191 protein-coding genes and 2 pseudogenes (1 of these 193 running past the window's edge) are annotated in these 209566 nt (G+C 70.7%); 110 read left to right on the forward strand and 83 right to left on the reverse strand.

Features of this window, described 5'->3' with window-relative positions; translation table 11 throughout:
• The 9 genes from KF837_18725 to KF837_18765 all read left to right on the forward strand — a co-directional run.
• Positions 1–2078, forward strand: partial view of a hypothetical protein gene (locus KF837_18725; protein ID MBX3229361.1) — the 3' portion only. 265 nt of this gene lie to the left of the window's left edge; 2078 of the gene's 2343 nt are visible here — the last part of the coding sequence; the start codon falls outside the window, past its left edge; it ends in the stop codon at positions 2076–2078.
• 10 nt (positions 2079–2088) lie between these two features.
• Positions 2089–4122: a hypothetical protein gene (locus KF837_18730; protein MBX3229362.1), complete on the forward strand. Its 2034-nt coding sequence runs from the start codon at positions 2089–2091 to the stop codon at positions 4120–4122.
• 61 nt (positions 4123–4183) lie between these two features.
• Complete coding sequence (locus KF837_18735) at positions 4184–4504, forward strand: integration host factor subunit beta (GenBank protein ID MBX3229363.1); 321 nt, start codon at positions 4184–4186, stop codon at positions 4502–4504.
• Between the two features lie 3 nt (positions 4505–4507).
• Complete coding sequence (locus KF837_18740) at positions 4508–5752, forward strand: tyrosine--tRNA ligase (protein ID MBX3229364.1); 1245 nt, start codon at positions 4508–4510, stop codon at positions 5750–5752.
• 20 nt (positions 5753–5772) lie between these two features.
• Entirely contained in the window at positions 5773–6336 is a 564-nt protein-coding gene (locus tag KF837_18745) for a hypothetical protein (protein MBX3229365.1), read from the forward strand.
• The gene (locus tag KF837_18750) at positions 6306–7319 is read left to right on the forward strand and encodes a hypothetical protein (GenBank protein MBX3229366.1); all 1014 of its coding nucleotides are present in this window, start codon (positions 6306–6308) and stop codon (positions 7317–7319) included. The genes KF837_18745 and KF837_18750 overlap by 31 nt, the downstream gene beginning before the upstream one ends.
• A 144-nt stretch (positions 7320–7463) precedes the next feature.
• Entirely contained in the window at positions 7464–8081 is a 618-nt protein-coding gene (locus tag KF837_18755; protein ID MBX3229367.1) for a hypothetical protein, read from the forward strand.
• A gap of 75 nt (positions 8082–8156) precedes the next feature.
• On the forward strand, positions 8157–8969 hold the full coding sequence (locus tag KF837_18760) for a hypothetical protein (protein MBX3229368.1): 813 nt from the start codon (positions 8157–8159) through the stop codon (positions 8967–8969).
• 38 nt (positions 8970–9007) lie between these two features.
• Positions 9008–9673, forward strand: a complete 666-nt coding sequence (locus KF837_18765; GenBank protein ID MBX3229369.1) for a hypothetical protein — start codon at positions 9008–9010, stop codon at positions 9671–9673.
• Between the two features lie 9 nt (positions 9674–9682).
• On the opposite strand, the gene KF837_18770 is transcribed toward KF837_18765, so the two are convergent.
• A complete protein-coding gene (locus KF837_18770; GenBank protein MBX3229370.1) occupies positions 9683–10462 on the reverse strand; it encodes an MBL fold metallo-hydrolase in 780 nt (259 codons plus the stop codon).
• Positions 10463–10486: 24 nt separating this feature from the next.
• On the opposite strand from KF837_18770, the gene KF837_18775 reads away from it, so the two are divergent.
• Positions 10487–11875 carry a hypothetical protein gene (locus tag KF837_18775; GenBank protein MBX3229371.1) on the forward strand — a complete coding sequence of 463 codons (1389 nt, stop codon included), beginning with the start codon at positions 10487–10489 and terminating at the stop codon, positions 11873–11875.
• Between the two features lie 9 nt (positions 11876–11884).
• Here the strand turns inward: KF837_18775 and KF837_18780 are convergent, their stop codons facing one another.
• The 3 genes from KF837_18780 to KF837_18790 all read right to left on the reverse strand — a co-directional run bounded on the left by KF837_18780 (position 11885) and on the right by KF837_18790 (position 16150).
• Positions 11885–13273 carry a serine/threonine protein kinase gene (locus KF837_18780; GenBank protein ID MBX3229372.1) on the reverse strand — a complete coding sequence of 463 codons (1389 nt, stop codon included), beginning with the start codon at positions 13271–13273 and terminating at the stop codon, positions 11885–11887.
• Positions 13273–14652: a sigma 54-interacting transcriptional regulator gene (locus KF837_18785; GenBank protein ID MBX3229373.1), complete on the reverse strand. Its 1380-nt coding sequence runs from the start codon at positions 14650–14652 to the stop codon at positions 13273–13275. Before KF837_18785 ends, KF837_18780 begins: the two co-directional genes overlap by 1 nt.
• A gap of 106 nt (positions 14653–14758) precedes the next feature.
• A complete protein-coding gene (locus tag KF837_18790) occupies positions 14759–16150 on the reverse strand; it encodes a hypothetical protein (protein ID MBX3229374.1) in 1392 nt (463 codons plus the stop codon).
• A gap of 228 nt (positions 16151–16378) precedes the next feature.
• Here KF837_18790 and KF837_18795 point away from each other — a divergent pair.
• A pseudogene (locus KF837_18795) lies at positions 16379–16951 on the forward strand (CHAP domain-containing protein).
• Between the two features lie 162 nt (positions 16952–17113).
• Positions 17114–17932 (forward strand): annotated as a pseudogene (locus KF837_18800) (TerC family protein).
• On the opposite strand, the gene KF837_18805 reads toward KF837_18800, so the two are convergent.
• The 5 genes from KF837_18805 to KF837_18825 form a co-directional block, all read right to left on the reverse strand.
• Positions 17929–18549, reverse strand: coding sequence for a hypothetical protein (locus KF837_18805; protein ID MBX3229375.1), 621 nt, complete (start codon positions 18547–18549; stop codon positions 17929–17931). The pseudogene KF837_18800 and the gene KF837_18805 overlap by 4 nt on opposite strands.
• Positions 18546–19772, reverse strand: coding sequence for a hypothetical protein (locus KF837_18810; GenBank protein ID MBX3229376.1), 1227 nt, complete (start codon positions 19770–19772; stop codon positions 18546–18548). Before KF837_18810 ends, KF837_18805 begins: the two co-directional genes overlap by 4 nt.
• Positions 19769–20140 (reverse strand): hypothetical protein, encoded by a 372-nt coding sequence (locus KF837_18815; protein ID MBX3229377.1) that lies wholly within the window; start codon positions 20138–20140, stop codon positions 19769–19771. The genes KF837_18810 and KF837_18815 overlap by 4 nt, the downstream gene beginning before the upstream one ends.
• Positions 20141–20142: 2 nt before the next feature.
• Positions 20143–20748, reverse strand: coding sequence for a hypothetical protein (locus KF837_18820; GenBank protein ID MBX3229378.1), 606 nt, complete (start codon positions 20746–20748; stop codon positions 20143–20145).
• A gap of 77 nt (positions 20749–20825) precedes the next feature.
• Entirely contained in the window at positions 20826–21029 is a 204-nt protein-coding gene (locus tag KF837_18825; GenBank protein ID MBX3229379.1) for a hypothetical protein, read from the reverse strand.
• 139 nt (positions 21030–21168) lie between these two features.
• Between KF837_18825 and KF837_18830 the strand changes: the two genes are divergently transcribed.
• Positions 21169–21720, forward strand: coding sequence for a cob(I)yrinic acid a,c-diamide adenosyltransferase (locus tag KF837_18830; protein ID MBX3229380.1), 552 nt, complete (start codon positions 21169–21171; stop codon positions 21718–21720).
• Here the strand turns inward: KF837_18830 and KF837_18835 are convergent, their stop codons facing one another.
• The 10 genes from KF837_18835 to KF837_18880 all read right to left on the reverse strand — a co-directional run bounded on the left by KF837_18835 (position 21721) and on the right by KF837_18880 (position 33197).
• Positions 21721–22305, reverse strand: coding sequence for an RNA polymerase sigma factor (locus KF837_18835; protein MBX3229381.1), 585 nt, complete (start codon positions 22303–22305; stop codon positions 21721–21723).
• Positions 22306–22546: 241 nt separating this feature from the next.
• Positions 22547–24172: an NAD(P)H-hydrate dehydratase gene (locus KF837_18840; GenBank protein MBX3229382.1), complete on the reverse strand. Its 1626-nt coding sequence runs from the start codon at positions 24170–24172 to the stop codon at positions 22547–22549.
• Positions 24169–24561: a holo-ACP synthase gene (locus KF837_18845; protein MBX3229383.1), complete on the reverse strand. Its 393-nt coding sequence runs from the start codon at positions 24559–24561 to the stop codon at positions 24169–24171. The genes KF837_18840 and KF837_18845 overlap by 4 nt, the downstream gene beginning before the upstream one ends.
• A complete protein-coding gene (locus KF837_18850) occupies positions 24558–25274 on the reverse strand; it encodes a pyridoxine 5'-phosphate synthase (GenBank protein ID MBX3229384.1) in 717 nt (238 codons plus the stop codon). The genes KF837_18845 and KF837_18850 overlap by 4 nt, the downstream gene beginning before the upstream one ends.
• 37 nt (positions 25275–25311) lie before the next feature.
• Positions 25312–25749 carry a hypothetical protein gene (locus tag KF837_18855; GenBank protein ID MBX3229385.1) on the reverse strand — a complete coding sequence of 146 codons (438 nt, stop codon included), beginning with the start codon at positions 25747–25749 and terminating at the stop codon, positions 25312–25314.
• 5 nt (positions 25750–25754) lie between these two features.
• Positions 25755–28919: a PDZ domain-containing protein gene (locus KF837_18860; GenBank protein ID MBX3229386.1), complete on the reverse strand. Its 3165-nt coding sequence runs from the start codon at positions 28917–28919 to the stop codon at positions 25755–25757.
• 38 nt (positions 28920–28957) lie between these two features.
• The gene (locus tag KF837_18865; protein ID MBX3229387.1) at positions 28958–29683 is read right to left on the reverse strand and encodes a methyltransferase domain-containing protein; all 726 of its coding nucleotides are present in this window, start codon (positions 29681–29683) and stop codon (positions 28958–28960) included.
• On the reverse strand, positions 29680–30945 hold the full coding sequence (locus KF837_18870; GenBank protein ID MBX3229388.1) for a protein kinase: 1266 nt from the start codon (positions 30943–30945) through the stop codon (positions 29680–29682). Before KF837_18870 ends, KF837_18865 begins: the two co-directional genes overlap by 4 nt.
• A 23-nt stretch (positions 30946–30968) precedes the next feature.
• On the reverse strand, positions 30969–32279 hold the full coding sequence (locus KF837_18875; GenBank protein ID MBX3229389.1) for a hypothetical protein: 1311 nt from the start codon (positions 32277–32279) through the stop codon (positions 30969–30971).
• A gap of 45 nt (positions 32280–32324) precedes the next feature.
• Entirely contained in the window at positions 32325–33197 is an 873-nt protein-coding gene (locus tag KF837_18880; protein ID MBX3229390.1) for a hypothetical protein, read from the reverse strand.
• A gap of 270 nt (positions 33198–33467) precedes the next feature.
• Between KF837_18880 and KF837_18885 the strand changes: the two genes are divergently transcribed.
• A complete protein-coding gene (locus tag KF837_18885) occupies positions 33468–34088 on the forward strand; it encodes a hypothetical protein (GenBank protein MBX3229391.1) in 621 nt (206 codons plus the stop codon).
• Positions 34089–34137: 49 nt separating this feature from the next.
• On the opposite strand, the gene KF837_18890 is transcribed toward KF837_18885, so the two are convergent.
• Together KF837_18890 and KF837_18895 are read right to left on the reverse strand one after the other, a co-directional pair.
• Complete coding sequence (locus KF837_18890; protein ID MBX3229392.1) at positions 34138–34917, reverse strand: Uma2 family endonuclease; 780 nt, start codon at positions 34915–34917, stop codon at positions 34138–34140.
• A 576-nt stretch (positions 34918–35493) separates the two neighbouring features.
• Positions 35494–36141 carry a hypothetical protein gene (locus KF837_18895; protein ID MBX3229393.1) on the reverse strand — a complete coding sequence of 216 codons (648 nt, stop codon included), beginning with the start codon at positions 36139–36141 and terminating at the stop codon, positions 35494–35496.
• Positions 36142–36380: 239 nt separating this feature from the next.
• Between KF837_18895 and KF837_18900 the strand changes: the two genes are divergently transcribed.
• The gene (locus tag KF837_18900) at positions 36381–37367 is read left to right on the forward strand and encodes a formamidopyrimidine-DNA glycosylase (protein MBX3229394.1); all 987 of its coding nucleotides are present in this window, start codon (positions 36381–36383) and stop codon (positions 37365–37367) included.
• On the opposite strand, the gene KF837_18905 is transcribed toward KF837_18900, so the two are convergent.
• The gene (locus KF837_18905; protein ID MBX3229395.1) at positions 37345–38631 is read right to left on the reverse strand and encodes a hypothetical protein; all 1287 of its coding nucleotides are present in this window, start codon (positions 38629–38631) and stop codon (positions 37345–37347) included. The genes KF837_18900 and KF837_18905 overlap by 23 nt on opposite strands.
• 57 nt (positions 38632–38688) lie before the next feature.
• On the opposite strand from KF837_18905, the gene KF837_18910 reads away from it, so the two are divergent.
• Together KF837_18910 and arfB are read left to right on the forward strand one after the other, a co-directional pair.
• A complete protein-coding gene (locus KF837_18910; protein MBX3229396.1) occupies positions 38689–39423 on the forward strand; it encodes an EI24 domain-containing protein in 735 nt (244 codons plus the stop codon).
• A 24-nt stretch (positions 39424–39447) separates the two neighbouring features.
• Positions 39448–39879, forward strand: a complete 432-nt coding sequence (gene arfB / locus KF837_18915) for an aminoacyl-tRNA hydrolase (protein ID MBX3229397.1) — start codon at positions 39448–39450, stop codon at positions 39877–39879.
• 349 nt (positions 39880–40228) lie between these two features.
• Here arfB and KF837_18920 read toward each other — a convergent pair whose 3' ends face one another.
• Complete coding sequence (locus KF837_18920) at positions 40229–40726, reverse strand: hypothetical protein (GenBank protein MBX3229398.1); 498 nt, start codon at positions 40724–40726, stop codon at positions 40229–40231.
• Between the two features lie 129 nt (positions 40727–40855).
• Positions 40856–41569 (reverse strand): LexA family transcriptional regulator, encoded by a 714-nt coding sequence (locus KF837_18925; protein ID MBX3229399.1) that lies wholly within the window; start codon positions 41567–41569, stop codon positions 40856–40858.
• Positions 41570–41925: 356 nt separating this feature from the next.
• Between KF837_18925 and KF837_18930 the strand changes: the two genes are divergently transcribed.
• Positions 41926–44103, forward strand: a complete 2178-nt coding sequence (locus tag KF837_18930; protein ID MBX3229400.1) for a porin family protein — start codon at positions 41926–41928, stop codon at positions 44101–44103.
• 22 nt (positions 44104–44125) lie between these two features.
• Here the strand turns inward: KF837_18930 and KF837_18935 are convergent, their stop codons facing one another.
• Positions 44126–45388, reverse strand: coding sequence for a glycosyltransferase family 1 protein (locus tag KF837_18935; protein MBX3229401.1), 1263 nt, complete (start codon positions 45386–45388; stop codon positions 44126–44128).
• Between the two features lie 17 nt (positions 45389–45405).
• Here KF837_18935 and KF837_18940 point away from each other — a divergent pair, with 17 nt between their 5' ends.
• Positions 45406–46686: a sigma 54-interacting transcriptional regulator gene (locus KF837_18940; GenBank protein ID MBX3229402.1), complete on the forward strand. Its 1281-nt coding sequence runs from the start codon at positions 45406–45408 to the stop codon at positions 46684–46686.
• Here the strand turns inward: KF837_18940 and KF837_18945 are convergent.
• Positions 46677–50381, reverse strand: coding sequence for a protein kinase (locus KF837_18945; GenBank protein MBX3229403.1), 3705 nt, complete (start codon positions 50379–50381; stop codon positions 46677–46679). The genes KF837_18940 and KF837_18945 overlap by 10 nt on opposite strands.
• Positions 50382–50535: 154 nt before the next feature.
• Here KF837_18945 and KF837_18950 point away from each other — a divergent pair, with 154 nt between their 5' ends.
• Both KF837_18950 and KF837_18955 read left to right on the forward strand, forming a co-directional pair.
• Entirely contained in the window at positions 50536–51513 is a 978-nt protein-coding gene (locus KF837_18950) for an NAD-dependent epimerase/dehydratase family protein (protein MBX3229404.1), read from the forward strand.
• A gap of 72 nt (positions 51514–51585) precedes the next feature.
• Entirely contained in the window at positions 51586–51924 is a 339-nt protein-coding gene (locus KF837_18955) for a hypothetical protein (GenBank protein ID MBX3229405.1), read from the forward strand.
• A gap of 8 nt (positions 51925–51932) precedes the next feature.
• Here the strand turns inward: KF837_18955 and KF837_18960 are convergent, their stop codons facing one another.
• Genes KF837_18960 through KF837_18975 form a run of 4 tightly spaced genes read right to left on the reverse strand, consistent with a single transcriptional unit; the run spans position 51933 to position 54049 of the window.
• A complete protein-coding gene (locus KF837_18960) occupies positions 51933–52334 on the reverse strand; it encodes a DUF423 domain-containing protein (GenBank protein MBX3229406.1) in 402 nt (133 codons plus the stop codon).
• Positions 52335–52349: 15 nt separating this feature from the next.
• Positions 52350–52559: a hypothetical protein gene (locus tag KF837_18965; GenBank protein ID MBX3229407.1), complete on the reverse strand. Its 210-nt coding sequence runs from the start codon at positions 52557–52559 to the stop codon at positions 52350–52352.
• An 11-nt stretch (positions 52560–52570) separates the two neighbouring features.
• Positions 52571–53542, reverse strand: a complete 972-nt coding sequence (locus KF837_18970; protein MBX3229408.1) for a suppressor of fused domain protein — start codon at positions 53540–53542, stop codon at positions 52571–52573.
• A gap of 27 nt (positions 53543–53569) precedes the next feature.
• The gene (locus tag KF837_18975; protein MBX3229409.1) at positions 53570–54049 is read right to left on the reverse strand and encodes a hypothetical protein; all 480 of its coding nucleotides are present in this window, start codon (positions 54047–54049) and stop codon (positions 53570–53572) included.
• A gap of 284 nt (positions 54050–54333) precedes the next feature.
• On the opposite strand from KF837_18975, the gene KF837_18980 reads away from it, so the two are divergent.
• Together KF837_18980 and KF837_18985 are read left to right on the forward strand one after the other, a co-directional pair.
• Positions 54334–54642, forward strand: a complete 309-nt coding sequence (locus tag KF837_18980; protein ID MBX3229410.1) for a hypothetical protein — start codon at positions 54334–54336, stop codon at positions 54640–54642.
• Between the two features lie 4 nt (positions 54643–54646).
• A complete protein-coding gene (locus tag KF837_18985) occupies positions 54647–56050 on the forward strand; it encodes an ankyrin repeat domain-containing protein (protein ID MBX3229411.1) in 1404 nt (467 codons plus the stop codon).
• Here KF837_18985 and KF837_18990 read toward each other — a convergent pair.
• Positions 56014–57330 (reverse strand): SUMF1/EgtB/PvdO family nonheme iron enzyme, encoded by a 1317-nt coding sequence (locus KF837_18990; GenBank protein MBX3229412.1) that lies wholly within the window; start codon positions 57328–57330, stop codon positions 56014–56016. The two genes, KF837_18985 and KF837_18990, sit on opposite strands and share 37 nt — an antisense overlap.
• Positions 57331–57412: 82 nt before the next feature.
• Between KF837_18990 and KF837_18995 the strand changes: the two genes are divergently transcribed.
• The 5 genes from KF837_18995 to KF837_19015 are packed head-to-tail and all read left to right on the forward strand — an operon-like array spanning position 57413 to position 65315.
• The gene (locus KF837_18995) at positions 57413–58918 is read left to right on the forward strand and encodes a hypothetical protein (protein ID MBX3229413.1); all 1506 of its coding nucleotides are present in this window, start codon (positions 57413–57415) and stop codon (positions 58916–58918) included.
• 8 nt (positions 58919–58926) lie between these two features.
• Entirely contained in the window at positions 58927–60666 is a 1740-nt protein-coding gene (locus KF837_19000; protein MBX3229414.1) for a HEAT repeat domain-containing protein, read from the forward strand.
• Positions 60667–60677: 11 nt separating this feature from the next.
• Positions 60678–61832: an AAA family ATPase gene (locus KF837_19005; protein MBX3229415.1), complete on the forward strand. Its 1155-nt coding sequence runs from the start codon at positions 60678–60680 to the stop codon at positions 61830–61832.
• Positions 61833–64127, forward strand: a complete 2295-nt coding sequence (locus KF837_19010; GenBank protein ID MBX3229416.1) for a hypothetical protein — start codon at positions 61833–61835, stop codon at positions 64125–64127.
• A gap of 12 nt (positions 64128–64139) precedes the next feature.
• Positions 64140–65315 (forward strand): VWA domain-containing protein, encoded by a 1176-nt coding sequence (locus KF837_19015; GenBank protein ID MBX3229417.1) that lies wholly within the window; start codon positions 64140–64142, stop codon positions 65313–65315.
• A gap of 8 nt (positions 65316–65323) precedes the next feature.
• On the opposite strand, the gene KF837_19020 is transcribed toward KF837_19015, so the two are convergent.
• Positions 65324–66145: an AraC family transcriptional regulator gene (locus KF837_19020; GenBank protein ID MBX3229418.1), complete on the reverse strand. Its 822-nt coding sequence runs from the start codon at positions 66143–66145 to the stop codon at positions 65324–65326.
• On the opposite strand from KF837_19020, the gene KF837_19025 reads away from it, so the two are divergent.
• On the forward strand, positions 66144–67103 hold the full coding sequence (locus tag KF837_19025) for an alpha/beta fold hydrolase (GenBank protein MBX3229419.1): 960 nt from the start codon (positions 66144–66146) through the stop codon (positions 67101–67103). The two genes, KF837_19020 and KF837_19025, sit on opposite strands and share 2 nt — an antisense overlap.
• 27 nt (positions 67104–67130) lie before the next feature.
• Here the strand turns inward: KF837_19025 and KF837_19030 are convergent, their stop codons facing one another.
• The 5 genes from KF837_19030 to KF837_19050 all read right to left on the reverse strand — a co-directional run bounded on the left by KF837_19030 (position 67131) and on the right by KF837_19050 (position 70323).
• Positions 67131–67718, reverse strand: a complete 588-nt coding sequence (locus tag KF837_19030; GenBank protein ID MBX3229420.1) for a Uma2 family endonuclease — start codon at positions 67716–67718, stop codon at positions 67131–67133.
• Entirely contained in the window at positions 67715–67978 is a 264-nt protein-coding gene (locus KF837_19035) for a hypothetical protein (protein MBX3229421.1), read from the reverse strand. Before KF837_19035 ends, KF837_19030 begins: the two co-directional genes overlap by 4 nt.
• A 110-nt stretch (positions 67979–68088) precedes the next feature.
• On the reverse strand, positions 68089–69450 hold the full coding sequence (locus KF837_19040; GenBank protein ID MBX3229422.1) for a HAMP domain-containing histidine kinase: 1362 nt from the start codon (positions 69448–69450) through the stop codon (positions 68089–68091).
• Positions 69447–70106 carry a response regulator transcription factor gene (locus tag KF837_19045; protein MBX3229423.1) on the reverse strand — a complete coding sequence of 220 codons (660 nt, stop codon included), beginning with the start codon at positions 70104–70106 and terminating at the stop codon, positions 69447–69449. The genes KF837_19040 and KF837_19045 overlap by 4 nt, the downstream gene beginning before the upstream one ends.
• Before the next feature lie 70 nt (positions 70107–70176).
• Complete coding sequence (locus tag KF837_19050; GenBank protein ID MBX3229424.1) at positions 70177–70323, reverse strand: hypothetical protein; 147 nt, start codon at positions 70321–70323, stop codon at positions 70177–70179.
• 74 nt (positions 70324–70397) lie between these two features.
• Between KF837_19050 and KF837_19055 the strand changes: the two genes are divergently transcribed.
• The 9 genes from KF837_19055 (at position 70398) to KF837_19095 (ending at position 83912) form a co-directional block, all read left to right on the forward strand.
• Complete coding sequence (locus KF837_19055; protein ID MBX3229425.1) at positions 70398–70550, forward strand: hypothetical protein; 153 nt, start codon at positions 70398–70400, stop codon at positions 70548–70550.
• 108 nt (positions 70551–70658) lie between these two features.
• Positions 70659–72398, forward strand: a complete 1740-nt coding sequence (locus tag KF837_19060; GenBank protein ID MBX3229426.1) for a carboxypeptidase regulatory-like domain-containing protein — start codon at positions 70659–70661, stop codon at positions 72396–72398.
• Positions 72399–72530: 132 nt separating this feature from the next.
• Complete coding sequence (locus tag KF837_19065; protein ID MBX3229427.1) at positions 72531–73844, forward strand: hypothetical protein; 1314 nt, start codon at positions 72531–72533, stop codon at positions 73842–73844.
• A gap of 34 nt (positions 73845–73878) precedes the next feature.
• Positions 73879–76935: an ATP-binding protein gene (locus tag KF837_19070; GenBank protein MBX3229428.1), complete on the forward strand. Its 3057-nt coding sequence runs from the start codon at positions 73879–73881 to the stop codon at positions 76933–76935.
• Entirely contained in the window at positions 76932–77846 is a 915-nt protein-coding gene (locus tag KF837_19075) for a mechanosensitive ion channel (protein ID MBX3229429.1), read from the forward strand. Before KF837_19070 ends, KF837_19075 begins: the two co-directional genes overlap by 4 nt.
• A 78-nt stretch (positions 77847–77924) precedes the next feature.
• Entirely contained in the window at positions 77925–79037 is a 1113-nt protein-coding gene (locus tag KF837_19080) for an efflux RND transporter periplasmic adaptor subunit (GenBank protein ID MBX3229430.1), read from the forward strand.
• Position 79038: 1 nt separating this feature from the next.
• Positions 79039–82191: an efflux RND transporter permease subunit gene (locus KF837_19085; GenBank protein ID MBX3229431.1), complete on the forward strand. Its 3153-nt coding sequence runs from the start codon at positions 79039–79041 to the stop codon at positions 82189–82191.
• Positions 82188–83477, forward strand: coding sequence for a TolC family protein (locus KF837_19090; GenBank protein MBX3229432.1), 1290 nt, complete (start codon positions 82188–82190; stop codon positions 83475–83477). The genes KF837_19085 and KF837_19090 overlap by 4 nt, the downstream gene beginning before the upstream one ends.
• Positions 83478–83495: 18 nt before the next feature.
• Positions 83496–83912, forward strand: a complete 417-nt coding sequence (locus tag KF837_19095) for a response regulator (GenBank protein ID MBX3229433.1) — start codon at positions 83496–83498, stop codon at positions 83910–83912.
• A gap of 5 nt (positions 83913–83917) precedes the next feature.
• Here KF837_19095 and KF837_19100 read toward each other — a convergent pair whose 3' ends face one another.
• From KF837_19100 to KF837_19115, 4 genes are all read right to left on the reverse strand, one after another.
• Positions 83918–84973, reverse strand: coding sequence for a PAS domain-containing protein (locus tag KF837_19100; protein MBX3229434.1), 1056 nt, complete (start codon positions 84971–84973; stop codon positions 83918–83920).
• A gap of 34 nt (positions 84974–85007) precedes the next feature.
• Entirely contained in the window at positions 85008–85889 is an 882-nt protein-coding gene (locus tag KF837_19105; protein MBX3229435.1) for a HAMP domain-containing histidine kinase, read from the reverse strand.
• Positions 85886–87004 (reverse strand): tetratricopeptide repeat protein, encoded by a 1119-nt coding sequence (locus KF837_19110; GenBank protein ID MBX3229436.1) that lies wholly within the window; start codon positions 87002–87004, stop codon positions 85886–85888. The genes KF837_19105 and KF837_19110 overlap by 4 nt, the downstream gene beginning before the upstream one ends.
• Positions 87005–87179: 175 nt before the next feature.
• A complete protein-coding gene (locus tag KF837_19115; GenBank protein MBX3229437.1) occupies positions 87180–87881 on the reverse strand; it encodes a hypothetical protein in 702 nt (233 codons plus the stop codon).
• 147 nt (positions 87882–88028) lie between these two features.
• Here KF837_19115 and KF837_19120 point away from each other — a divergent pair, with 147 nt between their 5' ends.
• From KF837_19120 to KF837_19130, 3 genes are read left to right on the forward strand one after another with little or no spacing between them, the layout of a single operon-like run.
• Positions 88029–88901, forward strand: coding sequence for a hypothetical protein (locus tag KF837_19120; protein MBX3229438.1), 873 nt, complete (start codon positions 88029–88031; stop codon positions 88899–88901).
• An 11-nt stretch (positions 88902–88912) separates the two neighbouring features.
• Positions 88913–90292, forward strand: coding sequence for a serine/threonine protein kinase (locus KF837_19125; protein MBX3229439.1), 1380 nt, complete (start codon positions 88913–88915; stop codon positions 90290–90292).
• Complete coding sequence (locus KF837_19130; GenBank protein ID MBX3229440.1) at positions 90289–91599, forward strand: sigma 54-dependent Fis family transcriptional regulator; 1311 nt, start codon at positions 90289–90291, stop codon at positions 91597–91599. Before KF837_19125 ends, KF837_19130 begins: the two co-directional genes overlap by 4 nt.
• A 3-nt stretch (positions 91600–91602) precedes the next feature.
• On the opposite strand, the gene KF837_19135 is transcribed toward KF837_19130, so the two are convergent.
• A complete protein-coding gene (locus KF837_19135) occupies positions 91603–92910 on the reverse strand; it encodes a sigma-54-dependent Fis family transcriptional regulator (GenBank protein ID MBX3229441.1) in 1308 nt (435 codons plus the stop codon).
• Positions 92911–93125: 215 nt separating this feature from the next.
• Here KF837_19135 and KF837_19140 point away from each other — a divergent pair, with 215 nt between their 5' ends.
• From KF837_19140 to KF837_19150, 3 genes are all read left to right on the forward strand, one after another.
• On the forward strand, positions 93126–94151 hold the full coding sequence (locus KF837_19140) for a hypothetical protein (protein ID MBX3229442.1): 1026 nt from the start codon (positions 93126–93128) through the stop codon (positions 94149–94151).
• Between the two features lie 505 nt (positions 94152–94656).
• Entirely contained in the window at positions 94657–95670 is a 1014-nt protein-coding gene (locus KF837_19145; protein MBX3229443.1) for a YndJ family transporter, read from the forward strand.
• A gap of 71 nt (positions 95671–95741) precedes the next feature.
• Positions 95742–95894: a hypothetical protein gene (locus tag KF837_19150; protein MBX3229444.1), complete on the forward strand. Its 153-nt coding sequence runs from the start codon at positions 95742–95744 to the stop codon at positions 95892–95894.
• Positions 95895–96208: 314 nt separating this feature from the next.
• Here the strand turns inward: KF837_19150 and KF837_19155 are convergent, their stop codons facing one another.
• From KF837_19155 to KF837_19165, 3 genes are all read right to left on the reverse strand, one after another.
• The gene (locus tag KF837_19155) at positions 96209–97114 is read right to left on the reverse strand and encodes an acyl-CoA desaturase (protein MBX3229445.1); all 906 of its coding nucleotides are present in this window, start codon (positions 97112–97114) and stop codon (positions 96209–96211) included.
• Between the two features lie 70 nt (positions 97115–97184).
• A complete protein-coding gene (locus KF837_19160; protein MBX3229446.1) occupies positions 97185–98330 on the reverse strand; it encodes an MFS transporter in 1146 nt (381 codons plus the stop codon).
• A gap of 108 nt (positions 98331–98438) precedes the next feature.
• Complete coding sequence (locus KF837_19165) at positions 98439–99470, reverse strand: hypothetical protein (protein ID MBX3229447.1); 1032 nt, start codon at positions 99468–99470, stop codon at positions 98439–98441.
• Between the two features lie 78 nt (positions 99471–99548).
• On the opposite strand from KF837_19165, the gene KF837_19170 reads away from it, so the two are divergent.
• Positions 99549–100853 carry a trypsin-like peptidase domain-containing protein gene (locus KF837_19170; protein ID MBX3229448.1) on the forward strand — a complete coding sequence of 435 codons (1305 nt, stop codon included), beginning with the start codon at positions 99549–99551 and terminating at the stop codon, positions 100851–100853.
• On the forward strand, positions 100850–101386 hold the full coding sequence (locus tag KF837_19175) for a hypothetical protein (protein MBX3229449.1): 537 nt from the start codon (positions 100850–100852) through the stop codon (positions 101384–101386). The genes KF837_19170 and KF837_19175 overlap by 4 nt, the downstream gene beginning before the upstream one ends.
• A gap of 1 nt (position 101387) precedes the next feature.
• Here the strand turns inward: KF837_19175 and KF837_19180 are convergent, their stop codons facing one another.
• From KF837_19180 to KF837_19190, 3 genes are all read right to left on the reverse strand, one after another.
• Positions 101388–102644 (reverse strand): hypothetical protein, encoded by a 1257-nt coding sequence (locus KF837_19180; protein ID MBX3229450.1) that lies wholly within the window; start codon positions 102642–102644, stop codon positions 101388–101390.
• A 54-nt stretch (positions 102645–102698) separates the two neighbouring features.
• On the reverse strand, positions 102699–103415 hold the full coding sequence (locus tag KF837_19185) for a hypothetical protein (GenBank protein MBX3229451.1): 717 nt from the start codon (positions 103413–103415) through the stop codon (positions 102699–102701).
• 86 nt (positions 103416–103501) lie between these two features.
• Complete coding sequence (locus KF837_19190; protein ID MBX3229452.1) at positions 103502–104005, reverse strand: hypothetical protein; 504 nt, start codon at positions 104003–104005, stop codon at positions 103502–103504.
• A 121-nt stretch (positions 104006–104126) separates the two neighbouring features.
• Between KF837_19190 and KF837_19195 the strand changes: the two genes are divergently transcribed.
• The 3 genes from KF837_19195 to serA all read left to right on the forward strand — a co-directional run bounded on the left by KF837_19195 (position 104127) and on the right by serA (position 106728).
• A complete protein-coding gene (locus KF837_19195) occupies positions 104127–104987 on the forward strand; it encodes a phosphate/phosphite/phosphonate ABC transporter substrate-binding protein (GenBank protein MBX3229453.1) in 861 nt (286 codons plus the stop codon).
• 68 nt (positions 104988–105055) lie between these two features.
• Positions 105056–105469 (forward strand): hypothetical protein, encoded by a 414-nt coding sequence (locus tag KF837_19200; protein ID MBX3229454.1) that lies wholly within the window; start codon positions 105056–105058, stop codon positions 105467–105469.
• Positions 105470–105495: 26 nt separating this feature from the next.
• Entirely contained in the window at positions 105496–106728 is a 1233-nt protein-coding gene (gene serA, locus KF837_19205; GenBank protein MBX3229455.1) for a phosphoglycerate dehydrogenase, read from the forward strand.
• Here serA and KF837_19210 read toward each other — a convergent pair.
• Entirely contained in the window at positions 106725–107312 is a 588-nt protein-coding gene (locus KF837_19210; protein ID MBX3229456.1) for a hypothetical protein, read from the reverse strand. The two genes, serA and KF837_19210, sit on opposite strands and share 4 nt — an antisense overlap.
• Positions 107313–107322: 10 nt before the next feature.
• Complete coding sequence (locus KF837_19215) at positions 107323–108354, reverse strand: hypothetical protein (GenBank protein MBX3229457.1); 1032 nt, start codon at positions 108352–108354, stop codon at positions 107323–107325.
• Between the two features lie 100 nt (positions 108355–108454).
• On the opposite strand from KF837_19215, the gene KF837_19220 reads away from it, so the two are divergent.
• The 4 genes from KF837_19220 (at position 108455) to KF837_19235 (ending at position 111039) form a co-directional block, all read left to right on the forward strand.
• The gene (locus tag KF837_19220) at positions 108455–108745 is read left to right on the forward strand and encodes a helix-turn-helix transcriptional regulator (GenBank protein MBX3229458.1); all 291 of its coding nucleotides are present in this window, start codon (positions 108455–108457) and stop codon (positions 108743–108745) included.
• Positions 108742–109734: a hypothetical protein gene (locus tag KF837_19225; GenBank protein ID MBX3229459.1), complete on the forward strand. Its 993-nt coding sequence runs from the start codon at positions 108742–108744 to the stop codon at positions 109732–109734. Before KF837_19220 ends, KF837_19225 begins: the two co-directional genes overlap by 4 nt.
• Positions 109735–109741: 7 nt before the next feature.
• Entirely contained in the window at positions 109742–110110 is a 369-nt protein-coding gene (locus KF837_19230; GenBank protein MBX3229460.1) for a hypothetical protein, read from the forward strand.
• Between the two features lie 62 nt (positions 110111–110172).
• Positions 110173–111039, forward strand: coding sequence for a class II glutamine amidotransferase (locus KF837_19235; GenBank protein ID MBX3229461.1), 867 nt, complete (start codon positions 110173–110175; stop codon positions 111037–111039).
• Between the two features lie 74 nt (positions 111040–111113).
• On the opposite strand, the gene KF837_19240 is transcribed toward KF837_19235, so the two are convergent.
• The 6 genes from KF837_19240 to KF837_19265 all read right to left on the reverse strand — a co-directional run bounded on the left by KF837_19240 (position 111114) and on the right by KF837_19265 (position 120083).
• Positions 111114–112343 (reverse strand): hypothetical protein, encoded by a 1230-nt coding sequence (locus KF837_19240; GenBank protein ID MBX3229462.1) that lies wholly within the window; start codon positions 112341–112343, stop codon positions 111114–111116.
• A gap of 87 nt (positions 112344–112430) precedes the next feature.
• A complete protein-coding gene (locus tag KF837_19245; GenBank protein ID MBX3229463.1) occupies positions 112431–113216 on the reverse strand; it encodes a hypothetical protein in 786 nt (261 codons plus the stop codon).
• A complete protein-coding gene (locus tag KF837_19250; GenBank protein MBX3229464.1) occupies positions 113216–115210 on the reverse strand; it encodes a TonB-dependent receptor plug domain-containing protein in 1995 nt (664 codons plus the stop codon). The genes KF837_19245 and KF837_19250 overlap by 1 nt, the downstream gene beginning before the upstream one ends.
• A 737-nt stretch (positions 115211–115947) precedes the next feature.
• A complete protein-coding gene (locus KF837_19255) occupies positions 115948–117294 on the reverse strand; it encodes a TIGR02996 domain-containing protein (GenBank protein ID MBX3229465.1) in 1347 nt (448 codons plus the stop codon).
• Between the two features lie 35 nt (positions 117295–117329).
• Positions 117330–118199, reverse strand: a complete 870-nt coding sequence (locus KF837_19260; protein MBX3229466.1) for a radical SAM protein — start codon at positions 118197–118199, stop codon at positions 117330–117332.
• 45 nt (positions 118200–118244) lie between these two features.
• Entirely contained in the window at positions 118245–120083 is a 1839-nt protein-coding gene (locus KF837_19265; GenBank protein MBX3229467.1) for a permease, read from the reverse strand.
• A 69-nt stretch (positions 120084–120152) separates the two neighbouring features.
• Here KF837_19265 and KF837_19270 point away from each other — a divergent pair, with 69 nt between their 5' ends.
• The 3 genes from KF837_19270 (at position 120153) to KF837_19280 (ending at position 121839) form a co-directional block, all read left to right on the forward strand.
• Positions 120153–120683 carry a hypothetical protein gene (locus KF837_19270; GenBank protein ID MBX3229468.1) on the forward strand — a complete coding sequence of 177 codons (531 nt, stop codon included), beginning with the start codon at positions 120153–120155 and terminating at the stop codon, positions 120681–120683.
• Positions 120684–120834: 151 nt separating this feature from the next.
• Positions 120835–121497: a helix-turn-helix domain-containing protein gene (locus KF837_19275; protein ID MBX3229469.1), complete on the forward strand. Its 663-nt coding sequence runs from the start codon at positions 120835–120837 to the stop codon at positions 121495–121497.
• 36 nt (positions 121498–121533) lie between these two features.
• Positions 121534–121839, forward strand: a complete 306-nt coding sequence (locus tag KF837_19280) for a hypothetical protein (GenBank protein ID MBX3229470.1) — start codon at positions 121534–121536, stop codon at positions 121837–121839.
• A gap of 115 nt (positions 121840–121954) precedes the next feature.
• Here the strand turns inward: KF837_19280 and KF837_19285 are convergent, their stop codons facing one another.
• On the reverse strand, positions 121955–123988 hold the full coding sequence (locus KF837_19285; protein ID MBX3229471.1) for a M3 family metallopeptidase: 2034 nt from the start codon (positions 123986–123988) through the stop codon (positions 121955–121957).
• A gap of 110 nt (positions 123989–124098) precedes the next feature.
• Between KF837_19285 and KF837_19290 the strand changes: the two genes are divergently transcribed.
• From KF837_19290 to KF837_19315, 6 genes are all read left to right on the forward strand, one after another.
• Positions 124099–124479, forward strand: coding sequence for a hypothetical protein (locus KF837_19290; protein MBX3229472.1), 381 nt, complete (start codon positions 124099–124101; stop codon positions 124477–124479).
• A gap of 155 nt (positions 124480–124634) precedes the next feature.
• On the forward strand, positions 124635–126044 hold the full coding sequence (locus tag KF837_19295; protein MBX3229473.1) for an AAA family ATPase: 1410 nt from the start codon (positions 124635–124637) through the stop codon (positions 126042–126044).
• Between the two features lie 9 nt (positions 126045–126053).
• Positions 126054–127592, forward strand: a complete 1539-nt coding sequence (locus KF837_19300) for a DUF58 domain-containing protein (protein ID MBX3229474.1) — start codon at positions 126054–126056, stop codon at positions 127590–127592.
• A complete protein-coding gene (locus KF837_19305) occupies positions 127589–129388 on the forward strand; it encodes a hypothetical protein (GenBank protein MBX3229475.1) in 1800 nt (599 codons plus the stop codon). The genes KF837_19300 and KF837_19305 overlap by 4 nt, the downstream gene beginning before the upstream one ends.
• 17 nt (positions 129389–129405) lie before the next feature.
• Positions 129406–131253, forward strand: coding sequence for a molecular chaperone HtpG (htpG, locus tag KF837_19310; GenBank protein ID MBX3229476.1), 1848 nt, complete (start codon positions 129406–129408; stop codon positions 131251–131253).
• A gap of 136 nt (positions 131254–131389) precedes the next feature.
• On the forward strand, positions 131390–132085 hold the full coding sequence (locus KF837_19315) for a tyrosine-protein phosphatase (protein ID MBX3229477.1): 696 nt from the start codon (positions 131390–131392) through the stop codon (positions 132083–132085).
• Between the two features lie 3 nt (positions 132086–132088).
• Here the strand turns inward: KF837_19315 and KF837_19320 are convergent, their stop codons facing one another.
• A complete protein-coding gene (locus KF837_19320) occupies positions 132089–133141 on the reverse strand; it encodes an agmatinase family protein (GenBank protein ID MBX3229478.1) in 1053 nt (350 codons plus the stop codon).
• 204 nt (positions 133142–133345) lie between these two features.
• Between KF837_19320 and KF837_19325 the strand changes: the two genes are divergently transcribed.
• The 4 genes from KF837_19325 to KF837_19340 all read left to right on the forward strand — a co-directional run bounded on the left by KF837_19325 (position 133346) and on the right by KF837_19340 (position 136954).
• Positions 133346–134494, forward strand: coding sequence for an endo-1,4-beta-glucanase (locus tag KF837_19325; protein MBX3229479.1), 1149 nt, complete (start codon positions 133346–133348; stop codon positions 134492–134494).
• The gene (locus KF837_19330; protein MBX3229480.1) at positions 134488–135936 is read left to right on the forward strand and encodes a hypothetical protein; all 1449 of its coding nucleotides are present in this window, start codon (positions 134488–134490) and stop codon (positions 135934–135936) included. Before KF837_19325 ends, KF837_19330 begins: the two co-directional genes overlap by 7 nt.
• A gap of 16 nt (positions 135937–135952) precedes the next feature.
• Positions 135953–136363 carry an HIT family protein gene (locus KF837_19335; GenBank protein MBX3229481.1) on the forward strand — a complete coding sequence of 137 codons (411 nt, stop codon included), beginning with the start codon at positions 135953–135955 and terminating at the stop codon, positions 136361–136363.
• Between the two features lie 99 nt (positions 136364–136462).
• Positions 136463–136954: a hypothetical protein gene (locus tag KF837_19340; GenBank protein MBX3229482.1), complete on the forward strand. Its 492-nt coding sequence runs from the start codon at positions 136463–136465 to the stop codon at positions 136952–136954.
• Between the two features lie 29 nt (positions 136955–136983).
• Here the strand turns inward: KF837_19340 and KF837_19345 are convergent, their stop codons facing one another.
• Positions 136984–138696, reverse strand: coding sequence for a hypothetical protein (locus tag KF837_19345; GenBank protein ID MBX3229483.1), 1713 nt, complete (start codon positions 138694–138696; stop codon positions 136984–136986).
• A 360-nt stretch (positions 138697–139056) separates the two neighbouring features.
• Between KF837_19345 and KF837_19350 the strand changes: the two genes are divergently transcribed.
• From KF837_19350 to KF837_19365, 4 genes are all read left to right on the forward strand, one after another.
• The gene (locus tag KF837_19350) at positions 139057–140286 is read left to right on the forward strand and encodes an MFS transporter (GenBank protein ID MBX3229484.1); all 1230 of its coding nucleotides are present in this window, start codon (positions 139057–139059) and stop codon (positions 140284–140286) included.
• A gap of 9 nt (positions 140287–140295) precedes the next feature.
• Positions 140296–141738: a tetratricopeptide repeat protein gene (locus tag KF837_19355; protein ID MBX3229485.1), complete on the forward strand. Its 1443-nt coding sequence runs from the start codon at positions 140296–140298 to the stop codon at positions 141736–141738.
• A 236-nt stretch (positions 141739–141974) separates the two neighbouring features.
• Positions 141975–143312 (forward strand): PQQ-dependent sugar dehydrogenase, encoded by a 1338-nt coding sequence (locus KF837_19360; protein MBX3229486.1) that lies wholly within the window; start codon positions 141975–141977, stop codon positions 143310–143312.
• A gap of 503 nt (positions 143313–143815) precedes the next feature.
• Positions 143816–144775 (forward strand): hypothetical protein, encoded by a 960-nt coding sequence (locus tag KF837_19365; protein MBX3229487.1) that lies wholly within the window; start codon positions 143816–143818, stop codon positions 144773–144775.
• Between the two features lie 516 nt (positions 144776–145291).
• Here KF837_19365 and KF837_19370 read toward each other — a convergent pair.
• Entirely contained in the window at positions 145292–146734 is a 1443-nt protein-coding gene (locus KF837_19370; GenBank protein ID MBX3229488.1) for an amidase, read from the reverse strand.
• A 79-nt stretch (positions 146735–146813) separates the two neighbouring features.
• Here KF837_19370 and KF837_19375 point away from each other — a divergent pair, with 79 nt between their 5' ends.
• Positions 146814–149228, forward strand: coding sequence for a protein kinase (locus KF837_19375; GenBank protein ID MBX3229489.1), 2415 nt, complete (start codon positions 146814–146816; stop codon positions 149226–149228).
• Positions 149229–149279: 51 nt separating this feature from the next.
• On the opposite strand, the gene KF837_19380 is transcribed toward KF837_19375, so the two are convergent.
• On the reverse strand, positions 149280–150023 hold the full coding sequence (locus KF837_19380; GenBank protein ID MBX3229490.1) for a glutathione S-transferase: 744 nt from the start codon (positions 150021–150023) through the stop codon (positions 149280–149282).
• A gap of 186 nt (positions 150024–150209) precedes the next feature.
• Here KF837_19380 and KF837_19385 point away from each other — a divergent pair, with 186 nt between their 5' ends.
• Together KF837_19385 and KF837_19390 are read left to right on the forward strand one after the other, a co-directional pair.
• On the forward strand, positions 150210–150761 hold the full coding sequence (locus KF837_19385; protein ID MBX3229491.1) for a hypothetical protein: 552 nt from the start codon (positions 150210–150212) through the stop codon (positions 150759–150761).
• A 1-nt stretch (position 150762) separates the two neighbouring features.
• Positions 150763–151320 carry a hypothetical protein gene (locus KF837_19390; protein MBX3229492.1) on the forward strand — a complete coding sequence of 186 codons (558 nt, stop codon included), beginning with the start codon at positions 150763–150765 and terminating at the stop codon, positions 151318–151320.
• On the opposite strand, the gene KF837_19395 is transcribed toward KF837_19390, so the two are convergent.
• Positions 151308–152531: an ammonium transporter gene (locus tag KF837_19395; GenBank protein MBX3229493.1), complete on the reverse strand. Its 1224-nt coding sequence runs from the start codon at positions 152529–152531 to the stop codon at positions 151308–151310. The genes KF837_19390 and KF837_19395 overlap by 13 nt on opposite strands.
• A gap of 633 nt (positions 152532–153164) precedes the next feature.
• Here KF837_19395 and KF837_19400 point away from each other — a divergent pair.
• From KF837_19400 to KF837_19430, 7 genes are all read left to right on the forward strand, one after another.
• Positions 153165–153404 (forward strand): energy transducer TonB, encoded by a 240-nt coding sequence (locus tag KF837_19400; GenBank protein MBX3229494.1) that lies wholly within the window; start codon positions 153165–153167, stop codon positions 153402–153404.
• Between the two features lie 13 nt (positions 153405–153417).
• A complete protein-coding gene (locus tag KF837_19405; GenBank protein MBX3229495.1) occupies positions 153418–154107 on the forward strand; it encodes a MotA/TolQ/ExbB proton channel family protein in 690 nt (229 codons plus the stop codon).
• Positions 154067–154501, forward strand: a complete 435-nt coding sequence (locus KF837_19410) for a biopolymer transporter ExbD (GenBank protein MBX3229496.1) — start codon at positions 154067–154069, stop codon at positions 154499–154501. The genes KF837_19405 and KF837_19410 overlap by 41 nt, the downstream gene beginning before the upstream one ends.
• Positions 154501–154902 carry a biopolymer transporter ExbD gene (locus KF837_19415; GenBank protein ID MBX3229497.1) on the forward strand — a complete coding sequence of 134 codons (402 nt, stop codon included), beginning with the start codon at positions 154501–154503 and terminating at the stop codon, positions 154900–154902. The genes KF837_19410 and KF837_19415 overlap by 1 nt, the downstream gene beginning before the upstream one ends.
• 4 nt (positions 154903–154906) lie before the next feature.
• On the forward strand, positions 154907–157780 hold the full coding sequence (locus KF837_19420) for a TonB-dependent receptor (GenBank protein MBX3229498.1): 2874 nt from the start codon (positions 154907–154909) through the stop codon (positions 157778–157780).
• Between the two features lie 12 nt (positions 157781–157792).
• On the forward strand, positions 157793–158209 hold the full coding sequence (locus KF837_19425) for a PQQ-binding-like beta-propeller repeat protein (protein MBX3229499.1): 417 nt from the start codon (positions 157793–157795) through the stop codon (positions 158207–158209).
• Between the two features lie 63 nt (positions 158210–158272).
• On the forward strand, positions 158273–159715 hold the full coding sequence (locus tag KF837_19430) for a hypothetical protein (GenBank protein ID MBX3229500.1): 1443 nt from the start codon (positions 158273–158275) through the stop codon (positions 159713–159715).
• Positions 159716–159732: 17 nt separating this feature from the next.
• On the opposite strand, the gene KF837_19435 is transcribed toward KF837_19430, so the two are convergent.
• Entirely contained in the window at positions 159733–161124 is a 1392-nt protein-coding gene (locus tag KF837_19435; protein ID MBX3229501.1) for an FAD-dependent monooxygenase, read from the reverse strand.
• Between the two features lie 366 nt (positions 161125–161490).
• Here KF837_19435 and KF837_19440 point away from each other — a divergent pair, with 366 nt between their 5' ends.
• The gene (locus tag KF837_19440) at positions 161491–163773 is read left to right on the forward strand and encodes a DEAD/DEAH box helicase (GenBank protein MBX3229502.1); all 2283 of its coding nucleotides are present in this window, start codon (positions 161491–161493) and stop codon (positions 163771–163773) included.
• Between the two features lie 131 nt (positions 163774–163904).
• The gene (locus KF837_19445) at positions 163905–164306 is read left to right on the forward strand and encodes an FHA domain-containing protein (GenBank protein ID MBX3229503.1); all 402 of its coding nucleotides are present in this window, start codon (positions 163905–163907) and stop codon (positions 164304–164306) included.
• Between the two features lie 29 nt (positions 164307–164335).
• On the opposite strand, the gene KF837_19450 is transcribed toward KF837_19445, so the two are convergent.
• Both KF837_19450 and KF837_19455 read right to left on the reverse strand, forming a co-directional pair.
• Positions 164336–165499, reverse strand: coding sequence for a thiolase family protein (locus tag KF837_19450; protein ID MBX3229504.1), 1164 nt, complete (start codon positions 165497–165499; stop codon positions 164336–164338).
• Positions 165500–165554: 55 nt separating this feature from the next.
• The gene (locus KF837_19455; protein ID MBX3229505.1) at positions 165555–166319 is read right to left on the reverse strand and encodes a hypothetical protein; all 765 of its coding nucleotides are present in this window, start codon (positions 166317–166319) and stop codon (positions 165555–165557) included.
• A gap of 51 nt (positions 166320–166370) precedes the next feature.
• On the opposite strand from KF837_19455, the gene KF837_19460 reads away from it, so the two are divergent.
• From KF837_19460 to KF837_19485, 6 genes are all read left to right on the forward strand, one after another.
• Positions 166371–167009, forward strand: coding sequence for a hypothetical protein (locus tag KF837_19460; protein ID MBX3229506.1), 639 nt, complete (start codon positions 166371–166373; stop codon positions 167007–167009).
• A gap of 5 nt (positions 167010–167014) precedes the next feature.
• Positions 167015–167509 carry an FKBP-type peptidyl-prolyl cis-trans isomerase gene (locus KF837_19465; protein MBX3229507.1) on the forward strand — a complete coding sequence of 165 codons (495 nt, stop codon included), beginning with the start codon at positions 167015–167017 and terminating at the stop codon, positions 167507–167509.
• A 43-nt stretch (positions 167510–167552) separates the two neighbouring features.
• A complete protein-coding gene (locus KF837_19470; GenBank protein ID MBX3229508.1) occupies positions 167553–168026 on the forward strand; it encodes a hypothetical protein in 474 nt (157 codons plus the stop codon).
• Between the two features lie 147 nt (positions 168027–168173).
• Positions 168174–168959: a hypothetical protein gene (locus tag KF837_19475; GenBank protein MBX3229509.1), complete on the forward strand. Its 786-nt coding sequence runs from the start codon at positions 168174–168176 to the stop codon at positions 168957–168959.
• Between the two features lie 110 nt (positions 168960–169069).
• Positions 169070–170140 (forward strand): efflux RND transporter periplasmic adaptor subunit, encoded by a 1071-nt coding sequence (locus KF837_19480; protein MBX3229510.1) that lies wholly within the window; start codon positions 169070–169072, stop codon positions 170138–170140.
• 9 nt (positions 170141–170149) lie between these two features.
• Positions 170150–173311 (forward strand): efflux RND transporter permease subunit, encoded by a 3162-nt coding sequence (locus KF837_19485; protein MBX3229511.1) that lies wholly within the window; start codon positions 170150–170152, stop codon positions 173309–173311.
• A gap of 4 nt (positions 173312–173315) precedes the next feature.
• On the opposite strand, the gene KF837_19490 is transcribed toward KF837_19485, so the two are convergent.
• Positions 173316–173516: a hypothetical protein gene (locus KF837_19490; GenBank protein ID MBX3229512.1), complete on the reverse strand. Its 201-nt coding sequence runs from the start codon at positions 173514–173516 to the stop codon at positions 173316–173318.
• A 17-nt stretch (positions 173517–173533) separates the two neighbouring features.
• The gene (locus KF837_19495) at positions 173534–174217 is read right to left on the reverse strand and encodes a hypothetical protein (GenBank protein MBX3229513.1); all 684 of its coding nucleotides are present in this window, start codon (positions 174215–174217) and stop codon (positions 173534–173536) included.
• Positions 174218–174302: 85 nt separating this feature from the next.
• Here KF837_19495 and KF837_19500 point away from each other — a divergent pair, with 85 nt between their 5' ends.
• The gene (locus tag KF837_19500) at positions 174303–174950 is read left to right on the forward strand and encodes a hypothetical protein (GenBank protein ID MBX3229514.1); all 648 of its coding nucleotides are present in this window, start codon (positions 174303–174305) and stop codon (positions 174948–174950) included.
• Positions 174947–176365, forward strand: a complete 1419-nt coding sequence (locus tag KF837_19505; protein ID MBX3229515.1) for a hypothetical protein — start codon at positions 174947–174949, stop codon at positions 176363–176365. The genes KF837_19500 and KF837_19505 overlap by 4 nt, the downstream gene beginning before the upstream one ends.
• Positions 176366–176423: 58 nt before the next feature.
• Here the strand turns inward: KF837_19505 and KF837_19510 are convergent, their stop codons facing one another.
• The 3 genes from KF837_19510 to KF837_19520 form a co-directional block, all read right to left on the reverse strand.
• Positions 176424–176702: a helix-turn-helix transcriptional regulator gene (locus tag KF837_19510; protein ID MBX3229516.1), complete on the reverse strand. Its 279-nt coding sequence runs from the start codon at positions 176700–176702 to the stop codon at positions 176424–176426.
• A 502-nt stretch (positions 176703–177204) separates the two neighbouring features.
• Positions 177205–179577, reverse strand: coding sequence for a 3-hydroxyacyl-CoA dehydrogenase/enoyl-CoA hydratase family protein (locus KF837_19515; GenBank protein MBX3229517.1), 2373 nt, complete (start codon positions 179575–179577; stop codon positions 177205–177207).
• Between the two features lie 66 nt (positions 179578–179643).
• The gene (locus KF837_19520) at positions 179644–180408 is read right to left on the reverse strand and encodes a hypothetical protein (protein MBX3229518.1); all 765 of its coding nucleotides are present in this window, start codon (positions 180406–180408) and stop codon (positions 179644–179646) included.
• 30 nt (positions 180409–180438) lie between these two features.
• Between KF837_19520 and KF837_19525 the strand changes: the two genes are divergently transcribed.
• Complete coding sequence (locus KF837_19525) at positions 180439–181035, forward strand: hypothetical protein (protein ID MBX3229519.1); 597 nt, start codon at positions 180439–180441, stop codon at positions 181033–181035.
• Here KF837_19525 and KF837_19530 read toward each other — a convergent pair.
• Positions 181025–182344: a cation:dicarboxylase symporter family transporter gene (locus tag KF837_19530; GenBank protein MBX3229520.1), complete on the reverse strand. Its 1320-nt coding sequence runs from the start codon at positions 182342–182344 to the stop codon at positions 181025–181027. The two genes, KF837_19525 and KF837_19530, sit on opposite strands and share 11 nt — an antisense overlap.
• Complete coding sequence (locus KF837_19535) at positions 182337–183248, reverse strand: 1-acyl-sn-glycerol-3-phosphate acyltransferase (GenBank protein MBX3229521.1); 912 nt, start codon at positions 183246–183248, stop codon at positions 182337–182339. Before KF837_19535 ends, KF837_19530 begins: the two co-directional genes overlap by 8 nt.
• Positions 183249–183433: 185 nt before the next feature.
• On the opposite strand from KF837_19535, the gene KF837_19540 reads away from it, so the two are divergent.
• Together KF837_19540 and KF837_19545 are read left to right on the forward strand one after the other, a co-directional pair.
• The gene (locus KF837_19540; protein MBX3229522.1) at positions 183434–186142 is read left to right on the forward strand and encodes a beta-propeller domain-containing protein; all 2709 of its coding nucleotides are present in this window, start codon (positions 183434–183436) and stop codon (positions 186140–186142) included.
• Positions 186143–186232: 90 nt separating this feature from the next.
• Entirely contained in the window at positions 186233–186706 is a 474-nt protein-coding gene (locus KF837_19545) for a hypothetical protein (protein MBX3229523.1), read from the forward strand.
• Between the two features lie 4 nt (positions 186707–186710).
• Here the strand turns inward: KF837_19545 and KF837_19550 are convergent, their stop codons facing one another.
• Complete coding sequence (locus KF837_19550; GenBank protein ID MBX3229524.1) at positions 186711–188387, reverse strand: FAD-binding oxidoreductase; 1677 nt, start codon at positions 188385–188387, stop codon at positions 186711–186713.
• Positions 188388–188428: 41 nt separating this feature from the next.
• A complete protein-coding gene (locus KF837_19555; protein MBX3229525.1) occupies positions 188429–189025 on the reverse strand; it encodes a LemA family protein in 597 nt (198 codons plus the stop codon).
• A gap of 37 nt (positions 189026–189062) precedes the next feature.
• On the opposite strand from KF837_19555, the gene KF837_19560 reads away from it, so the two are divergent.
• The 5 genes from KF837_19560 (at position 189063) to KF837_19580 (ending at position 192329) form a co-directional block, all read left to right on the forward strand.
• Positions 189063–189707, forward strand: a complete 645-nt coding sequence (locus KF837_19560) for a LamB/YcsF family protein (protein ID MBX3229526.1) — start codon at positions 189063–189065, stop codon at positions 189705–189707.
• A 9-nt stretch (positions 189708–189716) separates the two neighbouring features.
• Positions 189717–191117 carry a carboxyltransferase domain-containing protein gene (locus KF837_19565; GenBank protein MBX3229527.1) on the forward strand — a complete coding sequence of 467 codons (1401 nt, stop codon included), beginning with the start codon at positions 189717–189719 and terminating at the stop codon, positions 191115–191117.
• A 249-nt stretch (positions 191118–191366) separates the two neighbouring features.
• Positions 191367–191759, forward strand: a complete 393-nt coding sequence (locus tag KF837_19570; protein MBX3229528.1) for a DUF3592 domain-containing protein — start codon at positions 191367–191369, stop codon at positions 191757–191759.
• Positions 191756–192049 carry a hypothetical protein gene (locus KF837_19575; protein ID MBX3229529.1) on the forward strand — a complete coding sequence of 98 codons (294 nt, stop codon included), beginning with the start codon at positions 191756–191758 and terminating at the stop codon, positions 192047–192049. Before KF837_19570 ends, KF837_19575 begins: the two co-directional genes overlap by 4 nt.
• A gap of 43 nt (positions 192050–192092) precedes the next feature.
• A complete protein-coding gene (locus KF837_19580) occupies positions 192093–192329 on the forward strand; it encodes a hypothetical protein (protein ID MBX3229530.1) in 237 nt (78 codons plus the stop codon).
• Positions 192330–192636: 307 nt separating this feature from the next.
• Here KF837_19580 and KF837_19585 read toward each other — a convergent pair whose 3' ends face one another.
• Positions 192637–192936 carry a hypothetical protein gene (locus KF837_19585; protein MBX3229531.1) on the reverse strand — a complete coding sequence of 100 codons (300 nt, stop codon included), beginning with the start codon at positions 192934–192936 and terminating at the stop codon, positions 192637–192639.
• Between the two features lie 107 nt (positions 192937–193043).
• On the opposite strand from KF837_19585, the gene KF837_19590 reads away from it, so the two are divergent.
• From KF837_19590 to KF837_19615, 6 genes are all read left to right on the forward strand, one after another.
• Positions 193044–193442, forward strand: a complete 399-nt coding sequence (locus KF837_19590) for a VOC family protein (GenBank protein MBX3229532.1) — start codon at positions 193044–193046, stop codon at positions 193440–193442.
• Between the two features lie 28 nt (positions 193443–193470).
• Positions 193471–194247: an N-formylglutamate amidohydrolase gene (locus KF837_19595; GenBank protein ID MBX3229533.1), complete on the forward strand. Its 777-nt coding sequence runs from the start codon at positions 193471–193473 to the stop codon at positions 194245–194247.
• A 326-nt stretch (positions 194248–194573) separates the two neighbouring features.
• Entirely contained in the window at positions 194574–194780 is a 207-nt protein-coding gene (locus KF837_19600; protein ID MBX3229534.1) for a hypothetical protein, read from the forward strand.
• Positions 194781–194875: 95 nt separating this feature from the next.
• Positions 194876–195805, forward strand: a complete 930-nt coding sequence (locus KF837_19605; protein MBX3229535.1) for a type II toxin-antitoxin system Phd/YefM family antitoxin — start codon at positions 194876–194878, stop codon at positions 195803–195805.
• Positions 195802–196101, forward strand: coding sequence for a type II toxin-antitoxin system RelE/ParE family toxin (locus tag KF837_19610; GenBank protein MBX3229536.1), 300 nt, complete (start codon positions 195802–195804; stop codon positions 196099–196101). The genes KF837_19605 and KF837_19610 overlap by 4 nt, the downstream gene beginning before the upstream one ends.
• A complete protein-coding gene (locus tag KF837_19615) occupies positions 196092–196265 on the forward strand; it encodes a hypothetical protein (GenBank protein MBX3229537.1) in 174 nt (57 codons plus the stop codon). Before KF837_19610 ends, KF837_19615 begins: the two co-directional genes overlap by 10 nt.
• A 22-nt stretch (positions 196266–196287) precedes the next feature.
• Here KF837_19615 and lpxA read toward each other — a convergent pair whose 3' ends face one another.
• Genes lpxA through KF837_19635 form a run of 4 tightly spaced genes read right to left on the reverse strand, consistent with a single transcriptional unit; the run spans position 196288 to position 198937 of the window.
• Complete coding sequence (gene lpxA, locus KF837_19620; GenBank protein ID MBX3229538.1) at positions 196288–197079, reverse strand: acyl-ACP--UDP-N-acetylglucosamine O-acyltransferase; 792 nt, start codon at positions 197077–197079, stop codon at positions 196288–196290.
• A 57-nt stretch (positions 197080–197136) separates the two neighbouring features.
• Positions 197137–197526: a 3-hydroxyacyl-ACP dehydratase FabZ gene (gene fabZ, locus KF837_19625; protein ID MBX3229539.1), complete on the reverse strand. Its 390-nt coding sequence runs from the start codon at positions 197524–197526 to the stop codon at positions 197137–197139.
• Positions 197523–198383, reverse strand: coding sequence for a hypothetical protein (locus KF837_19630; GenBank protein ID MBX3229540.1), 861 nt, complete (start codon positions 198381–198383; stop codon positions 197523–197525). Before KF837_19630 ends, fabZ begins: the two co-directional genes overlap by 4 nt.
• Positions 198380–198937 carry an OmpH family outer membrane protein gene (locus KF837_19635; protein MBX3229541.1) on the reverse strand — a complete coding sequence of 186 codons (558 nt, stop codon included), beginning with the start codon at positions 198935–198937 and terminating at the stop codon, positions 198380–198382. Before KF837_19635 ends, KF837_19630 begins: the two co-directional genes overlap by 4 nt.
• 325 nt (positions 198938–199262) lie before the next feature.
• Between KF837_19635 and KF837_19640 the strand changes: the two genes are divergently transcribed.
• Entirely contained in the window at positions 199263–200177 is a 915-nt protein-coding gene (locus KF837_19640) for a hypothetical protein (GenBank protein MBX3229542.1), read from the forward strand.
• Positions 200178–200183: 6 nt separating this feature from the next.
• Here the strand turns inward: KF837_19640 and KF837_19645 are convergent, their stop codons facing one another.
• From KF837_19645 to hrcA, 3 genes are all read right to left on the reverse strand, one after another.
• Entirely contained in the window at positions 200184–201236 is a 1053-nt protein-coding gene (locus tag KF837_19645) for a cation transporter (protein ID MBX3229543.1), read from the reverse strand.
• A complete protein-coding gene (locus KF837_19650; GenBank protein MBX3229544.1) occupies positions 201236–202600 on the reverse strand; it encodes a cyclic nucleotide-binding domain-containing protein in 1365 nt (454 codons plus the stop codon). Before KF837_19650 ends, KF837_19645 begins: the two co-directional genes overlap by 1 nt.
• A gap of 252 nt (positions 202601–202852) precedes the next feature.
• A complete protein-coding gene (gene hrcA, locus KF837_19655) occupies positions 202853–203905 on the reverse strand; it encodes a heat-inducible transcription repressor HrcA (GenBank protein ID MBX3229545.1) in 1053 nt (350 codons plus the stop codon).
• Between the two features lie 38 nt (positions 203906–203943).
• On the opposite strand from hrcA, the gene KF837_19660 reads away from it, so the two are divergent.
• From KF837_19660 to KF837_19675, 4 genes are all read left to right on the forward strand, one after another.
• Positions 203944–204774: an extensin family protein gene (locus KF837_19660; protein ID MBX3229546.1), complete on the forward strand. Its 831-nt coding sequence runs from the start codon at positions 203944–203946 to the stop codon at positions 204772–204774.
• A gap of 40 nt (positions 204775–204814) precedes the next feature.
• On the forward strand, positions 204815–206308 hold the full coding sequence (locus KF837_19665) for a peptide MFS transporter (GenBank protein ID MBX3229547.1): 1494 nt from the start codon (positions 204815–204817) through the stop codon (positions 206306–206308).
• A gap of 67 nt (positions 206309–206375) precedes the next feature.
• On the forward strand, positions 206376–207269 hold the full coding sequence (locus KF837_19670; GenBank protein MBX3229548.1) for a hypothetical protein: 894 nt from the start codon (positions 206376–206378) through the stop codon (positions 207267–207269).
• A 6-nt stretch (positions 207270–207275) separates the two neighbouring features.
• On the forward strand, positions 207276–208103 hold the full coding sequence (locus KF837_19675; protein MBX3229549.1) for a hypothetical protein: 828 nt from the start codon (positions 207276–207278) through the stop codon (positions 208101–208103).
• Here KF837_19675 and KF837_19680 read toward each other — a convergent pair.
• Positions 208078–209127: an RluA family pseudouridine synthase gene (locus KF837_19680; GenBank protein MBX3229550.1), complete on the reverse strand. Its 1050-nt coding sequence runs from the start codon at positions 209125–209127 to the stop codon at positions 208078–208080. The genes KF837_19675 and KF837_19680 overlap by 26 nt on opposite strands.
• Positions 209128–209200: 73 nt before the next feature.
• On the opposite strand from KF837_19680, the gene KF837_19685 reads away from it, so the two are divergent.
• The coding region (locus tag KF837_19685) for a response regulator (GenBank protein ID MBX3229551.1) at positions 209201–209566 on the forward strand (366 nt) is incomplete at its 3' end.

Genomic DNA, 209566 nt, shown 5'->3' on the forward strand with positions numbered 1-209566 from the left:
CGGGGCGGGACCTGATGCGCTGGGCCGCGATCGTCGCGATGGTGAGCGTGTTCGGCACGCTCCTCGCGGCGCGACGCCTCTTCATCGAGGACGATCGCGACGACTGGGGGCGCCTCTCGTCGTTCCTCCTCCCGCCCGCGTTCCTCGGCGTCGGCGCGCTCACGTGGTCCTTGTGGAGCGGGATGGAGGTCGCGTTCTTCCTCGCGACCTGGGCCATCGCGCTCGCCCTCTGGCTCCGCCTCGAAGACGCGGTGCGCCGCCGCCAGAAGGTCGCGCGCGCGGCGTGGCTCCTCGGCCTCGCCGGCGGCCTCCTCGTCACCACGCGGCCCGAGGCCGCGCTGACGATCGCGGCGTTCGGCCTCGCGACCGCGCTCCGCCGTGGCGTCACCGGCCGCGTCGGGCTCCTCGCGCGCATCGGCGTCCCGGGCGTCGTCCTCCTCGCCGCGCAGTCGATCGCGAACCGGCTCCTCACCGGCGAGGCGAGCGCGAACGGCGCGATCGTGAAGCTCGCGCTGAACAACCCGTTCATGACGGCGGAGGAGAAGCTCGAAGACTGGGTCTTCAACGTCCGCTACGCCGCGCTCCGCAACCTCGACTACCACTTCGCCCACATCGAGGGCGACGCGATGAGCGCGCTCGTCGACCGCTGGCCGGCCCTGCCCGCGCCTTACGTGTATCTTGCACGCACCGCGTGGTGGGCCGGCGTCGTCCCGCTCGTCCTCGCGCTCCTCCCGCTCGCGTTCGCGCGCACGCGTCGCGTCGCGATCGTGCTGTGGGCGCAGATCGTCGGCTGGATCGTCCTCGTCGCGTTCAACGGCCAGGTCCGCTGGCAGAACGAGCGCTACGTGATGCCGGCGGTGGCGTGGCTCCTCGTCCTCGCGGTCCTCGGCGTGAGCGTGGCCTTCCGCGCGCGCGCGGCGCCGGGGCGGCGCCTCCTCCCGTACGGCCCGCTCCGCCCGTCGATCCCGGTCGTCCTCGTCACCGGCGCGCTCGTCGTGCAGACGATCGGCGTCCTCACGCGGCCGGCGGGGGAGCTGCCTTCGTTCCGCCTCTCGTGGCTCCTCGCGCTCGCGTGCGCGGGCGCGGCGGCGTTCGTCCTCCGCTACCGCCCGGCGCGGATCGGCCTCGTCGCGCTCTTGGTCCTCTTCGCGTGGGACCATCAGCGGCCGAAGATGCGCGACCAGAAGTGGTTCTTCGGCCGCGCGTCGCGCAACATCCGCGACCAGCACCTCACCCTCGGCAGGTACCTCGCGGAGACGAAGCCGAAGCGCGTCCTCGTCGGCGACGCGGGCGCGATCCTCTACGAGTCGGACCGGCCGGGCCTCGACATCATCGGCCTCGGCGGCTACCACACGCTGCCCTTCGCGCGCGCGAGCGTGCACGGCCTCCCCGCGACGCTGGAGCTGCTCGAGCGGATCCCGAAGGCGGATCGCCCCGACGTCCTCGCGATCTTCCCGACGTGGTGGGGCGTCCTGCCGGTGTGGTTCGCGGACGACCTGCTCCGCCGCTTCCCGGTCGAGGGCAACGTGATCTGCGGCGGCTACGAGCAGAACGTCTACCGCGCGAACTGGAGCCTCCTCAACACCGGCGACCACATGCGCTGGGAGTCACGCCCGCGCGACGGCACGTGGGAGGGGCGGCTGCAGGAGAAGCCGAAGACCGAGGTCGACGTCGGCGACCTCGTGAGCGAGCGGCAGAACGGCTACCGCTTCGATCGGCCGCAGAACGGGTGGACGGACATGCGCATCCTCCCCGACCCTGCCGATCCGCAGAAGGACATGTTCGACGCGGGCCGCCGCATCGCGGTCGGGAAGAGCGAGAGCTTCGACGCGCGCGGCCTCGTCCTCGGCAAGCCGTTCCACGTCGTCGTGCGCATCGCGCAGGAGAGCGCGACCACGGTGCGGATCCGCGTCGAGGGCGCGGACGCGGGGAAGCTCGAGCTGACGCGCACGAACGCGTGGGAGGAGAAGGCGTTCCAGGTCGACGGCGCCCTCACGAAGCGCGAGACTCTCCGCGTCACGCTCACGAACGAGGGGCCCGGCGACTTCGTCGACTACCACCTCTGGGTCACGCAGTAGGGCGCGCGACGTGATGAGCATGTTCGGGACGTGGTCGCTGCCGGCCGATGGGGCGGCGAAGCTCGCGCTCGCGCTCGCGCTCGTCGTCGGGGTGCTCGCGTGGCGGTGGCCGTCGCTGCTGCTCGTGGAGGGCTCGCGTCGGCGGTTCCTCGCGATCGCGAGCGTCGCGGCGGGTGTGCTGTCGGTCGCGTACGTCTCGCTCTACCTCCGCGGCGGGCCGCGCATCGTCGACGCGACGACGTACTGGCTGCAGGGGCGCGCGCTGTCGCACGGCGACCTCGCGTGGACGCCGCTCGATCCGACCGCGAGCTTCCGCGGGCGCTTCCTCCTCTATCGCGAAGGCTCCCTCGGAGGCTCCCTCGGCGGCATCTTCCCGCCCGGGTACCCCCTCCTCCTCGCGGCCGGCTTCCTCCTCGGCGCGCCGATGGTGATCGGGCCCGCGCTCGCCGCCGCGCTCGTCGTCGCGACGTACCGCCTCGCGCTCGCGATGTGCAAGACGGGCGCGGAGGACCGGGCGATCTCCGGCGAGGACGAGCGCGTCGCGCGCGCGGCGGCGCTCCTCTCCGTCGCCTGCGCCGCGCTCCGGTACCACACCGCCGACACGATGAGCCACGGCGCGACCGCGCTCGGCGTCGCGATCGCGCTCGAGGCCGCGCTCCGCGGACGCGCGACGATCGCGTGGCTCGCGGTCGGCTACGTCGCCGCCACACGCCCCGTGAGCGCGCTGCCGATCGGCGCCGTCGTCGCCGCGCTCGTCCTGCGGAAGGACCGCCTGCGCTCGCTCCTCGGCCTCGCCCCCGGCGTCCTCTTGCTCCTCGCGTCGCAGCGCGCGGTGACCGGCTCGTGGCTCGCGTCGTCGCAACGCATGTATTATGCACTCAGCGACGGACCGGAGGGCTGCTTCCGCTGGGGCTTCGGCGCGGGGACCGGCTGCCTCTTCGAGCACGGCGACTTCGTGCGGACGCGGCTCCCCCACGGCTACGGGATCGTCGAGGCGCTCGGCACCACCGCGCGGCGGCTGCATCATCACCTCCTCGACGTCGCGAGCTTCGAGCCGCTCGCGCTCCTCGTGCTCGTTCCCGCGCTGAAGAAGCACCGCGCCGCGTACGCCGCGAGCGCGCTCGTCGGCCTCCACGTCCTCGCCTACGCGCCGTTCTATTTCGACGGCGACTACCCCGGCGGCGGCGCGCGCTTCTTCGCCGACGTGCTGCCGATCGAGCACGCGCTCGTCGCGGTCGGCGTCGCGCTCCTCGCGCGCGCGGCGAAAGAGCGCGCGCTCCACGCCGTCCTCGCGCTCTCGCTCCTCGGCTTCGCCGTCCACGCGGTGCATCTGCATCGAGAGCTCCGCGATCGCGACGGCGGGCGCCCGATGTTCGAGCCCGACGTCCTCGCGCAGGCGAGCCTGAAGCAAGGGCTCGTGTTCGTCGACACCGATCACGGCTTCGCGCTCGGCCACGATCCCGCGCGCACGCCGGCCGACGGCATCGTCGTCGCGCGCCGGCGCGAGGACGATCGCGATCGCCTCCTCTTCGAGCGGCTCGATCGCCCCCCCACCTACTGGTACCGCCTCGAGCCGAGCGGCCCCGTCCTCACCCCGTGGGCCCCGCCCGAGCTGGGGCCCGTCCTCCGCTTCGAGGCGGAGGCCGAGTGGCCGGTCCGATCGCAGTCCGGCGGCTTCGCGGTCCCGGCCTGGACCCACGCCTGCGCCTCCGGCCGCCGCGCCCTCGTCCTCACGCCGGCGGACGGGACCATCCCGGCGACGGCGACCTTCGAAATCCCGGTGCCGGAGGCCGGGACCTACGAGCTCAGCCTCCAGGTCTCGGCCGGGCGTACCCCTGGCGCGACCACCATTAAGGAGGGACCGGCCCGGGGTGGGCTCTCGATCGCAGAGGAGCGCATCGACTGGGTGAATCCCGAGACGTGCGCGACGGTCGAGCCCCGGACCGTGACGCTCGAGCCGCCGCGCGTGGTGGTCACGTTCGAGGCCACGGGGGGGCCGATCGGGCTCGACGCGGTCCGCCTCCGAAGCCTCGGATCCCGTTGACGTTTCTAAGGAAGCTGGTTTCATGTCGCGAGGCTCGACGAGCCTCGGAGCGGAGAAAGCCATGACGAAGAGTGAGCTCATCGACGCGATGGCCGCGAAAAGCCAACTCACGAAGGCCCGCGCCGAGCTCGTCGTGAACTGCGTCTTCGAGGCCATGACGGAGGCCCTGCAGAAGGGCGAAGGGATCGAAATCCGCGGCTTCGGGAGCTTCACGGTCCGCCCGTACAAGGCGTATTCGGGCCGCAACCCGCGCACCGGCGCGCCGGTCCCCGTTCCGCCGAAGCGCCTGCCGTTCTTCAAGGTCGGCAAGGAGCTCAAAGAGCTCGTCAACAACAGCCGCCTGACCTCGCAGATCACCGGCGGCGACGACAAAGACGACTGATCCGTGGCGGCCTCGGTAGAAGAGCAGCTCGCGGTCCTGACCCGCGGCGCGGTCGACGTCCATGTGCAGAAGGAGCTCGCGGAGCGCCTGAAGCGATCGATCGACAGCGGCAAGCCGCTCCGCGTGAAGTGCGGCTTCGATCCGACGCGGCCCGATCTCCACATCGGCCACGCCGTCGTCATGTCGAAGATGCGGCAGTTCCAGGAATTCGGCCATCAGGTCATCCTCCTCGTCGGCGAGTTCACCGCGATGGTCGGCGACCCCACCGGCAAGAACGAGGCGCGCCCTCCGCTCACGCGCGAGGAGGTGCAGGCCTCCGCGAAGACGTACACCGATCAGGCGTTCAAGATCCTCGACCGCGACAAGACCGAGGTCCGCTCGAACTCCGAGTGGCTCGACAAATTGAACGGGCTCGACTGGGTGCGGCTCCTCGCGCAGTCCACCGTCTCGCGCATGCTCGACCGCAACGACTTCGGCCTCCGCTACAAGGAGCAGCGGCCGATCCATCTCCACGAGTTCCTCTACCCGCTCCTCCAGGGCTACGACTCCGTCGCGCTCGAGTGTGACATCGAGCTCGGCGGCACCGACCAGCTCTTCAACCTCCTCGTCGGTCGCGACATCATGCCGACGTACGGGAAGACCGCGCAGATGGTCCTCACGATGCCGCTGCTCGAGGGCACCGACGCGAAGATGGAGAACGGCGTCGTCGTCGGCAAGAAGATGTCGAAGAGCGCCGACAACTACATCGGCCTGAGCGAAGAGCCGCTCGTCATGTTCCGCAAGGTCATGCAGATCGACGACGACGTGATCTTCCGTTACTTCGAGCTCCTCTCCGCGCGCTCGAACGCCGACATCGCCGCGCTGAGAGAAGAGAAGAAGAACGGCCGTGACCCGCGCGAGATCAAGGCGCTCTTCGCGAAGGAGATCGTCACGCGCTTCCACTCCGCCGAGGCGGCGACGGCGGCGGAAGCGGAGTTCAAGAACGTCTACTCCGCCGACGCGATCCCGACCGACATCGAGGAGCAGACGATCCCGATCGACACCGCGACGCTCTGGATCGCGAAGGCGCTCGCCGCCGCCGGCCTCGTGAAGTCCACGAGCGACGGACGGCGCCTCGTCGAGCAAGGCGGCGTCGAGGTCGACCAGCAGCGCGTGACCGACGTCCAGCTCCAGCTCGAGCGCGGGAAGAGGTACCTCCTCCGCGTCGGCTCGAAGAATCGACGCTTCAAATACGTCGTCGTCGCGTAGCGTCCCCTATCATTCCGCGCATGAGCGCACGATTTCGTGGGGTCGGGGTCATCGTGATCGCCGTCGCGGCGGCGGCCACGGCGTGGGCTTGCGGCGACGACGACGCGCCGGCGCCGGGCGACGTGGACGCGGGCGACGGCGGGGACACGAGCCCGACCGACGCCGCGCCGGCGGACACCGGCACGAACGACACCGGCAGCCCCGACGCGGAGGCGCCGGCGTTCGTCTGCGCCGACGCGGGCGCCTCCGTCGTCGACGCGTCGGCGTGCGCGGTCAGCTTCAAGACCGACGTGTTCCCGCTCCTCTCCGGATGCGCGAACTGCCACTCGGGCGGCACGCCGCCGAAGTTCAGCCCGAACGATCCCGACACGACGTGGAAGGCCTTCGCCGCGTTCGAGAGCAAGGTGAAGCGGCGCCTCATCGACCCGTGCTCCACCGCCGTCGCCGACTCCGTCCTCGTGCAGACGCTCGATCCGACGGTGCCCGCGGACGAGCGCGGCTCACTCATGCCGCCGGGCGCCGGCCTCGCGTCGGCGGTGCCGAAGGTGAAGCAGTGGGTCGAGTGCGGAGCGCCCAACAACTGATCCGCCCGCTCGCGGTCGTGTCGGCGCTCGCGATCGTCGCGTGCGCGCCGCGGCCCCCCGCACCTTCGGGCCCGAAGCCGGTCCCGCTCCACCTCGAGCCCGCCTGCGACCTCGCGCCGGCCGCGGGCGTCGAGTGGGTCGTCGAGGTGAAGCCGCGGGCGATCGCGGAGGTCCCGGACCTCATCCCCGCGATCGGGCTCGTCCTGCCCGAGGAGCGGCTCCAGGTGTTCGCCGCCGCGCACGGCGGGATCGACCTGCGCCAGACGAAGGACCTGTGTGTTGCACAATACAAGGATTCGTCGCTCGCGATCGTGAGCGTCCCGCTCGATCCGGATCGCGTCGCGCAGGCCTTCGCCGCGCGGACGGCGGAGCCGCCGGTGCGCACGATCCTGGCGCCGAACCCGCTCGTGCTCCGCCTCGCTGGACGCGTGCAGGACGACAACGAGCGGCTCACGCTCTTCGGGCGCGACGCGGCGGCGCTCGAGCGCGGCACGACCGGACCGCTCCGCGCCGCCGAGGCCTTCGCGTTCATGAAGCTGAAGAAGGCGACGCCGGCGCTGCGAGGCGCGGCGCTCTCGCGCGCGAGCGAGGTCGTGCGCGACGCGCCGGTGCGCGCGTTCGCGGCGGGCCCGTTCGAGGGCGAGGTCGCGCGCGGGCTCGGCGGGATCCTCCGCGCGACCACGGCGGTGGGCGCGGCGGTGAAGTGGACCGGCCAAGGGACCGCGCTCGACGTGCGGATCGCGCTCGTCGGCGCGTGGGGAGACGACGGGCCGGCGGCCGCGCAGCGCCTCGCGGCCGCCGCGAACGTGCTCGCGGACAGCGCGATCGGCCGGCTCCTCGGCCTCGACCAGCCGATCCGCTCCCCGACCGCGCGCGCCGAGAACGACGCGCTCGTGCTCGAGGCGACGCTCGACGGCGCCGCCCTCGCGCGAGGCCTCCACGCCGCCCTCGACGCCGAGATCGCCGACATCATGCGCCGTTGAGGTATTCAACGTCGGGGGCTTCGCCGGCTTCTCCCCCGACACCCCCACCCCAGACACGGCACTCGCGGCCGCTTCTGGGGCCCCTCAAGGCTTCGGCCAGGTTCCGCTTCGCGCGGAGCCCCGGATAGGTGCATACTTCAAGACGTGGGGCGATTCGCCGATCTCGAGACCTGCGCCGAGCTGACGCTCGAGCATGCGCGCGAAGCTGCCGCATCGCTCGTGTCGATGCGCGCGTTCCTCGACTGGGCGTCGTTCACCGCGCGTCCGGAGGAGGGCGCGCCGAAGGTGCTGCTCGCGATCGCGCAGCTCGCGCAGGCGAGCTGGATCGACGGGGCGCTCTACGTCGACGTCACCGGCGACGACGCGGTGACGAAGATCTCCATCTTCGCCGACTACGGGTTCGGCATTCGCGAGCGCCTCCTTCCGCTCGCGCGCCTCGACGCGCCGTTCGACGAGTTCGTCCGCGCGGTGCGGCTCTCGCCGAAGCTCATCGCGCCGTTCCGCGGCGAGACCCTCGCCGGCTCGCTCATCCTCACGCCGCCGGACGCGGAGCTCGGGGAGGAGAAGGACCTCGCGGACATCGCGATCGCGGAGTCGAGCCTCCTCGACGATCCGAACCGCACCGTGCCGCCGCCGCCGGCGGCCGCCGTGACGAAGCCGCCGCCCTCCGTCCCCGAACAGAGCGGCGTCCATACACATCCGACGGTGCGTCGAATGGTCGCAGTGCGGCCTGAAGCCCTCCGTTCGGGCAACGACGACTGACCGGCGCTGAGGGCAGGAAGAATCGACCGGGTGTGGGTTGACGCCCGTTCGTTAGCAGTGCTACGCGCGCGGCAGATGGCTCAGACCGCACGCTCCACCCGCTCCTCTTCCACCTCTGCACCGAAGGCCAAGGCGAAGGCCGTCACGGCGAAGACGAAGGCCAAGCCGACGCACCTCAAGGCCGTGAAGACGCCCGCGCCCGCGCCCGTCGCGACGATGGTCGAGCGTCCGCGCACGTCGCCGCTCCCGCCCCCGCCGATGCCGAAGGCGAGCATGAAGCTCGAGCCGGCGAAGCCGGAGCCGAAGAAGGAGGAGCCGAAGGTCCACCGTCCGTCCGGCGTGGTGCCGAAGGGCTACGTCCCGCTCGTCAACATCCCGCCGCTGCCGCCGCCGCCGAAGAACCTCAACGTCCAGGTCGGCGACAAGGTCGTGCACCCGGCCCACGGCCTCGGCGAGATCCTCGCGATCGAGCAGCGCGAGATCGGCGGCACGAAGGGAGAGTTCTTCATCATCCGCATCCTCGACAACGGGATGCGCGTGATGGTCCCGCGCACGTCGGCGCAGGCGGCCGGCCTTCGTCCGGTCATGAGCGCGAAGGAGGCCGACAAAGTCCTCGAGACGATGAAGGCGCGCGAGGTCGCGGTCGACCTCCAGCCCTGGAGCCGCCGCTTCCGCGCCTATACCGAGATGATCAAGAGCGGCTCGCCGCACGAGGTCGCGAAGGTCCTCCGCGACATGTACCGCCTCAAGTTCGACAAGGAGCTCTCCTTCGGGGAGCGCCGCCTCCTCGACCAGGCGAAGAGCCTGCTCCTGAAGGAGCTCGCCGCCGCGAAGGGCCTCACCGAGGCCGCGCTGCAGGGCAAGGTCGACGAGATGTTTCGCAACTGAGTGGGTAAACGGAGTGCGGCCCGGGTAGAATCCGGGCCGTGTCCGCTCGTGTGCAGGTCCTGTCGCTCGTCGTCCTCGGCTCGGGCTTGTTCGCGTGCAGCGACGTGCCCGCCAAGGCCGACGCGCTCGCGACCATCCAGCGTGACGTGAAGGAGGAGGCGACCTGCACGCTTCCGATCAACCTGCTCCCGCTCCTCAAGATGCAGCACACGACGAAGGCCGTGTGCGTGCCGCGCGAGACGGATCCGGCCGGCAAGAAGCAGTACGACGACGCGATGCGCTGCCTCGACGCGCTCGTCGCCGCGGACGTCACGAAGCCGATGCCGTCGGGCTACATGGCGGAGTGGCCCGACGAGCTGAGCGGCACCGGCTTCGACGCGATCTCCCCCTACGAGCGCCGCGCGCGCACGCTCCTCTTCAAGGGCTGCGTCCAGATGGTCGACGACCTCCGCGCCGGCCAGTTCCGCTGCGGCGACGCCCGCGCCGACAAGGTCGTCCGCATCAGCAAGATCGACGCCACGCACGTGTCGGTCCGCTACTCCCGCGCGATCACGATCGACCCGCGCCTCGCCTCCGTCGAAGCGGCCTGCGGCAAGGTCACCCGCCCCGGCCCCGAGGCGTCCGCCACGTTCGTGAAGAACACCGAAACGAAGAAGTGGGCGCTCGGCGACGGCGCCCCCACCGAAGACGCCGCCGCGCTCTGACGCCGGCGCTCACGCCAGCGGGACGATGACGAAGCTCGGGCCCGCCTTGCGCGCCGGGCGATCGCCGAGCTCCGTCAGGGCCGCGTGCAGGGCGTGAAGGTGACGGAGGCCCAGCGGCAGCGCGTGCTCGTTCGGGTGGACGAGCGCCTTCTCCGGGTACTCCACCTCGCGCGCGTCCATCTCGATGTGCGCGCCGATGACCTGCTTCACCGGTCGATCGGCGGTGAAGGCGACGAGCCGCGCGACGCTCGCGCGGTAGGCGCCCCAGTCGCGCACGTAGAGGCGGCCGGGGTACAGCGTGTCGCCGGTGAAGAGGAGCTGGGTCGCGCGATCGTAGAACGCGACGTGGGCGGCCTCGTGGCCGGGGATCGCGAGGACGTCGACGAGGCGGCCGCCGAGGTCGATGACGCCGGGCTCGTCGAGGGAGGGGATCCCCAGCGCCGAGCGCACCGCGTCGACGTCGTGCGCGATGACGCTCGTGCGCGCGCGGCCGCGGAGCTGATCGTCGCCGCCGACGTGATCGTCGTGCGTGTGCGAGTGCGCGACGAGGAGGTCCGGCCGCGCGTCACGTAGCGCGCGCTCGACCGGCGCGCGGACGTCGGCGTCGCCGGTGCCGGTGTCGATGAGCAGCGACCGCTCGCGTCCTTGCAAGAGCACGAGGAACGGCGCCTCGAAGTGGGTCTTGATCGACTGACGGAGGAACGTCGTCGTCGCGTCGAGCGACCACGTGCGGACGCCGGGATCGTTGCCCTCGTCGTCGGCGAACGCGTGCGCGGCGAGGGCGTCCATTTCTCGCGTATCCTAGCGCTCGCGATGGCGGCGCGCCTCCTCGGGATCGACATCGGCACGACCGGCGTCCGCGCGGCGGTCTTCGACGCGCGCGGCGCGCTCCTCGCCGACGCGCAGGTCCCCTGCCCTTACGCGTCGCCGCAGCCCGGATGGGCGGAGATCGATCCCGAGCGCTGGTGGTCCGCGACGGGGGAGGTCCTCGCGCAGATCGACCTCGCCGGCGTGGACGCGGTCGCCGTCGTCGGCCAGGCGCCGACCGCGGCGCTCCTCGGATCGAAGCAGCCCGCGATCCTCTGGCTCGACACGCGCGCGGCGGCGGAGGCGCGCGCGATGGGCGAGCACGCGTATTACCTCGGACCGAAGCTCGCGTGGCTCGCGGCGCGCGGGCTGCTCGACGGCGCGACCGCGGTGGTGCAGTCGCACGCGTACGTCGCGTATCGCCTGACGGGCGAGCTCGCGACGGATCCGTCGACCGCCGCGCTCTGTCGCCCCCACTTCGATCTCGCCGCGCGCGCGTGGTCGGCGCCGCCCGACCTCGCGCCGAAGCTCCCGCCGATCCGCGCCGCGCACGCGATCCTCGGCCACGTGCGCGCGAACGCGTTCGGCCTCCGCGAAGGCACCCCCGTCGTCGCCGGCGGCGGCGACTTCGCGGCCGCGACGCTCGGCGCCGGCGTCGTCGCGGAGGGCGAGGCGTGCCTGATGCTCGGCACGGCGGGGAACCTCCTCGTCCCGCGCGCGACGCCGGGCACCGATCCGCGCCTCATCAACGCGCATCACGTCGGCGCCGATCTCTGGCTCTCGCTCGGCGGCACGCTCTCGGGCGGCGCGATGGAGTGGCTCCGCCGCGCGCTCGGCGACGTCCCGCACGACGAGCTCGAGCGCGAAGCCGCGCCCCTCCCCGCCGGCGCGGGGGGACTCCTCTTCCTCCCCTACCTCGCCGGCGAGCGGACGCCGATCTGGGACACCGACGCGCGCGGCACCTTCGTCGGCCTCGGCCTCGAGCACGGTCGCGGGCACCTCTGGCGCGCGCTCCTCGAGGGGATCGCGCTCGGCTTCGTCGATTGCCAGGAGGTGCTGGAGCAAGACGGCGTGAAGCTCACCGGCGTCGTCGCCGCCGACAACGGCGGCAAGAGCGCGCTCTTCCGGCAGATCCTCTGCGACGCGCTCGGCGTGCCGCTCTCGTATACGCCGCGATCGAGCGGCACCGTCGCGGGCGCCGCGATGCTCGCCGGCCTCGGCGTCGGCGCGCTCTCCTCGCCGGACGAGGCGCGCCGATGGCGCGGCGAAGCGGTCCATCACGAGCCGAACGCGGAGGCCCACGCCCGCTACCGCGCGCTCCTCCCGCTCCGACGAGCCGCCTACGAAGGCCTTCGACCGCTGAACGCGAGCCTCGCCCAGCTGCGCGGCGCGTAGGCCACGCGCTCAGAACGACGGATCGAAGGTCCGCGCCGAAGCGGAAGCGGAAGCGGACGCCGGCGCGGACGCGTCGATCGTGTTTTTCGAGGACTTCGTGGGTGTCGAAATCACGGCGACGCACATGACCATGACGCTCGCGAGGAGGATGAGGACGCCGACACCGAGGATCACCAGGACGACGGTGTTCGTCGACGACGAAGGACGCGCGAGCGGCATCGGGCGCGCCGGTGGCGCGGGTCGATCGCCCACGCCCCTCGCGCCGTGCTTCGGATGGGGACTCGGCGCGGCGTGCGGCGAAGGCTGGGTCGGCGAAGAGGCGACGTGCCGTCCGCTCGCAGGGTGAGCGTCGGGCGGCGGCGCGGCGCCGGGGCTCGCGAGCGTGGCCGCGAGGCGCTCGCTCGCGGCCTTCGGCGGAGGCGCCGCGACGTCGAAGGTGTTCGTGCGTCCGCCCGACGCCGCGGCGCTCGGCGCCTCGGGCAGCGTCGCCGGCGCCGCGGCGCTCGGCGCCTCGGGCAGCGTCGCCGGCGCCGCGGCCTTGACGGCGGACCAGCTCGTCGGGAGCGTCGCCTGGAGCGTCTGCGCCATCTCCGCGGCGGTCACGAAGCGCACGCTCGGATCCTTCTCGAGCGCGCGCGCGACCGCCGCCGCCAAGGCGCGCGGCGTCGCGGGGACGAGCGCGTCGAGCGGAGGAGGCACGTGCTCGATGATCTCGAACGGCAGCGCCGGCGCGTTGGCGCCGCGCCACGGCCGCGCGCCGGTGAGCATCTCGAACAGAACGACCCCCACCGCGTGGATGTCCGAGCGCGCGTCGGCGGGCTGTCCCCGCAGCTGCTCCGGCGCCATGTACGAGGGCGTCCCGAGGAAATGGCCCGTCGCGGTGCGAACGCCGCCCGGCACGTCGTGCATCTTGGCGATCCCGAAGTCGAGGAGCTTCACGTGCTCCTCGCCCGCGGCCGAGCGCGAGATCCAGACGTTCGACGGCTTCACGTCGCGGTGCGTGATCCCGACCCGGTGCGCGGCCTCGAGACCGGCGAGCATCTGCGCGGCGATCCGGGTGGCGCGGCTCGCCTCGAGCTGGCCTTCGCGCCGCAAGAGCGTCGACAAGGACTCTCCGGTGAGCAGCTCCATCACGAGGAACGGCGGGGCGCCGAGCTGGAAATCGAAGATCGCGACGACGTGCTGGCTCTGGAGGCCGCCGGCGGTCATCGCCTCTTGCTGGAGACGAGCGACCGACTGCGGATCGAGCTCCGCCAGCACCTTGAGCGCGACGCGGCGCCGGAGATCGAGCTGCTCCGCCTCGAACACCGCGCCCATCCCACCCGCGCCGACGCGACGAAGCACGCGATAGCGGCCACCGAGGACACTTCCGATGAGCGAGTCCAAGTCGACGCGCATCAGGGCCGAAAGTCGTCGAGCGAGATCTGGTAGTGCTTCAGCCAGCGATGGACCTGCGCGCGGTCCTTTCCGAGCGCGCGCGCCACCGCGGCCACGTTGCCGGCGCATCGCTGGAGCAGCTCGCGGAGCTCCGCCGCCGGCGGCGCGTTCGTGCGTGAGCCGGCCTTCGGCGCGCCCTCCTCCGTTCCTCGCGGGGAGCCGAGCGCCCGGTCTTCCGAGCGCTTCTTGGCGAGCGCCTCGAGCGCGCCCGGCGGGAGGTGCTGCTCGTCGAGGGCGTCGCCGTTCGCGAGGGCGACGGCGCGCCGGACCGCCGCGAGCAGCTCGCGGACGTTCAGCGGCCAGTCGTAGCGCAGGAGACCGATCATGAAGCGCGGCGTGACGCGGACGTTCGCGGCGTCGGCTTGGGCGAGGAACGCCTGCACGAGGAGCGGGATGTCTTCCTTCCGCTCGCGGAGCGGCGGCAGCGAGATCGTGTGCGCGCTGATCCGCGCGTAGAGATCGGCGCGGAACTGCTCCTTGTCCACGAGCTCCGCGATCGGGCGATGCGTCGCGCTCACGACGCGGACGTCGACCGGCTCGGACACATGGCTGCCGAGCGGCGTCACCTGGCGCGTGTCGAGCACGCGAAGCAGCTTCGCCTGCGCCTCGAGCGGCATGTCGCCGAGCTCGTCGAGGAAGAGCGTCCCGCCGTCGGCGCTCCGGACGAGGCCGAGGCGATCGCGCTCGAGCCCGGTGAAGGCCCCGCGCTTGGCGCCGAAGAGCTCCGCCTCGAGCAGGGCCGCCGGCACCGCCGCGCAGTTGACGGCGACGAACGCGCCGGCGCGCGCGCTCGCCACGTGGAGCGCGCGCGCGACGACCTCCTTGCCGGTCCCGCTCTCGCCGAGGACGAGCACCGACAGCGCGGCGGCCCCCGCGACGCGGAGGACCTCCGCGCGGACGGTGGCCATCGAGGGGCCGCCGATCAGCCCCGCGACCGCGGCCGGCACGTCGCGCTCGTTCTGACGTCCGAGGAAACGCTCGGCGCCGCGCTCGACGAGCTTGAACACGACCTCTCCGAAGCGGAGCTCGTCGCCGTGGACGACGGTGGCGCGCTCGATCCGCGCCCCGTTCACGAAGGTGCCGTTCCGGCTCCCGAGATCGTCCACCTGCCACGCGTCGGCCTGACGCGAGACCTTCGCGTGCGACCGCGAGACCGAGCTGAACGGGAGGACGAGGCCGCCACGCGGGGGCTCGCGCCCCATGATCAGCGGCTCGTCACCGAGGAGGACGGCGAGCGGGACGCGGACGTCCGGCGCGTAGAGCGTGACGAGGCCCGCGCTCGTCGCGCCGTTCGAGAGCGGACCGCCGCCGACGCTGAAGGTGCTCGTGTCCGCCGACATCGCGGAGGAGTATATTCGCACGGGCTTCGCGGGCGCGCCCAGGCCGAGCAAGAGGCGCAGCGGTGCTGATGGCTCCGTCAAGGGAGCCGCGCGCGTGGAAGCGGGCTCATTCGACCGACACCGCCGGCAGGCTCGTGTTGACGAGCCGCTCGTTCTCGATGCTGCCGAGGCCGAGCTGACCGTTCTCGTTCTTGCCCCAGCATTTCACCGCGCCGCCCTCGAGCACGGCGCAGTTGTGGAACGCGCCCACGGAGAGGGAGAGCGTCGCCGGCTCGAGCTTCACCGCGGGGAGGTTCTGCCCCATCTCGTTCGGGCCGTCGCCGCGGTGGTCGTTCTCGCCGATCCCGAGCTGTCCATAGAGGTGGTTCTGTCCCCAGCACTGCACCGCGCCCGTGGTGAGGAACGCGCACGTGTGATGGCTCCCGGCCATGACCGTCTTCACCGGCGCCGCGAGCTCCACCGCGCCGAGCGCGTCGCCCATCTCGTCCGGCCCGTCGCCGCGATGCTCCGCGTCGCCGAGGCCGAGCTGACCGAAGGTGTTGCTGCCCCAGCACTTCACCCGCCCGTCCTCGAGCTGGGCGCAGGTGTGGTAGCCCCCGGCCGAGACCGCCGTAGCCTTGCCGCCGAGCGCGATCGCGGGGAGCGCCGCGACGGTCTCTCCCGCCTTGTCGCCGCGATTCTCGGCGTCACCGAGGCCGAGCTGCCCCGAGACGTTGTCGCCCCAGCACTTCAAGATGCCTCCGGTCAGGACCGCGCACGTATGCCCGTAGCCGGCGGAGATCGCGGTCGCCGTCACGCCGTCGCCGAGAGCGACGTCGACCGGGTTCTCGCGGTTCGACGAGTCGCCGAGGCCGAGCTGTCCCAAGCCGTTGTTGCCCCAACACTTGATCTTGCCGCCTTGGAGGAGCGCGCACGTGTGGAGCCCCCCGGCCGTCACGGCGACGGCGGGGGCTTCGAGATCGACCTTCGCGAGCGCGGCGCCCATCTCGTTCGGATCGTCGCCGCGAGTCACGCCGTCGCCGAGGCCGAGGCGACCGGAGATGTTGCTGCCCCAGCACTTCACGTCGCCTCCCTCGAGCAGCGCGCACGTGTGCTCGCTGCCCGCGGAGAGCGCGACGACCACGCCGCCGACGTCGACCACGCCGAGCGCGGCGCCCATCTCGTCCTCCTCGTCACCGCGGTTGTTCGTGTCGCCGAGGCCGAGCTGACCGTCCTGGTTGCGGCCCCAACATTTGACCTTGCCGCCGAAGACGATGCACGTGTGCTCGCCGCCGGCCGCGATCTGCGTTCCTCCGCTGCCGTCGCCGCCTCCGCCGCCTCCGTCGCCGTCGCCGCCGTCCGTTTCGGTCGCCGACGCGTCGGGCTCGGGGTTGGGATTGGGCGTCGGGGTGCCGGCGTCGTCGGAGGCGGTGGCCGCTTGATCGCAACCGACGTGGAGCGCGGCGGCGCACGCGGTGATGCTCCAGGCGACGAGGGAGGTGGTGGTCCAGATTCGCATTTCGATGGTTCCTCTTTGCGGGTGCGGGTTCGTCGGCGCCGAAGAGCAGGACGCGTGCCTCGCCCCGATCGCGCTCGGACCCCCGCGCGGCGCGGTGTTTCGTGAGACCGTGACAGTCACGAAGCCGCTCGAGCCGTCACGGATCCGTGACGGCGCGCGGGAGCGACTGTCACGCCGCGCGGCCTCCGACCGCGAGAAACCAGGCGCGACGAAGACGCGAGCGAGGGCATGCGTCCTGCTGTCGGTTCGGTCCGTATGAAATTCCTCCTCGCCGTCCTGATCGTCGTCGTCTCGATCGGAAGCTCCCACAGCGAGGCCGACGCGCGCCCGTCGCGACGGCACCGCAAGCGGACACTCCCGGCGGTGTCGGTCGCACGGGCGCCGGCGCCGCCGCCACCCCCGGCCGCGCCGCCCGCCGGCGGCGCGATCGCGTGCTCGTGCACGACGGTCTCGAGCTGTCCGCAGATCGGCACGCTCTCCGTCGCCGGCTACAAGCGGCAGCCGCTCTATTGCAACCAGCTCAACGGCTCGGAGAACCCCGGCGTCGTCGGACGCGACGCCTGGTACTACCAATGCGTCGAGCTGGCGAACCGGTGGCTGGTCGACTCCGTGGGCGCGCCTTCGATCGCGGGCAACGCCAACCGCATGTGCGAGAACGCGGATCGCGGCGCGTACGAGGTCTACACGTCGTCGCACGATCCGGTCCCGGGCGATCTGCTCGTGTGGGACGGATCGACGATGGGTCACGTCGGCGTCGTGATGTCGGTGGCGCCGTCGTCGATCGTGCTCGCGAACCAGAACTACGGCGGCCGAGGGCGGCAGGTTCCCTTCCTCGACGTCCCGCGAACGGGCGGCTTCTTCGGGGTCCCGGCGGGAGGCCGCGGGCTTCGCCCGAAGTGCATCATCCACCCGCGGCGCCTCGGAGCGCGGGCGCGCCCGAACGACGCTGCATCGGTCGCGGGCGTGCTGTAACGTCGCGGCATGAGCGAAGTGTTCTCCCTCCTGACGCTGACGCTGATGGAGGTGGTGCTCGGGATCGACAACATCGTGTTCCTCTCGATCGTCGTCGGGACGCTCCCGGAGCACCAGAAGGTGCTCGCGCGGCGCCTCGGCCTCGGTCTCGCGCTGGTCGCGCGCCTCGGCCTCTTGGCCGGCATCAAGTGGGTGATGGGCCTCGACACGGCGCTCTTCCACTGGTCCTCGATCGGTTGGGTGCCGGACGGCTGGGTCGAGAGCCACAACGTCGACGCGGTGACGGGCAAGGACCTCGTCCTCCTCGGCGGCGGCCTGTTCCTCATCGGCAAGAGCGTCGTCGAGATCCACAAGAAGACGATGGGCGGCGAGGAGGAGGAGATCGCGGAGAAGGCGAAGAACAAGTCGTTCGCGGGCGCCATCGCGCAGATCGTCCTGCTCGACCTCGTCTTCTCGCTCGACTCGGTCATCTCCGCGGTCGGCATGGCGCGCGAGCTCTGGGTGATGGTCACCGCGATGCTCGTCGCGGTCGCCTTCATGGCCACCTTCGCGAGCCGCATCTCCAAATTCGTCGACGAGAACCCGACCTTCAAGATGCTCGCCCTCACCTTCCTCGTGATGATCGGCGTCCTCCTCCTCACCGAAGGCGCCGGCACCCACGTCAACAAGGGCTACATCTACGTCGCGATGGTCTTCGCCCTCATCGTCGAGCTGTTGAACATGCGCGTCCGCAAGAGCAAAGACGCCGCCAAGAAGGCCGAGCTCAAAAAGGAACACGAAGCCAACCCAACCCGCCAGAGCATGGCCTAAGCGCGCAGGAGCGCCGCCTTCTGCGTTTCGGCTTTCGTGCGAAGGTACTCTTTGTAGAGGTCGGTGATGCGGTCCATGAGCTCGCCGGAGGCCTTCGCGTCATCGCGAGCGTCGCTCGCGGCCCGGCCGTGGCGAGCCGCGAGGTGTCCCTGGTGCGTGGCGTCGATGTCCGCTTTGCTGGCCTTTCCGGACTGCCATGTCGACGCGATCTTTCCGGCTCCCTCGACGCTCTTGGCGCTCGAGCTGAACGCATTCGTGTCGGGCTTGTTGATACCCCCGAACGACAGCAGGCCAGCTCCGGCCGTCGAAAAACCGCCGATCATTCCAGCCGCGTACTCACCGTCGGACTTCCTTTCCATCGCCTCGATTTGGCGCGTCTCGGCTGCCACTTGGAGCTGTTCCTCGGATGCACGAATCGCTTCGGAGATCTCCTTGTCGTCTTGCGCCGCCTGCACGAGCAGAATCGCGAGATCGGCACCAATGTCACCGGTGAACAGGTGGGGTTCCGGAAGAAGCGGTGCGTCGTCCAATGCGAGCGCCGGCAGATGATCGACATCCTCGCCAGGTCCGACCGCGGTTACGTTGGGCGTCTCTCGAATTCCAGTGGTCTCGTTCACGCTCGCACTCCCATGCTCATGAGTCGCGTCTCCGACTCGGTCTCGGTCACTTCCTGGACGGCCGCGGCGATCCGGCGGTAGGTCTGCGCATTCTCGCGAAGCTCGTCGATGATGAGATCGACCTGCCGCATCAGTCGTTGTGCATTGTTCATGTGCTTCTGCGCGATGATGTGCGCCTCATCGACCTCGTGCCGCACGGCAGCGCTCTCGACTCGATGCATGCCTCCGTGAACTTGGACCGCGCCCTCCACCGCGGTCCCGACCATCGCGAGCGCCTTCGGAGCTGCGCCGGCCGCGCCGACACCCGTCAGCACCGCGCCGCCGAGCATCATGCCGCCGCCGATCCACATCGAGGCGTTCTTTCCGATCAGCGGATCGAGGCACTTCGTTTCCTGAATGGCGAATCCACCGGCGGACAGCGCGACGCCGATCAGTACGACCGGGGCCGTCGCGGTACCGGCGGAGCCGACGATGGCAGCTCCCGCCGCAACGGCCATTCCTGCGATCGCGATCCACTTCGTGTACTTCAGTGACTCGCGATCGACCTCACGAATCTCGTCGGCGACGGCGCTGTCCTTGTCGGCGATGAGCGCCATCGCAGCGGCGCCGCGGTCGACGCTGCACCCAAGCGTCATTCCGGTCCCCACCCAGGCCGACGCATCCTTGCCAAGCACCTCGGTCTCCTGAACGAGGAGTCCGCCGATCGCGATCGCCGCACGCATGGCCTCCGGCGTCACGAGGCCGTCCTCCAGCGCCGCTGCGTTCATGGTCACGCAGTACAACTTCGTGGCGAGCTCGATGGACTCGGCGTTGTCCTTCTCGAAATCACGAAGGAGGTCGGGCGTGAGGCGGCTCATATGCATGCTCACGTCCGCCATGACGAGCAACGGGTTGGCCGTTGCGATTCCGACGAGACTGCCAATCCCCATCGCATCGAAGAACCCGCCCTGCTCTTGCTGCGCCTTCTCGGCCTCGGCGAGGGCAGCCTCCTGAGCTTCGCGGGCAGCACGGCGCGCCTCCTGCTTCGCGGCAATCTCCGTCATGGCCGCCTTCGACTCGAGATGGTTGTTCTCGGCGAAGATCAAATAGAGCGCGGCGAGACCATCCAACGAGTCTGCAGGAGGCGGCAGGAGAACGAAGGCGCTCGCATCTGTCTCGGTCGGACCAGGCGTCGCCGCGTTCGTCACGCTCGCACGCATCGTCTCCGGGACCGACATCGTCATCGAACGACGAGCTCCGCGGCGGCGAGCGCGGCGAGCTCGCTTTCACTCTGCTCGAACGCGAGCTCTCGCGCGGCCGAAAAGACCTCCACCGCGTCGTCGTCTCGACCAATGGCTCGCAGCGCGCGACCACGAGCGATCGCGCACCGAATCGTCGAGCTCGCGACGGTCGCGCCAACGCCGTAGAGCTCGACGGCGATGCGATGCTGGCCGATGGCTTCGTGGCAAGCGCCCAGCGCGAGCCACCCCCGCTCATCCGCGGGGTAAGACATGAGCATCGCGCGAAACACCTGGGCGGCCTCGGCGTAGCGAGCGCTCGTCAGGAGCCAGTGTCCGGTCGCGTAGAGTCCTTCCGTCGTTCGCGTGGTCATGATCAGCGACCGATGTTCCCGGCGATCGCCTCGGTGCCTTGCGAGCATTTGTTCATCATGTTGGTCGTCATCGATATCGCCTGCTGCCGCTGCGATACGAGCTGCTGCAGGATGATCATTTCGAGCTCCGCTGTCTTGCCGAGCTCCTCGCTGATGTCGCCAAGCGGCTTGACCTGCGCCTTCAGCTCATCGGCATTGACGCGATTGCGACCACCGACGTTAGCGACCGAGATGTCCGCGGCGATTCCGTTCCTCTCCGAGGTGCCCGACACGCCGGGCTTGTCCTCCACCCATTTGGGAGCCGGGCCGTCGTTGTAGCAAGCCGTCGATCGGAATTGCTGGAGCGACGCGATGACACCGTCTTTCGCCGTGCCCGGCGGCAAATGCTTGAGGACGTCGGCGTACGCTTCGAGGATCTGCCGTTTTTGCGCATGATCGTTCGGGTCGATGCCCTTAGAGCCATTGAGCATCTGCTGAAGCTTGTTGAGTGCCGCTTTGGCGTCGCGGACGCGTTGCTGCGTGTTCATCCGCGCCTTGATTTCACCGTTCAAGTCGTTGAGCTGCGTGGAGCAGTACGCGAGCAGTACATCGCCGTCGAAGGCTGCCATCTCCCCACCGCCGAGGAGACTGAGATCCCGAACCGGAGTCGTGGACGTGCCATTAATCGCGGTCATACCGATCTCCGTCAGGCGCGCAGGGCGAAGTTGAAGGTGGACACCCCCGCGGAGATCCGCGGGAGAGACACGCGCTCGACCTCGGCGAGGAACGACGCCGGGATCTCGAACCGTGCGTTCGGGTTCTCGGTGACGAAGTCTTCGAGGTTCGCGCGAGCAGCGTCGAGCTCACAGTCCTGCTGCTCGACCATTGCTTCGAGCATCTCCAGCGTCATTCCATTCATCGCTTCATATCTCCCGTTCTGGCGCGGTCTCTTCCCCGCGTGGTGGTGCCTGTTCGGTCGGCGGAGGGGCAGGTTGCGTCTTTTCTTCGAAGGCACGTAACTTCGCGAGATTCCGGCGTATCCTGGCGCGGTGAAGCTCTATACGAAGACTGGGGATGATGGGACGACGGGGCTCTTTGGCGGCGGGAGGGTCAAGAAGGCGTCGCTGCGGGTCGAGGCTTATGGGACCGTCGACGAGCTGAACGCGGCGCTCGGGGTCGCGCGGGCGGCGAAGCTCGAGGCCTTCACCGAGGGCGTGCTCGCGCAGGTCCAGGTCGATCTCTTCACGCTCGGGGCGGAGCTCGCGTGCGTGCCGGGCAAGGAAGCGAAGCTCTCGATGCAGCTCCTCGACGCCGGCGACGCCGCGCGGCTCGAGAAGGCGATCGACGACGCGGAGGAAGGGCTCCCGCCGCTCAAGACGTTCGTGCTCCCCGGCGGCAGCGCGCAAGCGGCGGCGCTCCACCTCGCGCGCACGATCTGTCGTCGCGCCGAGCGCGCGGTCCTCGCGCTCGATGACGCGCCCGCGCGCGGCGAGGTCGTGATCTACCTCAATCGGCTGAGCGATCTGTTGTTCGTGCTCGCGCGAAAAGCGAACGCCACGGCGAACGTCGAAGACGTCCCGTGGCATCCGCGGAAAAGCTGATCAGGCCGCTTCGAGGAGCTGCGTCGCGAGGAGCTTGCGGCCGCGGTGGAGGCGGCTCATCACGGTGCCGACCGGGACGCCGAGCTCGTTCGCGGCCTCGCGGTACGTCAGCTCGTCGAGGTCCACGAGCTTGAGGACGGTGCGGAACGTCTCGGGCAGCGCGTCGAGCTTGCCCTGCGTCGTCGGCGTGAGCGGCGCGGTCGCGTCCGGCGGCGAGAAGCGCTCCGGCATCGTCCACGCGCACGGGTCGGACGCGAGGACGCGGAGCGCGTTCTTCTCGCGACGCGAGCGGCGGTAGCGCGTGACGAAGACCGAGAAGAGGATCTGATAGACCCACGCGCGGAGGTTCGTGCCGCGCTCGTACTGCGCCGAGAACTTCAGCGCGCGCTCGACCGTGTCCTGCACGATGTCGTCCGCCGTCGTCGGGTCGCCCGCGAGGCGACACGCCCGGCCGCGGAGCTCGGGGAGAAGCGCACACAATCCCTCCGCGAGGGACTTCGTGTCGTGGGCAACGAGCGTGGTCGACGAAGAAGCGGTACGAACGGCGTTGGTCGGCATTGCGGGTGTCCTCGGGAGCAGGACCATTGCAGCCACGGTGCCATCCACCGAACCTCGAAAATCCCACGGGATCCGCGCGCCGGACACGCCCGCGTGTGTCCGCCGGAACGCGATGCGTGGCCAGGAACACGCTCTTACTCAACGTCGGGGCTTCGCCCCGACACCCCACCCCAGACACGGCCCTCGCGCTTTGCGCGAGGGTTGCTTCGCAACCGCTGGCGCGGCCGCTTCTGGGGCCCCTTCGCGCGACGGCGCGCGTCAGCTGGCGTCAGCTGGCGAGGAGGGCGGCGATGACGCCCGGGAGCTCGCCGGCGATTTCACCTGCGAGCATCCCGCGATCTCCGCGCTCCTTCGACCACGCGGCGCCCGCGACGCCGTGCAGGAAGGCGCCGGCCCAGGCGGCCTCGAACGGTGGGAGGCTGCAGGCGAGCGCGGTGATGAGGCCCGCGAGCACGTCGCCGGCGCCGGCGGTCGCGAGCGACGGCGAGCCCGAGCCGCTCACGACGACGCGGCCGTCCGGAGCGGCGACCACCGTGTACGCGCCCTTCAAGAGCACGACCGCGCGCGTCTGCTTCGCCGCGTCGCGGGCGGCGGCGAAGCGGTTCGCGTCGATGCTGGAGGCCTCCACGCCGAGGAGTCGGCCGAGCTCTCCGCTGTGCGGCGTGAGGATCGGCGTCGTCTTCGCGACCGCGAAGGCCGACGGCTTGCCCGCGAACAGCGTGAACGCGTCGGCGTCGGCGACGATGGGGCCCTCGAACGACTTGAGGACGGACGACGCGACCGCGCGCGCCCCCGCGTCGGTGCCGAAGCCGGGACCGATCAGCGCCGCCGCCTTCTTCGCGAGCACCGGCGCGAGCTTCTTCGCGTCGAGGCGCGCGACCATGACCTCCGGGATGCACGCCTCGAGGACGTCGGCCGCGCTCGAGACGATCGTCGCCGCCCCCGCGCCGCCGCGGAGCGCGCCCTGCGCCGCGAGGAGCGCCGCGCCGGTCTTGCCCGGCGAGCCGGCGAACAGCGCGACGTGGCCCGCGCGGTACTTGTGCGTGTCCACCGCGCGCTTCGCGAGCAGCGCGCGGACGTCGCTCGACTCGACCAGCGACGCCGCGCGCGCGTCGACGAGCGACGGCGGCACGCCGATGTCGACGACGTGCACGGTGCCCGCCTTCGCCGCGCCGCTCCCCGTCACGAGGCCGAGCTTCAGGTGCGCGAACGTCACCGTGAGGTCGGCCTCGATGCAGGGGCCGAGCGGAACGCCCGTGTCGGCATGGAGCCCCGACGGGACGTCGAGCGCCGCGACGCGCACGCCGCGTCCGCCGTCGTGCAGCGCGACGAGCACAAGGGCGAGCTTCGCGAGCGGGCCCGCGATCGCGCGATCGAGCCCCGTGCCGAAGAGCGCGTCGACGACGACGTCGGCCGCCGCGAGCGCGGGGCCGAGCGCGTCGAACGTCACCTCGCCGGGCCCCGCCGGGCCCAGCACCTTCGCGGAGCGCGCCCCTCGCGGTCGCGCGCGGACGAGGGCGGCATCGCCGCGCGAAGCGGAGTCGCCGCCGAGCGGCAGCGTCTTCGTCACGCCGCCGATCCCCGCCCAAGCCTCGTGGTTCGCCTTGCAGTCCGGCGTCTGCTTCCTCGCGTCGCCCGCGAGCCACACCTCCACGTTCGCGCCGCGCGCGAGGAGGTGCCGCGCGACGACGAAGCCGTCGCCGCCGTTGTTGCCCGTGCCCGCGACGACGATGACGCGCGCGCCCGCCGCGCGTCCGCCGAGCGCCTCTCGCTCGATCACGTCCGCCGCGCCGCGGCCCGCGTTCTCCATCAGGAGCAAGCTCGGCACGCCGCACGCCTCGATCGCGTGCTTGTCGAAGGCGCGCATCTGATCGCGCGAGAGGACCGGGATCACGGCGCGAGCCTCCCCACCGGCGTGCCCTCGAGCACCACGACCGCGACCGCGACGCCCGCGTCGTGCGTGATGCTGACGTGCCACGACTCGGCGCCGAACTCCTTCATCTTCGTGACCGCGTTGCCGGAGAGCTCCAGCGTCGGCCGGCCGCTCGGCGCGCGGCGCACCTGCACCTCGTGCCACCCCACTCCGCGCGCGCCGTCGAGCGCCTTCGCGAACGCCTCCTTCACCGCGAACCGCCCCGCGAGCGAGGTCGCCACGTCGCGCCCCGCGAGGTCGGCGCGCTCCTCTTCCGTGCAGATGCGCGCGAAGAAGCGATCGCCGTGACGCTCGAGCGCCTTTCGCATCCGATCGATCGAGCAGACGTCGATCCCCAGCCCCACGATCATGCGGCCCTCCCCTTCTTCATCGCCGCGAGCATCGCCTTCGTCGCCTCGCCGATGCCCATGAACACCGCGTCCGCGACGACGGCGTGACCGATGTTGAGCTCGACGATCTCCGGGATCGCCATCAGCGCCGGCACGTTCTCCGTCGTGAGCCCGTGCCCCGCCGCGATCTCGAGCCCGAGCTCGTGCCCGACCCGCGCCGCCTCGCGCAGACGATCGAGCTCACCCGCCTTCTCGTGCGCGTACTCGCCGGTGTGGAGCTCGATCTGCTCCACACCTAACGCGTGCGATGCCCGCACCTGTTCGAGGTCCGGCGCGATGAAGAGGCTCACCTTGATCCCGGCGCCCTTCAGGAGCGCGAGGTGCCGCGAGAGCGCCGGCGCGGAGCGCGCCACCTCGAGGCCGCCCTCGGTCGTGCGCTCCTCGCGCCGCTCCGGCACGAGCGTGACGACGTCGGGCATCGTCCTCCGCGCGATGGCGACCATCTCGTCCGTCGCCGCCATCTCCAGGTTGAACAGCGCCGCGCCCGCGAGCTCCGCCTTCAGCCGCGCGACGTCGTCGTCCTTGATGTGCCGCCGGTCCTCGCGGATGTGCGCGGTGATGCCGTGCGCGCCGGCCGCGAGACACATGCGCGCCGCGGCGACGGGGTCCGGGTACTTCGTCCCGCGTGCGTTCCGGAGCGTGGCGACGTGGTCGATGTTGATGTGGAGCCGCATCACGCGCGCACGCTAGCACGCGCCGTGCGTTGCCCGCTCAGTTGGTGGAGCTCGAGGTGCACCAACGCCCCTCGGTGACTGCGCCCTCGCACTCGGGCGGTCCGACTCTCTCGGACTCCTCCAAGGTGCACGCCTCCCAGCCCTCCGAGAGCCCTTGCTCCGACCGAAGCCTCTTCACCTTGGCGATCGCCGAGCCGGGGGCCGTTACGAGGAGCGCGTCCTCGACGCGACGATGGCATGGCCCATCGCTGGTCAGGCTGGTCACGTCGAGGCAGCCGAGGACGACCTTCGCATGCGTACAGCCTGCCGCGTCGTCACGGACCCAGCCGTGGATGGGCAAGCAGCTCGCCGGACACGAACAGGCCGGAAACGGACAGACCCCGTCGTGAACGACGGCGACCGCGACGGAGCCGCCGGTGTCTTCTCGGCTCGCGCACGCCGCGAGGAGCACCGAAAACACCACCGCGCGGATCACGACCGTCAGTCGTCTCCGCCGCCGCCGTCGCCTTCGTCTTCCGTCTTGGGCGTCTGCAGGATCTCGCCGTTCGGGCCGTCGCGGCGGACGATGACGGTCTTGCGGCCGACCGTGTCGACGTTCTCGCGCGCGACGAGGGTGATCACGTTGACGCCAGGACGGAGCGGCACCGTCGTGTCGAAGGTGAGCTTCTTCGGGTCCTGGCCGTTGCGGTTCGACTTGTAGAAGACCTTCTTGTTGCCGACGAAGACGTAGGAATCGAGGATCTTCTCGTTGTCCGTCGCGGTCGCCTTGATCTGCACCTTGTCGTCGCGCACCGAGAGCGCGACGGGCTGGATCTCCACCGCGGGCGGGAAGCGCCGCATCTGCTCCTCGAACGCGACGACCGCGGCCGGCTGACCGCCCGACTCGAGCTCCGCCGTCCGCACGAAGCCGAACCGGTTGTCGCCGAGCGTGACCTTCGTGAGCTCGCCCACCGTCGCGGTGACGTGCACCGCCGTGCCCGCGCCGAGGCGGCCGAACGCGCGCGCGCCCGGCTCCGGCGACTCGAGCAGCGTCGCGCCGCCGGTGCGCGCCTTCATCGCGCCGCTCGTGTTCGTGAGCGACGACGGCACCGCGATCGGCATGCGGACCTTCTCGATCACGTTCTCGCGCAGATCGCGATCGGCGATCGAGAGCTCCACCTTCGCCTCCGGATCGGCGAGCGGCGCCTCGACGTCGAACGCGAAGGTGAGCTTCTTCACCTCGCCCGGCTGCATGTTCGAGATGTCGAAGCGACCCTCGTGGAGGAGGAGGCCGTCGCCGGAGAGGTTCCGGAGGTTCGCCTGCGTCTCGTAGCTCTTGCCCTTGCCGACGTTCTTCACGCTCACGTACATCGTGAGGTGCTCGCCCTTCTGCACCTTGCCGTCGCCGTTGCCCTTGCGGACGTCGGCGATCTGGTAGCTGTACGCGAAGACCGGCCGCTCGAGCGCCTTCACCGCGACGCGGATGTCCTGCGCGGCCGGGTTGCGCCCGCGGGATTCGTCGAATTTCACACTAATACCGTCCTGGCGCGAGAACGTGTCGCGCGGGATCTTGCAGACGCGCGGCGCGTCCTTCGGGAGCGGCGCGGTCGAGCCGACCTTGTGGCCCTCGACCTCGCACCACCCGAGCGGGATGCTCGCCGTCTTCGACTTGCCCGGCTCGAGCTTGCCGATGACGAGCTCCTTGTTGTCGTAGAGACCGTTGTCGCTCTTGGTCACGGCCGCGAGGCGATGGAGCGGGACGGTGCCCTTGTTCGTCACCGTCACCTTGAGCGTCATCGGATCGCCGGCGGTGACCTCGTTGTTCGCGCGATCGGTCTCGAGCTTCACCTCGACCGGCGGCGCGGGCGAGCCCGGCGCGGACGAAGGCACGTCGGCGGGCGCGTCGCTCCAGTCGATGCCGAGCGCCTGGAGGTCGGCCGACACCTTCGCGAGCTCGCTCGAGCGCGTCTGCGCGATGAGGTCCTTCGCGGCGCGCACCTGCTCGAGGCGCTTGCCGTGCGGGACCCTCGCGACGAGGTCGCGCGCGAACTTCACCGGGAAGTCCTTCGCCGGGAAGTCGTTGCCGAGGACCTCGTCCGGATCGCCGCCGCGATCGCGGAGCTCGCGCCGCAGCGACTCGGGCAGGTTGTAGCGCACGACCTCGGACGGCTTCTGGCCCTCCTTGATCCGCGCGTTGACGAGGCTGCGCGAGAGGTCGCGCTCCTTGATCGAGCCGGTGTCGACGGTGAGGTCCATCTCCTGGCTGTCCGCCGTCATCGGGTCGAGCTCGATGTCCGGCGTCACGCCGGTGCCCTGGATCGAGATGTCGCCCGGCTCGGTGAGGTACTGCGCGATCGTGAGCTTCAGCGCGGCGCGGTCGGGGAGCTCCGTGAAGACGAGCTGGACGGAGCCCTTGCCGAAGGAGGTCTCGCCGATGAGCACCGCGCGCTCGTGGTTCTTGAGCGCGCCCGCGACGATCTCCGAGGCCGACGCCGAGGAGCCGTTGATGAGGAGCGCGATCGGGTAGTTCGGCTCGGTGCCCTCCGGGTGCGCGACCTTCTCCTCACGGTCCTCCCCCGCGCCGGGGTTGCCGACCGTGGCGACGATCGGGCCGCTCGTGAGGAACTTGTCGGCGACGCGCGCGGCCTGCTCGAGGAGGCCGCCGGGGTTCGAGCGGAGATCGAGGACGAGGCCCTTGATCTCGCCGTTCTTGCGGAGGCCCGCGAGCGCCTCGTCGAGGTCCTTCGCCGTGTTCGCCTGGAACTGCTTGAGGCGCACGTAGCCGATGCCGTCGCCGAGGCTCTTCGACTCGACGCTCTGGACCTTGATGACCTCACGCGTGAGCTCGAACGGTCGCGCCGTCTGCCAGCCCTCGGGCCCGTCGCGGCGGATCCAGACCGTGACCTTGCTCCCGGGCGCGCCGCGGAGGTGCTGCACCGCCTCGTTGAGGCCCATGTTCAGCGTCGACTCGCCGCCGATCTTCGTGATGCGGTCGTACTTCTTCACGCCGGCGCGGAAGGCGGGCGTGCCCGGCATCGGGTTGATGACGGTGAGCTGCTGATCGCGGATCGAGATGACGATGCCGAGGCCGCCGAACTGGCCGCTCGTCGACAGGTTCATCTCCTTGTAGGCCTCCGGCGAGAGCAGCACCGAGTGCGGGTCGAGCGTGTGGAGCATGCCGTTGCACGCCGCGTACTCGACCTCGCGGAGATCGACCTCGGTGCCCTTCAGGTTCTCCTGCACGAAGTCGAAGACCTCGCGGAGGCGCGCCGACACGTCCCAGAGGCCGAGCACGTTGTCGACGCGGAACGTCTTCTCCTGCGTGTCGACGCGCACCGTCACCGTGGGCGACGTCTCTTCGTGGATGACGATGATCTGCGCGACGTCGCGCTGCACGTAGTTGAGCGAGGACAAGAGCATGTCCTTCGGCTTCACGCGCTTCGGATCGACGTACTTGTCGCGGACGTTCTTGAGGACCTCGTTGACGACCTTCAGCTGCCGGAGGTCGTAGTTCCCCGCGTGGTGCTTCGGATCGCCGGTGCTCGCGACCGCGGGTGCGAGCCCGTCCCAGAGCCCTCCTCCGTGGAGGTGGATGGCGAGCCAGCTCGCGATCCCGAAGGAGACAAAGAGCGCAACGAACCGCAGTGCGCGCGAGGGAAGACGCATGGACTTCCAGTATAAACACCTGTCGCGCGGAAAAGTTTTTAGGCTTTACGAATTACGGCGACATAAAACCCAGCCAGGTTCGCGGCAGGCGTGTCGCACAGCCAACGTTCGGCGCTGCGCAACATTCCTCCGACGAGCGGGATGTCGATCGCGATCGCGGCCGGCGTGACGATGCGGATCCCGCGCGCGGCCTCGACGCGCGTACCGGGTGGGATGATCTTCGGCACGTCGAGCGGCGAGTCGAAGCGCGTGTAGACCGCACTTTCCCGCGTCCTATCGCTGATCTTGCCGGCCGGGCCGAGGCGCTTGGCGAGGCCGCGGAAGCTCCATGGGTTGTAGAGCTCGGCCAGGATGACGCCGCCCGGCTTCGTCACGCGCGCCATCTCGCGGAGCGCCTTGCCGATGTCGGGGACGTGGGCGAGCACCTTGAAGGAGCACGTCACGTCGAAGGTCGCGTCGTCGAACGGGAGCGCGGTGACGCTGCCCTCGTGCACGTCGAGCCCGCGGCTCCGCGCGAGCTCCAGCATGCCGGGGGAGAGGTCGATCCCGACTGCCTTGTGCGCGTGCTCGGCGATGCGCTCGAGGAGGAGGCCGGTGCCGCAACCGCACTCGAGCACGTCTTTGCCCGTGCCGTAGCGCGCGGTGAGCTCGATCTCGAGGTCGTCGACGAGGGCGTGGTAGCCCGCGGCGCGGTTCGGGCGGCGGTGCTTCTCGTAGCTCTTGCTGAACTCGTCGTAATAGGCACGCGTCTCGTGGTCGGTCATGTGCCTGGCCCCGGGTGCTTGGTCTTCGACGCCGCGAGCGACGACACGATGCGCGTCACGCGCCCGCGGAGCTCGGGTCCCTTCGGGATGAAGTCCTGCGCCCCGAGCTCGAGCATCAGCCCGACGTCGCTCGTCGATCCTCCGGCGCTCATCGCCACGACCGTCGACGCCTCGACGAGGTTCGCGCCGCGGAGGTACGTGAAGAGCTCGAAGCCGCTCATGCGCGGCATGTTGAGGTCGAGGAACACGAGCCGCGGCGGCTTCTTCCGGAACTGCTCGAGCGCCTGCTGCGCGTCGGCGGCGAGGATGATCTCCGCGCCCGGCGCCGCTTGCTTCACGTACATCGCGACGAGGCGCGCGATGTCGACGTCGTCGTCGACGATGAGGACGGAGAGCCCGCCCTCGCTCGCGCTCGTGCCGCGCTGGATCTCCTCCTTCGCGGTGCGGAGCTGCCACACCGCGGCGTCCATCGAGACGGGGCGATCGTTCGGCTCCTTCGCCATCAGCGACGAGACGAGCTCGGAGAGGCGCTTCGGCACGCTCACCGCGTCGGACAGCTTCGGCACCGGCGCGTCCGCGTGCGCGAGCAGGACGTCGACCGGGTCTTTGCCCGTGTACGGCAGCGCGCCCGCGAGCACGCGGTAGGCGAGGACGCCGAACGCGTAGACGTCGGCGAGGTGGCGCTCGGTGCCGAGCTGCGTGCCGGAGAAGATCTCCGGCGCCATGTAGTCGGGCGTCCCCGCGACGATGCCGCGATCGGGCTCGTAGTGCGCGCGCACGAGGCCGAGGTCCATCAAGACGACGCGGCCCGACGCGGCGAGGAGGATGTTCTCCGGCTTGATGTCGCCGTGCGAGATGCCGGCGCGATGGATCGCGGCCATGCCGTCCGCGATCGCGACGAGGACGTCGATGCGCTCGGCGATCGGCGTCGTGGACCCGAGCCGATCGAGGTGGTGCGCCAGCGTGAAGCCGGACACGTGCTCCATCACCATGTAGTCGATGCCCTCGTGGACACCGAGCGCGTACACCCCCACCACGCCGGGGTGCTTGATCGCCGCGAGCGCGCGCGCCTCGTTCCGGATCGAGAACTGCGCCTCGATGTCCGCGAAATTCGCCTTGATCGCGACGCGGCGCACGAGCCCGACGTCCTGCGCGTCGAACACCTGCCCCATGCCGCCGCGGCCGAGGACGGCTTTGATCTCGTACGCGTCCGAGACGAGCTCACCGATTTTGAAGATGGTCTTGGGGGTCGACTCGGACACGGAACCTGATGGCCCAGTCTACCTCAGTCGCACGCGCGACGTTCCAGCCAAGTGATGGTCGAGTCGCCGTAGAGGATCCACACCGCGCCGAGGGTGTCCTCGATCACGAGCACGTCCGTGACGTGCGCGGCGACCGCGATCTCCCCGAGCGACGCGAACGCGCCGTCGGCGTCGACCTTCCCGAGCTCGAGGATCTTCGGCGAGCCGACCGCCTTCTCGCGCGGACGCATGCGCACGATCCACGCCGTCTTGCCGTCGCGCGAGGGCGCGGCGCCCATCGGCGCGGGATCGAGGCCGTTGGGGTAGAGCGACCACTTGGTCGGGACGTTCTCCTTCGGCGGATCGTCGACCGCGACCATCGCCATCCCGAACTCGAGCGTGTCGCGCGGCATCGGGATGAACGCGAGCGCACGCTCGCCGATCGGCGCGACCTCGAGGTCGACCCCTCGCTCGGGCACGCCGCCGACGCTGAGCACGACGTCGGGCGCGAGGCTCAGCTCGCTCTCCTTCAGCGTCATCGTGCGCGCGTGGATCGGCACCATCGCCGTGCGCGTGTCGAGGTACACCGCGACGGCTTGGTCGGCGGGGCGCGCCTTCGTGCCCTTCCGCGCGAAGAAGCGCATCGTGGTCGCGCCCGCGCCTTCGTCGGAGAGGCGCTGCCCGACGCGATCGTCGAGCGACACGAACGCCTGCAGCATGTCGCCCTCCGTCGTCTTGTGCTTCTCGAGCCACGCGACGACGGAGTGGTCCGCCCCGAGCGGCGCGGCCGCGAGGCGCGTGCTCGCCGCCGCCTTCGCGCCGGTCACGGTCTTCACGTCGGTGGGACCGTTCGGTCCGAGCGTCGCGCGCGTGATCTCGCCGCCGGTCGTGGGGCAGTACACGAACTTTCCCGCGAGCTCGCAGCCCGGCCACCGCACGCCGACGAACGCCGTCGGCCGCGGCGGCACGAACGGCGGCGTGTTCTTCGGCGGCACGGGTGGGATCGCGACGGAGAAGGCGCGCGGCCGCCCGCCGTCGTTCACGATCATGCGGAGCTCGTGCCCCGCGACGTCGAGCGCGGCCGGACCGCGGAACGGCTGCTCGGCGGGACCCCACACGAGGCGGCACGCGGAGGCGCCCGCTTCGCCGAACGGCTCGTCGACCGACGCGGCGGCGTCGCTCGGCGGCGCGGCGTCGACGACGGGCGCGGGCGGCGCGGCGTCGGCGTCGGCGTCGGCGCTCGCGCGCGGCGGCGGCGCGGGCGCGGCGTCGGCCCCGGGCTTCGGCGTCTCGTCGCAATCCTTGCACGATGCAAGAATCATCGAGAGCGCGAGGAAGAGGTGCCGGCGCGACACGCCTCCGTTCTACATCAGGCGGGTTTTCGAGCGAACCGGCTTCGCTCAGCGTGGGTCGCAGTCGCTCGAGACCTCGAGGCCGTCGAGGGCGGCCCAGCCGTAGCGGACCTCGCCCGTCGTCGACGTGACGTAGCCGTAGATGAACTTCATCGCGCCCGCCGGCGTCGTGTACTTGTCGGTGCCCTTCGTGCGCGCGTAGAGCTTCGCGTCGAGCGACGGCGCGCCCTCCGCGGTCGGCACGTTGAGGCGCTGGAACTTGGTGCCGGCGGGGAAGATGTCCGTGTTCGCGCCGCCGAGATCGTCGCCCGGCACGTTGAACGAGAGCGTGCCGTAGACCTCTCCGTTCTTCCGGACCTGCGGGAGGTAGTCGTTCGGCTCCTTCGCCTCCCCTTCCTTCGCGCCGCGCACGACCTTCAGCGTGTCGAGGCGCGCGGGGTACGTCGTCCCGATCTCGTAACACGCCATCGGCGAGAGGTTCGCGCCCTTCGCGTCCATCTTCCCGATCGCCTTCGCGAGCGCCTCGCGATCGGCGAACGCATCGATCGGCACCCACCCTCCCGACGCGAGCCCGGTGCTGAGCGCGTAGACGTAGCGGACGCCGTCGATGCGCCGCGACTGCCCGTAGTTGAGCGTGAATTTCGAGAAGGTGGAGCGACCCATCTCTTCGCCGTTGCCGTCGACGACCGGCACGGGGCTCTTCGCGGGATCGACCGCCCACGTCTCGCCGCCGTCGGCGCGGCGCACGCGCTGGCCACCGGCGCGGAGCGAGCAGTTGTAGCGGCTCCGCTTGCAGGTCTCGCCGTTCTCACCGCGGGTGATCATCTCGCTCGCCTCGCCCTCGGGCTCGGCCTCCGGCTCGAGCTCGGCGCACGCGGTGAAGGCGACGATGATGAGAAGAGGCGCGAAGCGGAGGTGCATGTCGATGTGGGATGCAGTCGGCAGGCCACGCGTCCGCTGCGCACGGCGGGCGCGGTTTGCGCAGCCCGACGCGCAGTCACGGCGACGGCGGGTCAAGCCCCGCCCAAGGCGTCGATCCCCGGTGGCTGCGTCCGCCCCAGCTGCTGAAGACCGCTGCACCGGCACGAGAGGGCGGAAAAACCGAGGTGGCGTGCGCCGGTTGTGCAACGTCGCGCGCAGTGCCCCCGCCCGCGACCGCTGGCATCGTTCCTGCCATTACTGGCTTTCATGATGGCGAACGATCTCCCGCGTCATTTCCAGGCTCCGGCGCTCGGCATGCCGCGGACCCCGCGCGCGGTCTCGTTCTCGCTCCCGACGTCGGAGGACCTCATCGAGGTCGCCGAGCCGGCGCTCCCGTTCACGGAGAGCGACGCGTACCACGCGGTGTCGCCGGTCCTTCCGCGCATGGTGAGCGCGGAGGAGTCGCGGCTGCAGCCGACCGTGCGCGTCGGCGGCAGGTCGTTCCGCAAGGGCGCGGAGGCGCCGACGAAGTCGAGCCTCGCGTTCTTCGTCCTCATCGGTCTCTTCGTCGGCCTCTGCGCGTTCGTCGCGATGACGATCGCGCTCCCCGACGCCTCCGCGCACGCGAAGGCCCCCGCGCACGCGAAGCCGCCGACGACCGCGCGCGCAAACATGAACGCGAACGCGAACACGAACGCAGAGCGCGCCGACGCGAACGCGAAGCCCGCCGTCGCGATCACCGCACCGGAGACCGTAATCGCGAGCGACTCGGAGGCGTCGACCGCGAGCGCGAAGCCAACCGCCGCGCGCCGCCGCACGCCGTTCATCGGCAAGCGCACGCCGAACGCGAAGACCGTCGCCCTCCCGGCGAACCCCTACAAGCTCCCGTGACCGCGCAACCGCGCGCTCTCGACCTCGAGCGCCGCGCGCATCACGATCCTCACGACCTTCCGCCCTCACGCAGCCGCGCGAGCTCGGCCTCGAGCGCCGCGACGCGCGCCTCTGCTTCTCGCTGGCTCGCCTCTGCTTCTCGCTGGCTCGCCGCTGCCGCGCGCGCCGCTGCTTTCGCCGCGCGCGCTTTCTCCTCCGCCGTGCGGGCGCGCTCGTCGGCGGTCGGGAAGACGATCGTGGTCCCGTCGACGATGCGTCGGGCGCGCAGGCAGCACGGGTAGGTCTTCCCTTCCGCATACACGGCGTCGAGGTAGAGCTCGACGCCGAGAATGGCCGAGCGCGTGCGCTCCTTCTTCACGAGGCGCTCGACGAAGTCACCGCTCTTCCGGTCCCACGCGCGGAGGCGCGTGCCCTCCTTCGCGTCGACGTTGAAGACGTAGAGCTCCTTCACGCCCACCTCGGCGTAGCGCGCGAGCTTCTGGCGGAGGGTCCACCGCTCGTAGCTGTCGCTCGGGCTCAGCACCTCGAACGCGACGTCGGGCGCGCCGCGCTCCCAGCACATCCACGAGTCGAAGTCCTCGCCGTCGGGCACACCGGCCTTCACGAAGACGTCCGGCGCGAGGCATCGCTTCGGGTTGTTGGCTTGAAAGTACACGTATTGATCGGCCCCGAGCGTTCCGCTCTCGATCGGGATCGCCGCGCGGATGATCTGGTAGAGCGCGTTGCACAGATGATGATGACGGCGGCCTTGGGGCACCTTCTCGTCCTCCGGTTCGCTGCACGGGAAGTGCAGCGGCCGCACGGGACGGAGGTACTTCACGGACGACATGCCCATGCCCTCGACTTTATCCGCCCCAACGACCACACGCGAGTCGCAGCACGACGCATGCCGCATCTCGGCGCAAACGATCCCGCACACTTCGAGCCCGTGACCCTATGGCCGGGCCAGGCCAGGGCCAGGCCAGGGGCCACCTCGAGCCCCAAACAAAGTGCGCAACCGGTGCAGAGACGCGGCCGACCCGCGCGTCATGCTCCGTATCGCTCTCGTCGTCTTCCTGCTGTCCACCCTGCTCGCGTGCTCGGAGGAGGTGACGCTCATCGAGACGCAGCCGACGAAGACGATCACCTTCCAGACGACATGCGTGCGGAACCTCTGCGACCAGCGCTACGAGACGTCGCGACGGCAATGCTCCGAGTGCATGTCACTCGCGATGGAGACGATGGACCTCGCTCCGTATACCTCCGGACTATGCAACTCGATTTGCGCCGGGAGCCCCTGCACGGAGGACGACCGCGAGACCTGCGTCGAGGAATCGTTCGACCCGGTCGTCACGGGCTACCTCGACGTGGAGGTCCGCGATGCATGCGTTCGTATGCTCGAACACCGGAGCTCTTGCGGCGAGCATCAGTACGACACGTCGCTCTGCGAGCGGCAGGGCCGCGTGCTTCGGCACGAGCAGGCCGCGATCTTCGCCTGCCTGGCCACTTCGCGCTGCGGTGGTGACGACCGATGTGAGCTGCTGGCTCCCCAGCCGACCTCTTTCGGTGAGGAGCTCTGTGCTGCCTTCGCCGGGTGTGACGAGGAACGGACGCTCTCTTCGAAGACGCCGCGGACCTCGGCGAGGCTCACGTTCTCTTCGCGCACCGCGGCGTACCGGACGAAGCACGCGAACGCGTCATCGAGCGACGTGAAGCCGTTGTGGTCCTCCATCAGCCCGCCCTCTTCGTGACACCAGGTCCGCACCGTGCCGTCGGGGCAGACGAGCCAGTAGTTGCCGGCGCCGTCGTTGGCCATCGCGAAGGCGTCGGGCTCGACGTTGCGGAACTCGCTCGTGTCATGGCCCCACTCGACGTTGAAGTCGTACAGCTCGGGGAACGAACCGTTCTTCAGCCGCGCGTGCAACGCGTCGAACGCGCGCCGTGCGTCCGCCGGCAGCTTGGCGAGGAACGCTTCAGGCGGCGCGGCCGCGTCGCCCTTCTGCATCTTGCCCTTCAGGAGCGTCTGAATGTCTGTCTCGAGCTGACCGCCGGCGATGTAGTCTCGGGTATCCATCGGCCGGCGAGGCTATGGCATCTGCGCGCCGCCGCAACCTCCACCGCCGGTGAAGGGATATCCTCGCGGGTCATGAACGCGCTGATCGCGGCGGTCGAGGCGTCCTACGCCGCGACGGCTACTGGCGACGTGGACATGTGGCTGCGTCGCTCGACCGAGGCGCTCGCGCCGCTCTTCGCGCCGAGCTCGCGTTGCTCGCGCGCAAGCAAACGCCGGTCGAGTGATACGCTGGGCGCGCGATGCCCGAGCTGCCCGACGTCGACGTGTACATCGAGCACATCGCGGCGCGGACGAAGGGAAAGGCGCTCGAGAAGGTGCGGCTCGCGTCACCGTTCGTGCTCCGCACGGCGGAGCCGCCGCTCACGGCCGTCTACGGGCAGAAGGTCGAGCGCGTCCACCGCCTCGGCAAGCGCATCGTCTTCGACTTCACCGCGCTCCACCTCGTCATCCACCTCATGGTCGCGGGGCGCTTCCGGTGGAAGGAGCTCGGCGCCGCGATCCCGGGGAAGGTCGGGCTCGCGGCGTTCGACTTCACCGGCGCGGGCACGCTCGTCCTCACCGAGGCGAGCACGAAGAAGCGCGCGAGCATCCACCTCGTCGACGATGCCGGCCTCACCGCGCTCGACCCCGGCGGGATGGAGGTGCTCGGCTCCAGCGTCGCCGCGTTCGCCGCGAAGCTGCGGAGCGAGAACCACACGCTGAAGCGATCGCTCACCGACCCGCACCTCTTCAGCGGGATCGGGAACGCGTACTCGGACGAGATCCTGCACCACGCGCGGATGTCGCCGGTGAAGCTCACCTCGAGGCTCACCGACGCCGAGATCGAGAAGCTCCATTCTTCGATCCACGTCGTGCTGAAGGAGTGGACCGATCGCCTGCGCGCCGAGGCGGGCGAGGAGTTCCCCGAGAAGGTCACCGCGTTCCGCCCCGAGATGGCGGTGCACGGCAAATACGGCAAGCCGTGCCCGCGCTGCGGCGGCCCCGTGCAGCGCATCCGCTACGCCGCCAACGAGATGAACTACTGCCCGACCTGCCAGACCGAGGGCAAGCTCCTCGCCGATCGATCGCTCTCGCGCCTCATGCGCGGCGACTGGCCGAAGACGCTCGAGGAGCTCGAGGCGAAGAAGGCAGAGGGCCGCGCCGTCGTCGCGCCGCCGGCGCCGCCGCCGAAGAAGGGCAGCATCGCCGAGCGCGCGGCGTCGTTCATTCCGAAGCGCGGCGGGTGACGTTCACGATCTGCTTCTTCGCCTCGTCGACGTCGTATTCGCAGACGCCGATCGCGACGTGCCCCACCGCGTTGCGGGCCGCGTTCTGACGCACGGTCGCCTCGTCGCACGCGCACGGCGCCTTCGGCGGCGCGTCCTCGCAGCTCGGCGTCTTCGGCTGCACGAGCGCCCAGCGCCGGCGCTCGTGCGCGGCGACGAACGCGTCCGGCAGCTTTCCTTTCTCGAGGAGCGCGGCGTACGCGACGAGCGGCGCGCGCGCCTCGGCGGCGGTGAAGACGTCGCGCGGCGGTCGCTCCCCCTCCGCCGCGAGGATGGGCCCGACCTGCTCGATCGTGCAGAGCGGCTCGTCTTGTTTCGTGTCGCTCGCCCAGCCGAGCGGTCCCTTCTCGTTGCAGCGGAAGCTCGGGTGATCGAGCGGCTCGAGGCCTTGCGCGAGGAGCGTCTCTCGAACGCAGGGCGCCGGCGCGAGCGCGAGCGCGAGGTACACCGCCTCGGCGAGGAAGGCCTCCTCCCCTCCCCCTCCTTCGAGCGACTTCGGCCGCGTGCTCGCCACGTCGCACGCGATCGTGCCCGCGGCCTTCGGCTCGTACGCGAGGACCGCCCGCAAGAGCGCCGCGGCGGCGCGTGGCTCGACCCAGCGACGCCCGAGGTCGTGCGCCTTGATCGTGACGAAGGGTCGCTTGTCCGCGGCGCTGGTCCCGAGATCGACGACGCGCGCGGCGCGGGCGATCGCGAGCGGATCGGTCTGCATGAAGACGGGCCACATCGCCTTCTCGAGCGCGTCGGCCGGCGCCTTCGCGCGGACCTCGTCCCAGCCCGGTCCCGGGATCGACGCGGTCGCGACGAGCAGCTCGACGTTCGCGCTCGGTCCCTTCTCGCGCTCGAGCTCCGCCGCGAGCCCGAGCCGGCGCTCCTTCGTCTTCGCCATCTCCCAGAGCGGCGCGAGCGCGCGCGCGGTCTCGGGCGCCGCCGCGAAGTCGACCGGCAGGCCGACGATCGGTCCGACGAACACGCCCTCGCCGATGCGGTAGAGGACGCGCCCCTGCCCCGCCTTCGTGCGGTACGCGAGGCGCCGCCCGCTCTCGTCGCGCGTCACCACCGTGTCGGGCGCGACCTCGTCGGGCAGCTCCGTCTTCGTCCCGTCGAGCACGAGCGTCGCGCGCCCGCCGAGGACCTCCACCTTCGCGTCGCTCACGAGCTCCTTCGAGCGACACGAGATCGCGAAGAGCGACACGAGCAGGAGCGCCACCGGCCGCCGGATCACGTCCCGAGCATCGCCCCGCTCTCGCCAAGGCGCAACGCCGTGGTTATCGCTGTCGGGGTGCCTCGCCGGCTCGGCTTCCTCGACGGCCTCCGCGCCTTCTTCGGCGGGATCGGCTTTGTCCTGTTTCGCCCGAAAATGTGGGGCTGGGCCGCGATCCCTATCTTCGTCGCGACGCTGCTCTTCGGCGCGACCGGCGCCCTCGCGATCTGGGGCGGAGCGAGCCTCGCCGACCAGGTCCTCTCCGGGGCGACGAGCGGCTGGGCGGCGGCCGGGCTCTGGGGCCTCCGCGTCCTGTTCTGGATCGTGGGCCTCCTCCTCGCGTTCCTCCTCGCGCTCACGCTCGCGCAGCCGCTCTCGGGGTTCGCGCTCGACGCGATCGCGCGCCGCCAGGAGCTCGCCCTCGGCGGCCGCACGTGGCCGGATCAGCCTCTTTTCCCGTCGCTCTTCCGTTCGCTCCGCGTCACGCTCTTCGCCCTCGCGGTGAGCCTGCCGCTCCTCCTTCTTCTCTCGGTGGTCACGCTCCTCTTTCCGCCGGCGTCGGTCGTCACCGTCCCGCTCAAGCTCGCGGTCGCGGGGTTCGCGATCAGCTACGACTTCCTGGACTACCCGCTCGGCCTCCGCGGCGAGGAGGTGGGGGCGCGCGCGGCCTTCCTGCGCCGGCACGCGGCGGCGGTCCTCGGCTTCGGGCTCGCGGCGTCGGTGGTCCTCCTCGTGCCGGGGTTGGGGCTCCTCCTCCTGCCCTTTGGGGTGGCGGGCGCGACGCGTTTGGTAGTCCTTGCCGATCGGCCATGAAGCGTGTGAGGCTGAGCCGCTGAAATGAGCACGCCGCTGACGATCAACGACAAGGTCACGCTGCCCGGCAGCGATCTCGAATGGACCGCCGTGAGGTCTGGCGGCCCGGGCGGTCAGAACGTGAACAAGGTCTCCTCGAAGATCGAGCTCACGTTCGACTTCGAGGGGACGGTCGCCCTCCCGGACGACGCGCGCGATCGCCTCCGCAAGCTCGCGAAGGGCTCGCTCGACGCCGAGGGCCGCATCCTCGTGAAGAGCGAGAAGACCCGCGACCAGGCGAAGAACCTCGCCGACGCCCGCCAGAAGCTCAAGGAGATGATCCTCGAAGCGCTGAAGGTGCCGAAGGTCCGAAAGCCGACGAAGGTGAGCAAAGCGCAGAAGGCCAAGCGCGTCACCGAGAAGAAGAAGGTCGCCAAGAAGAAGGCCACGCGCAAGAAGCCGTCGAAGGACGACTGACTGCTCCTCGTCTCGCGCGCCCCTCGTCTCGCGCGTCGAGCACCTTCTTGTTTCAGTCGAGTTGCTCGAGCTCCTCGCACCGGAGGATACGCTCGCGCTCGACGTCGGTGACGGGAAGCTTGCGCGCGGCCAGGACGCTGAAGATCCCCTCGGCCTTTCCTGCGGATGCGCTCCGGTTTCGTGTCGGCGGCCTGGGGAGGGCCGCGGCGCCATCACCGAGAACAGGAGGTCCGTGCGCTGCTCCGCGAGCGCACGCTCCACGAACGTCCCCGGCTCGTGCCGCCACCTCCGCGGGCAGGATCGCTTGCAGCTCGCCCCGGCGCGTTCTCCGGATCCGAGAACACGTGCCTCAATCGCAGCGGGACATCATGCGGGCGGCGCGGGCGCGGAGCTTGTTTCGGAGGAGGTCGACGTCGTCCATCTTGTCGGGGGTGAACGTGAGGCGGGCGCCGTCGGCGACCTCCTCGAAGCGTGTCTGCACGGGTGGGAGGTGGACCGGCTGGATGCCGTGGCGTCCGCCGCCCACGCCGTGCCAGCCGTCGTGGCCAACGCCTGCGCCCCTCCCCGCTCCGTGGAGCGCGGCCGCGTCGCGGGCGCGGCGTCGGAGCTCGTCGAGGCGATCGGGCGTCGTCGTGAAGAGCAGCGTCGCGCCCGTCGCCGTCTCGTCGAACTGGATGTGCGCGTTCTCGACGCCGAGCGGGCACGTCGCGCGGATCCGACTCGCGTCGAGCGTCCGCGGAGGTCCCGCGACCGGCGGCGGCTTCTCCCCGCACGCCGTGACGAGCACCGCGAGCACGATCGCCGCCCCCGCACCTCGAACCGCCGGCAACCATCCCTCGATCGACATCGCGCTCGCCTTCGAAGCACGTCGCGCGCCAGCGTGCGCGACGCCGTTTCCGCGTGCACACGCCCCTTCGGCGCGCATCTGCCCCTTCGGCGCGCATCTCGTGCACCGGCCGGCGCACGCCGTGCGCGATCAGGGCCGGCGCGGCTTCGGGACGAGGACCTCGACCAGATCGGCGATCACGCGCAGCTCGTGCTCGTCGGCGGCGTCGATCACGACGGGCGCGTAGCGTGGGTTGAGCGAGCGAAGGGTCACGCGCTGCGTGCCGTCCGGTCGCCGGCGGGTCTCGAGCATCTTCAACGCGAACGGTCCGCCGAGGCCCTCGGCCGAGAAGACGGGGTGGGCCACCAAGACCGCGCGGCCGCGAAAGGGCGGCGGCGCCGGCGGACCGAAGAGGCAGACCGCGCCGTCCGGGATCCGAGGCTCCATCGAGTCGCCCTCGATCTGAGCGACGAACTGCCGCTCGGGAGGAGGACCCTTCCGCGGGAGGATGACCCAGCCGAGCGCTTCGACGACGCGACCGCCGTCCGCGAACGCGCCCGCGGCCGCTCGGAGCGTCATCACCGGAACCGCATGGACCGGCCGCCGCCCTCGCATCGTCGACGGACGCACGCGGTACCCCGCAGCGCTCAGGCGCACGAGCGGCGTCGGTCGGACGACCGCGTGCGTCGCGGCCGGCGTCTTCGCGTTGGGGTCGGCCGCCGCGATGAGCGCGTACACCGTCGTGCCGAGCTCCGTCGCGATCCGTTCGAGCGTACGGAGCTGCAGGTTCTGCTTGCCCGACTCGATCCGCTGGTAGTTCGTGGGCGCCGTGTCGAGCCGGGCGGCGAGGGCCTCCTGCGTCATCGAGATCGCCTCCCGGCGCCGGGCGATCGCCCGCGCAACGCAATGAAGAAGGTCGTCTTTCTCGCGCGCCAAGCCATCGACGAGTTGGGCGCCGATGACGAGTGCGAACCATCATCACTAGTGATGGTTCAATGTTCGATTTCTGCTCGACAATTTGGCGTTCATGCAATCGAGAGTCGCAGATTCGTCGTTGACATCGGATGACGCGCCCCTCTAAGAAGCATCTTCGATGATGGTGCTATATCGCCAATTGCGGGGAAGGCGCTGTCAGCAGTCGGGAGGGACCATTGGTCGATCGTCGAGTATCCAAGTGCCGCTCAACCTCGTCGCGCCGAGCCGTGGCGCTGGCCGGCGTCGTGGGCCTCCTCGTCGGCCTGCCGCTCACCGCGGTCGCTGACGAGCCCGCGGCGCCGCCGTCGTCGCCTGCGCCGTCGTCGACGGCGCCGACGGTCCATGGCGTCTACGACTTTTGCTACATGCGTCCTCCGAAGAAGACGTCCCACTACGAGAAGTGGCGAGTCGTCGTCTTCGAGCTCGGCGGCAAGGAGATCGCGACCGGTCCCGAGAAAGAGGTCGACGAGAAGGGCATCGCCGTCGGAGAGCACCAGGTCTTCCGCAACGGCGCCCTCTTCAACGACGTCCGCGACACGTTCTCCGCGACGTTCCCGATGCCGCGCTTCTACGCCGTCGAGGCCGAGACGGAGAGCCCGGCGGCGCTCCGCGGGAAGAAGCAGCTCTCCAGCAAGGAGATGATCGACGCGGCAGGCCTCGACACGTTCGCGGCCTACTCGATCGCGTGCTCGGACTGGGTCATCCTCCCTCGCCTGACGGAGAAGACCGCGTCGTGGAGGAAGGTCACCGCGAAGAGAAAGAACGGGACGACGTACCAGCGGTGGATGCTCGATGTCTCCTGGAAGATGGAGGCCGACGTCTATCGCCACGAGGCGAACGGCGGGTTCACGCTCTTCCAGACGGTCACCGACGGCAACGATGCCGGCACCGACGCCGCCTACGAGCTGGCGACGAAGGCGCCGCAGCAGAACAACATGGGCGCGCAGCAGATGCTGGTCTCGAAGCATCCCAAGCCCGGATGCGACCCACCGATGATCGCGGAGGGGGCCGCGATCGTGAAGGGAATCCACGCCTGCGTCGACGCGCTCGGCGCGCTCGCCGACCGCGCCCGCGAGACGCTCAAGGCGGACGAGAGCGAAACCGCCGGCGGTGCTCCCACCCCGCCGCCCGCGGCCCCGGGCGCCGACGGCGGAGCGCCCGCGACGCCGGCCGAAACGGTCGCGCCGACCCCGTTGAGCCCGCGGGAGCGAGGTCTCCTCAAGAGCCTCGCCGACAAGGATCGCGACGTCATCCCGGCGCTCCTCGGACTGCTGGGCGACTCGAAGAGCCAGCGCCTCCTCGACCTCGCCGACGAGATCAAGTCCGCGAAGAGCGCCTGCGAGAAGCCGGTCGACAGCGTCGAAGCGGCGAGCGAAAAGCTCCGTCAGCTCAGTCAGCAGGGTCCGGCGTCGCTCGGAGTGCCGGCCGTCCTCGGGTTGGCGGAGTGCGCGGGGATCGATCTCTCGCCCGACCTCAGCAGCGCGTCGGCGCCCGGAACGCAGCAGCACTTCTCGAAGCACTGCAAGGACGTCGACGACGACGTCGCGCACGGCCGCGACGCCATGCGCAACGTCGCGCGGTGCCGCGGCCGCGTGAAGACGGAGTGGGCGACGCTGAACCTGCAGAACAAGGTCAAACAGCTCGATCCGTTCCGGCTCTTCTCGATACTGCTGGCTCGACCGGGCAAGGACCCGCCGCAGGGGATCTCGGTCGGAAGGAGCGAGGGCGCGCGGCGCGGCGACGTGTTCGTCGCGATGCTCGAGCGGAACGGAGAGCTCGTGTCGGCGGGCTTCGGGCGCATCTCGGACGACGGACCGGGCGGCGTCGAGGGAGAGACCAACCCCTCCGGCTTCAAGTTCCGCCGCGGCGAAGCCGACAACGGTACGCAGATGAAAGAGCACCCGCAGATCGGCGTCGTGCTCGGCGCTCGACCGCAGGTGAGCATGTACGCGCTCAAAGGAAACCTCGACACGACCATCGCGTTCGGCGGCGCGGTCGAGGGCGGCTACAACGCGTCGAAGTTCGTCCCCGTCGGCGACGAGGTCTGGGGCCGCGCCAACATCGGGTTCCTCGTCGGCTCCAAGAAGGAGCAGTTCTTCAACATCGAGATCGGGCCCGAGGTCGTGAAGTACCTCGCGGGCGGCTTCGCGGCCTACGGCGGTCTCGGCGCATCGATCGCGCTCGCCTCCAAGAGCGTCGACACCCCCGGCGGAAGCCAGAGCTTCAGCGGCGCGAGCTACGGCGCGCTCCTCAACGTCGGCATCGACTACGCCATCACCCCCGACTGGAACGCGCGCCTCGGCGCCGGCTACCGGCAAGGCTTCAACAACGCCGATCTCACGAGCGACGCGGCCCCGGGGAAGATCGACGGCGGCACGCTCTCGTACGCGCACGCCGGACTCGGTGTAAACTACACATTTTAGGCGGCTCGAGACGCGCGGCGACTCAAGCCGAGCGCCGGGACGTGACGATGCGCTCGATCCGCTCCGCGGCCCGCGCGGCGCCGGGCTCCGCGCGGAGGCGGGCGCCGAGCGCCTCGGCGCGGGCGCGGTGGTCCGGTCCGAGCGCGGCGCGGATCGCGGCGGCGAGGCGCTCCGCCGTCACGCGGCTCCGCGCGAGCGCGCGCGGGCCGGTGCCGAGCTTGCGGTTGAGGAGGGCCCAGAACGGCTGGTCGCCGAAGAAGGTCATGATCACGTTGGGCCTCCCCGCGCGCAGCGCCTCGTGGAACGTGCCGACGCCGCCGTGATGGACGACCGCGGCGACGCGCGGAAAGAGCCAATCGTGCGGCGTCTCGTCGACGACGTGCACGCGCTCGTCGCTCGACGTCAGCCCCGCCCACCCGCGCGCGAGGACGACGCGAACGCCCGCGAGGCGCGCCGCCTTCGTCACGATGACGGAGAGCTCCTCCGGCGCGAAGCCCGTCATCGAGCCGAAGCCGACGTAGACCGGCGGCGGGCCCGCCGCGAGGAAGTCGGCGAGCGCGTCCGGCGGCGTGAACGGCGCCGGCGGCAGGAACGGGAACCCCGCGATCTCGTAGGGAGCCGGCCAGTCGGCGGGGCGCGCGAGCACCGATTCGCTGAAGAGGTGCACTCCGGGTATCCTGCGCGCGAGGACCGCGCTCACGACGTTGCGCTCGCGGAACGGCGCGACGCCGACGCGCCGGCGATAGTCGTTGTGGACCTCGTTGAACGGGCCGAACGCGAGGGACAGCACCTCGTGCCCGGCGGCGCGCTTCACGAAGCCGGGGAAGCGGTCGAGCCACACCGCCCCCACCGGCGCGATCTCGCGGGAGGGGACCATCGGCCACGGCGCGAGCACGACCGCGGGCAGGCCGCGACGATCGGCGGCGTGGAGCGCGCCGGGCGCGAGGACGTAGAAGAGGACGGCGTCCGCGCCCTCGACCGCCGCGTCGGCGTCCTCGCACCACCGCGCCTGGAGCGGCACGAGCAGCTCGCGCCCGTGGCGCGCATACTCGCGCGGCGATCCGGCCGACTCGAGCCAGCGCCGTCCGAGGTCCGACTCGAGGAGCGCGCGGAAGTTGTCGCGCAAGGGCGGGCCCGGCTCGACGCCGTGCGCGCGGATGAACGCGCCGTATTCGGCGTGGGTCGAGAGCGTCACGCGATGGCCGCGGTCCATGAGCGCCCGCGCGAGCGCGACGTACGGCTGGACGTCTCCGCGCGTCCCGCAGGTGACGATCGCGATTTTCATCGTAGCCTTGGCCCTCCATGAGCGAGACCGAGGCGATCGAGTCGGCGGACGCGCCCACCGCGAGCGGCTTCCGCCTCACCGTCGTCGACGGCGACGTCACCTACGAGGCGACCGGCCCGCGCTGCGCGATCGGCACCCACCAGTCGAACGACCTCTGCCTCTCCGATCCGAAGGTCTCGCGCTTCCACTGCGAGATCGTCCTCGACGGGCCGAACGCGCGCATCCGCGATCTCGGGAGCAGGAACGGGACCGTGGTCGACGGCGTCCGCGTCGCGGACGCGTTCCTGCGCGCCGGCAGCGTCGTCCGCCTCGCCGGGGTCTCGCTCCGGTTCGACCTGCTCGAGCAGGTCCGCCGCGTGCCGATCTCGTCGCGACGGAGCTTCCACGGCGTCGTCGCCGAGTCGATCGCGATGCGCGCCGCGCTCGCGCCGATCGAGCGCGCGGCCGGCAACGACATGACGGTGCTGCTCGAGGGCGAGACCGGGACCGGGAAGGGCAAGGTCGCGGAGGCGATCCACCGCGCGAGCGCGCGGAGCGGCCGGCCCTTCGTCGTCGTCGACTGCGGCGCGATCCCGGCGAACCTCCTCGAGTCGGAGCTCTACGGCCACGAGAAGGGCGCGTTCACCGGCGCCGGCGAGCGGCGCGTCGGCGCGTTCGAGGAGGCGAGCGGCGGGACGATCTTCCTCGACGAGATCGGCGAGCTCCCGCTCGAGCAGCAGCCCAAGCTGCTCCGCGCGCTCGAGAGCCGCGAGATCCGGCGCGTCGGCTCGAACGCGCATCAGAAGGTCGACGTCCGCATCGTCGCGGCGACGAACCGCGACCTGCGCCGCGAGGTCAACGACGGACGCTACCGCGCGGACCTGTACTTCCGCCTCGCGGTGATGCGCGTCGCGCTCCCGCCGCTGCGCGAGCGCGCCGACGACCTCCCCGCCCTGAGCCGCGACCTCCTCCGCTCGCTCGGCGCGAGCGACGACGCGATCGCGGCGCTTTGCACGCCCGAGCTCTTCGCGTCGCTCCGTCGCGGCGCGTGGCCCGGCAACGTGCGCGAGCTCAGGAACCACCTCGAGCGATGCCTCGCGTTCGAGGAGGCGCTCCCGATCGGCGAGGAGGCCGCGCCGCGCGCCGAGGTCGACGCGAGCGTGCCCTACGCCGAGGCCCGCCGGCGCACGCTCGATCGGTTCGAGCAGGCCTACGTGAAGGACCTCGTCGCGCGCCATCGAGGGCAGATGACCAAGGCCGCCGCCGCGGCGGGGATCGATCGCGTGTACCTCTACAAGCTGCTGAAGCGTCATCGCTGAGCGAGCTCGAGGACGTGGCGGTGATCGTCGTGGCGGCGGTACCCGGCGCGCAGCTCTTCGGGGAGGGAGCGCTCGTGACGCGCGATCCGCGCGACGAACGCGTCTATCCGCTCGCGCGCGTCCTCACCCCGCGCGCGCGCGACGTCGATCGACGTGCGGGCGACGAAGGAGCGCGTCATCGGCGGCGCGCCGAAGCTCGTCGCCTCCGCCCGCACGACGAGGCGAAGCGCGTCGTCGAGGCGGCCGGCGGCGAGCGCGACGCGCGACGCCGCCGCGTACGCGAGGGCGACGACGAACGGCGTCACGAGCTTGTCGTCGATGCCCTCGAGCGCGCGCGCGGCGAGGCGCTCCGCCTCGCTCCGGTCGCCCTTCTCGAGGTGGGCGTACGCGGCGAGCGCATGGGCGTGATGAGGATCGAGCGCGAACGCGCGCCGCGCCTGCGCGATCGCGTCGTCGTAGCGCTCCTCGAACACGTCGAGCCACCCGAGCTGGATCGCGCACCACGCGGAGAAGAGCGGCGCCTCGCCGATGTCGCGCTGGAGCTTGAAGAAGAGAGAGCGCGCGCGCCTCGAGTCCCCCGCCTCCCCGAAGAGGACCGCGGTCCCGTAGTCGAAGAGGCCGATCGCGATCCGATCCGGGATCGTCTCGAGCTCGCGCCGAGCCTCCTTCGCGCTCTCGATCATCACGCCGAGGTCCGCGTCGCGCCGCAGCATCATCGCGACGCGCGCGTAGCGGACGAAGACGCGGAACGCGCGGCTGGCGTCCGACGCCGCGGCGCGCTCCGCGTGCTCGACGAGCCGCTCCGCCGCCTCGAGCTGGCCGACGCTGTCGAGGATCTCGACGGCGAGGGAGATCGCGAAGCCGTAGAAGCCGGTCAATTGCACGTCCGGATCGGTCGTGAGGAGCATCTGGATGATCTCCGGCGCGGCCTCGTTGTCGCCGACGTAGGCGCCGGACGACAGCGCGTGCGCCGCCGCGGCGTAGGAGTGAGAGGAGCGCGGCGGGACGAGCGCGTACGCCTCCTTCGCCGCGCGCGCGGCGCTCGCGTGAGCGCCGGAGCCGGCGTCCACGATCGCCTGGACGAGGCGCAGCCGGCCGAGGAGCTCCCCCGTCGCGCCGCAGTGGACGCCGCGCTCCGAGAGCGCGCGCGCCGCGCCGATGTTCCACGACTCGACCGCGCGCTGCGCGGCGTCGAGGAAGCAGGGCGCCGCGCGCGCGCGGTCGCCGGCGCGATCGAAGTGCTCCGCGAGGACGAGCGCGTCCTTCTCGCCCGCCTCCTCCAGCCACGCGCCGGCGCGCCCGTGGAGCGCGGTCCGGTCGTCGTCCGCTAGCATCGCGTACGTGGCGTCGCGGAGGAGGCCGTGCCGGAACCGATGCTCGCGCGCGAGGCCGCGGCTCGGCGCGGGCACGACGAGCTCCTCCACCACGAGCCGCTGCAGCGCGTCGCCGGCGGCGGCCTCGCCGTCGAGCAGCGCGGTGACGCCGGGCTCCGAGAACGTCTCGCCGAAGACGCTCGCGACGCGCAAGAAACGGCGCGCGTCGGGATCGAGCCGCGCGATGCGCGCCTCCGCGAGGGCGAGCACCGTCTCGGGGAGCGAGCCCCACCCGCGCTCCGCGACGTGGCGGATCAGCTCCTCGAGGTGGAACGCGTTGCCGCCGGAGCGCTCCACGATGTGCGCGACGCCGGCGTCGTCGAGGTCGGGGAGCACCGCGCGGATCAGGCGCTCGGCCGCGCGCTTCGTCAGCGCCGAGAGCTTCACCTCCTGCACCGCGCAGCGCGACCACAGCCCGGGGAAGAGGTCGTGCACCTCGGGCCGCGCGAGCGCGAGCACCATCAGCGGGCGCGCCTCGTTCGCGCGCAGCGCCTCGTCGAGGTACGCGACGCTCGCGCCGTCGCCCCAGTGGAGGTCCTCGATCACGCAGACGATCGGCCCCGCCTCGACCGCGGCCGCGATCCACTCGGCGAAGCTCTTCGCGATCCAGATCCCGAGCGCGCGCGCGTCGTCGCGGGCGCCGCGGAGCTGCGGGCTCGGCGAAGGCGCGGGCGCGCCGACGAGCTCGCCGAGCATCTCCGCGGTGTGGTCGAGCACCTCGTCCGCGAAGAAGCGATCGAGGTACGCGCGGAGCGTCGCGTGCTGCACCTCCGCCGCGTCGTCGTCGCGCACTCCGGCGGCGCTCTGGACGAGCCGGCGCGCGAGGCCGAGCGCGGAGCCGGCGCCGACGGGATCGCCGCGCGCGACGAGGACCGTCGCCTCGCCGCGCACGCGCGCGAGGAGCTCGTGCGCGAGCCGGCTCTTGCCGCCGCCGGCCGCGGCGGTGACGACGACCGAGCGCGCGACCGGCTCGCCGAGGCACTCGCGGAAGGTCGCCTCGAGCAGCGCGAGCTCTTTGTCGCGGCCGACGTAGGGCGTGCGTTTTCCGAGGAGCGTGCGCGGCGCGGTCTCGCTGCGGGCGGGGCCGAGGAGCGCGCCGTCCTCGATCTCGAAGCGATCGCCGAGGAGCGCGGCCGACACGTCGTCGATCGGGATCCCGCGCGGGCGCGGGGCGAGCGTCGCGACGCGATCGATGATCGGACCGTACGCGCCCGCGTGCGCGTCGCCGACGCGCCCGGTCGCGATCGCGAGCGACGCCCCCGCGTGCTCGCGCGCGAGCGAGAGCGCGCACGCCGCCGCGGCGGTGGTGGGGTCGTGCCCGCGGAACTCGACGAGGAAGGCGTCGGCGGCGAGCGGGATCGCGCCCGCGACCGGCGCCGCGCCGGCGGCGACGCCGCGCGCGAGCACGATCGTGACCATGCGCTGCTCGCGATCGCCGACGCCGCTGCCGCTCGATCGCGACGTCTCGCTCGCCTCGAGCGCGCGGAGGACCGTGGCCGCGTCGCGCGGGCGCGCGTCCGGGTCCTTCGCGAGCATACGCGCGACGAGCTCGTCGATCGCGGGCGGGACGCTCGGCGCGAGGTGGCGCGTCCGCGGCGCCTCTTCGAGGAGCACCTTCGCGAGCACCGCGACCGCGTTGACGCCGGCGAAGGCGGGCTGGCCGGTGATGCACTCGAAGAGGACGCAGCCGAGCGCGAACACGTCCGCGCGCGCGTCGACGTCCTTCGCCCCGCGGGCCTGCTCCGGCGACATGTACCCGACCGATCCGATCACGAGCCCCGTCCGCGTGATCGGGACCGCGGTCGTGTCGAAGGCGCCGCCGCCGCGCGTCCGCGCGATGCCGAAGTCGACGACCTTGAGCCGCGACGGCGCGCCGTCGACGAGGAAGAGGTTCGCGGGCTTGACGTCGCGATGGACGATCCCGCGCGCGTGCGCGGCGGCGAGCGCCTCCGCGACGCGACGCGCGACGAGCAACGTGTCGGCGAGCGAGAGCGGCTCGCGGGCGAGGCGCGCGCGGAGGTCTTCGCCGTCGAGCCACTCCATCGCGATGTACGCGCGCTCGCGGACGGATCCGTGCGCGACGTACCCGACGACGGCGGGGTGATCGAGCTGCGCGAGCACGCGCGCCTCTTGCTCGAAGCGCCGATCGCTCCCCTGCTCCGCGATCACCTTCAGCGCGACGAGCCCGCCGGTGACGCGGTCGCGCGCGCGATAGACCGCGCCCATGCCGCCGGTGCCGGCGAGGCTCTCGATCACGAAGCGTCCGCCGATCGGCGCGCTCCCCTCCATCGGCTCCGCATTGTCCTCCATGTCGATCGTCATTGCGAGCGTCGGGCCAGGCCGGAAGCTCGGCGCCGCGCGGCGCCTGTGGACCGCGGAGCAACACCGGCGTCGCGCGGGTGTTGCCCCCGGGGCTACAGCGCGCGCGATCGACGCGGGGTTCCGTTCGGCACGCGGTTCGCTACGTCGGCCCGCGATGAACCGAGCACTCGTCACCGGCGCCAACGGACACATCGGCTCGAACCTCGTCCGCGAGCTCCTCGATCACGACTACGCCGTCGTCGCCTTCGTCCGCGACGGGGCGGACCTCCGCGGGCTCGACGGGCTCGACGTCCGCCTCGTGCGCGGTGACGTCCGCGACGCCGGCGCGGTGCACGAGGCGATGGACGGCTGCACGATCGTCTTCCACCTCGCCGCGCCGTACGTGCTCTGGGCGAAGGACGACGGCGCGATCGTCGATCCGGCGGTGGTCGGGACGGAGAACGTGCTCCGCGCGGCGAAGGAGCGCGGCGTGAAGCGCGTCGTCCTCACCGGCAGCTGCAACGCGGTCGGGTTCACGCGCGGGGAGCCGCTCGACGAGACCGCCTTCGGCGAGGCCGCGACGTCGCCGTACATCCGCGCGAAGCGCGAGCAGGAGCGCCGCGCGCGGGCGCTCGCCGAGGAGCTCGACGTCGACGTCGTCACCGTGCTCCCGACCGCCGTCCTCGGGCCGCACGACTACCGGAAGACGCCGACGACGGCGCCGTTCGTCGACGCGCTGCGCGGCAAGGGTCCGGTGCCGTTCCCGATGAACGTCGTCGACGTGCGCGACGTCGCGCGCGGACACCGCCTCGCGGCCGAGCGCGGCGTCGCGGGCGAGCGCTACTTGCTCGGCGGCGACAACGTCGACATGCCGACCCTCGCGACGTTGATCGAGAAGGAGACGGGGAAGAAGCCGGCGCAGGGCCTTCCGCCGATGTGGGTGCTCCGCGCGGTCGCGGTGGTCGCGGAGGCGGTCTCGGCGGTGTCGGGCGAGCCGCCGATGATCACGCGCGCGATCCTCGACGACGTCGCCGGCGGCGCGCCGCTCTTCACGATCGACAAGGCGCGGAAGGCGCTCGGCTACGAGCCGCGCCCGGCGCACGAGGTCGTCGCGGCGACGAACGCCTGGGCCCGCGAAATGAAGTGGATTTAGGCACGCTTGGGCGAATGTCGTACGATGGGGTGACATGCTCGGCGGCGCGATGCTCCGTCCAATGGAACGCCCATGAAGCTCCTCACGCTCCTCGGTTGTGTGGCCCTCTGCAGCGCGCTCGCCGCGTGCAACGACAAGAGCGTCGAAGACGCCGCCGCGGCGAACCAGCTCCGCGCGCCGGTGAACGGCCCGACCGTCAAGCCCGTGGTGCCCCCGGTGAGCCCGCGCGCCGGCACCGCCGACGACGGCGTCAAGCCCGTCGCGAACCCGCGCGGCGGCACCCCCGACGACACGATCAAGCCGGTCCTCCCCGCGCGCGGCTCCACCCCCGACGACACGATCAAGCCGGTCCTCCCCGCGCGCGGCGGCATCCCCGACGACACGATCAAGCCGGTCAAGCCGGCGCGCTGATCGCGGGGCTACGGCGTCGCGGCCGGCGGCAGCCGCAGCGCGGTGACGAGGACGGCGCCCCAACCGACGAGGAACGCGAGGCCGCCGAGCGGCGTGACGGCGCCGAGCGCGCGGACGCCGGAGAGCGTCATGCCGTAGAGGCTGCCGGAGAAGAGGAGGACGCCGGCGCTGAACGCGTACGCCGCGACGCTCACGCTCGCGGAGCTGGAGCGCGACGCGAGGTACGCGACGAGGCCGAGCGCGAGCGCGTGGATGGCCTGGTAATGCGCGCCGGTGTTCCACCACTCGAGGCGCTGCGCTCCGTCGGCGAGCGGGGCGAGCCGCGTCTTCAGCCCGTGCGCGCCGAACGCGCCGAGCGCGACCGCGAGGAAACCAAAGACGCCGGACGCGACGAGGGAGAGACGTTCCATCGCCCTCGCGTACCATCAGACGCGGCCCGAGCGCGCGACGAACTGCTCGCACTTCGTCTTCGCCGCGCCGGAGGTCGGCGACACGCCGGCGGCGAGCGGGTTCTCGGCGCCGTCGGCGTAGATCTTCCAGTCCCAACGACCGTCGCCCTTCCGCGCGAGCTTGGCGACGAAGGGGCCGGCCGTGCCTTCGAGCGCCGTCGCGGTGCCTTTCGACCAGATCACCATCGGCTCGATCGCTACGCGTGGAGCTGCACGGAGAGGCCCGGCGCGAGCGAGAACTTCCCCGCGCGCGGCTCGACGTTCGCGAGGCTCGCGACCGCGGGCGCGGTGACGAACAGCACGCCCGACTCTTCGTCGAGCGCGACGCGATCGCCGGGCCGGAGCTCGAGGCTGCTGTCGTTGATCCGGAGAAGGAGGCCGCGGCCGTGCCCGAGCCGCCCCGCGACGACGCGCGCGACGCGCGCCAGCGAGCGCGCTCCGAGCTCGAGGACGAGCCCGCCCTCGTCCTGCGAGATGCCGAGCGCCGGGAGGCGAAGCACCTCCGTCGCCGAGCCTTCCCGCGCGATGCGCTCGAGCAACGCGGCCTGCGCCGAGGACGACGCGAGCGCGCTCGGGCGAGCGAGGTCGGTCACGTTCCGCTGCACGTGCGAGAGGAGGCCGAGGGCGCCGCTCGGCGACCACGCGTACGCCGCCTCGAGCTCGTCGCCCGCGAGCCCGACGACCTGGACGAAGCGGAACGCGCCGTTGTTCGTCGCGACCGTCACGGCGAGCTCGGGATCGTCCGTGAACACGAGGCCGGTGAGGACCGTCGCCGCGCCCTCGGCGAGCGGACCGTTCACGTCGAGGAGCGCGCCGGGCTCGAACACGCGGCCGGTCTCATACGTGTACTGTGCAAGGTTCTGGAGCAGGCCGGCCGGCCACATCGGCGGCTCGCCCTCGGCGCCGCGCGCGACGCGCATCGTGAGCTCCATGCCCCATCCGCTGACCTCCGGGTTCGGGGACTCCTTGCCTCGGAGCTCCGTCAGCCCGTACGTGAGGTAGTGCCAGTGCGGCGCGCCGAGCGAGGAGCTGGCGTAGCAGTCGATGCCCTCCAGCGGGTCACGCCCCGTGAACGCGCCGCCGACGACGCTCGCGAGGTGCCGCGGCTCCTGCGCGCCGTAGAGGCTCCTGCCGGCGGCGCGGATCGAGTCCCATCCGTTCAGCGACATCGCGCGCACCGTACCACGGCGCGGCGGTCACGGCTTGTCGCCGCAGCCGCTCGTCTCGAAGCACGAATAGGCCTTCGCGCAGACCGCGTCGTTCAGGCACCCCTGCACCGTCGCGTCCTCGCACGCGGGATCGCCGGCGCAGGCGTCGTAGGCGTCGCCGGTCGCGTGATCGATGCCGGTCGGGTCGCAGCACGTCCAGCACGCGTCGAACGTCGCCTCGGCGGAGCAGGTCTTCGCCGGTGCCGGCGCGGGCGCGGGCGCGGGAGCGGGCGCGGGCTCGGACGGCGTCGCGGGCGTGGCGGGCTCCGCGGGCTCGTCATCGCTCGGGGTGCTCGTCTTCTTCGGCTTCGACTTCGACGACGACGGCGCGTCGTCGTCTTCGTCGCGGTCCCGCGACTTGTTCTTGTTCGCGGTGACCTTCGCGCCGGGACCCTCGAAGGCCTCGACGTCCGGCGTGCACGCCGCGGCGAGGACGACGGCGGCGAACGCGAAGAGCACCTTGACCATGTCCGCTCTTGGAGCGAGCGCCGTGCCGCCGGCCGCCGTCACGTCCTACATCGGCTGTGACGGGAGGAAGTGCGCGACGTCCGCGCACGAAAATCGCCCTGATTTTCCCGCGCCCCCACCCGTTGCTGCTCGCGCTGCACGCGCGCCGCGGCGTCGCGACGTGGCCCTGCGAAGCGGATCGCGTGCTCCTCTGGAGAACGCGCGGCGCTGCCTGGTCGCTCGTGGACCGTCGTCATGTGCAATTTTCTGCCGGCGCGGCGCTCGGGCGGCTCTACCCTCCGGCCATGACGCGGCTCACGGTCTTCGCCTTCGCCTTCGCCTTCATCGCGGGCTGCGACACCGGCGAGTCGACGGACGAACCTCCGCCCGCGCCGCCGACGCCCGACACCTCGTGCAACACCGACGGCGACTGCGAGGTGAAGGACGTCGGCAACTGTTGCGGCTACTATCCGGCCTGCGTCAACAAGGCCGCGGTCACCGATCCCGACGCGGTGAAGGCGCGCTGCGCCAAGGAGGGTACGGGCTCGGTCTGCGGGTACCCGGACATCGAGCGGTGCGCCTGCAAGGACAACCGCTGCGAGCGAGCGCAGTAGCGGCATGAGCACGGCTCTGCACGGCGCCGCGGTGAACGGAGACGTCGAGCTCGTCCGGAGGCTCCTCGCCGAGGGCGCCGACCCGAACGCGCGCGACGCGACCGAGCGGACGCCGCTCCACGTCGTCCACCTCGCACGGAACGACGAGCGCGCGCTCGAGATCGCGAAGCTGCTCGTGGCCGCCGGCGCCGATCCGCGCGCGAAGGACGGGAACCGCCTCATGCCCAGCCAGCTCGGGTACGCGAGCGACGTCGCGACGTACCTGCGAAAGGAGGCCAGGAAGAAGCCCAAGGCGGGCGCGAAGGTGGCCGAGTCGCCGGCCCGCGCGTCGCTGAAGAGCGACGTCGAGCGCCGCATCGACGACGCGTGCCGCAAGCTCTCCCGCGTGTCGGCCACGCACGATCAGGTCCAGCGGCGCAACAACACCTTGCTCTCCTTTCACTCGGGCAGGCTCGAGTTTGCGCGCATCGAGCGCGAAGAGGACGCGCTCGAGGTGCGCGACGGCGAAGGGTGGCGCGCGATCCCGCTCGCGGAGGTGCAATCGATGACCGACGACGAGCTCGGGAAGCTCGTGGCCGAGAGCCTGACCGTCGCGCGCGCGCCGCGCGTGAAGGTCGTCACCGTCGTCAAGGTGCACCCCATCCTCAAGGGCGCGCTCGAGAAGGCGACCGCCGAGGAGCGACCGGAGGAGCCGCCGCACCTCGGCGGAGAGACGCCCGTGTGCCCGTCGCGCGAAGCGGCGCTCCTCACGGCGTGGATGGCGGAGCGCGCGGTCGAGGTCTCCAAGCCCGCCGACGCCGACGCCGCGCGCGAGCTCATCGCGATGGCGCGCGCGTCGATCGACACCCCCTCGCCCCGCGCGCGCACGGGTCACGGCGAGGAGGTCAACGCCGCGGCCGGCACCCCCGAACATCGCTACGGAGCGCTCGTCGCCGCGTCTCGCGACACGCGCGGAGACTCGCCCGCGCTCCAGATCGCGCGCCGCGCGACCGGCGCCGCCGCCACGCTCTTGAAGGGCAAACACGACGTCATGTGGGTCCACGCGAAGGCCGCCGCGGTTCGCATGTTGCCGATCCTGCGCGCGGCCGGCGCTTCGGTGACGGAGCTCTTGCGCGAGCTCGATCGCCGCATCCTCGTCGCCGAGATGGTCGCCGCCGCGGCGCGCCACGCGAAGACCGCCGCTCCGCTCGACGTGACGCGCGTGCTCTGGCGCGGCCCCAATCTGTTCCTCGGGCAGCTCGCCGACGGGCAGCACGCGCTCGTCGGCAGGCTCGGGAAATCGTGGACGCTCCTCACCGGCACGCGCGACGAGATGCTCGCGTCGATCCCGGACTTCGCGTTCGAAGCCGCGACGCGCGCGGTCGCGGAGGGCTACAGCGGTCGCGCGCAGCGGGCGGCGACGGCGTAGTGGCTCGTGTACTGCTGCCGGTTGATCAAGTTCCCGTACGCCTGGACGTTGTAGTACGCCTCCTGAAACGCGTACTGGCGGATCATGACGAAGCGCTGGTCGAACACCATCGTCTCGGCGACGCCGAGCAGGTCGGCGTGACCGAACGGCCCGGCGCCGAGCGGGAAGCGGCCCGGCGCGGGGACCTCGAAGCCGCGATCGCGCGATCGACCGTCGGCCGCGAGCGCGTCCGCCGGGAGCCCCGCCGGCGTGGGCGGGAACTGGTAGTTCTTGTTGTACGAGGCGCGCTGGGCGATCTCCGCGTTGACGGCCGCGGTGTTGGTGCGCGGCGCGACGGGGTTGCCCCACGGGAAGAGACGCTCCGCCGCCGTCTCCTTGCCGCGCACCGCGAGCAGCCACTCCGCCGACGTCGGCAGGCGCCCGCCGTCGTACGCGCAGAAGGCGGCGAACATCGCCGCCGGCGTGCAGTTGAGCACCTTCACGTCGAGCTGCTCTTGCGTGTAGACGCGCGCGACGTCGCCGGCGAAGTTGCTCAGGTTCGCGGCCGAGTGCCAGTAGGTCGGCGCGCCCTGCCCGCCGACGTAGCAGCCGTTGGCCTGGCCCGCGGTCGTCCAGTACGCGCCCGGGTCGTGGCCCGTGCCGATCATCTGCACGAGCTCGGCCTCGCTCGAGGGCAGCGAGACGTTCCACGCCGCTTGCCAATTGGGCACGCGGTCGGGGTGCGCCGCCACCCACGCGCGCACGTTCGGGACGCCGCCGTTCTCGGCGCGCACCTCGTCGATGAACGCGCGCATGCGCCCCGCGGTGACGAGGTACTTGTCGACGCGGAAGTCGTGCTCGCCGGGGCGGATCGAGAGGCAGCAGTCCTCGTGCTTCGCCCCGTCTTGACCGACCTCACCCGCGCCGCACGTGTCCCCGCCGAAGTGCTGCTTGCAGCTCCGCGACGAGAGGCACACCTTCGACGGGCACGCGTCGCTCTTGCAATCGGTGTGCTTTTCGCACTTCTTGCCCACCTCGCACTTCGGCGCGTTCGCACCGCCGCAGTCGACGTCGGTCTCGTCGCCGTTCTTCACGCCGTCGGTGGGCGTCGGAGGGGCCTCCGGAGCGCAGTCGCCCTCCTTGCATTCCGGCTCTTCGGGCTTCTTCTCCGGCTCGATCGGCGAGGCGCGCCCTCCGTCGTCGGACGGCGGCGGGCTCGTGGCGCCGGGCTCCGCGTCGCTGCTCGAGCAAGCGGCGCACACCGCGACGATCGGGACGAAGGAGCGACCAGGGCGGACCATTTCCCGATGATACGGGCTCCGCATCCGATCATCGACGCCCTCGTGACAACCCGTGTAGCCTCGTCGCGCTGGGAGGTTCGACATGGCGGTCGAGGTGAGCGAGGATCTGATTCGCGCTGTCACGACGAAGGAGAAAGCCCTCTCGGACGGACGCACGCTCTCGAAGAAGGGAGCGTTCAAGAACGTCTTCAAGACCGAAGACGGGACGCTGCTCTGGGGCCAGTGCCAGGGGAGCGGGGCGAAGCCGTACGAGCTCTCGGTCGATCTCGGCGGGGACGCCCCTACCCTTCGCTGCAGCTGTCCGGTGAAGCCGCCGCCGTGCAAGCACACGCTCGGCTTCCTCGTTCACTTCCTCGAGCAAGCGCCGAAGTTCAAGGCCGCGGAGCCGCCGGCCGACCTCGTCGAGAAGCGCGCGAAGAGCGCGGTGCGCGCGGAGAAGCGCGCCGAGGCGAGCGCGAAGCCGAAGGAGGCGAACGTCGCCGCGCAGAAGAAGAAGTCGGAGGCGCAGCGGAAGGCGATCGACGATCTGCTCGAGCCGCTCCTCCTCGACGCGGTGAAGAACGGCATCGGCGCGATCGACAAGAAGCGCGCGGCGAAGCTCATCGAGCAAGCGCGCCAGCTCAACGACGCCTACCTCCCCGGCGCGGCGGAGCGGCTCCGCCGGATCGCGGCCCTCGCCGCCCCCGAGAAGCACGACGACGACGAGGACGTCTACTACCAGCTCCGCGAGCCGGGCGACGACCTGCCGGACGAAGAGCGCCATCGCTTGATGACGCGGCACGTGACGCGCCTCTGGGCGATGGTGCGGAAGGGCCGCAAGTACCTCGACGAGAAGCTCGACGAGGGCGAGTCGCAGGACGACGCCGACGCCGTCGTCGAGGAGCTCCTCGGCCGCGTGTGGAAGCTCGACGAGCTGAAGGCGAGCGGGCACGCGAAGCAGAAGCTCGAGCTCCTCGAGCTCGCCTACGAGCGCTACGACGACCACGTCCGCGACGAGCGGATCGAGCAGAGCTGGCTCCTCGATCTCGGAGACGGGACGATCTACGTCGACCGCACGTTCCGCCCGACGGACCGCATGGACAAGATGAAGGAGGGCGAGAGCTACGAGAAGCCGCTCCTCATCGCCGACGCCGCGATCTACCCGGGCTTCGTCAACAAGCGCATTCGCTGGGAGATCGGCGCGCGGAAGTCGCGCAACGTGGAGGTCGCCGACTTCGACCGCATCCACGAGCGCGCGGTCACCCTCGACGCCGCGCTCCCGAAATTCAAGGAGCAGATCAAGAACCCGCTCGCGCCGGACGACGCGGTCTTCCTCCTCCGCGTGAAGGACGTCCGCAAGACGGCGCGCGGGCTCGCGCTCGTCGACGCGAAGGGCGCGAAGCTCTCGCTCGCCGACTCGGTGCTCGCGCGCTACCGCTCGCTCGGCAACCTCGAGATGGCGGCCGGCGCCGCGCAGGACGCGAGCGGCGCGCTGAAGCAGCCCGCCTCCATGCTCGTCCGGCTCTACGTCGGGCTCGCCGACGAGGCGATCCACGGCCAGCCGCTCGCGCTCATCGTCGGAACCAACCACGTCCGCGTCGGAATGTAGGAGGTCGAATGCCCCGCGAAACCATCCGCAAGCTCTCGGACTCCACCGATCGCCTCCTCGTCGCCGGCGCGCACCTCGCGCCCGGCAACGCTGACTTGATGCGCGACAAGGAAGCGCTCGGCAAGCTCATCGCCAAGCTCGGCGCGAAGTCGCCGCCCGTCTTCGCGCGCCTGAACGAGCAGATCGACGCCGTGCTCGACGCGAAGCCGAAGGACCAAGCGAGCGAGCTCATCTCGCTCATGACCTCGATCGCCTCCGTGCGCGCCGGCCTCGCCCAGCTCGCGCCGGTCCCGGCCGAAGACGCGCCGCTCACCGCGGTCCCCGAGGTGCAGACCCCGTGCAACGCGCGCGACCTCTACGCGCTCCACGACGCGCTCGTCATGACGGGGCAAGGCCGCATGGAGAAGGTCGACGGCGCGGTCGAGCGCGGCGACGTCGCCGACCTCCGGCTCGTCCACGCCGTGATCCAGTCGATGGGCGACAGCTACATCGGCGACAAGGTCTCGGACCAGGTCGTGCCGAAGTTCGGGCGCGCCATCGTCGATCCGATCCGCGCGAAGCTCCGGTTCCCGGGGAAGAAGGTCGACGGACGAAGGCTCCGCGCCCTCGTCGCGGTCGAGCGTCATGGCGCGCAGCCGCTCGTGGAGCAAGCGGTCCGCGAAGGATCGCCCGAGATGCGCGAGGCCGCCCTCGACGCCATCGCCGATCACATGCCCGGCGTCCCGGAGCTCGAGCCGATCGCGCTCTCGATCCTCGAGAAGGAGCGCGCGGGCGACGTTCGCCGCGCCGCCGTGCGCGCGCTCGGCGGGTACAGCTCCGACGCTTCGCTCGCGATGCTGTTCGGCGCGCTCGAGGACGAGCGCACGGTCCGCCAAGCCGCGGAGGCGCTCGGCAAGTCGAAGCACGCGAAGGTCGTCGACGGCCTCATCGAGCGCCTGCAGAAGGCAGCGGCGGACGCGACGGCCAGGGTCAAGAAGGCGGACAAGGCCGCGAGCTCGCGGCAGGCGATGGCGACGAGCCAGGTGCTCGCGATCCTCGAGGCCCTCACGCGCCACGTCGACAAGCGGGTGCCGCCGATCGCGCGCGAGCTCCTCGAGGACTACCCCGCCGCGGCCGCGAGCTGTCTCATCGGCCAGGGCCGGCTCGAGGACCTGCGCCTCGTCGCCGACCTCCTCGAGGGCAAGGACGAGAGCCTCTTCCGCGTCGCCGCGCGCGCGGTGGCGAAGCTCCCTCCCGACGAGCGCTTCGATCGCTTCGTGAAGCTCCTCGAGGCGAAGGACCGCTCGAGCAAGATCGGCAAGTACCGCGTGAGTACGGTGTGGAGCTGCACCGACGAGGAGGACGAGCTCACGCCGCTCGGCGAGCGGTGGGTCAAGAAGCTGCTCGCGCTCGCGAAGGAGCCCGACGCGCCGAACGGCGTCCTCACCGCGCTCGGCCGCACGAAGGACCCTCGCGCGTACGCGCCACTCCTCGCGCGCCTCGAGAAGGATCGAGCGACGGAGGTCGTCAACGACGCCATCCACGGCCTCGCCGCGCTCGGCGACAAGCGCGCGATCGATCCCATCCTCAAGAACGTCGGCACGAACGTGATGTACACCGTGCGCCGCGCGGTCCTCGAGCTCGCGGACGAGACCACCGTAGACAAGGTCCGCACCATCTACGCGGCGCTGAAGAAGCCGGAGGCCTACGAGAACTGGCCGATCCGCAGCATGCTGCAGTACCTCGAACGGAAGTTCCCTGGACACTAGAAAGAGCGGACATGGCGAAAGCGTCAGCAGCGACGAAGACATCGGAGGCGGCCCCGGACGTCCTGCGGCAGCAGGCGGAGCTCCTGTTCGCGGCGGAGCTCGCGGCGCTCGAGAAGAACGACAAAGGCGCGCGCCCCGAGGGCTGGCGCATGTCGCCGAAGGCGGTCGAGACGTACATCCTCGGCGGCGAGGTCGCGGGGACCAAGATCACGCCGAAGTACGTCGGCAACCAGCGCCTCGTCCAGATCGCGATCACGTCCCTCGCGACCGATCGCGCGCTCCTCCTCGTCGGCGAGCCCGGCACCGCGAAGTCGTGGCTCTCCGAGCACCTCACCGCGGCGATCAGCGGCGACAGCCTCCTCCTCGTGCAAGGCACCGCCGGCACGACGGAGGAGCAGATCCGCTACTCGTGGAACTACGCGCTCCTCCTCGCCGAAGGACCGACGCCGAAGGCGCTCGTGCCGAGCCCGGTCTACCGCGCGATGGAGAGCGGGAAGATCGTCCGCTTCGAGGAGGTCACGCGCTGCCCCGCCGAGGTGCAGGACGCCCTCATCACGATCCTCTCCGAGAAGGTCCTCACCGTCCCCGAGCTCGGGGTGCACGTGCACGCGCGCCGTGGTTTCAGCCTCATCGGCACGGCGAACACGCGCGACCGCGGCGTCAACGACATGTCCGCCGCGCTGAAGCGCCGCTTCAACATCGTCGTCCTCCCGGTGCCGGAGGACCTCGACACCGAGGTCTCGATCGTGATGAAGCGCGTCGCGGAGACGGGCTCGCAGCTCAAGCTCCCGGCGCCTCCTCCCGCCGAGGTCGCGGTGCGGCGCGTCGTGCAGATCTTCCAGGAGCTCCGGAAGGGGCAGACCCTCGACGGCAAGCAGAAGATCAAGTCGCCCTCGAGCCTCCTCTCGACCGCCGAGTGCATCAGCCTCATCGGCTCCGGGATGGCGCTCGCCGGTCACTTCGGGAGCGGCAAGGTCGACGATCGCGACATCGCCGCCGGCGTCCACGCCGCGATCATGAAGGAGGACACGAAGGACCTCGCCCCGTGGACGGAGTACCTCGAGAACATCGTCAAGAAGCGCGGGAAGGAGTGGGAGCCGCTCTACACCGCCTGCCGCGAGCTCCTCGGGAGCAACGCGCCCGTCGCCGCCGCGAAGAAGAAGTAGATGGCCAAGGAGCTCGCTCCTGTCTTCGGCGTCCGCCACTTCTCGCCCGCGGCGGCGCGGCACGTGCTGCGGTTCCTCGACGAGCGAGACCCCGACGTCGTGCTCATCGAGGGCCCCTCCGACGCGACCGACCAGCTCGTCCACCTCGTCCACAAGAAGACAGAGCCTCCCGTCGCGATCCTCGCGTTCACGAAGACGCGGCCGGTGCGGTCGCTCGTCTACCCGCTCGCGGCGTACTGCGCGGAGTGGGTCGCGGCGCGCTGGGCGCTCGAGAAGAAGCGCACCGTGCGCTTCATCGATCTGCCGGCGTCGATCTTCCTCGAGCTCCGCGACGACGAGGCGGTCGACCCCGAGGTCGAGGAGGCCACCGCCGACGCGCAGCCCGATCGCTCGCGCGCCTACCTCGACGATCCGTACGAGCTCATCGCGCACGTGACGGGCGAGCACGATCACGAGACGTGGTGGGAGCGCCAGTTCGAGCACACGCACGAGGTCGACGCCTACCGCAGCGCGATCTTCGAGTTCGGCAAGGGGCTCCGCGACGTGCGGAAGGACGCGCCGCGGCGGACGGAGGAGACGCTCCTCCGCGAGGCGTACATGCGCCGCGAGATCCGCGACGCGACGGCGAAGGGGAAGAAGTCGGCCGTCGTCGTCTGCGGCGCGTACCACGCCCCGGTGCTGACGGACGATCTGCCCGCGACGACCGACGCCGAGCTCGCGAAGCTGAAGCGCGCCGACTGCGTCCTCACGCTCATGCCGTACAGCTACCTCCGGCTCTCGTCGCAGAGCGGCTACGGCGCCGGCAACCACGCGCCCTCCTACTTCGAGACCGTCTTCGACGAGGCGCGCGCGGGGACCCCCGACCGCGTGCGCGCGCGCTACCTCGCCTCCGTCGCCGACGCGCTTCGAAAGAGCGGCCAGACGCGCTCCTCCGCCGACGTGATCGAGGCGCTCCGCCTCGCAGAAGGCCTCGCCGCGCTGAACGGCAGCGCGGTCCCCACGCTCCGCGACCTCCGCGACGCCGCGATCACGCTCCTCGGTCACGGCGATCCTCGCCCGGTCGAGGCCGCGCTCCGTGCGGTCGAGATCGGGACCACGGTCGGCAGGCTCCCGCCCGGCGTGAGCCGCACCGCGCTCCAGGACGACTTCCACCAGCTCGTGAAGACGCTGAAGCTCGGCGCGTACATCGAGGACAAGGACCAGAAGCTCGAGCTCGATCTGCGCGAGGACCGCACGAAGAAGACGAAAGAAGCGGCGTTCCTCGATCGCGCGCGCTCGACGTTCCTCCATCGCCTCGCCGTCCTCGACGTCGGCTTCGCGAAGCCGCTCGCGCGCGAGCAACGCGGCACCTCGCGCGAGGTCTGGTCCGTGCGCTGGACGCCGCAGTGCGAGATCACGCTCGCGGAGAAGTCCCTCCTCGCCGACAGCGTCGAGGCCGGCGCGGCCTACGCCCTCGCGCTCGAGCTCGAGGAGGCGAAGGACACCGGCGCCGCGACCGGCACGCTCCTCCGCGCCGCGAGCTGCGAGCTCGCCGACGCGCTCTCGCTCGCGACGCGGAAGGTCCAGGAGCTCACCGTCGACGAGGCCGGCTTCCCGAGCGCGGCGGAGGCGATCGCGAACCTCTCCGACGTCGTGCGCTACGGCAACGTGCGCGACGTCGATCCGGCGCCGCTCCGCCCCGTCCTCGCGCAGCTCTACCTCCGCGCGACGCTCCTCCTCTTCGGCGCCTGTGTCTGCGCCGACGACGCGGCGAAGCTCGTACGACGCGGGATCGATCGCGTGCACGAGGTCGCGTTCCTCGGCGAGGACGACGTCGATCCCGCGCGCTGGATCGAGGAGGTGCGCCGCGTCGCGGAGAGCGACGACCGCCACGCGTTCCTCTCCGGCTACGCGACCGGCCTCCTCATCGAGCGCGGCATCCTCGACGACGACGACATCGATCGCGAGGTCGCGCGCCGGCTCTCGCCCGGGACGCACGCCGACGTCGGCGTCGGCTGGTTCGAGGGGCTCGTGCAGCGAAACCGCGCCGCGCTCTTCATGCGGAAGTCGCTCTGGGCGAGCCTCTCCGCCTACGTCGACGCGCTCGACGACGACACCTTCCGCCGCGCGCTCCTCTACCTCCGCCGCGCGTTCTCGACGTTCTCGCAGGGCGAGATCCGCCGCGTGGTCTCCGTCCTCGGCGAGGTCTGGAAGGGCGCCGGCGCGCCCGAGCTCGCCGCCCTTGTCGAGCGGCAGCTCGACGAACAGGAGATCGCCGACCTGCAAGGCGATCTCGCCGATCTGGACCTGCTCTGAAGGAGGCGCCGAATGGACCGTCTGGAACGCTTTCGGTTGATCCTCGGGAAGACGGCAGAGGAAGGGCTCCGCGCAGAGGGCGGGGGCAGCGGCCCGATCCTCGGCGGCGAGCTCGCCGAGATCGACGAGGCCCTCGGGCAGATCTACGAGGTCGATGAGGAGCGACCCGCGGAGAAGGGCGAGCGCTCGGCCGGCCTCGGTCGCTCCGCGCCGCGCCTCGCGAAGTGGCTCGGCGACATCCGGAGCTACTTCCCGACCGACGTCGTCGCCGTCATCCAGCAAGACGCGATCGAGCGGAAGGGCCTCACGCAGCTCCTCTTCGAGCCGGAGACGCTGGGCCAGGTCACGCCGAGCATCGAGCTCGTCGGGACGCTCATGTCGCTCAAGGGGATGATCCCGGAGAAGACGAAGGACACCGCGCGCCAGGTCGTACGCGCGGTCGTCGACGAGCTGATGAAGAAGCTCGAGAGCGACGTCGTCTCCGCCGTCCGCGGCGCGCTCGATCGCTCGCGCCACTCGCCGATGAAGAGCCTCCCGAACCTCGACTGGAAGCGCACGATCGGGAGCAACCTCAAGAACTACGTCGCGGAGAAGAAGACGGTCATCCCCGATCGCTTCTTCTTCTGGTCGCGGCAGATGCGGCGGAAGTCGTGGAACGTCATCGTGTGCATGGACCAGTCCGGCTCGATGGCGGAGTCGGTCGTCTACGGCGCGGTGACGGGCGCGATCCTCGCGAGCATGCCGTCGCTCGAGACGCACGTGATCGTCTTCGACACGGAGGTCGTCGACCTCACCGAGCAGAGCAGCGATCCGGTCGACCTCCTCTTCGGCGTGCAGCTCGGCGGCGGGACCGACATCAACCGCGCGGTGAAGTACTGCCAGGGCCTGATCCACGACCCACGAAAGACGCTCTTCATCCTCATCACCGACCTCTTCGAGGGAGGCAACCAGGCCGACCTCGTGCGGCGGATGGAGGCGATGGCAGAGGACGGCGTGCGCGCGGTCACGCTCCTCGCCCTCTCCGACTCGGGCGTCCCTTGCTACGACGAGCACCTCGCGAAGAAGCTCCGCGCGCTCGGCGTCCCCTGCTTCGGCTGCACCCCCCCCCTCCTGCCCGACCTCCTCTCCGGCGCGATCCGCGGCGCGAACCTGGAGCAGCTCGCCGCCCGCCTCGTGCCTCGGGCGTAGCGCGGCGATCACGCGCGCTTCAGGAAGGCGCCCGGCGTCAGTCCGACGAGGTCGCGGAAATCGGCGATGAGGTGCGACTGGTCGTAGTAGCCGGCGCCGGCGGCGATGCTCCCCCAGTCCTGCGAGGTCGCGGCCATCCGCACGGCGCGCCGCAGGCGAACGCCCCGCGCGAAGTCCTTCGGTCCGATGCCGATGCTCTCGGTGAAGGCGCGACGAAGGTGCCGCGCCGTCACGCCGAGCTGCTCCGCCACGCCCTCGACGCGAACGGCGCCCTCCTCGAGCAAGCGTGCGGCGCGCCGCGCGAGGCGCGCCGAGGACGACTCCCGGCTCCGCCCGCTACGGAGCGCGATCGCGCGGGCGACGCGGTCGATCACCTCGGGCAGGCTCCGCGCCTCGAGGAGCTCGCCGGCGAGGTCGCCGCCGGCGAGGCCCCAGAGGTCCTCGAGCGGGACGACACGATCCGTCAGCGCGCTCGCGGTCGCGCCCAGGAGCGACGCCGACCAACCCGGCTTGAACTGCACGAGGACCACCCGCGCGACGCCGCGCGGCGTCTTGAACAGCGCGCGCGTCCGCGGCCCCAGGACGGCGACGTCTCCCTCTCGACCTCCCTCGAGCACGCGAAAGACGAGGGCCGTTCGCCCGTCGGGGAGCCAATAGAACCGATCCGTTCGCTCCGTGATGACGCGGACCTCTTCGACGAAGCGCGAGAGCACGCTCGGACTCTCGCGCGTCCACCGCGATCGTTCAAGCGCGGGGAGCAAATGTCCGCTCCTTCCAATCGAAGGCGAGAGGCGAGAGCTACGAAAGCTCGTGAAAGGAACCGACCTCATGAGCCCATCGTCACCCTCCGTCGCGCTCCCGCGCGCGTTCGCGCGTGTCCTCTCGATCCATCCCGTCGTGTTGCCCGTTTCGGGTCGCCCCGCCGCGCTCGAGCTCCGTGTCTCCGCGCCGGTGACCGGCGACGGGCTGCCGATCCTCTTGCTCTCGCACGGTCACGGCCCCTCGAGCTACGTCTCGTCGCTCTACGGCTACGCGCCGCTCGCCAACTACTTCGCGGCGCGCGGCTTCGTCGTGCTCCAGCCCACGCACCTCGACTCGAATACGCTCCCGTTCCGAGGCTCCGATCACCCCGACGCGCCGCTCTTCTGGCGTTCGCGGGCCGAGGACATGACGCACGTCCTCGACGCGATCGACGCGATCGAGCGCGAGGTCCCGGCGATCGCAGGGCGGATGGACCGCAGCAAGGTCGCCGTCCTGGGGCACTCGATGGGCGGCCACACCGCGAGCGTCCTCCTCGGCGCGCGCCACCGGGCCCCGTCGGGCGGACCGCCGGTGAGCGTCGCCGAGCCGCGGATCAAGGCGGGCGTGCTCCTCGCCGCGCCCGGGCGCGGCGACGCGCTGAGCAAACACGCGGCCGAGAGCTACCCGTTCTTCGCGACGATCGACTTCTCGACGATGACGACGCCCGCGCTCGTGGTCGCCGGCGACGAGGACGTCTCGGCTCACCTCACGACCGCGGGCGCGGCGTGGTTCGCCGATCCGTACCTGCTCTCTCCCGGCGAGAAGGCGCTCGTCACGCTGTTCGGAGCCGGGCACCTGCTCGGCGGCGTCTCCGGCTACGACGTCGCGGAGACCACCGACGAGAACCCGGCCCGCGTCGCCGTCGTGCAGCTCCTGGCGTGGGCCTATCTCCGGAGCCAGCTCTTCCCCGGAGACCCGGCTTGGCAAGAAGCCCGGCACACGCTGACGAACGCGGCCGAACCGCTCGGTCGGGTGGAGTCCAAGTAGGCGCCGGCTCACGCGGCTCACGCGCGCTCAGAGCTCCAGAATCGCGCCGTCTTCGCCGACGAGACCACGGTAGATCGAATCGATGGTGAGCGTCACGCCAGCGGATGCGAGGCTGAGCGTCTGGCCGGAGGAGGCCGGGGTGTCGATCGTCCAGACCCCGTTCGTCTTCACGAATCGCTCGATCGCAGGCGCGCCGCGCGATGCCACGAGCACGTACTCAACGAGCGACGGACACGAGCGATAGTGCTCGAACTTCTTGCCGCGATCATACGCTTCGGTGCTCTCCGACAGGACCTCGATCACGAGCGTCGGGTTGGTCACCGTGTTCCTATCGCTCGGGTCACGGAGCACGCCGCCGCAGATGACGAGGGCGTCGGGATACACGACCTTCCCGCTCGGAGTTCGAACACGCAGCGCTTCGCTGAAGGTACGGCAAGGCGCAACGAGCTGAGCGACGAGAGCGTGCGTGACAGCAGCGCACACCGCCGCGTGCTCCGGCGTCCCTCCGGCCATCGCGAAGAGCTCGCCCGCATAGAACTCGTGGCGCTCCTCGCTCTGCTCCTCGATGGCGACGTACTCCTCGAACGTCAGCCGCTTGCTCGACGCAGCAGTCATGATTGGCTGAGCGTACCACTCGCCGAGAGCTCCTCGCGTGCCGCGGTCGCGAATAGATCACTGCCGCCCGCGAGGAGCATTCCGGCGCCCGATCGCCATTTCAGCAAGCGGGAGATTGGCGGCCTGGCCTGCTGCGGTCCGCCGAGCACGAACAACGTAACGGCGCCCACGACGAGCGCCGCGGCGACGACGAAGGAGACCGTCGATACCGCCGCTTGGGTGTGGGCGCTCTCGACGCCGCGGACTCGTCGCCAGCGCACTGCGGCTATATCGTCCGCATCGCGCCAACCTCCTGCCCGACCTCCTCTCCGGCGCGATCCGCGGCGCGAACCTGGAGCAGCTCGCCGCCCGCCTCGTGCCTTGGGCGTAGTCACGCGCGCGGGAGCGTGAGGACGAAGCGGGCGCCGGGGGCGTGGGCGGGATCGTAGGCGACGTCGCCGCCCTCGGCGCGCGCGATCTCGCGTGCGAGGGCGAGGCCGAGGCCTGCGCCCGCGGCGGCGGCGCGCTCGCCGGTGCCGCGCCAGAAGGGCGCGAAGAGGAGCGGCGCGTCCTCCGTCTTCACGCCCGCGCCTTCGTCCTCGACCACGATGTCGACGCGATCGTCCGCGAGCTCCGCGCGCACCGCGACGACCTTGCCGCTCGGGGTGTGGGCGATCGCGTTGTCGAGGAGGTTCCTGAGCGCGCGCGCGACCTCCTCCCGCGCGCACGCGACCGCGACGTCCTTCGCCGCGCCGGTGACGACGACCTCGACCCGCGCCGCCTCCGCGTTCCCGCGCGCCATCCGCGTCGCCTGGTCCACGACGTCGCCGAGGCGCGTCGGCTCGCGCGCGCGCTCCACGCGGCGGCCCTCGCTCCGCGCGATCGCGAGGAGGTCGTCCGCGAGCGTCACGAGCGAGACCGCGTCCGCGAGCGCGCGCTCGATCGTCTCCTTGTACTCCGGCGCGGTGCGGTCGCGGCGGAGCGCGAGTTCGAGCTCGCCGCGGAGCGAGGTGAGCGGCGAGCGCAGCTCGTGCGCCGCGCTCGAGATGAAGACGCGCTGCGACGCGACGAGCTCCTCCAGCCGCTCGATCATGTGGTCGAGGCGCTCCGCGAGGAGCCGCGTCTCCACGCTCCCCTTCGCGCGACCGCCGACGCGCGCGCCCCGCTTGCCCGCCGCGACGGCGTCCGCGACCTCGTAGATCGCCTCCACGTCGCGCACGAGCGAACGCGCGAGCGCGCGCGCGACGAGCCACGTCACGAGCGTCGCGGCGGCGAAGAGGCCCGCGAACGTGCGCACGAGGAAGCCGAGGTCCTTGTCGACGCCGGTGCGCGGCACCGCGTAGAGGAGCGTGCGCTGCGGGCCGAGCGGCACGAGCACGCCGCGGAGGTGGACCCCGCGATGGTAGAGGTCGACCGGCGTGCCCGCCGGCGCCTCCGCGTCCTCGAGCGCCGGCGCCTCGCCGAAGGAGCGCGTCACCGCGACGACGCCGCCGTCGCGCTCGTAGGTCGCGGCGTAGCGCGTCGTGAGCGAGGGCGGCTCGACGATCTCGCCGGTGCCGTCGCGCACGCGCGGATCGGCGGAGCTCCTCTCGAGCGCGGTGGCGGCGGCCTGGTTCGCCTGGAGGAGGAGCGCGTGGTCGATCTCGCGCAGCTCGTCCCGATCGACGAGCTCGTACACGATCGCGAACGACGCGACGAGCACGCTCGCCGTCACGCCGGTGAAGGCCGCGGTGAGCCGCGTCCGCAGCCTCATGGCGGCGCGACCGCGCGGTATCCGACGCCGCGCACGGTCTCGATCATCGCGTCGTGTTTGCCGAGCTTCTCGCGCAGGTTCTTCACGTGCACCTCGACCACGTTCGACGACGGGTCGAAGCTCGTCGACCAGACCTTCTGCAAGAGCTCCGAGCGGCTCACCGCGCGCCCCGCGTGCTGCACGAGGTAGACGAGGAGCGACAGCTCGCGCGAGGTGACGTCGATCGGGTGACCTCCGGCGAGCACCTTCCGCGCGACGGGATCGATCGTGAGCGGCCCGAGCCGCAGCGTCGGCCCGCCCGCGCGGCGCCCGAGCGCGCGCACGCGCGCGAGCAGCTCGCCGAGATCGAACGGCTTCGCGAGGTAGTCGTCCGCGCCGGCGTCGAGGCCGAGGATCTTCTCCCCCACCTCCGCCCGCGCGGTGAGCATCAGGATCGGTGTCTTCACCCCTCGATCGCGCGCGGCGCGGCACACCGCGATCCCGTCCGTCCCGGGCAGCATCCAGTCGAGGACGATCGCGTCGTACGACACCGCCTCGATCTGCTCGAGCGCCCGCGTCCCGTCACCGACCTGGTCGACGGCGTGCCCCTCCTCCGAGAGCGCGCGAACGAGGAAGCGCGCGACCTTCGGGTTGTCCTCGACGACCAGGAGCTTCATTCCACATCGATCGTACCTCCGCCCCCGAACGCCCCTCCGTTCATGAAGACGTCTTCACCTGCGCTTCAGCTCAGCAGGGACGGACGTTGGCGCGCGCGGCGTCGAGCGCGGCCGCATAGCGGGCGACGTACGTGCGCAGCGAGGGCGCGTCGAAGTGCACGCTGTCGCCCTCGTTGCTCACCAGGCCCGCGGCGGGAGCGACCGCCGTCAGGGGCACGCGCCCCGGCATAGGGAAGCTCCCGCAGGCAAAGACCCTCCACCTCGTCGGCGGCTCCGCGCTCGCCGTTCACTTTGGACATCGACGTTCCGACGAAGTCGCTCCTCCGCGCCGTCGGCGGCGAAGAGGCGACGGACGTCGCCGCGTCCCGCTCCCCGCGCACGACAGGCGACTGCATCACCGATGGTCGCGGCGAGGCGATCCGAGGTAAGGTCGAGGCCGCATGACGGACACGTAGGCACTCCCGTGCACCCATGGTGCCCCACCACCTCGCGCCCTGTCATCCGAACGAATGACCCCCTGAATCCAACGCTCCCAACCACGTCCGAGACAAGATGGCTTTCTCTACGTCCCGCCTTCACCGCCGCGCCCTCACCCTCGTCTCCGTCTGCGCCGTGCTCTACGCGTGCTCGAGCGACAAGACCTCCGGCCCCTCCGCCCCCACCGGACCTGCGCTCCGCGGGCGCGTCGAGGACACGAGCGGCCAGCCGGTCGCCGGGGTCAAGGTCGACGTGGGCGGCAAGACCGCCATGTCCGACGCCTCCGGCCAGTACACGGTGCAGGGCGCGACCGGTGAGCTCGTCGTGCGCTTCAGCAAGACCGGCTTCGCCGACGGCCTCGAGCGCATCACGATCGGCGCGCGCAACGCGACGCAGCTCGACGCCGTCCTCCTCCCCGCCCCCGCCCCCGTCGCCATCAGCGCGGACACCGGCGGCGAGGTGGAAGGCGCGCGCGGCGTGAAGGTCGTCGTCCCGCCGAACGCGCTCGTCGACAAGAGCGGCGCGCCGGTCACGGGATCGGTCGACGTCGTCCTCACGCCGCTCGATCCGAGCAACCCGTCCGAGGTCCGCGCCGCGCCCGGCGACTTCCTCGCCCAGTCCGCGGGACAGCCCGCGATGCTCGAGTCCCTCGGCATGATCGACATCACGATCCGCCGCGGCGAGGAGAAGCTCCAGGTCGCGGCGGGGAAGGAGCTCGACATCCGGATCCCCGCCCCCGCCGGCGCGGCGAACCCCGATCCGACGATCGACCTCTGGAGCTTCGACGAAGTGAAGGGCGTCTGGGTCGCGGAGGGGACCGCGCAGTACGACGCGGCCACGCGCACCTACGTCGCGAAGGCGACCCACCTCTCCTTCTGGAACGCGGACAAGGTCTACCTCGCGACCTGCGCCTGCGGCACCGTCACCGAGAAGGGCGGCGGGCCGCTCGAAGGCGCCCGCGTCGTCGCGAACGGAGTCACGTACTTCGGCACGAGCGAGGCCACGACCGGCGAGGACGGCAAGTTCTGCATCGCGGTCCGGAAGGACTCGGGCGTGAACGTCGCCGCCTACCACAAGAGCGGCGGCGGTCAGGCGCGCGAGATCCAATCGGGCAGCGCCGACACGGACGTCCCGCCGCGGGCGGACGACGCGCGCTGCGTCGACATCGGCACGTGGGAAGTCGAAAAAGACGTCTTCATCGGCTCCGACGGATCGCGGAAGACCTGCGCCGAGGCGCAGAACCTGTTCGGCGGGACCTGCTTCGAGCAGCTCGGGCGGCAGATGGGCGGCTGCTACGACCCGTCGGGCGCGTGCACGATCAGGTACTCGGGCGGCAGCTACGAGATCAGCTACGCGAACGGCGCGAAGATGGTGTCGACCGGAACCGGTCAGGACATGGTGAGCTCCAACGGCACCGTCTGCGCCACGATCGAAGCGGCGTCGATGAACGGGAGCAACTACCAGAGCCGCTACCGCCTCCCGACGGGCGAGGTCTACACGTTCACGTTCGACCAGAGCGGCGGCTACACGATGACCTGCCCGAACGGCCAGTCCACCACGATCACGCCGGAGCAGCAGCAAGCGCTGGCGGCGTGCAGCAGCAACGAAGAGGGCGCGCAAGGCGGCGGCGGCGGCGAGTGCACGGTGGAGGGCCTCCCGAGCTACGACGCGGGCGCCGGAGGCATCGGGACGCCCTGCGAGAACGACTCGACGTGCTCGGCGGGCGGCAACATCTGCTGCGATTTCTCGGACAACAAAGTCTGTTATCCGAAGTCGGTCTGCGATCAGATCAAGCAGCAGGAGCAAGAGCAGTAACCGGTGACTCCCGTCGGGTGACGCTGGCCCGTCTTCCCCTCGGCCGAAAGGTGCGCCAGCGCCGTTCCGGACTGGAATTTTCCCGCCGCCCCGGGATTTCAGGATGGAACGGCGCGTGAACCGACCGGCTGCATGAAGCCGATCTCGCTCCTCGCCGTCGCGCTCTGCTTCGTCACCGGCTGCACGACGATCATCGAGCAGGCGCCCAAGTCGAAGTCGAAGTCGAAAACGGACACGAGCGATCCGGCGGAGATCGTGGGCGACGACGACAGCGAAGACACGAGCGGCCCCGACCCCGACCCCGAGACGAAGCCGCGCGACGAAGGGCTCGGCTTCGGGACGCTCCTGTCGATCTCGAGCTTCGCCGCCGACGAGATGAAGGCCGGCATCACGACCGCGATGCTCGAGGTGCGCTGGGGCGTGGCGGAGCCGGAGGAAGGTCGCTTCGACACCCAGTACCTCACGCAGATGGCGAGCGTGATGGACAAGCATCGCAAGGCGGGCCGCTCGATCACGCTCGGCGTCGTGCTGCACGACACGCCGCGCTGGGTGCTCGCGCTGCCGAACGGCCGCTACGTCGACGACCTGGGTAACACCTCGGACCGCGCCAACTTCGTCTTCAATCAGCGCGTGCGCGACGCGGCCGAGCGCTTCATCCGCGAGATGGTGAAGACGATCCCGCTCGCGGGGATCGATCGGCTGCGCGTCGCCTCGGGCGGCAGCGGCGAAGTGCTTTATCCCGGCGGAGGCACGTATTGGGCATTCGACCGAAATGCCCAGAACGGCCCCGACCTCCCGCCGACGATGGCGAAGAACCCGCTCCCGGGCTGGAAGCCGGGCAACGGCGCGACGCCGCAAGAGGTGAGGTCCTGGGCCGAGTGGTACGTCGGCGGCCTCGACGACGTCGTGCGCTGGCAGATGGACCTCGCGACCGCGCTCGGCTTCGAGGGCCGGTTCGAGGTGCTCACGCCGGGGATGGGCGTACGAAGCGCGGAGTGGGAAGACGCGATCGCGAAGCGCCTGCCGCGCGGCCTCCTCGGCATCGGTCCGGCGTGGCAGGTCTTCTACTCGAAGCTCGGCCCGCGCCGCGACGTCATCGCGTACGTGAGCTCGGTCGCGGATCGCTCCGGCGGCGACGACGGCTGCGAGCCCGGCGACGCGTCGATCGGCGTGACCGACGCGAAGACGACGCGCTGGTCGGCGACGCGCTACATCGCGCGCCTCGCCGCCGAGTACGGCTACGGCCTCAGCGGCGAGAACCCCGGCTTCGCCGACGCCGCCGCGGAGCACTACCGCGATCTGTCGCCGAGCGGAATGCTCGCCGCGAGCCTGCGCCAGGCGAGGACCTGCGGCATGACGAAGCTCTATTGGGCCCACGACGATCGCCTCTGGAACGGCACGATCGCCTTCCCCGACTTCGCCAAGGCGATCGCCGCCCCGTATTGATGTCGCTGTAGCGCTGGCCTAGCTTCGCCGCCCCATGCTGGCGAGAGGATGGCGTCTGACGGCGCTGCGCGGCGTCGTGATCGTCGCTCTGACCTGCGCGGCGATGCACTCGGTCTCCGGAGCGGCGTTCGCGCTCGACGACGGAGGCGCGGACGACGCAGGGTCGGACGCCGACGGCGCGCCGGCGCGGCGCTCCTCCTCGCAGGCGGACCGCGTGCGCGACCTCGTCGCCGGATCGCTCGACGTCGGCGTCTCGCCGTCGTCGCTCTTCGACGCCAAGCTCGAAGACCCCGCCTCCGTCGCGCTCGACGCCGCGCGCATCCGCGCCCTCCTTCGAGGAGCGGGCGACGGCGGCCAGGAGCCCGACGCGTCGTTCTCGACGGAGGCGTGGGACGAGCTCCTCGATCTCGAGCGCACCCGCCTCGCGTTCTACGAGCTGCCGAGCGAGCGCCGCGCCGAGCTGCTCGAGGCGCACGCGCGAAAGGTCGCGCGCTCGCTGCCGAAGGAGACCGACCAGGAGCGGAAGACACGGGAAGCGGAGGAGGAGCGGGCTCGCGCGCTCGAGGCGGCGCAGCGCGCTCAGTCGGAGGCCGAGCGCCTCGTCGCGGAGGAGCTCGCGCGCCTCCTGACGCTCTCCCAGTCGCTCGACGCGACGGAGCATCGCCTGGCGTCCGAAGAGCAGGCGCTCGCTTCCCGTCAGGACGCCATGCTCGGCTGGCAGCGCCGGGTCCGCGAGGCGAAGGCGGGCGGCGAGGCGCAGGTCGACGCGACCTACGACGCCCTCCGCCGCGCCATGCGCGCGACCCGCGACGAGCTCGACGTCGCGCTCGACACGATCGATCGGCCCCTGCCGGCGAGCGACCTCGGTCCCGATCCGCTGGAGGACGTCCCCGCCGGCGTCGACACCTCCCGCGCGCAAGCGAAGCGGCGCGAGCTCGTCGCCAAGTCGGTGCAGCTCCAGGCGCGGGAGCGCGAGGTGCGCGCCGCGCGCCTCGACCGGCTCGTGAAGGAGTCGGAGCTCCTCAACCGCGAGCGGCTCGGGCTGCTCGACAGCCTCTCCGCCTCCAAGCGGAGCGCCCTCACCGGCTTCGACGACGAGGCGTGGGATCAGGCGCGCTCCGAGCTTCGACAGCTCACCCTCATCGCGCGGTATCACCGGTTCGTCGCGACGAGCTGGGTCAAGGAGCTCCGCGGATCGCAGGCGGCGCTGGGGACCACGGTCTGGCACGCGCTCAAGTTCCTCGTCCCCGCGCTCGTCGTCTTCCTCGTCTTCTCCTGGTGGCGGCGCAACGCGCGGGTCGTCCTCCAGGAGATCCAGACGCGGCTCGAGGAGGCCGACCGCGCCGCGCGCGTCACCGCTCCGAGCCTCGCCCTCCGCGCGTTTCGCTTCGTGCGAGCGATCCGGCGTCCGCTCGAGGGCCTCCTCCTCTTCTCGGCGCTGATGTGGCTCTTACCGAGCTCGACGCGGGAGCTGCTCGAGGTCTGGCTCGTCGAGACGATCGTCACCGGCACGCTCGCGGGCGCGCTCGTCGTGAACGTGATCAACGCGAGCTTCGTCGCGCCGGCGAAGCTCGGCGACTCGATCCCCGCTGGAGCGATCGAGCCCGACGCGCTGCGGTTGCGCTCGCTCCGCTTGATCGGCCGCGTCGTCGTCGCGTTCGTCTTGATCCTCGCCATCAGCGCCCGCCTCGTCGACAAGGGCGCGATCTACAGCTGGGTGCTCTCCACCTGCTGGCTCGCCGCCATCCCGATCGCGCTCGTCCTCGTTCGGTGGTGGCGCCCCACCGTCCTGTCGCGCATCGAGCTGGCGCGGAAGAAGTCGCCGCTCCAGCTGTGGGTGCTCGCGCACCGGACCGGTTGGATGAGCTTCCTCGCGGCGACCGTCGCCGCGACCCACCTCTTCTTCACCGCCGGCTACCGCACGGTCCGGTCGTGGCTCACCGGGATCGACCTCGCGCGTCGCGGCGCCGCGTACCTCTTCCGCCGCGAGCTCGACCGGCGGCAGAAGGAGCGCGCCCCCGCCGACGACCTCCCTCTGCCGGAGGAGGTCCATCGCGGGCTCGGCCCGGCGCGCCCGGTCTTCCGGTGGGTGAGCACGCCCGTCGACGAGGCGCTCGACGCTTTGTGCGAGCGCGTCCGCGAAGGAAGGGGCGGCGTCATCGCCGTCGTCGGCGAGCGCGGCGCCGGCAAGTCGGCGGCCCTCTCGCGGATCGCCGAGCGCGCCGGCGGCTGCCTGCGGGCCGCGTGCAGCCGCGAAGCGCAGGGCCTCGAGGCGATCCGCGCGCGCCTCGCCGATCTCGCGGGGCTCCCGCCCGCCACGTCGCTCGACGCGATCGGCGCGTCGCTCGACGAGCCGGGCGCGAAGCGAGCCGTCCTCCTCGACGACGCGCACGTCCACGTCCGCACCGTCATCGGCGGCCTCGAGGAGTTCGACGCGCTCGTCGCCGTCGCGCGGAGCCACAGCCGGCACGCCCTCTGGGTCCTCTCCTTCGACGAGTGCGTCTGGCAGTTCTTGAGCCGCGCGCGCGGGATCCGGCCGCTGTTCGACGGCGTCGTCGCGATCGAGCGCTGGTCGGAGGAGCGGATCGGCGAGCTGATCGAGAGCCGCTCGACGAGCGCGGGGTTCGAGCCGTCGTTCGACGGTCTCCTCGACGCGCTCCCCGCCGGGGCCGACGAGATCGACAAAGAGGACGCGCTGCGCGAGCGGAGGACCGGCTTCTATCGCCTCCTCTGGGACTACGCGCGCGGCAACCCGGGGGTCGCGCTCCACGCCTGGCGCAGCAACGTCGGGATCGACAAGAGCGGCACCGTCCACGTCCGCGACCTCCGGACGCCGAACGCCGGCGAGCTCGAGGACCTCCCCTATCCGACGCTCTTCGTGCTCCGCGCCGCGCTCCAGCTCGCCCCCGCGAGCGCGGGCGACATCGGGCGCGCGACCCAGCTCACGGACATCGAGGTGTCGGACGCGATTCGATACTCCGTCGCGCGCGGCTATCTGGAAGAACGAGCGGGGCGCGTCGACATCACGTGGGACTGGTTTCGGCCCATCACCCGCATCCTTCAACGCCGTCACCTCCTGGTGCTCCGATGATGATTTCACGTCACCTGCGACGCCGCGCGGGCGTCGTGTCGGCCTTCGTCCTCTCGATCCTGTGCGCCCCGCTCCCCGCCGCGGCGCAGGACGCTCCCGACGTCGGCGCGCTCGCGAAGTTCGTGCGGTGGGGCGGCGTCGCGGTGTCGCTCCTCATCATCGTCGGCGCGCTCGTCGCGCTGCGGATCGTCACGAACCTCGCGACCCGTCTCGGCACGCGCTTCGCGAACCGCCGGCCGACGATCCAGAAGGTCGAGTCCGCGACGCGCTTCGGCATCTACATGGTCACGCTCGCGGTCTGCGTCGGGCTCAGCGTCCGCCTCGACCCGACCGCGATCGCGGTCATCGGCGGCGCGCTCGCGTTCGCGGTCGGCTTCGCGATGCGCGACCTCGTCGCCGCCTTCATCGCCGGCATCACGATCATGTTCGATCGCCCGTTCCAGGTCGGCGATCGGGTCGCCTACGCGGGGCAGTACGGCGACATCATCAGCATCGGTCTCCGCAGCGTGCAGATGAACACGCTCGACGACCACATCATCACGATCCCGAACAACAAGATCCTCACCGACGTGACGTCGAGCGCCAACTACGGCGCGCTCGAGATGCAGGTCGGGATGGACTTCTACATCCGGGTGGATCAGGACGCGAAGCTCGCCGCCGCGCTCATCCGCGAGGCATGTTTGACGAGCCCCTACGTCTTCCTCGCGCAGCCCGTCCCGGTGCTCATGAAGCCGATCGTCCTCAACGATCACGTCGTGCTCCACCTGAAGGCGCGCCCCTACGTCTTCGACTGCAAGTTCGAGAAGCCCTTCGAGTCGGACGTCCACTTCCGCGTCCTCGACGCCTTCCGCGCGCACGGGATCGCGCTGCCGCGCGGCTCGGCGGACCTCGTCGGCCCGATCGCCACGTAAGAGCGCGCGCCGTTCCTGAAGACGTCTTCACCTGCGCTTCAGCCTTCGTGAGGGCGAGCGGCGTAGCGTCCTTCGACGATGCCGCGACGCGCGCTCGTCTTGCTCCTCCTCTTCTTCTTCGCATGTTTGGGGGCTTGCTCGAGGCGCGACCCCGCCGAGGAGCCGGCGCACGTGCGGCGGAGCGATCGCTCCGTCGTCCTCTCCGACGCGAGCGCGGCCTGGGTCCGGGTCGAGCGCGCGCGCACGCAGGCCGCGGGCCGGACGCGCAGCTTCGCCGGACGTGTCGCCTTCGACGAGCGCCGCGTCGCCCGCGTCGGCCCCGCGGTGGGAGGCCGCGTCTCGTCGGTCTCGTTCGTCCGCGGCGACGAGGTGAAGAAGGGCGACGTGCTCCTCACGGTCTACGCGCCGGACGTCACGAGCGCGCAGGCGCAGCTCACGCAGGCGAAGACGGCGCGCTCCCTCGCCGAGCGCGCCGCCGCGCGCGCGCGCACGCTGGTGCGCGACGGCGCCGGCTCCGACGCCGAGCGCGAGAGCGCGGAGTCGGCGCTCGCGAGCGCCGTGACGGAGGAGGCGCGCGCCGCCGCCGCGCTCGCCGCGATCGGCGGCGCGGCGGGGCCGACCGGCTACGCGCTCCGCTCGCCGATCGCCGGCCGCGTCATCGAGAAGAACGTCGCCGTCGGCGCGCAGGTCACGCCCGGCGGAGACAAACCGCTGTTCACGATCGGCGACCTCGGCACGGTGTGGATCGTCGCCGACGTCTTCGAGCAGGACCTCGCCGCGGTGAAAGAAGGAGCGGAGGCGACGATCCAGGTGCTCGCGCTGAAGGGCCGGACCTGGACCGGCGCGGTCACCCAGCTCTCGAGCGTGGTCGATCCGGGGACGCGCGCGGTCGAGGCGCGAATCGAGCTCCCGAACGCCGACGGCGCGCTCCGCCCCGGCATGACCGCGCGCGTGTTCATGCGAGGCGCCGCCGGCGCGGGGGCCGAGGTCCCGGCCGCGGCCCTCCTCGCGCGGCGCGATCAGTTCTTCGTCTTCGTGCGCCACGCCGACGGCTCGTTCCGCGAGCGCGAGGTGCAGGTCGCGGGGCAGTACGGCGAGCACGCCACGATCGCCTCCGGCCTCCAGCCGGGCGAGGAGGTCGTGACCGAAGGCGCGATCCTCCTCGACGCCGAAGTGAACGAGGCGCTCTGACGTGATCGGCCGCGTCGTCGATTTTTCGCTCCGGCGCCGCGGGCTCGTCTTCGCGTTCGTCGTCGTGCTCGTCCTCGCCGGCGTGCGCGGCTTCACGCGCCTCCCGATCGAGGCCTACCCCGACGTCGCCGACACGTGGGTCCAGATCATCACCCAGTGGCCCGGGCACGCGGCGGAGGAGATCGAGCGGCAGATCACGGTCCCGATCGAGCGCGTGATGAACGGGGTCCCGAAGAAGACCGTCGTCCGCTCGACCTCGATCGGCGGCCTCAGCGTCGTCACCCTCGTCTTCGCGGACGGCACCGACAGCTACTTCGCGCGGCAGCAAGTCAGCGAGCGCCTCGACGAGATCGAGCTCCCGCCCGGCGCCCAGCGCGGCCTCGGACCGCTCGCGAGCCCCGTCGGCGAGATCCTGCGCTATCGCCTCGTCAACTGCGCGACGCACCGGATCGCGGCCTGCCGCGACGAGGACGTCGCGCAGCCGCCGAAGCCGCTCACCGAGCTGAAGGACCTCGAGGAGTACGTCGTCGAGCGCGAGCTGCTCGCGACGGACGGCGTCGCCGACGTCGTGAGCTTCGGCGGGACGACGAAGCAGTACCAGGTCTTCGTCGATCCGATCCTCCTCGCCGCGCACGCGCTCACCTTCGAGGACGTCGCGAAGGCGCTCGCGGACGCGAACGGCAACGCCGGCGGCGGCGTGATCGCGCTCGGGCGCGCCGCGCTCAACGTCCGCGGGGTGGGGCTGCTCTCGCCGGAGCAGATCGGCGACGTCATGCTCAAGAACGACGACGTGCCGGTGCGCGTGCGCCAGGTCGCGCGCGTCACGGTCGGGCACCGCCCGCGCCTCGGCCGCGTCAGCGTCGACGGCGAGCGCGACGTCGTCGCCGCGATCGTCCTCCTCCGCAAAGGCGAGCAGGCGGACGCGACCCTCGCCGCGCTCCACGCCCGGATCGACGACGTCAACGCGCGCGTCCTCCCGCGCGGGGTGAAGATCGGCGCCTACTACGACCGCACCGAGCTGATGAAGAGCACGACGCGGACCGTGCTCCAGAACCTCGTCGAGGGGATGCTCCTCATCACCCTCGTGCTGTTCGCGTTCGTCGGGAACGCGCGCGCCGCCGTCGTCGCCGCGATCACGATCCCGCTCGCGCTCCTCTTCGCGTTCGTGTGCATGGACGCGGCCGGGATCCCGGCGAACCTCCTCTCGATCGGCGCGCTCGACTTCGGGATGATCGTCGACGGCGCGATCGTGATGGTCGAGAACACGTTCCGCCACGTCGCGCGCACGCAGGAGCGCGGCGAGAGACACGACCTCCGCGACGTCGCGCGCGCCGCGAGCCGCGAGGTCGCGCGCCCGGTCGTCTTCGCGATGACGACGATCATCCTCGCCTACCTGCCGATCTTCACCCTCGAGCGCGTGGAGGGGAAGCTCTTCCGCCCGATGGCGTGGACGGTCGCGTTCGCGATCCTCGGCGCGCTCGTCGTCTCGATCACGGTCGTCCCCGTCCTCACGACCTACCTCTTCAAGGCGCGCCTCCGCGAGTGGGAGAACCCGCTCCTCCGCTGGACGTGGGCGGCGTACCGCCCGCTCCTCGCGCGCGTCTTGCGCGCTCCGCGCGTCGTCGTCGCCGTCGCGATCGCGCTCCTCGTCACGGACGCCGTCCTCCTCGCGCGGACCGGGAGCGAGTTCCTCCCCCACCTCGACGAGGGCGCGGTGTGGATGCGCGCGACCTTGCCGTCGAACGTCTCGCTCGCGGAGGCGGAGGCGCTCGTCGACGGCGTCCACACGCCGGCGCGCGACACGGTCGGCGTCCGCGAGATCCTCGAGCGCTACCCGGAGATCCGGACGACGGCGATCCAGCTCGGGCGCCCCGACGACGGCACCGATCCGACCGGCTTCTACAACGCCGAATTCCTCCTCGTGCTCGAAGGCCGATCGCGCTGGCGGAAGGAGCTCCACGGCAAGAAGGACGAGCTCATCGCCGCGATCACGAAGGACGTCTCCGTGATCCCCGGCGTCGCCTTCGGGTTCTCGCAGCCGATCGCCGACAACGTGGAGGAGGCCCTCACCGGCGTGAAGGGGCAGCTCGCGGTGAAGATCACCGGCGACGACCTCAACGCGCTCGACGACGTCGCCGATCGGATCGCGCGGAGCATCCAGCCGGTCGCCGGCGTCGTCGATCTCACCGTCGTGCGCGAGCTCGGGCAGTCGAACGTCAACGTCGAGATCGCGCGCGATCGCGCGGAGCGCTTCGGCCTCACCGTCGCGGAGGTCGAGGACGTGATCGAGGACGGCGTCGGCGGGCAGGTCGTCTCCCACGTCGTGGAGGGCGAGCGCCGCCACGAGCTCGTCGTCCGCTACGCCGCGGAGCACCGCGACGACGTCGACGCGCTGAAGGAGCTCCTGATCCCGCGCGCGGGCGGCCGCCTCGTGCCGCTCGCGCACGTCGCCGACGTGAACGTCGTCGGCGGCGCGTCGCGCATCTTCCGCGAGGACGGCCGCCGCTACATCGCGGTGCGCTTCGGCGTGCGCGGGCGCGACCTCGGCTCCACGGTCGAGGAGGCGCAGGCGCGCGTCGCGAAGGAGGTGCGCGTCCCCGCCGGCTACGACGTCGAGTGGGGCGGCGAGCTCGAGAGCGCGCGGCGCGCCGGAGAGCGCCTCGCGCTCATCCTCCCGGTCACGCTCGTCGCGATCTTCGGCCTCCTCCTCCTCGCGTTCCATCGCCTCCGCGACGCCGCCGTCGTCCTCTCGAACGTGCTCCTCACGTCGCCGGTGGGCGGCCTCGCCGCGCTCCTCGCGACCGGGACGAGCTTCTCCGTCTCCGCCGGGGTCGGCTTCCTCGCGCTCTTCGGCGTCGCGGTGCAGACCGGCGTCGTCCTCGTCGCGCGCGTGAACGAGAGCCGCGCGGAGGGGCGGAGCATCGACGACGCGCTCACGGAGGCGGTGCGGACGCGGCTCCGCCCGATCGTGATGATGGCGCTCGTCGCGACGCTCGGCCTCCTCCCCGCCGCGGTGAGCACCGGGATCGGCTCCGACTCGCAGAAGCCGCTCGCGATCGTGGTGGTGGGCGGCCTCTTCTCGTCGCTCGCGCTCTCGCTCGCGATCTTGCCTCCGCTCTACAAGCTGCTCGCGCGAAAGGACGGCATCGAATGAGACGGCTCCGTTGGATCGGGATCCTCGCGCTCGTGCTCGCCTTCGCTCGTCCCGCGCGCGCGAGCGACGACGGCGCGCCGACGCTGACGGCGGAGCAGCTCTTCGATCGGTGGCTCCGCGCGAGCGCGGAGGTGCAGGGCCTGTGCGCGCAGGTCGGCGCCGCGCGCTGGGACGCCGTCACCGCGCGGACGCTCCCGAACCCGGAGCTCCAGCTCGCCGTGAACCAGCTCGTCGGCGGCGCGCCGCCGGACAGCAAGACCGGCTACGTCGGGCAGGTGAGCTGGGAGCTGCCGCTCTTCGGCCAGGTCCCCGCGCGCCGGCGCGCGGCGGAGGCGCGCGTCACCGTCGCGGAGGCGACCGCGCTGATGACGCTGTGGGAGCGCGCCGCGGAGATGCAGAGCGCGATGATCGACGCCGCGTTCGCCGACGCGCGCGCGACGATGATGGCGCGGGACCTCGCCGAGCTCGAGCGGCTCGGGCGCATCGTCGCGACGCGCGCGAACGCGGGCGCGAACAGCCAGTACGACGTCCTCCGCGTCACGTCCGCGGCGACGACGGTGCGCGCCGCGCTCGCCGCCGCGGAGACGGAGCGCGCCGCCGCCGAGTCGCGCCTCCTCGCCGCGATGGCGGAGCCGAGCCTCACGCGCGTCCACGTCACGCGCGCGGGCCTCGCCGCGTTCCGGGGCCCGCAAGAAGAGGCGGCGCTGGTCCGCCTCGCGCTCGAGCGCCGCCCCGACCTCGAGCTCGCGCGGCGCAACGTCGTCGCCGCGAACCGCGCCGCGGAGCGAGAGCGGCGCGACGCGATCCCGTCGCCGAGCCTCGTCGCGGGCGCGCTCGCGGTCGCGGGTCCGAACGGCTTCCAGGTCACGGGCGGCGTGTCGTTCCCGCTCCCGGTCTTCGATCGGAGGCAGGGCCCGATCGGTCGCGCGCTCGCGGAGGCGCACGCGAACGAGCTCTTCGCGACGGCGCTCGAGGCGCGGATCGCGAACGAGGTGCGAGGCGCGTGGCGCGCGCGCGAGGCCGCCCGCGCCGCGCTCGCGGAGTACCGCGCCGCGGCGCTCCCCGCGGCGGCGGAGCTGCTCCGCCGCGCGGAGACGACCTACCAGGCGGGGACGTTCTCGATCGCGGAGCTCTTCGACGCGTACCGCTCGACCTGGGACGCGCGCCTGCAGGAGCTCGATCTCGAACGTACGATGGCGACGGCGGAGGTCGCGGTCGAGCGCGCCGCCGTCCTCGTCCCGCTCGCGCCGGTCGATCGCGGCCCACTGTTGACCCACGGTCAATAGCGCGAGACTCTATTGACCGTGAGTCAACGAGCAGGCTCGAACCGAAAGAGGCTCCTCATCGTCGACGACGAGCCGTTGGTTCACCGCACGCTGAGCCGCGCGCTCAGGCCCCACATCGACGTCGTGAGCAAGCTCGGCCCGGCGGAGGCGCTCGACGAGCTCGGCGAAGAGCTCGCCGCCTTCGACGTCGTCCTCGTCGACGTGTGCATGCAGGGCGACGCCGACGGCCTCGACTTCTACCGCCATCACCTCGAGGGCCTCCCGGTCACGCGCCGGCCGCTCGTGATCTTCATGACGGGAGACGAGCGCGCCGCGTCGATGATCGCCGGCACGATGAACGTGTGCTGTCTCGCGAAGCCGTTCACGCTCGCGGAGCTGCGCGAGGCGATGGCGGAGCACCTCGCCTCGGCCGGGAGCGATCTGCATCCTTCGTGAGCCCGTCACCGCTGCGGCGCCGAGCTCCGCGGCAGGTGCATGCAGAAGACGCTGCCGCCGGAGGGCGGGCACGTGAGCGTGACGTCTCCGCCGTGGGCGCGGGAGACGAGGCGCACGAACGTGAGGCCCAGCCCTCGGTTCGTCTTCGCCGCCACCGGAGACGAGACCTGCACGTACCGCTCGAAGATCCGCTCGCGGACCTCGTCGCGGACGCCGGGGCCGTCGTCGGCGATCTCGAGCACCACGTCGTCCGCGTCCGCGCTGGCGGAGAGCACGACGCGGCGAGCGTGCTCGATCGCGTTGTCGACGAGGTTCTCGAGCGCGCGCGAGATGAGCTCGTGGTCGATCTCGACCCAGAGCTCGCCGGCGGGGGGCTCGCACTCGATCTGCGAGCCACGAAGGCGTGCCTCCTTGCGCGCGTAGCGCTCGGCGTCGCGGAGGAGATCGGCCACGTCCACGCGCTCGCGCCGGAGCGTCATCACGTTCGTCTCGAGGCGCGTCGTGTCGAGGAGGTTCAACAACATCCGCTGGAGACGCCGCACTCCTGCCACGCCGTCCTCGAACGCCTCCCGGACGTCCACGCTCTGGTGCGGTCCGCCGTACTGCTGGACGTACTGGAGCGAGCCGAGCACCGTCATGAGCGGGTTCTTCATGTCGTGGATCAGGAGCTCGTTGAGGCGCGTCTTCATCCGATCGATCGTGAGCTCGCGCGCGATGTCCTCGAGGACGAGCATCCCGTACGGCGCGCCGCCCGACTCGAACGACCGCATCCGGACACGGACGTCGCGTGAGCCGGGGAGGTGGGGCGGGGCGAAGCCATACTCCAGCGTCACGTCGATCGGCTTCACTCCGATCTCGCGCGCGAACCGGTCGCCGAGATCGCGCACCGCCATGCACGGCGCGATCTCCTGGAAGAACGGCCGGCCGAGGACGTTCTCGCGCCGCCGCCCCGAGAGCTCCTCCTCCGTGCGATTGAACACGACGGCGCACCCGGCGCGGTCGAGCACGATGATGCCGACCGGGAGATGGTCGAAGATCTCGCACAAGAACGACGCTGACATCGATAAACCCATTTATACTGATTCAAGTATCGTTCTACCGCACGCGGCCGAGCTCGACGTGGAAACACGTCCCCTTCTCGGCGGCGGACTCCACCGCGATCCTTCCGTCGTGCGCGCGGACGATCCGGTCGGCGATGTAGAGGCCGAGCCCGAGCCCCGCCGATCGGGTGCAGGGGTAGCGCGTCCGCTTGAAGGGGTCGAACAGCGTCGGCAGGAGGGCGGGGTCGATCGGCGGCCCCTGGTTGTAGACGTCGATCGCGACGCCCTGCTCGAACGTCTTCACCGCGACCCGGACGGGATCGGTCGCCGAGCCGTGAGTGACGGCGTTCTCGACGAGGTTCGAGAGCACCTGCTCGAACCGGTCGGCGTCGACGAGCACCTTGCAGTCGTCGGGCGGCGCGCTCGTGCCCTCCGCCGGCTCGGACGTGAGCTCGAAGCGTCGATCGGGGTGCGCGGCGCACGCCTCTTCGATGATCTTCCCGACGATCGGGAGGAGCGGCTGCTCGGACGGCTCGACCGGGATCCCGCCGTTGAAGCGGTCGCGCGTCAGGTCGAGGAGCTGCTCGATCATCCGCTGCATCCGGACCCCGCTCGTGACGATGCGCTCGAGGTTCTTCTGCACGTGGGGCGGCAGGTCCTCGCCGTGCGTGAGCTCCAGCCGCGCGGCCATCAGGATCGTGTGGAGCGGGTTGCGGAGATCGTGGCCCACGATCCCGAGGAGCTCGTCCTTGAACGCGTTGTTCCGCTCCGCGGTCATGCGCGCGTCACACTCGCGCTTCAGGCAATTGCGCAGCGCCTCCTCGATCTCGCTGCGCTCTTGGAGGGAGCTCCGCAGCGCGCTCTCGAGCTCCTTTCGCCGCTGGATCTCGCACTCGAGGAGCTCGGCCCGCCGTCGGAGAAGCGCGACCTGCTTCATGGCCGCCCTTCGGACGATGCGCGCTCGTACGCGACGGTCGGCGCGAGGTGAGGAGCGTCCGCGAGGAGGGCGCGATAGCGTTCGCGCGCTTCGTCGAGCCGCCCGAGGCGCCACTCGGCCTCCGCGACGCCGAGCCGGGCGGGGACGAACGTCGGGCTCTCGGCGAGCGCGCGCTCGTAGAGGCGCTTCGCCTCCACGGGGTCGCCGGCCCGAAGCATCGCGTCGGCCTTGTCGGCGAACGCCTCCGCGAGGGTCCGCGGCGGCGACGTCGCGGGCGCGAGGGCACGCCGCGGCGGCGCGCCGGCTTTGACGACGAACGCCGCGTGCGGCGCGGCGTTCTCCGCCGGGGCGGCGGGCGAGGTGGCGAGCAGCGACGACGACGCGGCCTTCGCTGCGGGGACGTCGGACGCGGAGGACACGGCGGGCGTCCCCTTCGATCGCGGCGGATCGGGCTCGTTCGCGGCGACGCCCGCCGCGATCGCGGCGACGAAAAGCATGACGGCGACGACGCCGCCGAGGACGGCGGGGAGCGACGAAGCGCGACGTTCGCTCGAGCGCGGAGCGGCCGCGGGCGCGGGCGTGACGGCGCCGAAAGGAACGGGGCGCGACGTCGTGGCCGAAGCGGGGCGGAGCGGGGTCGCGTCGCTCGGGTCCAGGATCGTCACGTCGTCGTCGTCCGTGACGTCGACGATGGGCGCGTGCGACGACGGCGGCGGGAGCATCGGCACGGTGGGCGTGAGCTCCGGCGGCGGCAGCGGCGTGCGCGTCATCGCGATCAGCTGGGCGAGCGAAGGCGTGGCCTCGCGCAGAGCGGGCGGCTCCTTGCGCGCGAAGACGGGGTGGTATTTACGCGCGCTCGACGGGACGACCGGCGTCCGCTCCGGCGGCGTGTACCGCGCGACCCGGCGCGTGGGTTTGTCGGAGCGCCCGAGGCGCAGGACCTCGCGCTTCATCTCGACGAGCGTGCGCATCGCCGGGTCGTCGTGGCTCCGCCGGAGCGCCGCGGCGGCGTCGAAGCTGCTCACGCAACGCACGCAGCGGTAGTAGAGCCGATCGTGAACGAGCATCGCCTCGCGAATGCCGCAGAGGTTCTTGCAATCGGGACAAGGGATCATCGTGAGTCTCCTCGGGAGATGAAGCGGAGCTTCATGCGCTGGCCGTGACGCGCGACGAGAGACCGCGCTGCAACCGCTGCTCCATCACGTCGGGCGCGGAGTACGCGCGGCGCGCGCGAAGACGCGAGCGTGGGCATCGTTCGTTCGAGTCCGCACCCGTTGGTTCGAGTCCGCATCAAGGGCACCGCGTGACGATGTGGCCGTCCTCCGTCGCGCACGTGCCGCCGAGGCAGGAGAGGACGACGCACAAGCACAAGGTGCACGACGCGCGCGGGCGGCACTCGTACGTCGCGCCGGGCTCGCTGCCGGTGACGGCGCAGTACTCGGCGTCCGTGCAGACGCGGTATCCACACGTATAGGCGCCCGCCGGCGGGACGCAGCCCTCGCGCGCGACGTCCACGCCGCTCGTCGCCGCCGCGCACGACGACGTGTACGTCGTGCCGTCGCAGCCGCAGACGAGCGAGACGCCAGCCTCGAGGCACGACTTCGGCGTCTCGACGCAGACGCCCACCTGCTCCGACGAGCCGCACGAGCGATCGTCGTAGCGGCAATACGAGCCGGCGGCGCAGGGTCGTACCGCGCTGCACGACGGGTCCGTCGCGGCGTCGGTGTCCACGTCGGCGTCGGCGTCGTTCGCGTCGGCGTCGGCGGCGGCGTCGACGAGCGGCGCGCTCGTGTCCGCGTCGAGAGGAGCGGGCGTGTCCGCTTCCATGGTTGCGCCGTCGTCCACGTCGCCGGCGGCGTCCGCGGGCGGCGGAGTCGCGGAGTCCGAAGTGACGGTCCAGTCGAGGCTGCACGCGACGACGAGCGCGCCGGCGACGAGACCCGAGACGACGAAACGGAAGAGAGGAACGAAACGAAGGTGGCGATGAGGCATGGCTCTTTGCAACGTGTCCGGTGGGTCGATCAGGTGTCCGCCGAGCCGGACAGTGGGAGGCGGCTCTCCGGAGGAGTGGTCTCGAACGATTTCAAGTGCTTCTCGGCGCGTCCGGAGCGGCGTGCCCCATGCACACGTGCCGCTCTCGTGCCCCGCTCTGGTCTCCTCGGGATCGCCGTCTCCCTCGCCGTCGTCGCGTCGTCGCTCGTCGCGCGCGCGTCGCCGGAGGATCCTCGCCTCCTCTACGACCGAGGCAAGACGGCGTACGACGACGGCGACTTCGCCGCCGCCGCGCGCGCGTTCGACCACGCCGACGAGGTCTCCCCCAAGCCCGAGGTCCTCGAGCTCGCGATCGCGTGCGCGGCGCGCGCCGACGATCCCGTGCTCGGGATGTCGCTCGTCGACCGGGCCGAGCGTCGCGCGCTCGACACGCTCGCGTCCGCCGGTCGGCGGATGTTCGCGAGCAAGGTCGGCCGCATCGAGATCGCATGTCCCGGCGTGCTCCGCTGCACGGCGACCGTCGACGGCGATGCGGTCGCGGTCGGCGCTCCGCTCTGGTCACGCGTCGGCGAGCACGCGATCGTCCTCGACGCCGACGGCAACGTGGAGCGCTTCACCGTCGCGGTCGTCGCCGCGCAGGCGACCACCGTCCGCCCTACGCGCGTCCTCCAGGTGCGTCTCCCCGCGAGCCCGAGCCCGATCCTGAGCCCGAGCCCGATCGTCGCCGCGCCGATCGAGCCCCTCCCGCGCCGCGAGGCTCCGTCCTCGAAGCGCCTCCACCCGGCGTGGTTCTTCGGCGCCGCGGGCACCACCGCGCTCGCGCTCACGGCGACCGCGATCTCGGGCGCCGACACGCTCCGACGGCACGCGGACTTCACGCGCGAGCGATCGCGCGTCGATCTCGCGGCGGACGGCGAGGCCGCGCAGGCGCGCACCAACGTCCTCCTCGTCACGACGGTGGGGCTCGCCGTCGTCACGACCGTGATCGGGGTCTTCTTCACGCACTGGCGACGAACTTGACGAGAGGCTTCATGCGATCGGAGTCGAACATCGAGCTGCGCAGCTCGCGTTACCGCATCCTCACGCGCATCGCGAACGGCGGTATGGGCTCGGTCTACATGGCGGCGCAGCACGGCGCGGCCGGCTTTCGCCGCGTCGTCGCGATCAAGCGCGCCTTCCCCCATCTCCTCGAGGACCCGTCGTTCCGGCGGCTGGTCGTGACGGAGGTGCGGCTCGCGTCGCTCGTGCGCCACCCCAACGTCGTCGCGGTCTCCGACGTCGAGGAGAGCGACGGCGAGCTGAGCCTCGTCATGGAATACGTGGAAGGAGGGTCGTTCGCGGACCTCTTGCGAAGCGGCGCGCCGCTGTCGATCCAGCTCGCGCTTCGCGTCGTCCTCGACGCGACGGAGGGGCTCCAGGCGATCCACGTGTGCACGGACGAGGACGGCCGCCCGCTCTCGCTCGTCCATCGTGACATCTCCCCGCAGAACATCCTCGTCGGCGTCGACGGCGTCGCGCGCATCGCCGACTTCGGGATCGCGCAGGCGCGCGAGAGCGGCTCCACCGTGAGCGGTCTCCTGCGGGGGAAGCCCGCGTACATGGCGCCGGAGTACGTCGAGACGAGCATCGCGACGCCCGCGTGCGACGTCTACGCGCTCGCGATCGTCGCGTGGGAGGCCCTCACCGGCCGCCGCCTCTTCCGCGCGGCGACGGACGTCGAGACGCTCGATCGCGCGCGCGCCGCGGTCGTACCGGCGCCGTCGCTCTTCAACCCGGCGGTGACGCCCGAGCTCGACGCGGTCATGCTCCGCGCGCTCGCGCGGGATCCCGCCGCGCGTTACCCGTCCGCGATCGCGTTCGGACAGGCGCTCGCGGCGAGCGTGCCTCCGCTCACCTTGACGACGCGCGCGGAGCTCGGCGCCCATGTCCGCGCGGTGGCGGGGCCGGTGCTCGATCAGCGCCGCGCGTCGCTCACGGAGATCCACACCCTCCCCGCTCCGCCGGAGGAGCTGCGCCCGTCGTGCGCCGAGCTCCCGCCCGTCGTCGAGCACGTTCGACCGCCCGTCGCGACCTCGAGCGGCCGCTCGTGGGCGATCGCGGTCGTGCTCGGGCTCCTCCTCGCGCTCGGGGGCGCGGGGCTGGCGCGGCGGTCCGCGCCGGCGGCGAAGGAGCTCGCCGCCCCGCTCGCGGTCGCGACCTCGGCGCCGCCGATCGCCTCCGCCAGCGTCGCGGCCGCGCCGTCGTCGGCGGCTTCGGCGCCGCCACCGATCGTCCGCCCCGTCGCGACGTCGCGCCCCGCGCCGCGCGCATCCTCACGGCCGGCGCCGCGCGCGACGGCGACGGCCGCGCCGTCGAGCTCCCTCCTCGCGTCCCCGCCACGCCGCGCGCCGGACAACCCGTACGCGCGATGACGGACGTGACGAAACCGATCGAGCGCGCCGCGCAGCCGCCGCTCGGCGCGCGCGTCGTCGTGGTCGGCGCGAAGGCGAGGCCGTCGCCGTTCATGCTCGAGCGCGGGAGCTGCGTCCTCGGCTCCGCGCCGGGCGCGGACATCGTCATCGACGACCGCGCCGTCTCGCGCTCCCACGTCGAGCTCTCGATCGTGAACGGCGGGATCGACGTGCGCGATCTCGGGAGCCGCAACGGCACCTTCTACCTCGGTCAGCGCGTGCAGCACGTCGTCCTCCGGCACGGCGCGAGCCTCACCGTCGGCGCCGCGCGCGTGCTCCTCGAGGCGGACACGGAGAGCTTCGACGACCTGTCCACCGGCGCCGACGAGCTCCGCGGCCTCTTCGGCGCCTCGCCCGCGATGCGCCGGATCTTCGCGATCCTGAAGCGGCTCGAGTCGTCGACGGTGACGGTCCTCGTCCAGGGCGAGTCGGGCGTCGGCAAGGAGCTCGTCGCGCGCGCGCTTCACGCGGGCTCCGGCGTGCCGGGCCCGCTCGTCACCTTCAACTGCGGAGCGATCGCGCGCGAGCTCGTGACGAGCGAGCTGTTCGGCCATCGCCGCGGCGCGTTCACCGGCGCGGTCGACGCGCGGCGCGGCGCGTTCGACGCGGCCGATCGCGGGACGCTCTTCCTCGACGAGGTCGGTGAGCTCCCGCTCGACGCGCAGCCCTCGCTCCTGCGCGCGCTCGAGGCGGGCGAGGTGCGCGCGGTGGGGGCCGACCACGCGACGACGGTGCGCGTGCGTGTCATCGCGGCGACGCACCGCGATCTCGAGCGCGAGGTCCGCGAAGGACGGTTCCGTGAGGACCTCTACTACCGCCTCGCCGTCATCAAGCTCGACGTGCCGCCGCTCCGGGAACGACGCGACGACATCCCGCTCCTCGCGCAGCGGTTCGCGCGCGCGGCCGGCGCCGACCCGCTCCCCGACGACGTGATCGAGAAGCTGAAGGTGCGCGCGTGGCCCGGGAACGCGCGCGAGCTGCGCAACGTCGTGCAGGCGTATTGTGTGCTCGGACGGCTTCCTCCCGGTCCGCGCTCGGCGCCGGTGTCGCTCGACGAGCCGCTCGCGGCGATGGTCGACGTCGCGCGCCCGTACGCGGAGCTGAAGGACGAGCTGCTCGATCGCTTCCAGCGCGTCTATCTCACCGAGCTGCTCACGTACGTGCGCGGCAACCAGACCGCGGCGGCGAAGCTCGCGCGGATGGACCGGACGTACCTCGGCAAGCTCCTCGCGCGCCATCGGATCGGCGCGCCGGTCGAGGACGAATGAGCCTCAGCTCGTGATGCCGTAGCGTTTCAGCTTCTCGTAGAGCGTCGAGCGCGAGACGCCGAGCAGGCTCGCCGCCGCCGACTTCGAGTCGCCGGCGAGCTTGAGGACGCGGATGATGTGCTCGCGCTCGATCCGATCGACCGACTGGCCGCGCGCGTCCTCCAGCCGGAGCGACGCGAGGGACGTGTTGCGCGAGGCGCTGCCCGGCTCGACGAGGTCGGCGGTGATCTCGTCGCCTTCGCACATCATCACCGCGCGTTCGATGACGTTCCTGAGCTCGCGGATGTTGCCCGGCCACGTATGCGTGAGCAGGACGTCGAGCGCCGCCTTCGTCAACGTGCAGGGCCCGCGTCCGAACTCGTGCGAGAAGTGCTCGACGAGCTCGGTCGCGATCGGGTGGATCTCGTCGAGGCGCTCGCGCAGCGGCGGGATGCGGATGATCGTGCCGAGGCGATAGAAGAGATCGGAGCGGAGGATGTTCGCGTCGACGAGCTCGTCGGGGCTGCGGTTCGTCGCGGCGAGGATACGCACGTCGATCGAGCGCTCCTTGTCGGAGCCGACCGGATAGAAGCGGCGCTCCTCGATCGCGCGGAGGAGCTTCGCTTGGAGGTCGAGCCTGAACTCGCCGATCTCGTCGAGGAGGATCGTGCCTCCGTCGGCGGACGCGAGGTAGCCGGCGCGGTCGCGCTTCGCGTCGGTGAAGGCGCCGCGCGTGCTGCCGAAGAGCTCCGCCTCGATCACGTTCGGCGGGATCGCGGCGAGGTTCACGCGGACGAACGGCCCGTCGCGGCGGGCGCTCCGCTCGTGGACGCGCGCGGCGAGGACCTCCTTTCCGACGCCGCTCTCGCCGACGATCAACGCGGACGAGGACGGCGTCGCGGCGACGCGATCGGCGAGGGCGAGCGCCTTCTGCATCGACTCGCTGGTCGGCGCGCGGTGCTTGGCGCGGTACCCCGATCGGCGCGCGGGGGCCTGCCGGTTCGGCCCCGTGCTCTCGAGCGCGACCTCGAGGCGGGCGAGGAGGGCCTTCGCCTCGATCGGCTTCTCGATGAAGTCGGCGGCGCCGAGACGCATCGCCTCCACGGCCGTCTTGATGTCGGCGGTGCCGGAGATGACGAGGGCGAGCGACGGCTCGCTCGACGTCTGGGTCATCGCGAGCACGCTCCGCCAGTCGCCGTCGAAGTGGAGATCGAGGAGGACGATGTCGTACCGAGCCTGCGCGAGCAGCGTCGCTGCGGTGGCGCCGGAGTCGGCGACGTCGACGGAGCCACATCCCCAAGCGCGGAGGTAGCGGCGCAGCGTCGCCGTCACGCTTGGATCGTCATCGACAACGAGAGCACGACGCATGCTGAGAAGCGGCAGCAGATCCCCCATCGTTCGGAACAGGATAGTCCATGCGGAATCCGACGAACACGTGCGTGATCGAGTCCGCAGCCCTCGACTTGGCGTAGCCGTGAAAAGCGACAGAACGCGAGCGGCTCGCGACGGTCTGGCCGTTGCTACGAGGACGCGCGGAGGATCTGACCATGCACGTTTTCGGCAACAGATACGCAATTTTTGGTGGGTTCGTTCTCGTCGCCCTCGCCGCGTGCGGCGACGGCGCGGCGGCGGGCGCGGGCGCGACGGACATGGCGGAGGGGGCGGTGACGTCGCCGTCGTTCGCCGCGGGCGTGTGCGTCTCCGTCGGTACGAAAGGGGGCCTTTCGCACCGCACGTTCTCGCATCCCTCGGGGCCGCCGTCCGCGCCGTCGTGCTCGGCGTCGGCGGTGTACGGGGGCGGGGCGAGCGCGGTGACGGCGTCGCTGCTCGGACGCACGGCGGTCGTGCGCATCGCCGACACGGGCGCGCTCGGGAAGGCCGGCGGGACGCTGGCGGAGGAGCTCGTCGACGCGAAGGTGACGGGGCTGCTCTCGGCGTCGGTGGCGTCGTCGTCGGTGAAGGGAGCTCAAGGCAAGACGCTCGCGCGCTCGGAGATCGCGGACGTCCGACTCGGCGTGGCGGGGCTCACGCTGACGGCGAAGGCGCTCACGACGAACGCACGCGCGACGTGCCGAAACGGCGTCGCGACGCTCGACGGCGACGTGGAGATCGCGGACCTCGCGATCGACGGAGTCCGCGTCGACATCGACGGCCAGCCGAACCAGACGATCGACGTGCGCGGCCTGCTGAAGATCGTCATCAACGAGCGCCGCACCGACGCGACGGGCATCACGGTCAGCGCGCTCCACGTGAAGGTGCTCTCGCTCCTCGAAGCCGCCGACGTCACGATCGCGACCGCCACCGCGACCATCACCTGCCCATGCGACGATCCGCCGAGCAGCAGCAGTAGCAGCAGTAGCAGTAGCAGCAGTGGCGGAAATGGCCCGCCGGGCGACGATTGCGAGGAGCCCGAGCCGCCGCCGCCGCCTCCGCCTCCGCCTCCTCCGCCTCCGGCCGACGACGATTGCGAGGAGCCCGAGCCGCCGCCTCCGGGCCCGGGCGATCGCTGCGACGAGCAACACCCGTGCGGCGCGGGTTTCATCTGCGCCACCGCCGATCTCGTCGTCCGCTGACAGCACGCCCCCCCGCGAGCGCGGTGCGACCGACCGCGCTTCGCAGGCCACACGACGCCGACACGCGCTCGCAACCCTGCGCCGCACGCTGCGACGAGGCCCTCAGACTTGGCTTGTCTTAGCCTTCGTTGCCCCCTTCGTGTCCCGCTCCGTCGCAATCGAGAGCGCGCGAGAACACCCGCACCACCACGAGAGCTCGACGTCACGCAAACCGAAGACGCCATCGCGCGGGACCGGAGACGCCATCGCGCGGGACGTCGGGTGCACCGCAGCGGCTCGCGGAAATCCGAGCACGGGCGCGATGGCGAGCGCGCGGGACGCGCGGTATCGGGAACGCGGGGTCCCGAGGTGCCCAAGCTTCCGCGCGTCGTCGAATCGTGCTCGATGCTTCGGGTCGCCGCGAAGAGCGCGTACGCTCGCACGCGTGACGGTGGCGCGGGTTCTTCGGCTCACAGCGTTTGGCGGCATCGTGCTCGTCGCCATCGTGGCGCCGCGGACGGCAACGATGCCCGCGCTCATCCTGATGCTCGCATCCGGCGTCGCAGTCCCGCTCGGCCTCGCCCTCACGCTCACGCGTCGAAGCAACGCCGCCGCCGACCCGCTCGAGCGCAGGACGCTCGCGCGTCGGAGCGACGACGCCGCCGACCCGCTCGAGCGCAGGACGCTCGCGCGTCGGAGCGACGACGCCGCCGACGGCCCGCTCGGGCGCGGGGTGCTTGCACGCGTGGCGTTGCGTGGGGCGTCGGGGCTTCGTGTCGTTGCGCCGGTTGGGGCGGTGGGAGGTGTGCTTGGATGGCTGGCGGCGCCCGGCTCCGGCCTCGCGATCGCCGGGGCTGCCGCGTACGCGCTCGTCTGCGTGGCGGCGGGAGTGCTCGGGCTCGCGCGCGTGTTGCCCGACCTTCGTGCGCGCGCGGTGCCGGAGCTCGCGATCGATGTCGGGCTCCTCTTCCTCCCCGCGGCGGCGGTGTGGCTCCTCGCGGCGCGCGCGGGGGTGCCGCTCGCCGGGTTCCACGAGCCCGTCGTCACCTTCACCGCCGCCCACTTCCACTTCGCGGGCTTCGCGGCGCCGACGATCCTCGGGCACGTCGGACACCTCGTCGAGGAGAGACCGCGCGCGCTCTACCGCGTCGCGACCGTCGCCGTGTGCGCCGGCGTCCCCCTCACCGCGATCGGCATCGCGACGAACCATACCGTGGAGCAGATCGCCGCCGTCACCGTCGCGCTCGGGATGCTCGCCGCCGCGATCGTGCTCGTCGGCTTCGCCGCGCGCCGCGCGGAGGCGCCGCTCGCGAAGGTGCTCTTCGTCGTGTCGGGCACCACCCTCCTCCTCACGATGACGCTCGCGGCGTGCTTCGCGCTCACCTCCTCGGCGGGGCGCGGCTCGTCGCTGCAAGGGATCGTCCCGCTGCAGACGATGATCGACTACCACGGCGGCGCGAACGCGATCGGGTTCGCGCTGAGCGGCCTGTGCGCGCTCACTCTGCAGCGCCTCCGCGCGCGCGCGACCGCCGTGCCCTGACTCCGAGCAAGCCGAAGCACGCGGCGGCGAAGAACAAGCCGGCCACGGCGGAGGTCTCGAGCTCTCCTCCGATGGCCGCCGCGCTGCACGAGGAGCTGCCCTCGTTCGATGCGGTCGATGCGGTCGATGCCGTCGATGCGGTCGATGCGGTCGGCGCGGACGGCGAATCGCAGAGCTGCGTCCGCGAGAGCTGCGTCATCTCCTCGAGCGCTTGCGGTCCGTAGACGCAAAGCTCCCCGCCGGCGAGGGTGCAGAAGCTCTCGGCAGGACAGCTCGTCAGGATCGTGGGCGCCGCCCCCGTCCCGCACTGCGCGCCCTGACTCTTGAGCACGTCCAGCGTGACGTCGGGGTGGTTGGTCAGTATCTCGGGCATGCCCGAGCGCGATGCATGGAGCGCTCCCGCCTCCACGCGCGCGATCTCGGCGAACGCGCGCCTGCTGCCCGGCGGACCGCGCAACGCTCCACCGTGCGGTGCACACGGCACCTCGGCCGTAGCGCGTGAACGGAGAGCTACGCGCGCCGCGTAGCCTCTGCGCGATCACTCTGCAGCAGCTTCGATCGTCGCGACCGACGCCGGCACCGGAGACGGCGCCGGAGCGACGGGGCGCACCGGGATGCGGCGGCCCTCTTCGAGCTTGCCCTCGAGGACCTTCTGCGGCGGCAGCTGGAGGTCCCACACGAGGCCGACCCAGCTCATCGCCTTGAGCACGTAGAAGGTGAGATCGATCTCCCACCAGAAGAAGCCCTGACGCACCGAGCGCTGGTAGTAGTGGTGGTTGTTGTGCCAGCCCTCGCCCATCGTGACGAGCGCGAGCGCGAGGCTGTTCTTGCTGTCGTCCGTCGTCGCGTAGCGGCGGCGACCCCACCAGTGCGCGAGCGAGTTGATCGCGAAGGTGCCGTGCCAGAGGAGCACCGTCGAGACGAGGAACGCCCAGACGAGCCCGTACCAGCCGGCGATGAAGAAGCTCGCGAACCCCATCATCACCCCCGGGACGAGGTGGTACTTGTTGAGCCAGCGGAGCTCGGGGTAGCGCATCAGATCGGGGATGTTCTTCTCGAGCGTGTCCTCGGTCTCGGTCGAGAGGATCCAGCCGACGTGCGACCACCAGAAGCCGTCCTCGCGGAACGAGTGCGGATCGAGCTTCGTGTCGGAGTGCTTGTGATGGTCGCGGTGATGCGCCGCCCACCAGAGCGCGCCCTTCTGGAGCGACATCTGCGCGAGGAACGCGAGACAGAACTGGAACCAGCGGCTCGTCCGGTACGTGCGGTGCGAGAAGTAGCGGTGGTAGCCGCCCGTCACCCCGAACATCCGGATGTAATAGAAGGCGAGGGCGAGCCCGAGGCCCTTCCAGGACCAGCCGAGCATCGCCACACCCACCACGGCGGCCACGTGCACCCCGAAGAACGGCGCGCTCACCAGCCAGCCGTAGTCCCGCTTGTTCATGAATTTACCTTACGGAATGCCGCGTCAGGAATTGGTCACGAGACCGCCACAACTCTTTCATTTCCTGCGCTTACGGGTCGTTCATCCGGTCGATCTTCCGCAGCTCCGGGAACATGAGGGCCCACGCGAGGACGACGAGGCAGGTCCCGATCCCGCCGATCATGACCGCGAGCTCGGGCCCCAGCCACTCCGCGGTCACGCCCGACTCGAACTCGCCGAGGTCGTTCGACGCGCCGATGAACACCATGTTCACCGCGCTCACGCGCCCGCGCATCGCGTCCGGGGTGCGGAGCTGGATGAGGGTCGATCGTACGACGACGCTGACCATGTCCGCCGCGCCGAGGAACGCGAGCGCGCCGAGCGAGAGGAAGAAGCTCCGCGAGCGCCCGAACACGATCGTCGCGACGCCGAAGAGGAAGACGCAGACGAACATCGTGACGCCGGCGCGACGGCGGAGCGGGAAGAACGCGAGCGTGAACGCCGTCAGCGCGGCGCCGACGGCGGGCGCGCTCCGGAGCACGCCGAGGCCCCACGGACCGGTGTGGAGGAAGTCGCGCGCGAAGATGGGGAGGAGCGCGACCGCGCCGCCGAGCAGCACCGCGAAGAGGTCGAGCGAGATCGACCCGAGGATCGGCTTGTCGGACCAGACGTAGCGGATGCCGGCGAAGAGCTCCGCGAGCGTCGCGCGCCCGGTCGGCCGCTCCGCGCGATCGGTCGCGCGATGCCCGATCCCGACCACCGCGAGGACCGCGACGAGCGCGACGCACGCGCAGACGGTGTAGACGATACTCGGCCTGCCGGTGGCGGCGTAGAGGACGCCGCCGATCGACGGGCCCGCGATCATCGCGAGCTGCCACGACGAGGACCCGAGCGCGACCGCGCGCTCGAGGAGCGACTTGTCGACGAGGCTCGGCATGAGCGCCTGCCCCGCGGGGCCGCTGAACGCGCGGATGACGCCGATGACGACGAGCACGCCGTAGATCGGCAGGAGGTTCCGCTGGCCGCTGTGCGCGAGGAGCGCGAGCGCGGCGGCGCACGACGTGAGCCCGACGTTGCAGCAAATGAGGATGACGCGCCGGTCGGCGCGATCGGCGAGCTGACCGCCGGCGAGGGCGAGGAGGAAGTTGGGGAGGAAGATCGCGAGGCCGGAGAGGCCGAGCGCGAGGGGCTGGCCCGAGATCTCGAGGACCTGCCACCCGACCGCGACGCTCAGCATCTGCGCCGCGACGATGAGCGCGAGGCGCGCGACGAGGTAGAGGGTGTAGCGTCGGTTCGCGAGGAGCGCGGCGACGCCCGTGGGGGCTACGGCCAAGGAGCGCCCCTTCTACGGGCACGCCGGGACGGCATCAATGCCGGAGAAGAACTCGTCGCGCATCAGCTCCCAGGCGCGTCGATTCCGCTCCTGCCCCGTGCACTTGAACGGCTTCTCCTCCGGCGTGAGGCGGCGCAGGCGCGCGCGCTGATCGCGGTAGTAGCGGAGCGCGAGCTCGGCCGCGTACTCGCGCACGTCGTTGCCGGGCTGGAACGAGTAGTACGTGCCGCCGCGGACCATCGTGCCGTTCGGCGTGAACGGCCCGAGGCACGCCGTCGTCGCGCCGCATTGCCTCACGATGTCCTTGTAGATGCCGCCGAGCACGGGGAGCGACCACGGCGAGCCCTCGGGCGAGAGGTGCGTGTAGTCGTTGAGGTGGAAGAGCTCGTGGAACAAGGTCTCGCGCACGGCGTCCGCGGACGTGTGGAGCGAGCCGTTGAGGTTCCACGCCACCGTCCAGTCCGACGCGTACGCGCTCGGCGATCGCCCGTTCACCGAGCGCATGAAGCGCAGCGTGATCGGCTTCACGCGATACCGCTTCGACGCGCTCACGATCCCCGCGTCGGCGCCGTAGCGCGCGAGCTCGTCGAAGAACTGATCGAAGTCGCGCATCGCGCCGGCGATCCACTCGAGGTGCTTGCGGTCTGCATGGATCGGCACGGCCGGCTCGATCTTGATCATCCCGCGGTAGCCGCCGTCGATCGTGTGCGCGGGCTCGACGCCGGCGATGACCTTCCACTTCACCCAGAGCTCGTGCGCGACGCTCGCCGCCTTCGTGTCCGGCGCGTACCGCTTGTCGAAGAAGCAGCGGATGCGCGCCTCCGCGCCCATGCTCGTCGGACACGCCGATGACTCGACGCCGAGGACAGGGAGGATCTGATCGACCCCGCGCTCCGGCTCGGGATCGGGCTCGGGTGCTCCGGCCTCCTCGACCGCCACGACCACCGGTGCCGCCGACGCCGACGCGGCGGGCGGCGCCGGCGCGGTCGAGCGTTGCGAGGAGCACCCCGCGACGAGGACGACGACGCAGCCAAGAGCACGCACCGACACGGATCTTAGCCGATGGGTCGGGGGCACAAAAAGTCCGCAACCGCCCGCGGGTGTGGCCGACACGCGGCCACCATGTTCGCTCGTCCCCGCATCGCCGCCTTCCTGTTCTCCCTCCTCGCCACGACCGGCTGTTCCCTGCTCGGACCGGCAGAGGTCGCGACCGCCGCGTCCGCGGAGTGGGGTCCCGGCACGAGCGATCTCCGCAAGGTGACCGCGCTCGTCCGCGTGACGCCGCCGGCGCGGCTGAAGGCGGCGTTCGAGACGGTCGCGGCGCGCACGGACGATCCCGACTACGCGGACTTCCTCCGCATGCACGCGGGCGGCGGCTTCGGGAGCGGCTTCCTCATGGTCCATCACTCGGCCGCGGGCTCGGCGGCGTTCGTCGTCACGAACCGGCACGTGATCGCGGAGTCGGAGGAGGCCGAGGTCTCCTTCGCCGACGGCACGACGTACAAGGGATGCGACGTCGTCTACGCGAGCTCCAAGTACGATCTCGCCGTCGTCGCGCTCCCCGACTCCGCGCTCCGCGCGCTCGGCCCCGGCCTCCGCCCCGCGCCGCGTCCCGCGAGCGATCGCCTCGGCGTCGTCGCCACCGGCTATCCCGGCGTCGCCGGTCGCCCCAGCTTCCAGGTCACCGACGGCAAGGTGTCGAACGCGACGTTCTCGCTCCCCGAGCTCGGGCTCGAAGAGACGTTCGTGCAGCACACCGCGCCGATCGATCCCGGCTCGAGCGGCGGACCGCTCACCGACGAGAGCGGCGCGCTCGTCGGCGTCAACGTGATGCTGATGCGCCAGCGCTCGTCGATGTTCTTCGCGGTGCCGGCCGCCGCCGTCGTCGAGACGGTGCGTCACGCGCACGAGCTCGCGGTGAAGACGCGATCGCCGGAGTGGATGACGGCGGAGCTCGACAAGTCGTGCTCGTCGCTCGCGGCGGAACTCGGCAGCACGACGAAGTCGGAGCGCCTCCTCTCCTTCGTGTCGAACGCGGTCGTCGCGGACCGCGGCATCGAGAGCTACTCGCTCCTCCTCCGCACGCCGCTCGGCTCGAACATCCGGCAGCAGTTCTTCCGCGATCCGATGGACGCGATGCGCCGGAGCGTGATCATCCGGCTCGGCGTTCAGTCGTCGATCGCCGGCGGCGCGACGGGCACGTGCGCGCCGCTCCACCCGAGCGATGCCGCGACGATCGCGGACGGCAAGCCGGTCCGCCGCGCGATCGCGACGAGCAGCGGCCGCGGCGTCGAGGTGGTCTGGACCTTCGAGCACGGCGCGTGGCGCATCGCGGGCGGCGACTTCCACGAGCCCACCGTCGCGGCGGCCGAGCCGGCCCGTCCCGCGAAGCTCGCGAAGCACCAGGGCGCGAAGGTGAAGCCGTGATCGCGCGCGACGTCGCCACCGGCTACATCGGCGTGCTCGTCGTGGCCGCGCTGAGCCTCGGACCGAGCTTCATCACGCACACGGCCGCCGCCAAGATGAGAGCACGCCCGCGCGCATCGACGCCCGCGCCGATCGAGCTCCCGATGCACGCGCACGTCGCCGGCATCTCCGTGCCGGAGCCCGAGCCCGCGCCCGCGCCCGAGCCCGAGCCCGCGGAGCCGGTCGCGAAGCCGAAGCCGCCGCCTCCTCCCAAGAAGAAGGACGAGCTCGCGGAGCGCGAGGCGAACCTCTTGCTGCTCCGCGCCGCCGTCGCGGCGAAGCGCGAAGAGATCGGCGTGTGCCGCCGACCCGGCGGTCCGGAGGGCCGCGGCGAGGCACAGCTCGCGATCGGCGCCGACGGCTCGATCGAGGTCGCGCTCTCCGCGCCGTACGCGAGCACCGCCGTCGGCGCGTGCATCGCGCGCCGCCTCGGCTCGGCGGCGATCCCCTTCACCGGCACCCCGGTCGTCCTCCGCGTCGCGTTCGAGCTGTGAGCTACGGCGAGGTCCCGCGGCTCGCCTTGCAGTCGACCTCGAGGCATCCCTCGAAGCACGCGTCGAAGTGCGTCCGCGCCGACGACGCGCACTGCACGCGGCACCTCGCGGCGCACGTCTGCTTCGCCGCCTCCGCGCTCCGCTTCGCCTCCTCCTCCTTGCGCTTCGCGGCCGCGATCCGCGCCGTCGCGACGCGCGCGCGGCCCGCGTCGACGGCGGCCTCCGCCTCGCGGACGCGCTCGCCGGCTGGGAACGCGCGCACGTACGACGCGACGACGCCGCACGCGACCTCGATCGCGTCGACCCCCGCGGCGTCCCTGCCGCGACACGTCGCGAACGACGGCGCGATGCGCAGCCACGCCGCTTGATCGCGGAGCTTCATGAGCTTCGGCTCCGCGCGCGCGAGGGCGCTCCCCACCTCCGGCGCGTGCGGGCCGTCGGGGTAGTCCTCGAGGTAACGCGTCACCGCCGCGCACGCGTCCGCCGCCATCGGCTCGACGCAGTCCTGCAGGTTGAGCGCGCGCCAGGCATCGGCCTCGCGGCGCACCGCGAGCGATTGGAGCCCGAGGTCTCCGATCGCGCGGCCGCCGACGACGACCTTCGCCGTCGCCGCCTTCAGCGGCAGCTTCGCGTCGGGACCGATCGCGCTCGCGATCGGCACCGTCAACCGGCCGGTCGCGTCGGTCTTGCCCGCGAGCCACCCGACGCGCCCGAGCCGGACCTCGACCTCGGCGTCGGGCAGCGGCTCGCGCGCGCACGCCACGTCGCGCGCGACGCGGCGGCCCTCCGTCTCGATCGTCTCCTTCTCGAAGGTCACCTTCCGCGAGCGCACGAGATCGACGACGGCGGCGCCGCCCATGAAGAGGCCGCCGAGGATCATCGACACGCCCACGACCCGCGACGCGGACATGTCGCTCGACGCGTCCGCCGACTCGGCGAGCACGACGACCCCCGCGAGCCCCACCGCGACGCCGGCGACCGCGAGCCCGACGTCGATCCCCGGCGTCTTGTTCTCGACCCGATGCGCGACGACGCGATCGACGGTCGACCGCTGCCAGACGTCGCACGCCCGGCTCGCCTCCACCGCGAGGCTCTCCCCTTGCGTCGAGAACGTCACGACGCTCCCCTGCGCCGGGACCTCGACCTTGTGCGTATGGACGACCTCTTCCCGGACGAGGATCGGCTCCTTCGGCTCGAAGTGCGCGCACCCCGTGCCGCCGACCAACAGCGCGATCCCAGCGAGCCGAACGCAGGCCATCGTCGCCCACGCTACACGGCAGCGCGAAGGGTCCGCAACCGCACGCGCGCCGCGTCAGTGAGGGGTGCCGCGCGCCTGCGCCTCCGCCGCCTCTTCCATCGCGGCGAATTCTTCCTCGAGCGGGTCGCGTGCGTCGACGCGCACGGCGGCGTCGGGCTGCTTCGCGACGCGCGTCGCCGGCTGCATCGGCGGTGCGCGGAGGCGCGTGCTCGGGCTCACCGCGTTCGGCGCCATCGTCGGCGCGACGGCCTTCGCCGCGCGGCGCTGCCAGTCGGCCGCGACGAAGCGGTAGAGCACGTTGCCCTCGTCGTCGACGTCGATCTTCACGCGGTCCGAGTCCTCCTTCGCGAGCTTCGTGAGGATGTCGTCCGCCTCCTTCGGCGTGATCTGGAGCATCTGCGCGACGTCCCACGCGCGGAGCGTCCCGCCGCGCGTGTTCGCGAGCGCGAAGATCGCCTGGTTCTTCGTCGCGAGCTCGGTGTCGTCCCCCGACTGCTTGAGCGCCCTGCCTCCGCGGAGCAGCGCGTACGCCGCGATCGCGACGACGAGGACGATCGGCGCGTTGATGCCGACGACCCAGCCGGCGGTCGCGCCGAGCGCGGCCATGAGCCCGCCGAGCGCCAGCGCGATCAGGAGCCCGACCACGAGCACGATCCAGCCGAAGACGCGCGCGACGGTGCCGCCGACCTTCGAGGTCTGGCCCGCCATCGTCACGGACGTGTTCGCGAGCGGCATCCGCGGCGCGCCGCACGACGTGCAGTACGCGCTCACACCGCGATAAACGAGAGGCGCATTCTGTCGGCAGTGGGGGCACACGATGCCCCCACAACGTTTCCCCGACTCCCCCTTCCGTCAAGTCAGAGCGTGACGCCTTCGCTCGCCGCCGGCCGCTTGTTCGTGCCGCGCCAGCCGCCGCCGCCGTTTCCGCCGGTGCTCAGGCGGACGAGCTGGGTCGCGCGATCGCGGAGCGATCGGGCCTGGGCGCGGAGGTTCGAGGCCTGGACGCGCTCGCTCGAGGCGCGGACCCGGAGCGCCGACGACCTCGCCGCGATCTCGTCGGCGATCTCGAGGATGCTCTCCTGGTCCGACACGTTCACGAACACCGCCTGATTCCGTAGGACTCGCGCGCGGTTGGCCAGCGTGTCGGCCTCGTTCTCGAAGGTCGACGCGTTTCGATCGCGGGCCGTCGCCGCCGTCTCCATCGCGGTCGCCCGCTCGAAGAGCTGGCTCGCTTCGACCTGGAACGACGCCTGCTGGAGGCCCTGGACCGGCCGCGGCTTCGGCTTCGGGGGCGGAGAAAACTCGACGTTTCCGCCCGTCGGGCAGGCCATCGCCGCCCCGCCGAGCGTGACGCAAGCCATCGTGATCGCACCGAAAATCCATGCCCGCATCGTTCGTGCGCCCATCGAGGAACCTCCCGGAGCCCGTTCGTACGGAGGCCTCGCTGAAAGGATCTGAGCTTTTTGCGCTAGGCTGGCCGGCGTGTCGGTCTGGGGCTTCGGGATCGTCCAGACGCAAGAGCTCGAGCGGGCCGGATCGCGCGTCTTCGAGGAGCTCTGCCTCCTCTTGTCCGAGGCCGCGGGCACGACGCTCCGGCCGGTCGTCGCGCAAGGCCATCGCGACCTCGCCGACTCGGTCGAGAGCGGCGACGTCGCGCTCGCGTGGCTCCCGCCGATCATGTCGATCGAGCTCGAGACGCGCGGGATCACGACCGTGCTCGCGATCCCGGCCCGCAACGGGACGACGACCTACCACTCGGCGCTCATCGTGCGAAAAGGCGGGCCGCGCTCGATCGCGGAGCTCCGCGGCCGGCGCGCGGTCTGGGTCCAGCGCGACAGCGCCGCGGGCTACATCGTCCCGCGGATGAACCTCGCGTCGCAGGGGATCGACGTCCTCCGCTACTTCATGCGCGAGATGTTCGTGCACTCGCACCCGGGCGTCATCGACGCGGTGGTCTCGGGCGAGGCCGACGTCGGCGCGACGTACTGCCATGTCGAGGCCGGGACGAGCCGCGTGATCCGCGGCGCGTGGGTCGACGACGCGGGGCGCCCGCTCCGGCCGATCGAGGTCCTCTCGACCTTCGGGCCGATCCCGAACGACGCGCTCGTCTGCTCGAACGACCTCTCCGCGACCGCTCGCGCCGGCCTCGCGCGCGCGATCCTCGACGCGTCCCCGCGCGTCCGCGACCTCTTCACGAAGCTCCTCGGCTCGGGCGATTTCAGGGTCCCCTCCGCCGCCCACTTCGACTCGCTGAAGCACACGCTCCGCGCCGCCCGCGCGCGCGGCCACGACGCGAACCCCAACTCGAGCCGCATGGCGATCCGGGTCGCGCGGAAGAGCTGAGTCGATCCTCCTCGACAAATCCGAAATCGGTGGCATCGCGTTCGCACCAAGGGACGTAGAGAGCGGCGATGAGGACAAAACTCGGGATCTTCGGGCTGTCGGTCGCGGCGCTTTGCGCCAGTCTTGCGCTCGCCTGCAACAAAGCCTCGGACAAGGACAAGGTCGGCACGACCGAGACGACGTCCGCCGAGATCGAGCCCGCCGCGCCCACGCCGGCGCCGAAGGACGACTACCTCGCCACCGTCCGGCGCGAGCAGCTCGTCCTTCGCGGGCGGCTGGAAGAGGAGATCCGCGCGATCGATCACCAGCTCACCCAGCTCCGCAGGTCCCCGAAGGCGAACGCGACCGCGATCGAAGCGCTCGTGGAGCGCAAGCAGACGCTCGAGGCCGACGCCAACGTCGTCGATCGCGCGGACGAGCGCGGATGGGACGAGCTCAAGGCCACCGTCGAGCACGATCTCGAAGGGCCACCAGAGCCGTGACTTAAGCGCTATCGTGCGAGGCCCCGATGGCCCCGCCGAGCACGTATCCGAAGCCGCAGATCAAGGTCCTCCTCCTCGAGAACGTCCACGCGTCGGCGCACGAGATCTTCGGCGGCGAGGGCTTTCAGGTCGAAGCCGTCCCTCGCTCGATGAAAGAGGAGGAGCTGGTGGAGCGCCTGCAGAGCGGCGTGAACCTCCTCGGCATCCGCAGCAAGACGCGCGTCACGGCGAAGGCGCTCGAGGCCGGCAAGGACCTCCTCTCCGTCGGCGCCTTCTGCATCGGCACGAACCAGATCGACCTCGAGGCCGCGAAGCGCTGCGGCGTCCCCGTCTTCAACGCGCCGTTCAGCAACACGCGCAGCGTCGCCGAGCTCGTCATCTGCGAGGTCATCATGCTGTCGCGTCACCTCGGCGATCGATCGCGCGAGGTGCACGAGGGCAAGTGGCGCAAGATCGCGAAGGGCGCGCACGAGATCCGCGGCAAGACGCTCGGCATCGTCGGCTACGGCCACATCGGCTCGCAGGTCGGCGTGCTCGCCGAGGCGATGGGCATGCGCGTCATCTCGTACGACATCCGCGCGACGCTCCCGATGGGCAACAACCGCCCCGTCGACTCGCTCGAGACGCTGCTCGCGCAGAGCGACTTCGTCACCCTCCACGTCCCCGAGACGCCGCAGACGAAGGGCATGATCGGGATCAAGGAGCTCGAGCTGATGAAGAACGACGCGTCGCTGCTCAACCTGAGCCGCGGCACGGTCGTCGATCTCGACGCGCTCGCCTCCATCATCAAGGCGGGCAAGCTCGGCGGCGCCGCGCTCGACGTGTACCCGGAGGAGCCGGAGGGCAACGAGGACACGTTCTCGAGCGTCGTCTGCGGCTTGCCGAACGTCGTGCTCACGCCGCACATCGGCGGCTCGACCGCGGAGGCGCAGGAGGCGATCGGGCGCGAGGTCGCGAGCACGCTCGTCCGCTACACGAACAGCGGCACCACCGCGGGCTCGGTGAGCTTCCCGCGCGTCGAGCAGCCCAAGCTCCCCGGCGCGCACCGCGTCCTCAACGTTCACCGCAACGTCCCCGGCGTCCTCCGCGACATCAACAAGATCGTCTCCGACCGCAACGCGAACGTCCTCGGCCAGGTCCTCGCGACCGATCCCGACGTCGGCTACCTCGTCATGGACCTCGACAAGGAGGTCGCCAACGACGTGCACACGGCGATCGAGGCGCTCCCGACGTCGATCAAGACGCGGATCCTTTATTAATCACACGGGCCGAGCGGCTCGCAGGTCTTGATCCCCATCATGTCGTAGCCGCCGCATTTCCACTCGCGGCACGTCGTCCCGTCGCAGTCGGCGTTGGTCGTGCAGACGCGGACGCGCGGCAGGGCGGTGATGCAGGTGGGGCGGCACTGCGTCGTGATGAGGCGGCGCGAGCTGATCGGCGAGTCGAAGGCCTCCTCCGCGCAGCACACGCCCGTGTTGCAGTCGGCGCCTTCGTCGCAGCGGAGCACGGTGCCCATGCACGTCGCGCCCGGCTCACGGCACGAATAGCCGAAGCCCTCCACGCAGCAGTCCATCGGCAGGGCGCCGCCGCTCTCGGTCCCGCAGCGATCGTACTGATCCGGGCACGCGACGAAGCCGACGCCCTGCCCCGCGTCGCGACGGACGCTGCCGCCGTCGCGCCGGACGCCGACCGCGCCCGACGACGTGCTGCCCGACGACGTGGCCCCCGACGACGACGAGCGCGCGCCGCCGTCGACGTCCTCCTCCGCGATCGCGCCGCCGCACGCGGCCGCCACGACGAGGGCCGCGGTGACGAACGAGCCGAGCGCGAGCGGGCGAAGCATGCGCGCCACTCTAATACGCCGCGCCGGCGAGGGCACGCCGCACGCCGAGCGACCACAGCGTTCGGTACGTGCAGCCGGAGCAGAGCGTGCCCGCCGTCGCGTCGTGGAGGAGCCCCGACGCGCAGCGCGCCGTCACCGGCGAGCACCACGGACCGCGCAGCTCCGCGGCGGAGTCGAACGCGGCGTCGGCGGCGTCGATGAAGCGCTGCTCGCCCGTGATCTCGAACATCAGCGTCAGCCCGAGCGCGCGGTCGGCGCGGCTCGAGAGCAGGGCGAGCGGCGTCGACTGGAGGACGCCGTCGATCGCGCGCGCCTCGAGGCGGAACACCTCGTCCTTCGTGAGGCGGAAGAGGCGCGTCTTCAGGATCAGCATCGCGAGGTTCGGCGTGTCGCGGATGCCGGGCGCTCCCGGCGCGTAGGCGTACGCGCGCGCCTGGCGGAGCGTGCCTGGGTCGACGAGATCGCCGAACGTCTCGCGCCGGATCGCGGCGTCGATCGCGATCGCGCGATCGCGCCGCGCGCTCCCGAGGAACAAGGTCATCTCCGCGGCGAGGAGCGCGAGGCTCGCCGTCGTCGCGGTCGGCCCGAAGGCGCCGTCGTCGGCGCGCACGAAATCGCCGCTCGCGCGGAGCTCGGCGTCGGCGCGATCGGCGTAGGCCTCGAGCGCGGGGAGGGCCGAGCGATCGCCGCTCGCGATCGCGTGCTCGGCGAGGCCGCGCGCGCTCGCGATCGTCTCGCGCGCGAGCGGCTCTCCGCCGAGGCGATCGAGCGCGCGCGCCTTCGCGGCGTCGGCCGCCTCGCCGCTGCGGGCGAGCCACGCGAGGCCGTAGTGCGGGGCGTCCCCTTCGTCCTCGAGCCAGTCGCCGTCCTCGAACGCGAACGCGCGCGCGTCGTCGCGGAGCGCGTCACGGAGCGCGTCGTGCCGCGACGGCGGCGCCGCCCGCACCGGGAACGTGACCTCGGCGTCGTCGGCGCAAGCTCCTCCCCCCGCGATCATCGAGGCGAACGCGACGACGAGCGCACGCCTCTTCGAGAGCAGCATGGGCCTCAGACCCTAGCCGCTTCGCCGGCGCCGCATCAATGCCCGTGCGGGTCGGAGAAATGACTACGAGCGGGATCGCGGCGCGCTTATCGTTCTCGGCGTGGAACGGACGACGGCGAGACGGCTCCGCGGCTTCGTCCTCGACGGCGCCGAGCCCGTGTACGTGCTCGAGATGCCGAGGTCGTCCGCGTCCGCGGCGTCGGGGCTCTCCGCCGCGGAGCGCGCGGTCGCGGAGCTCGCGGTCGCGGGCCTCTCCAACGCCGCGATCGGCGCGCGGCGCGGGACGTCGGCGCGGACGATCGCGGCGCAGCTCGCGAGCATCTACCGGAAGCTCGGCGTGTCGTCGCGCGCGGAGCTCGTCGTCACGATCGCGCGCGGCGCGGCGGAATGAGCGGCGATCTGATCGGCGTCGTCGAGTCGGCGTATCGCCTCGACGGCACCGACGACGAGTGGCTGCGCGACGTCCTCGAAGCGCTCGCGCCGCTCTACGCGCGCGGCTTCGGGGTCGGCGCGGTCCGCTACCACGCGCGGCGCGGGTGGAGGCTTCGCCGCACGCGCCCCGTCGCCGTCGGCACGTCGCCCGCGATCGCGCACGCGTTCGAGGCGGCGGTGCGCGGGATGCCGCCCTGGCTCGTGAAGCACGCGCTCACGGCGACCCCGCGTGTCGTCACCGCGAGCGAGGCCCTCGCCGAGAACGGCGCGCTGCCCGGGCTCGTCGAGACGTTCTCGCTCCCGTACGGCATCCGCGACATCGTCTGGCTCCGCGCGGCCGAAGACGAGCGGAGCGGCGTGCTCTTCTCCGCCGCCCTCGCGGGCGAGACCGCGCTGACGCCGGGCGAGCGGAGGCGCTGGGGAATGTGCGCGGCGCACGTGAGCGCGGCGCTGCGGCTCCGCGCGAACCTCCACAAGCGCGAGCTCGTCGACGCGGTGCTCGCGGCGGACGGGCGCGTCGTCCACGCCGAGGGCGTCGCGAGGGAGCGGGAGCAGCGCGAAGCCCTCACCGACGCGGCGAAGGCGGTCGATCGCGCGCGCGGGCGCATGCGTCGCATCGCGCCGGACGAGGCGCTCGAGGCATGGCGCGGCCTCGTCGACGGACGCTGGTCGCTCGTCGAGTCGATCGAGTCGGACGGCCGCCGCTACCTCGTGGTGCGGCGCAACGAGCCGTGGCTCCTCGATCCGCGCGCGCTCTCACCCCGTGAACGGCAAGTGGCCACCCACGCCGCGCGCGGTGAGTCGCTGAAGCTCATCGCGTACGAGCTCGGCATCGGCGCCTCGACCGTGGGCTCGCACCTCCAGAGCGCGATGCGGAAGCTCGGCGTCCGCTCGCGCGCGGAGCTCCTGCAGCTCATCCACGCGGCGGACGATCCGTCCGCGGTATAGTCGGGGCATGAAACACTCCCCGCGGTTCGAGGCCCTCTGTGAGGCGGCGCGCAAGAACGTGAGCGAGGTGTCGATCGACGCCGTCGCCGAGCGCATCGCGAAGAACGAATCCTTCCACCTCGTCGACGTGCGCGAGGAGAGCGAGCTCGCGAAGGGCCGCATCAAGACGGCGAAGCACATGGGACGCGGCGTCATCGAGCGCGACCTGGAGAAGGCGATCCCGGAGCTCGACGCCGACATCGTCCTCTACTGCGGGGGCGGCTTCCGCTCCGCGCTCTCCGCCGAGAGCCTGCAGAAAATGGGCTACACGAACGTGAAGTCGATGGCCGGCGGCTGGCGCGCGTGGACCGAAAAAGGCCTGCCGACCGAGGCCTGAGCGGCCCTTCGCGCCCGGAAGCTCGACGGAAGCCGGGCCGGTGGTAAAACGAAGATTGGCCGATGTGCAGGCTCGTCGGGATCGTCGCCTCCGAGGTGAGCGAGTTCGGGTTGGTCTTGAAGGAGGCGCCGCGGAGCCTCGCGCGCCTCTCGCGCGAGCACCCCGACGGCTGGGGCGTCGCCGCGCACGGCGATCCGGAGGCGATGCCGCCGCCGTCGACGCGGTCGCCGCACGAGAACGGCTGGCGCATCCACAAGGGCACGCGCCCCGCGGGCGAGTGCGACCGCTTCCATCAGGTCGCGGCGCGGAGCGTCGGCAACGTGCTCGTCGCGCACGTGCGGCAGAAGACGATCGGCCCCACCCGCATCGAGAACACGCATCCCTTCGTGCAGAGCGGCTGGGTGTTCGCGCACAACGGCACGCTCAAGGACTACGAGTGGATCCGCGAAGCGATCTCGATCGAGCGCCGCGCGCAGCTCCGCGGCGACACCGACAGCGAGGTCCTCTTCGCCTACGTGCTCACGCACCTCGACACCGCGGGCGTCACGCTCACGACCGCAGCGGACCCCGCCGCGCGCGCGGAGGCGACGCGCGTGCTCGACCACGTCGCCGCCGAGATGCGCGCGCGCCAAGCCGGCGCGTTCAACTTCCTCCTCTCCGACGGCGCCTCGCTCTTCGTGCACCGCTTCGGCCGCTCGCTGTTCCTCCTCGAGCGCGGCCCCAGCGATCCGATCCGCACCGAGCGCGACATCGACTCGTCCGCGAGCCTCGAGACGCCATGGACGAAGCGCCGCCACGCCGCCCTCATCGCCTCCGAGCGCCTCACCGACGAGCCATGGCGCGAGCTCCCGGAGGGCACCTTCCTCCGCATCGACCTCCGCCCGAAGCCGACGATCATCGCCGTCAACGCCCCCGATCGCGCGGCTTAGCTCTCTCGGGGGTCCGGGGGCGTCGAAGCGCGCGCCCGCGCGCTGAGAGGGCAGAGCCCTCTCGAACAAGACTCTTAGCGCGGCGCTTCGAAGTTGCGCGCGATCGCGCAGAGGCCGTCGGCGTTGAGGTGGCCCTGCGTGCTTTGCTGGTAGCGCACGTAGTCGGAGTAGTTGCGGAGGGCCTGGGTCGCGGGGGCGCTCGGGTTGACCGCGACGCTGCCGGAGTCGAAGGCGCGGGTGCCCTGCTTCGGCGGCTTGCTCGCGATGCAGGAGCGCCACGGGAGCGCGGCGCCGGCCTTGTCCTTGAAGCTCGTGAAGTCGAGCGTCTCGAGGTCGTCGCTGACGAGCACGCCGTCGGCGTTCGCGGCGACGGCCATCTGATCGAAGAAGAGCTCCGACGCGTCGTGGTCGACCGTGTTCCAGAACGGGTGATCGACGTGGAGCGTGATCTGCGCGACGGTGGCGCCGCTCTCGCGGACCTGCACGCCGCGCTGCGCCTCCTCGCCGTCGAACGGCTTGCCGCGGAGGTCGGTGTTCTGGCAGTTCCGGTACGTCGTCGGCGACTTGAACCCGAGGCGGAAGCGCACGGTGGTGGGGAGCGCCTCCCACGCGTACTCGGGGTTGGAAGACTTGCAGTCGACGCCCTTGAACGTCGCGGTGCCGACGTACAGCACGCTGAGGCCCTTCGCGACCATCTCCGCGTAGTCGGCGTCGGCCGGGCCGTCGAGGTTCGTGTGCTCCGCGCCGGCGGTCGCGGTGACGATGTCGAAGCCGAACGCGTAGCGCGTCGCGGGGTCGAACGCGGCGTTGCCGTCGAGGCTGCCGAAGCGCGCGAGCGTCTGCGCGTTCGGGTCCTTGCCCTCCGCCTCGAGCGTGTGCGCGTGACCATGATCGTGATCGTGATCGTGATCGTGATCGTGATCATGGTCGTTCGCCTGCGCGCGCAGCTGCGGGCGGATGTTGCTCACCGCGCCCGGCTTCGTCATGTCGACCGCCCACGGTCCGCTCGCGCGCGCGACGACGGCGCCGGTCTGCGCCTGATCGGTCGGGCTGAGGTCCGGGTTGTCGGAGAGCGTGATGCTGTCCACCGTGACGAGGATGCGGTCGAACTTCACGTCCCAGCCGTCGACGAACGCGATGTCGTTGTCGGAGGAGGGCGGGAACGCGAAGCCGGTGAGCGCGTTGCCCTCGCCCGAGATCGTGACGGTGAGGTCCGGCGGCGCCGCCGCGTGATCGTGATCGTCCGAGCACGCCACCGCGGCGAGGACGAGGACGGTGGAGCCGAACGCAAAGGTCTTCTTCATGGGGACGTCCATCGAGGTAGTCGATCGCCGAAAAGCTGCAAGGTTTTGATTACTTGCACACTTGACGAGGCGCTGAACCGTCGCCGTTCAGGGACGCCACGTGAAGGCGTAAGCGCCGCCGGTCGCGCCGCGCAAGCCGCCGTAAAGATTCGCGGACGCCGCGTCGCTGCCGTCGTCGGCGAAGCGGACGAGATCGCTGTCGGCGGTGACCGGTTTCAGGTCGGCGAGGTCGACGTTGCCGAACCACGGACGCGGATCGACGTGAAGGATCAGCGAGCCGCCGTCGGTCGGCGTCACGTCGGTCGGGATCGGCGTGACGATGCGCTGGCCGCAGAGCGGGTTCGCGCCGGGCCGCGCGGGATCGGTGCTCCGGTTGGCGCGGTTCTGCCCGATCGTGATCGTGCCTTCGAAGCGCCGCGTGACGCCGTCCTTCGTCGCGGTGCCGCCGACCTCGGCGATCGTGGTGCGGTCCTCCTGCGCGTCGATGCGTCCGCCGGTGAGCCACACCTCTCCCGTCACCGCGCGATCGGCGGTGCCGTTGCCGGAGTACGGGAACGGCTGGAGCTCCGGCTCGAGCACGTCGATGTCGGCGCCGCCCCAGACCTGCGCGACGTAGACGCCGGGGAGGAAACACTCGCGCTCCTGACCGCCCGAGATCGGCACCGATCGATTGAGGTAGAGCGCGCCGACGTGGAGGCGCGCCGAGGTCAGCGTGATCGTCCAGCCGCGACCGTTCACGAAGGTGAGGGCGTGGCCCTGCACGCCGGCCGGCCCGGCCGCGAACGCGCGGAACGTCACGGTCTCCGATCCGGTCGTGCCGATGCACGCGGTCGCGACGGTCGCGACGAGGGCGAGGGCGAGCGCGCGCCGCATCAGGGGCCTCCGAAGCTCACCGCGAGGGTGAGGAAGAGGCCGCGCGGCGCGCCGGCGGTGAAGTGGCGCGCGGGCACGAGCGTGGGCTGCGACTCGTTGCGGAAGTCGGAGGCGTAGTTGAACTCGGAGAGGCGGTAGCGGCGATCGAAGAGGTTCGTCGCGATGAGGCCGACCTCGTAGCTCCGCCACGCGATCGTCGCGGAGGTGTCGAGGGTGAAGATGGTGTTGCTGCGCTCGCCGAACGGGAGCGCGCGGCGACCGACGTACGTGACGCCGGCCGAGATCGCGCCGAAGAGCGGCGTGTCCGCGATCTTCAGCGGGAGGTCGTGGTGGACGGACGTGTCGGAGCGGAGCACGACGTCGGGCACGTAGGGGACGAGGAAGCCGGTGTCGTCGAAGGTCGAGCGCACGAGCGTGAGGTGGGCCGCTTCGTCGAACCACGCGCCGGTCGCGCGCACCGCGCCGACCCATCCCGTGCGCGTCGTCCCGTTCGCGAGGAGCGCGCGGCCGGCGGTCTCGCTGAAGATGAGGTCGCGATCGACGTGCGTCTGGAAGAAGAGCGAGCGCGCGGAGAGCTCGACGTCGTGCACGTCGCGCACGTAGCTGACGCCGACCTCGCCCGCGGTGATGCTCGCGAACGGCGTCGCGAGGTCCTGGTTGATGTACACGGGATCGATCGAGCGGATGCCGCGCCCGAGCGACGCCGACATCGTGAAGCCGGTGAACGGCCCGACGAGGATCGAGCCGCGCGGCAGCACCGCGATCGCGGAGGTCGCGCGCCGTTCGTTCGGGTCGCGGTAGCGGCCGAGGTCCTGCTGCGAGAGGCAGCTCGCGTCGCCGGGCGGGTTGCCGGGCGACGGCTGGCGCACCGTCTTCTGCGCGCAGTTGTCGAGGACGTCGAACGTGACGAGGTCGCCGCGGACGCCGCCGCGGAGGTTGAGCCACGAGAAGGGGCGGAGCCCGACGTCGCCGAAGAGCCCGATGTCGGCGAGGCGCGAGTCGAGATCGGTCTCGGTGCGATAAGGCACCGTCGTGACGGCGTCGATGCGTTGCTGCGTCGAGTGGGTTTTGTCGTGGCGCGCGTAGTAGCCGAGCTCGAGCTCCTGCGGCTGCCCGAGCGCCTTCGTCCGCCAGCGCGCGGAGCCCTTCGCGCCGAAGGTCTGCGAGTCGACGTGGAGATCGAAGAGGTCGCCGCGCTGCGCGTGCGGGCTCTGCTGGGCCTGCTGCACGTCGAGCAAGAACCCGGTGAAGTTCTCGGTCAGGCGCATGTCGCGCATGATGAAGAACACCTGTTGCCGCAGGATCGTATTGCCCGCGGTCTTGGTCTCGAGGTCGGCCCACGTCGAGTAGCGCGCGGAGTCGCCGCCCTGCCGTTTGTCGTAGGTGTCGTAGAAGCCGACCACGTCGCGATCGACGTCGACCGCGCGCAGCACGCCGGCGCTTTTGTAGACGTTCGAGTACGCCTGCGCGCCGGCGCGCCAGGTGCCGCGCGCGCCGAGCTTCCCTTCGTATTGCGCCATCGCGCTCCCGCGCTTCGACGCGCGGTTCTGCCCGAACCCATCCGCGGCGAAGAGCTCCGCCCCCGCGAAGGTGTGGTTGCTCTCGCCGCCGGGGCCCCAGGTGAGCAGCATGCGCTGCGTCCCGAACGAGCCGGTCGTGTACTTCGCGGTGAGCCCCCGCTTCGCGAGCCCGAGCGAGTAGGCGGCGCTCCCGGCGACGGCGAAGTTCCCTTGATGCGGATCGAACGGTCCCTCGACGACGCGAAGCGAGTCGACGAGCTCGGGGATGATGAAGTGGAGGTCGGCGTACCCATTTCCGTGCAGATTCCCCGCTTCGTTGACGGGCACCCCCGCCGCGGTGACCTCGACGTCCTGCCCTTCCCGCGCGTCGAACCCACGAAGGAAGATCTGCTCCGCGTGCCCGTCCCCGCCGGCGTTGGTGAGAAGGATGCCAGGCGCGAGCTTGAGCAGCTCGGTCGCGTTCTGCCGCGGCACCCGCGCAAGCTCCCCAACCCGAAGATTGAAGTCACTCGCCCCCCGCGACGGCAAAAGCGCCCGCCCACGCACCACGACCGCTTCGTCGTCATCGCCCCGCGCGGGGACGGCGGTGGCGGCGGCGGCGGTGGGGGTGGCGGCGGCGGCGGTGACGGCGGCGGCGGGCAGCTCCTCCGCCCCGCGTGTATCCGCCTCGCGCCCCGACGGCGTGCTCGTCCCCGCCGCGCCCCCCTCTCCACGCGTGCGCTCGCCCGCCTCGCGCGACGGCGGCGCGCTCCCCTGCCCGCGTGTGCGTTCGTCCGCCTCTCGTGATGGCGGCGGCGGGGCGGGGTCGTCTGCGCGGGCCGCGCCTGTCGTTGCGACGACGGCGACCGATGCGAGAAGAGAAACGAGCCGGCGGGACACTTGATCGCTTGCTGAACCATTCTCATGATGAAGTATTGAACTTCATTACGGAATTCTCGGTGCACCCTACAAGCACCGCGCCGGCGGTCAAGCCCTCCCACGCGCCACGCACACGTAGCGCTCGGCCTCCATTCGCTTGGCTCCGAGCGCGAGGAGATGCGCGACGAGCAACAGCCAACCGTCACGCCCACGCGCCCGCTCCGTCCGATTTGGCCACGAGCGCGAGACGGGGCGACGAGCAACGGCCAACCGTCGCGCCTACGCGCCGCTCCGTCCGATTGGCGACGAGCGCGAGACGGGGCTCGACGAGCGACGAGCGGCAGCCGTCGCGCCTATGCGCCCGCTCGTTCCGATTTGGCGCCGAGCGCGAGGAGGTGTGCGACGAGAGAGGGTGGGCAGCCGTCTTGTTCGATGAATGTCTTGATCGTCGACCATGCGGGATGGCGCTTCGGCGTTCCCTTCTCCTTTGCCGCCTTCAGCATGCATCCCGAGATGAAGCCGCGCTCGAACGTCACGTGGGTCGACTCGACGAGCGGCGCGATGGGGCCGATCCATTCGCGCTGATGAAGCGCCAGGAGCTCGCGTTCGCGCTTCCGCCGCGCGACGGACGTGGTGCCGCGGGCGCGATCGAGCTGCAGGGTGATGAACTCGCCGCGCGGATCGCCCTCGGCGATGAGGAGGTCGGCGACGACCGCGCGCGGCGCGTCGTCCGCGGGATCGGCCCACACGAGCTCGAGGAGCTCCGCGAGGCTCTCCCGCGTCGCCTTGGCCTGACGTGGAACCGCGAACGCGCGCACGACCGCGTCCACGCAGCCCGCGAAGAGCTCCGTACCGTCCGCCGAATACACGATCGACTCCGCGTGGCCCGCGCCGGCCGAGAGGACGGCGATCGACGCACCGGTCTCGGCGTCCCAGAGGCGGAGCGTTCCGTCCGTCGAGCACGAGGCGACCTGCGTCCCGTCGGGCGCGACCGCGACGCCCTTCACCTCCTTCGTGTGACCGCCGAGGACGAGCAACTCCTTCTGCGCGTCGAGGTCCCAGATCCGCGCGCTCTTGTCCTGCGAAGCCGAGATGACGCGCTTGCCGTCGGGGAAGAACGCGAGACCTTGGATCTTGCCGGTGTGGCCGGTGAGCGTCGCGATCTCGCGTCCCTCCATCGGCGCCCAGAGGTGGATGGACTTGCCGCCGCCGCCCGACACGGCGCGCTTGGCGTCGCCGGTCATCGCGACGAACCACGTCGCGCTCGTCTTCGTCTTCCCCTGCGCGACGACCGCGCCGCGCGCCACGTCCCAGAGCCGCACCGTGTTGTCGCCGCAGTTGCCGGTGAAGAGGTACGCGCCGTCGCCCGACCACGCGAGCGACGCGACGATGCCGTCGAGCGGTCCGAGGACGCGCTCCTCCTTCGCGCCCGGCTCCCAGATGCGGACGGTGCGATCACCGAAACCCGCCGCGATCGCGCCGGCGTGCGAGCTCTCGGCGTACCAGCAGACGACGCGGGCCGGCGACCCGTAGGTCGCTCGTACCGCGCCGGTTCGAGCATCGAGCACCTTCACCTGGTCGATGAACCCGCCGCCCGCGACGACGCCGTCGGCGCCGGCTCGCGAGAGCCCGCTCGCGATCACCTTGCTCGTGACGACACGATGCTTCGCCGGCTCGACGACCTTCTTCGCTTTGGCCATGCAGCCAAGATACTGCCGTCCGCGCGCCGAGGTCGTCAGAGACCGCGCATCGACTCGCGGCGGAGCGGGACGTCGCCGGCGAGCGCCGCGTCGATCACCTCGACGATGCGGGCGCGGTCGCGGGGCAGGCGTCCGCCGAGCGGGAGGTAGTTCGAGGCGTGGTTCGTGCGGAAGAGCGCGTCGCGCGGGCGCGCCTCGTTCACCATCGTGCGGAGCTCGGCGAGGAGCGCCGGGACGGGAGGCACCGCGAAGCGGCCCTTCTTCGCGAGCTTGTCGAGCGGCGTGTCGGGCACGACCGTGACGGTGAGGGCCGAGAAGTACGCCGGATCCATCTTCGTCACGAGGTCCGCCGTCGCGCGCGCGTGCTCCTCGCTCCGCTCCATCGCGACGCCAAGGAGCGCGATGACGCTCAGCTCCATGCCGGCCGCGTGCGCGCGCCGCGCCGCCTCGACGTGCGCCGCCGCGTCGTCCCCCTTCGCGATCCGCTTCAGCGTCGGATCGTCGCCCGACTCCGGGCCGATGTAGAGGAGCGAGAGCCCCGCCGCGCGCAGCGTGCGCAGGTCGTCGTCGCTCTTCGCGAGGACGTTCCGCGCCATCGCGTAGCACGACACGCGGCGCAGGCGCGGGAACGCCGCGCGCGCCCGCTCCAGGATCGCGAGCCAGTGATCGACGTCGAGGACGAGCGCGTCGCCGTCGGCGACGAACAGCTTCTCGACCTGGTCCCCCGCCGCCGCCCCGGCGCGCCCGATGTCCTCGAGCGTCTCCTCGAGCGCACGGACGCGGAACGTCTTGTCGCGGTACATGTCGCAATACGTGCAGTGGTTCCACGAGCAGCCGATCGTCGCCTGCACGATGAGCGCGTCCGCCTCGGACGGCGGACGGTAGAGGCGACCTTCGTAGCGCACGCCCCTGCGTTAGCGACGCCCCGCCGCCGCCGCAAGCAAGCAGGCTCAATGCGAGTGCGCCTGGCCCGTGACGAGCTGCGCGACCATGTGGCGTGGGCCGTGGCGGACGAGCGAGACGGCGACGAGGAGCGCGAGCGCGGCGAGGCACACGATCTCCACCGCGCTCGCCGGCGCGCGCGCGGCGTCATGGAGGTGCTCGACCTGCGTCCGCGGGAGCGCGACGTTCACCGCCCAGCCGATGAGGGTCGGCACCACCAGCATCGCGACGCCGAACCACGCCGCGAGCTTCCGGCCGTGGAGCGCGTCGAGGACGCCGAACGTCGTGAGGTTCAGCGCCGGGCCCGTCAGCAAGAACGCGATCGCCGCGCCCGGCGAGACGCCCTTGTGGAGCAGCACCGCCACGAGCGGCGTCGCGCCCGACGCGCAGAGGTACATCGGCAGACCCAGCGCCGCGAAGACGACGACCTCGAGGTGGGACGAGACGCGGCCCACCGTGTCCGCGTCGAGGAGCGGCTCCGCGAACGCCCCGAGCGCGAGGCCGATCATGATCCACGGCGACGTGTGGTCGACCGTGTCGCCGAGGCCGTAGCGGAGGCCCGCCCAGATCCGCGCCCGGAGCGCGCCGGTCGGCGGCAACGTCGCGATCGGCGGCGGCGCGTCCGCCTCCGCGTCGTCGCGGACGACGCGCGTGACGCCGTAGCCGACCGCGATCGCGGTCACGACCGCCGCGGCGCCGCGCACGAGCGCGAGCTGACCGCCGAGGAGCGACCACGACAAGAGCATCGTCGCGAGGCCGATCTCCGGGGCCGCGACGAGCAGCGTGAGCGCGGCGGCGCGGGGTGCGCCGCGCTCGCGCATCGCGCGATAGAGCGGGAGGACGCCGCACGAGCAGACCGGCAGGAGCGGCCCGACCACCACGCCGCGCAGCGACTGCGTGAAGGGGCCGCCCTTCGCGAGCCAGCCGACGAAGCTGCGCGGGAGGAACGCGTGGAGGAGCCCCGACGCCACGTACGAGACGAGGAGCGCCGGCGCGCTCTCGAGCGCGAGGGTGAGGAACGTCGCGCCCATCCCGATCTCGTGCGCGATGCGCTGCGCGGTCGGGTGGCTCTCCGTCACGACGACGAGGAGCGTGAGCCCGAGCACCGCGCCGACCGCGGGCGCGACCTGCACGTCGCGATGGAGGTGCGGGTCCGCGTCGGCGATCGACGCGCCGCGCGCGTGGTGATGGTGATGGCTCCACGCGACCGAGGGCGGCGCGTGATGGATCACGACGTGGAGGAGCGAGCCCGCGACGACCGCCTGCACGAACGAGAAGACGACGACGCCGGTGCCGTGCACGAGCTCGTCGCCGAAGCGCGAGCCCATCACCGTCGCCCCCGCCACGAGCGCGAGCGCGCCCACCGCCGCCCCGGCGGAGCGGAGGCGCGGGCGGACGAGCCACCAGATCGCGAGCCCCTCCGGCATGCGATGGAGGACGACCGCGAGACCGAGCAGCTCGCTGCCGTGCGCGTGCGCGCTCCCGTGCTCGTCGACGTGCTCGGCGAACGCGGAGCCGTCGAGGAACGCGTGCATCGCGATGCCGAGGAGCGCGAGGACGAGCGCGGGACGATGCTTCGCGGTGTCGCCGCCGTGGACGTGATCGTGATGCGGGTGGTTCTTCCGCTCGAGCAGCATCGGGCCGAAGAGCCCCGCCGCCGCCGCGGCGAACGCCCAGGGCCCGCACGTGAGGAGCGCCTCCGGCAGGATGTGGATGAGGGCGATGCCGCCGATCGTGACGATGACGAAGCCGTCGACGAGCGCGAGGACCCACGACCGCGCGCCCGCGAAGGTGACGATGAGCGGACCGAGCCCGAGCGCGACGATGCTGAGCAGCAGGAGCGACACGCGAGGCCGCGCAGCGTAGCGCAGCTGCCTGTGATGCCGCGACGTCCGTGTTTCGGCTAACCTCGTAGCGTGCGCACGACGCTCGTCCCCGCCCTCCTCGTCATTGCCGCGTGCAGCGAGCCACCGCCGCCCAAGTCGCCGTCGAAGAACAGCGGTGAGGTGCCGGCGAACTCGCTCGACGAAGCGCAGCTCCACGGCACCGCCGCGAAGGAAGAGCCGCCGCCGAACGACCCGAGCCAGCCGCTCACGACGAAGGTCGGCGAGGCCCCGATCGATCCCGACGCGCTCGCGGCGGGCTCGGCGACGACCACGACCACGAGCAGCGCGCCGAGCAAGCCCGCCGGCAAGCCTGGCAAGCCGGAGCCCGCGAGCAAAGGCGCGGTCTCGAAGGCCGAGTGCGACAAGGCGTTCGACAAGTACCTGCAGCTCGAGATGGCGCAGAACCCGCAGCTCAAAGACCTGCCGCCGGAGGTCCTCGAGCAAGTGAAGGAGCAGGGGCGCCAGAAACACGGCGAAGCCCCCTGCACCGCGACCCGTGCACAATACAACTGCGCGATGGCCGCCGGCTCGACCGCCGCCTGGCAGAAGTGCATGAAGTAGCGCTCCGTCCTCCGCGAAAACAGAGCGTTGTCTACCTTGACAGAGGGTCCGCTAAAGCGGATGCTCTTCGGACCTCGTGAAGTCGGTCCGCGAGAGCAGCACCCGCAAGAAGAAGGAAGAGCGCCCGGACGAGGTCACGTCCGAGCGCCGCATCCCCGCGTCGACGGGCGGATCGCCGCTGAAGGAGCCGCTCGTTAAGGAGGAGTGGGCGTACCCGACGGCCGAAGGCGGCGACGTCGCCGACCTCGCGCCGGTCGTCGGCGGCAACCTGCGGCGCCTCCGCATCCGCCGCGGCCTCTCGCTCGAGAAGCTCGCGCAGCGCTCCGGCGTGAGCCGCGCGATGCTGGGACAGATCGAGCTCGGCCAGAGCGCGCCCACGATCAACGTCCTCTGGAAGATCGCGCGGGCGCTCGACGTCACCTTCGCGACGCTCATCCAGGCGCGGGAGGCCGGCGGCACCACCGTCCTCAAGAAGGCCGCCGCCAAGGTGCTCACCAGCCACGGCGGCCACTTCAGCTCGCGCGCGCTCTTCCCGTTCGACGGGCCGCGGCGCGCCGAGTTCTACGAGCTGCGGCTCTCTGCCGGAGCGACCGAAGCGGCCGACGCGCACGCGCCCGGCACGGTGGAGAACCTCGTCGTCGTGGAGGGCCAGCTCGAGCTGCTCGTCGAGCGCCCCGGCCACGCGGAGACGCACCGCCTCGACGCCGGCGACGCGATCGTCTTCGAGGCCGACTGCCCTCACTCGTACATCAGCGTTGGCGGACGCGACTGCCTCATGTATCTCGTCATGACGTACGCCGAGCAGACGGACTGAGCCGAGCGCGTAGGACTGCCGAGGGAGGAGGGCCGCGTGATGACGTCTTTCGCCGAGAGGATCCGAAGCGAGCTCTCCGACTACAAGCTCGAGAAGGACGTCCTCGTGCACATCGACGAGTGGCTGAAGGCCGACAAGGACTTCAACACGTGGTTCCTCGTCACGACGAAGCGCGCCCTCGCCGACGACGAGCTCATGGCGCTCCTCGACGGGTACCGCGAGTCGCAGGAGATCATCGAAGCGGCGTGGGCCGACTTCGCCGACCGGCGCGACGACACGATGCTGCGCGAGGCGATCACGCAGTCGATCCACCGGATGAAGCTGCTCCAGAACGACCTGTGATCGCGTGACGACCTACGAAGCGCTCCGTGTCATCGCGACGACGAGCTGCCCGCAGTGCCGCGCGATGGTCGCGCTCGTCTTCGACGCGCGGACGATCCGGCCGGCGTGAGCGCGCTCAGCTCGCGACGCCGAGGCGGCGGAGGAGCGCGTTCACGTCGGGATCGCGGCCGAGGAAGGAGCGGTAGAGCGCGGCCGGGTCCTCGGTGTCGCCGCGCGCGAGGATCGACTTGCGGAACGCGTCGCCGACCTCGCGGCTCAGGATGCCGGCCTCGCGGAAGCGGCCGAACGCGTCGGCCTCGAGGACCTCGGACCACTGGTACGAGTAGTAGCCCGCGGCGTAGCCGTACGCGGCGCCGAAGAGGTGCGAGAAGCTCGCGAGCATCGCGTACTCCGCGGGGAGCGGCACCGGCGAGAACTTCGCGAACACGTCGCGCGCGTAGGTCATCACGTCGCCGTGCTTCGCCGCGTCGTACTCGGTGTGGAGGAGCAGGTCGACGGTCGAGAACCCGAGCTGGCGCACGAGCGCGTTCGCGGCGCGGTACGTGCGCGCGCGCAGCATGCGGTCCTTCACGTCGTCGGGGATCGGCGCGCCGGTCTCGTGGTGGCGCGCGAAGCGATCGAGCGCGTCACGCTCCCACGTCCAGTTCTCCATGATCATCGACGGGAGCTCGACGAAGTCGGAGACGACGCGCGTGCCGGCCATCGAGCGGATCGCGACCTCGGAGAGGAGGTGATGCATCATGTGGCCGAACTCGTGGAACAGCGTCTCGACCTCGCGGTGGTTGAGGAGCGCCTGCTGCCCCGGCTTCCGCGGCGGCGTCACGTTGCACACGATGACGGCGACGTTCTCGCGCTCGTCCTTCGTGCCGGGAAGGCGATCGATGACGCCGCCCATCCACGCGCCGTCGCGCTTCGTCTCGCGCGGGAAGAGATCGAGGTAGAACGCGCCGAGGCGGCGGCCGTCGTGATCGAGCACCGCCCACGCGGTCGCGTCCTCGTGCCAGACCGGGGCCGCCGTATCGCGAGCGATCTTCACGCCGTAGATCTGCTCCGCGATCTCGAAGAGGCCGGCGAGGAGGCGATCGAGCGGGTGGTACGGCCGCAGCGTCTCTTCGTCGAACGCGTAGAGCGCGCGGCGCTGCTTCTCCGCCCAGTAGGCGACGTCCCACGGCGCGAGCGGCTCCTTCTGCCCTCCTTCGCGCGCGAACTTGGCGAGCTCCTCGTTCTCGCGCGCGAAGGCCGGCGCGAGCTTGTCCTTCAGCATCGTCACGAACGCGAGCGCGTCTTTCCCCGTTTTCGCCATTCGGTCGTCGATCGCGAGATCGGCGAAATGGGCGAACCCGAGGAGGCGCGCCTTCTCGTGCCGGAGCGCGAGCACCTGGCGGATGACGGGGCGGTTGTCCCACTGCCCCGACGAGGCCCGCGTCACGTTCGCGCGGTAGAGCGCCTCGCGCAGCGCGCGGTCGTCGGCGAACGAGAGGACCGGCCCGTACGACGGCGCCTGGAGCGTGAAGCGCCACCCGCTCTTCCCCTTGTCCTTCGCCGACGCGGCCGCGGCCTCGACCGCGCCCTCGGGCAACCCGGAGAGCTTCTTCTCGTCCGTGACGATCACCTCGAACGCCGCCGTCGCGTCGACGACGTTCTGCGCGAACTTGAGCGTCTGCTCCGAGAGCGCGACGTCAATCTCCGCGAGGCGCGCCTTCCCCGCCTCGTCGAGCTCGGCGCCGTTGCGGCGGAAGTCGGCGAGCGTCTTTTTGAGGAAGCGCGCGCGGCCGGGATCGTACTTCGACGGCTCGTCGGTCGCGGCGAGGTCGCGCATCGCGCGGTAGAGCGGCTCGGAGAGCATGATCTTGCTCCCGAACGCGCTGACCTTGGGGAGGATCTTGTTGTAGGCCGCGCGCATCTCGGGCGTGCCGTCGACGGCCTCGAGGTGGCTCGCGACGTTCATCGCGTAGTCGAGGTCGCTCGTGGCGAGGTCGAGCGCGCCGAGCGTCGCGTCGTAGGTGCGCGGCGCGTCATGGATCGCGTCGAGCCGCGCCTGCGCGCGCGCGAGCAGCTCGTCGACCGCCGACTCGACGTGCTCCGCGCGAACCTCGTGCCAGGGAACGGGAACGTGAATGCTCGCCAGCGGATTCGACGTGTGCGCCATTGAGCTACCAACATAGCCTGTGCTTGTGCGTTTGGCAGAGGCGGGTACGCTGGACCATGCCATCGGTCACGGCACAGGTCGTGAATCCGGCGCAGAAAGAGGATTGAGTCTTGAATTTCCGCCGTGGTCGAGCCGCTGCCGAACGCATGACCGAGCGTCGCCGACGCGAAGACGAGGCACCGCGCCTCGCTGCCGTCGCACCGGATCTTGCTTCGCTGAAGCTCGAGATCAACGAAACGCGCGGGGGGGTTGGCATTCCGGACGCTGCACACATCAAGCGCGTGGTCGTCGAGCACGCGCCCGCTCTCTTCTTGATCCCGTGCGGCGAGAGCTCCTGCCGCGAAGGCGAGCACGACATCACGCGCGCGGTGCTCCGTGGGATCGAGCAAAAAATGACGACTTACGAGGGCGACGACCCGTGCTCCGGCCAGACCGGCAGCGCGCCTTGCACGCGCACCCTCATGTTCGTTGCGCACGCGACATATAAGTAACGTTGCCAAACCAATAAACCGCGCCCACGTTCGTCTATAGCCGACCGAGGAATGGGGGACGCCGCGTCGGCGTCTCCCTATTCGGAGGAGGCAACGAACGCGGCAAGATGACCTTCGCGGTACCCTTCATCAACCCACATCCGGCTCCTGGTGAAATGCAGTTCGATCCGCGGGAGGCCGGACGCGTGGTCGCCAGCGTCCTCCTCGCCGCACCTGTCACGCCGCAGCTCGTCAAACAAGCCAACGACGCGCTCGTCCGCCTCCAGCTCGCGCCGCTGAGCGAGCGCGACTCGGTCGTCTCCACCCCCGAGGAGCTCGCCGGCCTCATCCCTCCGCACCTGCGCGACGCGCTCGCCGATCTCTGTCTCGAGATCGCCGGGAACGATCAGGTCCGTCGCCGTGTCGCACTCGCCTATGTGCACCTCTGGGGCCGCCAGCACTCGAACCAGCACGCCAGCGAGCACCCCCGCGCGGCACACCTGGGTGAGAAGGTGGCGCGGGCCGTGATTGGGCAGCTCCCGCAGCACCAGAACGGCGGGCACATCGCCCCCGACGCGGAGCGGCCGGTGCAGGAGAGCGCGTACCGCGGGCGCGGCCCCGACGGTCGCCCCCGCAGCGCGCCGCCCCCGCTCCCGGTCGATCCGCTCCGCGTTCGCGTGCAGCGCATCGCGAAGGAGATGGACGCCGTCATCCACGCGATCGACCGCGTCGTCATCGGCAAGCGCGACGTCGTCGCGCGCGTGCTCGTCGCGATGGCGGCGCGCGGTCACGTGCTCTTCGTCGACATCCCCGGCGTCGGCAAGACGCTCCTGTGCAAGACGATCGCGAGCGCGCTCGGCATCGGCTACGGCCGCGTGCAGCTCACGCCCGACCTGATGCCGATGGACGTGACCGGATCGACGACCTACGACCCGCAGGCGGCGAAGTTCCACTTCCGCCCCGGCCCCGTCTTCACGAACATCCTCCTCGCCGACGAGATCAACCGCGCGACGCCGAAGACGCAGTCCGCGCTCCTCGAGGTGATGGAGGAGCGCACCGTCACGATCGACGGGACGACGCACAAGATGGCGGACCCGTTCCAGGTCCTCGCGACGATGAACCCGTTCGATCACGACGGCACGTACCCGCTCCCCGCCGCGCAGATCGACCGCTTCATGAGCCTCCTCGAGCTCGGCGTGCCCTCGATCGACGACGAGATCCGCGTCCTCGACACGCACCTCGCCGAGTCGCACGGCGCCGCGCCGATCGCCCCGGTCGTCACGAGCGAGACCTTCGTCGAGTGGCAGCGCACGGTCCCGCAGATCCACGCGTCGCCCGACGTGAAGCGCGCGGCGGTCCTCTACATCGACGCGCTCCGCAAGACCGTGCCGAGCGGCAACTCGGTCAGCCCGCGCGCCACGATCGCGTGGATGCGCTGCGCGCAGGCCCGCGCGATGCTCGCGGGCCGCGAGTTCGTCACGGTGGAAGACCTCCTCGACGTCGCGCCGGAGGTCCTCCGTCATCGCCTGTGGATCTCGCCCCCCGAGATCCGCGATCGCCTCCGCGCGCTCTCCACGCCTCGCTGAAGTACCACCATGGCCAAGCGCACCTTCCGCATCGCCTCTCTGTTCGTGCCGCAGATGCTGGCATGGATCGTCGCGCTCAACGCTCCGCACCGTGACGAGCTCACGCGCGCGGTCTCGCTCGCGCTCGGCCCGATCTGGATGGCGATGGCGGGCGCGCTCCTCCTCCGCACGATCGCGCTCGTCGTCGCGCAGCGGAAGGACCCCGACGCCGCGCGGATCGACGTCGCCGAGCGGGTGGACGTCCTCACGTCGTCGGGGGCCGCGCTCGCGTGGTTCTCGTCGTTCGCGGTCATGGGCGCGGTCTCGATCGGCTGGGCGAGCCTCGGCGTCATCGGCGTGCTCGGGACCGGCGTGCTCGACCTCGTCGTCCTCTACGCGCTCGCCGTCCTCGGCAACGGCGATCCGATCCGCGGCGGCGTCGTCACGCGCAAGCTCACGCCCGAGAGCGTGACGGAGGGCGACGACGTCATCGAGGAGATCGCGTTCAGCGACGTCCGCATCCCGATCGGCTACCGCCTCTTCGTCACCGGTCGCGTCGGTCCGCGCTGGGCGACGTCTCGTCACGTCCTCGAGGCGACCGACTCCGAGTCGGACGTCGTCCTCGAGAGCGAGGTCGGCCCCGCCGTGCGCGGCGAGCACGACGCGGAGCCGCTCGAGGTCTGGCTCGAGGACACGTTCGGCCTCTGCCGCTCCGCGATCGGCCACGTCGCGCCGGCGCGCGTCACCGTGCTCCCGAAGGTGCGCAGCGTCGACAAGAAGCAAGCCCTCCTCGGCGAGGGCCTCGGCGCGCGCGTCGCGAAGCCGAAGAAGCGCCTCCCGACCGAGGGCAACATGGACCTCCGCGAGTACCGCCAGGGCGACGACGTGCGCCGCATCCACTGGCAGCGCTCGCTCGCGACCGGTCAGGTCGTCGTGCGCGTGCCGGACGAGATCCCGCCCGATCGCCCGAAGGTCCGCCTCGTCCTCGACACGTATTTCCCCGACGCGTTCGCGCTCTCGTGCGACGCGCCGGCCGAGACGCTCGACGCGCTCGTCGCGGTGTGGCTCGGCGTGGCGCGCGCGCTGGTCGAGAAGGGCGTCCGCGTGACGCTCGTCACCGCCGCGCACCAGAACGGCCAGGTGATCCCGAAGCGCCTCGAGATGACGCGCCGGTCCGCCGCGCAGGCGCAGGCCCTCGGCGCGCACGTGACGTGGCAGGGCGCGATCCAGACGCACGAGCTCTTCACCGACGAGGCTACGTTCGTCGTCTCGCACGGCGTGCACTGCTTCCCGCCGAACGATCCGAAGTTCAAGTGGATCGTCGTCGTCCCCGGCGAGGTCACCGTTCCGATGTGGACGCTCCCGCCGGCGGGGCGCGCGCCCTTCCCGCTCGGTCACCCCGAGAACCGCTGGTCGCATCGCACCGAGGAGGTGCGGAAGATCGCGATCGCGCGGATGGACCACGAGCGCGCGATGCGGGCGATGCACACGAACGTCGCGCCGCCGCCGCCAGGCAGCTTCATCGCCGTCCCGGCCGGCGACGAGATCCGACTGGAGGCGGTGCGATGAGCAAGCGCCAGGAGCGCCCGCAGGCGGTCGGGACCGGCACCGCGCCCCTCCTCTACTGGCTCGCCGTCGTGTCCGGCCTCGCCGGCCTCACGATGCTGCGGCTCGACGACGTCGACAAGGTCGTCCCGATCTGGTTCGGCAGCATCGTCGGCGTCGCGCTCGGACAGCTGCTCGGCGTCCTCCGCGTCCGCATGTGGACGATCATCGTCGCGATCCTCGCGATGTGCTGGTTCCTCGGGCCGGGCGTCTACTTCACCCTCGTCGCGCTCTTCGGCCCGGGAACGCCCCCCGAGATCGCGTTCATGGCGCTCTTGCCGGCGTTCGTCTGCGGGTACGCCTCGCTCACCGAGCGCGGCGGCCTCCTCGCGTTCTGGTTCCCGGCGATGCTGTGGATGCTCGTCATCCTCGAAGGCGAGGCGCCGGGCTCGTTCGCGCCGCGCGGCTCGCTCCCGCTCGTCCTCGGGCTCGCCGCGCTCTTCATCGCGTTCCTCCGCGCGCGCGAGTCGCGCCGGGTCGCGCTCTGGAAGACGTACGGCACGGTCGGCCTCGCGACGCCGGCGCCGCGGATGGTGCTCCGCGCGTCGCCCGCGCGCGGCGTGGCGCAGCTCGCGTGGACCGCGCTCATCGGCGGCGGCGCGCTCCTCCTCACCGCCTGGATCGCGCCGAAGCTCTGGGAGAAGGACAAGGAGCTCCATCGCCGCGCGGTCATCGCCGCGAGCGCGCCGCTCCCCGCCCCGCGTCGCGGCGACGACGGCCTGCCGTGCTGCCCCGACGATCACGTCGCGGAGTCGTCGAAGATCCGCGAGTACATGCCGCTCCGCAGCAGCCGCGAAGAGGCGCGGAAGCGGCGCCGCGACGAAGAGCTCGCGATGACGTGCTCGTACTGCGCGCCGCCTCCGACGAAGGAGCAGCTCTGGTACGCGGAGGGCCCCGGCGTCGGGATCCGCTCGATGGACGGCGCGGTGTACCGTGACGACGACTGGCTCCGCGCGGGCTACGGCCACGGGTACGGCGGGTACGACTACAGCGCGTCGAACGCCTATGCGGCGGCGGTCGGCAACGACGGGTGGGTCGACCACTCGTACACGGGCATCCCGAGCGGCTACCCGCTGCCGAGCTACGCCCCGCCGCCGCGCGTCGAGGCGCCGCCTCCGCCTCCTCCCCGCGATCCGATCGTGGACGAGGCGGTGAAGTCGGCGAAGAAGAAGCCCGTCGTCGCGAAGAAGGCGCCGACTCCGACCGTGACGCCGGTCACGACGCCGGCGCCTCCGCCGCCGAAGCCCACCGTCGCCGCCACCCCGCCTCCTCCGCCGCCGCCGGTGCAGACCGCGACTCCGCCGCCGGCGCCCGAGCCGCAAGCGTCGGTCCCGGCGCCGCCGGACGCGCCGTTCCCGTGGGGCTGGCTCTTCCCGTTCATGGCGGGCGGGCTCGTGCTCCCGGTCGCGAGCCGCGTGACGCGCCGGGCGGTGACGCTCCGTCACCTCGCGCGGCCGTTCTGGAGGGAGTCGGTGGAGCAGCGCATCTCGAACCACTGGCAGCGGATGCTCGTCGGCCTCCGCGACGCGGGCATCCAGATGCGGAAGAACGAGCAGCCGGGCGCGTTCGCGACGCGCATCGGCATCCCCGGGATGAAGGAGTGCGCCGAGATCCTCGAGCGCGTCCGTCACGGCGTGCGGATCGAGGACGAGGACCTCGCCACGATGCACAAGAGCGCCGACGCCGCGGTCGCCGTGTCGCGGAGCCGCGCCGGGCTCGTCGGTCGTGTCGCCGCCTCCTTCCGCTGGCCGCTCGTTTGATCTAGATCGCGTTCCCGATGGGAACACATGCGTTTCAGGCCGAGGTTGGGCGGGTCCTGTCGCTCGTCATCAACTCGCTCTACTCGAACAAGGAGATCTTCCTCCGCGAGCTCGTCTCGAACGCGTCGGACGCGCTCGACAAGCTCCGCTTCCGCGCGCTGACGGAGCCAGGCCTCCTCGAAGGAGAGCCGCAGCTCGTCATCCGCCTCCGCGCGGACAAGGACAATAAGGTCCTCGTCATCGAGGACACCGGCGTCGGCATGACGGAGGCGGAGCTGGTCGAGAACCTCGGCACCGTCGCGCGCTCCGGCACGGCGGAGTTCCTCAAGAAGCTCGAAGAAGGAGCGAAGAAGGACGTCAACGTCATCGGCCAGTTCGGGGTCGGCTTCTACAGCGCGTACCTCGTCGCCGATCGGGTCGAGGTCGTCTCGCGCGCGGCGGGGACCGAAAAGGCCTGGAAGTGGACCTCCACCGGCAAGGACACCTTCGAGGTCGAGCCCGCCGAGAAGACGACCCGCGGCACGGAGCTCCATCTCCACCTCAAAGACGAGCACGGGGAGATGCTCGAAGACTGGCGCCTCCGCGAGCTCGTCCAGCGCTATTCGGATTACGTCGCTTATCCGATCGAGCTGGAGGACAAAGACGGTAAACGCGAGACCATCAATCAGGGCCGCGCCCTCTGGCAGCGCCCGAAGTCCGAAATCACGGACGAGCAATACGAGGAGCTCTACAAGCACCTCACCCACGCCTGGGACAAGCCCGTCGCGCGCACGCACTTCCGAGTCGAGGGCACGCAGGAGTTCGTCGGCCTCTTCTGGCTGCCGCAAGATCCGCCCTTCGACCTCGACGATCCGCGCAAGCAGCACGGCGTCCGTCTCTTCGTGAAGCGCATCCTCGTGATGGAGGACTGCGAGGCGATCCTCCCGCAGTGGCTCCGCTTCATGCGCGGCCTCGTCGACTCGGACGATCTCCCGCTCAACGTGTCGCGCGAGCTCCTCCAGGAGTCCTCGTCGCTCCGCACGATCAAGAAGCAGGTGACGAAGCGCGTGCTCGATCTCCTCGACGAGGTCGCGAAGGACAAGCCCGAGGACTACGCGAAGTTCTGGGAGTCGTTCGGCCGCATCCTGAAGGAGGGCCTCGCGGTCGATCCCGAATGGAAAGAGCGCGTCGCGAAGCTGACGCGCTGGCCCTCCACCCACGGCGCCGATCTCGTCTCCCTCGACGACTACGTCGGCCGGATGAAGGAGGGCCAGGACGCGATCTACTGGGTCGCGGGCGAGTCGAAGGCCGCGCTCGAGGGCTCGCCCCACCTCGAGGCGCTCCGCGCGCGCGGCTACGAGGTGCTCCTCCTCACCGACGCGGTCGACACGTGGGCGGCGGAGGGCCTCCGCGAGCACGGCGGCAAGAAGCTCGTCAACGCGATGCGCGCCGACGTGAAGCTCCCCGACGACGAGGAGACGAAGAAGAAGACGGAGGAGGCCACGAAGGAGATCGAGCCGCTCGTCGCGGCGGCGAAGAAGCTCCTCGAGGGCAAGGTGAAGGAGGTCCTTGTCTCGAGCCGCCTCCGCGAATCGCCCGCGTGCCTCTCGCTCACCGGCGCCGCGATGCCGGCGCACCTCGAGAAGCTCCTCGCCCGCTCGGGGAAGGAGGTGCCGAAGGGCCAGCGCAGCTTCGAGCTCAACCCGACCCATCCGGCGGTGACGGCGCTCGCGGCCCTCGCCGCGAAGGACCCGAACGATCCGAAGCTCGCCGACTGGGTCACGCTCCTCTACGAGCAGTCCCTCGTCGCCGAGGGCAGCCCGGTAGAGGACCCGAACGGCTTCGCCCGCCGCGTCACCGCGCTGCTGACGCAGGCGATCGGCTGAGCACGAGCGTCAGAACGGCAATCGCAGGACGCCATCGGCGTCCTCGCCGACGATCCTTGGCTCGATTTGCTCGATCGCTCGATCCATCGCTCAACGGGCGACTCGCCGGGCGGGCTCGCGCGCGTATGTTCTCGGCGTGGAACGGCATCTCGCGTGGGAAGGAACCTTCAACGTCCGCGACCTCGGCGGCCTCGGGCGCGTTCGGCGGGGCGCGCTCGTCCGCGGCGACTCGAGCGGTGGGCTCTCGGCGGCGGGGTGGGCGGCGCTCGAGGCGCACGGCGTCCGCACCGTCGTCGACCTCCGCAACGACGACGAATGCAGCGCGGACCTCGCGCGTCCGGCGAGCGTCGGGTACGTCCGGCTCCCGCTCGACGGCATGGACGACCGCGGCTTCTGGGACGTCTGGCAGAACGGACCGCAGTTCGGGACGCCGCTCTATTACCAACCTCACCTCGAGCACTTCCCCGAGCGGAGCGCCGCGGTCCTCCGCGCGATCGCGAACGCGCCGCCGGGCGGGGTGTTCTTCCACTGCGCGCGCGGCCGCGACCGCACCGGACAGATCGCGATGCTGGTCCTCGCGGTGCTCGGCGTATCCGCCGACGAGATCGCGGCGGACTACGTCGAGAGCTACGCGCGCGTGACCACGATGCAGTCCGCCCGCGGCGAGCCCGACGAAGGCAAGGCGCTCCGCGCACACATGACGACGCAAGGCACCGACGCACCGACCGTGCTCCGCCGCATCCTCGCGACCCTCGACGTCGAGGCCACACTGAAACGCGGCGGCGCCACCGACGCCGACTTCACCACCCTCCGCACCCGCGCGCTCGGTTGACCCTCAGCTCCGTAGCTTCGCCTTGCCGTGGCTTGCGAGGGTGAAGGCGATGAGCTTGTAGAGGAGGCGGGCGCCGACGTTGCCGTCCCACTCGTCGTCCGCGTCGGCGAGGTTCGGCGCGACCTCGTTGAGATCGAAGCCGACGATGCGCTTGTCCGCGCGCACGACCTCGCGGATGACCGCGATCGCCTCCGCGAGCTCGAGGCCGCCTGGGACCGGCGTGCCGGTGTGCGGGCAGTAGCGCGGATCGAGGCCGTCGATGTCGAACGAGATCCAGACGTGGTTCGGGAGCGCGGCCGCGATCTCGCGCGCGATCGGGCCGAACGGCTCGCCCTCCATCTTCCGCCGCGCGAGGTCGCGGTCGTAGAACACCTGCACGCGATCGCCCTGCGCCTCGCAGTAGGTGACCTCCGCCTCGCAGACGTCGCGGATGCCGACCTGCACGAGCTTCTTCACCTCCGGCACGTCCTCGAGGACGTTGAACATGATCGACGCGTGCGAGTGGGTGAAGCCCTCGTAAGCCTCGCGCGTGTCGGAGTGCGCGTCGAAGTGGAGGACGCCGAAGTCCTTCTCGCGCTTCGCCAGCGCACGCAGCGCGCCCCACGGCACCGAGTGGTCGCCGCCCACGACGCCCACGATCTTCCCCTTCGCGAGGAGGTCCGCGACCTCCGCCTCGACGTGCGCGTTGACCTTCTTCGAGAGGCCGTTCACGAGCGCGAGCGCAGACTGCAGCTCCGCGTCGCCGGCGACGTCGCCGCCGGCCTCGATGACGCGCGCCGCCGCGGCCTTGCCCTCCTCGTTCCACGACACGACCTCAGCCGGGAGCGGCCGCATGAAGATGCCGTGCTCGTACGGCCGGTCGACATCGAGATCGAAGAGGTCGACCTGCGCGCTCGCCTCGAGGATGACGCGCGGCCCCTCCGCCGCACCTCCACCGTACGAGGTCGTCGCCTCCCACGGGACCGGGACGAGGACGACGAGCGCCTGCTCCTCCGTATGCGGGAGGCCAAAAATCCCAGCGCCCGGCCTCGCCGGCGCGTTTGGATCGAAAGACATGGCGCGTCATTAGCACGCGAAGAACAGAATCGACGCTGCCGACTTTCCATCCGCCGAGCCCGCTCGATACGATTTCGCTCATCGATGCTTGTTCAACATCGGGGGCTTTGCCCCCGATACCCCCGCCCCAGACACGGCCCTCGCGCTTCGCGCTCGGGGCGCTGCGCGGCCGCTTCTGGGGCCCTCGTCCTTGCCCTCGGTCTCGTGGTCTCGGTCTTCGTCGGCGGGTGCACGAAGAAGGAGACGTCGGCGCACGAGTCGGCGCACGCGGGCGCGAACATCGCCGCGAAGAGCGCGCAGCAGGTCGAGCCCGCCGCCGCGACGCCCGCCGAGGCGCAGCGCGCGGTCGCCGACGCCGGACCGCCGCCGCCGTCGACGCGCTTCGTCGGACGCTGGGTGAAAGAAGGCGCCGGCATGCGCTGCAGCTGGTCGGGCTGCTACGTGGTCGGCCGCTTCACCGGCACCGGCGTCTCCGCGCGCATCAAGGACGAAGGCTTCAACCTGCTCCAGGTCATCGTCGACGGCGAATTCAAGAAGGTGCTCCGCCTCGACAAGTCGAAGGGCGAGACGAGCTACGTCCTCGCCGAGGCGCTCCCCGACGGCGTCCACGAGGTCGCGATCCACAAGCGGACCGAGTCCAAGGTCGGCGAGCTCGTCTTCCACGGCTTCGAGCCGAAGGACGGGAAGATGGTCCCCGGCGCGCCGCCGCCGGAGCGGCGCATCGAGACGCTCGGCGACTCGATCACGACCGGCTACGGCAACGAGGGCCCCGGCGCCGCTTGCGGCTACGTGAACAGCGAGCAAAACGAATATCTGACGTACGGCGCGATCGCGGCGCGCAACCTGAATGCCGATCACTCCACCATCGCGTGGTCCGGCAAGACGCAATACGAGATGCGCGTCTACTTCGATAAATCCCTCCCCGGAACGCGCGAGACCGAGGGCCCCAAATGGGATTTTTCGCAATGGCAGCCCCACGTCGTCGTCCTCAACGTCGGGACGAACGACTTCGCCAACATCGACCCCGGCGAGGCGCGGTTCGTGCGCCAGTACCTGGAGCTCATGAAGACGGTGCGCGCCGCCTATCCGCAGGCGTTCGTCGTCATCGCGCTCGGCTCGATGCTCAGCGACGTCTACCCCGAGAACCGGCGGAACCTCACCCAGGCGCGGAAGTACTTCAAGACGGTCGTCGCGAAGCTGAGAGAGTCGAGCGAGACCAACTTCGACTTCCTCGAGTTCCCTGAGCAGAGCCACACCGACGGCCTCGGCTGCGGGTTCCACCCCAGCCTCAAGACGCACAAGCTGATGGCCGATCGCCTGACCGCGTTCATCAAGGAGAAGGTCGGATGGTGAGGCGCCTCTTCCCCGCCCTCCTCTTCCCCGCCGTCCTCCTCCTCGCCGCGTGCTCGTCGAAGAGCAAGGCCGAGGGGGCGCGCGACGCCGAGGCCGACGCCGCGACGACGGTCACCGTCGCGGTGGTCGACGCCGGCCCGCCGCCGGCGGAGGCGAAGGCGGCAGAGACGAAGCCCGACGCGCCTCCGGACGACGTCACCGCCTACGTGCGCGCCCACCTCCCGAAGGGCGGCAGCGTCCTCGCCGGCGATCCGCCGAAGATCACGCACGAGGTCCAGCCCGGCGACCACGCGCAGTCGCTCGCGAACGCGTACCTCGAGCTCACCGAGGTCTACCGCGTCGAGGAGCTGACCGCGCTCCTCGCGAAGAAGCGCCTCGCGCCCGGCTCCACGATCGAGATCCCCTCCCCCATCCGCGCGGTCCCGCGCGATCCGAAGGAGGAGCGGCTCGGATGGCCCGAGGACAAGGTCCTCAAGGGCGTGTTCGTCACCGGCGCGTGGGCGAGCATCAAGTGGGCCGACACGGTCGACAAGGTCGCGGACCACGGACTCAACGCGATCGTCCTCGACGGCAAGGACTACGACGGCTACGTGAACTACCCGTCGAAGGCGAAGATCGCGGTCGAGAGCGGCGCGATCCGCGCGACGAACATCCCGAACCTCGTGCGCGCGGTCCGCTACGCGCACTGGCACGGCGTCCGCGTCATCTTCCGTATTCCGTGCTTCCACGACCCCTGGGCCGACAAGCACCTCCCCGACTCCCGACTATCCATCCGCTACACCCCGACCGGCAAACCGATTCACATCGACTGGATCGACCCCACCCTGCCGGAGGCGCAGGACTACGCGATCGAGATCGCGAAAGAGGGAATCGAGGCCGGCGTCGACGAGGTGCAGCTCGACTACGTCCGATTCCCGGTCCACGTCACGCAGAAGGTCGCGGTCCTCCCCGATCCGAGCGAGCGCTCGAAGATCATGCGCGACTTCGTCAAGCGCGTCGCCGCCGTCACGCACGCGGACGGCGTGAAGCTCTCGCTCGACTTCTTCGGCGTGACCGCGACCGGCATTCAGGAGGACATCGACAAGCTCGGACAGGACATTCCGACGGTGGCGCCGGAGGCGGACGCGATCAGCCTGATGAGCTATCCGTCCCACTACGGAAAAGGCTATTTGGGATTCTCGAACCCGGCCGATCACGTCGAGATCATCGGCATCGGCAACCGCGCCGCGCTCGAGAAGCTGAAGCCGACCGGCGCGAAGACGATCTTCCGCACCTGGCTCCAGGCGTTCCCGCAGGGCGTCACGCGCTACGACTCCGCCTACCTCCTCGGGCAGGCGAAGTCGGCGGAGACCTCCGGCGGCGTCGGCTGGCTGATGTGGAGCCCCGGCTGCCAGTACGATCAGGTCTGGATGGGCTGGCCGTCGATCAAGGCGAAGAAGTAGCCTCGATGAAGCGCCGATGAAGCCGTGCGTCTTCTGCCGCATCCTCGCGGGCGAGCTCCCCGCGCACGTCGTGCTCGACGACGACGTCGTGCTCGCGTTCCTCGACACGACGCCGCTCTTCCACGGCCACGTGCTCGTCGTCCCGCGCGCGCACGTCGTCACGCTCCCGGAGCTCGAGGCCGGCGTCGTCGGTCCGTTCTTCGAGCGCGTGCAGCGCATCGCGCGCGCGATGCCGGGCGCGCTCGCGGCGGAGGGCACGTTCGTCGCGATGAACAACGCCGTGAGCCAGAGCGTCCCGCACCTGCACTGCCACGTCGTCCCGCGGACGAAGGGCGACGGCTTGAAGGGGTTCTTCTGGCCGCGGAAGAAGTACGCCGGCGACGAAGAGATGTCTGAAATCGCGGCCAAGCTCCGCGCGGCGCTCTGAGATTCCGCGCACTTGGCGCCATCGTTTCCGCGGAGGAAACGCGCCTTTCCCGCGCGCCGGCTGGCGCCGAACACCGGGCCGCGTCAAAAGCACCCCGCCATGACGTTCCGCAGCTCCTTCCTCCTCGTCGCGATCCTCGCTCTCGCCGGCTGCAGCACCGCCGCCGAAGCCGAAGAGCCCACCGCGGCCGCCTCCGCCGACGCCGTCGTCTCGAACGACATCCTCGAGCGGACGATCCTCAAGGGGAAGGTCGCCGTCGGCGAGACCTCGAAGGTCGCGTACGAGCCCGACCTCTACCGGCAGGCGCAGATCGACGGCGTGCCCTACCTCGCGTGGGAGATCGTCTCGCCGGCGAGCGCCTTCGACACCGCGACGATCACGGTCGGCGTGGTCGGCGACTTCCCCGGCGATCCGGACGTCCTCGTCGTCGACGCCAGCTTCGCCGTCCTCGGCGAGGCGCGCGGCACCGCGACCGAGCTCGGCGACGAGGCGACGCTCACGATCGACGCGAGCAAGGGCGCGAAGTTCGTCCTCGTGCGCGACATGCACTGGGTCGCGCCGATGGAGTTCGACATCACCCTCGCGCGCTGAGCGCGCCGGCCGTTGCTGCCGTCACGCCGTCACGGCGGCGAGCACTTCGACTTGCCCTTCGAGCCCGTGGGGCAGCCGGGGACGCTTTCGCCGTCCGTCGTGCAGAGGATGGCGGGGGCCTTCGGTCCCTCTCCCTCCGTCTTGCAGACGCTGCCGGTCGGGCACTGGCTCCCCTCCGCGATCGCGGTCTCCGAGCTCGTGCCGTCGCCGGTGCACTTGTAGCCGCCCTTCGTCTTGTCGGTGAAGCAGTACCAGCCTTCCTTGCGGTAGGCGCAGCCGTCGGGGGTGCAGGTCTTGTCCTCGCAATAGAGGTCGACGTCCGTCTTGCACTGGAGGTCCCACTCCTTCGTGCAGCAGTAGGGATCCTTCTTGCAGACGTTCTCGACACACTTGCTCGGCAGGCCGCAGCGCGGACCGAGCGGGCCGCCGACCTCGCAGATGTCGTGGTCGCACTTGCCGTTGTCCTCGATCGGCCCGCTGACCTCGGCGCAGCGGCTCAGGATGTTCGAGCACGGCGCGCAGATGCCATAGCTGCCCGCCACGTTCTGGCAGTACATGTGGATCTTGCGGTCGTTCGGGCCGAACGCCTTGTCGAGGAGGATCGCCGACGCGATCGACCCGATCGGCCCGAAGATGTCACCCGCGACCTGATCGATGCTGATGTCGGTGCAGTCCGTGTCCTCTTTGCAGGGGACGCAGAGCCCGCACGACTTGTCGAAGAGCTCGACGTTCGCGCAGGCGTTGAGGGTGTAGTTGATGTTGCCGTCCTTGATGACGCCGAGGCCGGTCGCGTCGCGCAGGATCTTGCCGACGTTGATGTCGATGCTCTGCCCCGCGCAGTTCGCGTCGGTGGAGCACGTCTGCGTCACGCGGCTGAACGGATCGGGGAGCACGATGGTGCCTTTGCCGAGGTCCTCGCAGCCCACCGCCGGCCCCACGCACACGCCCTCGCCGCCGTTGACCGGGAGCTTGCAGTCCGTCGTGCCGGTGCAGCCCGCGCAATTGCCCTCTACGGTGCAATTCGAAGTACCGGGCCGCGTGCCGAGGCCGCACTGTTTGACGCACGTGCCGTGCTGGAGATCGCACTTGTCGCCGTTCGCGCACGGCTTGGTCGACGAGCACTCCGCGCAGACGTGGTTGTTGCACGCGCGCGCCGGCTTCGCGTCGGTCCCGCACTCGCCGCAGTCCGCGTCGTCCTTGCATTCGGCCGGGCACTTCGGCACGCAGGTGCCGTCGGTCTTGCACACGTCGGTCGACTGACAGTTCGTCGTGTTGGTCGGCGAGCACCCCACGCACTTGTTGGTCGCCTCGTCGCAGACGCGGAACTTCGGCCCGCACGCGCCGCAGTCCGCGGTGTTCTTGCACGTGATGGTCGGGACCCCGTTCGCGTCCTCGTCGCACGACACGCCGTTGCCGACGCAGTTGCCGTACTTCGTGCACTTCTGTCCGTTGCCGCAGGCCTTGTTGCCGGCCTCGGGCCCACACGCGATGCAGCGGTGCTCGCTCTGGAGACACACCGTCTGCCCTTCGCCGCAGTCCTGACAGTCGCGATCGCGATCGCAGTTGTTGAGGAGACAGATCGTGTCGTTGCTTCCGTCGCCGTCGCCGCCGCTCGTGCCGTCGCCTCCGTCGCGGTTCCTCCCGTTGAACCCGCTCGGCGGGTCTTCGCTGCACCCAGGCGCGGCGGTGACGAGGAGCGCAAGGCCCGCGAACGTAACGGTGAGGAAGCGAGCAGCGTTCATCCGCCGAGTATACCGAGGAAGGTCGCGCCCTTCGCCTGCTAGCCCCAGATTGAGACGATACGGTGGCGCATGGATCGAACGTGATCCGACGCGGGGCATCCTTCATTTGCACACATCCTCCGTTGGCCAGCCGCCACGATGGCGAGATTCATGGCGAGAAGCGAGACACCCCCGATCATGAGCGCACTGCTCCTCGACAGGCGACCTTGCGAGGGCTCGCGATGAGCCCCCTTGATCGCATAGTCGCGATGCGCGACTCAGCGAGGGCGTGACGGTGGACAAGCCGAAGGGCCGCGCGACTGCCCCGCTCGGAAGATCAAGCTCTCGCCGCGCTGAAACTACGCTAAGACGCGCCGGGTGCTGAGCCGCCGGATCCCCGACAAGAACATCTGGGTGATCTACGCCGCGATCCTGCTCCTCGGGATCGCGTATGGGCTCTCCATCGCCGTCCTCGCGATTCACCTCGATCGGCATCACATCCCGAAGATGGCGATGGGGGGGCTCGCCGCTGCGTTCGCGTTCGGGATCATCTCGTTCTCGATTCCGGCGGGGTGGGTCGTGCGGCGGTGGGGGACGAAGCGCACGCTGCTTGGTGCGCTCGCGGGGTACGCCGTGTGCGTCGCGAGCTTTCCGTTTCTCGGGTCGACGGAGCTCCTCTCCGGAGCGCGCTTCTTCGACGGCGCGTTCTCCGCCGGCATCTGGGTCGCGGCGGAGACCGCCCTCTTGCAGCGTTCGAGCTCGAGCAACAAGGCGTTCGTGATGAGCCTCTACGCGATCTCGATCGCGATCGGCTACGTCGTCGGGCCGCTCCTCGCGCGCCTCCTCGTCGCCTTCGCCGACACGCCGGGCGCGTTCATCGGCGCCGGGTTCCTCACCGTGAGCGCCGCGCTCGTCGTGCTCTTCCGCTTCGAGAGCATGAAGGACGCCGTGCCCGCCGCGCGCGCCGCCGACGACGACGAGCCGGCCTCGACCGACGCACGCCTCTCCGCCCTCGGCGTCGTCTGGCGCACGAAGACCTCGTGCCTCGGGACCTTCACGTACGGCTACTTCCAGTCGAGCGTCGTTCTGTTCCTCCCGCTCTTCCTCATCGAGGACAAACACGTCCAGGCCGAGAAGACGATCCTCATCACCGCGTTCTTCGCGCTCGGCATGTTGACGACGACCACCATCGCCGCCCGCCTCGGCGATCGGCACGGGCACCTCCTCGTCATGCGCGTCCTCGGCGCGATCGGCGGCACGATGGTCGCGAGCTTCGTCCTCCTCTCGTCGTTCGAGGTGATGTGCGTCGCCGTCTTCATCGCCGGCGGCACGCTCGCCGCGATCTCGCCGGTGAGCCTCGCGCTCCAGGGCGTGATCATGCCGCGCCACGAGCTCGAGCGCGCGAACGCCTTCTACAACGCCGCGTACGCCGCGGGAATGTTGATCGGTCCGCCGATCTCGGGCGCGATCTTCACGCGGATGGGCGGCGCGCCGATGCTCGTGCACCTCGCCGGCCTCTGGGCCGTCTTCGTCGCGTTCACCGCCGTCTTCGCGAACGACGATCCGCACCGCGCGCGCAGGAGATTCGTCGCGTCCGCGAATCCGGGTTAACGTGAGACGGTGTCGGGGAGCACGGTCGAGTCGCGGATCGCGGATCTGCTGAAGCGCGGCTCGCGCGACGAGCAGCTCGCGAGCCTGTGCGCGCTCGGTCGCGAGCTCCTCGCGCGAGAAGACGCCGACGGCGCGCTCGTGGTGGCCGATCGCGCGGTCCGCTTCGACGGGCGCTCCCCAGCAGCGTGGACGCTCCGCGGCGAGGTGCTCGCGAAGAAGAACCGCGCCGGCGAGGCGGTCGGCTGCTTCGATCGCGCGCTCGCCGCCGATCCCGCCAACGTCGCGGCGCTCGTGGGGAAGGCGGACCTCCTCGTCAGGCTCGGCTCGCCCGCGGAGGCGCTCGAGCAATACGAGGAGGCGGTGAAGCTCTGCCCGGAGGTGGGGCATCTGTGGTTGAACCGAGCGCGCTCGCTCGAGAGCGCAGGACGCGAGCAGGAGGCGCTCGAGTCGATCGATCGCGCCCTCACCCTCGGCGACGCGCCGGCCACGTGGCTCACGCGCGGCAACCTCCTCGCGAAGATGGGCCGCGACGAGGATGCCAAGACGAGCTTCGCGCGCGCGGTGGAGCTCGACGGTGGGGCGGTCGACGCGTGGCACGCGCTCGCGTTGGTGTCCGCGAAGCTGGAGGACACCGAGGGCGCCAAGCGCGCCTGCCATCGGCTGCTCGAGGCGGCGAAGGACGACGATCCGCGCGTCTCCGCGATCCGGTCGCTCCTCTTTCAGCTCGATCGGCACGGCCCGCAGCCGCCGCAGCTGCGCCGCCCGCCCCACCGCATCTCGAGCTCGCGCATGCGCCGCGTGTCGCGATCGATCAAGGCGGTCGACGTCCCGCTCGAGAGCGGCGCCATCGTCGAGCCCGCGGCGGAGAGCGACGGCGACTACGAGGACACGCTCGCCGAGCTGATCAGCGCCGACGCCCTCCATCGCGCGGGCCGCCACATCGAGGCGCTGCGGAAGGTGGAGTCGCTCGTGAAGACGGCGCCGAAGGAGGCGAACGGCTGGGTGCTCCGCGCGCGCATCCTCCTCGCGCTCGGCAAGCCGGAGGTCGCCGCGAAGAGCATCGAGGACGCGCTCGCGCTCGACGACCGCTCGGTCCCCGCGTGGAAGCTCGCCGCGCGCGCGTTCGCGGACGCGAAGAAGTACGACCGCGCCCTCGACGCCGTCGCGCACGCGGAACGTCTCGCGCCGAACGACGGTGAGGTGCATCGCCTCCGCGGCGATTGCCTCGTCGCGGCCGATCGCCACACCGAAGCGGTCTACGCGTTCGAGAAGGCGGTGCACTACGGCGCGGGCGACGCCGAGAGCTGGCTCGCGCTGGGCCGCATGCTCCGCCTCTTGCGACGCGCGACCGCGGCGAAGGAGCCGCTCGAGAAGGCCCGCGATCTCGCCGACGCCGCCGGTCGCTCCGACCTCGCCGCCGAGGCACGGAGCCTCCTCGCCCGCCTCGGCTGACACGGCCGCACGCCCGCACGGAGAGCCTCCTCGCGCGCCTCGGCTGACACGCGCCGCACGCCCGCGCGAGCCGCGACGCGTTCGACCACCGCGCGGAGCCGCAGCGCCGCTGAATGCTCGCGTTCGAATCGCGCGGGGCCGCAATGCCGCGAGCGCTTCGCGTTCGGGCCTCCGGCTCGCGGCCGAGGCACGTGCTGCATCGAACGTCGCCGCTCTCGGCTAAGCTTGGACGGCGCATGCGCGTGCTCTCTTCCTCTCTCTGTCTTGGCGCGGCGGGCGCCGCGCTCGCGGCCGCGGCGGCGTGCACGGAGCATCTGCCGCGCGCGTTCGACGACGCGCCGATCACGGGCGTGGACGGCTCGACGAACGACGGCGCGCCGGGCGACGGCGGCGACGACGACGACGGCGCGGCGCAGGTAGACGGCGGGGCCGACGCGAGCGACGGCGCGGTCGATCCCCCCACGTGTTTCCCCGCGGACGAGCCGAGCATCGATTTCGAGCCGGTGACGACGGCGCAGCTGAGCGCGCCGGTAGAGGTCGTCCTCCAAGGCACGCACCTCTACGTGCTCGAACAGGGCGGCCGCGTGCTCCGCGTGAACGACGACGGCGCCACGGTGGGTGTCGTGCTCGACGTCTCGAGCAAGATCGTCGCCGGCGGCGAGGCGGGCCTCCTCGGCGTCGCGTTCCACCCGCAGTTCGCGACGAACGGCTTCGTCTACCTCTACTACACGATCCCCACCACGGTGCAGCCGCCGCCGCCGGGCGTCGTGTTCGACTCCGTGCTCGTGCGTTATCGCTCGAACGACGGCGGCCTCTCGCTCGATCCGAGCAGCGAGAAGCGGATCATGACCGTGCCGCAGCCGTATTCGAACCACAACGGCGGGACGATCGCGTTCGGCAACGACGGCTTCCTCTATTGGGGCCTCGGCGACGGCGGATCGGGCGGCGACCCGCTCGGCCACGGCCAGAACGAGGAGACGCTCCTCGGCAAGATGCTGCGGATCGACGTCGACGGTGGCGATCCGTACGCCATCCCGCCGACGAACCCGTTCGCGAACGACACGAGCGGCACGAAGCGGCGCGAGATCTACGCCCTCGGTCTCCGCAATCCTTACCGCTGGCGCTTCGACCCACCTACCGGCGACCTCTGGGTCGGCGACGTCGGCCAGGGCACACGCGAGGAGATCGACAAGGTCACGCTCGGCGGCAACTACGGCTGGAACGCCCGCGAGGGCAAGGTCTGCTATGGCGCGACGACGTGCGACTCGAGCGGCCTCATCGATCCCGTCGTCGACCATCCGCGGAGCGAAGCGACGTCCATCACCGGGGGCGTGGTGTATCGCGGCGCCGGCGTTCCGCTCCTCAATGGCAACTACGTGTATGGCGATTTCGGCCGCCGTACGTACTTCGCAATCCCACCGGACGATCCGGCGCCAACGCCGGTAAAGATCCTCCACGATGGCGATCGCTACTTTCCGAGCGCCTTTGCTCTCGACGCGACGGGCGAGATCGTCATTACCGACTACAGCGGCGGCGGCCTCCTCCGACTCATCGCGGGCCGCGTGTGCCCATAAAGGCGCCGCGTCACCTCGAATACGTGCGCTGTGCCGTCCACCCCACCTCGAGGCGTGGGCCGTTCACCATTCCCGCGCGGTCGCGCAGCTCATCCGCGACAGCGGAGCGGCCGGCTTCGCCTTCGTGACGGGCCCGGCCGCAAGCAAGGAGGACTCGCCGCTCGCCGCCCGGCTCGCGCTCGAGTACGCCGCGCGGCGCCTCGGGTGAGGTGACGTCCCATGCGGCAGCGACGACCGCGGTCTCAACCACCATCGGGGTGGTGAAGCCGGCGCTCGCTCTCTCGCATCCGACGCTGACGACGGGGACATATGCTCTTCGCGCGAAGCCGGAGGACGCGCTCCGTCGATCGAGCGACGAGTGCCGGAAAATCGATCGGCTCTCCTTGAATATGAGCGCACGTTCCGTAAGCTTGAAGAGTCTCTCGTGATCACGCCGAGAGACTCAGAGACGGGACGCGCGCCCTGCGCCCCGTAGCGACCGGTCGCGTGAAGTAGGACGACCGATGAGCGACGCCACCAACGAGATCCCCGAGCCGAAGAACGACGCACCCGCCTCCACCGACACGACGACACCGTCCGCCCCTGCCACCACCGCTGCGGACACGCCCGCCGCGACGCCGGAGGAACCGAAGGAGGCCACGACCACCGCCAACGCGGATGCAACCGCCGGCGACGAACCGAAGAAGAACGAAGCCGCAACGACCGCCGCCGCCGCCGAAACGACCGCCAACGACGAACCCAAGAAGGACGAGGCCGCGACTACCGCCGCCGAAGCGACCACCAGCGGGGAACCCAAGGCGAACGAAGCCGCGACCGCCGACGCGAAGAAGGAAGACACCGCCACTGCCGAGGAACCCAAGGCGGAAGAGACCGCCGCGACCGCCGACGCGAAGAAGGAAGACACCTCCACCGCCGAAGAACCCAAGACGGAAGACGCCGCCGCGACCGACGACGCGAAAAAGGAAGACACCTCCACTGCCGAGGAACCCAAGACGGACGACTCCGCGACCGACGCGAAGAACGATGACGCCGCCACCACCACCCAGGAACCCAAGGCGGACGACGCCGCGACGGCCAACGCGAAGGATGACGCCGCCACCGCCGAAGAACCCAAGGTGGAAGTGGCCACCGCTACCGCTGACGACACTTCGAAGAAGGATGACGCCGCCACCGCCGAAGAACCCAAGGCGGAAGAGGCCGACGACGCGAAGAAGGAAGACGCCGCCACCACCGCCGAAGAACCCAAGGCGGAAGAGGCCGACGACGCGAAGAAGGAAGACGCCGCCACCACCGAGGGCCCCAAGACGGAAGAGCCGAAGAACGAGGACGCGGCGACCGCGGGCGAGCCGGCGAAGGAGCACGCGGTGGCGGCCGAGTCGTCTGGGGAGCTTCCCTCTACGTCTGGGGCGGCTTCGGAGTCGGTGCCGGCCGTCGCTGCGAGCGGCAACGACTCCTCGAGCTGAGGCGATCAGGAGCGGGAGGGCGGCGATATGCCTCCTCCTGACCGGCGGCGCGTGTGAGCCGCCGCCGCCCGCGCCGCCGCCGGTCGTCGAGGTCACCCCGGAAAGAACGCTCTCGTGCGACGCGGTGCGCTTGGAGTCGCTGATGGCACCGCGGCGCGCGCGTCTCGTGCCAGCCGTGCCAAGCTGGCTGGTGCGAGCTCGAGGGCGACACACCCGACGAGGCCGGCTGCGTCCTCCGCGTCGACGGGCTGACGGGAACCTGCGTCGCGATGCAACCCGGCGTCGTCTACGTCGTCGAGCTCACTCCGTCGTCCCCCGCCGGACCGCGCGCGACGTCCTGCTTCGAGCTCGCGGGCGCGCCTCGCGTCGCCGTGGGTCGGCCGCCCCCGCAGCGCCAGGTGCCGCCGCCCACGGCCGAGTGCGAAGGGACCATCAGGGACTCGTCATACGCCTTCCCTTCCGCGCAGCAGGGGCCCGGAGACCCGCGGTGATCGCGGCGTGCAAGAAGCCGTGAGATCAGAGCGGTAAGCGCGGGGGCGGGGTCCAGCCGCCGATGGCCTGCTCGAGCGCGAGGGCGACGGCGATGGTTCGGTGATCCGCGCCGTGCGCAGCGGCGACCTGGACGCCGACCGGGAGGTCACGCTCGTCCAGACCGAGCGGCACCTGCGTCACCGGGAGCTCCAGCACGTTGAAGATGGCGGTGTAGACCCACTTGAGCGGCACGAGGAGCGGGACGATGTGCCGGGGCGCGACGGTCGGGTACGACGGAAACAAGAGCACGCCGTCGTCGCCGAGGAGCGCGTCGAGCTCGGCGCGGAGCTCGCGGCCGAGCGTCACGAGCTCCGCGCCGCGGCGCTCGCCGAGGAGCTTCGGGACTCGCTCGATGAGACACAGCATCAGGCCCGGGAACGTGAAGCGCGAGCGGCCGAGGGGGAGCTTCGCGAGCTCGCGCGCGACGACGAGATCGCCGCCCGCCGCCATCGACTCGTAGAAGCTCGGGCCGCCGCCGGCGTCGAGCATCGCCGACCAGATCTCGATCGATCGCTTGAGCGACGGGAGCGCGCGCCGCTCGACGCGTGCCCCCGCCGCCTCGAGCGCTCGCGCCGCGCGGGCCTGCGCGCGCTGCATCGCAGGCTCGACCGCGAAGAGACCGTTGTCCGGAACGACCCAGACCCGCAGCCGCGCGACGTCGACGGACGACGGATCGCCGAGCTCCCTCGCCGGCAGCGCGTTCGCCTCGACGCCGTCGGGGCCCGCGACGACGCGGAGGAACGGCATCAGGTCCTCCGCCCGGCGCGCGAGCGGGCCCGTCGTCACGTAGCGCTGCACGAGGTTCTCCGCCACCGGATGGTGGCCCGTGCTCGGCACCAGACCGCCGGTCGGCTTGTGGCCGAACACGCCGTTGAAGAAGGCCGGCATGCGGATCGAGCCGCCGACGTCGGAGCCGAGGCCGATCGGGACGCCGCCCGCGCCGACGATCGCACCCTCGCCGCCCGAGCTGCCGCCCGCCGTGCGCGCCGGATCGTAGGCGTTGTTCGTCCGCCCCCACACCTTGTTGTTGCTCTCCATCCACATGCAGAGCTCGCTGATGTTCGTCACGCCGACGAGGATCGCGCCCGCTGCCTTGAGGCGCGCCACCGCGGTCGCGTCGCGGTCCGCGACGACGGAGCGGCGGGACCACAGGCCCGACGTGTGCGGCATCCCCTCCGCCGCGAGCGCGTCCTTCGTCGTGAACGGGACGCCGTGAAGAGGCGGCAGCTCGTCGGGGCGGAGCGAGGCGGCGCGCTCGTCCGCCGCACGGGCCTCCGCGCGCGCGGCCGTGAAGCGATCGCGCACCACCGCGTTGAGGGATGGGTTCACGCGCTCGATGCGCGCGATGTGCGCGTCGACGACCTCAGCCGCGGTGAGCTCGCGCCGTCGCAGCGCGGCGCCGATCGCCGTCGCGGAGGAGGAGAGCAAGCGCGCGCGCGACCACGTCGACACCACGGTGTCTTATCAGAAGCGTTCGGGAAGTCTGATAGGCTTCCCTCCTCCGAGGATGAGCGTGACCGATCCCGAGGACAAAACCCTCTCTGCCCCGATGCTTCCGGTCGCGATCGCGGTCGCGGCCCCCGCCGAATCCTCGAACACGCTCGACGTCGCGCCGAAGCTGCTCGCCAACCGCTACGAGCTCCTCGGGATGCTCGGCGCCGGCGCGATGGGGACCGTGTACCGCGCGCGCGACCGCGAGCTCGACGAGATCGTCGCGCTCAAGGTCCTGAAGAAAGAGCTCGCGTCGGAGGACATGCTCGAGCGCTTCCGGCGCGAGGTGAAGCTCGCGCGCCGCGTGACGCACCGGAACGTCGCGCGCACCTTCGACATCGGCGAGGACGGCGGCGATCGATTCCTCACGATGGAGTTCATCGAGGGCGAGATGCTCGGCGCGCGCCTCGCGCGGAAAGGACGCCTGCCGCTCCCGGAGGTGACCGCGCTCGCGCTCGACGTCTGCGCCGGGCTCTCCGCCGCCCACGCCGCGAACGTGCTCCACCGCGACCTCAAGCCCGAAAACGTCATCGTCGCGAAAGACGGTCACGCCGTGATTACCGATTTCGGCATCGCGCGCGCCGCCGCCGGCGAGGCCGCGTCGCGCACGGTCGGCATCGTCGGGACGCCGGCCTACATGGCGCCGGAGCAGGTCGAAGGCGCGAAGGACCTCGACGCGCGCGCCGACCTCTACGCCCTCGGCGCGATGCTCTTCGAGCTCCTCACCGGCCAGCAGCCCTGGACCGGCGACACCGTGATCGCGATCGCCGCGTCGCGCCTGCTGCACCCGCCCCCCGATCCGCGGAAGCTCCTCCCGAACCTCGCGCCGCCGATGGCGGAGCTCGTCGTCGCGCTCATGGCGCGCCAGCGCGATCAACGACCGAAGACCGCCGACGACGTGGCGAAGGTGCTCTCGAGCTTCGCGCCCCCGCCGAACCCTTCGACGCTCCTGACCTCGGGCGGGACCTTGCCGCTCGGCGCCCTCGGCGCGATCAAGGCGCGCCCCGGATCGCGCGTCGTCGCCGTGCTGCCGATCGTGAACCTCGGCGCGAACGAAGACAGCTACCTCATCGAAGGCATCCTCGAGGACCTCGTCGACAACCTGAGCGTCGTCCGCGGGCTCCTCATCCGCCCCCGCGGCGAGACGCAGCGGTACGTCGATCCGAAGCGAGACGCGCGCGAGGTCGGGCGCGCGGTCCACGCCGACGTCGTCGTCGACGCGTCGCTCCGGCGCATCGGCGATCGCGTGCGCGCCTCGTTCCGCCTCATCGCGGTCGAGGACGGCTTCCAGCTGTGGGCGCAGCGCTTCGATCGCGCGCCGGCGGAGGTCCTCACCATCGCCGACGACGCGGCCGCCGCGATCGCGAAGGCGCTCACCGCCGAGGTCGTCGGCGAGAAGAAGGAGCGCTCGCACGATCCGGAGGCGGAGGACCTCTACCTCCGCGGGCGTTACCTCGTTCGCCGCGGCTGGGGCGAGTACTACATCGAGGCGGCGCAGCTCCTCGAGCGGGCGCACCAGCGCGTGCCGGACGACACGCGCATCGCCGGCCTCTACGCGCTCGCGACCGCGCGCACGTACGGGATGCCGAACATCACCGACTCCGCCGCCGACAAGACCCGCTTGCTCGCGGAGCAGACGCTCGAGGCCGACCCGCGCCAGCCCGACTGCAAGGTCGCGCTCGGCATCATCCACTTCCAGAACCAGGAGGTCGACGCGGCGGTGCGCTACTTCCGGCAGGCGCTCGCCCTCAACCCCCACGGCGTCGAGCCGCTCGACTGGCTCGGCCGCATCATGGCCGAGGTCGGCCGCGTCGAGGACGGCGTCGCCTACCTCCGCCGCGCGAGCTCGATGGACGGCGAGAACATCGCGCTCCGCTACCAGGTCGCGCGCATCCACTCGATCCTCGGCGACCGCGCGATGATGAAGCAGGAGCTCGGCCCGATGCCTTCGCATCCGGGCGACCTCGCGATGTGGTTCATCCTCCTCGCCCGCGACTGCATGTGGTACCGCGACGCGCAGCTCGCGGCGGAGATGAGGAAGGCCGTCGCGAGCGCGAACATCCCCGCCACCGCGCGGCTCGGGATCGAGCAGATGCTCGGCATCCCGCTCGGCGGGTCGCGCGACTACCTCGAGCGCAAGAACCTCGATCGCATCCTCCCCGTCGACGCGAGCCGCACACCGCGCCGCGCCTCGTTCAACGCGCAGCTCCGCGCGGAGACGTTCGGCGCGATCGACGACGTCGCGGGGATGTTCGAGTCGCTCCGCTACGCGGACGGCAACTCGCTCGTCGACGTCGTGTGGCTCGACCGCTGCCCGCTCTTCGACGTGATCCGGCGGGAGCCCGAGTTCGTCACGCTCCGCGAGCGCGTCGGCGTCCGCGCCCGCCGCGTCCTCGTCGCGCTCGACGCGCGCTCGCCGACGCTCGCGTAGCGCTCCGTCCTCGGAGCGCGTCTTGGGTAGCGCTTCCGTCTTCGGAGACGCTCACGACGAGCGGTGCTTCGCGTAGACCGTGTCGCGCCACGCGACGAGGTCCTCGAACTCGTCCGCCAGCTTCTCGTTCGTCCACGCCGCGCGCGTGGCGGGACCGATCGCCATCTCGGCGCGCGGGCGAAGCACCTGGAGCGACGACGCGAGCGCGATGTCGGCGAACGTGAAGCAGTCCTTCGCCAGCACGTAGCCGCCGTCCTTGATCGCCTCCCGCGTCTCCTCGAGGAGCGGCCGGATCGTCTCCTCCGCCCGCGCCTCGCTCGCCTCGGGATCGCCCTCGCTTCCGTACTTGCGCGCGAGGAAGCGGATCGCCATGCCGGCGGTGGGCGCCATCACGCCGCGGAGCCCGCCGGGGACGAACGACGGCAACGACTCGGCCTGCGCCTTCGAGTCCGCGACCATGCGCGAGAGGAGACGATCGCGCCCCGCCTTCGTGATGCGCTCGGCGACGTCGGCCCAGCGATCGATCGCTCCCTCCTCGCTCGGCGGAAAGAGCGGCGTGCCGCCACGTCGCTGCTCCGCGTGCTTCGCGATCGCGAGCGAGCCCATCACCACGTCGTCGCCGTCGGAGAGCAGCGGCACCGACGCCTTGTTCGTGCGCGCCTTCCGCCGGAGCAACAGCTCACCCAACATCGGGACGTGCTCGTGGTACGCGTACGTCACCTTGTGATGATCGAGCGCCCAGCGCGCGCGCTCCGTCCACGGCGAGATACGCAGCCCGAAGAGGGTTCGACTCATGCAGGCGCGAGTATATCTCCGACGGATCGAACGCGATCCAGACCTACATTCACGCCGTGTCCATGCGATGGAACCGTGATCCGACATGGCACCCTCCGTGTTCGCGCAATTCGATGATGGCTACTTTGTAGGTATTTCGCCGCGTAACCCCATGATCCTGGTCCGCGTCATGCAGTGATCCGGATCGTGACTTCGCGTCTTGCCCTCATCGCGCTGACCGTCTTGGGCCTCGCCGGCTCGGTCGTCGCTTGTGACGCTCCCGCCGTCGAAGGCGACACGATCGCCAACGCCCCTCCGTCTCGGAACCGTGACAAGGGGAAGGAGACGAGGAGCACGAAGGTCGACGACTCCGATCCGAAGGAGGAGGCCGGCCAGGGCTCGACGACACAGAAGCAGACGCAGACCCCGCCTCCGGAAGAAGAAGAGGAAGAGACGACGACGCCCCCGCCGGAGGAGCCGCCGCCCCCGCCGCCTCCTCCGCCGCCCGTCACGCAGCCCGCCTGCGGCGGCGGCACGCCGATCGCCTGCCTCGACTGCTGCCTCGACGCGAACCCGGGCGCGATCGCCTACGAGAACGCGCACGACGACTGCCTCGTCAACTGCCGCGACAGCGCTTGCGACAATCGCTGCCAGGTTCAGCACACGCAGCTCTGCGCCGGGAACGCGGCCTGCCTCGCGAACCACGCGTGCATGGAAGCGAACGGCTGCCTCGCGTCGAACCTCTGCAACGCGCTCTGAGTTGACGCTCCGCCTCGATCCGAACCGCGCGCGGATCCGCATCCGCACGTTCGCCGAGGGCCTGCTCTCGCGGCTCGCGCACGATCTCGAGCTCACCTGCCGCGACGTGACCGGCACCGCGGAGGACCGCGCGAACGACGCCGGGACCGCGCGGCTCGAGGTCCCGGTCGCGAAGATCGACGTCGCGGGGACGCTCAAGAACGGCGTCGTCGATCCGAACGGCCTCTCCGCGTCCGATCGCGAGGACTGCCTCACCAAGATGCGACGCGAGGTGTTCCAGGCGAAGGGCGCGAGCGACGTCGTGCGGATCGAGGTCGACGTCGACGACGGGCGCGCGCGCATCCGCGTGATCCCGCCGAACGGGAAGGCGGTCGAGAGGATCGTGCCGCTCCGACCGTCAAAGGACGACGACGGCGCGGTGAAGGCGACAGGCACGGTCGACGTCTCGCTGAACGCGATCGGCTCGTTGCCGGTGAAGGGTCCGATGAACGCCTTCCGCGTGAAGGACCGCGTCGAGGTCCTCTTCGACGTCGCGTTCGTGCCCGATCAGCCGGCGTAACCTTCCTCGCCGTGCTGCGTCGTGTCGAGGCCCTCGCGCTCGTCCGACGTCGAGACGCGGAGCCCGATCGTCTTGTCGACGAGCTTCAGGATCCCGTACGTGAGCGCGCCCGCGTAGAGCGCGGAGACCACGCACGCGAGGACCTGGACGCCGAATTGCTTCACCCCGCCAGCGAGGAGCCCGTCCGCGCCGACCGGCTCCGCGACGCCGGGGAACGATCGCTCCACCGCGAAGACGCCGGTGAGGACCGCGCCGGTGAGGCCGCCGACGCCGTGCACGCCGAACGCGTCGAGCGAGTCGTCGTAGCCGTAGCGGTACTTCGCGAGGACGGCGAGGTAGCAGACGATCGAGGCGACGAACCCGATCACGATCGCGGCGATCGGAGAGACGTAGCCCGCGGCGGGCGTGATCGCGACGAGGCCGGCGACGAGACCGGACGCGATCCCGAGCGCGGTCGGCTTCCCGCGGTGCTTCCACTCGACGAGGAGCCACCCGAGCGCGCCGCCCGCCGCGCCGAGGTGCGTCGTCGCGAACGCGAGCGCGGCGAGCCATCCGCTCGAGAGCGCGCTGCCCGCGTTGAAGCCGAACCAACCGAACCAGAGGATGCCGGCGCCGGTGAGCGTCATCGTGAGGTTGTGCGGGAGCGGCCGCTCCTGCGGGTACTTGAGGCGCTTGCCGATCACGACGGCGCAGACGAACGCGGCCGAGCCGGCGGTGAGGTGCACGACCGTGCCGCCGGCGAAGTCGAGCGCGCCGAGCTTGTAGAGCCAGCCCTCCTCCGCCCAGACCCAGTGCGCGACGGGGACATAGACGAGGAGCGACCAGAGCGCGATGAACGCGAGGTACGCCGAGAAGCGCATGCGCTCCGCGAACGCGCCGGAGATTAGCGCCGGCGTGATGACGGCGAACATCATCTGGAAGGCGCAGAACGCGAGGCTCGGCACGGTGCCGTGCGTCGACATGACGAGGTCGGCGACGCCGACGGAGCCGAACGAGCCGATGAGGCCGGCGTGCGACGGACCGAAGGCGAGCGAGTAACCGCAGACCACCCAGAGGATGCTCACGATCGGGAGCGCGGCGAGCGAGTGCATCAGCGTGGAGAGCACGTTCTTCTTCCGCACCATCCCGGCGTAGAAGAGCGCCAGCGCGGGCGTCATCAAGAGGACGAGCGCCGCGCTGACGAGGAGCCAGGCGGTGTCGCCGGCGTTCACGACGTTGGACATGACCGACACATCGAAGCGCCTCTCCTGTTTCCGATCTGTTTCGCGCGGGCCGCCGACACGTGGCGACAGCGTCACGCGAGCGCCACCGTCGCCACGTAGACGTCTCGCGTGGCTCTCGACGACTGGAGCAAGGCCGAGGACGCGAGCGACGGCGCGCGGACGCGGCGCCTCGCCGGCTCCTACGTCGCCGCCGCGGTCCTCGTCGCCGCCGTCCTCGCGATCGGGATCGTGTTCGGTGGGACGATCAAGCAGCAAGTCCTCGATGAAGAGGTCGCGGTGCAGCTCGTCCCGAAGGAGCCGCCGAAGCCCGCGCCTCCTCCGCCGGCGCCACCTCCTCCGCCGAAGCCCGCCGTGCGCGTCACGTCCCCCGGCCCCAAAGGCGCCGCCCGCGACGCGACGCCCGTCGAGCTCCCGAAGGGACCGCCGGAGGAAGGCGATCCCGACCGCGCGAAGGCCGAAGAAGAAGCGGGCGATCCGAACGGCGTCGCCGGCGGCGCCGGTCGCGGCGGCGGCGCGCCCGCGCCTCCGGTCGTGCAAGCCCCCGCGCCTCCTCCGATCGTGCAAGCGCCGCCGATGCAGGTCGCGGAGGTCTCGACCCCCGCCGTTCCGCGCCACAAGCCGATGCCCGCCTACCCCGAGGACGCGCGGCGGCAGGGGATCGAGGCCGTCGTCGTCGTGAAGTTCGTCGTGACGGCGGACGGACGCGTGGAAGATGCACGCATCGTGAAGGGGCACCCGCTCTTCGACGCGGCCGTCCTCGCGAGCGTCCGCGACTGGACCTTCGAGCCCGCCACGCTCGAGGGCCAACCCGTGCGCATGGTGCGCATGGTGAAGATCCCTTTCCGCCTCAAACACTCCTGAGGAGCGAAAACGCATGGACCTCAGTCCCCTTCATATCTGGGCCAGCATGGGCCCGCTCAGCAAGGTCATCGCCTCGATCCTCCTGCTCATGGCGACGATGATCGTCGCCGTCTTCGTCGAGCGGAACATCACGCTCCTCCGCGCGCGGGCGGAGACGAAGAAGTTCCTCCGCGCCGTCGTCGCGCTGCTCACACCGGAGAGCTACGCGCGCGCGGTCGAGGTCGCCGGCACGCACAAGGCCTCGCCGTTCGCGCGGCTCATGGCGCCCGTCCTCGGCAAGCTCGGCGGGGCGGAAGAGAAGAACCTCTCCCGCGTCGAGGTCGCGCGGCGCGAGGCGGAGCGGCAGAAGGAGCTCGTCGGCGAGGACCTCCGCCGCGGGATGAACGTGCTCGCGTCGGTCGGCTCCGTCGCGCCGTTCGTCGGCCTCCTCGGCACCGTCGTCGGCATCATCACCGCCTTCCAGGGGATCGCGTCGACGGGCTCCGGCGGCCTCGGCGCGGTGTCGGCCGGCATCGCGGAGGCGCTCGTGGAGACCGCGCTCGGCCTCATGGTCGCGATCCCCGCCGTCCTCTTCTTCAATCAGCTGAACGCCAAGATCACTGCCGTCGAGACCGAGCTCGCCCGCCGCACCGGCGAGCTCCTCGACGAGCTGGAGAATTCCCATGGGCGTGTCGATTCAGGCAAGCTCCAAAAAGCCGTCTAGCGCGACCCCGATCATCAACGTCACGCCGCTCGTTGACGTGGTGCTGGTGCTCCTCATCATCTTCATGGTCATCGCGCCATCGCTCGAGCACGGCGAGCGCGTCGAATTGCCGAGTATCCTCCAGCCGGACGAAAACCAGAAAGGCAAGCTCGACCCCGTCACGGTGACGGTGGGGCGAAGCGGGAGCGTCTACCTCGAAAAGACGCCGACGACGCTCGCCGCCCTGCCGGGCCAGCTCGCCGACATCAAATCACGCGAGCCCGACCGCCGCGTGGTCCTGAAAGGCGACGGGGCGCTGGACTACCAGAAGGTCCGCGACGTCTTCACCGTCGTCCAGAATTCGGGGTTCAGCGGCGTATCGCTCCAGGTCGAGAAGAGGAAAGGGGCGGAGTGATGGGCAAACACCAGCGCAACACCCCCGAGATGAACGTGACGCCGCTCGTCGACGTCGTGCTCGTGCTCCTCATCATCTTCATGGTCGTCACGCCGCTGCTCTCCAAGCAGTTCTGGCTCCAGCTCCCGAAGCAGGAGACCGAGGCGGCGCCGCCGAGCGGGAACAAGAGCGTCGTCTTGACGGTGAAGAAAGACGGAGTGCTCGCCCTGAACGGGGCTTCGATCGACAAGAAGGACCTCCGCGACAAGATGAGCCGCATCATGGCGGCCCGCTCGGACAAGGTCCTCTACTTCGACGCGGAAGACGACGCGCCGTACGCCTCCACGGTGGAGGCGATGGACATCGCGCGTCAGGGCGGCGCCAAGACGATCGCCGTATTGACCAGTAGCGTCATCCAATAAACGCATGCGCGCCGCCACGTTCCTTACCTTCGGCCTCCTCCTGGCCGCTCCGCCGGCGTACGCCCAGTCGTCGCCGAACACCGCGGAGCCGAACGAACAACCCACCGACAAGGTCGAAGAGGCCCCAATCGAAGAGACGCTCGACCCGTCCCGGCCGCCCGCGCGCGGAAAAGGGGTGGTCTGGGGCGTCGTCACCTCGCGCAAGGACGGCGAGACGCTCCTCGAAGCGCTCGTCACCGTGATCGGCAGAAAAGAATACTCGACGACGGACGAGCAAGGCCGTTATCGCCTCGAGCTCGTACCAGGCAATTACCAGCTCCGCGTCCAGTACGAGCTCCACCGCCCCACCCGCGTGAAGAACGTCCGCGTCGCGGCGGGCCGGGTCCAGAAGCTCGACGTCGTCCTCGATCCCGACGAGCTGGCGGTCGAGGAGGTCACCGCGGTCGAGGCGGAGGTCGAGCGCGCGTCCGCCGCGACGCAGCTCTTCCTCCGCAAGAACGCGGCGCAGGCGTCGGACTCGATCGGCGCGCAGGACATCGCGAAGGCGCCCGACCGCAACGCCGCCGACGCCGTGAAGCGCGTCGTCGGCACCACCGTCGTCGACGGCCGCTACATCTTCGTGCGCGGCCTCGGCGATCGCTACACGAGCTCGCTCTTGAACGGCTCGCCGGTGCCGAGCCCGGAGCCCGATCGGCAAGCGGTGCCGCTCGACATGTTCCCTACCCTCGTCATCAGCGACCTCACGGTGTCGAAGACGTTCGTCCCCGACATGCCGGGCGACTTCACCGGCGGCTCGCTCGACATCCACACGCGCGACCTCCCGAACCGCTTCCTCTTCCAGGCGAACCTCGGCGCCGGCATCAACACGGTGAGCACGTTCGGGCGCCGCCTAAGCTACCCGGGCGGCAGCACCGACTGGCTCGGCATCGACGACGGCGGCCGCCGCCTCCCGCGCGAGGTCCCGGCCACGCGCCAGACGCGCCTCCTCCCGAACGGGCAGGTGAACCCGAACCTCGTCGCCGCGGGCCGGGCGATCAACACGCCGATGGAGACGGACCGCACGTTCAACCTGCCCAACGGCACCGGCAGCCTCGTCGCCGGCGACTCGTTCAAGCCGAAGCGCGGCCCCTTCGGCTGCCCCGACTGCGTGGTCGGCTACATCGCCGGCGCGTCGTACTCGCGGCGCTTCCAGAAGCGCACCGACGAGGTCATCCGCACGTTCGGCGTCGACGCCAACGACCCGGGCGGCCTCGTCCGCTTCAACGACTACCGCGCCGAGACGGGCGTCGACACCGTGACGTGGAGCGGCCTCGGCACCGTGAGCTACGCGCGCGGGACCGATCACAAGCTCTCGCTCACGGGCCTCTACAGCCGCAACGCCGAGAAGGAAGGGCGGCGCATCGAGGGCATCAACGACGAGGTCGGCGGCAATCGCGCCTTCGACGAGCGACTTCGCTTCGTCAACCGCGCGCTCATGTACGGGCAGCTCCGCGGCGAGCACCGCTTCCGCAAGCTCGACGCCGCCGAGCTCCGCTGGACCGCGCTCTGGGCGCGCGCGACGCTCTCGGATCCGAACCTCCGCGAGACGGTCTACGTCGAAGACCCCATTGCCGGTTATTCGTTCCGCGAGAGCACCCAATCCGGCCAGCACTTCTACGCGGCGCAGGGCGAGACCACGCGCTCGGTGGGGGCCGACTGGACGCAGCCGCTCCTGAAAGGCGACAAACCGGTAAAGGTCAAAGGCGGCGGTCTCTTCACGTTCCGCGGCCGCAGCTTCGAGGCGCGGCGCTTCCGCTTCCTCCGCGCGCCCGGGGCGGGGACCTCGCCGATATTCAATCAGCGGCCGAACGTCATCTTCACCGACGAGAACGTCGGGCCCGTCATCGAGCTCAACGAGTGGACGCAGGGCAGCGACCGATATGCGGCCAACTACGACGTCTATGCCGGTTATCTCATGACCGACGTGATGCTCCTGCCGCGCCTGCGCCTCGTCGCCGGCCAGCGCCTCGAGGCGTCGCGCCAGTCGATCGACTCGTTCGAGAACACGACCCCGGTGAGCTTCGCCCTGAACAAGACGGACCTGCTCCCCTCCGCGAACCTCATCTTCAAGCTCACCGAGCACCAGAACGTCCGCCTCACCGCGACGCGCACGGTGGCGCGGCCCCAGCTCCGCGAGCTCGCGCCGTTCTTGTTCACGGACTTCTTCGGCGCGCGCGACATCCTCGGCAACCCGAACCTCGATCGAACCCGCGTATCGAACCTCGACGCGCGCTGGGAGATGTTCCCCCGCGTCGGCGAGGTGCTCGCGATCAGCCTCTTCCACAAGGACTTCACCGATCCGATCGAGCAGGTCATCCTCCCGACGAGCCGCGGCGTCATCTCGTACGCGAACGCGAGGGGCGCGGTGAACACCGGCCTCGAGGTCGAAGGACGGAAGGGCCTCGACTTCCTCTCGAGCCGGCTGAAGGACTTCGGCGTCCTCGCGAACGTCACCGTCGTCCACTCGCGCGTGGACCTCGATCCGAGCCGCGGGATCCAGACCTCGTCGAGCCGCCCGCTCGCGGGGCAGTCGCCGTACGTCGTCAACGTCGCGCTCGACTGGAACAACGAGCGCAGCAGGACGCGCGCGCGCATCCTCTACAACGTCGCGGGCGAGCGCATCTCGTCGGTCGGCAGCAAGCCGCTGCCCGACATCTACGAGCAGCCGCGACACCTCCTCGATCTCTCGATCGCGCAGTCGATCGGCGAGCACTTCGACGTCAAGGGCGCGATCGAGAACCTCCTCGACTCGCCGGTGCGCTTCAAACAAGGCGACGTCCACACCAACCGCTACAACCTCGGCACGACCTTCTGGTTCACCGGCACGTACAGCTACTGATAGCTTGCCGGGATGAACCGCACACCCGCGCAGACCGAACCGGTCATCGTCGTCTCCAGCAGCATCACCGCGGTCGACCGCGCGACCGGCGAGGTGCGCTGGAAACAGGAGTTCGACAACGGGTTTCGTCGCTACGCCGTCGACAGCGGGCGCATCTTCGCGCTCGACAGCCAAGGCACGTTGCACTGCCTCGACGTCGCCACCGGCGCGACGATCGGGAAGGTCGACCTCTCTCCACTTCCGTCCTCCGGCGCGATGCTCTTCGACAGCGGCGTCCTCTACGTCTGCGGAGACAACGTGCTCATCGCGGTGAGCATCGACGGCCGCGTGCTGTGGCGGACCAGCGTCGGCTACAACAAAGTTCATAGTCTGCCCGGAATCGCGGTCGTAGGCGGCAATTCGCTCCAACCCGATTTCTCGAAAGGCTGACGAGGTCGTCTCTCCGCTGTCACCGAGGAGGAGGAAAAGAGGCTCCGTACAAAGGAGCTTCGAATGCGCAAGGTCATTGGTTTCCTCGTCGGTTCTGCCATCCTCGGTGCGATCGCGTGCAGCGACGACGGGAGCCTCGGCGGCTCGGACAACACGAGCAGCAGCACCAGCAGCAGCACGAGCGGCGGGCCCGGCTCGAGCACGAGCACGAGCGGCAGCCCGGGCGTCGACCTCACCAAGCCGATCGAGACGATCGACGCCGACGTCACCATGTCGCGCACGCTCGACAACAAGAAGAACTGGCTGCTCAAGAATACGGTTTACGTGAAGGCGGGTCAGACCCTCACGATCGAAAAAGGCACGACCATCTTCGGCGACAACCAGACGAAGGCGATCCTCGTCATCGAGCCGGGCGCGAAGCTCCTCGCGGAGGGCACGGCGGAGGAGCCGATCGTCTTCACGAGCCAGGCGCCGGAGGGCGAGAAGCGCGCCGGCGACTGGGGCGGCGTCGTCCTCCTCGGCAAGGCGCCGATCAACGTCCCGGGCGGCAAGGGCAACATCGAGGGGATCCTCAAGACGGTCGCCGGCACGGAGTACGGCGGCGACGATCCGAACGACGACAGCGGCGTCATCAAATACGTCCGCATCGAATACGCGGGCGTCATCCTGAGCCCCGACAACGAGGTCAACGGCCTCACGTTCGGCGGCGTCGGCGCCGGCACCACCGTCGACTACGTCCAGGTGCGGATGTCGCTCGACGACTGCTTCGAGTTCTTCGGCGGCACCGTGAACGCCAAACACCTCGTCTGCCAGCGCAACCAGGACGACGCCTTCGACTTCGATAATGGGTATACGGGGAAGCTCCAGTTCCTCGTCCTCCAGCAAGATCCCGACCACGTCGGCGAGGACAACGGCTTCGAGAGCGACAACGACGCGACCGGCACCGCCAACCTGCCGCTCACGAACCCGACCGTCTTCAACGTCACGCTCTGCGGCAAGAACAAGGAGGTCGACAATGCCCAGTTCGGGCTCCTCGTCCGCCGGAACGCGCGCGGCTCGTTCAACAACATGATCGTGACGGGCTTCGAGTCGAGCCTCGACGTCCGCGACGCCACCGGCGCCGCGCTCTTGAGCCCCGTCGCGGGCCAGCCGCAGCTCGACATCAAGGGCACGCTCTTCTTCAACTCGAAGGGCAACGGCGTCGTCGACGACATCGCCTATCCGGAGACGGGCGCGGCGGCGCCGAACAAGGACAACGACAACGGCCTGAACGAGGTCGAGTGGGTCATGGGCGGCGCGCGCGGAAACGCGAAGACCGACCCCGGCATCAGCTGCTTCGACGCGTCGGCGCCGGTGTTCGGCCCCGCGACGTCGCTCACCGCCGGCGCGCTCACCCCGCCGAACGACGGCTTCTTCGACTCGAGCGCGGCGTACATCGGCGCGTTCAAGGACGCGAACGACACGTGGGCGACGACGGGGAAGTGGGTCGTCTGGTCCGACAAGTGACGTGACGAACGGGCCCGTCACGCGCTCGGGGCGTCTTCGGACGCCTCGACGCGCGCGGGCTTCTCGGCCTTTTCGCTCTTCTCGCCGCTCTGCGACGCCCGCGGCACCTTGAGCGGCTTCACGCGGTGGACGACCGGGAGCTTCAGCGTGAGCGTCTTGCCGCCGAAGCCGTCGACGACGCCGAGCATTCCGAGCGTCATCATCCGCTTCATCCACGGGACCTTGCCCATGAGCGGCATCGCGAAATCGCGGAGCTTGCCGAGCTCCTCCACGTCGCCTTGGAAGAACGGCGTGAGCCAGCGCGTCGCGAGCTGGTAGAACGCGAGGTGGTCTTCGCGCCGGCGCGAGTAGTCGGCGAGCGCGGCGGCGAGGTTCTGCTTCTCGTCCGCGAGGGCGTCGGCGAGCTCCATCGCGTCCCAGAGCGCGAGGTTCGTGCCCTGGCCGAGCTGCGGGCTCGTCGCGTGCGCGGCGTCGCCGAGGTACGCGACGTTCCGCGTGTGCCAGCGATGCATGACGACGTCGTGGTACTGCGCGAAGAGGAGCTGCGCGGGGTCCTCGATCTGCTCGAGCACGGTCTCGACCTCGGGCGCGAGCGCGCGGACCTCGTCCTTCCAGGCAGGGAGGCCGGCCTTGCGCCACTCTTCGACGCGGTCGCAGCGAATGCTCCAGAAGAGGCTGATGAGCCGCGGATCGGGCTGCCGCGGCTCGGCGAGGCCGGTCGGCGCGCGGCCGGTGGGGAGCATGCCGAGCATGCGGCGGCTGCCGTCGACGACCTGATGCAGCGTGCGCGCGCGCTCGTCGCGCGTCCCGTCGGGGTTGAGCTTCGAGGGATCGATGCCGACGAACCAGAGCGCGCCCCACGGATAGGGGGTGATGCGCTTGCTCGTGCTCGAGTCGTCGCGGAGCTGCGAGCGCGCGCCGTCGGCGGCGATGACGAGCTCGTGCGGGCCGTGCCGCTCGCCGGCCGCGTCGACGAACCAGCTCCTGCGCTCGCGTCCGTTCGGCGCGGCGCGCGCGAGATCGACGACCTCGATCCCTGGCTGCACGACGATGTTGGGCTCGCGCCGGACCGCGCCGAAGAGCGTCTCGAAGAGGACGCCGCGATGGAGGCCGATCCCGAAGAGGCCTTCGCCGAGGGCGCCGTAGCTGAGGTCGATGAGCGACCTCCGCTCCTTCGTCTCGCAGACGATGCGGTCGAGGCGCGCGCCGCGCGCGAGCACGTGGTGGTGGAGGTCGAGCCGCGCGAGGACGTGGAGCCCGGTCGGCTGGAGGGTGATGCCGGCGCCGACCGCCTTCGGCCTCGGCACGCGCTCGTAGATCGTCACGTGATGCCCCGCGCGCGCGAGGAAGAGCGCGGCCGCGGCGCCCGCCGTTCCGCACCCGATCACTCCGACGTCGAGCGGCCTCATCGGTCGAGCATCCTAACTCAGTCGATGTGGGCCGAGTTGTTGTAAGGTGTCCGTCTTCTGTCCCTCCGAGAAAGCATCGAAGATCGCGTCGGTCCCGAGCTCGCGGCGGCGCTCACGGCGCGCGGGTTCGAGCGGCTGACCCCCGTACAAGAGGCCGTCCTCGCCCCCGAGCTCGAGGGTCGCGACCTCCGCATCTCTTCGCAGACCGGCTCCGGCAAGACGGTCGCGATCGGCCTCGCGCTGAGGCACTCGCTCTCGGCGGCGGCCGCGGACGAGGCCGCGAGCGACGGCAACGAGAAGGGCGTCGATCAGCGCGCGCGGCCGCGGGCGCTCGTCGTCGTCCCGACGCGCGAGCTCGCGAAGCAGGTGCAGGAGGAGCTCGCGTGGCTCTACGCCGGGCTCTCGCTCCGCATCGCGGTCGTCACCGGCGGCGGCGGGTACCGCGACGAGCTGCGTGCGTTCCGCGCGAAGCCGTCGATCGTGGTCGGGACGCCGGGGCGCCTCCTCGATCACCTCAAGCGCGGCTCGATCGACGCGAGCGACGTCGGCACGTTCGTCCTCGACGAGGCGGACCGCATGCTCGACATGGGGTTCCGCGACGACATCGAGGCGATCTTCGGCCACGCGCCTTCGGAGCGGCGGACGCACCTCGTGTCGGCGACGTTCCCGCGCGAGGTGAAGTCGCTCGCGGATCGTCTCCAGAGCGATCCGGCGGCGGTCGAGGGGACGCCGCTCGGGACCGCGAACCAGGACATCGAGCACCTCGTCCACCTCGTCGATCAGCGCGAGCGCCTCGCCGCGATCATCAACCTGCTGCTCGAGGACGCGGAGGGCCAGACGCTCATCTTCGCGCGGACGCGCGCCGACGTCGCGGAGCTCACCGGACTCTTGCAAGATGCAGGTTTCTCGATCGCGATGCTCTCCGGCGAGATGGAGCAAGCGGAGCGCAACCGCGCGCTCGCGGCCTTCAAGCGCGGCGCGGCGGACGCGCTCGTCGCGACCGACGTCGCGGCGCGCGGCATCGACGTGACCGACGTGACGCGCGTGATCCACGCCGATCCGCCGACCGACGCGGACGCGTACACGCACCGCAGCGGCCGCACGGGCCGCGCGGGGAAGAAGGGGATCAGCTCGGTCCTCGTCACGCCGCGCGAGCTCGCGCGCACGACCGCGCTCCTCGGCCGCGCGAAGCTCCGCTGGCGCTTCGCGCCGATCCCGACGGCGGAGATGCTCCGCGACGCGCGCGACGCGAAGCTCCTCGCGCGCCTGGGCGCCGATTTCGTCGAGGGCGATGCGATCGACGAGCGGAGCCTCGCGCTGGCGGAGCGCATCCTCGCGTCGGGCGAGCCCGCGCGCGCGATCGGCCGTCTGGTGCAAGCGGCGCTGAAGCTCTCGGCGGAGCCACGCGAGGTGACGCCGATCGCGCCGCCGGAGGAGCGAGAGCGCCGGGACCAGGGCCGCGCCCCGACGCGCGAGGGCTACGTGCGCTTCCGCGTCTCGTGGGGCACCGTGTACGGCGCGGAGGTCCGGCGGCTCGTGGCGATGCTATGCCGCCGCGGCAAGATCGAGGGCCGCGACATCGGCGCGATCAACCTGGGCCGCACGAGCTCGGTCGTCGAGGTCGCCGCCCGCGTCGCCGACCCCTTCGAGCGCGCCGCCGCGAAGCCCGACCCGCGCGATCCACGCATCCACATCCGCAGGTGGAGCGACGAGCCGACGCGCGCGCAGGAGCTCGAGGCGACTCGACCGCCGCGGGCGACAGGGGCGACGGCGAAGAAGGAGCGCGCTTCGACGCGCGACCTCGCGGTGCCGGACCGACCTTCGCGCGCCGCGGCCAAGAAGGAGCGCGCTTCGACGCGCGATGTCGCCTTGCCCGAGCTCGCGCCTGTTGCGCCACCGGATCGGCCGTCGCGGGCGGCAAAGAAGGAGCGGGTCGTCGCCGCGCCCGATTCTGCGCCTGCGACGGTGCCGGATCGGCCTTCGCGCGCGGCGGCCAAGAAGGAGCGCGCTTCGGCGCATGATGTTGCAACGCCGGCCCCGCCGTCCTCGCGCTCGGTGACGAAGCAGGGCTCGGCGGCGGACGCGAATGCGCCGAAGAAGAAGGGCAAGAAGAAGCGCGAGGAGACGCCGTTCACGCCGCGCGACGCCGTCATCCGCCGCGAGCCGCGCTCGACGAAGGACGTCGCCGAGCCACCGCGCGACCACGCACCGAGCGGAGGGCCGCCGTTCAAGGCGTGGAAGAAGCCGGACGATCGCGGCGGCAAGCAGCCATGGAAGAAGGGCCCGCCGATCCCCGGTGCCCACCGCGGCGCTCGCGACGACCGTGGACCAAGCGGCCACGACGATCGCGGCCCCAACCGCGCCCCCCGCGACGACCGCACCCCCAACGATCGTGCACCGCGCGACGACCGCAAGCCGAACCGCGGACCGCACGGGAAGCACGCACCCCACGACCGCGCATCCCGCGACGACCGCGGACAGCCGCCGTGGAAGCAGGGCCCGCGTGACGACCGCGGACCACGCGACGACCGCCACCCCAGCGCGCGTGGCGGTGGAGGCGGGACGCGTGGTGGACCCCCACCGTGGGAGCGCTCCGGGCCGCGTCGCGGCGGTGGTCATGCTCCGCCGAAGCGCCGCGGACCACGGTAACGCGCGCAACCGCCAGCGCTCAACCGCCGCGGACCACGGCAAAGCGACCTCGGTCGGGGAAATTCTCGCCAGGAAGCGAGAATGGGCATTGGCGTCAGAATACTGCCGACCCTACGTCCGTTCGGAGACAGATGGATCTCTGGAGCGACCACGACGAGGAGCACGCGCCTTGCTGCGGCGCGTGTGCTTCGATCGGCGACGAGCCTCCGCTCGCCGGCGCGACGTTCCGCTACGACGCGAGCGAACGGCTCGTCATCCGCGCGCGGAGCAGGGGCGAGACGAAGGAGTACGCCGTCACGAAGGAGGTCGTCGTCGTCGGCCGCGCGCAGGGCCGCGTCGATCTCGTGCTCCCCGACAGCGTGATCAGCCGCGTCCAATGTCGCTTCGTCTTCGCGCACGGCGTCGTCGAGGTCGAGGACATGCGAAGCACCTGCGGTACCGCCGTGGGCGGCGAAATGATCACGCGGACGACGCTCCGCGAAGGAGACGTCGTCCGCGTCGGCGACAGCGAGCTCGAAGTCCGCCGCGCCTGAACGCGCCGGCCCGCCGGCCCGCCGGCGCGCTAAATCCGCTCGAACAGCGCCGCGGCGCCCTGGCCGCCGCCGATGCACATCGAGACGATGCCCCATTTGCCGCCCGTGCGGTGGAGGCCGTGGAGCAGCGTCGCGGTGAGCTTCGCGCCGGTGCAGCCGAGCGGGTGGCCGAGCGCGATCGCGCCGCCGTTCGGGTTGAGCACCTTGTCGTCGATGCCGAGCTCGCGCTGCACGTAGACCGCCTGGCTCGCGAACGCCTCGTTGATCTCGAAGCGATCGATCTGGTCGATCTTCATCCCCGTCTTCGCGAGCAGCTTCTTGATCGCCGGCACCGGGCCGATGCCCATGATCGCAGGGTCCACGCCGACGCTCACGAACGCGCGGAGATAACCGAGGCCCGTGACGCCGAGCGCCTTCGCCTTGTCGGCGCTCGCGACGAGCGCGGCGGCGGCGCCGTCCGAGAGCGGCGAGCTGTTGCCCGCGGTGACGGAGCCGACCTGCGTGAACGCAGGCTTCAACGCGGCGAGCCCCTCGAGCGTGGTGTCGGGGCGCGGGAGCTCGTCGGCGTCGAACGTGAACGCCTTCTTCTCCTCGCCCGCGTAGCGATACGCGGTGACGGGGACGATCTCCTTCGCGAAGACCTTCTTCTCGACCGCCTCCGAGCCGTTCTTCTGGCTGCGGAGCGCGAACTTGTCCTGCGCCTCGCGCTCGACGTTGAACTTCTTCGCGACGTTCTCCGCCGTGATGCCCATCGGCGTGTAGACGCTCGCCGCCTTCTCCATCGCCTCCGGCGACGCGGAGAGCTTGTTCCCCGTCATCGGGACCATGCTCATCGACTCGACGCCGCCGGCGAGGACGAGATCGGCCGAGCCCATCGCGATGGTGCCGGCCGCGGTCGCGATCGCCTGGAGGCCGCTCGCGCAGAAGCGGTTGATCGTCTGCGCGCTCGCCTCCTGCGGGAGACCGCCGAGGAGCTCCACCACGCGCGCGACGTTGAGGCCCTGCTCCCCCTCCGGCATCGCGCACCCGAGGACGAGGTCCTCGATCTCGGCGGCGCTCACCTTCGGGTTCCGCGCGAGCAGGCCGCGGACGACCTCGCCCGCCAACTCGTCCGGGCGCTTCTGCGAGAGAGAGCCCTTGTGCGCGCGACCCACCGCGCTCCGAACCGCGTCGATGATGACGATGTCTTTCATGTTGGCGAACAAAGTCGCGCAAAAACCGGGACGCGTCCAGCCCGGCCGGCGCGGACTACCGCCCCAGCACCTCGATCGGCACCGAGAGGAGTCCGATGCCGCGCTTCGGCGGCTTGAAGCGCGCCTTCGTGAACACGTCCGCCACGCAGCGCCGCGACTCCGGCGCGAGCGCCGAGGCCGACGCGGCGAGCGCGCACGCGACCGCGCCGTCCGCCTTCACCTGCGCGCCGACGACGACCGGCCCCGGCGGCGCGCCGCGGAGGCACGCCTTCGCGTCGGGGAGGAGGCCTTCGATCACGTCGTAGAGCTCCTCGCTCAAGCCGCGCGACTCGATCGTCTCGATGCTCGTCGGCGCCCTGACCTGGCCGAGCGAGACGGCCCCGCCGCGCACGACGATCGGGAGCGCGACGGTCCACTCCGCCGCGGTGGGCCGGAACGTCTCGCGCTCGACGCGCACGCGCATGCAGTCCTCGACCTCCTGCGTGAGGCCCGTGTCGTCGCTCGGGACCACACACGCCGACTTGCCTTCGCGATCGATCGCGGCGTGAAACGTGATGCGCCCGTCGAGCATCTCGGGCACCACCTTGCGGCCGGCCTCGTAGCAGCCGGTCACGTCGGCGGCGACGCGCGACCAGACGTCCTCCGGCGTCGCGATCGCCGACTTGGGCATCGGAGCCGCCGGCGCCTGCGGCTCCGGCGTGGGCCGCGGCTCCGTGCTCGCCCGCGTCGACGGGGCTGCGGGCGGGCCCTCGCGCGGCGGTGTCGTGACGCAGGCGGCGAGCGAGAGCGCCACGACGAAGCCGGAGGACGAGCGGAGCATGCGACCTGGTGTAGACGTCCGCGGTGTTTTGAGCGAGCTTGTTCGTCACGCATGCCGGCGACGTTCGTGAAGGGTGACTTCCTCGTCGAGGCTCCGCGCGGCCTCCGCGCGTTCGCGTGCCCCGTCGACACGACCGGCCGGCTCGACGCCGGCATCGCCGCCGCCGTCGCGAAGCGCTGGCCGTCGTTCGCGACGTGGTGGTCGGAGCGCAAGGCTCCTCAGCTCGGCGACGCCGTCGCGTGGCAAGAAGGCAACGACGTCATCTACGCGCTCGTCGTCCAGCGCCTCGGCACGCGGGCGAAGGTCTCGTGGCTCGAGCGCGCCGCGCAGTCGATGCTCCGCGACGCGGAGAGCCGCGGCCTCGAGCGCATCAACGTTCCGCGGCTCTGGGGCGGTCAGAGCGGCATCGCCGGCGACCGCGCCAAGCGCGTGCTCGAAGAGGTCGCGACCGCCGCGCCCGTCGCCCTCTTCGTGTTCGAGCAGTTCATTCGCAAAGCCCCTGAGCCCGAGCTCGAGGAAGAAGAAGAGCCGCCGACCGTCCCCGCCCCTCCCGCGCCGGAGAGCGAGCTCCCTCCCACCAAGCCCGCACCGAAGAAGAAGACCGCGGCGAAGAAGAAGGCGACGGCGGCAAAGAAGAAGACGACGACGGCAAAGAAGAAAAAGGCGACATCCAAGAAAAAGGCAGGGTGAATGCCATGGACGTGCAAAAAGGGCAGATCGTACGCATCGACGTCGAGCTCAAGGTGAGCGGAGGCGACGTCATCGAGTCTTCCCAGAAGAGCGGACCCGTCGAGTACAAGCACGGGTCGGGTCAGCTCCTCGACGCGCTCGAGAAGCAGCTCGAAGGGATGAAGGTCGGCGACGAGAAGAAGGGGACGATCAAAGCAGCGGACGCGTTCGGCGCGCCGTCGGCGCAGGTGACGAAGACGATCCCGCGCGCGTCCTTCCCGAAGGAGACGAAGCTCGACGTCGGCCAGCGCTTCGAGGCGAAGATCACCGCCGGCCAGCCCGTCTTCCTCGAGGTCACCGACGTCTCGGAGGAGACGATCGTCGCGAAGGTCATTCACCCGCTCGCCGACAAGGACATCGACTTCCAGGTGAAGGTGCTCGCGATCCGCCCGCCGCCGCCGCCGGTGCCGCCGCCGCCGGAGTCGATCAAAGGCGACGACCTGCTCGAAGACGACGCCTGACGAATTCGCGTCACACGTCCTCGGCGCCCGCGTTCTGACGGGCATGAAGCTCGACGCATCTCTCCTCTTCGCCTCTCTCGCCCTCCTCGCCTGCGAAGCCGAGCGCTCCGACGTCGCCGGCACGTGGCGGTTCGATCTCGACGCGTCCGACGTCGCGCCGCGGATCCGCGAGCAATGCGCGAAGACGGCCGACCCGACCGCGTGCTGGAACGAGATCGCCGCCGAGGCCAAGCTCGAGAAGGTCCGCTTCAGCGAGACCGACGCAACGGGCCACGCGACGTGGACCTCGTTCGCCGCCGATCCGAAGGGCGACGTCGTGTTCGTCCGCGTCCCGGTCGACCTCGTCGCAGACGGCGCCGGCCACGTCCTCGCGAAGGTCGCCGGCGCGCCGACGGGGACCCAGGCCGAGCACTTCGCGAAAGGAAAGATCAGCCAGCTCCGCGTCGAGCTCGTCGACGCGAAGACGATCGCGATCGACGATCCGAAGAAGGGCCGCCTCGTCTACGCGAAGGAGTGATCTCCGCGCTCGCCGGCGGAGGGCGTACCACGCTCGCGACACCACCTGATCGGCTCGATCGTCCCCTTCCCCCGCGAAACTCCATCGATTTCAGGGGATGGTTCCAGTGTAGGTGTAGGTACGCCACTTGCTGAGCCTCCCATCATCATGTGGAAGAAGCTCCTCGGGTTCGCGTGCGTGGGTCTCTTGGCGGCGTGCAGCGGTGCGGACGATCAGGCCGCGTCCTCGGAGGCCGCCGCGACGGGCGGGATCTCCCCCGACGCGATCGGCGAGTACAAGCTCGAGGACAACGACAGCTTCGGCGCGACGCTCAAGATCACGAGCGTGTCGCCCTTCCTCTTCGACCTCACCGTCGTCCGCAAGAGCGGCGGCGGCGCGATGGGCGACCTCGTGCAGGCGATGGCGCGCGTGTCCGACGGCAAGGCGACCTACGCGCCCGCGGCCGACTGCTCGATCGTCCTCCGCCCGCGGGCCGACGGCGTCGAGGTCCGCCAGGCCGGCTCGTGCGACAGCGAGGGCTTCGGCGCCTTCGTCGACGGCACCGGCATGTACGTGAAGAAGACGACCGCGCCCGAGCAAGGCGTCATCCTCGCGGGGCAGCCCTACGCGCGGCAGAACGACGACGGCCTCTCCGCCGGCTTCGAGATCACCGCCGTCACCGCGACGGAGATGACCTTCAACCTCACCGCCGTCGCGGAGGGCCCGAGCGGCCGCCACGGCGACATCCAGGGCGGCCGCGCCAAGATCGACGGCCGCGTCGCGACGTACACCGCGGGCTCCGACTGCACGATCACCTTCACGTTCAAGCCGGAGTCGTACGACGCCGACCTCGTGCAGGAGGGCCCCTGCTCGGAGGAGGCCGGCTTCGGCGCCTTCATCGACGTCACCGGCAACTACGCCCAGACCGAAGGCGACGAGCTCGAGGGCGGCTGATCAAGCTCGTCGTGGAGTGACGATAGCTCTGCCGTACGCGCGAGCGCGCGACGAAGAAAGATCGCAACAGGTCGTTGCGATCGCCATCGAATGCCGTGACAGGTCATTCCATGGAAGCGAAGCTCAGGTCGTTCGCCGTCGTTCCCCTCCTCGCCGTCGCTCTCGCCGGGTGCAAGCAGTCCGCCGCCGCGGAGCAGCAGAGGCCGCCCAAGCCCCCGGCTCACGTCGAGAAGGCGGAGGTCGTCGACGCGGACGCGCCCGTCCTCCTCCACCTCACCGGCACGCTCCGGGGCATGAAGGAGGCCGACCTCGCCGCCAACGCGGCCGGGCGTGTGCTTCGCACGTTCGTCGAGCGCGGCGACGAGGTGAAGGCCGGCACCGTCGTCGCGCAGCTCGACACGAGCGCCGCCGCGCTCGCGCTGAAGCAGGCCGCGGTCGACGTCCAGACCTCGAAGACACAGGAGTCGATCAACCAGGCCGACTGCGCGCGCTTCGAGCCGCTGATGAAGAGCGGCGCGATCAGCCCCGCCGAGTACGACAACGCGATCGCCAAGTGCAAGACCGCGCCGCTCCACCTCCTCTCCGCGCAGGCGCGCGAGAGCATCGCGGCCAAGAACGTCGGCGACGGGACGATCCGCGCGCCCTTCTCCGGCGTCGTCTCCGAGCGCTACGTCGAGGTCGGCGAATACGTGATGCCCAATTCCAAGGTCGTCTCCATCGCCGAGAACAGCGACCTCCGCCTCGAGCTCACGATCCCGGAGGCGAACATCGCCGCGGTGAAGAAGGACGCCGACGTCTCCTTCACCGTCGCGGCGTACCCCGACAAGGTCTTCCACGGCAAGGTCCGCCACGTCTCCGGCTCCGTCCGCGCGACGACGCGCGACCTCGTCGCCGAGGCGGTCGTCCCGAACCCGGACCGCCTCCTCCGCCCCGGCATGTTCACCGACGTCGCCATCTCGACCGGGACGCGTCCCCTCCCCTCCGTCCCCGCCGCCGCCGTCTTCGAGCGCCAGGACAAGAAGCGCGTCTTCGTGGTCAAAGACGGCCGCCTCGAGGAGCGCGTGCTCCAGGAGGGCCCCGTCGTCGACGAGCGCCTCGCGGTCGAGAGCGGCGTCAAGACGGGCGAGAAGGTCGCGATTGGCAACTTGGCCAATCTCCTCAATGGCCAGTCGGTCGACTGAGAGGCCATCATGCAATGGCTAGCTCGTATTTCGGTCCGTCGGCCGGTCTTCGCGTCCGTCCTCATCCTCGCGATCATGGTCCTCGGCGTCGTCGGGTATTCCCGATTGGGCGTCGACCAATTCCCGAACGTCGATATCCCGATCGTCGTCGTGACGACGCACCTCGAGGGCGCCTCGCCGGAGGAGATCGAAATCGACGTCACCGACAAGATCGAGGCCGCGGTCAACACCATCGCCGGCATCGACGAGCTCAACTCGACGTCGAGCGAGGGCGTGTCGCAGGTCATCATCTCGTTCAAGCTCGAGAAGGACCTCGAGACGGCGGTGAACGACGTCCGCGACAAGATCAACCGCGTGACGCAGGACCTCCCGAAGGGGATCGACGCGCCCATCGTCACGAAGGTCGACCCGGGCGCGACGCCGGTGCTCCTCGTCGGCGTCCGCGCGAAGGACAATGGCGGCAGCGTCCGCGAGATCTCCGAGGTCGCGGACAAGACCGTGCGCCGCCAGCTCGAGACGATCAACGGCGTCGGCCAGGTCACGATCACGGGCAGCCGCGAGCGCCAGATCAACATCCTGATGAACCCGACCGCGCTGCGCGCGGAGAACATCACCGCGTCCGACGTCCTCCGTACGCTGCAGTCGCAGAACCTCATGACGCCGGGCGGCTCGCTCGAGACCGGCCCCAAGAGCGTCACGCTGAAGATCGAGGGGCGCGTCGCCAGCCGCGAGGCGATCGAGCGGCTCGTCATCAAGTCCACCGACGGCCGCATCCTCCGCATCGGCGACGTCGCGAAGGTCGTCGACGGGATGAAGGACGTCGAGAGCCTCGCGCGCTATGACGGACAGGACATCGTCGTCCTCTCGATCGTGAAGCAGTCCGGCACGAACACGATCGAGGTCACCGACGCGGTCCTGAAGCGCCTCGACGCGATCCGCCAGACGCTCCCGCCGAGCGCCGAGCTCGTCGTCGTCCGCGACAACTCGCAGTCGATCCGCACGAGCGTCCACGCCGTCACCGAGCACCTCGTCCTCGGCGCGCTCTTCGCCTCGCTCGTCGTCCTCCTCTTCCTCGGCAACGTCCGCAGCACGCTCATCGCCGCGGTCGCGATCCCCACCTCGGTCGTCGGCACGTTCGGCCTGATGTACGTGCAGGGCTACACCCTCAACGGCATCACGCTCCTCGCGCTCGCGCTCGCGGTCGGCCTCGTCATCGACGACGCGATCGTCGTCCTCGAGAACATCGTCCGCTTCATCGACGAGCGGAAGATGAAGCCGTTCCCCGCCTCGATCCTCGCGACCAAGGACATCGGCCTCGCCGTCCTCGCGACGACGCTCTCGCTGATGGCGGTCTTCGTCCCGGTCGCCTTCATCGGCGGCATCCCCGGCCGCTTCCTGAAGAGCTTCGGCTACACGATGGCGTTCTCGGTCGGCGTCTCGCTCATCGTCAGCTTCACCCTCACGCCGATGATGTCGGCGCGCATGCTGCGCCCGCACGAGTCGAACGTCCTCACCCGCGTCGTCGACAAGCTCTACGCGCCGATCGAGCGCCTCTACATGGCCGCGCTCCGCTTCTCGCTCGGCCGCCGCTGGGTCGTCGCGGCGGCGTGCGCGGTCACGCTCGGCTCCTGCGTCCCGGTCGCGAAATCGCTCCCCTCGTCGTTCCTCCCCCAGGACGACAAGGCGAAGTTCCAGGTCACGATGCGCGCGCCGGAGGGCACGAGCTCGGAGGAGACGCTCGTCATCGCCGAGCGCGCCGCGGTCGACCTCCGCCAGCTGCCGGGCGTCACGCATATCCTGATTACCGTCGCGGAGGACCAGCAGGCGACTCGCAACTACGCGCAGATCTACGTCGACATGGTCGACCCCGAGAAGCGCGAGCTCTCGCAGTTCGACGCGATGAACATGGCGCGCGACAAGGTCGTCGCGAAGCTGCCGCCGGGAATGCGCGTCAACGTCGCCGAAGTCCCCGACTTCTCGGTCGGCTCGAACACCCAGAACATCCAGTGGGTCATGTCCGGCACCGACATCGGCCTCCTCCAGCAATACGCCGACACGATCACGAAGGACCTCAAGGAATCGGGCCTCGCGGTGGACGTCGACACGACGAGCCTGCCGGGCCGCCCCGAGGTGAAGGTCCGCATCGACCGCGATCGCGCGGCGGACCTCGGCGTGAGCGTCTCCGACGTCGCCGCGACGCTCCAGATGCTCGTCGCGGGCGTGAAGGCCTCCACGTATCCCGAGAACGGCGAGGAATACGACATTCGCATTCGCGCGGAGTCGCAATACCGCGTCGACGCGTCCTCGCTCAACTTGATGAACGTGCCCTCGAGCAAATACGGAAATGTGCCGCTCGGCCAGGTCGTGAAGTGGTCCGACGGCACCGCGCCCTCCCGCATCAACCGCTACGGCCGTGAGCGCCAGATCACGCTCCTCGCCAACGCGGCGCCGGGTGTGGGGGAAGACAAGGTCAGCGCGTTCATCCAGAAGCGCTTCGAGGAGCAGGGCCCGCCCGCGAACTACCACCTTCAGCCGACGGGGCGCACGAAGTCCCAGGCCGAGACCGGCGCCGGATTCCTCCTCGCGATCGGGATCGCCTTCGTCTTCATGTACCTGATCCTCGCGGCGCAGTTCGAGTCGTGGCTCTACCCCGGCATCATCCTGGCCTCCCTCCCGCTCACCGTGCCGTTCGCCTTCATTTCACTGAAGCTCTTCGGGCAGAGCCTGAACCTATTCTCGATGCTGGGTCTCCTCGTGCTCTTCGGGGTCGTGAAGAAGAACGGCATCCTCCAGGTCGATCACACGAACGCGCTCCGCGCGAAGGGCGTCGACCGCCTCACGTCGCTGCTGCAGGGCAACCGCGAGCGTCTCCGTCCCATCCTGATGACGACGATCGCGTTCGTGGCCGGCATGCTGCCGCTCATCCTCTCGAAGGGCATCGGCTCGGGCCTCAACAAGGCGACGGCGAGCATCGTCATCGGCGGCCAGACGCTCTCGCTCCTCCTCACCCTCCTGGCCGTCCCGGTGTTGCACAGCTACGTCGACAGCGTCCGCGACTGGCTCGCGCGCCGCTCCGCGGGCCGCACGAAGATCGACCGCGGCGAGGACGAGGTCGACGCCGCGATCGCGGGGGTCTATCCGCTCGATACGTCGCACGCCGCCGGCGAGTAGGCGCTCACGCCGGCTCCTCGCGGTCGTCGGCCGGACATGGCCCCGCGACCGCGGCGGCGCCGAGCGTGCGGAGCAGATCCGCGCGGTCGGCGAAGCCGAGCTTGCGAATCGCGCGCGACAGGCACGACGCGACGGTGCCCTCCGCGATCCCGAGGTGATAGGCGACGAGCTTGTCGCTGTAGCCGCGCGCGGCGAGACCGGTCACGCGCGCCTCGAGCGCGCTCAGACCTCGCGGATCGGCGACGCGCTCCGGGTTCCGATGGGCGAGGAGGTAGCGCTTCCCGTCGGCGTCGAAGCGCTCGACGAGCGACCAGCGGCCGTCGACCAGGCCCTGCCAGACTCCGGGCGGCGCGTCCGCGTCGCGCGCCCCGCCTTCAGGTGAGCGCTCAGCATCTGGTACGTCGCACGTTCGGCGGGATGGACCGTGTCGGCCTTCAGCCTCGGCCCGATGAGGAGCGTGACGCCGTTCCCGTCGATGTGGTGGTTGACGAGGTGAAGGATCTCGCGGATGCGCGGGACGCCGAGCGTGTACATCCAGCGCGGCCCGTACGTCTCGAACTCGGAGAGGAGCATTCGATCGGCCGACTGCACGATGCCCTTCCGAATGACCTTCTCGTAGAGACGGCCCCTCATCCGCTGGAGCGCGTTGGCGCGCCCCGAGCGGCAGCGCTCGAGGAGCTCGCGCATGACGCGGATGCGCGCCATCGCGAGGCCTCCCGGACGCGTGCTCACGGGCTCGCCGAAGCGGACGAAGCGAGGGTCGACCTCCACGTGGTAGGCGAGCACGTCCTCCACCTTCAAGATGGGCGCCGCGAGCCGCGCGAGGTTGCCGAGCCACTGTTCCTCGGTCGCGCGCAGGTCGTAGCAGGCTTCGACCATCGCGATGGGGTCGCGCGTTGCGGCCATGCCGTCGAAGGATGACCGCTCGTCGGGCTACCGCGCAAGGAATTGCCCATGGCGACGGCGCTCCTCCTCGCGGACGCTGTCCACCATGCATCCTCGGGGTAGGGACGTTCGCGTCGCGACGGCGCTCGTGACGTTCTCGCTCGCGTGGCCAGCGCAGGCGGCCACCGGCGACACGCGGCGCACCGACGAAGAGATCGACGCGAAGCTCGTGGACCTCCGGCGCGACCTCGCCGCCGAGGAGGCGAAGCTCGACGACATCGGCAAGCGCGAGCTCTACACCGCGCTCGTCATGTCGCCCGGACGCGCGCGGCTCGCCGGCGACGGACCTGCCGTCGATCGGGACGGGGGCGTCTCGCCGGGGCCGAAGCGCGTCGATGCGCGCATCGGCATCAGCGCGCCTCTCCGCAAGGACGCCCTCTACCTCTCGGTCGGACCGTACACGTCGGACGCCGAGCACGTGCACTTCGGGCTCGGCTACGTCCAGTTCTTCGGCGACCAGAAGGTCAAGAGCCTTCATCCATTTCTCGGCACTCGGTTCGGTATGACGACGCGCGCCTTCAGCAGCATTCCCTTCTTCGAGGCGGCCGTCTCGGGCGGCATGCGCGTCGAGCTCTCGACCGTGGTCATGATGACGATCGCGGTGGAGGCCTCCGTCCCGACCGACCTCGGCAGGAAGGACCTCCAGATGGCGCTCGACCTCGCCCTGCCGATCGGCGTCGAGGTGGTGCTGTGAGCCGCCCGGCCGTCGTCGTCGCCGTTGCCGCGCTCCTCGGCGCCGCGGCGCCGTCGCTCGGTTGCATGCACAAGGACAGCCGCGCGGCCGAGGCGCTGCGCGAGCGCATCGCGGCGCTCGAGCTCGAGCGCGCTCGCGAGCATCGCCTCGGCTGCGACGACGACTGCGAGACCCGCGCAGAGGCGTATTGCAAGGAGAGCATGGAGCTCGGCACGGCGGTGAGCGTGGCGCGGGTCGACGACCAAACCGGCGAACGTCATGTCGTGTTCGACTGCCGCGTCGATACGGAGCGGCAGCGCGAGATGGCCCGCGCCGAGCGAGACCGGCGGCGCCGGGAGCCCTTCGAAGCCTCGTCGTTCGACGAGGCCGAGGGGACCTGCATCAAGCGCCGGACGCGGGGGGAGGTCCATTTCGTCGTCGCGGAGAAGGGGTCGACGTACCACTGCGTCTTCGCGGGAGGCGGCGAGGACGAGGAGGCGGACGGCAAGAAGATCAAGCCCTGCTCGCTCGCGTATGGGGCCGAGGCGTGCAAGGACGCCGCGCTCGCCGCGTGCTACGAGGTCCGCGAGCGGCTCGCCGAGAGCTTCTACCCGACCTCGCTGGCGCGCTTCCCGACGCCGCGATCGCCCCGCGTCTCCGTCCACGAGATCGATGACCCGACGACGCGCGAGCGCGTCGGCTTCTACGTGACCTCCGACTGCGGGCTCGAGGACGACGAGGAGCGCGAGGCGCGGCGGCACATGCCGCGCGGAGCGAGGTGCGACGACTATCCTGCCTGCAAGTACCGCAACGACCACCGGCGCGACGCGGCGATCTTCGCCGCGATCGCGGCGCGCCAAGCGTCGCGTTCGAGCCCCGCCGCGGCCGGCACGGCGGTGGTCTCTCCGCCGTCGACGACCTCGAAGGCGACGACGTCGAAGGAGCCCGCGGAGGGCCTCTACGTCCTCGACGCCGGCTGCGTCGACACGCCCGATACGGGCGCCTGCGCGGAGCACTCGACCTATTGCGTCGAGCGCACCGGCGGCCGCTGGGTCGGGACGATCGCGCGGAGGTCGCCGGCCCTCGTCCGCAACAAGATCGACGCGCACCGGAAGATCTTCGACGTCCCCGCGAACGGAGGCGAAGGGACGTTCACGTTCTTCCTCCCGTTCGAGGACACCGCCTGCAGCGCGGCCGCGCTGGTGGACCTCCCCGCGACGAGCACGCGCTCCGAGGACGGCCGAGTCCTCACCGTTCGTTACCAGAAGCTGCGCCGCGACCCGCGGTCGTGCGCGATCGTCCACGAGGGCGTGTCGACCTCGAGCGTCTACTACAAGGCAAGGACGGGCGACGATCAGTGCCGAGCGCCGGTCGTACCGATCCCGCCCGTCCCCTTCCCCCTCCCTCCGCCCAGCGTCGGCAAGGGCAACGGGTGACACGACGCCGACGCGTCACCGCCGCCAGCTTTCGGATCGAAATATTCGGCGTGACGACTCAGCAGCAGCTGGACTTCCCGCCCTTGCAGCAGTCTTCCCAGAGGTAGTCGGTGAGGGCGCGCAGCGCGGCGCTGTAATAAATGTACGTCCCGTCGCGCCGCGCCGCGAGGAGGCCCGTGCGCGCGAGGCGGTCGATGTGATGGCTCAACGTCGACGCGGGGACGTCGAGCTTCGCCTGGAGCTCGCCGGCTCGGCGTGACTCTCCAGCTTGATGGCCTCCTGTCTGGAGGACGCCGGTCGCCCCCGAAGGACGCAGAAAATCTGCCGCGTGAGTCATCGTCGGACCAGGTGCTCGCCGTCCCAGCGGTACTCCCCCGCGCTCGCGCAGATCCTCGCGACGAGCGTCTCTTCCTCGCCGCAAGGCCCGGAGGAGCAGACGTCCTGGCATCCAGCTCGAACGCGAAGCTCGACGCCGGCTTGGTGTACTCGAAAAGAAAGACGCGCCACGACGGCGTCGGGAGACCTCATGCTCCCGTGCACCTGACGGTCCAGCGGGAAGGACCAGCGTGGTTGCGCGTTCGAGCCGTGGCTGACGGTCAACGTGCGCTCCGTGAACGGCCCAGTCGCGTGGTGATGAATCAGGCTCTTCGTCTCGAGGCAGACGGTAACCGACGAAGCCGGATGGCAGCATTGCGTGGCGGTCGCGCCCTCCGCCGGGTAAACCGGCGGAAACACACAAGCGCCGGCTTCCGGCCAAGGCGTCACCGCCGGCGGAGTCGAGCACGACGAGAAACAGAGGCTCGCGACGAGAGCCTTCACGCGCCGGGCGGCGGTGAGCGTCAATTGCGCAACGGTTTATTGTTCATCAGCATGTACTGCATGCGCTCGAGGCTCTTGGGTTCGCCGCAGAGGCTCACGAAGGCCTCGCGCTCGAGCTCGAGGATCTCGTCTTCCGTGACCTCCCGCGTGGCGCCGCCGATGCCGCCGCAGAGGACGTGGGCGAGCTTGCGCGCGATCTTGGCGTCGTGCTCGCTCGCGTAGCCGCCGGCGACGAGGGTGTCGACCATCATGCCGAGCGTCGCGATGCCGCTCTCGCCCGGGAGGCGGTAGGCCTTCGGCGTCGGCGGGTGGTAGCCCGACTCCGCGAGGCCGATCGCGCGCTTCTTGGCCTCATAGACTTGGCGGGCGCGGTCGAAGGAGACGCCGTCGGTCTTGCGGAAGTAGCCGAGCGCCTTCGCCTCCTCGGCGGAGGTGGCGACCTTCGCGAGGGCGATGTTCTTGAACGTCTGCGTCACGTACTCGTAGGTGGAGACGTTCGTGCCCTCCGGGATCCCCTCGAGCGCGCGCCACAGCATGTTCATCGTGCCCGCGCCGCCCGGGATGAGGCCGACGCCGACCTCGACGAGGCCCGAGTACGTCTCCGCCGCCGCCTGCACGTGGCCCGCGCCCATGCAGAGCTCGAGGCCGCCGCCCAGCGTCATGCCGTAGGGAGCGGCGACGACCGGGACGCGCGCGTACTTCATCTTCTGCGTCGCGTACTGGTAGCCCTTCACCATCTCCTTGATCGGCTCCCACTGCTGCTGGCTCGCGCTCATCACGACGAGGAGCAGGTTGGCGCCGACGCAGAAGTGATCGCCCTCGTTCGCGACGAGCAGCGCGCGGTAGTTCGTCTCCGCCTCGGCGACCGCTTTGCCGATCATCTGGATGACGTCGGGGTCGATGCTGTTCGCCTTCGTCTTGAAGGTGAGGCCGAGCACGCCGTCGCCGAGGTCCCACGCCTCCGCGCCGTCGTTCTTGAGGACCGGCTTGTCGCCTCTTCGGGCTTTGGGGAGCGTGACGTAGCGCGGGTCCTGCTTGCGCTCGACGTAATTGCCTTTTGCGAGGCTCGCCTCTTTGCCGTCCTGGTACCAAGAGGTGACGCCATTGGCGATCATCTTGTGGACCGACTCGGGGAGCTTGTGGCCCGCTTTTTCGATGGCCTCCGCCGTCTCCTTGAGGCCGAGCGCGTCCCAGGTCTCGAAGGGGCCGAGCTCCCAGGCGTATCCCCACTTCATCGCGTCGTCGACCGCGGCGACGGAGTCCGAGATTTCGCCGATGCGGCGCGCGGAATAGGCGAGTGAGCGATAAAGGACCTTGCGCGCGAAGTCACCGGCTTTGCCCTGATCGGCGACGAGCTTCTTCACGCGCTCTTTGACGTCTTCGACCTTGGCGAGGGTCTTCGTCGTCGCCTTGATGCCCTCGTCGCCGGCCTTGGGACGGTATTCGAGCGTCTTCGGGTCGAACGTCATGATGCTCTTGTCGGGCATCCGCTTGTAGAAGCCGCCCTTCGTCTTGTCGCCGAGGAGCTTCCTCTCGACCATCGTCTTCACGTAGTCGGGCATCTTGAAGACCTCGCGGTCTTCGTCCTTCGTGAGCGACGTGTAGCAGTTGTCCGCGACGTGGACGAAGGTGTCGAGGCCGACGAGGTCGCCGGTGCGGAAGCTCGCGCTCTTCGGGTGGCCCATCGGGGTGCCGGTGATGTTGTCGACGTCCTCGGGGGCGAGGCCGTCGGCGAGCATCTGATGGATCGTCGCCATCATCGCGTGCGTTCCGATGCGGTTGCCGATGAAGTTCGGCGTGTCCTTGCCGAACACGACGCCCTTGCCCAACGTGTCCTGGGCGAAGCGCTCGACGTGCGCGAGGACCTCGGGATCGGTCTCCGGGCCGGGGACGATCTCGAGGAGCTTCATGTAGCGGACCGGGTTGAAGAAGTGCAGGACGACGAAGTGCTTCTTCAGGTTGGCGGAGGAGGACTTCGTCATCTCCGCGATCTGGAGGCCGGACGTGTTGGAGGCGACGATGCAGTGCTCCGGCACGACCTTCTCGAGGCGCGCGAGGAGGGCCTGCTTCGCGTCCATCTTCTCGATGATCGCCTCGATGACGAGGTCGACGTCCTTCAGCTTGTCGAAGTCGTCTTCGGTGTTGCCGACCGTGATGAGGCGCGCGGCGTCCTTGTGATAGAAGGCCGCCGGCTTGGCCTTGAGCGCCTTCTCGAGGCCGCCCGCGGCGAAGCCGTTGCGCTTCGCCGGGTTCTTCTTGTCGGCGTCGGACAGGTTGGGCGGGACGATGTCGAGGAGGAGGACCTCGAGCCCGGCGTTGGCGAAGTGAGCGGCGATACCGCTGCCCATGACCCCGGCCCCGATGACGGCCGTGCGACGAATCGGCTTCTGCATGATGGGGCCGGGATCTCACACGAGATCCGTGCCCTCGCGCAAGGGTCGGCGCGATCGATCTCAGCCTTATTTTCGGAAGCCGCGCGGCTCGAGACCGCGGAGGTACGTCACGACCGCAGCCTGCTCCTCCGCGTCCTTCGTCTTCCACTTGTGGCCGTCGGGGTACCTCGTCTCGTCGACGTCGATCGGGCGGTTGTTGGTCGAGAGACCGGTCGAGATCGTGAAGCCGATCTTCTCGTCGGTGACGGTCGCGAGCGCGGCGGGCGAGTGGTCGATGTCCTGCCCGTTCTGGTGGCAGTCCGTGCACGGCGGGTTCTTCGCGTCCCCCGCGATGCCGTTCTCGTAGCGCGCCTTGCCGGCCGCCCACGCCGCCGGCGTGTACGTCGCGACGTTGAGCACGCCGGTCGCGGTCCGGTTCTTCGACTTCGCGGTGAAGGTGACCTCACCCGGCGCCTTCACCGTCACCATGTAGTACCTGCCGAGGTCGGTGCCGTTCTCCGTCACCGGGTTCCTCAGCTCCACCTTCTCGAACGAGACGGACGCGGCCGGCGACGCGGTCACGGTGAGATCGTCGTCCGCGTCGTAGACCGCGAACGGCACCATGTACGTGTGCTCGCCGTCGAACCCCGAGTACATGACCTCCGGCTTGAAGCCGAGGATGCCGAGCCCGGAGTCCGCAGGCGGCTTCCCCGAGCCGGAGTCGACGGTGGTGTCGTCATCGTCGTCGTCTTCATCGACGTACGTGGTCTCCGTCTTCGTGCACGCGAACATGACGGAGGCGAGGAGAGCCGCGGCGAGCGAGAGATGAAGGGCAACGGAGCGCAAAGCCATAGCCCTGATCTTACGGTACGCTCGAAGACGATGCGAGGAGGCCTTCGGCACATCACCGCCGTGCTCGTGGTCCTCGGTATCGCGGCTTGCGGCACCTTCCTCGACACCGGCAACGATCCGCCGCCGGTAGACACGAGCAACGCCGGGAACGCGACCGCGGACGGCGGACCCGCGCCGGGAGATGACGCGGCGCTCGGTGGCGTGGCGGAGTGCGAGGTCTTGCCGCCCGGAAGCGAATGCTCCAGAGGCCTTTGTTTCCCCGACGGCAGCTGCAGCCCGCGGCTCGCCGACGGGCAGCCGTGCGACGTGACGTGGCAATGCGCGTCGGGCGTCTGCAAGCGATCGCGCGACGGCGTCGACGGCGGACCCCCGAGCGGCGAGTGCGTGCCGGTGAAAGAGGCCGGCTGCGAGTACCCGGGGCTGGTGCCCGAGAGCGCTAGCTGCACGTGCTGCCTCGGCGCGCTTTGCGTGGCGCGTCCCCTCGGTCCTAACGGGAGCTGCGAGCTCTGCGCGATCGGCGGCCAGGCGTGCGTGGAGGAACCGAACAGGAAGAAGGGGCAGGCGTGCTGTGAGGGCTATCGCTGCGAGAACGCCGTGTGCGTCCTCGGCTCGAGCGTCACGGAGTAGCCGGCGCCGGCGCGGGATCCTTCTCTCCGAACACGCCCTCCCAGCGGGCGACGACGCAGGCGGCGAGGCCGTTGCCGGTGAGGTTCAGGGCGCTTCGGGCCATGTCCATGATCTCGTCCACGGCGAGGATCATCGCGACGCCGGCTTCGCCGGGGAGGTTGAAGCTCGCGCACGTGCCCGCGATGATCACGAGCGTCGCGCGTGGGACGCCGGCGACGCCCTTCGACGTCAGCATGAACGTGAGCGCCATCATGATCTGCGTGCCGAGCGGCATGTCGATGTGCGCCGCTTGCGCGATCGTGAGCGACGCGAGCACGAGATAGAGCGTCGAGCCGTCGAGGTTGAACGAGTAGCCGGTGGGGATGACGAAGCTCGCGACGCGGCGCGGGACCCCGAACTTCTCCATCTGCTCGAGGAGGAGCGGCAGCGCCGCTTCGCTCGACGCGGCGCCGTACGCGATCGTCGCGGGCTCGCGGACGTGCTGGAAGAAGCCGCGGACGGGGATGCGGCATATCAAGAGCACCGGGATGAAGACGAGGACGAGGAGCAGCGCGAGCGAGAGGTAGAGGCTGCCGACGAGCACGCTGTAGTGCTTGAGCAGGTCGAAGACGGCGGGCCAGCCCTTCGCTCCGCCCGGCGTGCCCGACGCCATGTGGCTCACGTTGTACGCCATCGCGCCGAACACCCCGAGGGGCGTGAGCTTCATGATCATCTCGGTGTACTTGAACATCACGTGCCCGACGCCTTCGAAGAAGCGCAGGACCGGCGCGCCGCGTTCGCCCTCCCTCACCCCGACGCGGATGAGCGCGACGCCGAAGAGCGCGGAGAAGATGACGACGGGGAGGATGTCTCCCTCCGCCGCGTGCTTCACGAGGCTCGAGGGGAACGCGTGCATCGCGATCTCCCAGCCGTCCTTCGGCTTCTGCAGCGTCGCGTGCGCGTCCTGGACGAGCGGGAGACCTTCGCCCGGCTTCAGCGTGTTCCCGATGAAGAGGCCGACCACGAGCGCGATGGTGGTGACGATCTCGAAGTAGAGGAGCGACTTCGCGCCCATGCGGCCGACCGCCTTGAGGTCGCCGGTCTGCGCGATGCCGGTGATGATCGTCGCGACGAGGATCGGGACGATGATGCCCTTGATGAGCGCGATGAACGCCTTCGAGAAGAACTGGAAGAGGTGGAAGGCGATCGGGTGATCGTGCTCGGGGAAGAGGCCGCCGACGACGACGCCGAGGAGCAGCGCCACGAAGATGAGCGGCGTACCGCTGAGACCGCTCTTCTTCTTCTTGGACGCCGCGGTGGGCTCAGACATCCGCCGAGGGTTGCATGCTTTCGGGCGAGCGGCGCGACAATGCGCGCTCGGAGACCGACGGCTCCGCGTCGGGATCGCGACCGTCGCGGATCGCCGCCGCGCGGCGCTGCTTCTCCGCGAGCGCCTTCACCGCGTCGAGGCAGCGATCGGCCGCGCGCTTCTGCATCGTGATCGAATTCGTGCGCGCGCGGAGATCGCTCACGTCCACCGGCGGACCGAAGTACACGTCGACGGGGTGCTCCTTCGGCGTGAGGGCGTTCATCTTCATCTCGCCGAGGATGCTCTGGCCCATCCCGAGCGCGAAGACAGGGATCACCTTCGCGCGCGTCGCGCCGAGGGCGATGCGTCCGACGCCGGGCTGCGCGGGGAGGAACGTGTACGGATCGTCGTTCTTGTTGCGCGTGCCCTCGGGATGGATGCCGAGCACGGTGCCGATGTCCGTGCGGTTCAGCTCCTCGATGCAGCGCTCCACCGAGTACTGGTTGAAGCCCTTCTTCTCCTTCTCGCGCATCACCGGCGGGAACATGCGCATCCCGCTCATCACCGCGTTCACGAGCGGGCCGGCGGGGTGGTCGTAGAAGAACTTCTGCCGAACGGGGAAGAAGATCCGCTTCGTGAGGTTGGTCCGCCAGTAACAGAGCGCGGTGATGGTGAAGAAGTCGAAGAACGAGCGGTGGTTGGCGACGAGGAGGACGCTGTCCTTCTTGCCGTACTGCTGGAGGATCTCGAGGCCGTGCACGTGGAAGCGGCGCCCGCCGCACGAGTAGATGAGCGCGCCCATGAACGCGCTGTTCCACGTCGCCGAGATCGGCGTCAGCGCCGGACGCGCGAAGAAGTCGGCGAGCTCGAACGTGGCGCGTTCGAGCCGGCTGAGAGGAGCGAGCTGCTCGGCGGTGGGACGCACGCGAAGGTCTTAGCAATCATGGAGAAAAAGTCGGCTTGAAAAGCACGGACCGCGAGCTGTGCCACCACCTGGCACACCCCGATCCGCGTGTCCGGGACGAGTTGTGTGCCGCAAAATTTTGTTCCGTACATACCAACACTTATGCGCTCTAGCGGAATGGACCGCGGCTTGCTCCAATGCCGCGCATGACGATCAAGACCGCCTTCGTCGTTCTCGCCGCCATCACGTCCGCCGCCGCCGTCGGCTGCGGTGGAGGGGGATCGAACGGATCGACCAACACCGGCACGATCCGCGCGAGCCTCCACCGCGCGCAGAACTGCACCGACCTCCTCTCCGACCTGAAGGCGGACGCGAAGTACAAGCTCGACAAGGCGCTCGATTACTCCATCCGCGGCATCCGCGAGTGCCAGAAGCGCTACCCGGACTCGCAGTGCGCCTACTACGGCGGCTACGGCTACCCGATGCGCGGCGGCGTGAGCTTCGGCGGGACCGACGACATGGGCCGCGCCGAGTCGGCTCCCACCTCCGGCGGCGCGCCGCCGCCGGCCGCGGGTGCGCCCGGCTCGTCGTCGTCGTCGACCTCGTCCTCGTCGGGCTCCTCCGGCAGCATGTCCAACTCCGCCGGCGACGCCAAGGCCGAGAGCCCCGGCGCCTCCAGCTACTCGGAGACGAACACGCAGGTGAAGGGCGTCGACGAGGCGGACATCGTCAAGAACGACGGCAAGAACCTCTACATCCTGCACGGGAGCCAGTTCAAGGTCGTGCAGGCGTTCCCCGCGACCGAGATGAAGGACGCGGGCACGTTCGACATCGAGGGCTCGCCGACGGAGATGTTCGTCGCCGACGGCAAGGTCGTCGTCTACTCGCAGGTCAACGGCGCGAAGGTCTTCGCCGCGGCGGGCGTCGCAAAGCGTGCACAGTACAACGAGTTCGGCTACTATGGCGGCGGCTCCTCGGCGTCGACGGACGCCGCGCGCCCCTACCCCGGCGATCCCGGCTCGCCCGAGACGCCCGAGGTCTACATCCCGCTCACGAAGATCACGGTGCTGAACCTCCAGGGCACGACGCCGGTCCTCGCGCGCGAGTCCTACTACGAGGGCGGCTACCTCGACTCGCGCCGCGTCGGCTCGAGCGTCCGCACCGTGTTCCAGGGCTACAACTACGGCCCGCCGCTGAAGCACAGCGTCTACGACATCCTCCCGCAGCCGACGTCGCCGCCGTACGATCCGAACACGGGCGGCGACATCAAGGGCAACGGCGAGATCCCGACGCAGGACCCGTCGCCGAAGACCGGCGCCGACATGATCGCGGCGATCGAGAAGCTCCGCGCGACGAACCACGGCATCATCGACGCGAGCGTCATCGGCGACTGGCTTCCCTACACCTTCGTGAAGAACGGCGACGCGGTCTCCGCGAACACGACGGCGTGCGAGGACTTCTACGTCCCGACGGTGGGCTCCACCGAGAGCGGCATCACCGAGGTCTCGACCTTCGACCTGAACGATCCGGCGGGCACGCCGCGCGCGACCGCCATCCTCGGCCGCGCCGACACGGTCTACGGCAACGCGGACACGATGTACCTCGCGGCGCACGCGTGGGTCGAGCTCCCGTTCGCGTGGTACGACGACGGCGACGTCGCGATCGGCGGCGGGACCGACGGCTGGAGCGGCAGCAGCAGCGGCGGCAGCGGCAGCCCGGGCAACCCGGGCAACGCCGGCGGCGACACGATCGAGCCCGCGCCCGCGCCGACGCCGCCGCAGCCCACGCCCGGCGGCATCGGGACGAAGACGCTGCGTCCGCGCACCGACCAGGCGGCGCCGCAGGCCTTCCCGTACTCGCAGAGCAACACCCACGTGCACAAATTCGAGTTCCAGTCGGACGCGAAGTTCGCGAACTACGTCGCGTCGGGCACGGTCCGCGGCACGGTGAAGGACCAGTTCTCGCTCGACGACAAGGACGGCATCCTCCGCCTCGCGTCGCACGAGCAGCGCACGTACGTCACGGCGGACGGCCGCTACGCGCACGCCGACGGCAGCGTCATCCCGAAGGGCTCGCCGCCGCCGGCGCGCCCGGCGATGGTGAACCACCTCTTCACGCTCGAGCAGAAGGGCCCCTGGCTCGAGACGATCGGCGACGGCGGCGACCTCGCTCCGAACGAGCAGATCTACAGCGTCCGCTTCGTCGAGCACCGCGGCTACGTCGTCACGTTCCGCCAGGTCGACCCGCTCTTCGTCTTCGATCTCTCGAACCCGTCGAAGCCGAACAAGCTCGGTGAGCTCACGATCCCCGGCTTCTCGACGTACATGCACCCGCTCGGCTCGACGCACCTCCTCACGATCGGGCGCGACGCGAGCCCCGAGGGCCGCGTGCAGGCGCTGCAGCTCAAGATCTTCGACGTGACCGACGGCGCGAACCCGCGCACCGCTTGGGAGCTCACGTACACCGGGAGCGAGTACGGCTCGAGCGACGCGGAGCACGACCACAAGGCGTTCACCTACTTCCCGCAGGCGGACGGCACGGGCTACCTCGCGCTCCCGTTCTACAGCTACGGCTACGACCCGAACGACCCCTACGGCGGCATGAAGAGCACGCTGGAGATCTTCCACGTGAACACGGCGTCGGGGATCAAGAAGCTCGGCGCGATCGACGCGAGCACGCTCGTGAAGGACCGCCAGAACGGCTACTGCGGCGGCTACTACGGCCCCTCGGTCCGCCGCGGCGTCTTCCTCGACAGCACCGTCTACGCGATCTCGTACGGCGGCATCGCGGCGAAGGACATCAAGGCCCTCGACGCGCCGGCCCTCACCCTCCCCCTCTCGACCCCGAAGGCCAACGACTACTACGGCCGCCCGGTGCCCGCCTGCGACGCCGTCCCGACGCCGCAAGACTTCTGATCCACTTCGCAGCACGTACGCGAGAGCCGCGGCCCACGAGGCCGGCGGCTCTTCGCCATTTCGGCGCGCGGTGCGATAGAGTCGCGGGCGATGGTTCGTGCGTATCGCCTCGCCCTCCTCGCCGTCGTCGCTGGTTGCTCCCCTTCGCCGGAGCCGGTCGCGCCCGTGTCGTCCGCGCCGCCGCCGGCGGCCAGCGCGGGCGAAGCCGCGGCCACGCCGGAGGCGGCGACGATGACGGCCGACGAGGCGCTCGCGAAGCTGCGGGTCGTGTCGCCGACGGCGCGGGAGCTTCCGGTGGCGGGGCGCGCCGCGGTCCTCGACGAGCTCGGGCGCACGCTCGACGCCTTGCGCGCGGACGGCGGCGACGCGATCCGGATCTTCGGCGTGCGCCCCGACGGCCTCCTCGGCAAGCTCGGTCTCGAGAACGGCGACCGCCTCGAGGCGATCGACGACAAGCCGCCGACGACCGAGACCCTCACCGCGGCGAAGTCCAACCCGTCGACGTCGCTCCGCGTCGCCCGCCGCGGCGCCACGTCGACGACGCTGACCCTCGAGTTCAAGTAGTCGATCACCCCTTCGCGGGGAGGAGGCAGCCTGGGTTCAGGATGCCCTGCGGATCGAGCTTGTCCTTCGCGGCGAGGAGGGTGGACTCGAAGAGCGCGGGCCGCTCCTTCTCGTACCAGGGGCGGTGCGTGCGGCCGACGGCGTGGTGATGCGTGACCGTGCCGCCGTTCGCGAGGATCGCTTCCATCGCCGCCGCCTTGATCGCCGTCCACTGCTCGATCTCCGCGTCGGCGCGGCCGGGCGCGATGAACGTGTAGTAGGGCGCGGGGCCGTCCGGATAGACGTGCGTGAAGCGGCACGTGATGATGCCGCCGCCGCAGACCTCCTGCATCGCCTTCTCCACCGCGCTCGTCACCGCCGCGTGGAGCGCCGGGAACTTCTCCCACGTGCACGCCGTTTCGAACGTGTCGCAGACCACGCCGAGGCTCACGAGCGCGCTCTGCATGTACGGCGCGTCGAAGAACGAGCGCTTCCACGTCGCCGCGTCGGTCGCCTCGTGACTCATGTCCGGGAGCTCGCTCGCGGGTGGGACCGAGGGCGGCGGCGCCTGGCTCGCGCCCGGACGCATCGAGTACGTCGCGTCGATGAAGTACTTCGGCTCCTCCTCGCAGTTGCCGTTGAGGTCGGTCGCGATCGAGAGCGCGCGCTCCATCCACGGCTCGACGGGGTGATCCGCCGACTCGAACGCGAGGAGGAGGACCGCCTTGCCGTCCTTCGTGACGCGATGGAGCATCGCCTCCTTCTCGTCGAGGAGGCGGCAGTTCGAGGGGTAGAGGCCCGACTGCGAGAGCGCGCGCGTCGCCGCGATGCCGTCGGCGAAGCGATCGAAGTGCACGCTCGCGGAGGCGCGCCAGCGCGGGCGCGGCTGCACGCGGACCCACGCCTCCGTGATGACGCCGAGCACACCCTCCGATCCGAGGAAGAGGCGCTCCGGCGCGGGGCCGGCGCCGGACGCGGGGACGCGGCGCGTCTCGAGGACGCCCGCCGGCGTGAGGACGCGGAGCGCTTGGACGAGGTCGTCGATGTGCGTGTAGAGCGTCGCGTAGTGCCCGCCCGCGCGCGTCGCGATCCAGCCGCCGAGGGTGGAGAGCTCGAAGCTCTGCGGGTAGTGCCGCAGCGTGAGGCCTTGCGCCGCGAGCTGGAGCGAGATGCGCGGGCCCGTCGCGCCCGCCTGGATGCGCGCGGAGCGCGAGGTGGTGTCGATCTCGAGGACCTTGTCCATCTTCGACATGTCCACGCACGCGGTGCCGCGATGACGGCCCGAGGCGCGATGCTCCGTCGCGCCGACGACGTTCGTGCCGCCGCCGTACGGGACGAACGCGATCGACTCCGCCTCGCAGAAGCGGAAGAGGAGCGCGAGCTGCGCCTCGTCGCTCGGGTGAAAGACCCAGTCGGGCGCGGCGGAGAAGTCGCCGCTGAAGCCGCGGACGAGGTCCTTGTAGCCGCGACCGTAGGTGTGGGAAGCGCGGACGCGGGCGTCGGTCGTGCCGAAGGCCTTCAGCTCGACCGGGGGTTGATAGCGCGGCTCCGGGAGCTTCGCCGACGCGATGCCGGGGAGCGGTCGGAGCGTCGGCTCGGCGCCGAACACCTGAGCGAGACGACCGGCGAGCGACTTACGGACGTCGTCGTTCGGAAACTTTTCGTCGTACCCCCAGGCCCAAAAGCTACGCGCACTCGACATGCGAGCCGGAGGCTAACAGAGCCATGCTTCGCAGGGGAAAACTAGAACGAGACCTTCGGCGCGACGTGGACGTCGGCCGACGCGGTGAAGTAGACGCGCGGCTTGAAGGGCTGGCCGGTGGCCTTGTTCACGACGGAGCCTTTGATCTTCCCGAGCTCCGAGTTGTAGTCCTTCACCGCCGCGTTGTACTCCTCGCGCGCGCGGAGGATGCGGTTCTCGGAGCCCTCGATCTGCTTCGCGAGGTCGCGGTACTGATCGCTCGCCTTGAGCTGCGGGTAGTTCTCGTTCGCGACGAGGAGGCGGGAGAGCGATCCGCCCAGCGTGTTCTGCGCGTCCTGGAACGCCTTCACCTTCGCCGGATCGGTGAGGTCGTCGGCGCTGAGCTTCACCTGCGTCGCGGCGGCGCGCGCCTCGGTCACCTGCTGGAGCGTCGACTTCTCGTAGTCGGCCGCTCCCTTCACGACCGCGACGAGGTTCGGGATGAGATCGGCGCGGCGCTGGAGCGTGGCCTCGTAGTCGGCCCACTTCATCTGCGCGGTCTGATCTTTCTCGACGAGCTCGTCGTACTTCTGGCACGACGGGAGGAAGAAGAGGACGCCTGCGAGGAACAGCAGGAAGGTGAGCGCGCGGCGGGTCATGGCGGGGACCGTAAGGCCGATGCGGTATCCTTGCAATGTGCTGCTCAATCTCGACGGCGGCGAGCACGACGATGAGCCGGCAGAGCTCTATGCGCTCGCGGACATCGTGCACGTCGCATGCGGCGGCCACGCCGGCGACGCCGCGTCGATCCGCCGCGTGACGGAGCTCTGCCGAGCGAGCGGCACGCGCGTCGGCGCTCATCCGTCGTACGTCGATCGCGAAGGCTTCGGCCGCCGCGCGCTCGAGGTCGAACCGGAGCTGCTCGCGCGGCAGATCGAGGAGCAGTGCAGAGCGGTGCACGACGCGACGTCCGTGAAGCCGCACGGCGCGCTCTACCACGCCGCACACGCGGACGCGGCCGTCGCGGACGCCGTCGTGAAAGGCATCGCGCGCGCGCTCGGCCCCGTCGCGATCGTCGGCCTCGGCGGCGGCGAGCTCGAACGCGCGGCGCGCGCGGCGGGTCATCCGTACCTCCGCGAGGCGTTCGCGGACCGCGGCGTGCGCGCGGACGGCAGCATGATCCCGCGCGGCGAGCCGGGCGCGTTGATCGTGGAGCCCGCGCTCGCGGCCGAGCGCGCCCGGGCGATCGTGGCGGCGGGTGGGATCGAGACGCTGTGCTGCCACGCCGACACGCCGTCGTCGCTCGCGATCGTCCGCGCGGTGCGCGCGGCGCTCGGGTAGGCTAGGGCGATGCGCGGCGTGCTGGCGCCGTTCGGTGATCGTGCGGTGCGCTTCGCCGTCCCCGCGAGCATCGGCGCGCGGCGCGTGCTCTTCGAGCGGCTGCGCGCGCTGCCGGGAGCCGAGGACGTCGTGCTCTGCGAGGAGGTGGGGCTCGTGCGCGGCGACGTCGACCCCGCCGCTATCGCGCGTGCGCTCGGCGAGCCGATCGACGAAGGCGCCGCCGCGCCCTCCGCGCGGCACGTCGTGCGTGTCGTCTACGACGGAGAAGATCTCGCCGCCGTCGCGGCCGCGATCGGGGTCGACGCGAGCGACGTCGTCGCGCGCCATCGCGAGCCGGAGTACCGCGTCTCGATGCTCGGCTTCCTCCCCGGCTTCGCGTACCTCCGCGGTCTGCCGCCGGAGCTCCGCCTGTCGCGCCGCGCGCCGCGACCGCGCGTGCCGGCGCGGAGCCTCGCGATCGCTGCAGACTACACGGGTATCTACCCCGTCGCGTCGGCCGGCGGTTGGCACCTCCTCGGGCGCGCGCTCGACGCGCCGCGCTTCGCGCTCGGCGACGCGGTGTCGTTCGTCCCCGCGCGCGGGGCGCCGCCCGAGCCGACGACGCTCGCGTCGACGGCGGTCCCGAATGGCCCGCACCTCGTCGTCACGCGCGTCGCCGGCCTCGCGCTCTTCGTCGACGCCGGACGCCCCGGCCGCATGCACGAGGGGATGCCGCCGGGCGGCCCGCTCGTCCGCGGCGCGTTCGCGCGCGCCAACGCGCTCGCGGGCAACACGGCGGCGGCGTGCGCGATCGAGCTCACCGGCATGCTCGAGGTCGAGGCCCGCGGCGCCACGCTCGACGTCGCCGACGACACGCACGCGACGACGCTCCGCCACGGCGACCGCTTCACGCTCGCGAGCGGCGATCGCCGCGCGCGCTACCTCGCGCTCGCAGGCGGCATCGACGCGCCGATCGCCGACGGCAGCCGCTGCGCGCTCCTCGCGGCCGGCATCGGCCGCCCGCTCCGCCGCGGCGACGTGCTCATGCCCGGCGGCGACCATGGCGACCATGGCATGAGCGCGACGCCGCGCGACGACGACGGCGGCGACCTCGCGCTCCTGCCCGGCCCCGACGCGACGCCCGCGCTCCTCGATCGCTTGTGCACGACCGAATTCACGATCTCCTCGACCTCCGATCGCTCCGGCACGCGCCTCACCGGCGGCGAGGGTCTCCACACCGACGCCGGCACCCGCCCCTCGACCCCGATGCTCGAAGGCGCAATCGAGCTGACCCCTTCCGGCCTCGTCGTCCTCGGCCCCGACCACCCCACCACCGGCGGCTACCCCGTAGTCGCGCTCCTCCGCGCCCACTCCCGCGACAGATTCTTCACGCGCCCTCTCGGCGCTCCGGTTCGATTCACGCTCGCGTGACCACCGCCGAGGTACCTGTCGCGAACGGCGCGGGGCCACGCCGCCGACGAGAACGCCTCGACCGCATCGAACACCGGCTCGAGCGTCCACGCGCGGAAGCTCGACGTGTCGCTAAGACACCGCTCGTAGTGGCGGCAACCCTCGCTAGCGCCTCGAACGTCGGACGGTGCGACATCGACGCTCAGGTGAGCGTCGTCGCGGATGTGGTCCTCGATGACTCGATGCAGCGGGGGCGCTACGTTCGAGACCGTGGTGCTCGTTCTTCTCGGCGCATCGATGCTCCTCATCGCGAGCGCGTGTGGGGTCGCGCTCGTCGTGCGCGAGGGCAAACGACGCCAACTCGCGGCGATCGGAACGTGGACGACGGGGCGCGTCGAGATGATCGATCTGGACTCGGACTCGGGGCTGATCATCCTCGCTTTCGAAGACGCTACGGGGCGTACGCGAAAGGTGTTCGCGTCCGGAACGTCGTCCTTTCATCCGAGAGTGGGGGAGCCCGCGCGCGTCCTCTACGATCCGCGCGATCCCTCGCGCGCCGAGATCGAGGTCGCCGTGAGGACGACACGGGTCGCCCTCGTCGTCATGACGTGCGCGTTCGGGATCCTCGGAGTCGGTCTCCTCGTCTCCGGTCTGGCAAGGTGATCGCGAACGTGGATCCGGATCGAAGGATTCCGCACGAGCCTCGTGCAGAATTCGAAGCCGATCGACGCGACCAAGATTCTGCACGAGGCTGGTGCAGAATTCGCCAGAGGCTCTCCAACCGCCTGTCGTGGACGCACTACCGTGCGCTGCTTGCGGTGAGCGACCCGGCGGCGCGCGCCTTCTACGAGATCGAGGCCGAGCGCGAGAACTGGTCGACGCCCCACCTCGAACGCCGATCTTCACGGCGCTCCACCTACGTCTGCTCAAGAGCCGGAACAAGGAGGGCGTGATGGATCTTGCCCGGAAGGGGCAGACCGTCGAGCGGCTCATCAAGTGCGCGGCAAGCTCGTCAAGCTTCTTGAGGAGGGCGTCGACGGCGAGAGCGCGTATGGTCGGGGCGAGGGTGGGAGCGTCGACACCGAGGACGAGACTCGGATCGAGCTGCGCCAGGCGTGGAGCGAGCGCCGGTATCATGCCCGCCAGCCACATCACGACCTCGCGAAGTTGGGGAACAACCTTGGTCGGATCTTCGGGATGGAACAGCAGGGACTCGACCTGCTCCGAGCTTAGGGCGTGGGCCGCGATCCACCGGACCGCGAGGTACTCCGCCATGGAGTGATGAAACCAGCCGATCCTCCCGTGGCCGCCGTTCGTAGGGTCTCGTCAACCGCGCCGACCGATACAACCAGTCCAGCTCCGGCATGGGGTTCCGTGGGAGCGCCAAGGATGTCGGTCCGGGTGTAGCGTGCACCTTCGCTCGGTCTTGCTCGGTTCGGCCGCCACGATCATGGCCCGTCACCATCGAGCGTCGCGAATCACGACCAGCGCGTCGGCCCTCGCCCGAAGGGAATCTGGGCCAGGCGGCCCAGCGTGGCGGTCACTGCTCCTCGTGTCGCTCGCAGAACATGGCGTCACACGCCTCGCATTCGAGGATGACGTGTCGCGTTGTTGTCGACGCTGGGTCAGGGACGAGGCCGAGCTCCTCGAGGGCTCCGGCGCATCGTGGGCAGGTGCGCGTGTTCGGCGCAACCTCGATGACGCGCTCACCGGGCGGATCGTCTGGGTCGAAGTCGGTGAACGCGCTCTCGATCTCCGCGGTGAGCGCGGCTCGCTCGGACTCGGGCACGCTATCGAGCGCCTGCTCCAGCCCCACGATCTTCCACTTCTTGCCGTCCATTGTGGTGCCTCTCGCGGAAGTCTATCGTCCGTTCAGAAGACCGTTGAGAACGATCCTGAACGGCTCGCGCTGCCACTTCGACTCTCCGGAGGGTCTTCTCGCCCGCGATGACACCCGCTTCGAGGCTCATGCTGGACCACATCTCGATCGGCGTCGCCTCTCTCTCGAAGGCCGGTGCCTTCTATGACGCCGTGCTCGCCCCCCTCGGCTACGTGCGCGTTTTGACGCACGAGCGAGCTCTTGGCTGGAACACCCCGGGGACGAAGGACGAGGCGTTCGCGACGCTGGCCGCTGGAACAGACGTGAGGGCGCCCGGACCAGGTTGCCATGTCGCCTTCGCGGCGCCGAGCCGAGAGGCCGTGCACGCGTTCCACGCGGCAGCGCTGGCAGCGGGGGCAACCGACGAGGGCGCTCCGGGCTCGCGTCCGCTCTACGGTGACGGGTACTACGCCGCGTTCGTGCGCGACCTCGACGGATATCGCATCGAGGCCGTGTTCCACGAGTAGGAGGGCGAAGGGTAGGAACAGGGGTCGGATGGTCGCGCCGCGCATCGTCGTTCACGTACCGCATGCGTCTGTCGTCATTCCCGACGACGTCCGTGCGTCCTTCCTGCTCGGCGACGACGACCTCGAGCGCGAGCTCGTGGCCATGACGGACGGGTACACCGACGAGATCTTCGCACTGCCGAGAGAGATCGCTACGACCGTCCGGTTTCCGGTGAGCCGCCTCGTCGTCGATCCGGAGCGATTTGCGGACGATGCGGGCGAGCCGATGTCCAGCAAGGGGATGGGCGTGGTGTACACGACGACGTCCGATGGTCGCCCGCTCCGGAGCGCTCCGCCTCCGAACGACCGCGCGCGGCTGCTCGCGCGCTTCTACGAGCCGCACCACGCTGCGTTGGAGCGCGCCGTAGCCGCCGCGCTCGAGGTTCACGGGGCATGCGCCGTCGTCGACGCGCACAGCTTCCCTTCGCGTGCGCTGCCCTACGAAGACGATCAGCGGGATGACCGACCGGAGATCTGCATCGGCACCGACGCCTTCCACACGCCGAAGGGGCTCCGCGATCTTGCGGTCGCTACGTTCAGGACGCGCGGCTTCAGCGTCGACGTCGACCGACCGTTCGCCGGCGCCCTTGTGCCGATGACGTTCTATCGGCGGGATGCTCGCGTGCAGGCTCTGATGATCGAGATCAACCGCGCGCTCTACATGGACGAGCGGACCGGCGACCGGCTCGACTCGTTTGCGGTGATCCAGCGGCGCATTCAGGACGCGGTCGACGCGATCATCCAGGCCGTGACCCCGAAGCTGTAGAGGTGGCGGCTCGTGCCTCCTCAGCTACCATCACCGATGGCGCGCCAACCTTCCCGCGCCCACGTCGGGTCGCCGATGCGCGGATCCGCCACTGCGTTGCTCGAGATCGCGTTCTGGATCGATCGCCCGCTCTCATTCCTCCGTCGAAAGAAGGTCCGCTACGACCGCCCTCAATGGGGAAACCCTGGCCCCCGGCGCGGAGATCCAGCCTACCCTGCGTGGCGCGCGTGGCTTCGAGCGAAGCGGGAGCGCAACGCCGCCCGACCAGTGGTCATCCGCTGGCTCCTACGCGAATGGATGTTCCTGAGGACGCGACGCTCGCCCGGTTGCGCCGTGACACCATCGTGTTCGAGATCGGAAAGGCGTTCATCATGAGCGATCGTGTCTGGATCTGCACCGACGTCGGGACCCGCACGGTCTGCGCCGTGCTCCTCGATGACCTGCTCGCTGCGCCCGACTCCGGGCCACCCTACTCGATCGCCGAGCACGTCATCGACCGCTACAGCATGGAAGCCTGCCAGGCGCTTCGCTGAACCCGGGGCGACGGTCGCGACAGGGGGCGTCGCACGCCGGCACTTCGCAAGGCTTCACCCTGCACCGCGCGAAGGACGCCGTACGTTCGAGGCTCATGAGCGGCCGTCACCTTGATAGTCGAGCCCACCGCGCGGAGCTGGTGGACTACTTCGCACGCGAGCTCGCGATGTACGTAGGGCGCAGCGCGAGCAAGCTGCGTCGCGAGGGCCTCCGCGCGGTCGACTTTGACGGGGACGTCCTCGTCGACTTGGCCGATGGGTCCACGATGACGTTCACGCACGCCATCGTGGTGCAGCACAGGTCCAAGTCGATCGGCGCCTTCACGGAGCACTGCGGGTACTACGCCTTCGAGCCGTTCGATGTCCGCATGTCGCGAGTCTGGGACGGGCGCGTCTTCCGCCGGTACGGCGACCTGTCCGAGGCAGAGCACTCGTTCGCCGGTCGACTCGCGATCGCTGGACGCGAGTACGTCGCGGTCCCCTCCGCCGCATACGACCGGCTCTCGAGGGCGGAGGTGACGACCGACGCGATCGTCCACGCTCGCCTGTCGATCGCCAGAAGCCTCCGTGCCGCCCGGAGGCAGGCCGGGCTCACGCGGCGCGCCGTCAGACCTCGGGTAGCGCCCGCTCGGCGCGGCATGAGCTGGCGAGTTCCTACACTGGTCGAGGTTGAGGACCCGACTGGCGAACGTACGACTGGCGGTCTATATTCAGTCCGAGGCGAACCCATGCGTGCAGTCCGTATCTCCGAAGACATCGTGCCGGTCAGCGACTTCAAGGCGCAAGCCGCGGGCTGGCTGAAGCGCGTCGCCGACACGGGGCAGCCGGTCGTGATCACGCAGAACGGGAAGGCCGCCGGCGTGCTCGTCTCCCCGTCGGAGTTCGACCGGCTACGCGAACGCGCAGGCCTGCTCGAGGCGATCGACGCGGGCCTCGCTGACGAGACGGCTGGTCGCGTCGTCTCGCATGCCGCCGTCGTCTCCGAAATGAAGCGCCGGGCGGTGAGACGAACTTCGAAGAGATGACGAAACCGCGACGAAGTAGGCGAAAGGTTCCGGTTTCGATCGAGTGGACGGAGCGCGCCGTCGCCGACTTACGTGCGATCGACGACTACATCGCGGCGGACAATCCGGCGGCGGCCGAACGGTGGGTAGGCAGGCTCATCGCGAAGGCCGAGGCGGCTGCCCGGCTCCCGATGGCCGGGCGCGTCGTGCCCGAGAAGGGACGAACCGACATCCGCGAGGTGTTCCTTCGGACCTACCGGATCGTGTACCGCGTGAGGGAGGACAGCATCCTCGTGCTGACGCACTCGTGCCGATGACGTTCTATCGACGAGATGATCAGGTGCAGGCTGTGATGGTCGAGATCAACCGCGCGCTCTACATGGACGAGCGGACCGGCGACCGACTCGAATCATTTGCGCTGATCCGAGGGCGGATTCAGGGCGCGCTCGAGGCGCTCATCCAGGCGACCCCCAAGCTGTAGGGTCGTTCGCGCCGCGCGTCGATCAGCCGCGCGGGCGCAGCCGTTTCGCCGGGTGGACGCTTCGCTCCGGCGCCTCGAGCCAGCGTGCGAGGGTCGTGACGTGAGGGTCGGAGCGGTCGAGGGACGCGAGCGCGGACTCGAAGCTCGATGCGCGATTCGTGTACAGTGCACGGAATGCGCGGCGGAGGGCGGCGATGGAGTCGGCCGGCACGCCGCGGCGCTCCAGGCCTACGACGTTGAGCGCACGTACGCGGGCGCGGTCGCCTTGGACGATCGCGAACGGCGGGACGTCGCGCTCGCACATCGCGCCGGCGGCGACGAAGGCGCTCTCGCCGACGCGGACGAGCTGCGCGACGCCGGCGAGGCCGCCGAAGGTGACCCAGTCGTCGAGCACGACGTGGCCGGCGAGCTGGACCGCGTTCGCGATCACGCAGTGTGAGCCGATGACGGCGTCGTGCGCGACGTGGCAGCCCGCCATGAACAGGTTGTGCGCGCCGATGCGCGTCGCGCCCGCGCCGCTCGACACGTTCACCGTCACGCTCTCGCGGAACACGTTGTCGTCGCCGATCTCGAGCGCGCCGCCCCCCGCCTCGCCGCCCTTCTTGACCTGCGCTTCGCCGCCGACGACGGCGAACGGATGAAGGGTGCATCTTGCACCTATCTTCGTCTTGCCCTGGACGACGACGTGACCGAGCAGGCGCGTGCCCGCGCCGATGCGGACCCCCGCCTGGACGTGACAGAACGGGCCGACCTCGACGTCGTCCGCGAGCTCCGCGCGGCGATCGACGATCGAGCTCGGATGGATGCGCGACATCGAGCGCTGGAGATAGCGCGCTCCGGCCCGCGCCGGCAACCGCTGTGGTGGAGCGCGTCAGGGCACGGCCAGGAGGAGCTCCGCCTCGGCGACGCGCGACTCGCCGACCTTCGCCTCCGCGCGCACCTTGATCGCGCCGCCGTGCCTCTGGAGCAGCACGGCGGAGAGCAGGAGGCGCTCGCCGGGGACGACCGGACGGCGGAGCTTCGCCTTGTCGATCGCGACGAGCCGGATCGACGCGGCGCCGCCGAGGAGGCCGCCGAGCTGCGCGAGCGACTCGATCACGAGCACGCCAGGCAACAGCGGATTGTCCGGGAAATGCCCCGCGAACCACGGCTCGTCGGCGCGCACGTCGCGGTAGCCCTCGATGCGCTCCCCGTCCGCGAACGTCACCTCGTCGACGAGGCGAAAGGGCGCGCGATGGGGCAATTGCGAGAGGACGCTCATCCGCGCTTCATTTGCCGCGACGGGTCGTGACGGTCGTGACGGTCGCGACGGTAGAGCGACGCGAGGCCGCGCAGCCACTTCATCCGCGCCACCGCGGGGTAGCCGGCGACCGTCTCGCCGGGCGCGACGTCGCCGATGACGCCGCTCTTCGCCGCGATGCGCGCGCCGTCGCCGATGACGAGGTGGTCCGCGACGCCGACCTGCCCGCCGACGAGGACCCCGCGGCCGATCGTGACCGACCCCGCGAGCCCGGTCTGCGCCGCGATGAGCGTGCCCTCGCCCACGACGCAGTTGTGACCGACGTGCACCTGCGCGTCGAGCTTCGCGCCGCGCTTGATCACCGTCGGCGCGATCGTCCCCGCCGCGATCGTGGAGAGCGCGCCGATCTCCACGTCGTCCTCGATCACGACGCCGCCGAGCTGCGGAATGGAGCGCCCCGCGACGTGGCCGAACCCCGCCGCGCCGATGACCGCGCCTGGCGCGATCGTCACGCGCGCGCCGATCCGTACGCGCGGGAGGAGGTGCACGCCGGGTCCGATGCGACAGTCCACGCCGACGACGGGAGGGGTCTCGGGCGCGTCGGCGGTGTCGAGCACGCCCGCCATCGCGCGCGCGGCCTGCGGGTGGAACCAGCCGGGCAGATCGACGTCGATGCTTGCGTCGACGAGGAGCGCCGCGCCGCGCTCCACCGCGCGCCGCGCCTCCGCGACGTACCGACGATGGAGGAGCACCGTGAGATCGCCCGCCTCCGCGGCGCTCGTCACCGCGAGGCGGCGCACCGAGGCGTCGGCCCCGCGGATCGATCCGCCGTATGCGCGCGCGAGCTCGGCGAGCGTTCGCGGCGCGATCGGGATCACTTCTTCGGAGCGGCCGGCCCCGGAGCGGCCGGCGCGGGCGCCGGGCCGGAGCTCGAGTTGTACATCTGGATCGTGCGGTCGGTGAGATCGAGGTCGCCGCGGACGTACGCGACGGTCGCCTTGTCGACGACGAGGTCGACGTTCTCGTTCGTCGCGAGGCGCTTGATGATCAGCATCACCTTCTCGAAGACCGGATCGGTGAGCTCCTTCTGCTTCTTCTCGAGCTCCTTGTTGTACTCGACGAAGATCGCCTGGAGCTCCATCATCTGCTTCTGCCAGTCGGCGACGCGCTTCTCGAGCGCGTCCTTCGGCAGCACCTTCGCCTGCTTGTCGATGTCCTCGCGCTGGCGCTGGAGATCCGTCTGCTTCTTGTTCAGCTCCTGCTGCTTCGTGTCGAACAGCTTCTTCAGCGTGGCCTGAGCGCGGAGGCCGTCCTCCGTGCTCGCGACGGCGCGCTGCACGTCCACGACGGCGACCTTCTGGTCCGCAGCCGCGACCCCGGCGAAGAGAAGAGACGCGAGGACGACCCCGGACGCGAAGAATTGGCGAATCATGGGGGCGGGGTAGCCAATGCGGCCCCGGGGGTCAATCTTGGTCAACGTCGGGGGCTTCGCCCCCGACACCCCCACCCCAAACACGGCCCGCCGAAGCGGCGGGTCGCTTCGCGACCGCTTGCGCGGCCGCTTTTGGGGCCCCGGGGCCGGCCCCGCGCCCACGAGCCGCCGGGGCCGGGCCTGACGTTGAAAAGACGTTGGGCGAGAACTGGGGTTTACAGTGGGTGGGGCGGGGGGTCGGTTTGCCGAGGAATTTGGGGGGTCGGACTCGTGGACCGGATGGCATGGCGTGTGGATACTGAAGGGACCCAGGAGAACATCGCCCATGACGTCTGGCTTCACGAAGGCTCTGGTGATCGGCGCGCTGAGCACGCTCGGCACCCTCGCGTGGAGCGGTTGCGGACCCGGCAGCGAGGAACGCTACTACTGCGATAACGGCGGCTGCTTCTCCTGCGACGCCTACGGCTGCTCGAGCGTCAGGCCTCCGAAGAAGACGACGTGCACCAGCAACGCGAGCTGCAAGACGGGCATCTGCACGACGGCGGGCTGCGCCGAGACCTGCAGCAGCGACGACAACTGCCCCCGCGGCAACACGTGCCAGAGCGGCCTCTGCGCCGAGCCCGGCAACCCGCCCGTCCCGATCCCCGACGCGGACGCGGGCCCCGCGCCCACCGACGCCGGCCCCGCGCCGACCGAGTGCACCGCGACGAGCTGCACCGACGGCAAGGTCTGCGTGAGCGGCGTCTGCACGTCGCCGGAGAACACGTGCAAGTTCTCGAGCGAGTGCGAGGGCGACAAGGTCTGCGCGGAGGGCGCCTGCCTCGATCCGTGCAGCCCCACCGGCACGTGCGCGAGCGGGTACACCTGCGAGCAGAACGTCTGCCAGCCGCAGCAGCCGACGCCCGGCGACGGCGGCACCGGCCCCGTGACCTGCACCGGCGAGACCTGCGGCCCCGGCAACTACTGCAACAACGGCGTCTGCGCGGTCGACAACCGCCCCAAGCCGAACTGCACCGAGGACACGACGTGCGGCGGCACCACCGCGACGCCGAAGAAGTGCCTCGGCGGCTTCTGCAAGTTCACGTGCACGAGCGACCAGCACTGCCGCACGATCGACAGCCGCATCGGCTACTGCGCGAAGGACGGCGTCTGCCGCTCCGCGACCGAAGCCGCCGCGGCCTGCACCGGCCCGGGCACCTGCCCCGACGGCAAGTCGTGCATCGACAACCAGTGCAAGTGAGCTAGCTCACTCGACGTCGACCTGGATCGTCACGTACTCCGCGGTGAAGCGCTTGCGCAGCGCCGCGGTGATGCGCGCGCCGAGCTTCGGATCGGTCGAGGACGTCTCGACGTGCGCGGTGATCGCGTCGTGGCCGGTGCCGAGCGACCAGACGTGGAGCGCGTGGACCTTCCGCACGCCCTCGATCTTCATGATCGTGCGCTCCACCTTCGCGAGCGACAGGTGCGCCGGCGACGCCTCGAGGAGCACGAGCCCCGCGTCGCGGAGGAGCCGCACGGCGCCGATGAAGAGGATGAGGACGACGATGAAGCTCGCGATCGGATCCACGATCGGCGAGACGCCGAGGCGGATGAGGAGCCCCGCCATGAACGCCGCGAACGATCCGAGCGCGTCGCCGAGCAGGTGAAGCCACGCCCCGCGCAGGTTCAGCTGATGCCCGTGCGCGACCTTTCCGTGCGCGGTGTGGTCGTGGTCGTGCTCCGCGTCGTCGTCGTCATGGTCATGAGCGTGATCGTGCCCGTGCCCGTGCGAGTGGCCGTGGTGGTGATGCCCGTGCCCCATCGCGCCGTGGAGGAGCCACGCGTTGATGCCGTTGATGAAGAGCGCCGCGCTCGCGACGATGATCATGAGGCCCGAGCGTGGAGCCTCCGTCTGCTGGAGGTGCTCGATGCTGTCGCGCGTGATCTCGACGCAGGCGACGAGGACGAGGACGGCGTTCGTGAGGGCGGCGAGCGGCTCCGCGCGGCGGAGGCCGAACGTGAAGCGCGGGCTCGGCTTGCGTGAGGCGACCCGCATCGCGCCGAGGCTGATCGCCAGCGCGAAGACGTCCATCAACAGGTGGAACGCGTCGGCCTGGAGGACGTCGCTCCGCGCGATCTTCGCGCCGATGAGCTCGACGACGAAGAACGCGCTGATCATCACGAGGACGATGACGAGCCGCGCCGACGCCCGCTTCTCGCTCTTCGCGATCTCGGTCGACGTCTGCGGCACCGTCATCGTCGACGGCGGATGCTCGTGATCGTGGTCGTGATCGTGACCGTGGTCGTGATCGTGCGCCATCAGACGAGGTCGTAGTCTTCCGCCAGCGCGACGGCCGACGAGCCGGCGAGGACGCTCGTCGTCTCCTCGTCGCGCTCGACCGCGCAGAGGTAGAGGCTCGCGAGGATGGCGGGGTGGTCCTTGATGAGCCCGAGGAACTCCTCGCGCGGGAGGTGGAGCGTGACGGTGGGGTGCACGGCGACGACGTCGGCGTTGGCCTTGCGGCGGAGGACGAGCGCGACCTCGCCGACGGTCTCGCCGACGCCGAGGCTCGCGATCTGGAAGTTCTCGCCGCTGTCCTCGCGCCCCACGACGCCGACCTCCCCCGACGCGATGAGGTGGAGCCCGCTCGTGTCGCGCCCGTTCTCGATCAGCTTGTCGCCGGTCTCGAAGACCTTCGTCTCGAAGCGCTCCACGAGCGCGGGACGCTCTGCGCTCGGCACCGAGAGGAGCACCCTCGACACGCGGAGGAGGTTCGCGACCATGCGGCGGCGGCAGTGCGCGGCGAGCTCGACGCCGACGTCGGGCCGCGTGAGCGCGACCGCCTCGAGCGCCTCGCGCCGCGCGACGAGCAGGATCGACGGCCGGTGCGCGACCACGCTCGCGGCGCGGGGGGCGCGCGAGAGGAGCGCCATCTCGCCGAAGAGCGCGCCGTTCGCGAGGCGCGCGAGGTCGATCGGGCGGCCGTCGTCGTCGTCCTTGCGCCGCACGACGAGCTCGCCGCGCGCGACGATGTACGCCTCCGCGCCCTCTTCGCCTTCGACGATCACCTCTTTCCCCGCCGGGACCGTGATCATCTCGAAGCAGCCGATGAGCGCGCGGAGCCCCTCCTTCTCGAGCGCGCTGAAGAGCGGGATCGGCGAGACGAGCGGCGGCTCCCCGTCCGCGAGCTCGTCGTACTCCGCCCTCGCCCCGTGGATGATCTGCGTCGCCTTCGAGAGGAGCGCAGGGCCGGTGAGGAACGACGAGAGCGGCTGGAAGCTCTCCGCGGACGGGAGCGGCGGCGGCGGCGGCGCGGCGTCCTCCGAGAGGCGCGGCGAGCCGAGGCAGAACGCGGCCGCGATCTCCTCGAGGTGCTCGTCCACGTTCGCGCCGAGCATCTTGAGGTCGCCGACCGCCGCGACCGCGAGCGGGAGGTTGCCGGTGTCGATCGCGCGCTTCACGCCGAGGACGAAGCCCTCGACCGCCGCCTCGGTGCGCCCCGCGTCGGCGAGGAGTCGGCACGTGAGGATGAGCGCGGAGGACACCGACGCGTCCTGCTGGACGACCGCTGCGCTCCATCGCAGCGCCGCCTCGCGCTCGCCCGCGAGGAGCAAGGCGAGCGCGCGATCGAGGGGGGAGTCGACCGTCTGCGCACCAGGCAGGACCGGCGGGGCGACGCGCATGCCGGCGTCATAGTACTCTAGTCTTGTTCGAGAGGGCTCTGCCCTCTCGAGCTCTCCCGCCGGGGGTTTCTCTTTCTTGTTCGAGAGGGCTCTGCCCTCTCGAGCTCTCCCGCCGGGGGTTTCTCAGCGCGCGGGGCGCGCTTCGACGCCCCCGGACCCCCGCGAGAGGGAGGGGGCCTTGGGTTATCGTCTTCGTCGCGGGATTCGGGGCGGCGGTCTCCCGGACCCCCGCGAGAGGGAGGGGGCCTTGGGTTATTCGTCTTCGTCGCGGGATTCGGGGCGGCGGTCGATGAAGGCGCTCATTGCGTTTGCGGTCGCGGTCACGAGCGGGACCACCTTCGGGTAGTCCATTCGCGTCGGGCCGATGACGCCGACGGCGCCGGACGTGCGACCGTGCTGGTTGGAATACGACGCGCCGACGATCGCGATCTGGCCGCCGGCGAGGTCGCCCGCTTCGCGCCCGACGACGACGCTCGCGCCTCCCGACGCGAGGGTCGCGTCGAGCAGGCGGACGATCGCGGCGACGTCGTCCTCGAGCGCGGACACGAGGCCCTTGAGGCCCGCCGCGTCGGAGAACTCCGGCAGCTGGAGGAGCTTCGAGCGTCCTTCGATGACGACGTCGGAGCCGGTGTCGGCCGCCGCGACCGCGGCCTCGCCGAGGGCGTACGCGCGCTTCTTCACCTCGTCTTGTTGCACGCGCTCGGTCTGGAGGCGCCGCTCGAACAGCTCGCGCAGCTCGCCGAGCGAGCGGCCGTCGATCACGTCGTCGAGGAGGTTGTGGATCTTCTCGAGGTCGCGATCGGAGACGTCGACCTTCAAGAAGCGGTTCTGCACCGTGCCGTTCGTCAACACGACGACGGCGAGCACCTCGCCCGGGAGCGTGCGGATGAAGCGGAGCTGGCGGAGCGTCATCGTCTCGGCCTTGGGCGCGACGACGACCGCGGCCGCGCCGGAGAGGTCCGAGAGGAGACGCCCCGTCTCGCGGAGGAAGTTCGGGCCCGGCTCGATCTCGCGGAAGCGCTGGAGGAGCTCCTTGTTCTCCGCGTCGGTGAGCTGGCGCACCTCCATCATCGCGTCGATGAAGAGGCGGAACGCCTTGTCGGTCGGGACGCGGCCCGCGCTCGTGTGCGGCTGGTGGAGGTAGCCGAGCTCCTCGAGGTCCGAGAGCGTGTTGCGGATGCTCGCCGGAGAAAGCTCGATGCCGCGCTTCGACAGCGTGCGCGAGCCCACGGGCTCGCCGGTCGCGACGAACTCCGTGATGCATGCGTAGAGGATCTGCTTCGCTCGCGGCGAGAGGTCCGGCATGTCGACGTGGATTATAGCTCTTGCTAGAAGAGGCGGCGATGGGTCGCGGCTGCATCACCGCCGTCGTCTTGGCGCTGCCGCTCCTCGGCGCGTGCAAGCTCCTCCCGCTCGGGCGGACCCCGCCTCCGCGCGTCTCGCTCGCGACGGTGGGCGATCCGGACCCGCCGGCCCCCGCCGCGCCGAGCCCGCCCGACGACGAGCCCGAGCTCGTGGCGGCCGACGACCACGAGGACGACGAGCCGGAGGGCCTGCCCCCCGCCGCCGACGGCGTCGCGGCCGCCTCGCAGTACGCCGCGCTCGATCGCGCGACCTGCGAGGGCGAGCTCCGCCACCGGAAGATCGCGTTCACGCGCGTCGAGGAGGCGCGCGGCGTCGTCGCGCCGGTCCGCCTCGACGGGCCGCTCGGCGGGAGCGTGAAGTTCCGCTCGAACCTGCCCTCCGCGAGGGCGCGCGTCTCGCCGTACGACGTCTACGACTGCCGGCTCGTGCTCGCGCTCGACGACTTCGCGCACCTCCTCGCGAAGCACGACGTGGTCGAGGTCGTACACCTCTCGGTGTGGCGGCCGGTGTCGTCGAAGACGGTGCTCAAGGGACCCGGGCGGCGGCACAGCGGAGCGCTCGCGATCGACGCCGCGATCTTCAAGCGCGCCGACGGCACGAGCCTCTCGGTCCTGAAGGACTTCCACGGCCGCATCGGCGCGCGCCCCTGCCCCGCGCCGGAGTCCGCGTCGGAGCTCAGGAAAATCGCGTGCGAGGCGAACCAGGCCCGCCTCTTCAACGTGCTTTTGACGCCCGACTACAACTGGGCGCACCGAAATCATTTTCATCTGGAAGTGACGGCCGGCGTGAAGTGGACCTTCGTGAGGTAGGTAGCGTTCGACCGCGCGCGGGTGTATGGCCGCGCCGCCCATGACGACGAGCACGAAAGCCGAGGTCCTTCCCCTCGCCCCCGGCGTCCCCGCGCAGCGGAACGTCGGCGAGCATCCGCTCGCTCTCTACCTCCTGTTCTTCACCGAGATGTGGGAGCGCTTCTCGTACTACGGGATGCGCGCGTTGCTCGTCTATTACATGACGAAGCACATCCTCCTCGACGAGTGGAAGGATCGCGTCATCGGCCACGCCGCGATCATGGGCGGCCTCACGAAGGTCTTCGGGGTGATGGACCTCGACGCGCAGTCGTCGCAGATCTACGGCCTCTACACCGCCTTCGTGTACCTCACGCCGCTCGCGGGCGGCATGATCGCCGACCGCTTCATCGGGCAGCGGAAGAGCGTGTACATCGGCGGCGTCATCATGGCGACCGGTCAGTTCGTGCTGACGCAGGACCGCTTCTTCTACTTCGGGCTCCTCCTCCTCATCATCGGCAACGGCTTCTTCAAGCCGAACATCTCGACCCAGGTCGGCGCGCTCTATCCGAAGGGCGACGAGCGGCGCGACCGCGCGTTCATGATCTTCTACGTCGGCATCAACGTCGGCGCGCTCCTCGCTCCGCTCGTCTGCGGCACGCTCGGGGAGAAGGTCGGCTGGCCCTACGGCTTCGGCGCCGCCGGCGTCGGCATGATCCTCGGCCTCGTCCTCTACACGTTCGCGCAGAAGTACCTCGCGCCCGACAACGTGATGAAGAAGGCGGCCGCCGCCGCGGAGGCGAAAGAGGAGGAGAAGGTCGAGCCGTTCACGAAGGACGAGTGGGGTCGCATCCTCGGCCTCTGCACGCTCTGCCTCCTCAACGTCCTGTTCTGGGGCGTCTACGAGCAGCAGGGCAACACGCTCGCGAAGTGGGCGGACAAGCACACCGATCGCGTCCTCCTCGGCTGGGAGGTCCCCGGCTCGTGGCTCCAGGCCGTGAACCCGTCGATGATCTTCGCGTTCACCCCGCTCATCATCGGCTTCTGGAAGAAGCAGGCGACGCAGGGCAAGGAGCCGTCGAGCGTCGCGAAGATGGCGACCGGCTGCGGGATCATGGGCGTCGGCTACGCGCTGATGGCGCTCGCCGCGATCGTCTCCGGCGGCCAGGGCGCGAGCGTGCTCTGGCTCGTCGGCGCGACGTCGCTGCTCACGCTCGGCGAGCTCTATCTCTCGCCGGTCGGCCTCTCGCTCGTGACGAAGGTCGCGCCCGGGCGCGTCGTCTCGATGATGATGGGCATGTGGTTCATCTCGAGCTTCCTCGGGAACTACCTCCAGGGCTACCTCGGGACGTACTGGAACAAGATGGAGAAGAGCACCTTCTTCTTCATGCTCACCGGCCTCAGCTTCCTCGCCGCCGGGTCGATGCTCGCGGTCATGGTGCCGCTCAAGAAGGCCCTCGGCGAGAACCGCGCCCCGGCTGGGAAGGGCGCAGGCCCAGCGGAATCCGCTGTCAACGACGAGGACGAGGCCCTGAAGAAGGTCGAGGCAGCGGAATGATGCGCTGTCGCTAAAAATGAGCAAATGAGACCTTGCAGTGTGTCCTACATGTGTCAGCACGTGGGGCATGAACAAGCCGCTTGGTCTTGCCGCCTTCGCCGCCCTGACCGGTCTCATCGCCTGCACCGCGGGCGCCGACAACGTAGGGACCAGCGATCAGAACGCCACCGCTGACATCGACCGCATGTTCAAGCGGCCGGACGGGAAGTTCGACGTTTGGTGCACCAACGGCACCATGCAGAGCGGGGTGACGGCCGAGGAGATCAACGCGAACCGCGTTTGTGAAGCCTCCAGCTCCTCGTCCTCGTCCTCCTCGTCTTCGTCGTCCTCCAGCGGCGCCCCGGTCACCGAGTGCGCGAGCGACACGGTCCCGCCGGCCGCGACGTTCAAGGCGCCGGGCGCTGCTACGCCGACGGCCTGCAGCGGCGCCGACATCGACAAGCTCATCGACGCGTTCAACGCGAGCCAGGGCGACTTCAAGGCCGCCGCCGACGCGCTCAGGGCTCAGAACGCGGCGTGTGCGTCCTGCGTCTTCACCAACGAGGAGGACCCGAACTGGGGCCCTGTCGTCCTCACGGACAACGGCACCAAGGGCCGCTGGAACACGCCGGGCTGCTGGACGCTCGCGAGCGGCGCCGAGACGTGCGGCAGCACCTTCAACAACTACGCGACCTGCGTCAACTCGATGTGCGCGACCTGCCCGGACCAGGCCTCGGCCAACGCCTGCGCCACCAAGGTCCTCGGCAACCCGGCCCAGTGCGGTCAGTACAACCCGAACGCGGCGTGCGGTGGCCAGGCCGCTCAGATCAACACCGTCTGCCGGAACCCGATCAACTTCGTCGTCACGCAGTGCGGTGGCGCGGACAACAACAGCGGCGGCGCGCCGATCAACGGAAACGGCAACGGAAACGGCAACGGCAACGGCGACGAGACCCCCAACGCCAACGGCAACGGCGGCTGAAGAACCATGAACACGATCAAGCTCGCCCTCGCGCTGACGTCGATCCTCGCCGCCACGGCGGTCGCGTGCTCCGCCGAGTCCGGTGACAACACCGGCTCGAACGAGGAGATGGCGACGGCCGACATCGATCGCATGTTCAAGCGCCCGGACGGCTTGTTCGACGTGTGGTGCACCGACGGCTCGACCCACGTGGGCGTCACCGCGGACCAGATCCGCTCGAACCAGCTCTGCGGCGGCGGCCCGGCGCCTAGCACGTCTTCATCGTCTTCCTCGTCCTCGTCGTCTTCCTCGTCTTCGTCTTCGTCGAGCGGCGGCAGCGCCGGCGCGCGGTGCATGGCGCCCGACGTCCCGGCCGCGGCGACGTGGAAGGCGCCCGCGCCCGCCGGCAACCACTGCACGCCGGCCGACATCAAGGCGATCGGCGACGCCGCGGAGGCCGGCGGCGGTCCGAAGGAGATGCGTGACGCGGTCGCGGCGAACGCGGCGTGCGCGTCCTGCGTGTTCACCGACGAGGCCGGCCCCACCTGGGGTCCGATCGTCACGACCGGCGACGGCTCGCAGGGCTACCCCAACTGGTCGGCGTGTTACGCGCGCACGGGGCTCGGCAGCGACGCCTGCGGCGAGACCTTCCACAAGCAGATCGAGTGCATCCGCTCGATGTGCGCGACCTGCTCCGACGACGAGCGCGAGACGTGCGCCGGCGAGACCGCGTCCGACGCCACGAAGTGCGGCCAGTACGACGTCGACGCGGCGTGCGGAGGCAGCTTCCAGGCCGTCGACGCGCAGTGCCACGACTGGCTCACGCTCATCACGTCGAACTGCGGCGGCGGCTGACGTACGCGAGCATCTCTTTCATGTCCGCGGGCGGCTCGGACGTCCAGCGCATCTCCTCGTTCGTCGCGGGGTGCGCGAAGCCGAGCTCGGCCGCGTGCAGCATCACGCGCGGGCTCGGGATCGGCGCGCCGCCCCAGCCGCGCACGTAGACGCGCTCGCCGAGGAGCGGATGCCCCGCCTCCGCGAGGTGGATCCGGATCTGATGCGTGCGCCCCGTCTCGAGCGTGCACGCGACGAGCGCGCTCGGTGCGTCTCCGTCTCCGTCGAAGCGCTCGAGCACCTCGACGTGGGTGACGGCGCGCTGGGTCTTCTCCGCGCCGACGGCGTGCTTGCGGCCGCGGCGGTGCTCGACCGAGCCGCGAAGGCCGTCCCCGCGGTCTTCGACGAAGTGGCTCACGATCGTGCCCTCCTCCGGGACGCCGTGCACGAGCGCGAGGTAGCGGCGATGGATGGCGTGCGCGCGGAACGCCTGCGTCAGCGCCTTCTTCGCCTGCCACGAGCGCGTGAACACGAGGAGCCCGCTCGTCTCCTTGTCGAGGCGATGCACGATCCCGATCTCGGGCGGCGGGCCCCCGCGGCCGCGGGCGCGCTCGCGCTTCGCGAGGGCGGTGCGAACGCGCTGGTCGAGGGTCGCCTCCTCCCCCGCCTTCGCCCGGAGCGCGATCGACGCGCCCATGCCGTCCGGGTCGTAGGGCACGGTGGACACCCCCGCCGGCTTGTCGACGACGACCACGTGCGCGTCGACGAAGACGAGCGCGCCCTCCTCCAGCGCGGCGCGGGCCGCGCGCGGGTCCTGCCGGGCGAGGTCGATCGCGAGGGTCGCGCCGGCGCGAACGCGCACGGTTTCCTGCGTGATGACGCGGCCGTCGAGGGTGACCTTCCCGCGCCGAACGAGCTCGCGGGCGCGTCCCCACGAGAGCTCGAAGAGGGCGCGCACCACCCCGTCGACGAGCGCCCCGTCGTGCTCTGGGCCAACTTCTTTCGGAGCCTTCAGCCCGTTGGGAGGGTACTTCGCGGCAGCCACCCTGCGAGCATCGCACGGTCTTTCCTCGCCATTGACGGGAGGATGCTGATAGCTTCGCCCTTGGAGATCGCCCGTGACCAAGACCCTCCTCGCTGTCGACGACAGCGTCACGATGCGCAAGGTGCTCGAGATCACCTTCAGCGGCGAAGACTTCACCGTCGTCACCGCCGAGTCCTCGCAGGCCGCCATCGCCGCGGAGCCCCCGAACGTCGCCGTCATCGACACGGTCCTCGGATCGGAGGACGGCTACGCGCTCGCGAAGGAGCTGCGCAAGCGAGCCCCCGCCGCCGCGATCATCATGCTCGCGAGCCGCTACGCCCCGTACGATCAAGCGCGCGGCCGCGACGCCGGCGCGGACGACTGGGCCGACAAGCCCTTCGACACGCAGCAGCTCATCGACAAGGTCCGGAAGGTCATGCTCGCGAAGGAGGCCGGCGGC

Source organism: Labilithrix sp. (assembly GCA_019637155.1).
Lineage (GTDB): Bacteria > Myxococcota_A > Polyangia > Polyangiales > Polyangiaceae > Labilithrix.

Excerpts from the sequence above, each read along its gene's own strand:
- KF837_18735 (MBX3229363.1), top strand. The coding sequence starts at position 4,184 with ATGACGAAGAGTGAGCTCATCGACGCGATGGCCGCGAAAAGCCAACTC.
- KF837_18745 (MBX3229365.1), top strand. The coding sequence starts at position 5,773 with ATGAGCGCACGATTTCGTGGGGTCGGGGTCATCGTGATCGCCGTCGCG.
- KF837_18760 (MBX3229368.1), top strand. The coding sequence starts at position 8,157 with ATGGCTCAGACCGCACGCTCCACCCGCTCCTCTTCCACCTCTGCACCG.
- KF837_18770 (MBX3229370.1), bottom strand. The coding sequence starts at position 10,462 with ATGGACGCCCTCGCCGCGCACGCGTTCGCCGACGACGAGGGCAACGAT.
- KF837_18775 (MBX3229371.1), top strand. The coding sequence starts at position 10,487 with ATGGCGGCGCGCCTCCTCGGGATCGACATCGGCACGACCGGCGTCCGC.
- KF837_18780 (MBX3229372.1), bottom strand. The coding sequence starts at position 13,273 with ATGCGCGTCGACTTGGACTCGCTCATCGGAAGTGTCCTCGGTGGCCGC.
- KF837_18785 (MBX3229373.1), bottom strand. The coding sequence starts at position 14,652 with ATGTCGGCGGACACGAGCACCTTCAGCGTCGGCGGCGGTCCGCTCTCG.
- KF837_18790 (MBX3229374.1), bottom strand. The coding sequence starts at position 16,150 with ATGCGAATCTGGACCACCACCTCCCTCGTCGCCTGGAGCATCACCGCG.
- KF837_18810 (MBX3229376.1), bottom strand. The coding sequence starts at position 19,772 with ATGACGATGTCGGTCCCGGAGACGATGCGTGCGAGCGTGACGAACGCG.
- KF837_18815 (MBX3229377.1), bottom strand. The coding sequence starts at position 20,140 with ATGACCACGCGAACGACGGAAGGACTCTACGCGACCGGACACTGGCTC.
- KF837_18820 (MBX3229378.1), bottom strand. The coding sequence starts at position 20,748 with ATGGCAGCCTTCGACGGCGATGTACTGCTCGCGTACTGCTCCACGCAG.
- KF837_18825 (MBX3229379.1), bottom strand. The coding sequence starts at position 21,029 with ATGACGCTGGAGATGCTCGAAGCAATGGTCGAGCAGCAGGACTGTGAG.
- KF837_18835 (MBX3229381.1), bottom strand. The coding sequence starts at position 22,305 with ATGGTCCTGCTCCCGAGGACACCCGCAATGCCGACCAACGCCGTTCGT.
- KF837_18845 (MBX3229383.1), bottom strand. The coding sequence starts at position 24,561 with ATGATCGTGGGGCTGGGGATCGACGTCTGCTCGATCGATCGGATGCGA.
- KF837_18850 (MBX3229384.1), bottom strand. The coding sequence starts at position 25,274 with ATGCGGCTCCACATCAACATCGACCACGTCGCCACGCTCCGGAACGCA.
- KF837_18860 (MBX3229386.1), bottom strand. The coding sequence starts at position 28,919 with ATGCGTCTTCCCTCGCGCGCACTGCGGTTCGTTGCGCTCTTTGTCTCC.
- KF837_18865 (MBX3229387.1), bottom strand. The coding sequence starts at position 29,683 with ATGACCGACCACGAGACGCGTGCCTATTACGACGAGTTCAGCAAGAGC.
- KF837_18880 (MBX3229390.1), bottom strand. The coding sequence starts at position 33,197 with ATGCACCTCCGCTTCGCGCCTCTTCTCATCATCGTCGCCTTCACCGCG.
- KF837_18885 (MBX3229391.1), top strand. The coding sequence starts at position 33,468 with ATGGCGAACGATCTCCCGCGTCATTTCCAGGCTCCGGCGCTCGGCATG.
- KF837_18890 (MBX3229392.1), bottom strand. The coding sequence starts at position 34,917 with ATGTCGTCCGTGAAGTACCTCCGTCCCGTGCGGCCGCTGCACTTCCCG.
- KF837_18895 (MBX3229393.1), bottom strand. The coding sequence starts at position 36,141 with ATGGATACCCGAGACTACATCGCCGGCGGTCAGCTCGAGACAGACATT.
- KF837_18900 (MBX3229394.1), top strand. The coding sequence starts at position 36,381 with ATGCCCGAGCTGCCCGACGTCGACGTGTACATCGAGCACATCGCGGCG.
- arfB (MBX3229397.1), top strand. The coding sequence starts at position 39,448 with ATGAGCACGCCGCTGACGATCAACGACAAGGTCACGCTGCCCGGCAGC.
- KF837_18920 (MBX3229398.1), bottom strand. The coding sequence starts at position 40,726 with ATGTCGATCGAGGGATGGTTGCCGGCGGTTCGAGGTGCGGGGGCGGCG.
- KF837_18925 (MBX3229399.1), bottom strand. The coding sequence starts at position 41,569 with ATGACGCAGGAGGCCCTCGCCGCCCGGCTCGACACGGCGCCCACGAAC.
- KF837_18935 (MBX3229401.1), bottom strand. The coding sequence starts at position 45,388 with ATGAAAATCGCGATCGTCACCTGCGGGACGCGCGGAGACGTCCAGCCG.
- KF837_18940 (MBX3229402.1), top strand. The coding sequence starts at position 45,406 with ATGAGCGAGACCGAGGCGATCGAGTCGGCGGACGCGCCCACCGCGAGC.
- KF837_18945 (MBX3229403.1), bottom strand. The coding sequence starts at position 50,381 with ATGACGATCGACATGGAGGACAATGCGGAGCCGATGGAGGGGAGCGCG.
- KF837_18950 (MBX3229404.1), top strand. The coding sequence starts at position 50,536 with ATGAACCGAGCACTCGTCACCGGCGCCAACGGACACATCGGCTCGAAC.
- KF837_18955 (MBX3229405.1), top strand. The coding sequence starts at position 51,586 with ATGAAGCTCCTCACGCTCCTCGGTTGTGTGGCCCTCTGCAGCGCGCTC.
- KF837_18960 (MBX3229406.1), bottom strand. The coding sequence starts at position 52,334 with ATGGAACGTCTCTCCCTCGTCGCGTCCGGCGTCTTTGGTTTCCTCGCG.
- KF837_18965 (MBX3229407.1), bottom strand. The coding sequence starts at position 52,559 with ATGGTGATCTGGTCGAAAGGCACCGCGACGGCGCTCGAAGGCACGGCC.
- KF837_18970 (MBX3229408.1), bottom strand. The coding sequence starts at position 53,542 with ATGTCGCTGAACGGATGGGACTCGATCCGCGCCGCCGGCAGGAGCCTC.
- KF837_18975 (MBX3229409.1), bottom strand. The coding sequence starts at position 54,049 with ATGGTCAAGGTGCTCTTCGCGTTCGCCGCCGTCGTCCTCGCCGCGGCG.
- KF837_18980 (MBX3229410.1), top strand. The coding sequence starts at position 54,334 with ATGACGCGGCTCACGGTCTTCGCCTTCGCCTTCGCCTTCATCGCGGGC.
- KF837_18985 (MBX3229411.1), top strand. The coding sequence starts at position 54,647 with ATGAGCACGGCTCTGCACGGCGCCGCGGTGAACGGAGACGTCGAGCTC.
- KF837_18990 (MBX3229412.1), bottom strand. The coding sequence starts at position 57,330 with ATGGTCCGCCCTGGTCGCTCCTTCGTCCCGATCGTCGCGGTGTGCGCC.
- KF837_18995 (MBX3229413.1), top strand. The coding sequence starts at position 57,413 with ATGGCGGTCGAGGTGAGCGAGGATCTGATTCGCGCTGTCACGACGAAG.
- KF837_19000 (MBX3229414.1), top strand. The coding sequence starts at position 58,927 with ATGCCCCGCGAAACCATCCGCAAGCTCTCGGACTCCACCGATCGCCTC.
- KF837_19005 (MBX3229415.1), top strand. The coding sequence starts at position 60,678 with ATGGCGAAAGCGTCAGCAGCGACGAAGACATCGGAGGCGGCCCCGGAC.
- KF837_19010 (MBX3229416.1), top strand. The coding sequence starts at position 61,833 with ATGGCCAAGGAGCTCGCTCCTGTCTTCGGCGTCCGCCACTTCTCGCCC.
- KF837_19015 (MBX3229417.1), top strand. The coding sequence starts at position 64,140 with ATGGACCGTCTGGAACGCTTTCGGTTGATCCTCGGGAAGACGGCAGAG.
- KF837_19025 (MBX3229419.1), top strand. The coding sequence starts at position 66,144 with ATGAGCCCATCGTCACCCTCCGTCGCGCTCCCGCGCGCGTTCGCGCGT.
- KF837_19020 (MBX3229418.1), bottom strand. The coding sequence starts at position 66,145 with ATGAGGTCGGTTCCTTTCACGAGCTTTCGTAGCTCTCGCCTCTCGCCT.
- KF837_19030 (MBX3229420.1), bottom strand. The coding sequence starts at position 67,718 with ATGACTGCTGCGTCGAGCAAGCGGCTGACGTTCGAGGAGTACGTCGCC.
- KF837_19040 (MBX3229422.1), bottom strand. The coding sequence starts at position 69,450 with ATGAGGCTGCGGACGCGGCTCACCGCGGCCTTCACCGGCGTGACGGCG.
- KF837_19045 (MBX3229423.1), bottom strand. The coding sequence starts at position 70,106 with ATGAAGCTCCTGGTCGTCGAGGACAACCCGAAGGTCGCGCGCTTCCTC.
- KF837_19060 (MBX3229426.1), top strand. The coding sequence starts at position 70,659 with ATGGCTTTCTCTACGTCCCGCCTTCACCGCCGCGCCCTCACCCTCGTC.
- KF837_19065 (MBX3229427.1), top strand. The coding sequence starts at position 72,531 with ATGAAGCCGATCTCGCTCCTCGCCGTCGCGCTCTGCTTCGTCACCGGC.
- KF837_19070 (MBX3229428.1), top strand. The coding sequence starts at position 73,879 with ATGCTGGCGAGAGGATGGCGTCTGACGGCGCTGCGCGGCGTCGTGATC.
- KF837_19075 (MBX3229429.1), top strand. The coding sequence starts at position 76,932 with ATGATGATTTCACGTCACCTGCGACGCCGCGCGGGCGTCGTGTCGGCC.
- KF837_19080 (MBX3229430.1), top strand. The coding sequence starts at position 77,925 with ATGCCGCGACGCGCGCTCGTCTTGCTCCTCCTCTTCTTCTTCGCATGT.
- KF837_19090 (MBX3229432.1), top strand. The coding sequence starts at position 82,188 with ATGAGACGGCTCCGTTGGATCGGGATCCTCGCGCTCGTGCTCGCCTTC.
- KF837_19100 (MBX3229434.1), bottom strand. The coding sequence starts at position 84,973 with ATGTCAGCGTCGTTCTTGTGCGAGATCTTCGACCATCTCCCGGTCGGC.
- KF837_19105 (MBX3229435.1), bottom strand. The coding sequence starts at position 85,889 with ATGAAGCAGGTCGCGCTTCTCCGACGGCGGGCCGAGCTCCTCGAGTGC.
- KF837_19110 (MBX3229436.1), bottom strand. The coding sequence starts at position 87,004 with ATGATCCCTTGTCCCGATTGCAAGAACCTCTGCGGCATTCGCGAGGCG.
- KF837_19115 (MBX3229437.1), bottom strand. The coding sequence starts at position 87,881 with ATGCCTCATCGCCACCTTCGTTTCGTTCCTCTCTTCCGTTTCGTCGTC.
- KF837_19125 (MBX3229439.1), top strand. The coding sequence starts at position 88,913 with ATGCGATCGGAGTCGAACATCGAGCTGCGCAGCTCGCGTTACCGCATC.
- KF837_19130 (MBX3229440.1), top strand. The coding sequence starts at position 90,289 with ATGACGGACGTGACGAAACCGATCGAGCGCGCCGCGCAGCCGCCGCTC.
- KF837_19140 (MBX3229442.1), top strand. The coding sequence starts at position 93,126 with ATGCACGTTTTCGGCAACAGATACGCAATTTTTGGTGGGTTCGTTCTC.
- KF837_19145 (MBX3229443.1), top strand. The coding sequence starts at position 94,657 with ATGCCCGCGCTCATCCTGATGCTCGCATCCGGCGTCGCAGTCCCGCTC.
- KF837_19150 (MBX3229444.1), top strand. The coding sequence starts at position 95,742 with ATGGCCGCCGCGCTGCACGAGGAGCTGCCCTCGTTCGATGCGGTCGAT.
- KF837_19155 (MBX3229445.1), bottom strand. The coding sequence starts at position 97,114 with ATGAACAAGCGGGACTACGGCTGGCTGGTGAGCGCGCCGTTCTTCGGG.
- KF837_19160 (MBX3229446.1), bottom strand. The coding sequence starts at position 98,330 with ATGCTGAGCGTCGCGGTCGGGTGGCAGGTCCTCGAGATCTCGGGCCAG.
- KF837_19170 (MBX3229448.1), top strand. The coding sequence starts at position 99,549 with ATGTTCGCTCGTCCCCGCATCGCCGCCTTCCTGTTCTCCCTCCTCGCC.
- KF837_19180 (MBX3229450.1), bottom strand. The coding sequence starts at position 102,644 with ATGGCCTGCGTTCGGCTCGCTGGGATCGCGCTGTTGGTCGGCGGCACG.
- KF837_19190 (MBX3229452.1), bottom strand. The coding sequence starts at position 104,005 with ATGGCTTGCGTCACGCTCGGCGGGGCGGCGATGGCCTGCCCGACGGGC.
- KF837_19200 (MBX3229454.1), top strand. The coding sequence starts at position 105,056 with ATGAGGACAAAACTCGGGATCTTCGGGCTGTCGGTCGCGGCGCTTTGC.
- serA (MBX3229455.1), top strand. The coding sequence starts at position 105,496 with ATGGCCCCGCCGAGCACGTATCCGAAGCCGCAGATCAAGGTCCTCCTC.
- KF837_19210 (MBX3229456.1), bottom strand. The coding sequence starts at position 107,312 with ATGCTTCGCCCGCTCGCGCTCGGCTCGTTCGTCACCGCGGCCCTCGTC.
- KF837_19215 (MBX3229457.1), bottom strand. The coding sequence starts at position 108,354 with ATGCTGCTCTCGAAGAGGCGTGCGCTCGTCGTCGCGTTCGCCTCGATG.
- KF837_19225 (MBX3229459.1), top strand. The coding sequence starts at position 108,742 with ATGAGCGGCGATCTGATCGGCGTCGTCGAGTCGGCGTATCGCCTCGAC.
- KF837_19230 (MBX3229460.1), top strand. The coding sequence starts at position 109,742 with ATGAAACACTCCCCGCGGTTCGAGGCCCTCTGTGAGGCGGCGCGCAAG.
- KF837_19235 (MBX3229461.1), top strand. The coding sequence starts at position 110,173 with ATGTGCAGGCTCGTCGGGATCGTCGCCTCCGAGGTGAGCGAGTTCGGG.
- KF837_19240 (MBX3229462.1), bottom strand. The coding sequence starts at position 112,343 with ATGAAGAAGACCTTTGCGTTCGGCTCCACCGTCCTCGTCCTCGCCGCG.
- KF837_19245 (MBX3229463.1), bottom strand. The coding sequence starts at position 113,216 with ATGCGGCGCGCGCTCGCCCTCGCCCTCGTCGCGACCGTCGCGACCGCG.
- KF837_19255 (MBX3229465.1), bottom strand. The coding sequence starts at position 117,294 with ATGGCCAAAGCGAAGAAGGTCGTCGAGCCGGCGAAGCATCGTGTCGTC.
- KF837_19285 (MBX3229471.1), bottom strand. The coding sequence starts at position 123,988 with ATGGCGCACACGTCGAATCCGCTGGCGAGCATTCACGTTCCCGTTCCC.
- KF837_19295 (MBX3229473.1), top strand. The coding sequence starts at position 124,635 with ATGCAGTTCGATCCGCGGGAGGCCGGACGCGTGGTCGCCAGCGTCCTC.
- KF837_19300 (MBX3229474.1), top strand. The coding sequence starts at position 126,054 with ATGGCCAAGCGCACCTTCCGCATCGCCTCTCTGTTCGTGCCGCAGATG.
- KF837_19305 (MBX3229475.1), top strand. The coding sequence starts at position 127,589 with ATGAGCAAGCGCCAGGAGCGCCCGCAGGCGGTCGGGACCGGCACCGCG.
- htpG (MBX3229476.1), top strand. The coding sequence starts at position 129,406 with ATGGGAACACATGCGTTTCAGGCCGAGGTTGGGCGGGTCCTGTCGCTC.
- KF837_19320 (MBX3229478.1), bottom strand. The coding sequence starts at position 133,141 with ATGTCTTTCGATCCAAACGCGCCGGCGAGGCCGGGCGCTGGGATTTTT.
- KF837_19330 (MBX3229480.1), top strand. The coding sequence starts at position 134,488 with ATGGTGAGGCGCCTCTTCCCCGCCCTCCTCTTCCCCGCCGTCCTCCTC.
- KF837_19335 (MBX3229481.1), top strand. The coding sequence starts at position 135,953 with ATGAAGCCGTGCGTCTTCTGCCGCATCCTCGCGGGCGAGCTCCCCGCG.
- KF837_19340 (MBX3229482.1), top strand. The coding sequence starts at position 136,463 with ATGACGTTCCGCAGCTCCTTCCTCCTCGTCGCGATCCTCGCTCTCGCC.
- KF837_19345 (MBX3229483.1), bottom strand. The coding sequence starts at position 138,696 with ATGAACGCTGCTCGCTTCCTCACCGTTACGTTCGCGGGCCTTGCGCTC.
- KF837_19360 (MBX3229486.1), top strand. The coding sequence starts at position 141,975 with ATGCGCGTGCTCTCTTCCTCTCTCTGTCTTGGCGCGGCGGGCGCCGCG.
- KF837_19365 (MBX3229487.1), top strand. The coding sequence starts at position 143,816 with ATGAGCGACGCCACCAACGAGATCCCCGAGCCGAAGAACGACGCACCC.
- KF837_19375 (MBX3229489.1), top strand. The coding sequence starts at position 146,814 with ATGAGCGTGACCGATCCCGAGGACAAAACCCTCTCTGCCCCGATGCTT.
- KF837_19380 (MBX3229490.1), bottom strand. The coding sequence starts at position 150,023 with ATGAGTCGAACCCTCTTCGGGCTGCGTATCTCGCCGTGGACGGAGCGC.
- KF837_19400 (MBX3229494.1), top strand. The coding sequence starts at position 153,165 with ATGCCCGCCTACCCCGAGGACGCGCGGCGGCAGGGGATCGAGGCCGTC.
- KF837_19405 (MBX3229495.1), top strand. The coding sequence starts at position 153,418 with ATGGACCTCAGTCCCCTTCATATCTGGGCCAGCATGGGCCCGCTCAGC.
- KF837_19410 (MBX3229496.1), top strand. The coding sequence starts at position 154,067 with ATGGGCGTGTCGATTCAGGCAAGCTCCAAAAAGCCGTCTAGCGCGACC.
- KF837_19415 (MBX3229497.1), top strand. The coding sequence starts at position 154,501 with ATGGGCAAACACCAGCGCAACACCCCCGAGATGAACGTGACGCCGCTC.
- KF837_19420 (MBX3229498.1), top strand. The coding sequence starts at position 154,907 with ATGCGCGCCGCCACGTTCCTTACCTTCGGCCTCCTCCTGGCCGCTCCG.
- KF837_19425 (MBX3229499.1), top strand. The coding sequence starts at position 157,793 with ATGAACCGCACACCCGCGCAGACCGAACCGGTCATCGTCGTCTCCAGC.
- KF837_19430 (MBX3229500.1), top strand. The coding sequence starts at position 158,273 with ATGCGCAAGGTCATTGGTTTCCTCGTCGGTTCTGCCATCCTCGGTGCG.
- KF837_19435 (MBX3229501.1), bottom strand. The coding sequence starts at position 161,124 with ATGAGGCCGCTCGACGTCGGAGTGATCGGGTGCGGAACGGCGGGCGCC.
- KF837_19445 (MBX3229503.1), top strand. The coding sequence starts at position 163,905 with ATGGATCTCTGGAGCGACCACGACGAGGAGCACGCGCCTTGCTGCGGC.
- KF837_19450 (MBX3229504.1), bottom strand. The coding sequence starts at position 165,499 with ATGAAAGACATCGTCATCATCGACGCGGTTCGGAGCGCGGTGGGTCGC.
- KF837_19455 (MBX3229505.1), bottom strand. The coding sequence starts at position 166,319 with ATGCTCCGCTCGTCCTCCGGCTTCGTCGTGGCGCTCTCGCTCGCCGCC.
- KF837_19460 (MBX3229506.1), top strand. The coding sequence starts at position 166,371 with ATGCCGGCGACGTTCGTGAAGGGTGACTTCCTCGTCGAGGCTCCGCGC.
- KF837_19465 (MBX3229507.1), top strand. The coding sequence starts at position 167,015 with ATGGACGTGCAAAAAGGGCAGATCGTACGCATCGACGTCGAGCTCAAG.
- KF837_19470 (MBX3229508.1), top strand. The coding sequence starts at position 167,553 with ATGAAGCTCGACGCATCTCTCCTCTTCGCCTCTCTCGCCCTCCTCGCC.
- KF837_19475 (MBX3229509.1), top strand. The coding sequence starts at position 168,174 with ATGTGGAAGAAGCTCCTCGGGTTCGCGTGCGTGGGTCTCTTGGCGGCG.
- KF837_19480 (MBX3229510.1), top strand. The coding sequence starts at position 169,070 with ATGGAAGCGAAGCTCAGGTCGTTCGCCGTCGTTCCCCTCCTCGCCGTC.
- KF837_19485 (MBX3229511.1), top strand. The coding sequence starts at position 170,150 with ATGCAATGGCTAGCTCGTATTTCGGTCCGTCGGCCGGTCTTCGCGTCC.
- KF837_19495 (MBX3229513.1), bottom strand. The coding sequence starts at position 174,217 with ATGGCCGCAACGCGCGACCCCATCGCGATGGTCGAAGCCTGCTACGAC.
- KF837_19500 (MBX3229514.1), top strand. The coding sequence starts at position 174,303 with ATGCATCCTCGGGGTAGGGACGTTCGCGTCGCGACGGCGCTCGTGACG.
- KF837_19510 (MBX3229516.1), bottom strand. The coding sequence starts at position 176,702 with ATGACTCACGCGGCAGATTTTCTGCGTCCTTCGGGGGCGACCGGCGTC.
- KF837_19515 (MBX3229517.1), bottom strand. The coding sequence starts at position 179,577 with ATGCAGAAGCCGATTCGTCGCACGGCCGTCATCGGGGCCGGGGTCATG.
- KF837_19520 (MBX3229518.1), bottom strand. The coding sequence starts at position 180,408 with ATGGCTTTGCGCTCCGTTGCCCTTCATCTCTCGCTCGCCGCGGCTCTC.
- KF837_19525 (MBX3229519.1), top strand. The coding sequence starts at position 180,439 with ATGCGAGGAGGCCTTCGGCACATCACCGCCGTGCTCGTGGTCCTCGGT.
- KF837_19530 (MBX3229520.1), bottom strand. The coding sequence starts at position 182,344 with ATGTCTGAGCCCACCGCGGCGTCCAAGAAGAAGAAGAGCGGTCTCAGC.
- KF837_19540 (MBX3229522.1), top strand. The coding sequence starts at position 183,434 with ATGACGATCAAGACCGCCTTCGTCGTTCTCGCCGCCATCACGTCCGCC.
- KF837_19545 (MBX3229523.1), top strand. The coding sequence starts at position 186,233 with ATGGTTCGTGCGTATCGCCTCGCCCTCCTCGCCGTCGTCGCTGGTTGC.
- KF837_19550 (MBX3229524.1), bottom strand. The coding sequence starts at position 188,387 with ATGTCGAGTGCGCGTAGCTTTTGGGCCTGGGGGTACGACGAAAAGTTT.
- KF837_19555 (MBX3229525.1), bottom strand. The coding sequence starts at position 189,025 with ATGACCCGCCGCGCGCTCACCTTCCTGCTGTTCCTCGCAGGCGTCCTC.
- KF837_19565 (MBX3229527.1), top strand. The coding sequence starts at position 189,717 with ATGCGCGGCGTGCTGGCGCCGTTCGGTGATCGTGCGGTGCGCTTCGCC.
- KF837_19585 (MBX3229531.1), bottom strand. The coding sequence starts at position 192,936 with ATGGACGGCAAGAAGTGGAAGATCGTGGGGCTGGAGCAGGCGCTCGAT.
- KF837_19590 (MBX3229532.1), top strand. The coding sequence starts at position 193,044 with ATGACACCCGCTTCGAGGCTCATGCTGGACCACATCTCGATCGGCGTC.
- KF837_19595 (MBX3229533.1), top strand. The coding sequence starts at position 193,471 with ATGGTCGCGCCGCGCATCGTCGTTCACGTACCGCATGCGTCTGTCGTC.
- KF837_19605 (MBX3229535.1), top strand. The coding sequence starts at position 194,876 with ATGAGCGGCCGTCACCTTGATAGTCGAGCCCACCGCGCGGAGCTGGTG.
- KF837_19610 (MBX3229536.1), top strand. The coding sequence starts at position 195,802 with ATGACGAAACCGCGACGAAGTAGGCGAAAGGTTCCGGTTTCGATCGAG.
- lpxA (MBX3229538.1), bottom strand. The coding sequence starts at position 197,079 with ATGTCGCGCATCCATCCGAGCTCGATCGTCGATCGCCGCGCGGAGCTC.
- fabZ (MBX3229539.1), bottom strand. The coding sequence starts at position 197,526 with ATGAGCGTCCTCTCGCAATTGCCCCATCGCGCGCCCTTTCGCCTCGTC.
- KF837_19635 (MBX3229541.1), bottom strand. The coding sequence starts at position 198,937 with ATGATTCGCCAATTCTTCGCGTCCGGGGTCGTCCTCGCGTCTCTTCTC.
- KF837_19640 (MBX3229542.1), top strand. The coding sequence starts at position 199,263 with ATGACGTCTGGCTTCACGAAGGCTCTGGTGATCGGCGCGCTGAGCACG.
- KF837_19645 (MBX3229543.1), bottom strand. The coding sequence starts at position 201,236 with ATGGCGCACGATCACGACCACGGTCACGATCACGACCACGATCACGAG.
- KF837_19650 (MBX3229544.1), bottom strand. The coding sequence starts at position 202,600 with ATGCGCGTCGCCCCGCCGGTCCTGCCTGGTGCGCAGACGGTCGACTCC.
- hrcA (MBX3229545.1), bottom strand. The coding sequence starts at position 203,905 with ATGCCGGACCTCTCGCCGCGAGCGAAGCAGATCCTCTACGCATGCATC.
- KF837_19660 (MBX3229546.1), top strand. The coding sequence starts at position 203,944 with ATGGGTCGCGGCTGCATCACCGCCGTCGTCTTGGCGCTGCCGCTCCTC.
- KF837_19665 (MBX3229547.1), top strand. The coding sequence starts at position 204,815 with ATGACGACGAGCACGAAAGCCGAGGTCCTTCCCCTCGCCCCCGGCGTC.
- KF837_19670 (MBX3229548.1), top strand. The coding sequence starts at position 206,376 with ATGAACAAGCCGCTTGGTCTTGCCGCCTTCGCCGCCCTGACCGGTCTC.
- KF837_19675 (MBX3229549.1), top strand. The coding sequence starts at position 207,276 with ATGAACACGATCAAGCTCGCCCTCGCGCTGACGTCGATCCTCGCCGCC.